Below are 230,686 nucleotides of genomic sequence, written 5' to 3'. Positions count from 1 at the left end.
CTGGTTGGTACCTACGGTGCCGGCCTGAACGACACCCAGCTCAAGAGCCTGACCCGCCAGCCGACCTTCCAGACGGTGTTTGCGGTGGCCGTGAGCAAGGCGCTGTACGACCGCCTGAAGGCCGATGGCAAGACCGTCGACGGCACGACCACCGGTGTGCCGACCATCTCACGCGTCGTCGCCGGCTCGCTGATGCGCGGTGAAATGTCCGACCCGAGCAACGGCCTGGGCTGGCACGCGCTGGGCATCACGGTGGGTGCAGACACCCAGGTCAACATCTGCCGTCGCGCGCCGGGCTCCGGCACCCAGGCGGCCGCCAACCTGCTGGCCAGCGGCTTCCCATGCACCTCGGCCTCGATTCCGGACCCGGTTCGCAACGACGCGTCGGACACTCCCGACAACAACCTGAGCGGCCCGTACACCGGCGGCAACCTCTTCGTGTACGAAGGCGGCTCCACCGGCAATGTGCGCAGCTGCCTCACCAATGCCAACACGGCTGGCGCCTACGCCATCGGCCACATTTCGGTCGAGAACGCCGAAGAAGCCGGCTGGAAGTTCGTCGCACTGGATGGCGTGGTGCCCAGCCGTGACAACCTGAAGAACGGCAAGTACGACTACGCCATGGAGTCGTCGGTGCAGTACCGCAAGAGCCTCATCACCCAGCTGAGCGCGGGCACTGCCATCGACAAGGCCAAGGCCGGCTTCATCCAGGGATTCGCCAAGGCTGTGGGCCGTCCGGCCAACCTGGCCAAGATCGCCACCGCCAACCAGAACGGCGTGGCGGCGCTGTCGGGCCAGGGCACCTTCGGCGGCACGGGCGCCGACGGCACCTTCGTGTCGCGCGTTGCACGTACCGCTGGCAACAACTGCACCCCGTTGGCCGTCGTCAAGTAAGCGCGACAGCGTGGGGTGAGGCAGCACCGGAGACAAAGCGTTCCGGCCTGCCGTCCGAACCCCGGTTCAGGTCCACGGCCCGATTCCGTCGGGCCGTGGCCGCTTTTCAGGGTCGGCACGCTGCAGGCCGCCCCAGGAACACCGCGTACATCCCGTCCCTTCAGGATGGTCATCTCATGCCCGTCACCCCTCAGGTTCTTCGCTCCATCCCCGTCGTCACCCTGGCACTGCTTCTGACCGCAGCAGGGCACACCGATGCCGCGATCCGCCGACCCAACCTCGGCACCTTGTCGACCGGAAGCACGACCGACGGCACCCAGTCCGAGCTTTGGATGAGCGTGTGGGATTCGGTGGCTGAAGCGTCGTACACGCTGGATCTGGGCGTGACCATCGCGCAGATGCGCGCGACCAATGCCGACCAGGGCAGCCTGGCCAACTTGGCACCAGCAGGCAACAACATCTCGGCCACGTTTCAAAAGGCTTCGGACGCGACCAACGACTACGCCTTCTGGATTCTTGACGGCGCCAAGGACACGGCCTGGCGCAACTTCCTGGCGGGTTCGTCCAACGTATCCAACCTGTCTTGGTCCGTGTTGAGCGCGGACGGCATCGGCAGCAACACCGGCGGCAACGTCGCATTCCTTCTCACGGTCCAGCAGGGTCAGGAGGAAGCTTACCGAACGGTGACCAACCAATCTTTCGCCTCTGTCCGCGCCAGCATTCAGAACTTCATCACGGCAGGCATCAACACCCAGCCAAGCCACAAGGTGGATGGGGTCTCGTCAGACAACGAGGACGCGATCGCCATCAACGGCTCCAGCTTCGATACCAAGGCCGCCAATCCGTCCGGCTATTTCGGCTCGCTGGCGGGCTTGTTTGTCAGCGCGGGCGTTCCACGCATCTACAACACCATCGGCCAGTCGGCCTGGTTCTACGACCTGACGCGTCAGACCTCGTCGGCGCTCGACTTTGCGCAGGTCAACGAATTCGACAACCTCGCCGGCGATGCCTACTGGGGCTTCACGGCCGAGGACGGCAACACCGGCCGCTACCTGCTCAGCTATGTGATGCCGCGCTTCGTGTCGGCGGCCGAGGCCACCGCGCACGTCACCTTCGAAAACAGCTTCGCCCACCTGGCCGGGGTGCTCAGCATCGCCAACCCCACCGGCCATGCCGATTCGGTGCTGTCGCTGGGCGAGGGCTTCCTGCGTCGTCTGGCGCTGCGCGCCCGGCTGGCGCAGACCGATGGGCTCAAGGGTGTGACGTCGGTCGACGTCGGGCCGCTGGGTCAGGTCAGTGCCGTGCCCGAGCCGGCAGCGCCCTGGCAGTTGCTGGCCGGTCTGGCCGGCCTGGTCGCTCTGCGCCGCTGGCGCGGCGCCGCAGCGCAACGCTGACCCGCTCGTGCGCCGTCCCGTCCGTCCACATCCGTGGCGTGCCCGCGGTGGCCGCGCCTGCCTGATCGGCAGCGCGATCGCCGCGGCCTGTGCTGCCGTGGTGCCCATCGCCGTGCATGCCCAGGCGGGTGCCCCCGCGGCCGCCGAGCCGGTCTTCGACCTGATGGAGATCGAGGTCGAGGGCAACAGCGTGCTGTCGGTGATGGAGATCGAACGCGCGGTCACACCGCACCTCGGTCCGGGCCGCGGCATGCCCGGCGTGGAGGCAGCGCGCGCCGCACTGGAGCAGGCGTACCAGAAGGCCGGCTGGCTGAGCGTGCTGGTGGATGTGCCCGAGCAGCGCGTGGTGGATGGCGTGGTGCGTCTGCGTGTGGTGGAAGGCCGCGTCGAACGTCTGCATGTCACCCAGGCCCGCTACTTCGACCAGGACTGGATCCGCGAGAAGGTGCCCGCGCTGACGCCGGGCACGGTGCCCAACTTCAACCTGGTGCAGAACCAGCTGGCCACGGTGAACCGCACCGAGGACCGTCGCGTGCAGCCCTTCCTGCGGCCGGGCCGCGAGCCCGGCACGCTGCAGGCCGAACTGCGCGTGGAGGACCGTCTGCCGTTCTCGGGCAGCGTGGAACTGCACAACCGACATGCGCGCGACACGGTGCCCTGGCGCCTGTCCGCCACGCTGCGCTACGACAACCTGTGGCAGCGTGAACACGGCCTGGCGATCACCGCCACGACCGCCCCCGAGAACACCCGTCAGACCCGCATGCTGTCGGCCAACTACAGCGTGCCGGTGGACGATGGCGGCGCCTGGCTGGGCTATGCCGTGCTGTCCGACAGCCTCACCGAGCCGCTGGGCGCCAGCGTCATCGGCAAAGGCGGCACGCTGGGCCTGCGCCGCATGCTGCCGCTGCCGGGCGTGCCCGATCTGCCCGACCTGACCCATGGCCTGGTGCTGGGCGCCGACCTGAAGCTCACCCACCAGAACACCGTGGCGGGCAGCGACACCATCGCGTCCCCGCTGCGCTACCTGCCGCTGACGCTGGGCTGGAACGGCAACCGCTACGGCAGTCACGGCAGCAGCAGCCTGAGCCTGACGCTGACCCTGGCCGCCCGCTCGCTGCTGGCGCGCACGGTGGATTGCGTGGGCCTGCCCACCGACCAGTTCGCGTGCAGCCGCCGCAACGCCGATGGCAGCTTCGCCACGCTGCGGGCCGACTGGCGCCCGCAGTGGAAGCTGGGCGCCCAGGGCTGGCAGTTGCTGGGGCGCGTGGCCACGCAGCAGGCCAGCGGCCCGCTGGTCAGTGGCGAACAGTTCGTGCTGGGCGGTGCCGACACCGTGCGCGGCTACCGCGAGACCGAGACGGCCGGTGACAACGCCTGGCTGGGCTCGATCGAGCTGCGCTCGCCCAACCTGGGCAAGACGCTGGGCGTGGACGAACTGGTGGCCAGCGCCTTTGCCGAGGCCGCGCGCGGCGAGGTCATCGACCCGGCCATCGGCCAGTCGCCCTACACCTCGCTGGCCGGCGCCGGCTTTGGCCTGCAACTGCGCCTGACCCGCCAGATCGATGGCGGCCTGGACCTGGCCTGGCCGCTGCGCCTGACGGCCAACACCGCCACGCGCACGCCGCGGCTGCACGCGCGCATGGCCCTGCGTTTCTGAACCACCCCTTTTGCCCGTTTGTCTGCCTGCTGTTGAAGACCATGCGCCGCCAACCGTCTGCCCGCCGCCACGCCATGCCCGCCGCACCGGTCGTGCGTCCGCGCCTCACGCCGCTGGTGCTGTCGCTGGCGGGTGCCTGGCCGCTGGCCATGGCCGCCGGCGGCACGGTGCTGGCGCCGCAGCCCAGCCTGGTGGCGCCCCGGCCGGCCACGGTGCCGGTGCCGGCCACGCGCTGGCTGATCAGCGGCGAGGCCACGCGCAGCCAGAGCACCAATGCGGCCGGTGGCACCAACCTGCGCATCGATCAGTCGACGGCACGCGCCATCTACCAGTGGCAGAGCTTCGACATCGGCGCCGCCAGCCAGGTGCGCTTCGAGATGGCCACGGGCGCCACCGGCGCTGCGCTCAACCGGGTGATCGGCAGCGGCACCGAGATCACGCCCTCGCAGATCTTCGGCAAGCTCAGCTCGAACGGCCAGGTGCTGCTGATCAACCAGAACGGCATCCTGTTCGGCCGCGGCGCCAGCGTGGACACGGCGGGCCTGATCGCCTCGACGCTGGATGTGGACAACGGCGACTTCCTGTCGGGCTTCACCACCACGCTGTTCGGCACCTCGCCCACCTTCAAGCTGCGCGACGTCAACAACCCGGCGCTGCTGTACAGCAACCCCGGCAACTTCGTGCTGGTGGATGCCGAGGCCAGCATCACCACCGCCAGCGGCGGGCGCGTGATGCTGCTGGCCGAATCGGTGGAGAACCGCGGCAGCATCAGCACGCCAGCGGGCCAGACCGTGCTGGCCGCCGGCAGCGCCGCCTACCTGCAAAGCCCCACCGCCGAGCGCCTGTATGCCTCGGAAGCCAATGCCGAGATCCCCGCGCTGCGCGGCCTGCTGGTGGAGGTGGATGGGGCCGGGCGCGCCAGCAACCTGGGCCAGATCCTCACTGAGCGCGGCAACACCACGCTGGTGGGCCTGGCGGTCAACCAGAACGGCCGCATCTCGGCATCCACCGGGGTGGCCGAGAACGGCTCGGTGTTCCTGCTGGCACGCAACAGCGTGCAGGCCTACCAGACCAACCAGGTCTACAAGCGCGCCACCCAGGGCGGCACGCTGGTGCTGGGCCCTGACAGCCGCATCGAGCTGCCGGTGGCCGTGGAGACGGTGGACGGCCAGGCCCGCACCAGCACCGACAACTCCAGCTTCACCGCCAGCCGCGTGGAGCTGTCGGGCAAGACCATCGATCTGCAGGCCGGCGCGCAGATCGTGGCGCCCGGCGGCCAGGTGCGCGCCCGCGCCGAGGCCGTGCCCGACTACGAGACCCTCAGCCCGGCCGCGCCCACTGCCTTCACCGCTGACGACGCCCAGGTGCGCCTGAGCGTGGCCGACGGCGCGCGCATCGATGTCTCGGGCACCACCACCGAGACCCTGTCGGCGGGCCGCTGGTTCGTCACCACCGAATTGCTGGGCAACAGCGACCTGAAGGACGCGCCGCTGCAGAAGGACGGCCCGCTGTACCGCAGCAAGGTGAGCTTCGACCTGCGCAAGTCGGTGCCCATCCTGGGCGACACGTCCAGCTACCTGAAGAACCTGGCGCGCACGGCCAATGAGCGGCTGGCCAGCGCCGGCTCGGTGCTGCTGCTGTCGCGTGGCACGGTGGCCACCGGCGCCGGCTCGGCCATTGACCTGAGCGGCGGCCGGGTGATCTACACCGATGCCACCGTGGCGCCCAGCCTGCTGGTGGCCGCCGATGGCAGCCGCTACAGCCTGAACACTGCCGCAGCCGACCAGAAGTACGTGGCCCTGGAGAACAACGCCGCCGCACCGCGCAACCGCTGGGGCGATGCCGTGGCGCGCTACAGCTCGGTGCTGCAAGGCCAGACCGAGACCGGCTATGTCGATGGCCGCGCGGCGGGCACGCTCACCGTGCTGGCGCGCCAGGCCGTGCTGGACGGCCAGGTGCTGGCCGGCACCGCCAGTGGCCGCCGCCAGCAGGACGGCAGCGATGCGCTGGCCAGTCGCGCCGCGCTGGGCCTGACGCTGACCGCGCCGCTGACCTCGCTGTCGACGGCCCTGCCCGGCCCGGCCGACCTGTCGATCAACGCGCTGCACGGCACGCTGGCCGCAGACTACTGGGCGGATCCCGATGCCCAGTCCAACCTGCTGCCCAGCGGCAGCCGCTGGTCGGCCGAGCGCCTGAATGCCGCCGACCCCGGCAGCCTGGCCATCACCACCAGCGGCGGCCTGCGGCTGGACAGCGCGGCCGCGCTGGGCTTCGGCCTGCGCAGCACGGTGAGCCTGACGGCCCAGGGCGCCTCCGGGCTGAGCATGGGCGGCAGCTTCCGCAGCGCCGGCGGCAGCCTGACGCTGCGCACCAGCGACCCCGCCGCCGGCACAGCCACCGGCGCGGGCGTGGCCGGCAGCCTGGTGGTGAATGCCGGCGTGTCGCTCGACGTCTCGGGCAACTGGGTCAACCAGGCCCAGGCCAGTGGCTCGCCCGTGCCCGCCGCGGCGGTGGCCGGTGGCACGGTCACCGTGTCGGCAGCGCATGCGCTGCAGGTGGCCGAAGGCAGCCGCATCGATGTGTCGGGCGGCGCCACCGTGGGCAGCACCGGCGCCATCAAGGGCAGCGCGGCCGGGCGCATCACGCTGGAAGGCAACACCGGCGTGCTGGCCGCGGGCGATCCGGTGGGTGTGGTGGAACTGGGCGCCAGCCTGGCCGGCCATGCGCTCAGCGGCGGCGGCAGCCTGAAGCTGCGGGCCAACGCGATCACGATCTCGGGCACGGCCTCGCAAGCCATGTCGCGCGATGCCGACGGCGGCCTGCTGCTGTCGGCCGATTTCTTCAACCAGGGCGGCTTTGCCAGCTATGACCTGGATGGCGCGCAATCACTGGTGGTCACGGCCGATGCGGTGCTGGCGCCGCGGCTGTCCAACTGGTCGCCCCGCGCCGGCGCCGGCAACCTGGCCTCTGGCGGCGTCACCGCCAGCTTGATGGACACGCTGCAGCTGGCCACCGCGCTGCGCAGCCCCGTCAACCTGAGCCTGCGCTCCACCGGCCTGGACCGCATGCTGCCCAACGGCAGCCTGAGCCTTGCCGCCGGCGCGCGCATCGCCGCCGACCCGCTGGCCACGCTGAGCCTGAGCGCCGGGCGCGACCTGTTCGTGGGCGGCAGCATCAGCGCCGCGGGCGGCAGCCTGTCGCTCACCCTGGCCGGCAGCTTCAGCGCCGCCACGGCGGGCTACGCCGGCAGCCTGGTGTTGGACAGCACGGCGCGCATCGACCTGTCGGGCACCACGCTGCTCACCCCCAGCAGCAACGGCCTGCGCCAGGGCAAGGTGCTGGACGGCGGCAGCCTCAGCGTGTCGGGCGCACGGCTCACGCACATCGATCTGCGCCAGGGCGCGCAGATCCGCCTGGATGGCGCCTCGGATGTGCTGGACCTGACCACACCGCTGGGCAGCACGGGCGGCGGCGTGGCGCTGGGCGGCACCACGCCCACGCAGGTGTCCAGCCGCGGCGGCAGCTTCAGCCTGAGCACGCGCGAGGGCGGTGCGCTGGTGGGCGCCAGCCTCAGCGCCCAGGCCGGCGGCAGCGGCGCGCTGGGTGGCAGCGCCAGCTTCACGCTGGCGGCCCGCGACAACCCCAACGACCGCAGCGCCGACCTGGCCGATGTGCAGCTGGTGCTGCAGGCCGGCACGGTGAGCGAGGGCGCGGCGCGTGGCGAACTGCGCGTGTCGTCCAATGCCCTGGGGTCGGCCGGGCTGGCCGATCTGCGCCTGCAGTCGAGTGACCGGGTGCGCTTCGAGGGCAGCCAGACGCTGGCGCTGGGGCGTGACCTGAGCGTGGATGCGCCGATCATCGAGGCCACGGCCGGCAGCGCCGTGGCCTTGCAGGCCGCCTCGGTGCTGACGCTGGGCAACAGCGACTCCAGCATCCGCTACAGCGGCGTCACCGACACCAGCAACCAGGCGGCGCGCGCCACCAGCGGCGGCAGCGCCAGCCTGCAGGCCAGCGGCGCGCTGGTGCAGCTGCAAGGCATGCAAAGCTGGCAGGGCATCGGCCAGGCCACGCTGACCAGTGGCAGCGAGCTGCGCCTGCGCGGCGTCAGCGCCGGCAGCCGCGATGTCGGGCAGTTGAACGTTGCCGGCGACCTGACGCTGACGGCCGCGCAGATCGCCCCGGCCACCGGCACCGACTGGACGCTGAGCGCCGCCGGTCACACCGTCACCATCGCCCCGGGCGATACAGGCGCTGCCACGCCGCTGTCGGCCCAGGGTTCGCTGAGCATCGACGCCGCGCGCATCGTGCAACAGGGCGTGCTGCGCGCGCCGTTCGGCCGCATCAGCCTGCACGCCACGGACTCGGTGACGCTGGCCGCGGGCAGCCTGACCTCGGTGTCGGGCGCGGACCTGACCGTGCCCTATGGCAGCACGCTGGGCGGCACGGTGTGGAACGCGCCCTCCGGCCAGGCACTCAGCGCCCTGCAGGGCAAGGCCGTGACGATCGATGTGGGCAGCGGCCAGGCCGAGGTGCAGGCCGGCGCGCGCGTCGACGCCAGCGGCGGCGGCTCGCTGCTGGCCTTCGAGTTCGTGCCCGGCCCCGGTGGCTCGCGCGACATCTTCGCAGGCGGCGCCGATGGCGCCTTCGCCATCGTGCCCACCGTCACGCAATGGGCGCCGCACGATCCGCTGATCCAGTCCCTGGTCAACGACAAGGGCCAGGCCGTGAGCACGCGTCTGGGCGATACCTTCACCGTGGGCGCCGGCAGCGCGCTGCCGGCCGGCACCTATGCCGTGCTGCCGGCTCGTTACGCGCTGCTGGACGGCGCCTTCCTGGTGCGCCCGCGCGGCGGCGCGGTGGCGCTGGGCTATGCCCAGGCCCTGGCCGATGGCTCCACGCTGATCGGCGGCAGCCTGGGCGTGGCCTCCGCCGGCACCGCACAGGCCGTGCCCAGCGGCTTCACGCTGATGAGCTCGACGCTGGCGCGCCGCTACAGCGAGATCCGCCGCAGCGATGCCGACAGCTTCTTCGCCAGCGGCGGCACGTCGGCGCTGCCGCGCGACGCAGGCCGCCTGGGCATCCAGGCCGGCAGCCTGAGCCTGGCCGGCACGCTGGCCTTCCACACCGCATCCAGCGCCGCGCGCGGCGGCGAACTGGACATCGCCGCGCCAGTGATGCGCATCGGCAGCGGCACGGCCGCCGCCGGCGAACTGCTGCTCGACCCCGCCCAGCTGGCCGCCAGCGGCGCACAGCAGATCGTGCTGGGCGCGGTGCACGATGCCACCGACAGCAGCGGCCGCCTGCTGAGCGTGCAGGCCAGCCGCATCACGGTAGATGCCGGCCAGCAGCTGACCGCCGCCGACCTGACCCTGGCCGCCCGTGACACGGTGAGCCTGGGCGCTGGCGCCGCGCTCACCGCCACCGGCAGCCTGGCCGAGGGCAGCACCACCGCCTGGCAGGTGGACGGCGATGGCGCGCTGCTGCGCGTCAGCGCCGATGCCCAGGCCAGCACGCAGCGCAGCGCCACCGCGCGCCAGGCCGGCACGCTGAACCTGGCCGCAGGCACGCGACTGGCTGGCGCCGCGGTGCTGGCCGAAGGCACGCAGCGCACCCGCCTGGCCGCCGATGCCGGCATCGAGGCGCGTCAGGTCACGCTCGGTGGTGCCCGCATTGCGGTGGGCACGGTGGACGATGCAAAGGCCAGCGCCAGCGATCCGGATCTGCTGCAACTCTCGCCCGCACTCGCCAGCCGCCTGGCCAATGCCGAGGGCCTGACGCTGCGCAGCTTCAGCAGCATCGATTTCTACGGCGATGCCAGCGGCCAGGTGCAGCTGGGTAGCGCGCAGCAGCGCGCGCTGACGCTGGACGCCGGCACGCTGGCCGTGCACGGCGACGGCACGGCCGTGCGCGTGCTGGCCGGCACCGTGACGCTGCGCAACAGCAGCGGCGCGCCCGCCCAGGCCAGCGCAGGCACCGGCAGCCTGGACGTGCAGGCGCTGGACACGCTCACGCTGGGCGCCGGTGCGATGGCGGCAGCCGGTGTCAGACAGCTGAATCTGCAGGCCGGCGGCGCGCTGGTGGCGGGCGCGGGCGCCAGCCTTACCGCACCGGCCGACCTGAGCCTGAGCGCCGTGCGCGTGTCCGCGCAGCAGGCCGCCGAGGCCGTGGTCCAGGCTGGCGGCAGCCTGGTGCTGCGCTCGGCCAACAGCCCATCCGATGCGGCCACGCTACCGGCCGCAGGTGCCGGTGCGCAGCTCACGCTGCAGGCCGGCAGCATCACGCAGGCCGGACACATCGCCCTGCCCTCGGGCGCCTTGACGCTGCGCGCCAGCGATGGCGGCACGGCGGTGCGCTTCGATCCGTCATCGATCACCGATCTGGCCGGCCAGCGCCAGACCCTCGACGGCGTGGCGCTGGCCTCGCCCGGTGGCGATCTGCGCATCACGGCCACCGCCGGCGACGTGGCGCTGGCCGGGCGCATCGATGTGTCGGGTGTGGCCGATGGTGCCGCCGCCAGCGCGGGCGGCAGCGTCAGCGTGCAGGCGGCCGCAGGCCGGGTCGACATCGGCAGTGACGCGCTGCAGCTGCGCGGGGGGGCCGGCGACACGCAGGCCGGCGCGCGCCTGACGGTGGATGCGGCCCAGGCGCTGAACCTGGGCCGTCTGGCCCAGGTGCTGTACGGCGGCGCCGACCCGCAGACGCTGCGCAACTTCGATGGCGGGCTTCAACTGCGCAACCGCACAGGTGACCAGCAGCTGGACGCCGCCACAACCCTGCGCGCGCAGACGGTCGCGCTGACGGCCGATGCCGGACAGCTGACGGTGCTGGGCCGCCTGGACGGCTCCAGCGCGCCCGGCGGCCAGGGCGCCAGCCTGCAACTGTCTGCCGGCACCGACCTGATCCTGGGTGCGACGGCCCTGCTGGATGGCCGCGGCGCCAGCGGCAGCGGCAGCTCCCGCGTGGAACTGCTGGCCAGCGCAGGCCGCATCGTGCTGGAGGCCGGCGCACGCATCGACACCACCGCCGCAGCCGGTGGCAATGGCGGCACGGTGCTGCTGCGCGCCCCGCGCATCACCGCCGCCGACGGCAGCGCCGACGTGGCCGTGAGCAACCTGGGCATCCGCATCGATGGCGCCAGCCGCGTGACGGTGGAGGCGGTGAAGGTTTACGAGGCCGACACCATCACCGTGGGCGCTGCACCGACCACCGCGCCCACCGCCGCACCGACGGCAGCACCCACCGCGGCGCCCACGGCTGCACCGACTGCCGCACCCACGGAGGCACCGACCCCGGCGCCTACCGCTGCGCCCACGCCGGAACCGACACCGGCCCCCACCGAGCCCCCCGCGCCGACCGACAGTCCGACGGTGGCACCGACCAGTGCGCCCACCAGTGCGCCCACGCCAGCACCGGTCAGCCCCGGCAGCTCCACCATCGGCGTGCTGCCACCCGCGCCGGCCGACAAGGTGCCCAGCGCCAGCACCGGCGTCTCATCGGCTTCGGCGGTCGCCCTGGCCACCGGCACGACCGCCAACGACTCGACCGTGGGGGCCCGTCCGCCCGCGCCGGCCAGCGGCATTCCCACCGTGGCACCGACGCCTGCGCCCACGCCCGCACCGACGCCCGCACCGACGCCAGCCCCCACGGCAGCCCCGACAGCGGCACCAACCGCTGCACCCACTGCCGCGCCAACTGCGGCGCCAACTGCTGCGCCGACTCCGGCTCCGACTGCTGCCCCGACGCCCGCACCCACACCGGCACCCACTGCCGCGCCAACGCCGGCGCCAACCGCAGCACCCACACCGGCCCCAACAGCGGCGCCGACGGCAGCACCGACCGCAGCGCCCACCCCAGCACCCACGGCCGCGCCAACTGCTGCGCCGACCCCGGCCCCGACTGCTGCCCCGACGCCCGCTCCCACCGCGGCCCCTACCGCAGCGCCAACTGCAGCGCCCACCGCTGCACCGACGGCAGCGCCGACTGCGGCCCCGACTGCGGCCCCGACTTCGGCCCCGACCAGTGCGCCGACAGCCGCGCCAACGTCGGCACCCACTGCAGCGCCCACGGCTGCCCCGACGGCAGCACCCACGCCTGCGCCGACCGCCGCGCCGACCGTGGCCCCCACGCCGGCGCCCACCGCAGCGCCGATCGACCCGTCGACGTCCACGATCGGCAACCGCCCGCCCACACCTGCAGGCACGGTGCCGACCACGGCGCCCACGCCAGCACCCACGGCCGCGCCGACCGCTGCGCCCACAGTGGCGCCGACTGCAGCCCCCACCGCAGCACCGACCGCGGCGCCGACCCCGGCACCGACCGCCGCGCCGACCCCAAGCCCGACCGTGGCCCCGACGCCCGCTCCCACGGCAGCACCCACGGCTGCGCCGACACCGGCGCCCACCCCGGCCCCGACGGCAGCACCTACGCCAGCCCCCACGGTCGCGCCGGTCGATCCGGCCAGCTCCACCATCGGCCGACTGCCCCCGACGCCGCCGAGCGTGCTGCCTTCGACCACGCCCACAGCGGCGCCGACCCCCGCACCCACGTCCGCCCCGACCGCGGCACCCACGGCCGCCCCCACTTCGGCGCCCACCGCAGCGCCGACCAGTTCCCCCACGGCGGCTCCGACCGCCGCGCCAACGGTGGCACCGACTGCGGCCCCCACCACACCACCCACGGCCGCGCCAACGTCAGCCCCAACGGCGGCCCCCACCGATCCGGCCTCGTCCACCGTCGGACGGCAACCGCCCACGCCGGCTGGCTCGATCCCGTCGGGTTCGCCCACGGTCTCGCCCACCTCGGCGCCCACCAGCGCCCCCACGGCCTCGCCCACGTCGGCACCGACCGCGGCGCCCACATCCGCACCAACCGCCGCCCCCACGTCGGCGCCCACTCCGGCCCCCACCGCCGCACCCACCCCGGCCCCGAAGTTTGTGTCCACCGGCCAGATCGCCGCCGACACCCTGGCCTTCGCCGGCAGCGACGACGCGCAGTTGCGGGCCATCGCCAGCCGCATTGCGGGCGCCGACACGGCGCTGGCCAGTGCACTGCAGGTGCAACCCGGCGTGGAGATCCGCTCGGCCGGCAGCCTGACGCTGGCCAGCGACTGGAACCTGCGCAGCTTCTCGGCCAACGGCGGCAGCGTGACGGCCTCCAGCGCCACGCCGGTGGCGCTGACCTTGCGCGCGGCCAGCCACCTGAACCTGTCGGCCAGCCTGAGCGACGGCTTCGCGAACAACGGCACCACGGTGGCAACGGCCTCGGCCGTGCTGGCCGACAGCTACATCCTGCCCGGCGCGGCGGCCAGCTTCCGCCTCGTCGGTGGCGCCGACCTGGCCTCGGCCAATGTCATGGCCACGGTGGCTGGCGGCGCCGGTGATGTGCGCATCGGCAAGGCCTCCACCGCCACCAGCGCCACCACGCCCACCGTGATGGTGCGCACCAGCACCGGCAGCGTCGACATCGCCGCCGCGCACGACATCCAGCTGCTGAATCGCCAGGCGGTGGTCTACACCACCGGCACACCAGTGGCCACCGATGGGCTGGGCAACTATCAGCGCCCGCCGGCCAACCTGCTGATCAACGGCGCCAGCGACCGCCAGTCCACCGTGCTGCGTGGCGGCGGCAGCGTGACGCTGACCGCCGGCAACGACGTGATCGGCGGCAGCAACGGCGCGTCGCAGACTGCGTCGGACTGGTGGTGGCGCTACGGCAGCTCGGCCGGCACGCTCAGTTGGTGGAGCCACTACGACCTGTTCCAGCAGGGCGTGGCCACTTTCGGCGGCGGCAACCTTCAGGTCAACGCCGGTCGCGATGTGGTGGGCCTGGGCCTGGCAGCGGCCAGCAGCGGCATCGCCGTGGCCGCCAGCACAGCCGGTGGCAGTGCGCCGCTGCTCAACCAGGCCGGTGGCTCGGTGACGCTGCAGGCCGGACGCGACGTGGTGGATGGCACGGTGTTCGCCGGCGGCGCGCGCGCCAGCCTGAGTGCCGGCCGCGCGTTCACCGCCACCACCGACGGCGCGGGCCTGCAGCTGACCTACCAGAACACGGCCGTCGACCTGGCGGCGCGCACCGACCTGACCGTGGGCCAGCTCACCCAGGCCGGCCTGGCCGCGCCGCTGGAGCGCCAGCGCAACCTCGCCACCAACGGCATGCTGATCGGCGGCCTGGCGCCCGACGCCACGCTGGCCTTGCGCAGCACGGCGGGCGACATCGCCTACCAGGCCCAAGCCCCAGCCCAGCTGGCGGGGGTGTATGCACGCGGGCCGTCGGAGAACGTCATGCCGTCGGTCACCACCTGGGCGGCGCCGCTGGGCAGCATCCGCGCCGCCGGCAGCCTGGTGCAGGCGCCGGTGCAAGGCGCCGACCTGGCCTTCCTGGCCGGCAACGATCTGCAGGTGGCCTCGGTCTCGGCCACCGGATCGACGCCGCAGATGGCCTCGCCCTTCTCCACCTCGGCGTCGGCGCTGACCGAGCTGCTGTCGCCCTTCCCGGCCACGCGCAGCGGCCTCGAGTCAGGCTCGCGCGAGCCGGTGCGGCTGGTGGCGCAAGGCGGCGATCTGGTGTTCGAGCAACTGGCCATCGCCAACCCGGTGCGCCTGATCGCCGGCCGCGACATCACCGGCCGATCGCTCTCCGACCGGCACCAGACGGCCACCGAGACCACGCTGATCGAGGCCGGCCGCGACATCACGCTCGATGCCGTGACCGCCGACGCCACCTTCAGCGTCAAGGTGCAGGGCCCCGGTAACCTGATCGTGGTGGCCGGGCGCGACGTGAACCTGGGCAGCTCGGGCGGCATCGGCAGCGTGGGCAACCAGGAGAACGCCCTGCTGCCCAGCGGCGGCGCCGAGATCACCGTGCTGGCCGGCGTGACGCTTGGCGGTGCCTCGGCCGATGGCGCGCTGGCCCGCGAGCGCTACGTGGCGCTGCTGGGCGCGTCCGGCCTGGCGGGCTGGTCGGCCGACCTGTATGCGCAGTTGTCAGCCGCCGCGACGGGTGCGGTCGCCACGCCCGCGCTGGGCAGCGCGTCCAACACCCAGGCGGCCACGGCCTTTGCGGCACTGCCCTACGCCGAACGCGAAGCACGCGTGCGTGCACTGTTGGGCGATGCGCGCCTGGCGGCGGCGGCCACCAGCTTCCTGGCCGAGCGCGCCGTGGCCCCAGCCGGCAGCACCGATGCACTCAGCCAGGTGGCCAGCCTCAGCGCGGCGCAGCGCGACAGTTTCCTGGCCCAGGCCATCACGCAAGCCTGGCTGCAGGCCACGCCCGCCGCTGCCCGCGCCGCGCAGGTGGCGGCCCTGGCCACGGCACGCAATGCAGGCGACACCGGCACCACAGCGCAAGCCGCCACACCGGCAGCCGGCACCGTGGCGGCGCTGGCCGACTTCATCGCCCAGCGCACCGGCAACCGGCCGGTGGACGCGGCATCGGCCCAGGCTGCCTTCGACGCGATGGCCCCCGAGACCCAGTGGCTGCTGCTGCAACAGGTGCTGATCGGCCAGCTGCGCAGCAGCGGGCGTGCCGCCGCCACCGCGGCCGACGACGCCGCGCGCACGCTGGCCTACGAGCAGGGCTTCGTGGCCCTGGCCACGTTGTTCCCGGGCACACGCGCCAGCGGACAGATCCGCATGACATCCAGCCAGATCAAGACCCAGCAAGGCGGCGCCATCCGCCTGCTGGCGCCGGGTGGCGGCGTGAACGCGGGCGAGACCTTCACCGGCTCGGTGACCAAGCCGACCAGCGCGGTGGGCATCGTCAGCGTGGCCGGCGGCAACGTGGAGGCCGTGGTGCGCGACAGCGTGGTGGTCAACCAGAGCCGCATCTTCACCGTGGGCCAGGGCGATGTGCTGATCTGGGCCTCCACCGGCGACATCGATGCCGGTCGCGGCGCCAAGACTGTCACAGGCGCGCCACCTCCGTTGTTCAAGATCGACGCCAACGGCAACGTGGTGGTCGACACGTCCGGCTCGTTTGCCGGCAGCGGCATTGCCGTGCTCGACAGCCGCAGCACGTTGGACCTGTTTGCACCGGCCGGGGAGATCAATGCGGGGGACGCCGGCATCCAGTCGCGCGGCAGCGCCAACCTTTCGGCCGCGCGCCTGGTGGGCGCCGACAACTTCAACTTCGGCGGCTCGGTGTCGGGCACGGCCTCGCTGGCGGCGCCGGTGAATGCCGCCGCGGCGCTGCCGGCCTCGGCCAGCAATGCCGCCACGGCCACTGCCGCAGGCACTGCCGCCGGCAGCGACGATGACGGCAAGAAGCGTCGCCGCCGCAACCTGTTTCTGGATTTCCTGGGCTTCGGCCAGGGCGACTGATGGCATCGAACAAGCACATGACGAACCCGATCTCCCGCTCTCCCGCACGCCGCCTGCAGCGTGGCCTGGCTCTGGCCCTGGCCGCCGGCACGCTGGCGCTGAGCCCCGCCGCGCACGCCTGGTGGAACGCCGACTGGAGCCAACGCACCCGCGTGACGCTGGACACCACCGACAAGGGCCAGGCCATCGGCGAGGCGGTGAGCCAGGTGCCGCTGGCCATCCGCCTGCACAGTGGCAACTTCGACTTTCTGGCCGGCAAGGACGACGGCAGCGACCTGCGCGTGCTGGCCGCCGACGACAAGACCGTGCTGCCGCACCGGCTGGAGCGCTTCGACGCCACCAACGAGCTGGCCGTGCTGTGGGTGCAGGTGCCCAGCGTGGCGCCGGGCAGCGACAAGAACGTGGTCTACGTCTACACCGGCAATGCCAAGGCACCGGCCGCCACGCCGGCCGCGGCCAGCGGCGGCGATGCGGCACTGAAGTTTGCGGTGCACTTCGACGACCAGGCCGCGCCGGGCATCGACGCCGTGGGCCAGCTGCGCCCGGTGGGCGCGCTGACGCCCGAGCCGGCGGGCCTGCTGGGCGCGGGTGCGCGCCTGGCTGGCACGCCGCTGGTGTGGCCGGTGGCCGATGGCATCAAGGTGGCGCCCAACGGCGCGGCCACCCTCTCGCTGTGGGCGCGCGCCGATGGCCAGGCCCAGGGCCAGCTGCTGGCGCTGGGGCCGCTGTCGCTGGCCTTGGCCGACGGCAAGGTGGTGGCGCGCGTGGGCACGGTGGCCTTGACCGGCGGCGGCGTGACGCCGGGCAGCTGGCTGCACGTGGCCCTGGTGCTGGAGGGCAGCCAGGCGCGCCTGCACGTCAACGGTGCCGAGGTGGCCAAGGCCGCGGTGGCCACACCCGAGGTGGCCGGCGAGATGCGCGTGGGCGAAGGCTTCACCGGCGCGGTCGACGAGATCAACCTGGCGGGCACGGCGCGCAGCGGCGCGTGGCTGGCCGTGCAGGCCGGCAGCCAGGGGCCGGCGGGCCTGCTGGTCAAGTCGGCCAAAGAGGCCAGTGGCGAGGGTGAAGCGGGCGGTGGCCACGGCTACTTCAAGGTGCTGTTCGACAACCTCACCACCGATGCCTGGGTGGTGATCCTGATCCTGGCCGCGATGTTCGTGGTGGCGGCGGCGGTGATGGTCACCAAGCTGCGCTACATCCTGCGCGCCGACAACGACAACCGCCGCTTCCTGGGCCGCTTCCGCGATGCCGGAGCCGATCTGCTGAAGCTCGACGCCGGTGCCACGCACCCGAACTCGTCGCTCTACCGCCTGTACCTGGCCGGCCAGCGCGAGCTGGTCAAGCGCGGCGTGGGTGCCGCCGAGGGCCGCGCGGCACAGGGCCTCAGCGGCGCCTCGCTGGATGCGGTGAAGGCCAGCGTGGACGCCGACCTGGTGCGTGAGTCGCACAAGCTCAACGCGCAGATGGTGTGGCTGACCATCGCCATCTCCGGCGGGCCGTTCCTGGGCCTGCTGGGCACGGTGGTGGGCGTGATGATCACCTTCGCGGCCATCGCCGCAGCGGGCGATGTCAATGTCAACGCCATCGCGCCGGGCATTGCCGCGGCGCTGCTGGCCACGGTGGCTGGCCTGTCGGTGGCCATCCCCTCGCTGTTTGGCTACAACTACCTGGCCTCGCGCATCAAGAACATCTCGGCCGACATGCAGATCTTCGTCGACGAGTTCATCACGCGCGTCGCCGAGGAATTCGGCAGCCGCTGACCGCGGGACCGAGACCGCCATGAGTGCCGACGTCAAAGCCGACAACCAGCCGTATGACGACATCAACGTCACGCCGATGCTGGACCTGGCCTATGTGCTGCTGGTGGTGTTCATCATCCTCACCACGGCCTCGGTGCAGGGCGTGAAGGTGCGCTCGCCCGAGACCACCGCGGCCGAGAACCTGGCCAAGCCGCAGACGCGGGCCATCACCATCACCGCCGACGGGCAGATGTTCCTGGACGCCTACCCGGTCAGCCTGGAGCAGCTGCAATCGCGCCTGGCCGACTACAAGGCCGCCAACCCGGCGCTGCCGGTGGTGCTGAAGGGCGACGCCGCGGCCCAGTACGAGAAGGTGATGCAGGTGCTGGAAGTGACCAAGAAGCTCGACATCACCGAGATCGGCCTGGTCACGCGCCGGGCCGCGCCCTGACACACGAAAGCAGCGGCAGCGCCCATGCAAGTCCAGTCGGAAGCCAAGCCCTATGACAGCATCAACGTCACGCCGATGCTGGACCTGGCCTATGTGCTGCTGGTGGTGTTCATCCTGATGACCACCGCCTCGGTGCAGGGCCTGCACATCACGCTGCCCAAGCCCAGCAACAAGCCGCCCACCGAACGCCATGACCTGAAGATCGTGCAGGTGGCGCCGGGCGGGCAGATCCTGGTCAACGGCGCACCGGTGACGCTGGCCGAGCTGGAGCAGCAGCTGTCGGCCGCCAAGGCGCGCGATCCCAAGATGACCGTGGCCATCAAGGGCGACGCGCGCGCGCCCTACGCCGCCGTCATCGCCGTGATCGACCTGTGCAACCGCCTGGCGGTGAACATGGGCCTGGTCACTTCACGCATTGGCACCTGAGGGCAGGCGCAGCACACCATGGCCCTGGCCGAAGAATCCCTCGAAGCACGCAGCGGCTGGCGCAAGGCCGGCATCGGCGCAGCGGCCGTGCTGGCCCTGCTGCTGCTGGCCTATGCCGGCCACGCGCTGCGCCAGATGATGTCGGCCAAACAGGCACCGCAACGCCAGGTCGCGCGCATCGCCGTGCTGCCTGAAACACCGCCGCCGCCACCGCCGCCGCCCAAGGAGCAGCCCCGGCCCGAGCCGCAGGAGAGCAACCGCCCGCCGCCGCCCGATGTGGCGCCGCAGCCGGCACCCGCCCCGGCGCCCGCCAACGAGCCGCTGAAGATGGACGGTCCGGCCGGCGACGGGCCCAGCGCCTTTGCGGCCGGCGCGGTGAACCGCGAGTACCAGGGCGGTGCGCCGGTGCTGGGCGCCTCGGGCCCGGCGCGTGGCGGCCCCTCAGCCGCCGACCGCGCGGCCGAGCGCCTGTATGCCAACACCGCCCGCCAGCTGCTGCGCGACGCCATCGAGCGCCACCTGCGCGCCGAGGCCGCGCAGGTGCAGGCCGATTTCACGCTGTGGCTGGAGCCCGACGGCCTGATCCGACGCTTTCAGCTGCAACCCACCGGCGACACCACGCTGGACGGCGCGCTGGAGGCGGCGCTGGACGAGACCCGCCGCACGCTGCGTCTGCCCCAGCCGCCCGGCGCGCCAGGCGCCCTGCCGCCGATGCGCTTTCGCCTGTCGGTCCGCCCGCAGGGCTGACCCACGCCACCCTTCCTCATGGCCCGCCGCCCCTCCGCGGCGCGGCCGGTTTGTCGAGACGAGATGCCGATGTTGACTTCCGCGACCCCTCTCAACCAGGCGCGCCGGGCCGCGCTGATCACCGTGCTGGTGGCCAGCGCCCTGGGCGCCACGATGCCGGTTCAGGCCCAGAGCGCTGCCGGTGGCGCCAACAGTGGAGCCAACGGTGGCGAGCGCGCCGAACTGGAACGCCTGCGCGCCACCACGCTGGGCCTGATCGACGCGCTGGTCAGCCAGGGCCTGCTGACGCGGGAGCGGGCCGAGGCCATCGTGCGCCAGGCCAGCGGGGCGGCCGGACCGGCTGGCCATGCCGCCGCAGCCGACAGCGCCGCGCCCGCCTGGGGCACCCCGCCGCGCCCCGCCGCCGCGCCCGTGGTGCGCGTGCCCTACATCAGCGAGACCCAGCGCGCCCAGCTGCGCGAGGAGATCCGCAACGAGGTGCTCAGCGCCGCGCGCGACGAGCGCTGGGCCGATCCGCGCCAGATCCCCGACTGGACACAGCGCATCCAGCTGGAAGGCGACCTGCGCGTGCGCGGCCAGGCCGAGCGCATGCCCGGCCCGGTGTACGAGCGCGACGCCAGCACCGGCGCGGCCATCGGCGCGCCCTGCGACGTGATCGGCGGCAACATGCCGGCCGAGTGCTTCCGCCGCCAGACGGCCGGCCCGGCGTGGGCGCCCGACCTGCTGAACACCGGCACCGACCGCAACCGCCTGCTGCTGCGGGCGCGCCTGGGCGTGAACGCCAAGGTGTCCGAGGACGTCAGCGCCGGCCTGCGCCTGTCCACCGGCAGCACCAGCGGGCCGACCTCGTCGTCGCAGACGCTGGGCAGCGGCTTCAACAAGGCCTCGCTGGTGCTCGACCGCGCCTGGCTGCGCTGGGAACCCCGATACAACCTGCGCCTGCTGGCCGGGCGCCTGGCCAACCCCTTCATGTCCAGCGACCTCACCTGGCCGGAAGACCTGTCCTTCGACGGCGTGGCCGCGCAGGGCGAGCTGACGCTGGCACCGGGGCTGTACGCCTTCGGCACAGCGGGCGCCTTTCCGCTGGAGGAGTTCAACGTCGACAAGCGCGACAAGTGGCTGTATGCGCTGCAGGGTGGCGTGAACTGGGCCTTCTCCAGCAACGCCACGCTGCGCCTGGGCCTGGCGGTGTACGACTTCAACCGCATCGAAGGCGTGCGCGAGAACGACGTGGCGCCGGCCGGCGCACGCGACGGCACCGTGCCCTACCTGACCTCGCAGTACCCCGGCACCGTGCGCCTGAAGGGCAACACGCTGATCAACCTGCGCGACCCCAGCGTGGCGGCCACGGCCACGCCGGTGTGGGGCCTGGCCTCGCGCTTCCGGCCGGTGGATCTGACCGCGCAGCTGCGCTGGACGGCCTGGGACACCATGGCGCTGGACGCCAGCCTGGACTGGGTGAAGAACACCGGTTTCGACCTCGCCGACATCCGCCGCCGCTCGGGCCTGGACACGCTGGACACCCTGGCCCGGCGCACCAACGGACTGCAGGCGCGCCTGGCCCTGGGCAGCGGCACGCTGGCCAGCGCGGGCGACTGGCAGGTGTCGGCCACATGGCGGCGCTTCGAGCGCGACGCCTGGGTCGACGGTTTCACCGACACCACCTGGCACCTGGGCGGCACCAACTACGCCGGCTGGCAGCTGGGCGGGCAGTACGCCTTCGACCGCCGCAGCACCGTGGGCCTGCGCCTGACCAGCACGCACAACCTGGACGACGGCGTGCGCGTGCTCAGCAACGGCGTCTACCGCTCGACGATGAGCAGCGCGCCGCTGAAGATCGAGGTGCTGCAACTGGACGTGACGACGAGGTTCTGAGCATGCATGCCCACCGCCCATCCACCCTGCCCAGGCGGCACCCGCTGGCACTGATGGCCCTGGCCGCCGCACTGGCCTGGCCCATGGCTGGCAGCGCGGCCGACGATACGCGCGCCAACCGCGAGCGCGAGGCCCTGCGCCGTGCCCAGGCCGCGCTGCAGCAGGCCCAGCAGCAGCGCGACGCCCTGCAGGCCGAGAAGGCCACGCGCGAGCAGGCGCGTGACGAGGCGCTGGCCCAGGCCGCCGCGCAGCGCAAGGCGCTGGGCAGCGCGCAGGCCGAGGCGCGCCAGCTGCGCGAGGAACTGGCGCAGCTGCGCACCCAGTTGGCGAGCCAGCGCGACCAGGCCGACGAGGCGCGCCGCCAGGCCACGGCCGCAGCCGAGGCCGCCGCGCAGCGCGAGCAGGAACTGAAGCAGCAGCTGGCCACCGCGCGCCAGCAAAGCGACGACCGGCGCGAGGCCAATGCCACGCTCACCGCCCTGCTGGCCGAACGCACGCGGGCGCTGGCCGACGCGCAGCGCCGCAGCCAGGCGCTGCACGCGCTGGGGCTGGACACGGTGGAACGCTTTCGCGCCAAAGGCACGGTGGACCAGGCCCTGCAGGCCGACCCGGTGCTGGGCCTGACCCGCGTGCGCGTCGAGTCCACCGCCGAAAGTCTGCGCATGCGCTTCGACGCGCTGCTGAGCGAGCCGCTGCCGCCGGCCGAGGGCCAGGTCTCGCGCGTGGATGGCTCGGCCGCCCCGCGCGCTCAGTAACCGAAGCGCTGCTTTCGCGCGCTGGCTGCAATGCGGCGGCCGGCGTAGTCGATGCCGCTGAAGGACGCGAACTCCTCCAGGCTGCGCGCCGTGCCCAGGCCGTAAGCGCCCAGGTCGGCGCCCTGCCACAGCAAGGCGGCCAGCCGGCGGTTGGCCGCATCGGCCAGCTGTGCCGAGCGCACCGTGCGCTGCGCGTCCATCTCAGGCGTCCAGTGCAGCGGCCGCGGTGCCGCGCCGGCCTGATGATAGAGGTGGTACACCGGCATGGCCGGCGGGTGGAAGATGTCCCAGCCGCGCGTGAAGGCGCGCAGCGCCATCGCCTGCTCTTCGCCGTGGAAGTACAGGAACGGGTCGTAGGGCAGTTCGTCGACGATGCGGCCCGGCGCCCACAGGCAGCCGGCACCGATGTGGAAGCCCGGCACCGGCGCCGTGCTGGCCACCGGCACGCCGTGGAACATCAGCACCGGGTGGGCCGCATCAAACTGCGCCTCATCGGCCACTACATGCGCCAGCACCTGGGCGCTCACCACCGTGGCCGACGGATGGCCGTCCACCAGCGTGAAGGGGTTCGGATAGCAGCTCAGCAGATGGCGAGGGTGGTGCGCCGCAAGTTGCCGCGACCAGGCCAGCAGGCGCTCGTCCCATCCGGGCTCGAACCAGGTGTGCGAGTCGATCTGGAAGTACCAGTCCTCGCCCTGGTAAAGGCCCATCGCCGCGGCGCGCGCCCAGCACGGCCCGCGCGCCTCCAGCGCATGCACGCGCAGCCAGCGGATCTGCTCGCAGGCCCATTGCGCGCCCAGCTGCAGGCGCTGCTGCGGCAGGGCCTGTTCCACCACGCCGAAGCGCAGGCGCGACGGATCGGCCGCCTGGCTGTAGGCGCTGCGCAGCGTGAAGCCCAGCATCGGGTCGCAGTAGGACGCGACGCTGATGAAGATCGTGGGCCGCGGCCGCGGCGCGGTGCGCGTGATGGCCGAGCCCGGTGATGGGATCGGGCCTGGCGGATCGCCGGGATGCAGGTTCACGGCTGGCGGTACTCGACCTCGCGCGGGTGTTGCACCAGGCGCAGCCGCGCCGGGCGCACCGTTTCCTGGCCGTCGAAGTGCCGCAGCGGCACCTGCGCGCCATTGATCTCGTCCACCCACTGGCCCATGCCCAGCGCGGCGCAGGGCAGGTAGCCGCGCAGCACCATCAGCGTGGTGGCGCGGCAGTTGTCCCAGGCCCACAGGTCGTGCCAGTGCAGATCGCGCTCGCTCCACACCGAGCGGTGCGCCTCGCTGGCCACGCCATCCACGGCGCCCTGCACCACGAACTCGGGGGCCACGATCACCAGCCAGGCGCAGCGGTAGACCATGGCATTGAGCAGGTCGATGCCCGCCGACTTGCCCATGTGCTCCAGGCTGTCGCCCAGGAACACCATGTCGAACTGGCGCTGCGGATGGGCATGGCACCACTGCGCGCCGTCGGCCAGGTGCATGTGGTGATACAGCTGGGGCAAGCCGAAGCGATCCACATAGCTGGGCTCCAGGTCCAACCCGGTGCGCTCGCACTGCGGCGCGTGGGTGGCCAGCATGTGGCCGTACTTGCCCGAGCCGGTGCCGATGTCCAGCGCCGTGGCCGGCTGGCAGCGCGCGATCAGGTGTGCCACGACGGCGTCGAAGACGGGAAACGAGCCTGGCATGGGCGGCAGGGCGGCGGACGAAAGCCGGCATTGGAGCGCCCCAGCATGTCAGCACTGTGGCAAGGCAGCCGGATTAATGATCTATACGGTATAAACCATTCCTTCGACCGGCAGGATGTTCCGCCGGCGCCGCTGGGAGATGCACCACATGAATCCGAACCAAGAACCCGCCGCTGAAGTCACCGAAGCGGCCGCCAGCTCCGCCGCGCCGGCCCCCGCCGCGGCGGTCAAGGCCGCCAAGCCGGCCAAGCCCGTGAAGGCGGCCAAGCCGGTGAAGACCGGGGCCGAAGACAAGCCGGCCAAGGCGCTCAAGCCCGCCAAGGCACCCAAGGCGGACAAGCCCGTGGTGGCCGCCAAGCCAGCCAAGGCCGCCAAGGCTGCACCGGTGGCCAAGCCGGCCACCAAGGCCGCGCCCAAGCTGCCCAAGGCCCCCGCCGCCGTGGCCGAGAAGCCCAACCGCGCCAAGGTGACCGCCAAGGCACCCGCCACGGCACCGGCCAAGGATCAGCCCAAGGAAAAGCTGGTGCGCGACAGCTTCACGATGCCGCGCGCCGATTTCGCGCTGATCGGCCAGCTGAAGGACCGCGCGCTGGGCTTCCAGCGCCCGGCCAAGAAGAGCGAGCTGCTGCGTGCCGGCCTGCAGGCCCTGGCCGCGATGGACGATGCCGCGCTGCGTGCGCTGCTCAGCCAGCTGCCCACGCTGAAGACCGGCCGCCCGCGCAAGGGCGACTGACCCGCGGGCTCACAGCCCCTGCAGCAGCTGGGCGGCCTCGGGCCGGGCCGGCTGCAGCTGCACCAGCTGCGTGAGCAGCGCGCGCGCGGCCGGCCCATCCTGCGCGGCCAGCGCGCGCGCCATGCCCAGCAGCGGGTCGTAGGCCGGACGGAAGTCGGGGCTGGTGCCCAGCACCGCCAGCAGCGGCGGCCCCACCTGGGCCAGCATCTGCCGCACATCGCTGGCCGGACGCACGTCACGGCCGGCCCACAGAAAGCGCGCGCTGGCCGCGCGGTAGGCGGCCAGGCGCTGTTCGGCACCGGCCTGGCCGGCCACCAGCAGTTCGCCGGGCGCCAGGCGCAGCTGCGGCAGCAGCGCCAACAGGCGGTCGCGCGGCGTGCCGTCGGGCGCATAGGTCACGCGCGGTGCACGGTAGGCCACCACCGGCCGGTCGTCGGTGTTCAGCGCTGCATCGCCGGCCAGGCGGGCCAGCGCCGCCGGTCCGGCCACCACGCTGCCCAGCACCGCCCACTCGTCGTGCAGGCCGAAGGCGGCCGGCGGCACAGGCCACGTGGCCGCGTCAACCAGGCGCTGGCGCACCTGGGCCGGGTCGACCCGCGTGCCTTCGTCGGCATGGCCCAGCAGTCCGATCACCGGCGTGGCCAGGCTGTGGCTGGCCAGCAGGGCCCGGCCCTGCGGAAAGGCCGCTCGGAAGGACGCCACGATGCTGCGCAGCGTGGCCTCGTCCAGCTGATGCAGCGGCAGCCACTGGCAGAACAGCCCGCCCGCGGCCAGTCGTGCGCGCACGGCCTGGAAGTGCTGCACCGTGTACAGCGCGCCCGAGCCGCTGCGCGCCGGGTGGAAGTTGTCGGCCACGATCAGGTCGTAGCGCTGCGGCGCGGTGCGCACGAAGCGCCGCGCATCGGCCACCTGCACCTGCAGCCGGCCGGCCGCGGTGGGATCGGCCCAGGCCGGCTGGAACAGCGTGGCCGCGGCCACCACCTCGGGCAGCAGTTCCACCGCATCCACCCGCAGGCCGCGGTCCTGCACGGCGGCTGAAGCCGTGAGGCCAGTGCCCAGCCCCAGGAACAGCGCACGCTGCGGCGCCGGGTGCAACAGCAGCGGCAGAAGGGCCTGGCGGCCATCGGCCTGCAGCGAGCTGCTGCTGCCCTCCTGCTGCCGGTTGTTGATGCGCAGCCGGGCCACGCCCTGGTCGTCGGCCACCACGCTGACCGCGGCCATCGCCCCCTCCTGGTAGCTGAGCACCTGGCCGCCCTCGGGCTGCTCGATGAAGACCAGCGGCGGCGCCGCCAGCGCCAACAGCGCAGCGGCCACGGCCGGCACCCAGGGCAGCGGCCGGGCCCATTGGCGCGGCGCCACCAGCACCAGATAACCCGCGGCAATGCTCAGCAGCACCACCTTGGCGCCAGCCAGCGGCAGCAGGCCCACGCCCAGCAGCACCGGCGCCAGCGCCGCCCCCAGCGTGTTGACGCCCAGCGCCCGGCCCAGCCCCTGGCCGGCGTGCGTGGCACGCTCGGCCAGCTGGCTGAACAGCGCGCCCATCACCAGCGTGGGCAGGCCGAAGGCCGCCAGCGCCAGCAGGGCCTCGGCCGCCAGTGCGCTGCCCAGCCCCGGGCCCAGTGCCGCCAGCGTGGCGGCCTTGAGCGACTCGGCCGCCCACAGGCTGCCGGCGCCCAGCAGGCAGGCCGTGGCCAGGGCCACCAGCAGGCGGTCGGTGTGCAGGGCCGCCCGGGCGCTGCAGGGCGCCGGGCCCGACGCGAGACCACGGCCCGTCCATCGCGCCCAGGCCGCCGCCCCCAGCGCCGTGCCCACCAGGTACACGGCCAGCAGCAGCGCGAAGGTGTAGACCGTGTCCTCGGCCACCTGGCTGATCACGCGCACCACGCCCACCTCGTAGCCGATGCCCAGCAGGCCGGTGGCGGCCAGCCGGGCCAGCACGCGGTGGCCGTCTGGCGATGGCCCGGCCTCGACCTCTGACTGACTCCCATCGACCGTCGTGGTCGCAGCGGCGCGGCCCCACCAACGCCAGGCCAGCAGCGCACAGCCGGCGTTCAGCGCGGCGCACAGCAGGCTGGTGCGCAACAGCCCCAGCTCGGGCACCAGCCAGAAGGCCGTGGCCAGCACGCCCAGCACGGCACCGGCGGTGTTGGCCGCATACAGCGCGGCCAGCGGCGCGCCGCCGCGGCGCAGGGCCTGCGCGATGCGCGCCATGGCCGGCAGCGTGGCGCCCATGGCGGCGGTGGCCGGCAGCAGCAGCGTGAAGGCGCCGGCGAAGGCCACGCTCCATTGCCACCAGGCATCGGGCTGCGGCCCGGTGAGGGCCAAGGCCGCATCGGCAGCCCGTGGCATCAGCGGCACCAGCGCCAGGCCCCAGAGCGCGATCACGGCCTCGCAGCCGACATACCAGACGCCGGGCCGCGCACTGCGCGCGATGCGCCCGCCCAGGCCCCAGGCGCCCAGCGCCAGACCGCCGAAGAACGCGGCCACCACGGCCAGCACGGCCGCCGATTCATGGCCCAGCCACAGCGCGCACTGCTGGGTCCACACGATCTGCCAGCCCAGGCCGGCAAAGCCCGAGGCGGCCATCAGGAGCCAGGGGCTCACGTCGCCGTCACCCCGCGAAGCGGATCGCGTAACCCCACGAGTCCAGCCGGTTCGGGATGGCGTTCAGGGCCAGCGTGATGCGGCGGGCGCCCTCGTTGGGCGGCACGGCATGCATCAGGTAGCTGGGAAACAGCACCAGGTCGCCGGGCTCGGGCGCCGGGCTCACCCACTTGTCGGCGTTGTACGGGCCCATGCGCACGCCGGCATGGTCGTTCTTGAACGCGAAGTCATGGCCGCCCGGCGACTTCATGAACACCGTCTGCGCCGAGGGGTGCGTGGGCGTCAGGTACACCACGCCGGAGATGAAGCTGTTGGCATGGTTGTGCATGGCCTGGCGGCCGCCGGCGTCCAGCACGTTGACCCACATCTCCTTGAGCGACCAGCCCAGGCGCTCGCCGAACAGCAGTTCGCCATAGGCGCCCAGATGCGGCGTGATCAGGCCGGCGGCATCCACCAGCAGCGGGCTGTCGGCCGGCGTGAGCATGCGCGTGTGCGACAGGTGGGGCGAACTGCTGTTGTCCTGCACGGCCTGGGCGCTGAAGTGCGCGGCCAGCGCGTCCACCAGGCCGCGCGGCAAGGCACCGCCCACGCGCATGAAGGGGGTGGGAAAGAGATCGATGACCTGGGTGGACATGGTGCGTCGCCAACAGCAAGCGGGGGAATGGAGGGGTCAGCCGAGCAGCGCCGCCACGCGCAGCCAAGACCAGTAGGCGGCCACGCTGCCGATGCCGTACAGCGTCACCGCGCGGGCGCGGGCCAGTGCCGTGCCCTGGGGCGCCATGCGCCGGGCCAGGCCCAGCAGCGCCCAGGCCAGCGCCACGGTGGCGAGCTGGCCGAGCTCGACGCCGACGTTGAAGCTCAGCAGCGCCGCGGGCAGGTGCTGCTCGGGCAGGCCGATCTCCTTCAGCGCCCCGGCAAAGCCCAGGCCGTGCACCAGGCCGAACAGGAAGGCCACCAGCGCCGGCCAGCGGCGCGCCAGCGTCTGGCGGGTGTGCAAGGCCTCGCCGGCCACCAGCACGATGGACAGCGCGATCGTGGCCTCCACCGGGGGCGGCCGCAGCACCAGCCAGCCCAGGGCGCTGCTGGCCAGCGTGAGGCTGTGCGCCGCGGTGAAGGCGGTGATGGTCCACAGCAGCCGGCGCTGGAAGCCCACCAGGAACAGCAGGCCGATGACGAACAGCAGGTGATCGACGCCGCTCAGGATGTGCTCGACGCCCAGCACGGTGTAGGCCGAGGCCACCTCGCCCAGGCTGCGCCGGTCGTCGGCACTGCCGTACAACTGCACCGCCGGCTGCGCCGAGGTCAGCGTGTACACGCGCGTCTGCCCGTCGCGCCAGGCCACCTTCACCAGCGCGGCCGAGAAGCCGTTGCCGATGCCGTCGACCGCCAGGCGGCCGCTCAGCCCGGCCGCGCCGCAGCGCAGCAGCGGGCCCTGGGCCTGGCAGGGCTCGGGCCACACCGGCCGCAGCACCTCGGCCGGCGCGCGCTTCTCGCCCACGCCCCACTGCCAGACGAACTCACCCGGCGCGGTCTCGCGCAGGTGCATCTCGGCCATGCTCATCTCGTGGGCCTGGGCCTGGCCCGGCAGCCAGGCCACCACCACGGCCAGCCACAGGCCCAGCCACAGTGCGGCCGGGGCCCGGCGCCAGCGGTTCATCGCGCGGCCTCGCTGCGGATGGTGTAGCGCGTGGCCAGGGCCTTGATCGCGGCACTGCGGCGCTCGGCCAGCGTGGTGTCGATCCAGTCCTGGCGCACCACGTTGCGCAGCGGCTCGAAGGCGGCGGCGCGGGCCGGCGCCACGGCCTCCAGACGCATCGCACGCCAGACCTCGCGGCCGTTCTCGCGCGTGGCCAGTGCGCGCCACTCGCCCACCGGCCCGGCCTCCAGCGCCTTGGCGAAGTCGACGCCGTAGCTCTGCACCAGGTTGGCATGCGGGCGGCCCTTGTAGACGCGCAGGCCGGCGCGCGCATCGTTGCCCGCGCCGGCAGCGCCACCACCGTTGAGCGTGGCCACGAAGGCGCGCACCGCGGCCTCGTCGGGCCCGTTGGCATCGGCGGCCAGCACGGCTTCCTGGAAGTCGTAGCGTGCCGGCTCGTCGTACTTGTCGCGGTGGGCCTCGAACCAGCGGCGCAGTTCGGCGTCATCGGCCGCCGGGGGCTTCAGGTTGGCTTCCACCATGCTGAGCGCCTTGAAGATCACGCGCTCGCGGATGCTGGGGTCGCCCTGGTCGAGTTGCAGCGCCCTGCCCTCGCGGTACAGCACCTCGTTGCTCAGCCACACCTGGCGCAGCGCCTCCAGTTCCTTGGCGTCGGGCTCGCGGCCACGCGCGGCGCGGAAGGTGTCGCGCGCCTCCTTGTCCACCGCGGCGTCCATGACGATGACGCGCGGGTCGTCGGCGCGGCCGACCAGCACATGGTCCACCGCGAACAGCAGGCCGCCCAGCAGCAGGAAGTGCAGCAGCGGCTCGCGCATCCAGGCCGGCACTCGGCGTGAGCGGGGCGCAATGGCGTGATCGGCAGGCTGCGCCGGGAGGGCGGCGGAAGCAACGGGCGGCGAGGACATGGTGACGGCTCGGGCAAACAACGGCCGCCACGATGACAGACAAAGATGACGACAGAAAGACGACAGCCCATCGCACCGGCGATGGGCTGTCGGGACCATGGCCCCGCACGTCGGCGGGGCCCAGGCTCAGGTCAGACCGGTCTCACTTGACGCCGGCCACCACGGTGGCGCCCGCCACTTCCACGTAGATCGGGTTGCTGTAGAACCACAGGTCGGCCCAGGCCGCCACGTCATAGCTGACCATCTTCTGGCCGTTCAGCACGGCCAGGTGGTTGGGGCAGCCGTCGATGGCGCCCATGGCCTTGGTCCAGGTCACGGCGTTGGTCGGCACGTTGGTGCCCGTCACCGTGCAGGGGATGCGCAGGTTGGCGGCCACGGTGGCGTTGGTGAAGATGTCCGACAGCGGGTTGCCGCTGGCGTCGGTCTCGTAGGGCACGGCCGCCGGCAGGTTGGTGCCGCGCAGGCGCAGGTACTGCGAGGCCTGCACGCCGCTCAGGCGGAAGCTCATCTTCAGGAACTTGCTGTTGTCCGGGCCGGTCACGGTGGTCCAGCTGGGCGACTGCGCGTTGCCGTTGAAGGTCTTGATGATGCTGGCCGTGGTGTTCTTGGCACCGGCCGGCACCGCCGACAGGCCGGCCGTGCTGCCGTCGGCACGCAGCCAGTTGGCATTGCGCGGCCATTCGCCCGAATAGTCCGCCGAACCCGGCGCCTTGTAGCCCGTCACCAGGCCACGGATCACGTCGATGTGGTCCAGCACCGGCTTGTTCAGCGGCTGGGTGATGCCCACCTGGGCCAGCGACGGGTTGGCGAAGCTGTAGGGCGCGTTGTTGGTGCCTTCCGGATCGCGCACCACCACCGCCACCACCACCTCCTGGCCGGCGCGCAGCTTGAGCTTCTCGCCCATGGTGGCGCAGCCGGTCACGTCGATGTCGGTGTTGCCGGTGGCGGCGGCCACGGCGATGGCCTCCACCTGCGCGTTGCTGCGCGCGCCGATGCCCGGCGTGGACGCGCAGGCCACGAAGGCCAGGCGGTCGATCAGCTGGCCGCTGGCGGCCCAGTTGTTGCCGGTGCGCAGGCCGTCGACGATGGCCTGCGGGCGGATCTTGTCGCTGCCGTTGCGCACCATCGTGTAGTTGCGCTGGTACTCGCCCGGCTGGAAGTCCTGCGTCGAGCGGCGGTCGTCGGCCGAGAAGATGCCGCGGTTGTGCCAGTCGCTGCTGGCGAAGAACCACCAGTTGCGGCCTTCGCCCAGCAGCGCGTCCCACACGCCGCCCACCTGGCTGGCGTAGATGCCGGTGCCGCCATAGGTGGTGCCGCCCACCGAGTCGACGTTGGTGCTGCTGCCCACGAAGCTGTTGCGCAGCTGGCGGTACTCACCCCGCTCGGCCGACGCGCCGTGGCCCGGCTGCGACTCGAAGCCGAAGGCGATGTTGGGCGCGGTGTTGTTGAAGTTGCGCAGGTGCTCGATGTTGAAGCCGTTGTTGCCGTCCGGGTTGAACGGGCCGGCGCGCTCCAGGTGGGCCGGCACGTAGTAGCTGCCGTTGGCATGGTTGGCGGCCATCCACTTCAGCGCTTCCAGCGTCTTCAGGTGGCCCTTGGTGCCCAGGCCCGAGCCCACGCCGCTGCCGGTGGGGATCAGCTTCTGGCCGGTGGCGTTCCAGTTGTACTTGCTGGTGTCGCTGTAGTCGCTGCCCGGCACGGCGCAGTTCCAGTTGTTGCCGGTGGTCGAGCCGGTCACGTTGCCGCGGCTGGTGTCGGTGTCCCCCCGGTCGAAGCAGTAGCTCCACTGGGCCAGCGCCGTGGCATTGCCCAGCGCGGTGTAGCTGCTGCCGCTGGTCGACACGCTGTCGATGAACGACGGCATCTGGCCCGTGATCACCGACATCGAGGTGTGCTCGTGGCCGGCCACCACCGATTCCAGGCCCAGGAACAGCGGCACGTTCTTGTTGGCGGCCAGGTACTCCAGCACCGGGTACTGGTACTCCTGGATCGACTGCCAGCGCCACATGTTGCCCGTGCCGCCCACGCCACCGCCATTGCCCTTGATGGCCGCGGCGCCGATGCTGTTGGTCCAGGTGGTGGTGGGGCCCTTGGCCGCGTCGTGCGGGTAGGCCGGCGTGGCCAGGTCGGCATCTTCCACCAGCGTGCAGTTGCGCGCGCCGTTGCCGCCGTGGCCGGCCTGCACGAACCAGTCCAGACCCCACACGGCGGTCGACTTGTTCACCAGCTTCTGCATCGAGATCGAGCCGTCCGAGCAGGTGGTGTGGTTGTGGAAGTCGCCGGCCACGTACTTGCCGGCGGTCTTGCCGGCCGCGGTGGCGATGGTGGGCGCGACGCCGATGGCGGTGCTGCCAAGGGCAGCCAGGGCGGCCAGGGCGATCTGGCGCGGGGTGAATCCGAACTTCATGGTGCAACTTCTCCTGGGGTGTCTGGGCATGCCGCTCGTCCGTGCCCGGCAGTCGGCCGGCAAGGCGATCGGTGCATGAGGAAGGGTCGGCGGGATGCTAGGAACGGGCGGTGACTGCGGCGTGACGGATCAGCGACCACGGCGCAGGCCGCCGCTGACGCCCAGGTTCAGCGGAAGCGGAAGCTGGGGAAGTCGATGCTCAGCTGCGCCGGCACCTCGCCGCCGTGCTCGAACTGCAGCGTCAGCGGGTAGGCACGGCCCACGTGCAGCGGCATCTGCAGGCCGCTCAGGCGCAGCCAGGTGCCGCCCTCGGCCAGCTCGCTGTCCCGGCCGGCCGGGATCGCGAAGTCCACCACCGGCCGCGCCAGCGCGCCCGCGATGTCGGCATGCAAGGCCACGGGGGTCTGCACGCCCACCAGGCGGTCGGCGCGCTGCACACCGTCGAACTTCATGCTCACCACGGCCTCGTCGGCCCCTTCGGCCGTGGCGCGGGTCCAGGGGTGGAAGATGCGCAGCGTGGGCGCGAAGAACTCGCAGGCACGCGCCGAGGGCAGCAGGCCGGCGGCCCCCAGGCCGAGTGCGGCGCGCAGACATTGGCGACGTGGAAGACGGACGGTCATGGCGGGACGCACTCGGGCTGGCACACGGGACCGCCAGCATGGCCACGCCGCGTGGCAGCACGATGACCGGCGACGGACCCACGACCTGGGTGCGCCGCCGGCAGTGCAGGCCACCTTTGGATCTGCATGCACGCGTCACACGCGCGATGGCATGGCCATGCGACAACCGTGTGAAACACGGGCACCGCGAACACGGGGGCGCCGGCGCGCCAGATGACCCGCGCTGTCATCGTTTCGCGATAGAGCCGCCACACGGCGCTGCCTAGACTGGCCTTCGACATCCATCGGCCCGGGCTGCACCGGGCGTCCAACCTCCCGGAGTACCCATGGCCTTCGCCCGTTCCCTGATCGCTGCCGCCGCGTTGGCAGCCGCCCTGCCCGCCTTCGCGGTGCAATCGGTCACCAGCACCCTCACCTTCGACGAGGATGCGGTGCAGAGCAACTACTTCAGCCAGTCGATCGGCGCCTTCTACGCCAGCAGCGGCGCGGTGTTCGACGACGCGGCCTTCGCGCTGCGCAACGACGGCCTGGGCAGCGGCACCCATGGCGAGTACTTCACCAACAACCCGTCGGGCCTGGGCGTTCTGGTGGTCGACCCGTCGGCCACCGGCACGGTGGTCAGCGCCGCCGCCGGCAAGGCCTTCGTCGGCGAGGTGTCGTTCTACTACTCGGCCACCGCCGATGTGCTGCCCGCCGTGAGCGTGTACGCCGGTGCCAACGGCACGGGCCAGCGCCTGGCCAAGCTGGCCGTGCTGGAGAACGTGTCCGACGCCGGCTGCACCGACAGCGCCTACTGCGGCTGGAACAAGGTGTCGATCAGCTTCACCGGCCAGGCCCAGTCGATCGTGTTCGCCAGCGGCGCCGGCGCCGTGGCCTATGACAACGTGAGCATCAGCACCGTGCCCGAGCCCGAGAGCTACGCGCTGATGCTGGCCGGCCTGGCCGCCGTCGGCCTGATGGCCAGCCGCAGCCGCCTGCGCTGAGCATCGGCACGGGCCGCTGGCCCGGTCTCAGCGCAGCGCCACCAGCACCCGCCCCTGCTCGGCACGCACCGGGTGGGCCTGCACCGACTGATCGGGCAGCTCCAGGCACTCGCCGGTGGCCAGGTCGAAGTGGTTCTTGTACAGCGGCGAGGCCACGACCACGCGTTCGCCCAGGTTGCCGACCAGGCCGCGCGCCAGCACGCTGGCACCCGACTTCGGGTCGACGTTGTCGATGGCATAGAGCCGGTCCTGGCCCACGCGGAACACGGCCACGTGGCGGCCTGCCACGCGCGCGGCCACGCCGGTGTCGGGCAGGATGTCGTCGAGGGCGCAGACCTCGGTCCAGGCGGCCTGGGTGCTGGCGGCGCTGAGGGTGTCGGTGCTCATGGGAATTCCTGGCTGGGGCTGCGGAGGTCAGACGGCCGGCGCGTCGGCCGGGTTCAGTGCGGCGGCGTCGCGCTCGGCGTCGCGGGCCGGGCGGATCTGGCCGCGCTCCTTGACGAACACGATGTGCTCGTCGGCCGCCTCGCTGTTGACGAAGCTGCGGAAGCGCGCGCGCACCGCGGGGGTGGTGACGGCGGTCTTCCACTCGCACTGGTAGGTGGCCACCACATGCGCCATCTGCGCTTCCAGCTCTGCGCCCAGGCCCAGCGTGTCGTCCACCACCACGCCGCGCAGGTAGTCGAGGCCGCCTTCCAGGTTGTCGCGCCAGGTGCTGGTGCGCTGCAAGCGGTCGGCGGTGCGCACGTAGAACATCAGGAAGCGGTCGATCAGCTGGATCAGGCGCTCCTGGCTCAGGTCGCTGGCGATCAGCTCGGCATGGCGCGGTTTCATGCCGCCGTTGCCGCAGACGTAGAGGTTCCAGCCCTTCTCGGTGGCGATCACGCCCACGTCCTTGCCCTGGGCTTCGGCGCACTCACGCGTGCAGCCCGACACGCCGAACTTGATCTTGTGCGGCGCGCGCAGGCCCTTGTAGCGGTTCTCCAGCGCCACGGCCAGGCCCACCGAGTCGCCCACGCCATAGCGGCACCAGGTGCTGCCCACGCAGCTCTTCACGGTGCGCAGGCTCTTGCCGTAGGCATGGCCGCTCTCGAAGCCGGCGGCGATCAGCTCCTCCCAGATGAAGGGCAGCTGCTCGACACGCGCACCGAACAGGTCCACGCGCTGGCCGCCGGTGATCTTGGTGTACAGGCCGTACTTCTTCGCCACCTGGCCCACGGCGATCAGGCCCTCGGGCGTGACCTCGCCGCCCGGCATGCGCGGCACCACGCTGTAGCTGCCGTCCTTCTGGATGTTGCCCAGGTAGTAGTCGTTGCTGTCCTGCAGCTTGGCCAGCTCGGGCTTCAGCACGAAGTCGTTCCAGCAGCTGGCCAGGATGCTGGCTGCGGCCGGCTTGCAGATGTCGCAGCCCAGGCCCTGGCCGTGCTTGGCCAGCAGCGCATCGAAGCTTTTGATCTGGCCCACGCGGATCAGGTGATAGAGCTCCTGGCGCGAGTAGGCGAAGTGCTCGCAGAGGTGGTTGTTCACCGCCATGCCGCGCTTGGCCATCTCGGCCTTCATCACCTGCGTGACCAGCGGCACGCAACCGCCACAGGTGGCGCCGGCCTTGGTGCAGCTCTTGATGGCGCCGATGGTGGTGGCACCCTCGCCCACCGCGGCGCAGATCTGGCCCTTGCTGACGTTGTTGCACGAGCAGATCTGGGCCGAGTCGGGCAGCGCATCCACGCCCAGGCCGGGCTTGGCCTTGCCGTCGCTGCTGGGCAGGATCAGGAACTCGGGGTCGGCCGGCAGCGCGATGCCGTTCAGCGCCATCTGCAGCAGCGTGCCGTACTCGTCGGCATTGCCCACCAGCACGGCGCCCAGCAGCTGCTTGCCGTCGGCGCTGGTGACGATCTTCTTGTAGGTCTGGCGCAGCTCGTCGGTGTAGCTGAAGGTCTTGCAGTGCGGGGTCTTGCCTTGCGCGTCGCCGATCGAGGCCACGTCCACGCCCATCAGCTTGAGCTTGGTGCTCATGTCGGCGCCGACGAATTGCGCATCGGTGGCGCCGGCGATGTGGCGCGCGGCCACGCGGGCCATGTCGTAGCCGGGGGCCACCAGGCCGAAGGTCTGGTCGTTCCAGCTGGCGCATTCGCCGATGGCGTAGACATCGTGGTCGGCCGTGCGGCAGTGGCTGTCGATGACCACGCCGCCGCGCGCGCCGATGGCCAGCGCACACTGGCGGGCCAGCTCGTCACGCGGGCGGATGCCGGCCGAGAACACGATCATGTCGGTCTCGAGCCAGGTGCCGTCGGCGAACACCATGCGGTGGTAGGCCGAGGCGCCGTCGGTGATCTCGGTGGTGTTGCGGCTGGTGTGCACCTGCACGCCCAGGTCCTCGATCTTGCTGCGCAGCACCTTGCCGCCGGCGTCGTCCACCTGCACGGCCATCAGCCGCGGCGCAAACTCCACCACATGCGTCTGCAGGCCCATGTCCTTCAGCGCCTTGGCGCATTCCAGGCCCAGCAGGCCGCCGCCCACCACCACACCGCTCTTGCTCTTGGCACCGCGGGCCTGCATGGCCTCCAGGTCCTCGATGGTGCGGTAGACGAACACGTCGTCGCGCTCGCGCCCCGGCACCGCCGGCACGAAGGGGTAGCTGCCGGTGGCCAGCACCAGCTTGTCGTAGGCCAGCACCTCGCCGTCGGCGGTGGTCACGGTCTTGTCGCGGCGCTCGATGGCCACGGCCTTGGCGGCCAGGCGCAGCGAGAAGCCGGTGCGCTCGAAGAAGCCCGGCTCCACCAGCGACAGCTGCTCGGCCGTGGTGCCCGAGAAGAAGGCCGACAGGTGCACGCGGTCGTAGGCCGGGCGCGGCTCCTCGCACAGCACGGTGACCTGCACGTCGGTGAGGCCGGTCTCGGCCAGGCTTTCCAGGAACTTGTGGCCCACCATGCCGTGGCCGACGACGATGATCTTCATGAGCGCGCTTTCAGTACAGAGAGAGGGGTCACACGCGCCAGGAGGCGACGGCCCCGGTGCGCCGCTGGCGTGCGACGCGGTGGGCCCGTGCGGGACGCGGGATCGGAGGGTGTGATGAGGCAGCTCCGGGTGGATGCCCCGGCAGGCGGCGGTGGATGCGGGCCGGCCTGACTCCACCATCGGCAGTGGAGGCTGGTCTTCGAGCACCCACCAGCGCGCGCGGCGCGGCAGCAGGGTCGATGCGCAGCAAGAGCAATCGATGTGCCAAGCCGCAAGAGGCCGCCGGAGCCCGCCAGCGCCGGCCGGCGCCCGCCCGACGCCCCTGAACGCGGCGATCGCGCACCAACACGGTGGATGGGTCGCGGCCGGGCGCACTACCAGCGTGCCCCGCACCGGCGTCGCCCACGTGACCCTGGCTGCCGAGCGGCGCTCCTAGCATCCGGCGGCCATCCGTTGCGCCACCCACGGCGCCGGCCACGCCCACCCCCAAATTCCGGAGACCCGACATGCACCGCACCCCGCCGACCCTGCACCGCCTGGCCGCTGCCGCCGCCCTGGCCCTGGGCGCCCTGTCGGCCCAGGCCGAGACGGTGAAGATCGCCTTCATCGACATCCTGTCGGGCCCGTTCGCCCGTGCCGGCGAGGGCTCGCTGGCGCAGATGCGCGAGGTCATCAGCCAGATCAACGCCCGCTCGGCCGCCACCGACCCGAAGTTCGAGGTGGTGCCCTTCGACAACAAGGGCACGCCGCAGGAGAGCATCAACGTGCTCAAGGCCGCCAACGACCAGGGCATCCGCTACCTCACCCAGGGCGGTGGATCGGGCGTGGCCTTCGCGCTGTCCGACGCCATCACCAAGCTGGCCGAGCGCGAGCCCGACAAGGCCATGCTCTACCTGAATTACGCGGCCATGGACCCCGGCCTGACCAACGACCGCTGCAGCTTTTGGCACTTCCGCTTCTACCCGACCAGCGAGATGAAGATTGAGGCGCTGACCACCTACTTCCAGAAGCAGCGCCCGGACATCAAGAAGGTGTTCCTGCTCAACGAGAACTACACCCACGGCCAGCAGGTCAGCAAGGCCAGCCGCGAGTACCTGACGCGCAAGCGCCCCGACATCCAGATCGTCGGCGACGACTTCGTGCCGCTGGCCCAGGTGCGCGACTTCGCGCCGCAGATCGCCAAGATCCGCGCCTCGGGCGCCGACACGGTGATCACCAGCAACTGGGGCAGCGACCTGAGCCTGCTGTTCCGCGCCGCCAAGGACAGCGGCCTGAACATCAACTTCTTCACCATGAACGCCAACAACCCCAGCATCCCGGCCTCGCTGGGCAACTGGGGCGCCGACAAGGTGGGCGTGATCTGGAACTGGGGCCACAACGCACCCACGCCCGAGCTGGAGAAGATCTACGTCGACTACAAGAAGAAGACCGGCGACGACTTCATCTTCGCCGCGCACTGGAACGGCCTGAACATGCTGATGGCCGCCATGCGCCAGGCCAAGAGCACCGACCCGAAGAAGGTGGCCTTCGCGCTGGAGGGCCTGAAGTACAAGAGCCCGCAGGGCGAGCTGGAGATGCGCAAGACCGACCACCAGCTGCAGGCGCCACTGTACCTGGGCATGTGGGCCAAGCAGGGCAGCAAGGGTGTGAAATACGATGCCGAGAACACCGGCTACGGTTTCCGCTCCGAGGTGGTGTGGGACAGCTACATCAGCGCCCAGCCCACCTCGTGCCAGATGAAGCGACCGGGCTGAACCACCCCCTGGAAGATCGTGCCATGAGCTACCGAAACCTCGGCCGCAGCAACCTCCAGGTCTCGGCCCTGTGCCTGGGCACGATGATGTTCGGCGACCAGACCGACGAGGCCGAGGCCGGGCGCATCGTGGCCGACGCGCACGCCCACGGCGTGAACTTCGTCGACACCGCCGACGTCTACACCAACGGCGCGTCCGAGGCCATGCTGGGCCGGCTGATCCGCCACCAGCGGCATGACTGGGTGCTGGCCACCAAGCTGGGCAACACCATGTCGTCGCGGCCCAACGAGAGCCGCTACTCGCGCGTGTGGATGCTGCGCGAGGTGGATGCCAGCCTGGCCCGCCTGGGCACCGACCACATCGACATCCTGTACCTGCACCGCGACTTCGCCGGCATGAACCTGGACGAGCCCATCCAGGCCGTGGGCGACCTGATCCGCGCCGGCAAGATCCGCTACTGGGGCTTGTCGAACTTCCGCGGCTGGCGCATCGCCGAGATGGTGCATGGCGCCGCGCGCCTGGGCGTGCCGGCGCCGGTGGTGTGCCAGCCGTACTACAACCTGCTCAACCGCATGCCCGAGGTCGAGATCATCCCGGCCTGCGCGCACCACGGCATCGGCGTGGTGCCCTACAGCCCGATCGCCCGCGGCGTGCTCACCGGCAAGTACCCGCCCGGCGCCCAGCCCGAGGCCGGCACCCGCGCCGGCCGCGGCGACAAGCGCATCGCCGAGACCGAGTTCCGCGCCGAGTCGCTGGCCATCGCGCAGCAGCTGAAAGCCCATGCCGAAGCCAAGGGCGTGACGCTGGCGCAATGGGCCACGGCCTGGGTGCTGGCCAACCCGGCCATCAGTTCGGTGATCGCCGGGCCGCGCACGCTGGCGCAATGGCAGGACTACCGGCCGGCGCTGGGTTGCGTGATCGACGCCGACGACGAGGCCCTGGTCGACAGCCTCGTGGCGCCCGGCCACCCGTCGACGCCGGGCTTCAACGACCCGGCCTACCCGCTGATCGGCCGCCCGGTGGCGGGCCGCTTGCCGTCACGGGCCTGATTCACCCCGCCGCGCCGGGCTCGCTCAGCAGGAAGTGCGCGCGGCACACCGCGATCGGCACGTCGGGGCTTTTCTGCCAGCAGCGCACCTGCACCAGGGCCACGCGGGCACCCAGGCGCACGATCTCGCAGCGGGCGAAGGTTTCCTCGGGCCGGCCGGCGCGCAGGTAGTCGATCGAGAAGTCGATCGACTTGGGCTGCTTGGCGCCGCCCACCGTGTGGATGACCTGCAGCGTGGCCGCGGTCTCGGCAAAGCCGGCGATCACGCCGCCATGCAGGGCCGGCAGGCGCGGGTTGCCCACCAGCTTCTCGTCGAAGGGCAGGCGGTACAGGCGCTCGTCGCCGGCCAGGGATTCGCGGATGCCGAGGTAGTCCACATACGGAATCGGCTGGCCCAGTTGCACCGCGCTGGCGTCGGCCGGCGCCTGCCAGGCCGGCGCCTCGGCCACCGCGCCACCGGCCGGCGCGCTGGATACCATCGGCTCGTGCGCGCGGCGCGAGCCGGCGGGTGTGGACAGCATGAAGGTGGCCTGCACCGTGGCCAGCGGCGCCTCGCGGTCGGTGTGCCAGACCTCGCCGCGCACGAAGCCCACGCTGGCCGTGATGCGGTGGCAATGCGCCTCGCACCACAGCGCATGGCCGGGCGCGGCCGGGCGCAGGTAGTCCATGCGCAGGTCCAGCGTGGCATAGGGCGCGCGCTCGCGCATCGCCGCGCCCACCGCCAGGCCGCAGGCCGAATCGGCCAGCACCGTCAGCGGGCCGGGGTGCAGCACGTTGCGCACCGCATCGCCCAGCCATTCGGGCCGGTCGGGCAGGCGCATGGTGCCGCGCGCCGGGCCCACGGCCGTGACCTCCAGGCCGATCGCGGCCATGTGCGGCGCACGGCCCACGTACTTGCGGTTCAGGTCGTCGAGCAGCGAGGTCATGCGCTGGATGGTAGCCGCCGGGTCCGGCGTGCCGGCGTCGCGCGGGTGCCAGCGGCCTTGGCGCCGTCCGTGGTGTCCGCCGGGGTCGCTTCGCAGGCACCACAGACAAGGCCGCGCCCGTCGGACGGTGCGACCACTGGCCCCGCCTGCGCCAACGACTCGATGATCGGGCAGTCGGGCCGCTCGTCGCCATGGCAGCCATGCACCAGGTGCTCCAGCGCCGCCTTCATCGCGCCCAGCTCGCGCAGCTTCTCGTCCAGCGCCGCGATGTGCGCCTCGGCCAGCGCCTTGACCTCGCGGCTGGAGCGGCTGCGGTCGTGCCACAGGCCCACCAAGCGCGCGATCTCGGCGATCGAGAAGCCCAGGTCGCGGGCATGGCGGATGAAGCGCAGCGTCTGCACATCGGCCGGCCCGTACTGGCGGTAGCCCGCATCGGTACGCTGCGCCGCCGGCAGCAGGTTCACGCTTTCGTAGTGGCGGATCATCTTGGCCGACACGCCGGTGGCGGCGGCCGCCTGGCCGATGTTCAACATGCGGGGCTCCTGGGGCGGCAGTTTCAAGCTTCCCATGATGTCAAGGTCAAGCCAGGGATGGCAAGGCTTGCGCTGGGTCAGACCGGCGCGATGTCCGCCTTGACCTTGCCCCAGGGGGAAGGTCGACAGTGACGCCATGGACCACCGGAGACCGACCATGACCACCTTCCAGATCCCCGATATGAGCTGCGGCCATTGCGTGGGCGCCATCACCCGCGCGGTGCAGGCGCTGGACGCCGGGGCCGAACTGGCCTTCGACCTGCCGAACCACCGCCTCACCGTGCAGCACGGCCGCGCCAGCGCGGCGGCGATGGCCGAGGCCATCACCGAGGCCGGCTACACGCCCACCGAGCAGGCGGCGCCCGCAGCCGCCGCACCCGCCAGCCCCCGCCCCGGCGGCTGCTGCGGCGGTAGCAGGGCTTGCCATACCTGAATCCGGCCGGAACGGCCCCAGAATGGGGCATGTCCTCGATGTCGGATGTGCGCCTGCTGTTCCTGATGGCGATGCTGTCCAGCCTGCTGCTGGCGCTGAACATGCTGCTGATCCGGCGGCTGAATCCCGAGCTCAAGGGCGTGAGCGCCTGGCAGACGGGTTCGGCCATCAGCGCGCTGGGCTTCTGCCTGGTGTCGCTGCGCGGCGTGGTGCCCGATGCGCTGTCCATCGTGCTGGCCAACGGCCTGGGCGTGCTGGGCACCGCCCGCACGCTGCGCGGCATGCGCGAAGCGCTGGACCTGCCGCCATTGCCGGCGGTGGAATGGCTGGCCGCCGGCGCTGCCGCGCTGATCTGCCTGGTGTTCACCTATGTCGAGCCCAGCCTCAGCGCACGCATCCGCGGCGTGTCGCTGTCCTTCCTGCTGCTGGGGTTGTACGGCATGGCCACCGCCTTCGGCCGCCAGGCCACGGCCGATGCCAACCGCTGGGCCTGGCGCAGTGTGGGCCTGATCGTGCTGGTGGCCAGCACCGCGCACCTGCTGCGGCTGCTGAGCTTTCCTGACCATCCGCAGTCGGGCCAGGACTACATGGCCGTGCGCCAGACGCAGGAGGCCGTGCTGCTGGCGGTGGCGCCGGCCTACCACCTGACGCTGATGTTCGCGCTGACCTTCGTGGTGGCCACCCGCGTGGTCGGCAGCCTGCGCCGCAGCGAAGGGGCCCAGCGCGATCTGGTGCAGCGCCTGCGCGACAGCGAGCAGCAGCTGCAGACCCTGATCGCCCAGGCGCCGATGGCCATCGCGATGCTCGACCGCGAGCTGCGCTACATCGTGGCCAGCGGCCACTGGCAGCAGCGCATGGCCGCCACCGACATGCCGCTGGCCGGCCACCGCGTGGGCGAGCATCGCCGCGTGCTGCTGCCGCCCGGCTGCATCAGCGCCCAGCGCCGCGTGCTGGATGGCGAGACGGTGTCGGGCCACTCCGACGCCCTGCACTTCGCGGGTGAGCCGCCGCGCCTGTTCGACTGGACCGCATCCCCCTGGCGCGGGCCCGATGGCACGGTGGGTGGTCTCATCCTGTGCGTGGAAGAGGTCACCGAGCGCGAGCGGGCCGTGGCCGCGCTGCGCGAATCGAACTCCAAGTTCGCCTCGGTGTTCGAGACCGGCCTGGTGGGCATGGCCATCAACAGCCTGCCCGACGGCCGCTTCATCGACATCAACAGCGCCTGGCTGCAGCTGCTGGGCTATGAGCGCAGCCAGATCGTCGGCCGCACCGGCGACGAGCTGCAGCTGTGGACCGACCCCGGCCTGCGCACGCGCACGCTCGACGCGCTGAAGCAGGACGGTCGCATCACCGCGGTGGAGGCCCAGCTGCGCCGCGCCGACGGCCGCACCGTCGACGCGCTGTTCTCGGCCAATTGCGTGCGGGCCGACGGCCGGCAGCTGTTCGTCAGCATCCTGGCCGACGTGTCGGCGCTGAAGGCGGCGCAACGCTCGCTGCAGGCCCAGAAGCAGGACCTCGAGCAGACGGTGGCGCTGCGCACCCGCGACCTGGCCCAGGCCCTGGACGCGGCCGAAGCCGCCAACCGCACCAAGAGCGCCTTCCTGGCCAACATGAGCCACGAGATCCGCACCCCGCTCAACGGCATCCTGGGCATGGCCTACCTGGTGCGCAGCTCGGGCGTCACGCCGGTGCAGCAGCAGCGCCTGGACCAGCTGGAAGGCGCCGGGCGCCACCTGCTGCAGGTGATCAACGACGTGCTGGACCTGTCCAAGATCGAGGCCGGCGGCCTGGTGCTGGAGGAACGGCACTTCCTGGCCGCCGAGCTGGAAGCCCTGGTCAGCGCGGTGGTGGTGCCGCTGGCCGCGGCCAAGGGCCTGCGCCTGGCCATCGACCTGACGGCACTGCCGGCCGAGCTGGTGGGCGACAGCGCACGCCTGGCCCAGGCGCTGATCAACCTGCTGTCCAACGGCATCAAGTTCACCGACGCCGGCGTGGTGACGCTGCGCGCGATGCTGCGACGCCTGGACCGCGAGGGCTGCGAGCTGGAGTTCGAAGTGCAGGACACCGGCATCGGCATGAGCGACGCGCAGATGGCGCAGATCTTCCGCCCCTTCGGCCAGGCCGATTCGTCGGTGACGCGGCGCTACGGCGGCACCGGCCTGGGCCTGGTGATCACCCAGCGGCTGGCCGAGCTGATGGGCGGCAGCGTGACCGTGAGCAGCCAGCCCGGTGCCGGCAGCTGCTTCTGCCTGCAGGTGCGCCTGGGCCTGCCCCCCACCGGCACCGGCCTGCCGGCCGCCGACCCGCCCGACCTGCAGGCCGCCCGGCGCAGCGAAGCCGCCCTGCGCGCCCGCCTGGCCGGGCGACCGGTGCTGGTGGTGGAGGACGACCTGCTCAGCCGCAGCTTCATGGCCGACCTGCTGGACGACATGGGCCTGGCGCACGAGGCCGCCGGCGACGGTGGCGAGGCCGTGGCCTGCGCCGCCGCCCGGCCCTACGCCGTCATCCTGATGGACCTGCACATGCCCACCCTCGGCGGTGCCGAGGCCACGCAGCGCATCCGTGCGCTGCCGGCCCACGCGCACACCCCCATCGTGGCCATCACGGCCGATGCCGGCGAGGAGCAGCGCGCCGAGTGCCTGCGCACAGGCTTCGACGCGGTGCTGCACAAGCCCCTGGTGCCGGCCCAGCTGGTGGAGGTGCTGCTGCGCGTGGTGCCTGAGCCGGACCCATCGCCGGGCCTGTGACGCCGGCTGCCCTCCTGCGCCCGGAAGGCCTTGCATCGACAATCGCGCGATGACGCTGAAGTACCTGCACGGCTACCCGCCCGCCCTGCTGGCCCAGGTGCAGGGCCTGATCGACGCCGGCCGGCTGGCCGAGGTGGTGGCCCAGCGCCACCCCGAGCCGGCGGCCATCCGCAACGAGCGCGCGCTGTACGACTACGTGTGCGAGATGAAGGCGCGCCACATGCGCAGCGCACCGCCGCTGTCCAAGGTGGTGTTCGACCCCAAGCTGCACATCCTGAACAACGCGCTGGGCACGCACACCGCCATCTCGCGCGTGCAGGGCGGGCAGCTGAAGGCCAAGCGCGAGATCCGCATCGCCACGCTGTTCAAGGACGCGCCGGCCGACTTCATGCGCATGATCGTGGTGCACGAGCTGGCGCACCTGAAGGAGCGTGCGCACGACAAGGCGTTCTACGCGCTGTGCTGCCACATGGAGCCCGACTACCACCAGCTGGAGTTCGACCTGAGGCTGTGGCTCACGGCGCGGGACATCGGCGGCGGCTGACGCCCCCAGGGCCCCGCGACGCCAGGGGAAATCAGGACGGGTCAGCCCGGGCTGAACACGCTGATCCGGTTCTTGCCGCCGCGCTTGGACTGGTACAGCGCCGCATCGGCGCAGGCCAGCAGCGGCCCCGCCTGCACGCCGTGCTGCGGATACAGCGCCACGCCGACGCTGGCCGACACGCTGACCTCGCCGCGCCCCGGCAGCATCACCGGCCGGCGCACGGCGTCGATCACCCGGTGCAGCACCGGCATCCAGTCGCCCTCGGTGTCCACCGGCGCGATCAGCAGCACGAACTCGTCGCCGCCCAGGCGGGCCACGGTGTCGCTGGCCCGCACGCACGAGGCCAGGCGCCGCGCCACCTTCTTCAGCAGGCGGTCGCCGGCCTCGTGGCCGTGTTCGTCGTTGACCGCCTTGAAGCCGTCCAGGTCGAGGTAGGCCACCACCACCTGGCGGCCCGACCGCTCGGCGGTCGCGACCGCCTGCTGCAACCGGTCGGCCAGCAGCAGGCGGTTCGGCAGACTGGTCAGCGCGTCGTGGAAGGCGATGTGCTCGACCTGGGTCTGGTAGTCCTTGAGCTGGGTGATGTCCGCCAGCACCCACATCGACTCGCCCGCTTCGCGGGACAGGCGCGAGCCGCTGGCGTCGACCCAGATCATGCTGCCGTCCTTGCGGCGCAGGTGCCACTGGGCGCGATGCCGGCCGCTGCTGCGCAGCGCGCGGCGGGCCTCGTCGATGGCGGCCTGCGCCTCGGCCGCATCGGCAAACAGCACCGCCGCGGACTGGCCATGCAGTTCGTCGCGGCCGTAGCCGAACATCGCGCCCAGCGCGCCGTTCTGCCAGATGGCCTGCTCGCCGCGCAACTTGACGATGCCGACCACCTCGTTGTTGAGCATGGCGTTCTGCTCGGCAGCCAGCCGGTGCAGTTCGGCACGGGCCTGGTGCACCTCGGTCACGTCGTACATCACCGAGCGGCTGCGCAGAAAGTGGCCCTGCGCGTCGTAGATCGCGCTGGCGGTCACGCTGACCCAGCGCGTCGTGCCGTCGCGCCCCTGCAGCTCGAACTCGATCGGGCCCATCGAGCCCTCGGCCTTGAAGGTCGGGAACATCAGCCGGAACAGGTTGCGGCTGCCCTCGCTGAAGAAGTCCAGCGGCCCCAGGATGCCCAGCACGGCGTCGGCCGGCAGGCCCAGCCAGGCCAGGGTCAGCGCATTGGCCTGGATGAAGCGGCCCTGCGCGTCCAGCGAGTAGTAGCCGCAGGGCGCCTGGTCGTACAGGTCGTTGAGCTGGGCCGTGGTCTCGGTCAGGCGCGCCTGCATGCGCTTGCGCTCGGTGATGTCCTGGAAGGCCCCCACCAGGCGCACGGCCTGGCCGTCCTCGAACTCGGCCTCGCCCACCGCGCGCACCCACAGCGGCCGGCCCTTGGCGGTGACGATCTGCGCCTCGATGTCCCAGCCCACGCCGGTGACGATGGCCAGGTTGACGGCCTGCTGCACCGCCGCGCGCGACGCGGGCGCATAAAAGGCCAGCGCGGCCGACAGCGTGGGCACGAACTCGGGGTCCACCTCGTGGATCAGCCGGGTCTGCGCGGTCCATTCGACGGTGCCGGCGCGCAGGTCGTACTGCCAGCCGCCCACGCCGGCCACACGGCCCGTGCGTTCCAGCAGCTTGCGGCTGTCGTGCAGTGCCGCCTCGGCGCGGCGGCGATCGGTGATGTCGCGTCCGACCGACTGCACCATCGGCGCACCGTGCTCGTCGTGCTGCAGGCTGTTGGTCCACGAGATCCAGCGCACCTGGCCGTCGGCGGCGACGTTGCGGTTGACCGCCTCGATCGGCCCGTCGCCGTCGAGCACGCGCGCGAAGCGCGCTTCCACCAGCGGCCGGTCGGCGATGGCGATCATCGAGTAGATGCTCACGCCCTCCATCGACTCCGGCGCGCGGGCCAGCAGCTGCCGGTAGGCGCCGTTGGCGTAGATCAGCCGGCCGTTGGGCCGCGCCAGCGAGATGAAGTCATGCTGCTGCTCGACCATGCGGCGGTAGCGCGACTCGCTCTCGGCCAGCGCCTGGACATGCGCCTCACGCGCCTGCAGCGTGCGCGTGATCAGGTCGCGCCGCATTGCCAGCGCCTCGGTGGCCGCGCGGGCCAGCTGCTGCAGCGCCTGCGCCTGCCGCGCATCCAGCTGCCGTGCCTGGTGGTCGATGACGCACAGCGTGCCGATGCGGGCGCCCCCCTCCACCACCAGCGGCGCACCGGCATAGAAGCGGATGCCCGGCTCGCCGACCACCAGCGGGTTGTCGTGGAAGCGCTCGTCCTGCGCGGCATCCGGCACCTCGAACAGTGCGTCGCCGGCGATGGCGTGGGCGCAGAACGCCACATGCCGAGGGGTTTCGGTCACGCCGTCCAGGCCCACGTTGGCCTTGAACCATTGCCGGTCCTCGTCGACCAGCGACAGCAGCGCGATCGGCGTGCCGCACACATCGGACGCCATGCGTGCCAGGTGCTCGAACAGCGGCTCGGATGCGCTGTCCAGCACCCGCATGCCGCGCAGTGCGGCCAGGCGCTCGGCCTCGACATGCTCGGGAAGCTCGACGGTCTTCATGGGCGAACGGTGCGCCGACTGCGAGGCGACCTGGGCGTCAGATCACCCACCATAACGGAAATTGGCGGTGGACGCCCCGGCACCTGGGCCGGCCAGGATGGCTCTCAGGGCTGGATCGCCATGCCCCACAGCGCGCGGCCGTCGCCCACCGTGCCCAGCAGCGCGGCGTGGCCGGTGGCCAGGTCCAGCCGGTACAGGCGGGTGCGGCCGTGGCGGCGCAGCGCGGCCAGCGCGGTGTTGTCGGTGTCGCTGATGTCCATCGCGGCGTCGTCCAGCGCGCCGGTGCCCAGCATGCCCACGGTGCGCAGCAGGCCGGTGTTGGGAGACACCGGCGGCACCGCGTCCTCGTGCGAGCCCTGGGTCAGCAGCGCGCCGGTGGCCAGGTCCAGCGCGTAGTTGGTGGTGCGCTTGTCGTCGCGCAGGTTGTAGGTGTAGCCCGCGGCGGCCACGCGCGGCGGCTGTGCCGCGCCCACATCGCCGGGCGCCCAGGCCAGCGGCGGGTCGGTGGCGGCCAGCGCACCGGTGTCGGGGTGCAGGCGCAGGTTCTGGCCGCTGTCGCTGACCACGCGCACGCGGTCGGCCGCCGGGTTGAAGTCGACCCCGAAGCGCTGGCCCTGCAGCGCCACGGCGGCCGTGCCCACCGGCTTGAGCTGGCCGCTGGCGGTGTCGATGGTGACCAGCACGCCACCGCTGGTCAGGCCGTACAGCACGCCGCGGGCGACGCGGAAGTCCATGCCCACCAGGGTCTGCCCGGCCGGCAGGCCACGCAGCGGCACGCGGCTGTCGATGCGCTGCGGCGTGCCGGCATTGAAGCGGATCAGCTCGCCCGCGTCGGTGACGGCCAGCACCGTTTCCTTGCGCGGCACGGGCGGCGGCTCGGGCGCCTCGCGCGGCGCGCCGGGCACGCCGGCGCAGGCGGCCAGCGCGGCGGCGCTGGCAGCGGTCAGGACGGACAGCAGATGGCGGCGTGTGGATGACTCGGGCATGGCGAAGCGGACCGGGAAGCTGCTGGATCCCCGCATATCGGCCGGCAGCGCGCCGGCCTTGAGCGCGGCCGCTGAGCGGCGCGGCGGCTCACAGCCGGCGTGCCTTCACCGATCGGCCCTTCACCTTGCCGGCGTTCAGCCCGCGCAGCGCCTGGTCGGCCACCTCGCGCTGCACCGCCACGTAGGTGGCGAAGTCGTTCAGGTCGATGCGGCCGATGGCGGTGCCGGGCAGGCCGATGTCCTTGGTCAGCGCACCCAGCACATCGCCACGGCGGATCTTCTCCTTGCGGCCGCCCAGGATCTGCAGCGTCACCATCGGCGGGCGCAGCGGGCCGGCACCGGCCTGCGCCGCGGCGGCCGCCTCCAGCTCGGCCAGCGGCAGCCAGCGGCTTTCGCGGCCCTGCAGCTGCTCGATGCGGCCCACCCGGCCCATCTCGTCCAGGCTGGCCAGGCTGAAGGCCAGGCCCGACTCACCAGCGCGGCCGGTGCGGCCGATGCGGTGCACATGCACCTCGGCCTCGGGCGTGATGTCCACGTTGACCACGGCCGCCAGCTTGGCGATGTCCAGGCCGCGCGCGGCCACGTCGGTGGCCACCAGCACGCTGGCGCTGCGGTGGCTGAACTGCACCAGCACCTGGTCGCGGTCGCGCTGGTCCAGGTCGCCGTGCAGTTCCAGCGCGGCAATGCCCTGCCCCTGCAGCACCGCCACCAGATCGCGGCACTGCTGCTTGGTGTTGCAGAAGGCCAGCGTGCTCTCGGGGCGGTAGGCCTGCAGCAGCAGGCCCACGGCATGCAGGCGCTGGCTGTCGCTCACCTCGATGAAGCGCTCGTCGATCTGCGGCGCGGCCTGCGGCTCGTCCACCCGCACCTCGCGCGGCTGGCGCAGGTAGCGCGCGGCCAGCTGGGCCACGTCGTCCGGGTAGGTGGCAGAGAACAGCAGCGTCTGGCGCTGGCCGACCGCCGGGCACGCCTTGGCGATGGCGGCGATGTCGTCGGCGAAGCCCATGTCCAGCATGCGGTCGGCCTCGTCCAGCACCAGGGTGGTCAGGCCGCGCAGGTCCAGCGCCGCACGGCCCAGGTGGTCCAGCACGCGGCCCGGCGTGCCCACCACCACATGCGCACCATGCGCCAGGCTGGCCAGCTGCGGCGCGATGGGCGAGCCACCGCACAGCGTCAGCACCTTCACGTTGTCCTCGGCGCGGGCCAGCCGGCGCATCTCCTGGCTGACCTGCTCGGCCAGCTCGCGCGTGGGGCACAGCACCAGGGCCTGCACGGCGAACTGGCGCGCATCCAGCCGCGCCAGCAGCGGCAGGCCGAAGGCCACGGTCTTGCCGCTGCCGGTGCGGGCCTGGGCGATGAGGTCCTGGCCGGCCAGCGCCAGCGGCAGGCTGGCGGCCTGGATCGGCGTCATCTGCGCAAAGCCCAGGCGGTGCAGGTTGTCCAGCACCGGGCCGGGCAGCGGCAGGCTGGAGAAGGCGGGGCCGGTGGCCAGGGGGGTGGCGCCAGCGCCGGCAGTGGATTCGGTCATGCCCCGATTGTCGCGGCTGGCACCGGCTGCCCGCCGGCGGGGCCCGGCGCTCAGTGCGTGTGCACGTGGTGCGCGTCGGGCACGTGCGGATGGCTGTGAGTCAGCGGCGCGTGGTGGTGGCGGTGGCTGTGCGGCCCGCGCGGCATCGGATCGTGCGTGTGGTCGTGGTGGCCGTCGTCGTGGGTGTGGGCGTGCTCGTGGGTCAGCGCCTCGTGGGTGTGGGCATGGCTGTGGGTCTCGGCCAGGTGCAGCCACAGCCCGGCCACCATCAGCAGCGCCCCCAGCAGCAGCCAGGGGCCGGGTGCCCGCTCGCCCAGGGCCACGGCCAGCGCCGCGCCGATGAAGGGCGCGAAGGCGAACACCGAACCCGTGCGCGCGGCACCGAACACCCGCTGTGCCAGCAGGTACAGGCGCAGGCTGAGGCCATAGCCACCCGCGCCGATGGCCAGCAGCGCCAGGGTCGCGCCGGCCGCCGGCGCCGGCTCACCGGCCAGCCAGGCCGCCAGACCGGTGGCCAGCACCCCCAGCACGGCCTTGCCCAGCACCACCTGGCCGGGGTCGCGCTCGGCCAGGCCGCGCGACAGCGTGTTGTCCACCGCCCAGGCCAGCGTGGCCAGCAGCACCGCCAGCAGGCCCGCCAGGCCGGAACCGCCGGCACGCCCCTGGTCGACCACCAGCGCGGCGCCGCCCAGCGTCAGCAAGGCCAGCGCCGACATCACGCGGCGGTCCAGGGCCTCGCCGTACAGCCAGCGGGCCAGCCCGGCGGTGAACACCGCCTCCAGCGTGAGCAGCAGCGAGGCCGAGGTGCCCGAGGTGTGCTGCAGCCCCCAGGCCAGCGCCACCGGGCCCAGGCCGGCGCCGCAGGCGGCCATGGCCGCCAGGCGTGGCAGGTCGGTCCGGGTGAGCCGCGCCTCGCGCGCGGCCGGTTGCCGCGTCAGCCAGCCCACCATCGCGGCGCCGGCGTACAGCAGCGCCGCGGTCTGCCACGGCCCCAGCCCGGCCCCGGCGCGCTGCATCAGCGGTGTGCTGATGCCGAACAGCCCGGCCGCCAGCAGGGCCAGCACCGCGCCGCGGCGGGCGGGCCGGTGGGCAGCGGTTGGCGGCATGGCGCGGTGCTGGCCGGGTGGTGGGGGTGTGGCTACAGATCGGCCAGCACGCCGGTCGAGGTGGCCTCGGCCGCCAGCTTGCCGTCGGCGTTGTACAGCGCCGCCTGCATGAAGGCCACGCGCTTGCCGCGGCGGATCACGCGGCCTTCCACCGTGCCGGGGCCAGGGCCCACCTTCTCGTAGAAGCTGACCTTGATCTCCAGGCTGAACACGGTCTGCTTCTGCTCGGTGTCGTGCATCACGGCATGGGCCATGGCCGCGTCCAGCCAGGCGGTGATGAAGCCGCCCTGGGCGATGCTGCCGTTGGTGTGGCAGTACTCGCGCCGCACGGTGAAGGCGGCCTGCACCGCCCGGCGCGCGGGGTCCCAGCCGGTGACGTGGAAGTGGCCCATCGACTCCATGAGCGCCTGGCCGGAGCGGATGCGGGATTCGAGATCGTCGTCCATGCGGCATTGTCGGGGCGCGGGGCCTGCCGGGCGCGTCACCCAGGCGATGCAGACGACCGCGGGCTGACCGCACAATGCGCGCCGTCATCCCCCAACCCGGCGCAACGCCCCAGGAGACCCGCATGTTCTCGCACATCATGATCGGCACCAACCAGCTGGAACAGGCCCAGGCGTTCTACGACGCGCTGCTGGCGCCGCTGGGCGTGGCGCCGGGCGGCCGCGACCGCCACCGCGTGTTCTGGCGCACGCCCACCGGCGTGTTCTCGGTGACCCAGCCGATCAACGGCGAGCCGGCCACCGTGGCCAATGGCAGCACCATCGGCTTCGCCTGCCAGTCGGCCGAGCAGGTGGATGCCTGGCATGCGGCCGGCCTGGCCGCCGGCGGCACCCCGTGTGAAGACCCGCCGGGCGTGCGCGAGGGCGCCGGCGGCAAGCTGTACCTGGCCTACCTGCGCGACCTGGACGGCCACAAGCTGTGCGCGCTGTACCGCATGCCCCGCGGCAGCTGACCGCCCAGCGCGCCATGAGCCGCCTGCACGCCGAGCTGCAACGCCTGTACGGCCTGGCCCTGCCCGACGGGCCGGCGCCGGGGGCCACGCCGACGCCGGACCCAGACCCGGCTGCTGGCCAGCGCCTGCTGGTGCTGGGCCTGTCCCGGCCGGCCGACTGGTCGCGGCTGCAGCCCCTGTGGCAGGCAGTGCAGGACGGTCTGGGCCTGCCGGCCCCGGCCATCGTGATCGACGGCCAGGCCGGCATGCAGCTGTGGCTAGCCCTGGCCCGGCCGGTGCCGGCCGACCAGGCCCGGGCCTTCGTCGACGGGCTGCGCCGGCGCCACCTGGCCGATGTGCCGGACAGCCGCCTGACCCTGCGGCCGGGCCCGGACGCCAGCGCGCCACCGCTGACGGTGCCGGGCGGCCAGGTGCAGCCCGAGCAATGGTCGGCCTTCGTCGCGCCCGATCTGGCGCCGATGTTCAGCGAGACGCCCTGGCTGGACCTGGCCCCGCCGCCGGAAGGCCAGGCCGAACTGCTGGCCCGGCTGCAGCCGGCATCGGCCGAGGTGTTCGAGCGCGCTTGCGCGACGCTGGCGGCCAGCCTGGCGGGGCCGGTGCCCATGCCTGGTGATGCGGCGCAGAGCGTGCCGGCGCCGGCCGCATCCGGCCACGCCGGGGCGGTGCGTTCACCCAGCAGCGGGGCTCCGGCCCTCGCCGCCGCCGATCAGGCGCGCCAGTTCCTGCTGGTCGTGATGCACGACGCGCAGCAGCCCATGGCCTTGCGCATCGACGCCGCGCGCGCGCTGCTGGGCCCACCCGGGCGTTGAGCGGCGCCCGGCGCGCTCACTTGCCGGCGTTCGGAAAGAACAGCTGCTCGCCGCCGATCTTGTAGGCCGCGATGCTGGCCTGGCCGGCGGGCGACACCACCCAGTCGGCGAACTGCTGCGCCAGCGCCTGCTTCACATGCGGGTGCCGGGCGGGATTCACCACGATCACGCCGTACTGGTTGAACAGGCGCGTGTCGCCCTCCACCAGCACCGCCAGCTCACCACGGTTCTTGAAGCTGAGCCAGGTGCCGCGGTCGGCCAGCACATGGGCATTCAGCGAGGCGGCCATGTTCAGCGCCGGCCCCATGCCGCAGCCGCATTCCTTGTAGCCGGCGGGCTTGGTGGCTGCCAGGTCGATGCCGGCCGCCTTCCAGTAGCGCAGTTCGGCCGCGTGCGTGCCGCTCTTGTCGCCACGCGAGATGAAGCCGGCCGGGCTGCCCGCCAGCTTCTTCAGCGCACCCAGCACGTCACCGCCCTTCACCGCGGCGGGGTCGGCCTTGGGGCCGACGACGATGAAGTCGTTGTACATCACCGCCTGGCGCTTCAGGCCGAAGCCGTCGGCGACGAACTTCTCCTCGGCGGCCTGGTCGTGCACGAAGACCACGTCGGCATCGCCACGGCGCGCCATGTCCAGCGCCTGGCCGGTGCCCAGCGCGACCACGCGCACATCGATGCCGGTGGCCGCCTTGAAGGCCGGCAGCAGGTGGCCGAACAGGCCGCTCTGCTCGGTGGAGGTGGTCGAGGCCATCACGATGTGGCGCTGCTGCGCCTGGGCCGCCGGCACCAGGCCAAACCCGCCACCGATCAAGGCCCATGCGAGCCCCCAGGCCACGCCCCGACGCGCCACACCCAGCCTTGACACCATCATGCATTCCTGAACATCCGGCGCCACCGCCGGCCGGGGCGGATTCTGGCCAGATCGGGTGTCGTCGGCGATATGTTCAGGCCTGCATAGCAGCGCGCTTCACTTGCGCTTGATGAAGCGTGCCACCACGACGGCGGCCACGCCTGCCAGCACCACCAGCGGCAGCGAGCCCGGCTCGGGCACCGTGCCACCCGGGAGGATGGCGAAGGCGCTGGTCGACGACAGGGCGGCGGTCAGTGCGGTCAGGCGCATTGCAAGGGTCATGGTCCTCTCCGGTGAAGTTGAGCGGACAGCATACGTGCAATGACAGCGTCCGCCGAGCCCCACGTTGACAGGCCGGCGCCATGGTGCCGGCCGGCTCACCCCAGGTGGATGGCCAGTTGGCGCGCGCCGGCCGCCAGCGCGGCGCGCAGGCCGTCCACGGCCACTTCGGCAGCGCCGGTGCGGTACGGGTTGTGGCCCCGCGTGAACAGCAGGGCCTGACCGTCCAGCGTCAGTGCCTGCGGGCCGTGGCCCTGCGGCCCGACGCGGTAGGTGATCTCGACCTCGACGCCGTCCAGCAGCGGCAGGCGCACCACCAGGCCGTCGAGTTCGGGCGGCAGCACCGGGTCGAGCACCAGCGTGCGGGCCTCGCGGCGGATGCCCAGCAGCCGGCCCACCACCAGGCCGATGGCGATGCCCGGTCCGCTGGAATAGATGCGCCAGCCGCCGTCCAGCGCCACCTCGCCGCGGGCGATGCGCTCGTAGTCGCGCCCGGCCTCGTAGCGGTCGGCAAAGGCGGCGTCGGAACTGGAGAAGTAGCAGTTGGCCTGGCGCCGCGTGGCCTGCGGCAGGCGCTCGGGCAGGCCCACCGGATGCGCCAGCCCCAGCGCCGCGAAGAAGCGCCGCGCCTCGCCCAGGTGGGCCAGGGCCTCGGCCCAGCGCAGGTGGGCATGGGTGTACATCACGCCGATCTCGCGGCCGAAGAAGGCACTGCTCTCGGCGCGCTGGAACAGCTGTTCAGGCCCGCCGCGGTAGGGCAGCGGCCGGTCGAACAGGCGCGCGCCGTCGGGGCCGCTGAGCTCGGCCTCCACCCGCGCCAGGTGGGCGCGGGCCTGCGCCGGATCGAGCAGGTCCTCCAGCATGGCGTGCATCATCGGCAGCAGGCTGGCGCGCACGCCGGTCAGCGTGTCGGCCGGGTGCAGCATGGGCTGCGGCGCCTGGCCCGGCGTGAACAGCACATAGCCGGCCACCACGCCGTCGATGACCAGCAGACGCTGGAAGTCGGCGCGGATGCGGGCCGCCTCGGCCTCGAAGCCCGCCGCCTCGGCACCGCGGCCCAGCGCATGCAGCGCCCGCGCCAGCGTGGTCAGGGTCTGGTGGTGCAGCGTGACGGTCCAGGCGCTGCACAGGTGCTCGCGCAGCGCCGGATCGGCCGGCTGCAGCGAATCGTTCCAGTCGCCATGGCCGTAGGCGGCCAGCGCTGTGCCGGCGATGCGGCGGCCGGCGATCACGGCCAGCGCGCGCTGCACATGGCCCCACACCGTGTCGACCTCGGCCGTAGACGCGTCTTTTGAGTAGTAGGCCACCAACGCATCGAGCAGGCCGGCATCGCCGCTGGCCAGCAGGTAGCGCGCCAGGCCCAGCAGCGGCCAGAACACGATGTCGCCGTGCGCGTCGCCGGCGCGGATGTCGCGCTCGCGCTCGAAGAACATGAACCACTGCGGCCAGTCGCCGCCGGCGTCCTGGGCCGCGAACACGCGCAGCAGCAGGTCGCGCACCGGCGCCGCCTCGCCGAGTGCCAGCAGCATCTCCAGCGGGCCCTGGCAGACATCGCGCGTGCCCCAGCCACCGCCCGAGAACTGCTCCAGCCCGCGCGGCGACAGGTAGTGCACCAGCGCGTTGTGCCGGTACCAGGGCAGGATCTCGGCCAGCTGCGCCAGCGCCTGGGCTGCGGCGCCCTCGCCTGCCGCGTGCAGCTGCGGCAGCGCCAGGTTCAGCGCCGGCACCTCGGCCGGCGGCAGCAGTTCGCCGCGCAGGGCCAGCAGCGCGTCGGTGCAGGCGGCCAGGCGCAGGCAGACGAAGGGCGCGCCGCGGCTCTGGCCATCCGCATGCAGCAATGCGTCACCCGCCACCTCGGCCAGGCGCGTGCCAGGCCCCGCAGCGATGACGAAGCGGCCCCGCGGGAAGCGCGCATGCAGCTCGCTGCCCGCCGGCACCGGCACCGCCACAGCATCCCCCAAGGGCTCCGCCACGCGCTGCCAGCCGATGGCCGGCGCGGCGGCGCCGTCGTCGCCGGCCAGGGCGATGTGGTGGCTGACCAGCCATTCCAGCGGCTCGCCCTGCAGCACACGCAGCTGCAGCGTCAGCGCATGGCCTTCGACGCCGTCGGGGGCGGTGCTGCCGGGATGGCGCACGCCGGCCGTCACCTCCAGCAGGCCCTGCGCATGGCGGTACAGCCAGCGGCAGCGCTCGGCCTCGATGGCGAAGGCCGACGGCGTGGCCAGCAGCTGCCAGTCGATGGCGCCACCGCCGGCGGGCCGCACGAACACACGCTGCCCGGCCCCACGGAACTGGCCCCAGAAGCCGCGCTGCGCCGACAGGAAGCGGTTGATGCTGACATGGCCCTGCGTGACCATCGAATGGAACACGCCGCCCATCCACGCCGTGCTGGTCAGCGCGGCCTCGTCGGGCACGGCGTGGCGGCCGCTGCGCAGCAGGTGCCCGTGCGGGCGCAGCAGCGCGGCCTCCTTGGCCTGCAGCACCACATGGCAGGGGTCGTCGGCGGGGCCGGTGAAGAAGCTCAGCAGCGGTGCATCGGGCGCCGTGCCGGCGCGCTCGGCCTGGCGGCGGCGCGGGCCGAACAGCCGGGCCAGCTCGGCATCGTCCAGCGGCAGCGTGGCCAGCAGCGGCGCGGCGCTGAACAGCGATTCCGGCGTGCCGGCGGCCGCGCCGTCGACGCCTTCCGGGCCCGCCGCGGGCAGCGCATCCGCAGCCCAGCCGGTGGGCTGCGCCTCGGCTTGTGCCAGCGCGGCATCCACCGCGGCGAGGTCCGGCCTGGCGGTGGCCGCCGGGTGGTCGGCCAGCACGCGCACGAAGAAGCCCAGCGTGGCGTGGGCCCCGGGCGCCAGCGTCAGCGGCGCATCCTGCACGGCGGCCAGGGCATGCTCGTGCTGCAGCCGCTGGCCCGGCAGGCCGCGCTGCACACCCTGGGGCAACTGGCCGGCCCGCCGGGCCGCGCCGGCCAGCTGCCGCATATCGGTGGCGAAGGACACGCCCTGCCGCAGCGAGCCCACCACCGCCCAGGGGTGGCGCCCGGCCACGGCCAGGTTCTGCCGCGCCGCCAGCACGGTGCCGCAACGCGGGTGCGGCAGCGGGGCCAGATCCAGGTAGTGGCTGACGTAGTGCTCGTTCAGGCGGATGCCGGCGTAAGCCGCCAGGCCCAGGTCCTGCACATGGATCAGGTCCAGCGTGCGGGCGGCCGGGCCGTCGTTGCGCACCGACAGGTGCCAGTACCAGCCGGCCGCGGCCGCCGCGTCGCCCTGGCTGCACAGCAGGCGCAGCCGCAGCGCCAGCCCCTGCCAGCGGCCGCACCAGTCGGCCTGCGCGGCATCGGCCGCCGGCTGCAGGCGCAAGGGCGCCCCCGGCCCCAGCAGCGGCACGGCCTGCGATGCGGTCGCCCCGCCCTCGGTGAGCCGCAGCCACAGGTTGACCGGGCCGGCTTCGAGCGCCTGGCCCATGAACAGGTTGACCGTGACACCCAGCGCATCGATGCGCTGCGGCGCGCCGTGCGGCCCCAGCGTGATGGCCAGGCCACCGCCGCCGTGCAGGGTGCGGAGCGGCGCAGGGGAAGTGGCAGAGGCGGTGGCGGACATGGCAGCAGGCGGACGGGGTGCGGTGGAAGCGGACAGGATGGCGCAGGCTCAGGCCGCTCAGGGCCGGGACCGCGGCGACGGCGCACGCTGCGCCATCAGCCAGGGCACCAGGGCGGGGTCGTCGTAGGCCGGGTTCCAGCTGTCGTGGCCCACGCCGGGGTAGACGATCAGCTCGGCCTGGCCGCCGCAGGCGCGCAGCGTGTCGATGGCGCGCTGCTGGGCGGCCACCGGCACCACGGTGTCGGCATCGCCGTGGTAGGCGCGTACCGGCACCGGGCGGGCCAGACAGGCGCCCTGCGCGTCGGCAAAGCCGCACACCGGGGCGATGGCGGCCAGATCATCGGGGTAGCTGGTGGCCCAGTCCCACACGCCGGCGCCGCCCAGGCTCAGGCCCGTGCCCAGCACGCGCTGCGGGTCGATGTGCCAGCGCTGGCGCAGCACGCCCAGCAGCGCATGCAGCTCGGCCGGCTGCCAGCGGCGGTTGTCATCCAGCTGCGGCGAGCACAGCAAGAAGGGGTAGTGGCGGCCAGCCCGCGCGTGCTTGGGCGGGCCGTGTACGGCCACGCGCTCCAGTTCGCGCCCGCGCTCGCCCGAACCATGCAGAAAGACCACCAGCGGCCACGGCCGGCCGCCCGCCGAGTAGCCCACCGGCTCGTACAGCCAGCAGCGCACCGGCTCGGCCAGGCCCGGCACATCCAGCGCCACGGCGCGCTGCGTGCCTGCGGTGGGGCTGGGCACGGGCGGCGCGTCGATCACGGCACAGGCGCTGCTGAACAGCCCCGGCAGGGCCAGCGGCGACAGCATCAGGTGGCGGCGTTGCATGGCGGGCCTTCTTTCTCTCTTCAGGGCTGGGCGGGAGCGATCAGCTCGATCACGGCGGGCGGTGGTGGCAGCGGCAGTTCGCGCCGGTTGTCGTCCCAGGGAAGCACTTGGCCCTGGTGGCGGGCCTGCGGCAGCGGCCCGTCGCCCGGCCAGGCCAGCACCAGGCGGGGTGAGGTGCCGGCAGTGGGTGACAAGGCGCGCGGCAGTTGCAGCTGCCAGCCGCCGGCCACCGGCTGCAGCTGCCAGTCCAGCGGCCCCCAGGGCGTGCCCAGGCCCTGCACGCCCACCGGCCCGGCGCGGCGCCAGGCTGGCTGCAGGCCGGCGGCGATGACCAGCGAGACGACACCACCGCCCTCCTCGCGCTCGAACGCGAACAGGTCCAGCGCCGAGCGGATGTAGTCCGACGACACCCAGGCATGCGGCATGTCGCCCAGGAAGCGCGGCTCGCGCGCATCGGGCAGCACCACCTCGGCCCACTGGTTCCAGCCGGCGGGCCGCTGGTGGCCGAAGAAGAAGCGCAGCAGCGCATGCGCCCGCTCGGGCTGCCACAGGCGCACGAAGGCGCCCACGTTGCGCAGCTCATAAGGCGTGTAGTCCTTCCACGGCCGGCTGCCACCGGCGCGGCCCAGCGCCTCCTGCCAGTAGCGGTTGAAGGTGCCGGCCAGCAGGCCCGGCGGCAGCGGCGCCTGGGCCGGGCTGAGCGCCACGGTGGTGGAGGTGGGGTCGAAATCGCCGCGGTCGGCCGCGCCGGCGATCCACACGATGCCGTGGTGCCGCGCCGTGGCCGCCACCGACTGCATCAGCTCGCGCTGGAACTCGTCGCGTGCCGCGGCCCAGCGTGCCGCCTCGCTGGCCTGGCCCAGCGCCTGGGCGATCGCCACCGCGTCCTTGACGCCGCGCAGCGCCCAGAAGTCGTCCCAGTAGGCATAGGCCGGCTTGTCCGAGTAGCCCTCGTGGCTGATCGACGGTGGCAGCAGGCCGAAGAGATGGACCTTGTCCGGCGCGCGGAAGGCCTCGCTGCGGGTCTGCTGGCGCAGCGATTCCAGGTGCGCCATCACGCGCTGCACGCGCGGCCAGTGGCGCTGCAGCAAGGCCGCATCACCGCTGTGGCGCCACAACTCGGCCAGCATGAACAGGTACTGGCCGTGGCTGTCGTTCTCGACCACCGGATCGGCGCCGCGAGCATCCACGCAGCACGGCACCTTGCCCGAGTCGAAGAGGTGGCCGGCGTACCAGTCGACGAAGGCCCGCGCCGCGTCGAGCTCGCCCAGGCGCACCAGGCCCGCGACCATCATCGCGCCGTCGCGCACCCAGCTGCGCGCATAGCTGCGCGTGCCGGGCTGCAGCGCCGGCCCGTCACGCGACAGCAGCATGTGGGCCAGCGAGGTGCGCAGCGTGTCCACCAGCGGCCGGGCCTCGGGCGGCACGGTGAACTGCACGCGGTTCAGGCGGCTGCGCCAGTGGGTGGCAATGGCGTCGAAGCGTGTGTCGACGTCTTGCATCGAGGCAGGCGCGGTGCCGTTGCCGCGCGCCGCCAACGGCGCTTCGACGAACACGCTGCGCGCCTCGCCCGGCGCCAGCGTCATCGGCCACTGCATCAGCGCCGAGGCGCCGGCCTGCGGATCATGCAACGTGGTCAGCGGCGGGGCGGCCTGCAGCGCATCCAGGTCCAGGCCGGCGTCGGCGGCCAGCGCGCTGACCCGCCCCGGCGCCGGCCAGGGCCGCAGCGGCGGACGCTGGTCGATGGCCAGCGCGCCCTGCTGCCAGCGCAGGCGCCGCACCGGCACCGCGCCGCCGGGGGTGGACAGGAACTGCTGCGGCGGGTTCACCTGCCAGGGTCGCGCCGCCAGCAGCAGGCGCACGCTTTGCGACACGGTGCCGGTGTTGCGCACGGTGTAGCGGGCCAGTAGCACCGGCGCATCGGCCGGGCCATCGGCAGCGGCCTCGATGTCCAGCGCCAAGCCGGGCGCCGTCCAGTGCACGCGGGGCATTGGCAGATGGCCTTCGCGCAGGCTGTGGCGGGCGCTGGCGATGGCCCAGGTGATGCGCTGGCCGTTCGAGGGCAGCAGCACGGGCTCCAGGCTGGGGCCGGCGCGGCCGAGCTCCAGCGCGCCGTCCTCGCTGAGCAGGCCCGAGCGCGCGCCGCCGCCGTCCACGCCCACCAGGGTCCAGTAGCTCTGCTGGCCGCGGTAGGCGCGCGGCAGGTCGCCGGCCGGCAGCGCGGCGGCCTGCTCGGCCAGCATGGCATCGCGCGTGGGCCACTGGGCGGCGCTGCGCAGGGCCAGCGCTGGCAGCGGGCCCGGCGCGGCACGCTGCACGCGCAGCCAGCGCGCCTCGGACTCGGGCAGGAACACGGCGCTCAGCGCCTCGCGCCCGGCCGCCACGCGGCGCAGCCGGCGCCAGTGCCGGCCGTCGTCGCTGGCTTGCAATTGCACTGCCGGGTGCGGCCCGTCAGTCGGCCAGCGCAGGGCCAGGCCGTTGAACTCGCGCACACGGCCAAAGTCCAGCGTCAGCGCCGTGGGCGTGGCCTGGCGGATCGGCTCGGGCCAGGTGGCCGGATCGGGCTCGCGCGGCTGCAGCGCCAGTTGCGCCAGGCACAGCCGGCCGTGGCCGCCGGCGCCCGCGCGCCCGGCCGCCACCACCAGCTCGATGGCCTGGGTGCGGCGCAGGGTGCGGTCGGTCTGCGGACCCCAGGCGAAATCGACATGGCGGCGGTGGAAGCGCCAGTCGCTCAACTCGCCGGGTAGCACCTGCGCGGTCTTGTTGACCCACCAGACGTTGTCGCCGCTGGCGTCCACCCATTTCAGCTGCACATCGTTGGCCGCGCCCTCGCCCTTCAGCCGCGCGGTGAACGTGAAGTCGGCCGGCCAGTCCAGCGGCAGCGTGCGGCGCATCACCGCATAGCCCGACACACCGGCGAAGTCGTAGTGCAGGCACAGGCTGCCGTCGCGCGCGTCGCGCTCCAGCCGCGCCTGCACCTGGTCCGACGCGCTGGCCTGCCAGGGCGCGGCATCGCGCAGGTCGTCCAGCAGGCCGGGGACTGGCGCAGCCGGCGATGCGGCGTGCGCCAGTGCCGCAGTCGCCAGCCACAGTGCGGCCAAGGAACGCAGCACGGCCCTCATCCCTTCACGCTGCCCATCAGCAGGCCCTGCAGGTACTGGCGCTGCAGCACCAAAAACAGCACCAGCACCGGCAGCACCGTGACCACGGCGCCGGCCATCATCAGCTCGGTGTCCTGCACATGCTCGCGCGACAGGCCGGCCAGCGCCACCGGCAGGGTCTGCAGGTCGCGGTCGGTCAGCACGATCAGCGGCCACATGAAGTCGTTCCATGCGCCCAGGAAGGTCAGCACCGCCAGCGCGGCGATCACGGGCTTGAGCAGCGGCAGCACCACGCGGCGGAAGATCGTGAACTCGCCGGCGCCGTCCATGCGCGCCGCCTCCAGCAGCTCGTTCGGCAGGCCCAGCGCGTACTGCCGCACCAGGAAGATGCCGAACACGCTGGCCAGCCAGGGCACCAGCGCACCGGCCACGGTGTTGACCAGGCCCATCTGCTTGAGCATCAGGAACAGCGGCATCATCGTCACCTGGGCCGGGATCACCAGCGCGCCCAGCAGGCTGCGGAACACCGCATCACGCCCGGTGAAGCGCAGCTTGGCGAAGGCATAGCCGGCCGTCAGGTTGAAGGCCAGCGACAGCGCCGTGGCGCCCAGGCTCACCCACAGGCTGTTGAGCAGCTGGCGGCCGATGCCGGCGGTCTCGAACAGCGCGCGGTAGTTGGCCAGCGAGGCGTCCTTGGGCAGCAGCGGCGGCGGAAAGCTGCTGGCCTCGCCCGGCGCCATCAGCGAGGCCGAGACCATCCAGGCCAGCGGGATCAGCGTCAGCGTGGCCAGGGCGGCCAGCGCCAGGTTCACCGCCAGCGTCTTGAGCGCCCGACGGCTCATGCCGCCCCCTCGCTGCGCCGCGCCACGCGCAGCTGCAGCAGCGTGAACACGAACATGAACACAAAGAGCACGAAGGCCACGGCCGAGGCCGAGCCCAGGCTCCACCACTTGAAGCCTTCCTCGTACATGAAGTACAGCACCGTGACCGTGCGCTGCGCCGGCCCGCCTTGCGTCATCACATAGGGCTCGGCGAAGAGCTGGAAGTGCCCGGCCATGGTCAGGATGCTGACCATCAGCAGCACCGGGGCCAGCGCCGGCAGCGTGATGTGGCGCAGCTGCTGCCAGGTGTTGGCGCCTTCGAGCGACGCGGCCTCGTACAGGTCTTTCGGGATCGCCTGCAGGCCGGCCAGCAGGATGATCATGTTGTAGCCGAAGTTCTTCCACACGCTCAGCAGCACGATGGCCGGCATGGCCCAGCGCGGATCACCCAGCCAGTCCACGGGCGACACGCCGATGGCGCCCAGCGCATGGTTGATCAGGCCGTAGCGCGTGTGCAGCAGGTAGCGCCACACCACGGCCACCGCCACCAGCGTGGTGACCACTGGCGCGAACAGCGCCGTGCGGTAGAAGCCCTTGAACCGCGCCAGCGGCGAGTTCAGCAGCAGCGCCGCGCCGAGTGACACGCCGATGGACACGGGCACGCCCACCAGCACGAAGAACATCGTGTTGCCCAGCGCCTGCCAGAACAGCGGCGTGGCCAGCAGGCGGGCGTAGTTGTCCAGGCCCACGAAGCGCAGGTTGCGCAGGTCGGCCAGCGCGTAGATGTCGAAATCGGTGACGCTCATCGCCAGCGCGGCGGCCACCGGCACGACGAAGAACACCGCGATGGCCAGCAGCGCGGGTGCGACGAACAACCAGCCGGCCTGTTTCGCCTTCATGCGACGGCCCTCATGCCGCGGCACCCCGCGCCAGCATCCAGCGGCGCTTTTCCAGCAGCCGGTCGGCGCGCTCGTCCAGCAGGGCCGGCGCGGCCTCAGGCGCCACGTCGCCGTGCACCACGCGCTCCAGCATCAGGCGCAGCTCGGTGGCGATGCGTTCCCACTCGGGCACTTGCGGCAGCGGCTTCACGCGTTCCAGCTGGGCGCGGAAGGCTTGCGTGGGTGCATCGGCGGCCAGCGCCGGCGCCGCCCAGGCCGAGCGGCGCGGTGGCAGGTTGCCGGTGAGTGCATGAAAGCGTTGCTGCACCGCCGGCTGCGCCAGGTAGCGCACCAGGGCCCAGGCCGCCGGCTTGGCGCGCGAGCGCGCGAACAGCGCCAGGCTCGAGCCACCGGCGATGGACGCGCCAGGGCCGTCCGGCCCCGGCAGCGGCGCGGTGGCCCAGGCGCCCTGCAGCTCGGCCGGCAAACGGCGGCGGAACTCGCCGATCTGCCACGGTCCGCTGATGTAGAAGCCGAAGTAGCCGCGCGCGAACTCCTGCCACAGGTTGGCGATCTCGTTGCTGCTGGCCGGCGGCGCCAGCCGCTGCGCATACAGCTGCAGCACGAAGCGCCAGGCGCGCTGGAAGGATTCACCGCGGAAGTTGCCGTAGCGCCCGCCATCGCGCAGCAGCGGTGCCTCGCCCTGCAGCGCCAGCGCCACCAGCGGGTCGTACTCGTTCAGCGGCAGCAGCACGCCGTAGCGCGGCGCCCCACCCCGCTCACCGGTTTGGCGGATGGCCTGCAGCATGCGCAGCCATTCGGCCCAGGTGGTGGGCGGCAAGTGGAAGCCCGCCTGGGCCAGCAGGTCGCGGCGGTAGAACAGCAGCCGCGTGTCCACGTACCAGGGCACGCCGTACAGCGTGCCGTTGACCTGGTTGGTGGCCCAGATGCCGGGGAAGTGATCGGCCGGCGGCACATCGGGCGAGGCCGCCACCAGCGCATCCAGCGGCGCCAGCGCACCCAGCGCCACGAACTCGGGCAGCCAGCTGTTGCCCAGCTGCGCCACGTCGGGCGTGGCATCGCCGGCAAAGGCAGTCAGCAGCTTCTCGTGCGCGGCGCTCCAGGGCAGCTGCTCGATGCGCACGGTGATCTCGGGGTGCTGGGCACGAAAGCCGGCCAGCAGCTCGGCGGCCACCTCGCCCTCGCGGCCCATGGCCCAGAAGCGCACGGTGTGGGCATCGGCCGTGCGCGCGCAGCCGCTGGCCGCCACGCCCAGCGTGGCCGCCGCCCCCAGCCATGACCGTCGCGCCAGCGCCATCGTGCTCAGCCCAGCCAGCCGCCCGCAAAGCCCGCGCGCCGCAGGCCGCGCTGCAGGTGCGCATTGCGCCGCATCGTCTGCCACACCAGCTCGTCGCGGTGGTTGGCCAGCATGGCCAGCATCGGGCCCTGGTCGATGCCCAGGTGGTCGGTGTCGAACCAGCCCTGGCCCGGCACCACGCGGCCATGGGTGAGCGTCACGTCGGTGAAGGTGAAGCTGGGGTTGAAGGCATCGGAGAAGCCGTAGCGGCCGTACAGGTGCGCGCCGCCGCGCGCCTTCATCGTCGCCAGCGCGGGCACCACGATCTCGGGCGCGAAGGCGATGGAGCTGCCGGCAGCATAGGGCGTGAGCGTGCCATCGTCGAAGGTGTGCGCGCCACCCATGCCGCGGCCGGCGTAGCTGATGAAGCGGCGCATGCGACCGCCAAAGGGCCGCTCGACATCGGCCGGCCCGTCGCAGGCGCTGATGCCCCACAGGTCGGGACCGTAGCCGGCCCAGCCTTCGGGGTTGGCGATGGCATAGGCACGCTGCGCATAGGTGGCACGGCGCGAGTTCTGGAAGTAGTCCAGGCCCGGCTCGGTGGCCTGCTTGGCGCGCATGAAGTCGTCGTGCAGGCCGCGAAGGTCCACCCAGCATTGCGTGAACTGGTGGCCGAACAGTGGCGCGAAGTGCAGGTGCGCCTGCCCATGCTGAACGCCCCAGGCCGCGGGCAGGCCGCTGGCCCAGAAGTCCCAGGCGTCGCGGCCCACCGGCCGCGTGGGCGCGCCGAGTGCCAGCAGGTACAGCAGCATCGATTCATCGTAGGCCCGCCAGTCGGAGCCGATGAAGCCGCTCTCCGGGTGCCAGCCATGGCCGATGCGCGGAGCGCGCGGCATGGCCCAAGCCCAGTCGATGCGGCCGTAGAGCTCGTCGACGCCGGCACGCAGCCGCGCCTCGTCGGTATCGGCGCCGTCGAAGAAGCTCTGGCAGCACAGGAAGCCGGCCAGCAGCAGCGCGGTGTCGATGGTGGACAGCTCGCAGCGGGCAAAGCGTGTGCCGCTGCGCATGTCGAGGAAGTGGTAGTAGAAGCCGTGGTGCCCGGCCCGGCCCTGCGGCTCGGGGCCCATCGGCGCATCGAGAAACGTACGCAGCGTGGCCAGCACGCGCTGTCGCGCCGCCTCGCGGCTCACCCAACCACGCACCACGCCCAGCGGATACGCGGTGAGCGCGAAGCCGGTGGCCGCGATGCTGGCGAACGACGGCGTGGGCCAGCGATCGGGCGCCAGGCCGGTGGCCGCGTCGGTGGTCTGCCAGAAGAAGTCGAAGGTGCGGCGCTCCAGGTCATCGAGCAGGGCCTCGGCCTGGGCCGGCGGCAGCGGCGCAGGCGCCACCCAGGGCGCTGCCGCACCGTCCGGTCGGACGGCGCAGCCCGCGCCCAGCCAGGCCGCCGCACCCGCCGCCAGCCAGCGCCGCCGGCTGATCGGCGCGCGCATCAGAACGCGTAGCCCAGCGTCAGCTTCACGGTGCGCATGTCGCCGCGCAGGCCGGTGCGCTTGCCCACGTTGGCGTTGTCGCCGCCATAGGCGTTCTGCGGGTTGCCGGGGCCGCCGCCCCAGTCGTCGTAGTAGCCCCAGTTGGCGGTGTTGAACAGGTTCAGGATGTCCACGCGCAGGCGCAGCCGGCCCGGGCCCACCACCACGTCCTTGGCGATGCCCATGTCCACCTGGTTGAAGCGGTCGCCATCGGCCTTGACGTACACGCACTTGTCCCAGCCGGCGGCGCAACTGGTCACGCGGCGCGGCAGGCCGCTGCCGTAGGTGAGCTTGCCCGACAGCTGCAGCCCCCAGGGCAGCAGGCTGTCGGTCATGCCGGCGGCCACGACGCGGTGGCGCTCGGTCAGCTTCGACGGGTTCCAGCCATGGGTGGAGCGGCCGTAGGTCCAGTCGAAGATGTTGTCGTCCCACTCCTTGTGCGTCGTGCGCGCATCGGTGTAGGTGTAGGCCACGCTGGCCGTCCAGCCACTCTCCAGCGTGTAGGGCTTGTCGGCCTTGACGAACACCGACTTCGCGCGGTTCTCGCCCACCGTGTCGCCCAGGATCAGCGTGCCGAAGCCGTTCGGCCCGCCCCACAGCGGATCGATCGGGCTCTGCGTGCCGTAGCCGCCGTTGGGGTCGCGGTTGCCGCCGTACCAGACGAACTGGTTCTTGGCATGGATGTCGCTGTAGGTCAGCTCGACGTTCCACGCGCGCACGGCCTGCCGCACGCCCAGGCTGAACTGGTCGGCGTAGGGCATCTTCATGTCGTTGCGCATCAGCCAGATCTCGCCGCCGGTCTGCTTGTTCTTCTGCAGTTCGTCGAGCGCATGGTTGGCCATGGTGCGGTCGTAGCTGCGGCCATAGCCGCCGAACAGCACCGTGGCCTTGTCGCCGCTGAGGTCGTAGCTGGCGCCTACGCGCGGCGCCAGCGCGCCCTTGTACGACTTGCGGCTGCTGCCGGTGGCGATGAAATCATCGATGGCGATGCCGCCCTTGGCCAGCGACTGGGCATAGGTCTGGCCGGCCGGCGCGGTGATGCCGGCCACGGTGCGGCCGTCCAGACCCTTCAGCGCGGCCACGCGGTCGGCCGGCGTCACGTAGCCGTTGTTCAGCATGTTGTCCTCGAAGTCCCAGCGCAGGCCGAGGTTCACTTCGAGCTGCTTCGACAGCGTCCAGTCGTCCTGCAGGTACAGGCCGACCTGGTTGTTGCGGAAGTTGGCATCCACCGCGGGAATCGCGCGGGTGATGCGGCACTGGTCGCTGCTGAGGCCGTTGCTGGCGATGTTGGTGCCGGTGCAGGTGTTGCCGTTGTAGTAGGGCAGGCCGGTCGTGCTGTCGACCACCACGTCGACCGCATCCACGCGGAAGGCGGTGCCACCCAGCGTGTAGTCCATGGCCTTCCACTGCGCGCCGCCCTTGACCACATGGCCGCGCAGGCCGGTGAAGGTGAGGTCGTTCTTCAGCGTCCAGCCGCTTTGCTTGCGGTCCTGCGCATTGGGCGAGCCGCCGTCGGTCATCAGGTCCTGGATGTTGCGGATCTCGTTGCTGGGCGAGTACTTGTAGCGCACCAGCGGATCGGAGGCGTCCGACTTCGGGTTCCAGCGCGAGCTTTCATAGGCCACGCGGGCCTCGTTGAGCCAGTTGCCGCGCGCCCACTCGTGCTTCAGGTCCAGCCGCGTCTCGTCGTTGTTGTTGTTCAGCGCCGAACGCGGCGTGGCGATGTCGCTCTCGAGCTTGTAGCTGTCTTCCTGGCGCAGCTTGAAGCTGAACTCCAGGCGCTGCTCGTCGCTGAGGTTGGCGTTGAGCTTGCCGAACAGCAGGTGCTCGTCGAAGCGCTGCACGAAGCCGCCGCGCTGGCCGGCCAGGCCGGCCACGATGCCCGGGCTGCCGGGGTACTTGTCGAAATTGCGGCCGACGATCTGCTTGGGCCGGTCGATCGACTTGCCGTCGTAGGCCAGGAAGTAGTGCAGCGTGTCGGGCGTGATGGCGCCGCCCAGGTTGAAGCCGTACTCCATCTGCTCGAACGACGGCCGCGGCGTGCCACCGGCCTCGGCCTCGCGCTCCACCGGGCTGTAGGCGCGGGTGTTGCTGCCCAGGCGGTTGACGTAGGCCTCGCCCTGCAGCTTGTTGGTGCCGCTCTTGGTGATGGCGGTGATGGCGGCCGAGCTCACCTGCTCGAGCTCGGCCTTGTAGTTCTGCGTCAGCACCTTGTATTCGGCGATGGCGCTCTGCGGAAAGGGGTTGCCCTCGCTGGTGTCCTGCCCGGCCAGGCCGCCGCGCAGGATGTTGTTCTTCTGGCCCATGCCGTCGATGTAGACGTTGACCGCGTCCTGGTTCTGCGCACCACCGCGCAGGCGGGTGTTGCCACCGGCATCGGTCTCGAAGCGCACGCCGGGCGCCAGATCGGCCGAGCTGAGGAAGTTGCGCGTGACCTGCGGCAGCGCCTCGATCATCTTGCGCGAGACGTTGGTGCCGACCTCGGAGGTGCGCACGTCCTTGCGCTGCACCGTGCCGGTGATGGTGACCTGCTGGTTGGCGCCCAGCGCCAGGTCCAGCGAGGCGGTCTCGCCCACCTGCAGCAGGATCACCTCGGAGACCACCGTGCCGTTGTCGGCGCTGATGCGGATGGAGTACGCGCCGGGGGCCAGGCCCACCAGCGTGTAGCTGCCGTCGTTGCGGGTGGTGGTGCGGTAGGTGGCGCCGGTGTCGCGGTTCAGCGCGATGACCAGCAGATCGCCCTTGGCGGTGGCGCCGCTGGCGGTGTGCACCTGGCCCTTGAGCGTGGCGGTGGCGAGCTGGGCCTGTGCGGGCAGGCCCAGCACGGTCAGCGCCGCGGCCGCCAGCAGGCTGAGCGCAAGATGATGTCGGGGCTTCATGCGTGTCTCCTTCTACGAATGGGCGTCAGGTCTTGGGAGGGCTCGCGCGCCTGCTGGCGCGTCTGGTCTGTGGAACAGGGTCGGGCGCCGGATCGCCCGACGAGCGCCGGGCCACCAGCGTGACCGGCAGCACCTGGCGCGGCGCGGGGGGGAGCACACGCGGCGCGTCGGTTGCGAGGGCATCGGCGTCATCGCCGGCACCGGCCTCCACCGCATCGGCCAGCGCCGCCAGCGCCGCGGCGCCCAGCTCGGCGATCGGCACATGCACGGTGGACAGCGGCGGCGTGACGTAGCGCGCGATCGGGATGTCGTCGAAGCCGCCCAGCGCCACCTCGCCCGGCACCGCGATGCCGGCCTCGGCCAGCGCCACCAGGCAGCCGATGGCCATCATGTCGTTGGCGGCGAACACCGCATCGGGCCGGCGTGCCGCGGCCATGGCCGCGATCTGCTGGCCCACGGCCCGGCCCGCCGCCTCGGTGAAGTCACCGGCGTACTCGATCGGCGCCTGCGGCCGCGGCAGCGCGGTCAGGGCCTCGCGGTAGCCCTGGCGCCGGGCCTGGGCCTCGTGGTTGGCGGCAGGCCCGCCGATGAAGGCGATGCGCCGCCGGCCCTGCGCCGCCAGGTGGGCCGTCATGCGGCGACCGCCATCGACGTTGTCGATCGCGAAGCTGGGCAGGCCGCCCGCCAGCGTGCCCCCGTGGGCGGCGGAGCCGGGGGAGTTCAGCAGCACGGTGGGCAGGTTGGGCGCCAGGTGCTCCAGCAGCGCGTCGGCGTCGGCCTGCGGCGCCATGATCAGCACGCCGTCCACCCGGCCGGCCATCGCACGCAGCGCCGCAGCGGCCTCGCCCGCATCGCCATGCGAGCCGCTCACCAGCAGGTGCAGGCCGCGCGCGCGGGCCGCCTGGTCGATGCCGCGGATCAGCTCGGAGAAGTACTCGCCGTGCAGGTCGGGCAGCAGCGCGCCCACCGTCTCGGTGCGCCGCATGATCAGGCTGCGGGCCGCGCCCGAGGGCGTGAAGCGCAGCTCGCGGGCCACCGCCAGGATGCGCTCGCGCGTGTCGGGCAGCACGTTGCTGTGGCCGTTCATGGCCCGCGACACGGTGGCCACCGACACGCCGGCGGCGCGGGCAACGTCCTTGATCGTGGCAGGCATGGTGACGGGCAGCGGTGGAACGCCATGTAAACGGTTCCACGATTACAGACGAGCAGACCGCAGGCGTATGTAATCGTTTCCACCTAAACGTCGGTGCCAGGCAACGGGCTGTGGTCATGGCCCGGCTGCGACACGTCGTCGGTTCGACCGCGGGCCAGGCGGGCAGACGCGCAGCGCCCATCGCCGCTGGCCGGACCGTCCGGCAGGATCAGCAGACGCCGCGGCCGGCCAGTGCCGCCTGGCGCAGCGTGGGTGCACCGGCCGGCGCCGGCGGCAGGGCCCAGGCCGGACGGGTGACGGTGGCCGAATCCACGATCACCAGCCAGCGCCCCGGCCAGGGCAGCGGCTCGCGGTCAGGCCGCAGCACCCAGGCGGCCTTGCCGGGGTGGCCGCTGGCCATGGCCTGCAGGTAGTCGGCGTCCAGCACGGCATGGCGGTCAAGCCATTGGTTCAGCGCCGCCGGGATGCGCACGCAGCCCTTGGAGTCGACTCGGCCCAGGCGCTGTTCCAGCTTGTCGGGATCGGTGGCGTGCATCTGCAGGCGCATCTGCCCCAGGCCACCACCACCCCAGCCGCGCTCGGCCTGCGCCCAGCCGAAGTCGAACACGCGCATGCCCTTCACGCCATAGCCGCGGATGCCGTTCTCGTTGAACGTGCCCTCGGCGCGGAAGTCCGGGTTGGCCAGGGTGTGCGCGAACACGCCCAGCGGCGTGCGGAAATGGTCGAAGCTGCCCACCCGGCCGGTGGACACCGGGGTGGCGCCGATCCAGTGCCAGGTGACGGCGCCCGCGGCATCGGGCGCCCGCAGCAGCACCGCCAGCATCTGCACCTGCGGGCTGCGGTCCACCAGCAGCAGGTGCTGCGGCGGCAGATCGGTCAGGCCGGCGCCGTCCAGCGCCTGTTGCAGCAGGGCCAGGTAGCGCGCCTGCGCCTCGGGCGGAACGGCCAGGCGGCGCGGCACCTCGCGCGCGAAATGAGCGGCCACCTCGCCTGCCGACGCCGGCGCACTGGCGGGCGCAGCGGCTGTCGAGACATCGGCCGCCGAGGGCGCGGCCACCGGCAGGGCCAGCGAGCAGCATGCCGCCAGCACCCGCAGGGCCGCCCGCCACCGGGCCACGGCCTCAGGCCCGCAGATGGCAGGCCACCCAGTGGCCGTCACCGCGGTCGCGCAGCGTGGGCGACTCGGTCTTGCAGCGCGCCTCGGCGTACGGGCAGCGGGTGTGGAAGTGGCAGCCGCTGGGCGGGTTCAGCGGGCTGGGCACGTCGCCCTGCAGGCGGATGCGCTGGCGCTTGATGCTGGGGTCGGGGATGGGGACGGCCGACAGCAAGGCCTCGGTGTAGGGGTGCTGCGGCGAGGCGTACAGCGCCCGCGCCGGCGCCAGTTCGACGATGCGGCCCAGGTACATCACCGCCACGCGCTGGCTGATGTGCTCCACCACGCTGAGGTCGTGCGCGATGAACATGTAGGTCAGGTCGAACTTCTGCTGAAGATCCTCCAGCAGGTTGATTACCTGGGCCTGGATCGACACATCCAGCGCGCTGACCGCCTCGTCGCAGACGATGAGCTTGGGGCTCACCGCCAGTGCACGCGCAATGCCGATGCGCTGGCGCTGGCCGCCCGAGAACTCGTGCGGATAGCGCCGCATGTGATCGGCATGCAGGCCCACGGTTTCCAGCAGCTCGGCGATGCGCGCCTCATACGCCGCGCGGTTGGGCGCCAGGCCGTGGATGGTGAGCGCCTCGCCGATGATGGCGCCCACCGTCATGCGCGGGTTCAGGCTGGCGTACGGGTCCTGGAAGATGATCTGCATGTGCCGCGCCATGGCGCGCAGCTCGGTCTTGTTCATGGCCGTGACATCGCGGCCCTCGAACAGCACCTGGCCGGCCGTGGGCTCGATCAGGCGCAGGATGCAGCGGCCGGTGGTGCTCTTGCCGCAGCCCGACTCGCCCACCACGCCCAGCGTCTCGCCCTTGGCCAGTGTGAAGCTCACGCCGTCGACCGCGTGCACGCGCCCCACCTCACGGCCCAGCAGGCCGCCCTTCACCGGGAAGTGCTTGACCAGTCCCTTGACTTCAAGAAGTGGCGTGTCGCTCATGCAATCTCTTCCGCCAGGAAACACGCCACCTTGTGGCCGGGGGACACCTCACGCAACTCGGGCGTGCCGGCGCTGCACGAGGGCACGGCATGCTTGCAGCGCGAGGCGAAGCGGCAGCCCGGCGGCGGGTTGATCAGCTTGGGCACGCCGCCTGGAATGGCCTCCAGCCGCTGCTTGTGCTCGGCCGCCAGATCGATGCGCGGGATCGAGCGGATCAAGCCGCGGGTGTACGGGTGGCGCGGGTGGGCGAACAGCTCGGCCACTGGCGCTTCTTCCACCACGCGGCCGGCGTACATCACCACCACGCGCTGGGCCACCTCGGCCACCACGCCCATGGCGTGCGTGATCAGCATCACCGCCATGCCCAGGCGGTCCTTCAGGTCTTCGAGCAGGTCGAGGATCTGCGCCTGGATGGTGACGTCGAGCGCCGTGGTCGGCTCATCAGCGATCAGCAGCTTGGGGTTGCAGGCCAGCGCGATGGCGATCATCACGCGCTGGCGCATGCCGCCCGAGAACTGGTGCGGATAGTCCTTCACGCGGCGCTCGGGCGTGGGGATGTTCACCAGCTTGAGCATCTCCACCGCGCGGTTCATCGCCTCGGCCTTGCTCAGGCCCTCGTGCAGGCGGATCGACTCGGCGATCTGCTCGCCCACGGTGTATACCGGGTTCAGGCTGGTCATCGGCTCCTGAAAGACGATGGCGATCTCCTTGGCCCGGATCGCCCGCATCTCGTCGGCCGACACATTGACCAGATCGCGGCCCTGCCAGCGCACCTGGCCGGCAGCGATGCGGCCGGGCGGCATCGGCAGCAGCTTCATCACCGTCATCGCGGTGACCGACTTGCCGCAGCCGGATTCACCCACCACGCACAGCGTCTCGCCGGCATCGACCTGCATGTCCACGCCGTCCACGGCGTGCAGCCAGCCGTCGTCGGTGGCGAACTGGACCTTCAGTCCTTCGATTTCAAGCAGTGCCATCAGAGAACCTTGCGCGGATCCAGCGCGTCACGCAGGCCATCGCCCACGAAGTTGATCGTCAGCACCGTGAGGAAGATCGCCAGGCCCGGGAACAGCGCCCAGTGCGGCGCGATGTCGAGGTAGTCCTTGGCGTCGAACAGGATGCGGCCCCAGGTGGGGATGTCGGGCGGGAAGCCCAGGCCCAGGAAGCTCAGCGTGCTCTCGGCAATGATGGCGGCGGCCACGTCGATGGTGCCGGCGACGATCACCGGGCCCAGCGCATTGGGCAGGATGTGGCGGAACACCTGGCGCGAGGTGCTGGCGCCCAGCGCCCGCGCCGCCTCGACGAACTCCTTCTCGCGCAGCGAGAAGAACTGCGCCCGCACCAGCCGCGCCACCGGCATCCAGCGAAAGCCTCCGACCACCAGCACGATCAGGATGAACACGCCCACCTCGGGGCCGAAGGCGGCCTTCAGGCTGTCGCGGAACAGGTAGATCACCAGCAGCAGCAGCGGCAGCTGCGGCAGGCTGAGGAACAGGTCGGTCAGCCACATCAGCGCGGCATCCACCCAGCCGCGCGACACGCCGGCCAGCGCACCCACCAGCACGCCCACCACCATGGCCATGGCCATGGCCGCCAGGCCCACGGCCAGCGAGATGCGCCCGCCGTACAGCACGCGGGCCAGGATGTCCTGCCCCAGGTCGTCGGTGCCCATCGGGTGCGCGGCGCTGGGCAGCGCGTTGCGGGCGCTGAAGTCGATGTCGTTGATCGCCACCTTCCAGACCATCGGGCCCAGCAGCACGGCCAGCACCATCAGGCCCAGCGTGAACAGGCTGATCAGCGCCATGCGGTGGCGGGCGAAGCGGCGCGCCGCGTCGCGCCAGGGTGAGGTGCCGCGCGCGGGACGCGCCGACACCGCGACCGGGGTGTCAGCGGAAGGAGATGCGGGGGTCGAGCCAGCCATACAGCAGATCGGCAATCAGGTTGAAGAGGATCACCAGGCAGCTGAACACGAAGGTCACGCCCATGATCACCGGCGTGTCGTTGCGCAGGATGGCGTCGATCAGCAGGCTGCCGATGCCGGGGATGCGGAAGATCTGCTCGGTGACGATGGCGCCACCGAACACCGCGGGCATCTGCAGCGCCACCAGCGTGACCACCGGGATCATCGCGTTGCGCACCACGTGCTTGAGCACCACCACGCGCTCGGCCAGGCCCTTGCTGCGCGCCGTGGTCACGTGGTCGAGGCGCACCACGTCGAGCACGGCCGAGCGCACGTAGCGCATCCAGCTGGCGCCCTGGAACAGGCCCAGCACGGCGATCGGCATGATCGACTGCTGCAGGTGCTCCCACCACCACTGCCAGCCGGTGGCGGCGATGTCGGCGCGGTAGACGAAGGGCAGCCAGCCCAGCTTGATCGAGAACACCAGGATCAGCAGCAGGCCGGTGAAGAACGTGGGCAGCGAAAAGCCCACGAAGCTCAGCGTGCTGGCGATGCGGTCGAACCACGAATAGGGCTTGATCGCCGCCAGCGTGCCCACCGGCAGCGCCACCAACAGTGCCAGCACCTGCGAGGCGCCGATCACCGCCAGCGTCACCGGCACGCGCTGCCAGATCAGCGTGTCGACATCGACCCGGCTGATGAACGAGAAGCCCCAGTCGCCATGCAGCATGGCCGCCAGCCAGTGGAAGTAGCGCTGCCAGATCGGGTCATCGAGCCCGAACTTCTTGCGCAGCGCTTCGCGCACCTCGGCAGGGACGTTGGGATTGAGCGCCAGCTCGCCGAACGGATCGCCCGGCGCCAGCGCAAGAACAGTGAACAGCACCACGCTGATGCCCAGCAGGCTGGGCAGGGCAATCAGCAGGCGCCGCAGGAGGTAGAGGCCCACGGCAAATCAGCAATCAGACCGACGACGACATCAAGCTTCGCGATACCAGTTTTGCAGCAGCGAGAAGTCCAGGTCCCAGCCGGTCAGGCTGGTCACCAGCTTCAGGTTCGCGCCACGCACGCGCGGACGGCTGATCAGCGGGATGATGACCTTGTCGTTGACCGGCAGGTCGTTGAGCTTGATGAACATGGCCGTGCGCTTGGCCACGTCCAGTTCGCTCTCGGCGGCCTGGTAGGTCTTGTCGTACTCGGGGTTGCTGTAGCGGCAGATGTTGCGGCCGGCCCACTTGTTGACCTTGGACGAGATCTCGCGCGTGAGGTACTGGTCCATGAAACGCTCGGGGTCGGGCTGGGTCTGCGTCGTGGTGTACATCTGCATGTCGGCGTAGAACTTCCCGTAGGTGTCGGGGTTGGCCACGTCGGACGAGAAGAACACGCTGGCGGTGACCGACTTCAGCTCGAGGTCGACGCCGGCCTTCTGGCAGCCCTGCTTGATCACCGCCTGCTCCTTCTGGCGCAGTGCGTTCACCGAGGTCTGGAACACCAGCTTGAGCTTCTTGCCGCCCTTCTCGCGGATGCCGTCGCTGCCCTTCTTCCAGCCCGCCGCCTCGAGCAGCGCATTGGCCTTGTCGACGTTGAACTCGAACTTGGTGTTGGGCGAGCGGAAGCGCGGCGGGTTGTTCAGGAAGTTGCTGGTGGCCACGCCGGTGCGGCCGTAGATGAACTCCTGGATGCTCTTGCGGTCGGCCAGGTAGGTCATGGCCTCGCGCACGGCCGGATCACTGAACGCGAAGTGCTTGGTCTTGGTGCTGGAGCGCTCGCCGTCCACCTCGGCCACCGGGTCGGTGATGTTGAGCTGGATGAACTCGATGTCGCCCGACGGCACGATGTGCGCCTTGCCCTTGCCGCCGGCCTCCAGGCGCTTGAGCACCTCGTCCTCGACCTGCAGGTTCCAGGCGTAGTCGTACTCGCCGGTCTGCAGCACGGCACGTGCGGCCGACACGGCATCGCCGCCGCCCTTCATCTCGATGGCGTCGAAGAAGGGCTTGTTGGCCTCGTGGTAGTTCTTGTTGATCTCGCCTCGCACCATGTCGCCCGGCTTGAAATCGACGAACTTGTACGGGCCGGTGCCCACCGGCTTCAGGTTGCCCGGTGCCTCGCGCGACTTGGCGCCGATGTAGGGGCCGAACACATGCTTGGGAATCACCATGCCCTCGGCGGCCACGAAGGCCGTGGCCCAGAACGGCGTGGGCTTGGGGAAGGTGACCAGGATGGTGTGCTCGTCGACCTTGACCACGGTGACGTCCTTGTAGACGCCCAGGGTCACGGCCGCGGTGGCCGGGTCGCGCGCGTACTCCCAGGTGAAGACGCAGTCGTCGGCGGTGAAGGGCTTGCCGTCGTGCCAGGTCACGCCCTTCTTCAGGCGCCAGCGCACCACCTTGCCACCTTCGAGCAGGCCGCCGTTCTCCTTGGTGGGGATCTCGGCCGCCAGCACCGGCACCAGGTTGCCCTCGCCATCCCACACGGCCAGCGGCTCGTAGAAGATGCGCGAGCCTTCCTGGTCCTTCGTGCCGTTGGCGAAGTGCGGCTGCAGCAGCGTGGTGCCCTGCCACCACAGCGCCTTCAGCGTGCCGCCGCCACCGCGCTTGGTGGGCTTGTACGGCGCCGGCTTGAGGCTTTGCGCCACGCCTTCGTGCATCAGCAGCATCGAGGCCATCGGTGCGGTGAGGCCCAGGCCCACCATCTGGCGGATCACGTCACGCCGCGTCTGGCGGCCGTGCTTGGCGTCATCGATCAGGGCACGCAGTGCGCGTTCTTCTTGCATGGCTGTTCTCCAGTCGTCGCGTTCGCAGCGCCGGCTCGTGGCCGGCGTTCCAAGGTGCCCGGATACTAGCGATATCCGGGCCAGCAACCATGCGGGTACGCCCCATCATGGTGAACACCCTGTGACCCGCCTCAATGGCAGCCCCATGAATCCCCTGAGCACCCCCTTCACCGACGACCCGATCACGCTGCACGGTCCGCAGCAGGCCGCGCAACCCATCGTGCTGGATTCGCCGCACTCGGGCACGCGCTTTCCGGCCGACTTCGGTGCCGCGGTGTCGCACGAGGCGCTGCGCGACGGCGAGGACTGCTTCATCGATGCACTGTGGCAGCCCGCCGCCGCACGCGGCATCCCGCTGCTGGCGGCCGAGTACCCGCGCACCTACCTCGACCCCAACCGCCACGCCGGCGACATCGACCTGGACCTGCTGGCTGACCGGCACTGGCCCGACGCCCATGTGCCCAGCGGCAAGGCCACCATCGGCAAGGCGCTGATCTGGCGCACGCTGGACGACGGCACGCCGATCTACGACCGCCCGCTCACGGTGGACGAGATACGCGGCCGCATCGCCCGCTGCCACGCGCCCTACCACCAGCGGCTGGCCGCGCTGATGGCGGCGGCGCATGCCGCGCATGGCGTGGTGGTGCACATCAACTGCCACTCGATGAACGCGGTGGCCGGCGCGATGGGCGAGGGCCCGGCGGGCACGCCGCGCGCCGACATCGTGCTGGGTGACCGCGACGGCACCACTTGTGCGCCCGCGCTCACAGCGCTGGTGCGCGAGCAGCTCGCCGCGCGCGGCTACCGGGTAGCGATCAACGACCCGTTCAAGGGCGTGGAGCTGGTGCGTGCCTTCGGCCAGCCGGTGGCCGGCCGCCACAGCCTGCAGCTGGAGGTGAACAAGCGCCTGTACATGGACGAGGCCACGCGCAGCCGCCACGACGGCTTTGCGCGCCTGCAGGCCGACCTGATGGCGCTGCTGGACGCGGTGGCGCAGGCGGCGCGCGCAGGCCGCTTTCAGGCGGCCTGATTCAGCGCCGCGTCACACCAGCACGCGCTCGATGCCGCCCTGGTTGGCGCGGGCCACGTAGTCCTGCAACCAGGTCTCGCCCAGGATGTGGCGGGCCATCTCGATGACGATGTAGTCGGCTTCCAGCAGGCCGCCGTCCAGGTCGTTGCCGTAGCGGGTCAGGCCGGTCAGGCAGGCCGGGCAGCTGGTCAGGATCTTCATCGGGCCCTTGTCGGCGGCACCCGCCTTGCCCTGCGCCGCCGGCAGCGCGCGCAGCTGCACCTCGTTCTTGCGCAGCTCTTCCTCCTTGCGGAAGCGGATCTGCGTGGAGATGTCGGGACGCGAGGTGGCCAGCGTGCCGGCCGTACCGCAGCAGCGCTCGCTCTGCAGCACCGCGGGGCCGACCAGGGCCTTCACCGTCTTCATCGGCTCCTGCTGCTTCATCGGGCTGTGGCAGGGGTCGTGGTAGAGGTAGGCACCGGCCTGCTCGGGCGTCAGCGTGATGCCCTTTTCCAGCAGGTACTCGTGGATGTCGACGATGCGGCAGCCGGGGAAGATCTTGTCGAACTGGTAGCCCTGCAGCTGGTCGTAGCAGGTGCCGCAGCTGACCACCACGGTCTTGATGTCCAGGTAGTTCAGCGTGTTGGCCACGCGGTGGAAGAGCACCCGGTTGTCGGTGATCATCTTCTCGGCCTTGTCGAACTGGCCGTTGCCGCGTTGCGGGTAGCCGCAGCACAGGTAGCCCGGCGGCAGCACGGTCTGCACGCCGGCGTGCCACAGCATGGCCTGCGTGGCCAGGCCCACCTGGCTGAACATGCGCTCCGAGCCGCAACCGGGGAAGTAGAACACCGCCTCGCTGTCGGCCGTGGTGGCCTGCGGGTTGCGGATGATCGGCACGTAGTCCGCATCCTCGATGTCCAGCAGCTTGCGCGCAGTCTGCTTGGGCAGGCCGCCGGGCATCTTCTTGTTGACGAAGTGGATGACCTGCTCTTTCAGCGTGGCCGCGCCCACGGTGGCCGGCGGCCGTGCGGTCTGGGCCTTGGCGGCCACCGACAGCACCGTGTTGCCGATGTTCACGGCCTTGGCGCCCCAATCCAGCACCGCGGTGCGCAGCGTGCTGATGACCACCGGGCTCTTGGTGTCGAGCATGGCCATGGCGGCCATGGTGGCCGGGCGCTTGCTCTTGCGGCCCATCTTGGTCAGCAGGTTGCGCATCGCCATCGACACGTCGCCGAAGTCGATCTTGACCGGGCAGGGGCTCAGGCACTTGTGGCAGACCGTGCAGTGGTCGGCCACGTCCTCGAACTCCTCCCAGTGCGCCAGGCTGACGCCGCGGCGCGTCTGCTCCTCGTACAGGAAGGCTTCCACCAGCAGGCTGGTGGCCAGGATCTTGTTGCGCGGGCTGTACAGCAGGTTGGCGCGCGGCACGTGCGTGGCGCACACCGGCTTGCACTTGCCGCAGCGCAGGCAGTCCTTGATCGACTCGCTGATCGCGCCGATGTCGCTCTGCTGCATGATCAGCGACTCATGGCCCATCAGCCCGAAGCTGGGCGTGTAGGCATGGGTCAGGTCAGCGGCATGCACGTCGTCGCCCAGGCGGCGCAGGGCCTCGCCGCGCAGCAGCTTGCCCTTGTTGAACCGGCCCTCGGGGTCGATGCGCTGCTTGTAGGCGGTGAAGTTGGCCAGCTCCTCGTCGCTGAGGAACTCGAGCTTGGTGATGCCGATGCCGTGCTCGCCCGAGATCACGCCGTTCAGGCTGCGTGCCAGCACCATGATGCGCGCCACGGCCTCGTGGGCCGTCTGCAGCATCTCGTAGTTGTCGCTGTTGACGGGGATGTTGGTGTGCACGTTGCCGTCGCCGGCATGCATGTGCAGCGCCACCCACACGCGGCCGCGCAGCACCTCCTGGTGGATGGCCTTGGCGGCGTCGATCACAGGAGCGAAGGCCGCACCGGTGAACAGCATCTGCAGCGGCCGCAGGATCTGCACCTTCCAGCTGGCGCGCAGGCCATGGTCCTGCAGCTGGTCGAAGTAGCTGCGGGTCTCATTGGGCAGCACCACGTCCAGGTGCTGCATCCACTGCTGCCACTGGGCGCGCACGTCGCGCACCAGGGTCAGGGCCTGCTGCACGCGATCTTCCAGCAGTTCGGCACTCGGGATCTCGCTGGCGTCGTCGGTCTTGCCCAGCGGCAGCTGGCCGGCCAGGAAGAACGTCTCCAGCCGGTCGGCCAGCGCGATCTTGTTGCGCAGGCTGAGCTCGATGTTGATGCGCTCGATGCCCAGCGTGTACTCGCCCATGCGCTCGAGCGGGATCACCACGTCCTCGTTGACCTTGAAGGCGTTGGTGTGGCGGCTGATGGCCGCGGTGCGCTTGCGGTCGAGCCAGAACTTCTTGCGCGCCTCGGCGCTGACGGCGATGAAACCCTCGCCCGAGCGGCCGTTGGCCAGGCGGATGACCTCGCTGGCCGCTCGCGCCACGCGGTCGGGGTCGTCGCCGACGATGTCGCCGATCAGCACCATCTTGGGCAGGCCGCCGCGCTTGCTCTTGGTGGCGTAGCCCACGGCCTTGAGGTAGCGGTCGTCCAGGTGCTCCAGGCCGGCCAGGATGGCGCCACCGGGCTGCTTCATCTCGGCGAACATGAAGTCCTTGATCTCGACGATCGAGGGCACGCAGTCCTTGGGGTTGCCGAAGAACTCCAGGCACACGGTGCGCACATGCTCGGGCATGCGGTGCACCACCCAGCGGGCGCTGGTGATCAGGCCGTCGCAGCCTTCCTTCTGGATGCCCGGCAGGCCGGCGAGGAACTTGTCGGTGACGTCCTTGCCCAGGCCCTCCTTGCGGAACACGCGGCCGGGGATGGCCAGGATCTCGGTCTTCTCCAGCGTCTTGCCGCTGGCGTCGAACCAGCGCAGCTCGAAAAGCGCCTCGGCCACGTCGTGGATCTTGCCCAGGTTGTGGTCCAGGCGGTGCACCTCCAGCCATTTGGCCTCGGGCGTCACCATCTTCCAGCTGGCCAGGTTGTCGAGTGCGGTGCCCCACAGCACGGCCTTCTTGCCGCCGGCGTTCATGGCGATGTTGCCGCCCACGCAGCTGGCCTCGGCCGAGGTGGGATCGACCGCGAACACATGGCCGGCGCGCTCGGCCGCATCGGCCACGCGTTGCGTGACCACGCCGGCGCCGGTCCACACGGTGGGCACGGGCTTGTCCAGGCCGGGCAGGCTGACGAACTCGACCTCGGTCATCTGGTCGAGCTTCTCGGTGTTGATCACCGCGCTCTTCCAGGTCAGCGGCACGGCGCCGCCGGTGTAGCCGGTGCCGCCGCCGCGCGGCACGATGGTCAGGCCCAGTTGCACGCAGCCGGCCACCAGCGCGGCCATCTCGGCCTCGGTGTCGGGCGTGAGCACGACGAAGGGGTACTCGACGCGCCAGTCGGTCGCGTCGGTCACATGGCTGACCCGCGACAGGCCGTCGAACTTGATGTTGTCCTTGGCGGTGTGCGCGCCCAGCACGCGGCGCGCGCGCTGGCGCAGATCGGCCACTGCGTCGAACTGCGCACCGAAGCGCGCCACGGCACCGCGGGCCAGGTCGAGCAAGGCGCCCACATGGCCGTCGCGCACCGGGTCGGCGCCGGGCGTGCGGCGGCGCTCCACCTCGTGCAGACGGTGGTTCAACGCGTCGATCAGCAGCTGGCGGCGGCGCGGGTTGTCCAGCAGGTCATCGACCAGGAAGGGGTTGCGCTGCACCACCCAGATGTCGCCCAGCACCTCGTAGAGCATGCGTGCCGAGCGGCCGGTGCGGCGCTCGCCGCGCAGGCGGCCGAGCAACTCCCAGGCGCTGTCGCCCAGCAGGCGCAGCACGATCTCGCGGTCGGAGAACGAGGTGTAGTTGTAGGGAATCTCGCGCAGGCGGGGTGCCTGCGCGGCCTCGGCGGCAAGGTCGCCTTCGACCGGGCTGGGGATCACGAGCGGTGCATTCATGAGGGGCTGACAGGCGCCGGATTCTTTGAGATAGCGCAGCGTCGCCGGGGGCAGGCACCTGAGGCCATATGGTATCGCAGTGCAACAATGCCCTGTTCTGGGCCGGGGATGCCCCGCAACCGTGCCAGCCGCGATGCGCGCGCACCGTTGGCGGGTAAGCCCCGTTGCCCGCCGCAGTCACCCTGTGTCAGAAACGCGGCTGTCATGAGAAGTGCCGACACTACGGCGCCTTTGTCACTCGAGCTTCACGGAGAAGACATGAAGATCCGCTTTGCAGCCACCGGCCTGGCCCTGGCTGCCCTCACCGCCCTGGCGCTGCCCGCCCAGGCCCAGACCGAAATCCAGTGGTGGCACTCGATGACCGGCGGCCTGAACGAATGGGTCAACGACCAGGCCAACCAGTTCAACGCCAGCCAGAAGCAGTACAAGGTGGTGCCCACCTTCAAGGGCAACTACGACGAGTCGATGACCGCCGCGATGGCCGCCTTCCGCGCCGGCAACTCGCCGCACATCCTGCAGGTGTTCGAGGTGGGCACGGCCACGATGATGGCCTCCAAGGGCGCCATCAAGCCGGTGGCCGAGGTGATGAAGCAAAGCGGCGTCACCTTCGACCCGAAGGCTTACGTGCCGGCCGTGTCGGGCTACTACACCTCGGCGGCGGGCGAGATGCTGTCGTTCCCGTTCAACAGCTCGACGACGATCTTCTACTACAACAAGGACGCCTTCAAGGCCGCCGGCCTCGACCCGAACAAGGCCCCGGCCACCTGGCCCGAGGTAGCCCTGGCCGCGGCCAAGCTCAAGGCCGCCGGCAGCAAGTGCCCGTACACCACCAGCTGGATGAGCTGGGTGCACCTGGAGAGCTTCTCGCTCTGGCACAACACCGAGTTCGCCACCAAGAACAACGGCTTCGGCGGCCCCAGCGCACGCCTGGCGTTCAACTCGCCGCTGCATGTGCGCCACTTCGAGAACCTGGCCAACATGGCCAAGCAGGGCCTGTTCGTCTACAAGGGCCGCGCCAGCGTGGCGGTGCCGTCCTTCGTGTCGGGTGAGTGCGCGATGTTCACCGGCTCGTCGGGCTCGTACGCCGACGTGAGCAAGGGGGCCAAGTTCTCCTACGGCCTGGCCCCGCTGCCCTACTACCCCGACGTGCCCGGCGCGCCGCAGAACACCGCCATCGGCGGTGCCAGCCTGTGGGTGATGGCCGGCAAGAAGGCCGAGGAATACAAGGGCGTGGCCGAGTTCTTCAAGTACCTGTCCAGCCCCGAGGTGCAGTCGGCCAGCCACAAGCGCACCGGCTACCTGCCGGTCACGATGGCGGCGTTCCAGCTCACCGAGAAGTCGGGCTTCTACAAGGAGAAGCCGGGCACCGACGTGGCCGTGAACCAGATGATCCGCAAGACCACCGACAAGTCGCGCGGCATCCGCCTGGGCAGCTTCGTGCAGATCCGCACCATCCTCGACGAGGAGACCGAAGCCATCTGGGCCGGCAAGAAGGGCGCCAAGGAGGCGCTCGACGCCGCCGTGCAGCGCGGCAACGAGCAGCTCGAGCGCTTCGAGAAGGCCACCAAGAACGCCCAGTGACCCGCAGGCCGGCCAGGAGCCGGCCGTTCTGACCCCGTTCTGATTCCCTTCTGACCCCCTCTTGCGGCGCCGGCCGAGACCCGGCTGGCGCCGACGATCCACGCGGCGCGCCCACCCGGCGCGCCGTTCGTTCTTGAAAGCGAGCACGATGGAAAAGCGCGCTTACTTCCGGGCCCCGCTGCTGCCCTGGCTGCTGCTGGCGCCGCAGCTGGTGATCATCAGCGTGTTCTTCTTCTGGCCGGCCGCGCAGGCGGTGGTGCAGTCGCTGCAGATGCAGGACAGCTTCGGTCTGTCCACCCAGTGGGTGGGCCTGGACAACTTCCGCCAGCTGCTGGGCGACCCCGCCTACCTAGAGTCGTTCAAGACCACGGCCATCTTCTCGGTGCTGGTGGCCGTGGTGGGCATCGCGCTGGCGCTGATGCTGGCGGTGTTCGCCGACCGCATCGTGCGCGGCGCGCTGGCCTACCGCACGCTGCTGATCGTGCCCTATGCGGTGGCACCGGCGGTGGCCGGCGTGCTGTGGCTGTTCATGTTCTCGCCCGACATCGGCGTGGTGTCCTGGACGCTGGCACACGCCTTCGGATTCAACTGGAACCACCTGCTCAACAGCGGCCATGCGATGGGGCTGATCGTCGCCGCCGCGGTGTGGAAGCAGATCTCCTACAACTTCTTGTTCTTCGTGGCCGGCCTGCAGTCGGTGCCGCATTCGCTGATCGAGGCCGCGGCCATCGATGGCGCGCGGCCCTGGCGGCGTTTCTGGGACATCCAGCTGCCGATGCTGTCGCCCACCACCTTCTTCCTGCTGGTGATCAACGTGGTGTACGCGTTCTTCGACACCTTCGCGATCATCGACGCCACCACCCAAGGCGGCCCGGGCCGAGACACCGCCATCCTGGTGTTCAAGGTCTACCACGACGGCGTCAAGGGCGGCGACCTGGGCGGCTCGGCCGCGCAGAGCGTGATCCTGATGTTCGTGGTCATCGCCCTCACGGTGGTGCAGTTCCGCTATGTCGAGCGCAAGGTGAACTACTGATGAGCACCCGCTACTTCGTCGTCGTCATGGAGGCCCGCCATGGTTGAGCGCCGCCCCCTGCTGGACCTGCTGAGCCACGTGGTGATGGTGCTGGCCGTGCTGATCGTGGCCTTCCCGATCTACCTGGCCTTCGTGGCGTCCACCCACACCGCGCAGGACATCGTGCAGGCCCCGATGCCGCTGCTACCCGGCAGCCACGGCTGGGACAACTATGTCAACGCCCTCACCGGCCACGGTGGCGGCAAGGGCTCGAACGCACCGGTGGGCCGCATGGTGGTGGTGAGCCTGGTGGTGGCGCTGGCCATCGCCATCGGCAAGATCGCGGTGTCGCTGCTGTCGGCCTTCGCGCTGGTGTACTTCCGCTTCCCGCTGCGCAAGCTGCTGTTCTGGGCCATCTTCGTCACGCTGATGCTGCCGGTGGAGGTGCGCATCCTGCCGACCTACAAGGTGGTGTCCGACCTGGGGCTGCTGAACAGCTACGCGGGCCTGACCGTGCCGCTGATCGCCTCGGCCACGGCCACCTTTTTGTTCCGGCAGTTCTTCCTGACCGTGCCGGAAGAACTGGCCGAGGCCGCGCGCATCGACGGCGCCGGACCGATGCGCTTCTTCAAGGACATCCTGGTGCCCTTGTCGTCGACCTCGATCGCGGCGCTGTTCGTCATCCAGTTCATCTACGGCTGGAACCAGTACCTGTGGCCGCTGCTGGCCGCCACCAGCGAGGACATGTACCCGGTGGTGGTGGGCATCAAGCGCATGATCGCCGGCGGCGACGCCGGCAACGAGTGGAACATCGTGATGGCCACGGCCGTGATGGCCATGCTGCCCCCCACCGTGGTGGTGGTGCTGATGCAGCGCTGGTTCGTCAAGGGCCTGGTGGATACCGAGAAGTAAGAGGACGAGACAACATGGGTGCGATTGCACTGAAGCAGGTCGAGAAGACCTACGGCCACGGCGCCAAGGCCAACAAGGTGATCCACGGCGTCGACGTGGCCATCGCCGACGGTGAGTTCATCGTCATCGTTGGCCCCTCGGGCTGCGGCAAGAGCACGCTGCTGCGCATGGTGGCGGGCCTGGAGGAGATCACCGGCGGCGAGATCCACATCGGCGGCCGCGTGGTCAACCAGCTGGAGCCTGCCGACCGCGACATCGCGATGGTGTTCCAGAACTACGCGCTGTACCCGCACATGAGCGTGTTCGACAACATGGCCTACGGGCTGAAGATCGCCAAGCTGGCACCGGCCGAGATCGAGCAGCGCGTGCGCAAGGCGGCCAAGATCCTGGAGCTGGAGGCGTTGCTGGAGCGCAAGCCGCGGCAGCTGTCCGGCGGGCAGCGCCAGCGGGTGGCCATGGGCCGCGCCATCGTGCGGCAGCCGGCGGCCTTCCTGTTCGATGAGCCGCTGTCGAACCTGGACGCCAAGCTGCGTGCGCAGACCCGGCTCGAGATCCAGAAGCTGCATGCCGAGCTGGGCGTCACCTCGCTGTTCGTCACGCACGACCAGGTGGAGGCCATGACCCTGGCCCAGCGCATGATCGTGATGAACGGCGGCCGCGTCGAGCAGATCGGCACGCCGGAAGAGGTGTACGGCCGCCCGGCCACGCGCTTCGTCGCGGGCTTCATCGGCTCGCCGCCGATGAACCTGCTGAGCGGCCGTGCCGAGGGCGAACGCTTCATCCCCGACGCCGCGGCCGGCGAACAGGGCGCCACGCTGCCGGTGGCCGCCCCGCGGGCCGGCGCGCTGCTGCTGGGCGTGCGCCCGGAACACCTGGTGCTGGACCCGGCCGGCAGCTGGACGATGCACGTGGAGACGGTGGAGATGCTGGGCGCCGAGCGCCTGGTGCACGGCCGCATCGGCGGCCAGAACCTCACGCTGCGCCTGGACGCCACGCTGCCCGCACCGCACCGCGGCGAGACCGTGCGACTGGCGCCCATGCCGGGCCGGGTGCACTGGTTCGATGCCGGCACCGGACAACGGATCGACGCATGAGCCATCCCCTCACGCCTTGGCCCTACCCGCGCTGGGTGGCCCACCGCGGCGCCGGCAAGCTGGCGCCCGAGAACACGCTGGCTGCGTTCCGCCTGGGCGCGGCCCATGGCTACCGCATGGCCGAATGCGATGTGAAGCTGTCGGCCGATGGCGTGCCCTTCCTGATGCACGACGCTGGGCTGGAACGCACCACCAATGGCACTGGCACCGGTGGCGACCGGCCCTGGGCCGAGCTGTCGCGGCTGGATGCCGGCGGCTGGCACAGCCGGGGCTATGCGGGCGAGCCGCTGCCCACGCTGGATGCGGTGGCCGCGTATGTGCTGGCCAACGGCTTCGCGCTGAACATCGAGATCAAGCCCACGCCCGGCGTCGAGCTGCACACCGGCCGCGTGGTGGCCGAAGCCGCCGCCCGCCTGTGGGCCGGCGCCGCGGTGCCGCCGCTGCTCAGCTCGTTCCGTCCGGAAGCCCTGCAGGGTGCGCGCGAGACCGCACCGCAGTTGCCCCGCGCGCTGCTGCTCGACACCTTGTGGGACGGCTGGGCCGGCGTGGCCGCGTCGCTGGGCTGCGTGGCCGTGGTGACCAACTTCCGCCTGATGGACGCGGTGCTGCGCCAGCAGCTGCGCAGCGCCGGCCTGCGCGCGCTGGTGTACACGGTCAACGAGGCCGACGAGGCCGAGCGCCTGCTGGCACTGGACATCGACGGCATCATCACCGACGCGGTGGACCGCTTCGCCCCGGCCCGGGGCTGAGTGCCGCAGGCGCGGCACCAGCGCCGCGTGCCAGACGCCGGAAGCTCAGGCCGGCGTCGGCAGCTCGCGCACGCTGCGGATCACCGTGGCGCGCCAGCTCAGCGCCGCCAGCAGTGCGGCGGTGAGCCCCACCGCACCCAGCGTGGCGGCCAGTGACACATGCTCGCCGATCCAGCCGCCGATCAGCGCGCCCGGCACGCCGGGCAGCAGGATCAGCCAGCGCATCGTCGCCGTCATGCGGCCCTGCAGCGGCTGCGGCGTCACCGCCTGGCGCATGGCAAGGAAGTTGATGAACACCAGCACGCCGCCCGCGCCGGTGAGCACCATCATCAGCGCGAAGGCCACCACGCCCGCGGTGCCGGCAGGCGCCACGGCGGGCAGCAGCCAGCCCAGCGCACAGACCGCAAAGCCCATCACCATCGTCGGCCCCGGTCCATGGCGCTGGCTGATGCGGTCGCCCAGGCTGCCGGCGCTCACCGTGCCCAGGCCCAGCGCGGCGTAGCACAGGCCCACGCCCTGTTCGCTCAGGCCCAGCGTGCGGGTGGCGTACAGCACCTGCACCACCAGGGCCGCGTGCTGGCACAGCTGCCACACGCCCACGGCCAGGGCCAGCGCCACCAGCAGGCGCTGGCTGCGGACGAAGCCCATGCCCTCGCGCAGGTCACGCGCAAAGCTGGCATCGGTGCGCTGCGGCAAGGTCTCCCGCACGCCCAGTCCGCGCAGGATGGCGGCAGAGAAGAACAGCGCGAGTGCGTCGAGCAGCAAGGCCACAGGCGCGCCGACCGCCCGGATCAGCATGCCCGCCACACCTGGACCGAGGATCTCGGCGCCCGAACTGGCCAGCGCATTGCGCGCATACGCCTGCACCAGCTTCTCGCGCGAGACCACCTGCATCAGCACGATCTGGGACGCACTGCCACCCAGCACGCTGGACAGGCCGATCAGGAAGGCGGCCCCGTACATCCACGGCATGGCCAGCACACCGAGCCACCAGGCGGCGGCCACGCTGCTGACCACCAGGGCCACGGTGAGTTCGCCCCCCACCACCACCGGCAGCTTGCGCACACGGTCCAGCCACACGCCGGCCGGCAGCGACAGCAGGGCGAAAGGCAGCACTTCCATGGCGGTGAGCCAGCCCATCTGCGTGGGCGTCGCCTTCAGCAGCAACGCCGCCGTCAGCGGCAGCGCCAGGATCGTGACCTGCGCCCCCAGCGACGCGATCAGCACCGAGCAGAACAGCCGCCGGTACTGCGCGTCGCGCAGCAGGTCATCGGGCGCCAACGACAGCCGGGCGCGCAGCGCAGCCCAGGCGGAGCCTTGTGCTTCTTGTGTCAATTTCACCCCCCAATCGGTGCCACGCAGGCCCTTGTGGGGCCTGGCGGTGCCGCGATTGTGCGTGCGCCCCAAAGGCTTGCCGCCCGGGCATCCCCCACGGGAGGGAACCCGGCGGACGAGCGCGAGCGCGCCGGGGGTTCAGCTGCGGTAGTCGGCGTTGATGCTGACGTAGTCGTGCGACAGGTCGCAGGTCCACACCGTGGTGCGCGCCGCACCGCGATGCAGCAGCACCCGCACCGTGATCTCGCTTTGCTTCATCACGCGCTGGCCGTCGGCTTCCTGGTAATCGGGGTGACGGCCACCCTGGCGGGCGACATGCACGTCGTCCAGGAACAGGTCGATCAGCGTCTGGTCGAGATCGTCGATGCCCGCGTAACCCACCGCCGCCAGGATGCGCCCCAGGTTCGGATCGCTGGCGAAGAACGCCGTCTTGACCAGCGGCGAGTGCGCGATGGCGTAGGCCACGCGGCTGCACTCATCCTCGCTGGCGCCGCCCTCCACCTGCACGGTGATGAACTTGGTGGCGCCCTCGCCGTCGCGCACGATGGCCTGCGCCAGTTGCTGCGACACGGCGATCACTGCGTCGCGCAGCGCCTGCCCTTCGGCGGAGGCCAGGCTGGTGATCGTGGCATTGCCCGCACGGTGCGTGGCAGCCAGCACGAACGAATCGTTGGTGGACGTGTCACCGTCGATCGTGATGCGGTTGAAGCTCAGATCGGCCGCCTCGCGCACCAGGTCCTGCAACAGGTCCGGCGCGATCGCCGCATCGGTGGCCACGAAGCCCAGCATCGTGGCCATGTTCGGCCGGATCATGCCGGCGCCCTTGCTGATGCCGGTGACCGTGACCGTGCGGCCACCGATCTGCACCTGGCGCGACGCCGCCTTGGGCAGCGTGTCGGTGGTCATGATGCCTTCGGCGGCCAGCGCCCAGCCGTCGGCGCGCAGCGCGGCCAGCGCCGCCGGCAGGCCGGCCTCGATGCGCTCGACCGGCAGGGCTTCCATGATCACGCCGGTGGAGAAGGGCAGCACCTGCTGCTCGGCCAGTCCCAGCAGCTTGGCCAGGGCCGCACTGGTGCGGCGAGCCCGCGCCAGGCCATCGGCGCCGGTGCCGGCATTGGCGTTGCCGGTGTTGATCACCATCGCGCGAATGCCTGCGCCGGCCGCCAGGTGCTCGCGGCAGACCTGCACCGGCGCGGCGCAGAAACGGTTCTTGGTGAACACGCCGGCCACCGAGGTGCCCTCGTCGAGCGCGAACACCACCAGGTCCTTGCGGTTGGCCTTGCGCACACCGGCCTCAGCCACACCGATGCGCACACCGGCCACCGGAAACAGATCGGCCGCCACCGGCGGCTGCAGATTGACGGGCATGCGCTTGGAACCTTCGCGTCGAGATGAAAAACGGATTGTAGAAACGAACAAGGCGGCCGAAGCCGCCTTGTCTGGCATGCGGGCGCCGTAGCCCGCGATGCTGTTCGATCAGCCGCGACGGCGGCTGGCCAGGAAGCCCAGAGCACCCAGGCCGGCCAGCATCATGGCGTAGGTTTCGGGTTCCGGCACCGGAGCGGCCGCCAGCGCCAAGGTCGTGCTGTACCCACCACCATACTGACCAATCACAGTGCCCGTGACCTTCAGTTGATGCGTGCCAGCACCGATCAGGATCGGCGTCATCGCCAGGGTCTGCATGTCCTGGATGAACGGCGAGGTGCCGGTGATGACGTGCGACAACACCAGCGGTGTGCCGTCGAGCGTCGCGCTGAAATTGCTCAGCCCGTAGAGAACAGAGTTCATCAACACCGTCACGGTGTTCGTGACCGTGGCGTTGGCGTACGACGACGCGAGCGTCTCGAAGCTCCAGGTTTCGTCGAGCATGCCAGTCGATGCCGAAGCGCTGAAGCTCGTCGACGACGGGATAGACAACGTACCCAGGTTGCCGGCTTGCGCACCAACGGACAGGACGAGCGCCGAGATGGCCAGCGCCACAGACTTCAATTTCATGAGTACCTCCGTGATAGCTACAACAACGAGCATCCGCTGCAGGATCACCCGCTAACGTCTACCCGGAATAATTTCAACTTCATGGACAGTCTAGACCGTGCTGCAATGCAACACAAAGCCACAGAGACCCCCAAACAGGGGGCGGTCAGGTGGAGTTTTGTAACCAAACCGCAATCAACTGCCAGTCTTTTCAGATCAATTCAGCTTGCCGTGGCAGTTTTTATACTTTTGACCACTTCCGCATGGGCACGGATCGTTGCGTCCGACGCGCGGCAAATCGGCCGCGACCGTGGACGGATCGGTGTCCTGGCTCACGCTGCCGTCTTCATTCGGGTGCGTGTAGGTCACGTTGCTCAGCTGGCCGGCCGATGACTCGATGGCTTCAGCGGCTTCGGCGACCTGTTCCTGGGTCTGGATGCGAACCGTCATCAGGATGCGCGTGACTTCCATCTTCACCACGTCCAGCAACTGGCTGAACAGTTCGAAGGCTTCGCGCTTGTATTCCTGCTTCGGGTTCTTTTGCGCATAGCCGCGCAGGTGGATGCCCTGGCGCAGGTAGTCCAGCGCGGCCAGGTGCTCGCGCCAGTGGCTGTCGATGCTTTGCAGCAGCACCATGCGCATGAACGGGTTGAACTGGTCGAGGCCCACCGCGTCCAGCTTCACCTGGAACGCCGCATCGGCGGCCGCCACCACGCGCTCGACGATGTCCTCGTCGGTGATGGCGTCGCTCTTCTCGACCTCGGCGCGCAGGTTCACCGCCACCTGCCACTCGTCGGCCAGCACCTTCTCCAGGCCCGGCAGATCCCATTGCTCTTCCACCGAGTCGGCGGCCACAAAGGTGCGCACCACCTCGGTCATCGAGCTCTTGCGCAGGTTGGTGATCTGCGCGGCCACCGAGTCGGATTCGAGGATCTCGTTGCGCTGCTGGTAGATCACCTTGCGCTGGTCGTTCGAGACGTCGTCGTACTCCAGCAGTTGCTTGCGCACGTCGAAGTTGCGCGCTTCCACCTTGCGTTGGGCGCTCTCGATGCTGCGCGTGACGATGCCGGCCTCGATGGCCTCGCCCTCGGGCATCTTCAGGCGGTCCATGATGGCGCGCACGCGGTCACCCGCGAAGATGCGCATCAGCGAGTCGTCCAACGACAGGTAGAAGCGGCTCTGGCCCGGATCGCCCTGGCGACCGGCACGGCCGCGCAGCTGGTTGTCGATGCGACGGCTCTCGTGGCGCTCGGTGGCGATGATGCGCAGGCCGCCAGCGGCCTTGACCTGGGCGTTCAGGCCCGCCCATTCGTCGTGCAGCTTCTGGATGCGGCGCGCCTTCTCGTCGGCCGGCAGGGCCTCGTCGGCCTCCACCATCTGCACCTGCTTCTCGACGTTGCCGCCCAACACGATGTCGGTGCCGCGGCCGGCCATGTTGGTGGCGATGGTGATCATGCCCGGGCGCCCGGCCTGGGCCACGATCTCGGCCTCCTTGGCATGCTGCTTGGCGTTGAGCACCTGGTGCGGCAGCTTGGCCTTGGTGAGCAGGCCGCTGATCAGCTCGGAGTTCTCGATCGAGGTGGTGCCCACCAGCACCGGCTGGCCGCGCTCATGGCTGGCGCGGATGTCGGCGATCACCGCGTCGAACTTCTCCTTGGCGGTCTTGTAGACCAGGTCGAGCTCGTCCTTGCGGATGCGCGGGCGGTTCGACGGGATCACCACGGTCTCCAGGCCGTAGATCTCCTGGAACTCGTAGGCCTCGGTGTCGGCCGTGCCGGTCATGCCGCCCAGCTTGGCGTACATGCGGAAGTAGTTCTGGAAGGTGATCGAGGCCAGCGTCTGGTTCTCGCTCTGGATCTGCACGCCTTCCTTGGCCTCGACGGCCTGGTGCAGGCCGTCGCTCCAGCGGCGGCCCGTCATCAGGCGGCCGGTGAACTCGTCGACGATGACGATCTCGCCGCCCTGGTTCACGTAGTGCTGGTCGCGGTGGTACAGGTGGTGGGCCCGCAGCGCCGCGTACACATGGTGCATCAGCGTGATGTTGGCGGCGTCATAGAGGCTGGCGCCCTCCACCAGCAGGCCGGCCTGGCGCAACAGGGTCTCGGCGTTCTCATGGCCGTCCTCGGTCAGGAAGACCTGGTGGGTCTTCTCGTCGACCGTGAAGTCGCCCGGCTCGATCACGCCCTCGCCGGTGCGCGGATCGGCTTCGCCGATCTGCTTCTTCAGGCCCGGCACCACGGCGTTGATGCGCACGTACAGCTCGGTGTGATCCTCGGCCTGGCCGCTGATGATCAGCGGCGTGCGCGCCTCGTCGATCAGGATCGAGTCCACCTCGTCGACGATGGCGAAGTTCAGGCCACGCTGCACGCGGTCGCGCACCTCGTAGACCATGTTGTCGCGCAGGTAGTCGAAGCCGAACTCGTTGTTCGTGCCGTGCGTGATGTCGGCGGCGTAGGCGGCCTGCTTGGCCTCGCGCTCCATGCCGGGCACGTTGACACCGACCGTCAGGCCGAGGAAGCCGTAGAGCTTGCTCATCCATTCCGCGTCACGCCGGGCCAGGTAGTCGTTGACGGTGACCACGTGCACGCCCTTGCCCGACAGCGCATTCAGGTACACCGGCAGCGTGCCAGTCAGCGTCTTGCCTTCGCCGGTGCCCATCTCGGCAATCTTGCCGTGGTGCAGGGCCATGCCGCCCAGCAGCTGCACGTCGAAGTGGCGCATCTTCATCGTGCGCTTGCCAGCCTCACGCACCGTGGCGAAGGCTTCGGGCAGCAGGTCGTCCAGCGTCTCGCCCTTGGCCAGGCGGGCACGGAACTCGTCGGTCTTGCCACGCAGCGCGGCATCGTCGAGCTTCTCGAACTGCGGCTCCATCGCGTTGATGCGATCGACGACCTTGCGGTACTGCTTCAGCAGGCGTTCGTTGCGGCTGCCGAAAATCGAGGTGAGAAGCTTGGGCAACATGCGGCGTGAGGGCTGGGCGGTTCGGGTGGGCTCGCTCGGCCGTCAGCGTCGGCGGTTCCGGCGCGCTCGGGCTGCAGCAAAGACCCGTCACGCGGAGGGATCGGGGCTCGGGGCCGGCCGGGTGGCCAGCCTCTCGTCATGAGGTCGTCAGGGTGTCTTGCGGCTCGCGGACTGACGCGCAGATGGGGACGGCACGCCAGGCCACAAGGCCCGCACCTGCACTGCACCAGCGGCAGCCCGCAAAGCTAGCGAGTCTATCATTCGGGGTTACACGCCCTGCCGGCGTCGGGCCCGTGTTCCAGCGGCCCGCGCGCCACGGCAACACCCCCGTCCTCACCCCTCGCCCATGGCCTCGCAGCCCCCCAAACCCAGCCCGGGTTCGGCCCCCTTGCCACCCGGTACACGCGGCATCGATCAGGCGCTGGCCGGCAACCAGGCCCTGGGCTCGCTGATGCAGCGCATGCGCGAGTCCGAGGCGCGGCTGGCCGCCATCCGCCCGCTGCTGCCGCCGCCGATGCGCCCGCATGTCAAGGCCGGGCCGATCGACGAGGATGGCTGGACGCTGCTGGCCGGCAACCCGGCCGTGTCGGCCAAGCTCCGGCAGATGCTGCCCACGCTGATGAACCGGCTGCAGCACAGCGGCTTCGACGCGCGTGCGGTGCGGGTCAAGCTGCTGTCGCCCACCTGATCGGCACGGGTTGGCGGGAGAGAGGGGTGGTGCCGGCTTTCGGAATCGAACCGAAGACCTTCCGCTTACAAGGCGGGTGCTCTACCAACTGAGCTAAGCCGGCACGGCAGCCTGCATTCTAGAAGTCAGGCCGCTGCACTGCGCGCATGGTGCGCGCAGTGCCTCGCAAAACACGCTTTGACGCCTACTTCACGCGCTTGAGCGCCGGCCGGCCGCCACCGCCTGCTGGCGGCGTGTCGGTCGGCGCGCCCTCGTCGGCAGACGGCGCCTCGGCGTCGGCCGCGTCATCGTCGGCCGTGGTGGCCAGGCGCAGGCCCGCGCGCGACGACTCGGCCGGTTGCGCATCGGCCGGGGCCACCGCGGTGGTGCCTTCGCCGGGCGTGGGCACCGGGAAGGCCATGCCCTGGCCGTTCTCGCGCGCGTAGATCGCCACCACATGGTCCACCGGCACGATGATGTCGCGGGCCACACCGCCGAAGCGGGCCTTGAACGAGATGTACTCGTTGCCCAGCTCCAGCCCCGACGTGGCATCGACACCGATGTTGAGCACGATCTCGTTGTTCTTGACGTACTCCATCGGCACCTGCACACCTGCCGACACGTAGACCGCGACATAGGGTGTGAAGCCGTTGTCCACGCACCACTCGTGCAGTGCGCGGATCAGGTACGGACGCGTGGAACTGCCCTGCTCTTCAGGGCCGACCGGTTTGCTCATCGCGGATTCGGCGGCTCAGGCGCGCATCACTTGCGCATCACCTTCTCGGACGGCGTCAGCGCCTCGATGTAGGCCGGACGCGAGAAGATGCGCTCGGCGTACTTCAGCAGCGGCGCAGCGTTCTTGCTGAGGTCGATGCCGTAGTAGTCCAGGCGCCACAGCAGCGGGGCGATGGCCACATCGAGCATGCTGAAGTCGTCGCCCAGCATGTACTTGTTCTTCATGAAGATCGGCGCCAGCTGCGTGAGTCGCTCACGGATCTGGTTGCGCGCCTTCTCGAGCTGCTTGTCGGTGGCCTTGACCGTCGTGCCACGGCCTTCCAGCGTGTTGACGTGGGCGAACAGTTCCTTCTCGAAGTTGAAGAGGAACAGGCGCACGCGCGCTCGGGCCACCGGGTCGCCGGGCATCAGCTGCGGATGCGGGAAGCGCTCGTCGATGTACTCGTTGATGATGTGCGACTCGTACAGGATGAGGTCACGCTCGACGAGGATGGGCACCTCGTTGTACGGGTTCATCAAGGCGATGTCTTCGGGCTTGGCGAAGAGATCGACGTCGCGGATCTCGAAGTCCATGCCCTTCTCGAACAGCACGAAGCGGCAACGGTGCGAATAGGGGCAGGTGGTTCCGGAGTAGAGCACCATCATGACGGCGGACTCCCAGTCAGCAGTTCTCAGAAAAGACAAAACGCGCAGCGGCGCGAGAAAGCATCCGCTGCGCGCGTTGGGCCTGACGGTTCAGTCAGGCCCGCGAAACGTCACTTGACGTTTTTCCAGTAGGCGGCGTTCAGACGCCAGGCGATCAAGGTGAAGACCGACAGGAACAGCAACACCCAGACACCCAGGCGCACGCGCTGGTTCTGCGCGGGCTCGCCCATCCACTGCAGGTAGGCGACCAGATCGGCCACAGCCGAATCGTAGTCGGCCTTGCTCAGCTTGCCGGGCTTGGTCTGCTCGAAACCCTTGAACACGTGGGTGGTCTTGGCCGGATCGTGCGGATCCTTTTCGTTGGCAAACACGGCGCGCTGCTCGCCCTGCAGTTCCCACAGCACATGCGGCATGCCCACCGACGGGAAGACCAGGTTGTTCCAACCCGTGGCCTTGGTCTCGTCGCGGTAGAACGTGCGCATGTAGGTGTAGAGGTAGTCGGCGCCGCTGCCGTTGGCGCCCGCACGCGAGCGGGCCACCACGGTCAGGTCGGGCGGCGTGGCACCGAACCACTCCTTGGCGTCCTTGGCATTCAGCGCCACCGTCATCAGATCGCCCACCTTCTCGGTGGGGAAGAGCATGTTCTTCTTGATCTGGTCTTCGGTCAGGCCGATGTCACGCAGCCGGTTGAAGCGCATGAACGCCGCCGCGTGGCAGTTCAGGCAGTAGTTGACGAACAGCTTGGCGCCGTTCTGCAGAGCGGCCACATCGGTGACGCGCTCCTTCGGGAACTTGTCCCAGGCCGGGCCGCCCTCGCTGGCCACAGCCGACGTGCACAGCGACAGCGCCGCCAGCAGCCCTGCAATGATTCTTTTCATGATCAGAGTGCTCCTGCGTCAGTGGGGGTGGAAGGTCACGCGATCGGGCACCGGCTTGAAGGTACCGATCGTGCTCCACCACGGCATCAGCAGGAAGAAGCCGAAGTAGAAGAGCGTGCCCACCTGGGCAATCAGGGTGCCGATCTCGCTCGGCGGCTGGATGCCCAGGTAGGCCAGCACGACGAAGAAGATCACGAACACGGTGTAGAGCACCTTGTGCCAGGTCGGGCGGTAGCGCAGGCTCTTGGCCGGGCTGTTGTCCAGCCAGGGCAGGAAGAACAGGATCACCACGGCACCGCCCATCACCACCACGCCCCAGAACTTGGCGTCGAAGGTCTTGAGCAGCACGGCCGCAACGGCCACGCCCACCACCGCGGCGATGCGCGCCTTGCCGCGCAGCACCGCCAGGGCACCCAGACCGCCGAGGGCCAGGATCACGACCAGCACGTTCACCATCACGTCGGTGGTCGCACGCAGCATCGAGTAGAACGGCGTGAAGTACCACACCGGTGCGATGTGCGGCGGCGTCTTCAGCGGGTCAGCCGGGATGAAGTTGTTGTACTCGAGGAAGTAGCCACCGAGTTCCGGGCCGAAGAAGATGATGGCGGTGAACACCATCAGGAACATGCCCACGCCGAAGATGTCGTGCACCGTGTAGAACGGGTGGAACGGGATGCCGTCCAGCGGCTTGCCGTTGGCGTCCTTCGGGGCCTTGGGGCCCTTGATCTCGACGCCGTCGGGGTTGTTCGAACCCACGTCGTGCAGGGCCAGCAGGTGGGCCACCACCAGGCCCAGCAGCACCAGCGGCACGGCGATGACGTGGAAGCTGAAGAAGCGGTTCAGCGTCGCGTCACCCACCACGTAGTCGCCGCGGATCAGCAGGGCCAGGTCGGGGCCGATGAAGGGCACGGCGGCGAACAGGTTCACGATCACCTGGGCGCCCCAGTACGACATCTGGCCCCAGGGCAGCAGGTAGCCCATGAAGGCTTCGGCCATCAGGCACAGGAAGATCGCGCAACCGAAGATCCACACCAGCTCACGCGGCTTGCGGTAGCTGCCATAGATCAGCCCGCGCCACATGTGCAGGTACACCACCACGAAGAACGCCGAGGCGCCGGTGGAGTGCATGTAGCGGATCAGCCAGCCCCAGGGCACATCGCGCATGATGTACTCGACCGAGGCGAACGCCAGGTTGGCGTCGGGCTTGTAATGCATCACCAGGAAGATGCCGGTGACGATCTGGATCACCAGCACCAGCAGGGCCAGCGAGCCGAAGAAGTACCACGCGTTGAAGTTCTTCGGAGCGTAGTACTCCGACATGTGAACCTTGTAGGCGTCGAACGCGGTCGGGAACCGGTTCTCGAACCAGTTCGTCACCTTGGCACCCAGGGGTGCGTCGGCGGGGATGTCCTTGAAAGTTGCCATGCTTGCCTCGTCCTGACTTGCGTCAGCCCTTCTTGTCTTCGCCGATCAGCAACTTGGTGTCGCTGAGGTACATGTGCGGAGGAACTTCGAGGTTGTCGGGCGCGGGCTTGTTCTTGAACACGCGGCCGGCCATGTCGAACGTGGAGCCGTGGCAGGGGCACAGGAAGCCACCTTGCCAGTCGTCCGGCAGCGAGGGCTGGGCCCCGGCGACGAACTTGTCCGACGGCGAGCAGCCCAGGTGCGAGCAGATGCCCACGGCCACCAGGTACTCGGGCTTGATCGAGCGGAACTCGTTGCGGGCGTACTCGGGCGTCAGTTCCGAGGGCTTGCGCTCGCTCTTCGGGTCGGCCACCTGGGCGTCCAGCTTCTTCAGGCCGTCCAGCTGCTCCTTCGTGCGGCGCACGATCCAGACCGGCTTGCCACGCCATTCGACGGTCATCTTCTCGCCGGGCTTCAGACCGCTGATGTCGGCCTCCACGGCGGCGCCGGCGGCCTTGGCGCGCTCGGACGGGGCAAAGGTGCTGACGAAGGGCACGGCGGCCGCGACGCCACCGATGGCGCCGGCACCGGCCGTGATCGCCACCCAGGTGCGTCGGCCTTGGTCGACGGGACTGTCACTCATGGGAATCCTCTGGAAGAGAGCCGAACGGCTGCGAATGGTCTGAAGGGCAACCCGCGATTCTAGCGGAGCCGACCCGACCGCGGCCCCTGCCAGCCACCGATTGACGGCCCCGCAACCTGACCGATACTGCGCCGCGACCACAGGCAGATCCACGCCGGTCGCAACATAAGGAGTACCCCGGATGAGCTTCACATCGGAATTCAAGGAATTTGCATTGAAGGGCAACGTGATGGATCTCGCCGTCGGCGTGATCATCGGCGGCGCCTTCGGCAAGATCGTCGATTCCCTGGTCAAGGACGTGATCATGCCCATCGTCGGCAAGATCTTCGGCGGCCTGGACTTCAGCAACTACTTCATCCTGCTGGGCAATCCGCCGGCCGATTTCAAGGGCGCGATGACCTATGCCGACCTCAGCAAGGCCGGCGTGCCGATGCTGGCCTACGGCAACTTCATCACCGTAGCGCTGAACTTCGTGATCCTGGCCTTCATCATCTTCATGATGGTCAAGCAGGTGAACCGCCTGAAGAAGGCCGAGCCGCCGCCCCCGCCCGCCGCGCCGGCCCCCACGCCGGAAGACGTGGTGCTGCTGCGCGAGATCCGCGACGCACTGAAGAGCCGCTGAGTCGGCCTGCACGGCGGGCCTCGCAGCCCGCCCCAGCCCTGCGTGGCCCTTTGATCCAGCGCAGGGATCGGCGGGCGCCCAACGTGGCGCCCGCACCACATTCCGAGCGTCCCGCCCCGGCTTGTCACCGCGGGTGACGCCAGGGGCCCGGCAACGGAAGGCGCCGCGGGGTTGGCCTGCGGGTCAAGTGGCGTGCCGCGCTGCCGATAAGCCAGGAGTAGAAGTCTTCGCCGAGCACCGGCAAGCCACCGCATTTCGGTGGTCCGTGCCTGCCCGCCCCATGGATCAGACCCCTCCCCTGCGACTGCCAGCCCATCTGGAAGGTGCCGTGCAACGTGTGCGGATGGCCGCGCGCGCCGCGGCCGAGCACACGGTGGACAGCCTGGGCCTGGCCGCCCTGGCCTGCGGCAGCGTGGTGCAGCGCGACGCTCTGCTGGGCGCGCAGTACGAGCTGAATCGCAAGCTGGCAATCTTCGCGCTCACCTTCAACGAGGCGCTGGACACCGACGTGGCGCGCCAGACCGGCGCGCTGACGCCCACACCCCACCCGGCGGTGACACCGGAATCGCTGATCTCGAACTGGGACAAGCTGTCGCTGGTGGACGACCACGAGGTCGAGATCCACATCTCGGCCGACCGCTTCTCGCTCGAGATCGCCCACGCCTGCGAGTGGGAGATCCGCGAGCTCGACGCCTACATGGGTTCGCTGCTGGGCCTGGGCGCGGCCGAGCACGACCGCAACCCGCTGCGCGCCGAGGTGATCGCCCGCGCCATGATGCGCGCGGTCGACGCCATGAGCGACCGGCCCGAGGTGCGCAAGGTGCTGGCCACCGAGATCGGCCGCTCGCTGGCGCAGGCCATGCGCCAGACCTACGGCGACATCGTGGGCGATTTCCGCAACAGCGGCATCAAGCCGGTGGGCCTGGCGGTGCGCCAGACCCCCGGCCGCAGCGGCCATGGCGGCTTGGGCGCGGATTCGACGCAGGGTGCGCTGGCCGGTGACAGCAGCGCGGGCCACGAGCTGTCCGCCTCGGGCCGGCTGAGCACGCGGCCCGGCCATGGCGCTGGCCGCAGCGGTTTCGGCGCGTCGGTGCGCGGTGGCATGGGTGGCAGCCTGGGCGGCCACGCCGGTGGCGGGTCGCTGGGCCATGTGGATGCGCCGATGCGGTCGCTGATCCGCCGGCTGGCGCACGACCACGGCCAGGCCGTGTATCCCAGCGGCAGCCAGCCGCTGGCAGGCGGCTTCGACGGCTACCCGGCGCACGGCGAGGCCGTCTCGCTCGACGGCCTGCCAATGGCGGCGCCGAACCTGATCCTCACCTACCGCGACGAGCTGCGCCAGGCGGCCACCGGTGCGCTCGACCACATGGTGATCGACGTGATCGCCGGGCTGTTCGACCAGATCCTGTCGGACGCCAAGGTGCCGCCGCAGATGGCGCGCCAGATCGCGCGGCTGCAGCTGCCGGTGCTGCGCGCGGCGCTGGGCGACCATGCCTTCTTCTCGTCGCGCCGCCACCCGGTGCGCCGCTTCATCAACCGCATCGCCTCGCTGGGCACGGCGGTGGACGATTTCGACGGCCCGCCCGGCCGTGCCCTGCTGGCACGCGTGGCCGCGCTGGTGCAGGAGGTGGTGGACGGCGACTTCGAGCAGATCGAGGTCTACGAGGCCAAGCTGCAATCGCTCGAGGCCTTCATCGCCGAGCAGGCCCGGGCCGAGGTGCAGGCGCTGGGCAATCCCGATGCGGTGCTGGCGCGCAAGGAAGGCGAGCTGCAGGCCCAGGCCCACTTCTCGCAGAAGCTGGACGACGCGCTGGCCGGCCTGCCGGTGCCCGATTTCCTGCGCGAGTTCCTGGCCCAGACCTGGAGCCGCGCGATCGCCAGCGCCGAGCAGCACGAAGGCAAGGACAGCGCCACCGCGCGCCGCACCCGCGAGGTGGGCCGCGAACTGGCGATGAGCGTGCAGCCCAAGGGCACGCCGGCCCAGCGCCAGCTGTTCCTGCGTGCGCTGCCGCAGCTGATGAAGGACATCAACGCCGGGCTCGACCGGCTGCGCTGCCCCGAGGAGTTGCGGCGCGACTTCTTCGCCAAGCTGCTGCCGGCCCACGCCGAGGCGCTGCGGGTGCAGCCGCTGTCGACGCTGGAGCACAACCTGCTGGCCAAGCGCGTGGATGGCGCGCTGGCCACGCCGCTGCCCGCACCCGGTGAACTGCCGCCGATGTCGCCGGCAGCCGCCAAGGCACTGCAGGCCGACGCCCTGGAGCCGGCCTTCACCCCCGCCGAGGCGCAGGCCGTGGGCCTGGTGGACGAGGCGGCGGTGGACTGGAACGGCAGCGTCGACATCGACCTGGGGGCGCCCGCCGAGCCCGAGGTGGCGGCGGTGGACATCGCGCTGGACGGCCTGCCCGCCCCCGAGGCGCCCGAGCCCACGCGCGGCAAGAACCTGGCCGACCATGTGCAGATCGGCTTCGCCTACCAGATGCACCTGGACAGCGAATGGCGCAAGGCCAAGCTCACCCATGTCAGCGCCGGGCGCAGCTTCTTCGTCTTCACCCACGGCAGCAAGCAGCGGCAGACCGTGTCGCTGACCTACCGCATGCTGGCCCGCCTGTGCGAGGCCGGCCGCCTGCGCGCCTTCGAAAACGCCTACCTGCTGGAACGCGCCACCGCCCGCGCGCGCCGCCAGCTGGCCGACCTGCTGCCGGCGCGACGCTGAGCCGCCCGCGCCAGCCCTCCCCGGCTCAGCCACCTGCCAGCGCCCGCGCCATGCGCGCCGCGGCAATCAGGCTGGCCGCATCGGCGCGCCCGGTGCCGGCGATGTCGAAGGCCGTGCCGTGGTCGGGGCTGGTGCGCACGAACGGCAGACCCAGCGTCACGTTGACGCCCTCCTCCACGCCCAGGTACTTCACCGGGATCAGGCCATGGTCGTGCGTCATGGCCACCACCAGGTCGAACTCACCGGGATGCGCCGGCGGCGCATGGCGGGCGCGCATGAACACCGTGTCGGGCGCGTGGGGGCCGCTGGCGTCGATGCCCTCGGCCTGCGCCGCGGCAATCGCCGGGGCGATGATGCGGATCTCCTCGTCGCCGAACAACCCACCTTCGCCGGCATGCGGGTTCAGGCCCGCCACCGCGATGCGCGGCCGCACCTGGCCCCAGGCGCGCGCGGCCGTGTGGGCGATGCGCAGCGTCTGCAGGATGCCGTCGGTGTCGAGCATCTCGATGGCACGGCGCAGCGCCACATGGATGGTGACCAGCACCACGCGCAGTTGCTCGTTGGCCAGCATCATGCGCACCGGCACGCCGCCGGCCAGGGCCTGCAGCATCTCGGTGTGGCCCGGGTAGGGCACGCCGGCTGCCGACAGCGCCTCCTTGTGGATCGGCGCGGTCAGCAGCGCCGCCGCCTGGCCGGCCTGCACCAGGCCGGCTGCGGCCTCGATGCAGCGCGCTGCCGCGCGGCCGGCGTCGGCATGGATGCGGCCCATCGGCAGCGCTTCCAGCGCCGCCGGCAGGCCCGGCGGCTGCCACACGCCCAGGCACCGGGCCGGCAGGCCCAGCGCATCGGCGGGCTCGTCGAGCACGGCCACCGGCAGCATCAGCCCGCACTGCGCCACGGCGCGGCGCATGACCGCCACGCTGCCCACCACGACGGCCGGGCCCAGCGCCCCGGCGGCCATCGCCTTGGCCAGCGTCTCGGGCCCGATGCCACAGGGGTCGCCGGCACTGACGGCCAGCAGGGACGGGGCAGGCGACGAAGGTGCGGGGGCGTGCGAAAGCGAAGACGGGGCCATGACCGGCATTGTCGTGCGCGCCGCACGCGCCGCGGCGGCCCTCGACCAGGCGCTCACACAGGCTTGCGCAGCTTCACCCGGCTTTGCGCACGGGACATGGCCGCGCAGGCCGTGCTGCGCAGCATGGAAGCCTGTTCCACCACCGGAGTCGCCTGATGCGGCACATCCCCTCCTCGCTTCCCTCCTGGTCCGTCGCCCTGGCCACCGCCGCCGTGCTGGCGCTGGGCACCGGCGCCGCCCGCGCGGACACCCCGTACTACCTGGGCGGCAGCCTGGGCACCAGCAGCTGGCGCGGGTCGGTCAATGGCATCGACGGCAGCGACGGCGGCAGCAGCTACAAGGTCTACGGCGGCTACCAGTTCACGCCCAACTACGCGCTGGAGCTGAGCTCGGCGCGCCTGGGCTACCAGCGCGACGCCAATGGCAACCAGGCGTTCGCCCGCGGCTACAGCCTGGACGGCGTGGGCCTGATGCCGATGGGCAACGGCTTCAGCCTGCTGGGCCGCGTGGGCCTGGCCGACATGAAGACCCTCACCGCCAGCGGCAGCGACCATGGCCTGGCGCTGAAGGTGGGCGCCGGCGTGCAATACCAGCTGAGCAAGAGCACCGCGCTGCGCGCCGAATGGGAACGCTATCGCCTGGCCGCCTTCGACACCCACCCGAACGCCGACCAGTTCACGCTGGGCGTGAAGTTCGGCTTCTGAGCTGGAGCACCCGGCTTGGGGCGGCCCGGCGCCGGCCCGCGCAGAGCTAGGCCGGGTTGTCGATCTCGATGAACCGGTGCGCGAGGCCGAACTCGCGCGCCAGGTGCTCGCCCAGCGCCTGCACGCCGTAGCGCTCGGTGGCATGGTGGCCGCAGGCCAGGAAGGCCGCACCGGTCTCGCGCGCGATGTGGGCCTGCGGCTCCGACAGCTCGCCGGTGATGAAGGCATCGGCGCCGGCCGCGATGGCCGCCTCGAAATAGCCCTGCGCACCGCCGGTGCACCAGGCCACGCGCTTCAGCGGGCGTCCATCGCCGGGCAGCAGCACCGGCGCACGGGCCAGCGGGCCCAGGGCCGTGGCGGCGCGCGTCGCCAGCGCCGCCGCATCCGGCAGGTCGGCGGCCGGGCCGATGAAGCCCAGATCCTGCTCGCCGAAGCGGCCGTCGGCCACCAGCCCCAGGCGTGCGCCGAGTTGCGCGTTGTTGCCCAGCTCGGCATGCGCATCCAGCGGCAGGTGGTAGGCGAACAGGCTCACGTCGGCCGCCAGCAGCCGGCCCAGGCGCTGGCGCATCCAGCCCGTCACACGCCCGTCCTGCCCGCGCCAGAACAGGCCGTGGTGCACCAGCAATGCGTCGGCGCCCTCGGCAATGGCCGCCTCGATGAAGGCCAGGCTGGCGGTCACGCCGCTGACCAGCTTGCGCACCGGGGCCCGGCCCTCGACCTGCAGACCGTTCGGCCCATAATCCCGAAAGCGGTCGACCCCCAGCAGCGCGGCCAGATGCGATTCCAGCGCGCCGCGCGCCACCTGCTGCCGTCCATCGTCCATCGTCGTTCCGCCTTCTGTCCTGCCCCACCGCCCACCGATGCGACGTCTCTGGCTGATTTTCTCCCAGGCCACCACGGTGGCCCTGGCCGTGCTGTTCGTGGTGGGCACGCTCAAGCCCCATTGGCTGAACCTGGGCAGCCGTGCCGCGCGGCCGCTGCCGCCCCTGCTGGGACAGGGCGGAGCCGCACGCAGTGGCCTGGGCCTGCTGCCCGCCGCCGGTGGCAGCGCACCGGCCGTGCCGCGCGAGGGCTTTGCCGCCGCCGCCCGCGCCGCGGCGCCGGCGGTGGTCAGCGTCACCACCAGCATCGCGCGCAGCCGCAACCCGCATGCCGACGACCCGAACTTCAACTTCTTCTTCGGCGAGCGGGGTCAGCCGCAATCGGGCTTCGGCTCGGGCGTGATCGTCTCCGCCGACGGCCTGCTGCTGACCAACCATCACGTGGTGGACAACGCCCGCGAGATCGACATCCGCCTGGCCGATGGCCGCGAGGTGCGCGCCGAGGTGGTGGGCACCGACCCCGAGACCGATCTGGCCGTGCTGCGCATCCCGCTGGACAAGCTGCCGGCCGTGGCCCTGGGCCGCAGCGGCGAACTGCAGGTGGGTGACGCAGTGCTGGCCATCGGCAACCCGTTCAACGTGGGCCAGACGGTGACCATGGGCATCGTCAGCGCACTGGGCCGCAACGGCCTGGGCCTGTCCACCTTCGAAAGCTTCATCCAGACCGATGCGGCCATCAACCCCGGCAACTCGGGCGGCGCGCTGGTGGATGCGCAGGGCCAGCTGGTGGGCATCAACACCGCCATCTACTCGCGCTCGGGCGGCAGCATGGGCATCGGCTTCGCCATCCCGGTGGACGTGGCGCGCCGCGTGATGGACGACCTGCTGCGCGACGGCGAGGTGCGCCGCGGCTGGATCGGCGTCGAGCCGCGCGACTTGACGCCCGAGTTCGTCGAGAACTTCAAGCTGGCGGTCAGCAAGGGCGTGCTGATCACCGGCGTGCTGCAGGACGGGCCGGCCTACAAGGGCGGCATGAAGCCCGGCGACGTGGTGCTGGCCGTGGCCGGCCAGCCAGTGGCCAGCGTGGCGCAGCTGCTCAACACCGTGGCCGCGCTGCCGCCGGGCAAGCCGGCCAAGCTGCAGATCCAGCGTGGCCCGCAGGCCATGACGCTGACCGTGGACGTGATCCAGCGCAAGCCACAGCTGCCGCGGCGTCAGCCGCAGTGAGCGGTGGCCATCAGCGGCCAGCTCAGGCCGCGGGCGTCTCGGCCTCGGCGTCGGGCGCCTTGGTGTGCTTGATGAAGATGCGCGCGGCCCAGATGCCCACCTCGTAGAGCAGGCACATCGGAATCGCCAGCGACAGCTGCGACACGATGTCGGGCGGCGTGATCACGGCCGAGACCACGAAGGCGCCCACGATGAAGTAGCCGCGCCACTCCTTGAGCTTGGCGATGCTGACCACGCCCATGCGCGCCAGCACCACCACCGCCACCGGCACCTCGAAGGCCGCACCGAAGGCGATGAACATCGTGAGCACGAAGCCGAGATAGGCCTCGATGTCGGGCGCGGCGGTGATGCTCTTGGGCGCGAAGCCCTGGATGAACTTGAACACCTGGCCGAACACGAAAAAGTAGCAGAAGGCCACGCCCATCAGGAACAGCACGGTGCTGGAGACCACCAGCGGCAGCACCAGGCGCTTCTCGTGGCTGTACAGGCCCGGCGCGACGAAGGCCCACACCTGGTACAGCACCACCGGCAGCGCCACCAGGAAGGCCGCCATCAGCGTGACCTTGAGCGGCACCAGGAAGGGCGAGATCACGTTGGTGGCGATCATCGTGCTGCCCTTGGGCAGCGAGGCCACCAGCGGCTGGGCCAGCAGGTCGTACATGCCGCCCGGGCCGGGCCACAGGCACAGCACGCCGAACGCGATGCCGACGGCGATCAGCGCGCGGATCATGCGATCGCGCAGCTCGATCAGGTGCGAGACGAAGGGCTGCTCGGTGCCGGCCAGTTCGTCGTGGGGTTCAGTGCTCACGGATCAGACCTTCTTCGGCCGGTGGCGCGCCACGCGCGCGGCGCCCGACTGCACATGGCCGCGCACGCCGGCGCGCTGCTTGTACCAGCGCGGCACGGCGCTGCGCTTCAGGCGCCAGCGCTTGTTGGGCCGCTGGTAAGTGGGCGGCAGTTCGGGCAGCGGATCCGCCGACGACGAGCCGCTGTAGCCGCTGCCGCCGAAGCCGTTGCCCAGTTCGGCGAACTGGTCGTTGAACGACTGCTGCGCGGCGTTGAGGTCGTTGGTGACCGTCTGCTCGACGTCGCGTGCGGCGGTCTCGAACTGCGACTTCATCTTCTGCAGTTCTTCCAGCTCGATCGAGCGGTTGACCTCGGCCTTGACGTCGGCCACGTAGCGGCGCGCCTTGCCCAGCAGCGTGCCCACGGTGCGAGCCACCTTGGGCAGCTTCTCGGGGCCGATGACGATCAGCGCCACCGCGCCGATGAGCGCGAGCTTGTCGAATCCGAAATCGATCATGCGGGAGGGGGCTCGCGGCAAGAGGCCCGGCGGCGACGCGGCGCCGGCGCCAGGGCGCCGACCGCCGGCGGCGGCCGCTCAGGACAGGACGGTCAAGACTTGGTCTTGGCCTCGACGTCCACGGTGCCGGCGTCGGCCGACTTCTGCTGATGCGGCACCTGCGCATTCGGGTTGACCGGCGTGTCGGCCGAGCCGTCGCGCATGCCGTCCTTGAAGCCCTTGACGGCCGATCCGAGATCGCTGCCGACGTTCTTGAGCTTCTTGGTGCCGAAGATCAGCACCACCACGAGCAGCACGATGAGCCAGTGCCAGATGCTGAATGAACCCATGACGAACTCCTGGAGAAATCTGAGGCGTAAACGATGATTCTAGGGGTTGGACCCCAGCTGCCCGGTGAGACCGGCCGGATCAGCCTTTGTTCCAGGGGCGCGGGCCGCCCATGACATGCAGATGCAGGTGCATCACCTCCTGCATGCCGTCGCGGCCGGTGTTGATGACATGGCGAAAGCCGTTGGTCACGCCCAGCTCGCGCATCAGCCGCGGCGTGACGGCCATCATGCGGCCCAGCAGCTCGGCGTGCTCGTCACCCACCTCGGCCATGCTGACGATGTGCGTCTTGGGAATGACCAGGATATGCACCGGCGACCAGGGCTGGATGTCGTGGAAGGCGAGGATGTGGTCGTCCTCGTGGACTTTCTTCGCCGGGATCTGCCCGGCGACGATCTTGCAGAAGATGCAGTTCGGATCGGCGTTCATGTCGGTGCGTGTTGAATGCAAGGCCCGGGCCAGCAGGTTTCAGGCGGAGGGCGGCGGTGCGCTGCGGCGGGCGAATTCTTCCAGGCCCGACAAGCCCTCGCGCCGGGCCAGCTCGGCCAGCACGTCGGCGGGTTCGAGATCGAACTGCGCCAGCGCGATGATCGAGTGGAACCACAGGTCGGCCACCTCGTAGACGATCTTGGCGCGGTCGCCGTCCTTGGCGGCCATCACCGTCTCGGTGGCTTCCTCGCCCACCTTCTTCAGGATCGCGTCGGTGCCCTTGGTGAACAGCTTGGCCACGTAGCTCTTGTCGGGGTCGCCGCCGTTGGCGGGCTTGCGGCTGTCGATCACCGCGGCCAGACGGGCCAGCAGATCCTGCGAGGTGACGGGGGGGCTGGAAGCGGTCATTTCTTGTAGATCGAGGCGGGGTCTTGCAGCACCGGCTCCACCGGCGTCCAGCGGCGGCCCGCGGCGTCGCCTTCCAGCCGGCTGTAGAAGCAGCTGTGGCGGCCGGTGTGGCAGGCGATGCCCGGCTCGTGGCCGAGTTGCGTGACCTTGAGCAGCACCACGTCGGCATCGCAGTCCAGGCGCATCTCGTGCACCTGCTGGAAGTGCCCGCTTTCCTCGCCCTTGTGCCACAGGCGCTGGCGCGAGCGGCTGAAGTAGACGGCCTGGCCGCGCTCGGCGGTCAGCGCCAGGGCCTCGCGGTTCATCCACGCGAACATCAGCACGTCACCGGTGCCCGCCTCCTGCGCGATCACCGGCACCAGGCCGTCGCTGTCCCACTTGATGCTGTCGAGCCAATCCATCCCGGCAGTGTAGCGAGCGGGCGCCGCCCCTCAGCCTTCGCCCGGCGCCGGGTCATCCGGCGCGCGCGCGTCCGTTGCCGCAGGCCGCGCAGCCCCGGCAGCCAGCACACGGCGCAGCGCCGCATCGCCCAGGCGGGCGCGCAGCGCCTCGCGCAGCAGCAGCTCGGCCTGCGCGTTGGCGCTGCGCAGCTCGGCCGCCGCCAGGCGCTCGACCTCGGCCCACAGGGCCGGGTCGATGCGCAGCGCAAACGCCTTCTTGCCCGGACTGGCCATTCAGGGCCTGCAGCGCGCCACACGCGCCCCCGTGGCGCGCATCAGCCGTAGAGCGTGCCGGTGTTGACCACCGGCGTCGCGTCGCGGTCGCCACACAGCACCACCAGCAGGTTACTGACCATCGCGGCCTTGCGCTCGTCGTCCAGCGCGACGAGACCGCGCGCCTCCAGGCCCTGCAAGGCCATCTCGACCATGCCCACCGCGCCCTGCACGATCTTGGCCCGCGCCGCCACCACCGCCTCGGCCTGCTGCCGGCGCAGCATGGTGCCGGCGATCTCGGGGGCGTAGGCCAGGTGGGTGAGCTTGGCATCCTCCACCACCACGCCGGCCGCCGCAAAGCGCGCCTGCAGTTCGCCACGCAGCGCCGCCGCCACCTCCTCGCCGCCCGAGCGCAGCGTGACCTCGTGGGTGCCGGTGGCGCCGGGCTCGGCGTCCAGATGGTCGTAGGCGTAGCGCGAGGCCACGTTGCGCACGGCCGCCTCGGCCTGGATGCGCACATAGGCTTCGTAGTCCTCCACGTCGAACAGCGCGCGGGCGGTGTCCTGCACGCGCCAGACCACGGCCGCGGCGATCTCGATCGGGTTGCCGCGCAGGTCGTTGACCTTCAGCCGGTCACCGTTGAAGTTGTGTACGCGCACCGACACCTTGCGCCGCGTGCGCAACGGGTTCGTCCAGCGCAGGCCGGCACTGCGGTCGGTGCCCGCGTACTCGCCGAAGAACTGCAGCACGGCCGCCTGGTTGGGCTGCAGCATGTACAGGCCCATCCAGCAGGCCAGGCCCGCCAGCACCAGCGCCACCCCCGCCAGCCACGACACCGCGCCCAGCCGTTGCAGCGCCACGGCCACCGCGCCCACCAGACACGCCGCACCCAGCAGCACCCAGGGCCAGCCCGAGGTGCTGCGCACCGCGCGCTCACGCGATTCCACTTGACCCATGCCTGTCTCCCGTGATCTCAAAGTGATATCACTTTAGGAGCCGGTGACGGCGCTTGTCAAGCACGCACGGCGAACAGGGGATCAGCCCGGCGCGGGCCGCGCTTCGAGGGTCAGCGCACCGGCATGGCCGCGCTCGGCGGCGAACCAGCGCAGTACCGGCAGCGTGCCGGGCAGCACCGGCGCCACGGGCACCGGCAGCGCGCACCAGGCCATCTGCTGGCCTTCGCGCATGTGCAGCTCGCCGGTCCAGTCGTACACCTTGCAGAAGTTCAGCCGCACGCGGGCGTGCGGGTAGTCGAACATCTCCACCTGCCACGGGTGCACCGCGCCGATGGTGATGCCCAGTTCTTCCTGCAGTTCGCGGCGCAGGGCCTGCTCCAGCGTCTCGCCGGGCTCGAACTTGCCGCCGGGGTATTCCCAGTAACCGGCGTACACCTTGCCCTCGGGCCGGGTGGTGAGCAGGAAGTCACCCTCGCGGCCCTGCGCGTCGCGGCGCACCAGCACGCCCACGGCCACCTCGGTGATGGGCCGGTCGTGCGTGGGCGCACCGTCGACGGCGGTGATCTTCGGCAGACCGGCGTCAGACATGGTCCAGCCCGTCGGGCGCCGGGGCGTCGGTGGACGGCGCGTTCGCCGCATCGCCGCCATGGTCGCGCCCGGCCCAGTCGCGCGCGAACTGGTAGGCCACGCGGCCCGAGCGCGAGCCACGCTCCAGCGCCCACACCAGGCTGGGCTGGCGCGCGGTGTCGATGGCCGCCTCGGACACGCCGAAGTGCCGCAGCCACTGCGCCACGATGGCCAGGTACTCGGGCTGACTGAACGGGTAGAAGCTGATCCACAGGCCGAAGCGCTCGCTCAGGCTGATCTTCTCCTCCACCACCTCGCCGGGGTGCACCTCGCCGTCCTCGGTGTGCTGGTAGCTGAGGTTCTCCTTCATGTACTCGGGCAGCAGGTGGCGGCGGTTGCTGGTGGCGTAGATCAGCACGTTGTCGCTGGCAGCGGCCACGCTGCCGTCGAGGATGCTCTTGAGCGCCTTGTAGCCGGGCTCGCCCTCGTCGAAGCTGAGGTCGTCACAGAACACGATGAAGCGCTCGGGCCGCTCGGCCACCAGGTCCACCAGATCGGGCAGGTCCACCAGGTCGGCCTTGTCCACCTCGATCAGGCGCAGCCCTTGCGGCGAGAACTCGTTCAGGCAGGCCTTGATCAGGCTGCTCTTGCCGGTGCCGCGCGCGCCGGTGAGCAGCACGTTGTTGGCCGGTTGGCCGGCCACGAATTGCGCGGTGTTGCGCAGCAGGCGCTCCTTCTGGCCATCCACCTCCTGCAGATCAGACAGGCGGATGCCGGCCACCTGGCGCACCGGCTGCAGCCAGCCCGAGGCGCCGCGGCGGCGGTAGCGGAAGGCGATCGAGGCACCCCAGTCGGGGGCGGTGAGCGGATGGGGCAGCACGCCTTCCAGGCGCGCCAGCAAGGCATCGGCGCGCTGCAGCAGCGCGTCCAGGGGGGAGGCAGACACGGTCATCCGGGCAGTGTAGCCAGCGCCTGCACCCGGTCATCGGCCACGGCGTACACCGCATCGCCCGGCGCCCGCGGCAGCACATGCAGGCCGGTGAACTCGCCGAAGGCCGGCAGCACGCCGCACTGCGGCCCGAAGTGGAAGCACGGCAGGCGCAGCGTCTGCCGGCCCCGGCCGGCCAGCACCACGCCCGGATGCACATGGCCGGCCAGCGCATAGGCGCCGGCCACCGCCTGCGGCGCGTGCACCAGGGCCCAGGGGCCGCGGCGCAGCGGGCCATCGACGGCCGTGACGCGCAGGCCGGGCGGCGGATCGCCGGCATGGGCGTCGTGGTTGCCGCGCACCAGGGTCAGCGCCAGATCGGGGTGACGATCGCGCCAGGCCTGCACTTCGGCCATCGTGGCCGGCGCCAATGCACGCACCGAATGCAGCAGATCGCCCAGGAACACGACCTCGCGCGCACCGGTGGCAGCCAGCGCCGCATCCAGCCGCGCCAGGCCCTGGGCCGTGGTGCCGGCCGGCACCGGCACGCCCAGGCGGCGGAAGGACACGGCCTTGCCCAGGTGGGCATCGGCCACCAGCAGCAGGCTCTGATCAGGATCGAAGGCCGCCTTGTGCGGCAGCAGTTGCAACCGGGCACCGCCCGGCAGCGTGTGCCAGGCTGCCGTGCTCATCGCGCGCTCACAGCAGCGTCAGGCGTGCCAGCAGTGGCTCGAGGTGCTCGGTGGGGCTGCGACGGAAGCCCGAGCGCGCATAGCGCTGCAGGCGGCCGGCGACCAGCGCGGCCAGGCCCGAGGCCGCCACCTGGGCATCCACCGTGGGTGTGGCGGACCCGGCGGCATCGGCCGCGGCGCGCAGGCTCTGGCGCAGTTGCGATTCCACGCGGTCGAAGAACTGGTTCATGCGCGCGGTGAGCCGCTCATGCTCGAACACCAGCGCGTCGCCCACCATCACGCGCACCATGCCGGGGTTCTTCTCGCCGAACTGCAGCACCATGGCCACGATGCGCCGGGCCTGCGCGGCGCCATCGGTCTCGCGCTCGGTGATCTGGTTGACCAGCGTGAACACGCTGGTCTCGATGAACTCGATCAGGCCCTCGAACATCTGCGCCTTGCTGGCGAAGTGGCGGTACAGCGCGGCCTCGCTCACCTCCAGCCGCGCGGCCAGCGCGGCGGTGGTGATGCGCTCGGCGCCGGGCTGCTCCAGCATGGCGGCCAGCGTGTGCAGGATCTGCACGCGGCGCTCGCCAGGGCGCGGGCGCTTGCGGGCGGGCAGTGCCGGCGTGGCCGACGCGGCCGCACCATCGGACTCGGCCGCCAGGCCGCCACCCACCAGGGGGGCCAGCAGCGCGGCTGCAATGCCGGATGGCGCGTCAGGATCAGACATCACGGCAGGGTGCAGCAGGGGGCGGACAACAAGGAGCTCCGGTCATTCTGGCACAGCACCTCGGCGCGGCCGGGAGCAGGAAAACACCGAGCGCAGGCCACGCGGCGCCGCAGCGGCGGTCAATGTCCGAAACGCGTGAGCGGCTTGAGCCCGCGCACCACCTCGTCCACATAGGCCGGGCGCATCGACAGGCGGCTGGTGCGCGGCCCCAGCGTGACGCCACGCCGCACGAAGCGCTGCATCCACACCGTGCGCATGCCCACGCGGCGGGCAGCCTTCTGATGCACCAGCGTGTCTTCCACCAGCACGCAGCGGCACGGCGGCACGCGCAGGCGCACGGCCATGCGGCGCAGCATGCGCGCATCGGGCTTGGGCCGCAGTTGGCCGAACATGGCCATCTGCTCGATGCCGATCACACCGTCGAACAGGTGCGTGATGCCCAGCGCATCCAGCACGCGCAGCGCATAGTGGCGCGGCGCGTTGGTGAGGATGAACTTGCGCCCGCGCAGCCGCTGCAGTGCGGCGAAGTCATGCCGGTGGCCCGAGACGCGCGCCTCCAGCCCCGGCAGGCGGTGCGTGTCGTGCAGGAAGTGCAGCGGCTTGACGCCGTGGTGGCGCACCAGGCCCAGCAGCGTGGCGCCGTAGCGGTGCCAGTAGTGGTGGTTGAGGTCCTGCGCGGCCTGCGCATCCAGCTGCAGCGCGCGCGCCGTGAAGTCGCCCATGCTCTGGTGCAGCGCCTTGAACACCCAGGCCCCGGCATCGTGCAAGGTGTTGTCGAGGTCGAACAACCAGACGCGGTCGGCAGGCTTCATGGCAAGGCGGCGGTGGGGATGCGGGCAGTGTAGCCAGCCACCGCCGGTCCACCCGCGCACGGGTGAACCCCAGGGCCTGTGCCCGCACGCCTCAACCGCGGTGTGCCAGCCCCGCGGCAACGCGCCAGCCGGGCGCATGCGCCATGCGCCGCTGGCACGCACCGCCGCGCCACAGCGCCGCACGCTAACCCTGCGACAGCGTGGATCGCCGCCCGGCGCGCCGCCCTGGCAACTGCGGCCATCGCCAGGCCGGCTGCGCCCTGCCGCAGCAGGCCCCTGTACCAGCCGTGACAGGGCGCCACGCCCTGCTGTGCCAGGGCCGCGGCACAGCCGCCGATGGCATGTGGCTTGCGATGGGCTGCCCCGGCCCGACCGGGCCAGGCCACGCTGGCCACCCCGGCCGCGGGACACCACCACCACAACCCAGAACCAGGAGACAACACCATGTCCATCACCTCTGCACGCCAGCTCCGGCTGGCCGCCCTGCCCCTGCTGCTGGCCGCCGGCGCCACCCAGGCCGCCGATTTCAAGGCCGGCGACTGGACGCTCTCGGTGGGCGGCATCGTCAACGCCTACTACACCAGCGTGTCGTGCAGCGGCAGCCAGGCCGTCACCGGCCTGGCGCTGGGCGCCGAGGGCCTGGGCTGCGGCGGCAAGAGCGGCGCCACCACCATCGGCAACGGCCTGCTGCCCAACGCGCTGATCACCTCGGTCAAGGGCAAGCAGGACGGCCTGGACATCGGCGCCACGCTGATGATCGGCGCCGCCGTGTCCTCGTCGGACAGCATCGGCAACAACAACAACGTCGATGTGCGTCAGGGCTTCTTCACCATCGGCTCGGCCAGCGCCGGCACCGTGAAGCTGGGCCGCGACTACGGCCTGTTCGGCGCCAACGCCATCCTGTCGGACATGACGCTGCTGGGCGTGGGCGCACCGGTGCAGGCCACGCAAGGCAATCGCGTGACGCTGGGCCACATCGGCGCCGGCTACAGCTACCTGGGCCACTACGGCCAGATCGCCTACGCGCTGCCGGCCATGGGTGGCCTGAGCCTGAGCGTGGCCGCGATGAGCCCGGTCAACGCTTTTGCCAATGCCGACGCCACGGCCGGCCGCTCGCCGCAGCTGCAGGCCCAGGCCAGCTATGCGCTGGGTGGCGGCAAGCTGTGGGCGGCGGCCAAGTCGCAGCCCTTCAAGGGCACGGCCACGAAGGCCGGATTCACGATGTCGGGCGTGGAAGTCGGCGGCTCGGCGGCCATCGGCAACTTCGGCCTGCTGGCCAACCTGCAGAAGGGCAAGGGCCTGGGCGTGCTGGCCGACGGCGACAACGGCGACCAGAAGCAGACCAACTGGGTGCTGCAGGGCACGGTGACGCTGGACAAGCTGAAGCTGGGCCTGAGCGTGGGCGAGACGCGCCTGGACGGCGGCACGGGCACCGACCTGAAGAAGAACGCCAACACCACGCTGGGCGCCTACTACAGCCTGACCAAGAGCGTGACCCTGGTGGGCGAGCTCAGCAGCACCAGTTCGAAAAGCGCTGCCGGCAATACTGCCAAGCTGAGCGGCGTGGCATTGGGCGGCATCCTGTTCTTCTGACGCGCTGAACGCCGACCGACACACGACCACAACGCAAAAGGGCCGCACGGTGTGCGGCCCTTTTCGTCGTGGCGCGAGTGCCTGTGACGCCGCTCAGTGGCTCTTGATCATCGTGCCGAACGCCTGGTCTGACAGGATCTCCAGCAGCAGCGCGTGCGGCACGCGGCCGTCGATGATGTGCACGGCGTTCACGCCGCTCTTGGCCGCGTCGATGGCGCCGGCCAGCTTGGGCAGCATGCCGCCCGAGATGGTGCCGTCCTCGATCAGCTCGTCGATGCGGCGTGCGGTCAGCTCGGTGATCAGCTCGCCCTGCTTGTCGAGCACGCCGCGGATGTTGGTCAACATCAGCAGCTTCTCGGCCTGCAGCACGGTGGCCAGCTTGGCGGCCACCACATCGGCATTGATGTTGTAGCTCTCGTTGTGCTCGCCGAAACCGATCGGGCTGACCACCGGGATGAAGGCATCGTCCTGCAACGCCTTGACCACGCTGGGGTCGATCGAGTCGATCTCGCCGACCTGGCCGATGTCGTGCTCAATGCTGGGGTCGTCCTTGTCCAGCATCTTCATCTTCCTGGCGCGGATCATGCCGCCGTCGCGGCCGGTCAGGCCCACAGCCTTGCCGCCGGCGGCGTTGATCAGGCCCACGATGTCCTGCTGCACCTCGCCGCCCAGCACCCACTCGACCACGTCCATGGTCTCCTGGTCGGTGACGCGCATGCCCTGGATGAACTGGCCCTTCTTGCCGATCTTGTTCAGCGCCGCGTCGATCTGCGGGCCGCCGCCGTGCACCACCACCGGGTTCATGCCCACCAGCTTCAGCAGCACGATGTCCTCGGCGAAGTCCTGCTGCAGCGCCGGATCGGTCATGGCGTTGCCGCCGTACTTGATGACGAGCGTCTTGCCGTGGAACTTGCGGATGTAGGGCAGCGCCTGGGCCAGGATCTCGGCCTGGTCACGCGGGGCGATGTGGCTGAGGTCGAGATCGGCGGCGGGAGCGGTCATGGCGGTCTTTCAGCGGCGCACGGGCGCGAAGAAGGGGGCGGGAGGGGATGATGCAGAGCAACAATCGGCGCGCATTGTAGGAACTCCGTCCCGCTGGCCGGGGTCCCATGCCACCACGGGCCCGCACGCCGGGCCACCTGCTCTGGAGAGTCGAGAGATGAGCTGTCGCACCGCGCACCGCACCCTGTCATCGTCCGTGACCGCCCTGGCCCTGGCCGGCCTGGCCGCCTGGACCGGCAGCGCCTGGGCCCAGTCCACCGAGGGCGAGGTGCGCAAGATCGACCGCGCGCAGGGCAAGCTCACGCTCAAGCATGGCGAGATCAAGAACCTGGACATGCCGGCCATGACCATGGCCTTCCGCGTGGCCGACGCCAAGATGCTGGACGGTCTGGCCGAGGGCGCCAAGGTGCGCTTCGACGTCGAGAAGCGCAACGGCCAGTACACCGTGGTGAAGCTGGCGCCGGCGCCGTGACGGCGCGCTGAGGGCACTGTCAGCGCACGCGCAGTCGCGGCCCACCCGCTTCGGCCGGGGCCACCGCGCCGATCGCCGCCGCGTCGGCAAAGCCGTGGCGGGCGAACACCGCCAGCACCGCATCCACCGCATCGGGCCGGCACGAGACGAGCAGGCCACCGCTGGTCTGCGGATCGGTCAGCAGGGCCTGGTCCTCGGGCGCGAAGCCCGCGGGCAGCGCCACCTCGGCGCCGTAGCCGGCCCAGTTGCGGCCCGAGGCGCCGGTGACGCAGCCCTGCTGCGCCAGGGCCCGCACGCCGGGCAGCAGCGGCACGCGCGCCCAATCGATCTGCACCTGGCAATTCGCGCCGCGCGCCAGTTCCAGCGCATGGCCGGCGAGCGCGAAACCGGTCACGTCGGTCAGCGCATGCACGCCGTCGAGTGCGGCCAGCTCGGGCCCCGGCGTGTTCAGCCGCGTGGTGGTGGCGATCATCTGCGCATAGCCGTCGGCATCCAGCTGGTTCTTCTTCAGCGCCGCCGACAGCACGCCCACGCCCAGCGGCTTGCCCAGCACCAGCACGTCACCGGTCCGCGCGTCGGCATTGCGCTTGACACGGTCGGGGTGCACCAGGCCCAGTGCCACCAGGCCGTAGATGGGCTCCACGCTGTCGATGGTGTGGCCGCCGGCGATCGGGATGCCCGCCGCCTTGCACACCGATGCGCCGCCTTCGAGGATGCGGCCGATGGTGCGGGTGCTCAGCACGTTGATCGGCATACCCACCAGGGCCAGCGCCATGATGGGCGTGCCGCCCATGGCGTAGACATCGCTGATCGCGTTGGTGGCGGCGATGCGGCCGAAGTCGAAGGCATCGTCGACGATGGGCATGAAGAAGTCGGTGGTGGCGATCAGCGCCTGCTGGTCGTTGAGCCGGTACACCGCCGCGTCGTCGCTGGTCTCGATGCCCACCAGCAGCTCGGGCGGCACCGGCAGCGCGCTCTGCCCGCGCAGGATCTCCGACAGCACGCCCGGCGCGATCTTGCAACCGCAGCCGCCGCCGTGCGACAGCGAGGTCAGGCGGGGTTCGGTGGCTGGGGTGGATGGGGCGGCGGTCATGGTCGGGATGCGGGTTGGCAACGGGAACCCTGCAGCATAGCCGTCGGCTGGCCGCGACGATCGCCGCGACAATGGCGCATGACCCCAGCGCAACAGCCCTCGCCGCAGCACAGCCCCTTGCGCCGCCACCTGTTGGCAGCCGGCCTGGGCAGCGCGCTGGTCGGCGTGCGGCGCCACGCGCAGGCCGCCGATGCACCCGGCCACGAATGGCGCCCCTGGCCGAAGCAGAAGCCGACACCCGCGCTGGACCTGCCGCTGCTGGACGGCGGCCGCTGGCGCCTGGCCGAGCAGCGCGGCCACCCGCTGGTGCTGAACTTCTGGGCCAGCTGGTGCGGCCCCTGCCGCGCCGAGATGCCGGCGCTGGAGCTGATGGCGCTGCGCCACGCGGCCGACGGCTTGCGCGTGCTGTGCATCAACCACCGCGAGTCGCCGCTGGCGATCCGCCGCTTCACCGAGGCCATCGACCTGTCGCTGCCGGTGGCGCTGGATGCCGATGGCGCCGCCTCGGCCGCATGGACGCCCAAGCTGTTTCCCACCACGGTGCTGGTCAGCCGCAGCGGCCGGCCGCTGGGCCAGGTGCTGGGCGAGCTGGACTGGGCCGGTGCAGCCGCGCGCGCGCTGCTGGCACAGCTGCTGGCCGCGGCCTGAACCTGCTGGCCGGAGCCGGCCGGCGGTTCGCGGGACAATCCACGGTTTTCCCGTTCCTGCGCCCTTGGTGCGCCGTCCCATCATGACCGCTTTCAACCGCCGCTCGCTGCTGGCCGCAGCCGGCAGCCTGGCCCTGCCCGGCCTGTCCGCCCTTCCCACTTCCGCCGCCGCCCAGGCCAACACGGCCCCGGCCCCGGCCCCGGCCGCCAGCCGCCGCTTCGAGCCCGCACCGGGCGCCTGGCGCAGCTTCGAGCTGACCACGCAGATCGAGCTGAAGGGCGTGCAGGGCAAGCCCGCCAAGGTGTGGGTGCCGCTGCCCTCGGTGGACACGCCCTACCAGCGCTCGCTGGACAGCAGCTACACCGGCAACGCGCAGTCGATGAAGGTGGTGTCGGACACGCAGTACGGCGCGCGCATGCTGCTGGCCGAATTTGCCGCCGGCGGCCCCACGCCGGTGCTGCAGGTCAGCAGCCGCATCCAGAGCCAGAGCCGCAGCACCGACTTCACGCGCAAGACCGTGGCCCGCGAGGATGTCGACACGCTGCGCTTCTGGACCCGTGCCACCGAGCTGATGCCCACCGACGGCATCGTGCGCGAGACGGCGCAGGGCATCGTGCGCGGTGCCAAGACCGACCACGAGAAGGTGCAGAAAATCTACGACTGGGTGGTGGGCAACACGCATCGCGAACCCAAGGTGCGCGGCTGCGGCATCGGCGACATCAAGGCCATGCTGGAGACGCAGAACTTCGGCGGCAAGTGCGGCGACATCAATGCGCTGTTCGTGGGCCTGTGCCGCGCGGTGGGCGTGCCGGCGCGTGATGTCTACGGCATCCGCCTGGTGCCCTCGGCCTTCGGCTACCGCGAGTTGGGTGGCAACCCGGCCAACCTGAAGGGCGCGCAGCACTGCCGCGCCGAGGTGTTCCTGAAAGACTTCGGCTGGGTGGCGATGGACCCGGCCGACGTGGGCAAGGTGATGCGCCAGGAAACCCCCGAGTGGATCAAGGACGTGAGCCACCCGCTGGTGACGCCGGTGCGCCGCGCGCTGTTCGGTGGCTGGGAGGGCAACTGGATGGCCTACAACATGGCCCACGATGTGGCCCTGCCCGGCAGCACCGGTCCGCGCCTGGGCTTCCTGATGTACCCGCAGGCCGAGATCGCTGGCGAGCGCGTGGATGCGCTTGCGCCGGACGATTTCAAGTACGCGATCGCGGCGCGGGAGTTGACGAGCGCTTGAGTCGCTTCGTTCCTGCTGGCTTGCTCAGTCTTTGACGGGCGCCAAGGCCGCCGGGTGGCCCTTGGACGTAAGTCAAGGGGGAGGGCCGCAGGCCCGGAGGACATGGAGTCCAAGGGCCACCCGCCGGCCTTGACCTTGCGCTCACCTGAGCAAAGAAACAGGTCAAGCAAAACCCAGGCGTCAGAAGTGAATCCCCCGCATCATCTGCTGCAGCGCCACCGCCTCGGCTGAGAGCTTGGGCTTCTCGCCCTTGGCACCGGCGGCCGCATCGCTGTCGGGGAACATGCGGAAGGTGGTGTTCATCACGATCTGCGCGATGCGCGGCACCAGCGCATGCAGCACCTGGCCGAAGATGCCCAGGCGCGTGGCGATGCGCACCGGCTTGTAGACGCAGGCCTCGGCGATCATGTCCGCGGCCTGCTCGGGGCTCAGCGTGGGCACGTTGTTGTAGATCTTGGTCGGCGCGATCATCGGCGTGCGCACCAGCGGCATGTTGATCGTGGTGAAGCTGATGCCCTGGTCGGCGAACTCGCTGCTCGCGCAACGCGTCCACGCATCCAGCGCCGACTTGCTGGCCACGTAGGCGCTGAAGCGCGGCGCATTCGTCAGCACGCCGATCGAGCTGATGTTGACGATGTGGCCCTTGCGCTTCTTCACCATGCCCGGCAGCAGGCCCATGGTGATGCGCAGGCAGCCGAAGTAATTCAGGTCCATCGTGCGCTGGAAGTCGTGGAAGCGGTCGTAGCTGTTCTCGATCGCGCGGCGGATCGAGCGGCCGGCGTTGTTGATCAGGAAGTCGACGCCGCCGTGCTGCTCTTCCAGCGTCTTCACGAAGGCCGCGCAACCCGCCTCGTCGGCGATGTCCACCGAGTAGCTGTGCACCTGCGCATCGGCGCCGGCCTGGGCCTTGATCTCGGCCACCGCCTCGCGCAGCTTGTCCTCGCCGCGGGCGCAGATGATGGTGACGGCGCCCGCCTCGGCGAACTTGATCGCGGCCGCCAGGCCGATGCCCGAGGAGCCACCGGTCACCAGCACCACCTTGCCGCCCACCGTGCCCTTGAGGCTGCGGTCGATGAACAGGTCGGGGTCGAGGTGGCGCTCCCAGTAGTCCCACAGCCGCCAGGCGTAGTCATCCAGCTTCGGGCATTCGATGCCGCTGCCCTTGAGCGCCGCCTGCGTCTCGCGGCAGTCGAAGCGCGTGGGGTAGTTGACGAAGGTGAGCATGTCCTCGGGCAGGCCCAGGTCCTTCATCACCGCGTTGTAGACGCGGCGCACCGGCGCCAGCGCCATCAGCCCCTTCTTCACGCTGCGGGGCACGAAGCCCAGCAGCGCGGCATTCACGAAGACGTTCATCTTCGGCGCATGGGCGGCCTTGGCGAACACGTCCAGCACATCGCCCACGCGGTAGCCCACCGGGTCGACGATGTGGAAGCACTTACCCTTCAGCACATGCTTGCCGTGGCTGATGTGGTCGATCGCCTTGACCACGAAGTCCACCGGCACGATGTTGATGCGCCCGCCCTCCAGGCCCACCGTGGGCATCCACGGCGGCAGCAGCTGGCGCATGCGCTGGATCAGCTTGAAGAAGTAGTACGGACCGTCGATCTTGTCCATCTCGCCGGTGCTGGAGTCGCCCACCACCATGGCCGGGCGGTACACCGTCCACGGCACCTTGCACTCCTTGCGCACGATCTTCTCGCTCTCGTGCTTGGTCATGAAGTACGGGTGGTCTAGGTTCTCGGCTTCGTCGAACATGTCCTCGCGGAACACGCCCTCGTACAGACCCGCCGCGGCGATCGACGACACATGGTGCAGGTGCCCGGCGTCCACGGCCTTGGCGAACTCCACCACGTTGCGCGTGCCTTCCACGTTCACGCGCACCTGGGCCTCCTCGTCGGCCGACAGGTCGTACACGGCGGCCAGGTGGTACACGGCGTCGATCTGGCCCTTCAGCGCCTTGATCTCGTCGGCCGCCACGCCCAGCTTCTTGGCCGTGAGGTCGCCCGTCACCGGCACCGCGCGGGCCTTGCTGACGCCCCAATAGGCATACAGCTCGGCCAGCTTGCCCTCGCTGCCCGGCCGCACCAGGAAATGCACCGTGCTGCCGCGCCGGGCCAGCAGGGCCTTGACCAGTCGTTTGCCGATGAAACCGGTGGCGCCGGTGACGAAATAGTGCATGTGCGTGCTCTCCAGGGTGCGCGGTGGAACGCAGGGGGTGGAGCCCGGATTCTTGACGATGGCCACCACCGCCCCCTTGCGCGCTAACCCCAAGCCGGACGCAGGTCGCCGCCGCGCCGTGATGTCGGCCGCACACGGCGGCTACAGCGGCATCTGGAAGCGCAGGCCGCCGGCGGAGAACACCACCGACCGCGGCCGGATCTGCAGCACACGCACACCCGGCGCAGCCTCGTCGCCCTCACGCGCCACTTGGCCGTTGACGATGACCAGGCGCTGCGCCGGCTGCTCGGAATACATGCCGCCGCCCAGCGCCAGGGCCGGCAACTGGCGCCGCTGGGCCTCGGGCAGCTCGGCCAGCGTGGGCAGGTGCTGTGCGGCCGCCGCAGGGGGCGCGACCTGCGGGTTCGGAGCCGGAGCCGGAGCCGGAGCCGGAGCCGGAGCCGGAGCAGGCAGCGGCCTCGGCACCGGCGCGGCCACCGGTGCCGAGGCCGCCGGCAGCGCAGGCGGCACCACCACCACGACCGGCGCGGGGGCCACGAGCGTGGGCGCCGGCACGGCAGGCGCCTGCGCAACCGGGCTGGCCACCGGCGACACCGGGGCCGATGCAGGGGTCGACACAAGGCTGGATGCAGCCGGCGGCGCCGGCGTGCGTGCGGCCGTGTCGCCGTCCGTTCGTGCACGCTGGCCCAGGCCCAGCACCACCGCGGCCGCAGCCGCGGCGACGGCCAGCGCACCGGCGGCCAGCCACAGCGGACCGCGGCGGCGCGCGGCCGGCTCGGCCTCGGTGGTCACGGCCGCCCCCGGCGTGTGCAGGCCGGGCACGCCGCCACGCTGGCGTTCGGCGTCGGCACGGCGCAGGGCATCGAGGATGTAGGACATCGTGTCGGAGGGGATGACGGGGTGGTCGGACGGATCGTGGCCGAGGCGCTGCCGGGCGGCCGCTAGTCGGTCAGGCGCTCGGCGAGCCGCGGTTCGGCCACGCCCAGCGCCCGGTTCAGCTGCATGAAGGTGGTGGGCCCGGCCACGCTGTCGGCCGCCAGGCCCTGGGCGCGCTGGAAGGCCAGCAGTTGCCGGCTCCAGCGCGGGCCCAGGCGGTCGGTCGGTGCCGGCGCCTCGGCGCCCTGCACGCGGCGCAGCGCCTCGGTCAGGCTGCGCACCACAGGGCCCTGCTCGCCCGCGCGCAGCGGCTGCTCGTAGCCCGGTGGGGCCTGCCAGAAGGTGGCGAAGTCGCCCGGCCACAGCTGCACCAGCGTGGCGGTGTCGATGCGCCAGCGCCGCGGGCCGGCGCCCAGCAGGGCCTGGCCGCCATCCAGCCCCAGCAGCAGCGCGCGGGCGCTGCGGCCCTGGGCGTCGCGCAGCGTCAGCCAGCCCGGGCGGTCCAGCAGGCGCAGCAAGGCCAGCGAGGTCTGCGTACCGCGGTGGCACTGCCAGGGCGAGCCCTGACCGCACAGCGCCGTGCCCCCGGCGGCCGGCGCCCACACCGAGGCCAGCGCTGCCCAGGCCGCCGGCTCGTCGGCCAGCAGCGCCGGCCAGTCGGATTCGGCGTCGAAGCGCGGCACTGCGGCCGGCGCAGGCGCAGCAGGCGCCGCAGATGCCGCGGATGCCGGGGCCGCACCGGCCGCAGCACGGGCAGCCGCACTCGCGGCGGCCACCGGCGCCGCGCTGGCCACACTGGCCGCACTGGCCGCGCTGGCGACCGGTGACTGGATCGGGGTCTGGGCCGGCGCCTGCGGCCGGCCGATCTGCCAGGCCAGACCGGCCGTTGCGACCGCCAACGCCAGGCCCGCACCGGCCCAGGCCACGCGGGCCCAGGGCCGCCGCATCGGCGCCGACGTGCCATCGAACACCTCGGCCGCAGCCCGCTCGACGATGCGCCGGCCCACGCGGTCGCGGCGCTCGACATAGGCGCCCAGCAGCGCGCGGTCGGCCAGCAGGTTGATGCGGCGCGGCACGCCGCCGGTCAGCGCGTGGATGCGCGCCACCGCGCCAGGCTCGAAGGGCAACGCGCCGCTGCGCCCGGCCACGCCCAGCCGGTGCTGCAGGTAGGCCAGGGTCTCGTCACGGCTCAGCGCACCCAGGTGGTAGCGCGCGATCACGCGCTGCGCCAGCTGCTCCAGTTCGGGCCGGGCCAGCAGGGTGCGCAACTCGGGCTGGCCGATCAGGATGATCTGCAGCAGCTTGCGTTCGCCGGTCTCCAGGTTGGTCAGCAGGCGCAGCTGCTCCAGCACCTCGGCATCCAGGTTCTGCGCTTCGTCGATCACCAGCACGCACTGCCGGCCCTGCGCGTGGGCGTCGAGCAGGAAGCGGTTGAGCGGGTCGATGTGGTCCTTGACCGTGGGCGCACCGGCACTGCGCGGCGTGACCACGATGCCGAATTCGTCGCACACCGTCTGCAGCAGCTCGATGACCGACAGCTTCGGGTTGAAGATGTAGGCCACGCGGCAACTCTCGGGCACCTGCTCGAGGAAGCAGCGGCACACGGTGGTCTTGCCGGCGCCGATCTCGCCGGTCAGCAGCACGATGCCGCCACCCGCCTGCAGGCCGTACAGCAGATGGGCCAGCGCCTCGCGGTGCCGCTCGCTCATGAACAGGAAACGCGGATCCGGCGCGATCGAGAACGGCGCGTGCGCGAGTCCGAAATGGGCGGCGTACATGGGCTGGGAGAATATCCGCCCGGCGCGGGATGTCCGGCCGCCCCCGTGAAAGCGCCAAGCTAGAGCGCCAGCCCTAGTCGATTAAGCTGACGGCCTCAGAACGCCTGCCTACACTGGCCGTGCCGGATCCATCGTGCCGGCCGCGCCACCACAACATCTGCGAGGAGCCCTCCGTGGTCAAGAAGCTTCAGAAGTTGGCCGACAAGAAGGCCGCACCGGCCGCCGGTCTGCTGGACAGCCAGCTGGCCCAGACGGTGAAGGATTCGGCCCAGCAGATCTGGCTGGCCGGCCTCGGCGCCTTTGCCAAGGCGCAGGGCGAGGGCACCAAGGTGTTCGAGACGCTGATCAAGGAAGGCGTGAGCCTGCACCGCAAGACCCAGGCCGTGGCCGAGGAGAAGATCGGTGACGTGGCCGGCAAGATGTCGGCCATGGCCGGCCAGGTCGGCGACAAGGCCAACGCCCACTGGGACAAGCTGGAAACCATCTTCGAGGAACGCACCGCCCGCGCGCTGAACAAGCTGGGCGTGCCCACCGCCAAGGATGTGGCCGTGCTCACCGAACGCGTCGAAGCCCTGGCCGCCGCGGTGGCCGCGCTGGGTGGCCAGCCCGCGGCCAAGACCGCCGCCCGTCCGGCGGCCAAGCGCGTGCGCAGCGCCAAGCCGGCCGCGCCCGCCGCCGAGCCGGCGGCCCCTGCGGCTCCGGCACCCGCGGCCAAGAAGACCGCCAAGGCCGCAGCCAAGCCCGAGGCGAAGCCGGCCACCAAGCGCAGCCGCAAGGCCCCCGCCGCCTGAGCCCTGCCGCGCCGGCCTGAGGCTGGCGCGCCGCCATCCCTGTGAACACCCGCACTGCACCGCGCGCCTCGCCAGGGCCGCGTGGGCCCCGTGTCGGCCTGGCGCTGGCCGGTGGTGGCCCGCTGGGCGCCACCTGGGAGATCGGCGCCCTGTGTGCGCTGCAGGACGCCCTGCCCGGCCTCGACCTCACGCGGCTGCAGGGCTATGTGGGCGTATCGGCCGGTGGTTTCATCGCCGCGGCACTGGCCAACGGCATGAGCCCGCGCCAGCTGTGCGCGGCCTTCATCGAGAACGACACGCCGCAGCCCGACGACGAGATCAGCCCAACGCTGTTCGTGCGCCCGGCGCTCGGTGAATGGTTCGAGCGCCTGGCCATGCTGCCGGCGCTGCTGGCCCAGGCCGGCACGCGCCTGGTGCTGGGCCGGCGCTCGCTCACCGCCGCGGTGGAGCGCCTGGGCGGCGTGCTGCCCACCGGTCTGTTCAGCAACCATGCGCTGGAAGCGCGGCTGCTGCGCGTGTTCAGCCAGCCGGGGCGCAGCGACGACTTCCGCACGCTGCGCGCGCAAGGCCGCCACCTGGTGCTGGTGGCCACCGACCTGGACAGTGGCGAGGCCGCGCCCTTCGGCCAGCCGGGCTGGGACACGGTGCCGATCTCGCGCGCCGTGGCCGCCAGTGCGGCCCTGCCCGGCCTGTTTCCGCCGGTCAGGATCGACGGCCGGCACTATGTGGACGGCGCGCTGAAGAAGACGCTGCACGCCAGCGTGCTGCTGGACGACGGGCTGGACCTGCTGATCGCGCTGAACCCCATCGTGCCCTTCGATGCCACGCATGCCGAGCATCCGCGCGTGCTGGGCCGCGCCGGCCAGCGCATCCCGCACCTGGTGGAAGGCGGCCTGCCGCTGGTGCTGAGCCAGACCTTCCGCTCGCTGATCCACTCGCGCCTGCAACTGGGCATGAAGGGCTACGAGCGCTCGCACCCCGGCACCGACATCGTGCTGTTCGAGCCCGACCAGCGCGACCCCGAGATGTTCCTGGCCAACATCTTCAGCTACGCGCAGCGCCGCCAGCTGGCCGAGCACGCGTACCAGAAGACCCGCGCCGACCTGCGCGCGCGCCGCGGCGTGCTGGGCACCGCGCTGGCGCGCCACGGCCTGCAGCTGGACGACGCGGTGCTGGACGACCCCGAGCGCCGCCTGCTCAAACACCAGGCACTGCCGCGGCCGCACCGCTGGCAAAGCCGGCTGGCGCGTTCGCTCAAGCGGCTGGAAGCGGTGCTGGACGAACTCGACCAGCAACTCGCATCCCGCGTCAGCTGAGCTTCACCGGCACGAAGATCCGCTCACCATCGCGCTGCACCAGCAGCGCCACGCTCTTGGGCTTGTCCTTCAGCAGCGCGCGCACCTGGTCCACGCTCTGCACCGGCACGCCGTTCACGGCCACCAGCAGGTCGCCGGCCTCGATGCCGGCCCGCGCGGCCGGGCCGCTCACGCCCTCGATCACCAGGCCTTGCGCACCCTGCGCCTGGCGGCGTTCCTCGGGTTGCAGCGGGCGCAGCGCCAGGCCCAGCTGGCCGCCCCCGGCCGCCGGGGCATCGGAGGCACTGGCCTGCTTGTCGGCATCGGCCGTGCCCAGCGTCACCTTCAGCTCCTGCCAACGGTGGTCACGCCAGACCTTCAGCGTGACCTTCTGGCCCGGCTGCGACAGGCCCACGCGGCTGCTCAGCATGCCCGAACGTTCCACCGGCTGGCCGTCCACCTCGGTGATCACGTCGCCGGGCTTCAGGCCGGCCTCGGCGGCGGCGCTGCCGGGCACCACCTGCGACACCAGCGCGCCATCGGGCTTGGTCAGGCCGAAGCTCTCGGCCAGCGGCAGCGTCAGGTCCTGCACCGCCACGCCCAGGCGCGCATGGCGGGCGCTGCCGGTGGCCACGATCTGGTCCTTGACCTTCAACGCCACGTCGATCGGGATGGCGAAACTCAGGCCCTGGAAGCCACCGCTCTGGCTGTAGATCTGCGCGTTGATGCCCACCACCGCGCCGTGGCCGTCGAACAGCGGCCCGCCCGAGTTGCCGGGGTTCACCGCGGCATCGGTCTGGATGAAGGGCACCACCGCATCGCCCGGCAGCGAGCGGCCCTTGGCGCTGACGATGCCCTGCGTGGCCGTCTGCTCCAGGCCGTAGGGCGCGCCGATGGCCAGCACCGCATCGCCCACCTCCAGCTGGCGCGAATCGCCCAGCGGCACCGTGGGCAGGCCCTTGGCGTCGATCTTCAGCACGGCCACGTCGGTCACCGGATCGGCGCCCACCACCTTGGCCACGAACTCGCGGCGATCGGCCAGGCGCACCGTCACCTCGCGGGCATCGCGCACCACGTGGGCATTGGTCAGCACCAGGCCATCGGCGCTGACGATGAAGCCCGAGCCCTGGCCCTTGAACGGCACCTGGCCACCGCCCTGGCCGCGCCGCTGCTGCAGGCCCGGCATGCCGCGGAAGAACTGGAAAAACGGGTCGCGTTCCACCTCGGGCGGCAGGCCGCCACCCTCCTCGGCCGAAGCCTTGTGCAGGCCGGCCACGGTGACGCCCACCACGGCCGGGCTGGCGCGCTTGACCACCGCACGCCAGTCGGGCACGAAGCCCTGGGCGGCGATCAGGGGCACTGGGGCGGCTTGGGTGGGCTGGGTGGCCTCCGTGGCCGGGGCGGAGGTGTCGGTATGGGCCGCGGGCTTGAGCCACTGCGGCAGGCCGATGGCACCGGCGGTGCCGCCAGCCACCAGACCGGCGGCCAGGGCCGCGATGGCGACAGGACGAAGCTTCATGGTCAGTTTCCCTTTCTCGTGGAACCCGTCCGCAGGGGCTGCGGATGGCATGAGTGGGATGCTGCGCCCCGACGATGAGGCGCCCGTGAGCCGACGGTGAAGCGAAGATTAAGGGGGGAACGTCACGGTCACGCGCAGCCCGCCGAGTGGCGAATCACCCAGCGCCACCTGCGCGCCATGCCGGTCGGCCACGCTCTTGACGATGGCCAGGCCCAGGCCGCTGCCCTCGGTGGCGCCGGGGTCGCGGCGCCAGAAGCGGTCGAAGGCCACTGCGCGTTGCTCGGGCGGGATGCCGGGGCCGGCGTCGTCGACCCGCAGCTGCGCGCCGCCCTCGGCCAGCGGCACCACCTGCACCCGCACTTCGCCGCCAGCCGGACCGTGGCGCAGCGCGTTGTCCACCAGGTTGCGCACCAGCGCAGACAGCGCGGCGGCATTGCCCTGCAGCGGCACGCGGGCCTCGGCCTGCAGGTCCAGCGTGCAGCCGCGCGCCACGGCCAGCGGCGTGGCGGCGGCCAGGGCCTCGCGCGCCACCTCGGCCAGGTCCAGCGGGGCCATGGCCAGTGCCGGCGCGCCGGGCTCGCTGCGCGCCAGTGCCAGCAGCTGTTCCACCAGCCAGGCCGAACGGGCCACGCCGTCAGACAGGCCCGCCACGGCAGCGTCGCGCGACGCGTCGTCCCGCGCACGCTGCAGCAGCTGCAGTTGCAGCTTCAACGCGGTGAGCGGCGAGCGCAGCTCGTGCGCGGCATCGGCCACGAAGGCGCGCTGCGCATCCAGCGCCTGACCCAGCCGCCACAGCAGCCCGTTGAGCGACTGCACCAGCGGCACCAGTTCGTCGGGCAGGCGGGCATGCGCCCCGTCAGGGCCCTCGGGCAGCGGGGCCAGCGACTGCGCATCGCGCCCGCGCAGCTCGGCCGCCAGGCGACGCAGCGGTGCCAGCGTCAGCGCCGCCAGCCAGCCCACGGCCAGGGCCAGCAGCGGCGCCAGCACGGCCAGCGGCGCCACGCTGCGCAGCGCCGCGTCGGCAGCCAGCGTGCGGCGCACGGCGCGCGGCTGCGCCACCTGGATCACCCGCAGCGGCGTGGCCACGCCGAAGGTGCGCCAGGTCTGCCCGCCGGCCTGGATGTCGGCAAAGCCCAGCTGGGCGCGCGCCGGCAGCTCGGGGTGCGGGCGCGAGGCGTAGACCACGCGGCCATCCATGCGCCAGATCTGGATCACGAAGTCCAGCTGCTCGTCGGCCAGCGCACCGGCATCGCCCGGCGCCACCTCGCCCTGGTCGCGCAGCGACAACGCCATCTGCCGCAGCTGGTAATCGAACAGCGCCTCGGTCTCGGACAGCACGCTGCGGTAGGTGATGCCACCCATCAGCGCGGCGGCGAGCACCAGTGTGGCCAGCAGCGCCAGCAGCAGACGACCTCGCAGCGACCGGATCATGGGCTCATGTCAAGAAGTAGCCGACGCCGCGCATGCTGCCGATGAAGTCGGCCCCCAGCTTGCGGCGCAGCTGGTGCACGTAGACCGACACGGCATTGCTCTCCACCGCCTCGCCCCAGCCGTAGAGCCGGTCTTCCAGCTGGGCGCGCGACAGCACGGCGCCGGGGCGCTGCATCAGCGCCTCCAGCACCGCGAACTCGCGCGCCGACAGCAGCACCGGCTGGCCATGGTGCGTGACCTGGCGCGTGGCCGGGTCCAGCGTCACGCCGGCATGGGCCAGCACGCTGTGCGCCTGGCCGCCGTGGCGGCGCATCACGGCGCGCATGCGGGCGTACAGCTCGTCCAGATCGAAGGGCTTGACCAGGTAGTCGTCGGCCCCGGCATCGAGCCCGGCCACGCGGTCGCCCGAGGCATCGCGCGCGGTCAGCACGATCACCGGCGTGGTATCGCGGCGGGCGCGCAGGTCGCGCAGCACGGTCAGGCCGTCGACCGGGGTGGCCGTGGCGCCCGCTCCTGCCGGGCCACCGGGCGGCAGGCCCAGGTCCAGCAGCACCAGGTCGAAGTGCTCGGCCGCCAGCGCGGCGCGCGCGGCGGCCACGTCGCGCACCCAGTCGACGGCATGGCCCTCGGCGCGCAGCGCGGCACGCAGCGTGTCGCCGATCATGCGGTCGTCCTCGACGAGCAGCAGGCGCATGGGGGCTCAGGCCGCCATCCCCACCCGGGTCACTGGCACACCGGGTGGCATGGCGTTCAATGCAGCTTCATCACCGTGGCCGCGGCGCGCATCGCGCCCTCGCCCATCGCGGCGCCAAAGCGCTTGGCTAGGCGTTCGGCCACGTTCTCGCGCGGCGTGTAGTCGATGATCTCCTCGGCCTTGACCACCTCGCGCGCCACGTAGTCCAGGCTGCCCAGGCGGTCGGCCAGGCCGTTCTTCACCGCTTCCTCACCGTTCCACACCAGGCCCGAGAACGTCTCGGGGCCGGCCTTCAGGCGGTCGCCCCGACCCGACTTCACCACCTCGATGAACTGCTCGTGGATCTGGTCGATCATGGCCTGCATGTAGGCGCGGTGCTTGGGGTTGGCCTCGGAGAACGGGTCGAGCATGGCCTTGTTCTGGCCCGCGGTGAGCAGGCGGCGCTCGACGCCCAGTTTCTTCATCAGGTCGGGAAAGCCGAAGCCATCCATCAGCACGCCGATCGAGCCCACCAGGCTGGCCTTGTCGACATAGATCTCGTCAGCCGCCACGGCCACGTAGTAGGCGCCCGAGGCGCAGATCTCCTCGACCACCGCGTAGACCTTCTTCTTGTGCTGGGCCTTCAGGCGCAGGATCTCGTCGTTGATGATGCCGGCCTGCACCGGGCTGCCACCGGGCGAGTTGATGCGGATGACCACGGCCTGCGCACCCTCGTCGGCAAAGGCGTCGCGCAGGCCGGCGATCAACTGCTCGGCGCTGGCCTCGGTGTCGGCGGCGATCTCGCCGCGCAACTCCACCAGCGCGGTGTGCGGCGTGGTCGGTGCGCTGTGGTGGCCGCGCTCGGCATAGCCGGCCCACAGCACGGCCAGCACCAGGCCCAGCCATGCCAGGCGGAAGAAGATGCGCCAGCGGCGCTCGTTGCGGCGCTCGCGCAGCAGTTCGGCCGTCAGGCGGTCGACGGTGCGCTCCAGCGACTGGAAGGCGCCGGCCGGCACGCTGACCGTGGGCGCGGCCTGCTGCACCGGCGGGGGCGGAGGCGGAGGGGGCACCGGCTGGGGTTGCGGCGGCGGGGGGGACACCGCAGCGTGCTCGGGGTGCGGGGTGTCGTCCTGGGAAGTCATCGGGCGCTCACGGCTGGGGGGCGGCGGCAGGGGGTGCCGCGGTGGGGGCTGCATCCACGGGGCGGATGTCGCGGGAAGGATACCAACTGGCCATGCCCTCGTGCTCGCTCACCGCCACCGGCATCAGCTTGCCGCGGCCGCAGGGGCCGCCGACGCAGCGGCCGTCCTCGGGCGCATAGGCCGCGCCGTGGATCGAGCACAGGATGAAGCGCCGGTCGGCGTCGAGGAACTCGCCGGGCTGCCAGTCCAGTTCAGTGGGCACGTGCACGCAGCGGTTGATGTAGGCCACCAGCCGGCCGTCGATGCGCAGCGCGAAGGCGCGCGCCGGCTGACGGTAGAGCAGCACGTCCCAGACGAAGGCGCGGCCACGCTCGAGCAGCTGGTCGCTGCGGCACAGCGGCAGGGCCGGTTCGGCCGCGTCAGCGCCCGGCGGAGGGGTGTGAGCCGGCTCCGGCGGGCCGGACGGCCCCGGCGGCAGCGTCGGCTCAGGCATGGCGGGCCAACCAGTCGGCCAGCTCGGCGGTGCTGTGGGCCACGTGCAGCGGATCGAGCGCCGCGAAGCTCTCGGGTTCGTGCGCGCCGAAGCTCACGCCCACGCTGGCCGTGCCGGCGTTCTTGGCCAGCTGCAGGTCGTGCGTGGTGTCGCCGATCATCAGCGTGCGCTCGGGCTCCACGCCGAACTCGCGCATCAGCTCCAGCAGCATGCGCGGGTGCGGCTTGCCGGCCGTCTCGTCGGCGGTGCGGGTGCCGTCGAACACGCCCTTGAGCTCCACCGTGGCCAGACAGTCGTCCAGGCCGCGGCGGCTCTTGCCGGTGGCCACGCCCAGCCAGTGGTTGCGGCGCTTGAGTGCCTGCAGCATCTCCAGCGTGCCCGGGAACAGCGTCAGCTCATGCTGGCGCTTCAGGTAGTGATGGCGGTAGCGCTGGCCCAGCTCGGGGTAGCGCTCGGCCGGCAACTCGGGCACGGCATGCTGCAGCGCCTCGGTCAGGCCCAGGCCGATGACATAGGCGGCACGCTCGTGGCTGGGTTCGGGCAAGCCCAGATCCACCGCGGCGGCCTGGATGCAGCGTGCGATCAGCGCGGTGGAATCGAACAACGTGCCGTCCCAGTCGAAGACGACCAGGTCGAAGCGGCGGGGTCGAGTCATGTCTGCCCCTCGTCCGACGAGTACGTCGGCCGATCCCCCGCGGGGGTGAGCGCGGACAGGTGTCGTCCCGTGGACGACGCTTGCCAGCGAACGGCCGGCTTGGGAGCGGCCCGGCGCTCGGCCCGCGAAATGGTGGTTGCCAATGGATGCCTCATAGGCTGGAGTCAATGCCGGCAGTGTCGGCGGCCAGCCGTTTCAGCAGTGTCGCGCAGTCGTCGGGCAGCGGGGCCGTCAGGGTGATGCGCTCGCCGCTGGCCGGGTGGTCGAAGGCCAGCTGGCGCGCATGCAGGAACATGCGCTCGAAGCGCAGCCCTTCAAGGGCCTCGCCACGCGCGAACTGGCGGTTGCGGGCGAAATCGCCGTACTTCGGGTCGCCGACGATCGGGTGGCCGGCCTGCGCCAGGTGCACCCGGATCTGGTGCGTGCGGCCGGTCTTGATGGTCACGTCCAGCAAGGTGGTGTCGGCCATCGCGCGCACGATCTTCACCAGGCTGATCGAGCGCCGGCCATCGGGGTGGTCGGCCGCCACGGCCTTGACATGGCGCTCGCCCTTGACGTCCAGCGTCTTGTGCAGCGCCACGTCGATGACCTTCAGCGCCGCCGGCCAGGCGCCCAGCACCAGCGCGGCGTAGGTCTTGCCGGTGTCGCGCTGGCGGAACTGCTCCTGCAGCGCCACCAGCGCGCTGCGGCGCTTGGCCAGCAGCAGGATGCCGGAGGTCTCCTTGTCGAGCCGGTGCACCAGTTCCAGGAACTTGGCCGTGGGCCGGGCGCGGCGCAACTGCTCGATGACGCCGAAGCTCACGCCCGAGCCGCCATGCACGGCCACGCCAGCCGGCTTGGCGATGGCCAGCAGGTGCTCGTCCTCGAACAGCACCGGAAACTCGCGCGGTGGCGCCGTGGGGCTGGCAGTGCCAGCCTCGGGCGGGTCCTGCCGGCCATCCAGGCGCTGGGCGGCGCTGTCGGACAGGCGCACCGGCGGCACGCGCACCAGGTCGCCCGCGGCCAGGCGCGTGTCGGCCGCCGCCCGCGCCTTGTTCACCCGCACCTCGCCGGAGCGGATCACGCGGTAGACATGGGTCTTGGGCACGCCCTTCAGGTGGCGCAGCAGGAAGTTGTCCAGCCGCTGGCCCTCGCCGGCCTCGTCGACCGCCAGATGGCGCACCTGCGGTGCCGCCGCCGGGGCCATGGCGGCAGCCGCCGGAGCCTGCGCCGGGGCCTTGGCCGCCTGCCGTGGCCGTGACGGTTTGGTGCTTATAATGGTCTTCGCCACAAGTGGGCTGTAAGTGCTTGATTTTTCAGAGTTTACCCGGGCATGAGCAGCGCTAACGTGGCAAGACACCCGCAGAGGGTGTCTTGAACAAGCGTTGATGCAACGCCTGCGCGGCCCGCGACAGGCCCGTTCCCAAGGTGGACGGGCGGTTCAGCCGCCAGGTGGAAGAGACACGAAATACCAGCCGTCCCGTCTTCGCAGACGGGAGCCGAAAAAAGGTCATGGGCGGCAGACCCTCCCACCGGAGCGGTCTGTCACCCGCGTCGAAGCCCTCGCCTCGCATGAGCCCCCGTCACACCCCCCGCCCCCGCGCCGCAGTTGGCGCCGTGGGCCGCCGCGCGCAGCGCCCAGGCCCCTCGTGGCCGGCGCGCGTGGCACCGGGCCGGTTGCTGACCGGGGCACCGCCTGCCGAACCGGCCTCGCCGCACGCTGCCCCGCTGCACGCCTGATCGACCCCGATCAACCGCAGTCCAGGGCGATTCCTTCTCCGGCCGACGTTTCGTTTCTCGTGCATTGGATGGGTCGCCTGCCCGAGCGTCTTTGACGCTTTGGCGGTGACCGCGAAGCGCCTGCGCGCCAGCCCTCGGGGGCCGGCCGCCGGCGCGTGAGTGGAGTGCACATGAAACGCATGCTGATCAATGCCACGCAGCCGGAAGAGCGGCGCCTGGCCATCGTCGACGGGCAGAAGCTGCTCGACTTCGAAACCGAGATCGAAGGGCGCGAGCAGCGCAAGGGCAACATCTACAAGGCCGTCGTCACCCGCGTCGAGCCCAGCCTGGAAGCCTGCTTCGTCGACTACGGCGAAGACCGCCACGGCTTCCTGCCGTTCAAGGAAATCTCGCGCCAGTACTTCCGTGACGGCATCGAGCTGAAGAACGCGACCATCAAGGACGCGATCCGCGAAGGCCAGGAACTGCTGGTGCAGGTGGAGAAGGAAGAGCGCGGCAACAAGGGCGCCGCACTCACCACCTTCGTCAGCCTGGCCGGCCGCTGCCTGGTGCTGATGCCCAACAACCCGCGCGGCGGTGGCGTCAGCCGCCGCATCGAGGGCGAGGACCGCGAGGAGCTCAAGGAAAACCTGGAGCAGCTCGAGTACCCCAAGGGCATGAGCCTGATCGCCCGCACCGCCGGCATCGGCCGCACCGCCGCCGAGTTGCAGTGGGACCTGAACTACATGCTCAAGCTGTGGGACGCCATCGACGGCGCCTCCAAGGCGGGCAAGGGTGCGTTCCTGATCTACCAGGAGTCGTCGCTGGTCATCCGCGCCATCCGCGACTACTTCACGTCGGACATCGGCGAGATCCTGATCGACACGGACGACATCTACGATCAGGCCAAGCAGTTCATGAACCACGTGATGCCCGAGCTGGCACCGCGTGTGAAGCGCTACCGCGACGATGCGCCGCTGTTCAGCCGCTTCCAGATCGAGCACCAGATCGAGACGGCCTTCAGCCGCACGGTGAACCTGCCCTCGGGCGGCGCCATCGTGATCGACCACACCGAGGCGCTGGTCTCGGTGGACGTGAACTCGGCGCGCGCCACCCGTGGCGGCGACATCGAGGAAACCGCCACCCGCACCAACCTGGAAGCCGCCGACGAGATCGCGCGCCAGATGCGCCTGCGCGACCTGGGCGGCCTGATCGTCATCGACTTCATCGACATGGAGGAGTCGAAGAACCGCCGCGAGGTGGAGCAGCGCCTGCGCGACGCGATGCGCCAGGACCGCGCCCGCGTGCAGTTCAGCTCGATCAGCAAGTTCGGCCTGCTCGAACTGAGCCGCCAGCGCCTGCGCCCGGCGCTGAGCGAAGGCAACCACATCACCTGCCCGCGCTGCAACGGCACCGGCCACATCCGCGACACCGAATCGAGCGCGCTGCAGATCCTGCGCATCATTCAGGAAGAGTCGATGAAGGACAACACCGCCGCCGTGCATGTGCAGGTGCCGGTGGAGGTGACCAGCTTCCTGCTCAACGAGAAGCGCACCGAGATCACCAAGATCGAGCTGAAGCAGCGCTGCACCGTGCTGCTGGTGCCCAACAAGCACATCGAGACGCCGAACTACAAGCTCGAGCGCCTGCGCCACGACGATCCGCGCCTGGAGAACCTGCAGGCCAGCTACACGATGATCGAGGAGCCGGACGACGAGGTGGCCATCAGCCGCCGCGAGAAGGCCGGCTCGAAGCAGGAACCGGTGATCAAGGGCGTGCTGCCCGACCAGCCGCCGCCGGTGGCCGAGCCCAAGCCGGCCCCCGCGGCGCCGGCCGCCCCGGTGGCCGCTGCGGCCCCGGTGGCCCCCGCCGCCCCGGCCGCGCCCACCTGGGTGGCCCAGCCGCCGGCCCCGGAAGCCGGCCGCGGCTTCTTCGGCTGGATCAAGAAGCTGTTCGGCGCCCCGGCGCCCGCGCCCACGGCCCCGGCCGCCCCGGTGGCTGCCCCGGCAGCGCCGGTCGAGGCCCCGGCCGCCGAGCCCAAGCGTGAAGCGCGTGAAGGCCGCGGCGAGCGCGGTGAGCGCGACGGTCGCCGTGGCGAGCGTGGCGGCCGTGACCGCAACGAGCGTGGCGAGCGCGGTGGCCGTGGCAACCGCGAAGGCCGCGAGAACCGCGAAGCCCGTGGCGAGCGCGGCGAGCGTGCGGAGCGCGGTGAACGCGCCGACCGTGGCGAGCGCAACGAGCGTGGCGACCGCGGCAACCGCCGCCCGGACCGCGAGAACCGCGAAGCCCGTGCCACCGAAGCCCGTACCACCGAAGCCCTGGCCGAGACCCAGGCCAGCACGCTGGCCGAGGTGCAGCCGCTGGTCGAGGGCCAGGCCCTGGCCGAAGGCGCCGAGGGCGGCAGCGAGGAGCAGCGCCGCCGCCGCCGCCGCCGTGGCGGCCGTGGTGGCCGTGAGGACGGCGCGCCGGTCGAGGCCGGTGCCGAGGGCCTGAACGCCGCCGACGCCGAGGCGCCCGCCAGCGCCGAAGCCGCGGCCGACACGCCGGCCGACGCCGGCGCGGAAGCCGCCGCGCCCGCCGAGGGCGAGCGCGACGAGAACCGTCGCCGTGGCCGCAACCGTGACCGCCAGCGCGGCCCGCGCGAACGCCGTGACGGCGAAGGCTTGGCCGGCGATGACACCGCCGCGCCGAGCGAGACCGGTGCGGAGGCTCCGGTGGCCGCCGGCGCAGTGAGCGAAGCCGCCGTGGCGGATGTGCCGGCCCAGGCCCCCGCTGCTGCGGCAGCCCCTGTGGCCGCAGCCCCTGCCGCCGCCCCCGCCGCCCCGGCCATGCCGGTGGTGCAGCCCTTCACGCTGCCGGTGGGTGAGTTGCAGGCGCTGGCCGACACCGCCGGCCTGCAGTGGGTGCTGTCGGACGCCGAGAAGATCGCCGCGGCCCAGGCCGCGATGGCCGCCGAGCCCAAGCCGGTGCATGTGCCGCGCGAGCGACCGCCGGTGGTGGTGATCGACGAAGGCCCGCTGGTGCTGGTGGAGACCCGCAAGGATCTCTCCCAGGTCACCCTGCCCTTCGAGCAGACCGCCACCCCGCAGGCTTGACCGCCCGCCACGCCACGGTGCGCCCTGCGGCGCACCGCTGACCCCCTGAACACGCCGCCCCGGCTTCCTGCCGCGGCGGCGTGTTGCATTCCAGCCCAGCCAAAGCCCCATCCCCCACGCCATGACCGTCACGCTGAAGAAGCCGGCCGCCTCGGCCACCCCCATCATCTGCGTCACCCGCGACAGCCTGGCCGCCACCGCGGCCGCCACGCTGAGCCCGACCGAGCGCCAGTGGCTGGCCACGGTGGGCTTCACCGGCGCGCCCGACACCCATGTGCTGCTGCCCGGCAGCGACGGCCGCCTGGCCAGCGTGTGGGCCGGCGTGCGCAGCGCCGACGACCCGTTTGCGCTCAGCGCGCTGCCCATGGCCTTGCCCGAGGGCCGCTACCGGCTGGATGACGCGGCCGGCCTGGCCCTGTCCGCCGAGGCCGCCGCGCACGCCTGGGCGCTGGGCGGCTACCGCTTCACCCGCTACAAGCCGGCTCGCCGCGCCGCGGCCGAGCTGCAGTTGCCGGCCAGCGCCGAGGCCCGCCACGGCCTGCTGCTAGCCCAGGCTGTGGCCGCCACGCGTGACCTGGTCAACACCCCCGCCGAGCACATGGGCCCGGCCGACCTGGCGCAGGCCGCGCAGGCACTGGCCACCGCGCATGGCGCCAGGTTCAAGCAGACCGTGGGCGACGCGCTGCTGAAGCCGGCCAGCCGCTTCCCGGCCATCCATGCGGTCGGCCGCGCGGCCGCGCCCGAGCGCGCGCCGCGCCTGATCGAGCTGCGCTGGGGCTCGCCCAAGCACCCCAAGCTGACCCTCGTCGGCAAGGGCGTGTGCTTCGACTCCGGCGGCCTGGACATCAAGCCGGCCGACGGCATGCGCCACATGAAGAAGGACATGGGCGGCGCCGCCAATGCGCTGGGCCTGGCCCAGCTGGTGATGGCCGCCAAGCTGCCGGTGCAGCTGACCGTGCTGATCCCGGCGGTGGAAAACGCCATCGCCGGCAACGCCTACCGCCCGGGCGACGTGATCACCACGCGCGCCGGGCTGGGCATCGAGATCGGCAACACCGACGCCGAGGGCCGCGTGATCCTGTGCGATGCGCTGGCCTATGCCGCGGAATCCAAGCCCGACCTGATCATAGACCTGGCCACGCTGACCGGCGCCGCGCGCATCGCGCTCGGCGGTCAGTTGCCGGCGCTGTTCTGCCGCGACATGGGCGCCGCACGCGACCTCGTCGACCGTGGCCTGGCGATCGGCGACCCGCTGTGGCACCTGCCGCTGTGGGCGCCGTACCACGCCGGCATCGAGAGCGATGTGGCCGACATCGTCAACACCGGCCGCGGCCCGCAGGCCGGCGCCATCAATGCCGCGCTGTTCCTGGCCGACTTCGTGCCCGCCAGCATAGCCTGGCTGCACATCGACCTGTACGCCTGGAACGACGCCTCGCGCCCCGGCCGGCCGGCCGGCGGCGAGGCGCAGACCATTCGCACCCTGCTGGACTGGTTGACGGCGCGCTACGCGGGCTGAGCGCGTCTCGTTCGGCGCGACCCGTCGCACCGACCCTCTGCCGAGGGACGGATCCGCTTCAGGCCCGCATTGATGCCGCCTGGCTTGCGTGTATTATTGAATTAATACACCAATGCAGATGCACTTTGACATCGTTCCTGGCAGCCCGGTGCCGATCTACCGCCAGATCGTCGAACAACTGCGTCGGCAGGTGGCCGGCGGCCAGTGCCAGCCGGGGGATGAACTGCCCAGCGTGCGCGCACTGGCGCTGCAGCACGCCATCAACCCGATGACCGTGTCCAAGGCTTACAGCCTGCTGGAGGCCGAAGGCTTGCTGGAGCGCCGGCGCGGCGTGGGCATGGCGGTGGCCGCCACCCGCCATCGCACCGATGCCCCCACGCCGACGCAGTTGTTGCGCCCCACACTGCGCGAGGCCGCCCAGCAGGCACGCGAATTGGGTCTGGACGCCAGCACAGCGCTGAGCCTGTTCGCGCAATGCCTCCAAGACGCCATGCCGGATGAACGTCAGGACCCAGGGAGCCCTTCAGCATGATCACCACCGACGCCGACCCGCAATGGATCGACCCTGAGCAAGCAACGGCGTGCTGGGCCGCCGAGGGCGGCGAATGGGCCCTTCAGGCCGAGGATGTCACCGCCGCAGGGGTGCGCCGCCCGGCGCTGAGCGGCGTGACGCTGCGCCTGCCCCAGGGCGCCGTGCTGGGACTGGTGGGCCGCAATGGCGCCGGCAAGAGCACGCTGCTGCGCTGCCTGGTGGGCCTGGGGGCGCCGGAACGTGGCGAATGCCGTCTGCTGGGCCAGCCATCGCTGCAATTGCACGATGCGCAGCGCCATCGCCTGGGCTATGTGTCCCAGTCGCCCGATCTTTTCGATCGCTTCGACGCCGTCGCGCACTTCCAGCACTTCGGCGCGCTGTACGCGGGCTGGGACGACCGCCGAGCGCTGGCCCTGGCCACGCAGCTTGGCCTGCCGCTGGGCGTGCGGGCCGGCAATCTGTCGCTGGGCGACCAGCAGAAGCTGAGCCTGGTGCTGGCACTGGGCCACGACCCGGACGTGCTGATCCTGGACGAACCGATGGCCAGCCTCGATCCGGTCTCGCGTCGCGACGTCATGCGCGCGCTGTTCAGTCGCGCGCGGGCCCGGCCCGATCGAAGCATCGTGATCAGCAGCCACCTGCTGTCCGATCTGGAACGGGTGGTGACCCATGTGGCCTTCCTGCGCGACGGGCACCTGCAGTTGGTGGGCGAATGGGACCGGCTCTCCGAAAGCGTCCGCCTGGTGAGCCTGGATGCCCAGGCCCTGGACCGGCTGCCGCGTGCCGCCGTGATTCACCGCCTGGGGCCCACCGGGTGCAACGAAGTGCTGGTGGACGGCAGCCGTGCACCAGCGCTCGCCGGCCATGGCCAGGCCCTGGGCCTTGACGAACTGTTCGCAGCGCTCAACCGCTGAATCCACCACGACCATGACCCTGCCCGCGCCGATGCTTCGCGAAACCCAGTTCGCGCTGCGCCGCAGTGCTGCGCCGGGATGGTGGATGCTTCTGCCGGTTGCCCTGCGGGCCCTGGTGGCGCTGTGCGGCGGACTGTGCTGCGCCTTCGTGCTGGCGGCACTGCTTCGGTTGGCACAAGGCGATGTCGCCTGGGTGCTCCTTCACGTGGCTATCCACGCGTTGGGCCTGGTTGTGCTGTGCACGGTGCCGGGTGCGGCGCTGCGGCTGGCCGTGCGCAAGATGGCCGTGGTGCAAGCCCGCCGTTTGCCTCGGCAGGGCGCCCGCCAGACCGTGCGCGACTGGCACCTGTTGCTGGCCGTGCTACTGGTCCTGATGCTGCTGCCAGACATCTTGATGGCGGCCTTGCGCATGGCAGCCAGCATGGACCGCGTGCCACGTGCGGCCTCGCCGATGGAACTGCTGGCCTCGCCGCTCAGGACGCTGTATTTCGCCGGCGTGCTGCTGATGGCGTCGGCCGCCTGGCAGGGCGTGTTGAAGCCGGTCTGGCTGGCTGTGGTGCCGCTGGCCCTGCTGGAATGGCCGCTGCGCCACGCGGGGTTCTGGCCAACCGGCGCTGCGCCTGTTGGGTGGGGGGCGGCCGTGATGGCACTGAGCTTTCCGGGCGCCTGGGCACTGTGCGCGCAGCAGCTCGGACGCAGGGCGGCGGCGGCACCGCAGCGCCGCCCTACACCCGGGCCTACACCCGGCTCGATCTGGCAGGCGGTGCGGCGCGACCTGCGGCAGCGCTGGCAACCCCTGGACGGTGAGTCGACCCCCATCGGCGTCATTGGCATGCTGCTGTACGTGGTGCCGAGTGCCAGCCTGCTGTCGGGGGCCTTGCCGATCTGGGGCGCAGACGCGACGGTGAACATCGTGCCGCGCCTGGCCTGGTTGACGCTGATCGTGCTGCCGGTCTTGCGCTCACCCCCGATGCACTGGCGCCACCTGCTGGCGCCGGGCGGCACTTACCGCAGCAGGCTGGGCTGGCAGATCGCGGGGCGCACGATCCTGGGCCTGGCGGTCACGGCCGCGCTGCTGGCCGCCGTGTGGACGCTGCTGGCCGCAGCGCTGCGCTCACGCGCCTTCCAGGTGGATGACGGGTGGAAGTGGTTGGCGTTCACCGCCACCTGGGGCCCCGAACTGCTGGTTGCCGTCGGCATGGCGTCACTGCTGCGCGCCCTCGCCACCCGGCACGTGCACGGCCTGCGCTGGGCGCGCATGGTGCTCACGGCCATCGTGGTGGCATTCGTTCTGGTTTGGGCCAGTCTGGTGACGTTCGACCGGGCCGCCACGCTGTCGTCATGGACGGCCTTGGGGTGGCGCTACGGCCTGCACCACCTGGCGGGAATGTTGGCCCTGGCCCTGGCGCTGTTGTGGGCCAGCGCACGGGCCTGGGCACGGGCCGACCTGCATCTGTGGATGCAGGCGGATGTCAAGGCGGGCTGATCGGCCGATGGTGACGGTGCCTGCACTCAAGGCAACCGCGCCAGCGCGTGCTGGTACTGCGGCTGGTGCATCAGCTCGTCCCAGGGCAGCGGCGGGGTCAGCGGCAGCAGTTCGAGGCGGCGCGCCTCGCTGGCGCCCTGCGGTTGCCACTTGCGCTTCTTCTGGGCGGCCAGCAAGCCGTCCAGCAGCGCATCCACCGGCGCACCGCCGTCCACCAGGCTCTGGTTGCACAGCAACACCAGGTCGCAGCCGGCGGTCAGTGCGGCCAGGGCGCCATCCACCGCGCTGCCGGCCACCTTGGCGCCTTCCATGCTCAGGTCGTCGCTGAAGATCGCGCCCTGGAAGCCCAGGCGGCCGCGCAGGATGTCCTGCAGCCAGCGCGGCGAGAAGCCGGCGGGGAGCTTGTCCACCTTCGGGTAGATCACATGCGCCGGCATCACGCTGGTCAGGCTGGTGCTCAGCCAGTCGTAGGGCTGGGCGTCGTCCTTCAGGATGGCGGTGAGCGAGCGCTTGTCCACCGGCACCTCGGTGTGGCTGTCGCCCTTGACGAAGCCGTGGCCGGGGAAGTGCTTGCCGCAGTTGGCCATGCCCGATTGCAGCAGACCGTGCATCAGACTCTTGGCCAGCATGGTGGCCACGCGGGCGTCACGGTGGAAGGCACGGTCGCCGATCACGCCGCTGGGGCCGTGGTCGAGATCCAGCACAGGGGTGAAGCTCAGGTCCACGCCGCAGGCGCGCAGCTCGGCGCCCAGCACATAGCCCGCCGCGGTGGCGGCATCGGTGGCGCGCAACGCATCCTTCATCCACAGCTCGCCCAGCACCCGCATGGCCGGCAGATGGGTGAAGCCGTCGCTCTTGAAGCGCTGCACACGGCCGCCTTCATGGTCCACGCAGATCAGCACATCGGGGCGGATGTCCTTGATCTCGGCGGTCAGTGCGGTGAGCTGCGCGCGGCTGACCCAGTTGCGGGCAAACAGGATCAGCCCGCCGGTGAGCGGGTGCTGCAGGCGGCGGCGGTCGTCGGCGTTGAGTTCGGTGCCGGCGATGTCCAGCACCACGGGCGAGTGGCCCATGGGGCCCAGGTTCGAATCGGTCATGACAGAGCAGTTGGCGGCGCGCTCAGGCGCCGGGTTCTTGAAGGACGGGCGAAACGCGCTCCACCACCACGAAGCTGGCGGCGTAGTCGGTCTCGTCGGTGACGGTGACATGGGCGCTCAGGCCCCGGGCGTTGAACCACTCGGCCAGCGCGCCGTCCAGCCGGATGTAGGGCTGGCCGCTGGGGTGGTTGAGGATCTCGCAGGCGCGCCAGGTCATCGGCATGCGCATGCCCATCCCGATGGCCTTGCTGAACGCCTCCTTGGCCGAGAAGCGGGTGGCCAGATACGCCACGCCACGCACCTCGGCGCGCGCGCGGCGGGCGCGCCAGACGGCCAACTCGCGCTCGCCCAGCACCTTCTCGGCGAAGCGGTCGCCGCGGCGCTCCAGCGTGGCGCGCAGGCGGCGGATGTCGCAGATGTCGGTGCCGATGCCGTAGATCACGGGCGCACGCCTCAGGCCCGCCGGGCCGCCCCAAGGGCCTGAGCGCCCCCTCGGGGGGCAGGAGCAAAGCGACGTGGGGGCATCAACGGGCTCGCTGGATGCAGCGCTGGTAGTCGCGCACCGTCTCGGCCAGGCCGAGTTCGAGCGCGTCGGCGATCAGCGCATGGCCGATCGACACCTCGGCCACGCCGGGCACGGCACGCAGGAAGTCGGTGAGGTTGGCGCGGTTCAGGTCATGGCCGGCGTTCACGCCCAGGCCGGCGGCCTGTGCGGCGGCAGCTGCGGCGCTGAACTGCGCCAGCACCTCGGCCTGGCGCGGCGTGCCATGGGCGGCCGCGTAGGTTTCGGTGTAGAGCTCCACGCGCTCGGCGCCGGTAGCGGCGGCGCCGGCCATCTGGCTGGCATCGGCGTCCATGAAGAGGCTGACACGCACGCCCAGGGCCTGGCACTCCTGCACCAGCGGCTTCAGCCGCTCCAGATCCTCGGGGAAGCGCCAGCCGTGGTCGCTGGTGAACTGGTCGACGCTGTCGGGCACGAAGGTGGCCTGGTGCGGCTTCACCGCGCGGATGAAGTCCATCAGGTTGTGAAAGGGGTTGCCTTCCAGGTTGTACTCGGCCTGCGGCCACTGCTGCATCAGCGTGGCCAGGTCGTGCACGTCGTGTGCGCGGATGTGGCGCTCGTCGGGCCGCGGGTGCACGGTGATGCCCTGGGCGCCGGCCTCGAGGGCGATGCGCGACAGCGCCACCACATCGGGGATGCCCAGATGCCGCGTGTTGCGCAACAGCGCGATCTTGTTGACGTTGACCGACAGCGCGGTGCGGCCGTCGTGGCGGCCGGGCTCGGGGGCGACCAGGGGGTTCATGGCGTGGACCGGGACGTGAGGGAATTCGGTGGTGAAGGCTCGGCCACGCGCAGCGCAGGCGGTTCGGTGGCCGTGCCCAGCGTCAGCGGCGAGACCACCGGCGTGGCGCCGGGCCCGTCGAGCAGGCGGCGCACGTCCAGCATCATCTGCCGCGTGCGCAGCTGGGGCGAGCCCAGATGATAGTGAAGCTGGGCACGCAGCTGCGGCCGCAGCGCGGCCAGCCCGGTGCCGCAGGCCAGGCGCAGCGCGCCCAGCGCGCGGGCGGCCAGCGCGGCCTCCAGCACCAGCCACTGCGCACCGTCCAGCGCCGCCAGTTCGTCGCGGCCGGCGCGCACCAGGCCGGCCTCGGGCAGCAGGCGGTACCGGCGGCCAGGCTGCAGCAGATCCTGCGTGGTGGTGTCCAGCTCCAGGCCCGGCAGCACGCCGATCTCACGCAGCAGCAGCAGCTCGAAGGCGCGCAGCGCGGCCTGTGCGGCGGCCTCGTCGTCGGCGGCCTCGGCCAAGGCCTGCAGCGTGTCGGTATAGGCGTCGAACACCGCCTCGTGCGGGTCGTCGCGGGCCAGCAGCTTGAGCAGCAACTCGTTCAGGTAGAAGCCGGCGATCAGCTGCCCCGGCGGCAGCACGCGGCCGGCACCGGCGTACTCGGCCGCGCGCAGCGTGACGATCTCGCTGCCTTCACCGCCACCACTGCCACCACCACCGTCACCGCCCTTCTCGGCCTTGCTGCGGCCCAGTGTGACCTGCACGCGCTGGAAGGGCATCAGCACCGGCCGCAGCTGTGAATAGGGCCGCTTCGCGCCCTTGGCCACCGCGGCCACGCGGCCCTGCTCCCGCGTGAACAGGTCGAGGATCAGGCTGGTCTCGCTCCAGTCCCACTGGTGCAGGACGAAGGCCAGCTGGACGCCAGCGGTGCTGCTGGTGCGGCGCACCGGGCGGCTCATCGGCTCACTCGTAGCCGTAGGAGCGCAGGTGCTCTTCGCTGTCGGCCCAGCCCGAACGCACCTTCACCCACAGCTCCAGGAACACCTTGGCGCCGGTGAGCTGCTCGAGCTCCTGCCGTGCCTCGCTGCCGATGCGCTTCAGGCGCTCGCCGCCATCGCCGATGACCATGCCCTTGTGAGCATCGCGCTCGACCACGATGGTGGCAGCGATGCGGTGCAGCGGGCGCGTTGCACCCTCTTCTTCCTCGTACTTGTCGATCACCACGGTGGAGCTGTAGGGCAGCTCGTCACCGGTCAGGCGGAACAGCTTCTCGCGGATCAGCTCGGCCGCCATGAAGCGGTCGCTGCGGTCGGTCAGCGCGTCTTCCTCGTACAGCCAGGGCTGCTCGGGCAGGTAAGGCGCGACGATGCGGAACAGGCGCTCGACATCGGCCGTCTTCGTGGCCGACATGGGCACGAACTCGGCGAACGCGTGGCGCTCCTGCATGCTCTTGAGCCAGGGCAGGATGTCGGTGCGGCGCGTCACGGCGTCGAGCTTGTTGGCCACCAGGATGGCCGGCTTGCCCGGTGGCAGCAGGGCCAGCACCTTGGCGTCGTCCAGGCCGAAGCGGCCAGCCTCGACCAGGAACAGCACCACGTCCACATCGGCCAGCACGCCCTGCACCGTGCGGTTCAGGCTGCGGTTGAGCACGGCACGGCCGCGCGTCTGCTGGGTCTGGAAGCCGGGCGTGTCGACGAACACGAACTGCGTCTCGTCGAGCGTGCGGATGCCGGTGATGCGGTGGCGCGTGGTCTGCGCCTTGCGCGAGGTGATGCTGATTTTCTGCCCCACCAGCGCGTTGAGCAGCGTGCTCTTGCCCACGTTGGGGCGGCCGACGATGGCGATCAGGCCGCAGCGCTGCGGCGTGTCGCCATCATGGCCCTCGTGGTCATCGGCGCCAGCGGCGTCGTCGTCGAATGCGTCAGGGGCTTGGGTGTCGGGGTTCATGATCTCAAGGGGCCGCCAGGGGCGTCGCTGGCGCGCAGCCGGGCCAGCATGCGGCGGGCGGCCTCCTGCTCGGCCGTGCGGCGCGAGCGGCCTTCGCCGGGTTCGGCCAGGCCCAGCGCCGCGACGGCGCACTCGACCTGGAACGTCTGCGCATGCGCCTGGCCGCGCGTGGCCACGATGCGGTAGGCGGGCACCGACAGGCGGCGCGCCTGCAGCCATTCCTGCAGTTCGGTCTTGGCGTCCTTGCGCCAGCTCTCGGCCTCGGTGCTGGCGATCAGCTCGCCGAACAGCTGGCGCACCAGGGCCAGCGCGGGCTCGAAGCCGCCGTCGAGGTAGGTGGCGCCGATCAGCGCCTCCATGGCATCGGCCAGGATCGACGGGCGCTGCGCGCCGCCGCCGCGGGCCTCACCCTCGGACAGGCGCAGCACCTCGGGCAGGCCCAGCTGCAAGGCCACGCGGTGCAGGCTTTCCTCGCGCACCAGGTGGGCACGTACACGGGTCAGGTCGCCTTCGTCGGAGCCCGAGAAGCGCTCGTACAACAGCGTCGAGACGGCCAGGTTGAGCACCGCGTCGCCCAGGAACTCGAGCCGCTCGTTGTGATCGGCGCCGAAGCTGCGGTGGGTGAGCGCGCGCGACAGCAACCGGGCATCGGCAAAGCGATGGCCCAGGCGGGACTGCAGCGTGTCGAGACGGGATTCCATGGCGGAAAGGGTAGCAGGCCCGGGCCGCGCTGGCGATGCGCGGCCGCAGTCGGCGTTCGGTGTGCGGGGCCATGCACGGCCGGCCCCGCCAGGGTGATGGGTTCAGCCGCGCCCGGCGGCGCGCGGCCTCACTTCGACTGGCCGCGGTACTTGATCAGCAGGTAGACCGGACCCACCAGCTCGACCTCTTTCTCGTAGGCGAAGCTGATCACCACCTTGTCGTTCTGCTTGGTGATGTCCAGGTCGCTGCCCGACAGCGAGGTGATGGTCTGGTCGATGCCCTTCTGCTTGTCGAAGGCCGCGCGCAGGCCGGGCACCGTGGGCGCCGGCTCGGCGGCCACGCGGTCGACCGCGCGCTGGATGGCGAAGAACTCGGTCACCGTGGGCACCACATGCACCAGCACGTAGCCGACGAAGCCCACCACGATGGCCCAGCTGAGCAGGCCGATCAGCGTGAGGCCGCGTGAGGGGCGGAGGGTGCGAGCGCGATGCATCATGGAGCCGGACCAGCAGTGTGTCGGTGGGCGCCGGATGCGGTCAGTTGAAGCTGCCGATGCGGCGCAGGTTGCCGAAGTTCATCCACACCACGAAGGCCCGGCCGACGATGTTCTCGTCGGGCACGAAGCCCCAGTAGCGCGAATCCTGCGAATTGTCGCGGTTGTCGCCCATCATGAAATAGTGGCCGGCCGGCACCTTGCACGTGACACCCTCGGCCGTGTAGCGACAGTTGTCACGGAACTTCTCGAAGGCTTCCATCGGCTGGTAGATCGAGGTGCGCTTGGGGTCGACCAGGATGTTGTGGTTGACCGCGCCCAGCTTCTCGGAGAACTTGGGCGCGTAGCGCATGCTGTCCTCGTCGTAGAAGTCGCCCAGCGGTGTCAGCGGCACGGGCTGGCCGTTGATGGTGAGCTTCTGGCCGCTGTAGACCACCTCGTCGCCGGGCACGCCGACCACGCGCTTGATGTAGTCGATGCGCGTGTCGACCGGGTAGCGGAACACCACCACGTCGCCGCGCTGCGGGTCGTTGTTGGCGATGATCTTCTTGTTGATCACCGGCAGGCGCACGCCGTAGTGAAACTTGTTCACCAGGATCAGGTCGCCCACCAGCAACGTGGGGATCATCGAACCCGACGGGATCTTGAACGGCTCGAACAGGAACGAGCGCAGCACGAAGACCACCAGGATCACCGGGAACAGGCCGGCCGTCCAGTCGATCCACCAGGGCTGCATCAGCAGCTTCTCGCGCGCGACGCTGACGTCGCCATCGACCTGCGCGATGCCCATCTTCTGCAGTTCGGCGCGGCGCTGCGCATCGCTGGCGGCCAGCGTGTCGGCTGCGGTCTGGCGGGCCGGCGCGAAGCGGAACCGCTCGGCCAGCCAGTAGCCCAGCGTGACCACGGTCAGCACGAACAGCAGCAGCGAGAAGTTGCCGATCCAGTGTCCGAGGAACCAACCACCGAGGTAGACGGCCAGGGCGCCGTACAACACGGCAGTGAGGGTGCTCATCATGGATGCAAGGGAGGCAGGCTGTGCCCCGGGGTCAGTCGTCCACCTGCAGGATGGCCAGGAAGGCCTCCTGCGGGACCTCCACCGTGCCGATCTGCTTCATGCGCTTCTTGCCCGCCTTCTGCTTCTCGAGCAGCTTGCGCTTGCGGGTGATGTCGCCACCGTAGCATTTTGCCAGCACGTTCTTGCGCAGGGCCTTGATGTTCTCGCGCGCGATGATGTTGGCGCCGATGGCGGCCTGGATGGCCACGTCGTACATCTGGCGCGGGATCTGCTCGCGCATCTTGGCCGCCACGGCGCGGCCGCGGTACTGGCTTTGCGCGCGGTGCACGATCATCGCCAGCGGGTCGACGCGGTCGCCGTTGATCAGGATGTCGACCTTCACCACATCGGCGGCGCGGTACTCCTTGAACTCGTAGTCCATGCTGGCGTAGCCGCGGCTCACGCTCTTCAGCTTGTCGAAGAAGTCCAGCACGATCTCGGCCAGCGGCAGCTCATAGGTCAGCATGACCTGCTTGCCGTGGTAGGCCATGTTCAGCTGCACGCCGCGCTTCTGGTTGGCCAGCGTCATCACCGGGCCCACGCAGTCCTGCGGCATGTACAGATGCACCGTGACGATGGGCTCGCGGATCTCGCGGATGCGGCCCAGATCCGGCATCTTGCTGGGGTTCTCGACCTCCAGCACCTCGCCGTCGTTCAGCTCCACCTCGTAGACCACGCTCGGGGCGGTGGTCACCAGGTCCTGGTCGAACTCGCGCTCCAGGCGCTCCTGCACGATCTCCATGTGCAGCAGGCCCAGGAAGCCGACGCGGAAGCCGAAGCCCAGCGCCTGGCTCACCTCGGGCTCGTAGCGCAGGCTGCTGTCGTTGAGCTTGAGCTTTTCCAGCGCGTCGCGCAGCGACTCGTATTCGCTGGCCTCGGTGGGATACAGGCCCGCGAACACCTGCGGCTGGATCTCCTTGAAGCCGGGCAGCGGTTCGCTGGCGGGACCGGCGTTGTTCGGCAGCTTCTTCTCGAGCGTGATGGTGTCGCCCACCTTGGCGGCGGCCAGTTCCTTGATGCCGCAGATCACGAAGCCCACCTCGCCGGCCTTCAGGCTGTCGCGGTTCTCGCTCTTGGGCGTGAACACGCCCAGGTGCTCGATGCCATAGATGGCGTTGGTGGCCATCAGGCGGATGCGCTCGCCCTTGCCGATCTGGCCGTCGACCACGCGCACCAGCATCACCACGCCCACGTAGTTGTCGAACCAGGCGTCGATGATCATCGCGCGCGGCGGACCCTCGGGGTTGCCCTTGGGCGGCGGCATCTTGGCGATCACCGCCTCGAGGATCTCGTCGATGCCCATGCCGGTCTTGGCCGAGCAGGGGATCGCATCGCTCGCATCGATGCCGATGACGTCCTCGATCTCGGCCTTGGCGTTGTCGGGGTCGGCCGACGGCAGGTCCATCTTGTTGAGCACCGGCACCACTTCCACGCCCAGATCGAGGGCGGTGTAGCAGTTGGCCACCGTCTGGGCTTCCACGCCCTGGCTGGCATCCACCACCAGCAGCGCGCCCTCGCAGGCGCTCAAGCTGCGGCTCACCTCGTACGAGAAGTCGACGTGCCCGGGCGTGTCGATCAGGTTGAGGTTGTAGACCTTGCCGTCGCGCGCGGTGTACTGCAGCGCGGCGGTCTGGGCCTTGATGGTGATGCCGCGCTCGCGCTCGATGTCCATCGAGTCGAGCACCTGGGCCTCCATCTCGCGATCGGACAGGCCGCCGCAGCGGTGGATCAGGCGATCGGCCAGCGTCGACTTGCCGTGGTCGATGTGGGCAATGATGGAGAAGTTTCGGATGTGGTCCATGGGAACGTTCAGCGCCCTCTGGCCGGATGCTCAGCAGGGGCCGCGCGGCGCGGCATCCGGATGGGGTGTGGGCAGGGCATCAGGCACGCCCGGCGGGACATAAAAAAAAGGCACGTCCAAGAGGAGACGCGCCTTCCAACAAATGTTTGGCAACTGCTTGTTGGGCTTTCATTGTAGCCAAATCGACCGCGCTGGAAACCGCGCCAATGCTCGATTTCCGGCCGTTGCGGGTGGCCAACAGGAAAAATCCATCCACAGTTTATCCACAAGCACGGACGACAGTCGTCCGAGCCTCGGGCCAGCGCCCACTGCGCGCGCGCAACGCAGCTAAAGCAGGCCGGGATGGCCCGATTCTAGCCTCCCGGTGATTCAATCCCGAAGGGTCTGGCCACAAAGTTGGCGTTCACCAACTTTCGATCCGGCAAGACCGGCAGAATCGTTCCGGTCTGGCTGGCGAGGCAGACTGGGGGTTCATCCAGCCTGCCTGCCGTGATGCGAAAAGACCCGGCCCGGCAGTCGGATGAGCCGGACATTCGGCCCCTCCGCCGCAGAGGCCGATCAGCGTCCGGGGCGGATGACCAGGTAGTTCACCCACTCGCCGCGGCGCACCATCACGCTGACCGCGCGGGCCTTCTCGGCCTTGCCGGCCACCGCCATGAACTGCTTGACGTCGGCGATTTCCACGTTGTCGAGTGCCAGGATCACATCGCCCTCGCGCAGCCCGGCGCGGGCGGCCGCCCCGTCCACGGCGTCGACGCGCACGCCATGCTTGAGCTTGAGCTCACGGCGCTGCGCGTCGCCGAGTTCGCTGACCGTCAGGCCCAGGGCCGACTTGCCCGGCGCCGCGGCGCCCTCACTCGACGCCACGCGGGTCGGCGCATCCGGCTCGAACTCGGCCACCGCCACGCTGATGTCGCGGTAGGCGCCACGGCGGAACACCTGCAGCACGGCCTTGCTGCCCGGCTTGGTGGCACCGACGATGCGCGGCAGGTCGCCCGACTTCTCGACCGGCTTGCCGTCGACCTTGGTGATGATGTCGCCCGCCTCCAGACCCGCCTTGTCGGCCGGACCGCCCGCCTCGACCGCACGCACCAGCGCGCCCACCGGCTTGCCCAGGCCGATCGACTCGGCCACGTCCTTGGTGACGGCGGTGATGCTGACGCCGATGCGGCCGCGGATCACCCGGCCATGGGCGCGCAGCTGGTCGGCCACGCGGCCGGCCTCGTCGATGGGGATGGCGAACGAGATGCCCATGAAGCCGCCCGAGCGGCTGTAGATCTGGCTGTTGATGCCCACCACCTCGCCGCGCATGTTGATCAGCGGGCCACCCGAGTTGCCAGGGTTGATGGCCACATCGGTCTGGATGAAGGGCAGGTAGTCACCGGTGTCGCGCTGCTTGGCGCTGACGATGCCGGCGGTGACCGTGTTCTCCAGGCCGAAGGGCGAGCCGATGGCCAGCACCCACTCGCCCACCTTGAGTTTGCCCACGTCGCCCAGCTTCACGGCCGGCAGGCCGGTGGCCTCGATCTTCACCACCGCCACGTCGGTGCGCTTGTCCAGGCCGATCACCTTGGCCTTGAACTCGCGCTTGTCGGTAAGCGTGACGATCAGTTCGTCGGCACCATCGACCACATGCGCATTGGTCATGATGAAGCCGTCGGCGCTGAGGATGAAGCCAGAGCCCACGCCGCGCTGCTGCGGCTCCTCGTCGGCATTGTTGTTGCCGCCACGCGGGGTGTTGTTGCGCGGCCCCGGCGTGTTGGGGTTGCCGGGCATCGGGATGCCGAAGCGGCGGAAGAACTCCTCCATGCTCGGGTCCATGCCGCTGCCACCGCTGCGGCCGTTGGCGCGCTCCAGCGTGCGGATGCCCACCACCGACGGGCCGACCTTCTCGACCAGCTCGGTGAAATCGGGCAGCGCGGCGGCAGCGGCCGCAGGCGCGGCCTGCACCGGTGCGGTCAGCGGCAGGCTGAGCGCCAGCGAGGCGGCCAGCGCCAGCACGGCACGGCCGGCAAGGGCCCGGGAAGTCGTCTTCATCGGCATCGATTCACCTCGAACAACACAAGGCACCGGCTTCAACGCCGGCGCTCGAACAGGGTTTCAAACTGTTGCGCGGTGGCCAGCGGCACCTCGCCGACCACCGTCACCCACCAGTCGCCGCGGCGGCTGGTCAGCGTCTGCGTGGCGCCCAGCTGGGTGCGCATGGCCTGCTTGTGGCGCTGCGCATCGTAGGCTTCGATGAACACCGACACCTGGGCCAGCCCATCGGAGAACACGGCCTGCAGCACCGGCGCCTTGCTCTCGCGGTCGGCCGCATCGAGCGGGCGGCGCGTGCAGGCCACCAGCTGGAAGCCGGGAATCTGCCGGCCCAGGCGCCAGCCCTCGGCCTCGGGCTCGGTGCGCACGGCGCTCGCGTTGACCACGCGGTAGCCCTCGAGCTTGCGCATCGCCGCCAGGATGCTGTCGGCCGTGGCGGCAAGGCGGCCGCCGATGCGCAGGTCGGTGAAGGCGGTGGACTCCAGCACCTCGCCGTTGCGCCCCATCAGGTCGGCCCGCAGCAGCAGGCCGGTCTCGCGCTCGGCCCACAGGCGCTGCGCGAAGCGCAGTTCGTCGCGCGGCTTGAGCAGCAACACCTGCGCATCGTGGCCCGCCACGCGCTCTTCGCCCAGCGCGCGCAGTTCGTACTGCTCGAGCACGCGCTGGCCGCCGCCGCGCGGCAGTGCCGGGAATTCGCTGACCGGATCGTCCTGTTCGGCCACGGCCAGCTTGCTGCCCGGCCACACGGTGAGCGTCTGTTCGTTGTGGCGGTACTGCAGGCGCGGCTTGCCATCCAGCACCTCGATGCGCTCGACGCGCTGGCGGCCCTCGCAGACATGCAGCACACGCGAGCTGGACACCACGCCGCCGGCACTGAAGGTCAGCGTGCCCTGGTAGCTGCGCTGCCCCACGGCCTGCTGGGCGCGCTGCAGCCACTGCAGCGCCTCGTCACCGGCGGCTGGTGCCGAACTGCGCGCGGGCTGCGTCTGCACCTGGGCCTGCGCCAGCGGCAGCCACGGCACGCACAGCAGCAGCAGGGCCAGCCGGCGCATGCGCCCGGCGCGGCACACGGCGCCACCCACCTGACGGATCACCCGGCTCACCGGGACTCGTAGACCACGGCCACCGGCGCACCGGCGCGGTCGGGCACCGCGATGCCGTTGGCCAGTTTGCGGTGGGCTGCGATGTAGCGGTCCAGGCGCGCGTCGCGCACCATCGTCACCGGCACGGCGCCGGCAGGCATCGACGCCGATGACTCACCACCCAGGCCGGCATTGAAGCCCGAGGCCATCAGCGGTTGCTCGGCGCTGCCGGGACCGGCCGCCCGCATCACCCCCACCACACCGGCCACGACCACGATGCCGGCCGCTACAGCCATCGGCGCCAGCCGCCGCGACAGGCGCCGCTGGCCCACCGGCGCTGCGCCCACCAGGGCCGCCACCGGCGCCACGGCGGCCGCCGGCGCCACGGCAGCGCGTGCCGCCGCGGGCAGCGGCGCCATGGGCACCGGCTCCTGCGCCAGGCGGCCGCGCAGGCGCTGCAGGAAGGCCTCGTCACGCACCGGCGTGCTGGCCAGGTCGTCGGACCGCAGCACGTCACCGATCAGTTGGTAGGTGTGCCAGGCATCGCGTGCCTCGGCATCCACACGCCAGCGGCTGCACGACGCGCGTGCGCCCTCGCCCGGCAATTCACCATCCATCAGCGACGACAGGGTTTCGCGCAGCTCGTTCGACGACTCCGACTTGCTCACCATGATCCTCGTTCGATTCAAGTTCGCGGCCACGGCATCCACCGGCCGCCGCACGACATGCTCACCACCGCTCACCCTCGCGTGTGCCCAGCAGCGGCCGCAGCCGCTGCGCAATGGCCTCGCGCGCCCGGAAGATGCGCGAGCGCACCGTGCCGATCGGGCAGTTCATCAGCGCCGAGATTTCCTCGTAGCTCAATCCTTCGATCTCGCGCAGCGTGATGGCCTGCCGGAGGTCTTCCGACAGGGCCTCGATCGCCGCGTTGACGGTCTCGGCGATCTCCTTGCTGGCCAGCATGGCCTCGGGGGTCTCGCCGTTGGTTAGTTCGGGTGCGCCGCGGGAAGTTTCATCCTCGTCGTCATTCACCCCGGCCAAGGCCGATTCGGTGAGCACGGGATCACGCCGCAGCTCGACCAGCGCCTTCTTGGCCGTGTTGACCGCGATGCGGTAAAGCCAGGTGTAGAACGCGCTCTCGCCACGGAACTGCGGCATCGCGCGGTAGGCGCGGATGAAGGTTTCCTGCGCGATGTCCTGCACCAGGTCGGTGTCGCGCACCATGCGGGCGATCAGGCGCTCGATGCGACGCTGGTACTTGACCACCAGCATCTCGAAGGCAGCCACGTCGCCCACGCGGGCGCGCTCGACCAGCGGGCCGTCGACGTCGTTGGGATTCATCGGCGCCTCAGCGGGCTGCACCGGCCTCGGGCCGGCCGTCGGCGGGATGCGCCACCGCGGCGCCGGCATGGTGTCGCAGCGCCACGCGCAGGCCGTGCCAGTCGCCCGCCGCGGCGCGTGGCGTCGCCCAGGCCCAGCACGCGGCCTGCCCCGGCGAGGCCGGCTGCAAGCGCAGCAGCAGGGCCGACCCCAGATCGATCTGCACCGCCACGGCCGACAGCGTCACCGAGCGCCCCGGACTCAGCAGGCTCCAGGCCTGGCCGTCCCAGCGCAGGCGCTGCGGCGCACGCGGCAGCCACTGCCGCGCCTGCCAGACGCCCAGCGCCCACGCCGGCAAGCCGACGACGGCGATGGCGACCGGCCAGGCCACCGGCAGCCAGCCCCAGCCCTCGGCCCAGGCCACCAGGACCAGGGCGCCCGCCAGATGCAGCAAAGCCACCCAGGCGCGCGCCACGCGGGCGGCGCTCAGGGCGGCATCGATGGCGGGGGCGGCTCGCATCCGGCCGGCCGGATGGGGTCACACGCGGCGCAGGACCAGCGTGCCGTTGGTGCCGCCGAAGCCGAAGTTGTTCTTCACGGCCACGTCGATCTTCATCTCCCGCGCGGTATTGGCGCAGTAGTCGAGATCGCACTCGGGGTCCTGGTTGAAGATGTTGATCGTCGGCGGCGAGACCTGGTGGTGCAGCGCCAGCGCGGTGAACACGCTTTCGATGCCACCGGCGCCACCCAGCAGGTGGCCGGTCATGCTCTTGGTGGAGTTGACCACCAGGTGCTTGGCATGGTCGCCGAACGCCAGCTTGATGGCGTTGGTCTCGTTCAGGTCGCCCAGCGGCGTGGAGGTGCCATGCGCATTGAGGTACTGCACCGCGTCGGCGTTGACGCCGGCGTTGCGCAGCGCGGCCTTCATGCTGCGCTTGGGACCATCCACGTTCGGGGCGGTCATGTGGTACGCGTCGGCGCCCATGCCGAAGCCCGCGAGCTCGGCATAGATCTTGGCGCCGCGCTTCTTGGCGTGTTCGTACTCTTCGAGCACCATCACGCCGGCGCCCTCGCCCAGCACGAAGCCGTCACGGTCCTTGTCCCAGGGCCGCGAGGCGGTCTTGGGATCGTCATTGCGGCCCGACAGCGCACGGGCGGCGGCAAAGCCACCGATGCCCAGCGGCGACACGGTGCTCTCGGCGCCGCCGGCGATCATCACGTCGGCATCGCCGTACTCGATCAGCCGGCCGGCCTCGCCGATGCAGTGCAGGCCGGTGGTGCAGGCGGTGACCACCGCCAGGTTCGGCCCGGTGAAGCCGAAGCGGATCGAGATGTGGCCCGAGATCATGTTGATGATCGAGGCCGGCACGAAGAACGGGGAGATGCGGCGGGGGCCGCGCTCCATGTAGTCCTTGTGGGACGCTTCGATGTTCGGCAGGCCACCGATGCCCGAGCCGACGATGCAGCCGATGCGCTCGGCCGATTCCTCGGACAGCGCGTCGTTGGTCGGCAGGCCGGCGTCACGCACGGCCTGGATCGCCGCCGCCATCCCGTAGTGGATGAAGGTGTCCATGTGCCGGGCTTCCTTGCCGGGGATCCACTCCTCGACATTGAAACCCTTGACCTCGCCAGCAAAGCGGCAGGCCATGGCCGAGGCATCGAACCGGGTGATGGTGTCGATGCCCGAGCGGCCGGCCACCAGGTTGGCCCAGCCCTCTTCCACGGAATTGCCGACCGGGCTGATCAGCCCCAGGCCGGTGATGACGACGCGACGACGACTCATGCTGCGCGGGGATCAGGCCTTCTGGTGCTTGACGGCGTAGTCGATCGCCAGCTGCACGGTGGTGATCTTCTCGGCCTCTTCATCGGGGATCTCGATGCCGAACTCGTCTTCGAGGGCCATCACCAGCTCCACGGTGTCCAGCGAGTCGGCGCCCAGGTCGGCCACGAAGGCCTTCTCGTTGGTGACGTCGGACTCCGGCACGCCAAGCTGCTCGGCAATGATCTTCTTGACGCGTGCTTCGATATCGCTCATGACTCCTCCAGGAGTAAAAATGCACAAACCAGCCCGTGATTCTACCGGCGCTGGAGCAGCCTCCCTAGAAGGCCTTGCCACGCGCCGCGCCGGTCGGGTCTGGATGACCGGCGAAGGGGATCGGAGTGAAGGTGAACGGCCGGGCCGTTCAGCTCATGTACATGCCGCCGTTGACATGCAGTTCGGCGCCGGTGATGTAGCCCGCCAGCGGGCTGGCCAGGAAGGCCACCGTGTGGGCGATCTCGTCAGGCTGCCCCAGGCGGCCCAGCGGAATCTGGCCCAGCAGCGCGGCCTTCTGCGCCTCGGGCAGCACCTCGGTCATGTCGGTGGCGATGAAGCCCGGGGCCACGCAGTTCACCGTGATGTTGCGGCTGCCCAGCTCGCGCGCCAGCGCACGGCTCATGCCCGCCAGGCCGGCCTTGGCCGCGGCGTAGTTGGCTTGGCCGGCATTGCCCGAGGCACCCACCACCGAGGTGATGTTGACGATGCGGCCGAAGCGCTGCTTCATCATCGGCCGGATGGCCGCGCGCGACAGGCGGAACACCGCCTTCAGGTTGGTGTCGAGCACCGCGTCCCAGTCGTCGTCCTTCATGCGCATGGCCAGGGTGTCGCGGGTGATGCCGGCGTTGTTGACCAGCACATGCAGGCCGCCGAACTCCTTGACGATGGCGTCCAGCGCGGCGTCGCTCGCGGCGGCGTCGGTGACGTTGAGCACGATGCCGCGGCCACCGGCGGGCGACAGCGCCTCGTGGATGGACGCGGCGCCGGCCTCGCTGGTGGCGGTGCCGATGACGGTGAAGCCGTCGGTCGCCAGGCGTGTGGCGATGGCGCGGCCGATGCCACGCGTGGCGCCCGTGACCAGGGCCACCTTCTTGTTGTTGTCGTCGCTCATGCCAGCAAACCCTTCACTTCGGCCAGCGAGGCCGGATCGAACACGGTGGCGCTGACGGCCTCACCATCGATGCGCTTGACCATGCCGGCCAGCACCTTGCCCGGGCCACATTCGAGGATGTGCGTGAGGCCCCGCGCGCGCAGCGCCTGCACCACCTCCACCCAGCGCACCGGGCCGAAGGCCTGGCGGTACAGCGCGTTGCGGATGGCGTCGGCGTCCGACACCACGGCCACGTCGATGTTGTTGACCACCGGGATCTGCGGCGCGGCGATGGCCACGGCGGCCAGGCGCTCCTTCAACCGTTCGGCGGCCGGCTTCATGAGGCTGGAATGGAACGGGGCCGACACCGGCAGCGGCAGCGCGCGCTTGGCGCCCAGGGCCTTCAGCACCTCGCAGCCCTTGGCCACGCCATCCTTGCTGCCGGCGATCACGGTCTGCTTCGGGTCATTGAAATTCACGGCCTCGACGGCCTGACCGCTCTCGGCCGCTGCCTGGGCGCAGCCCTCGCGCACCTTGTCGGCATCGAGGCCCAGGATGGCGGCCATGGCGCCCTGGCCAACCGGCACGGCCTCCTGCATGGCCTGGGCACGGAAGCGCACCAGCGGCAGCGCGTCGGCCAGCGTCAGCGCACCGGCGGCCACCAGGGCCGTGTACTCGCCCAGCGAGTGGCCGGCCACGACGGCGGGCACCGCACCGCCCTCGGCCAGCCAGGCGCGGTAGCAGGCGATGCCGGCGGTCAGCATCACCGGCTGGGTGTTGGTGGTCAGCGCCAGCTGCTCCTGCGGGCCCTGGGCGATCAGCTGCGCGACATCCTCGCCCAGGGCCTGCGAGGCCTCTTCGAGCGTGGCGCGCACGGCGGGGTGGTCGCCCCAGGCATCGAGCATGCCGACGGATTGCGAACCCTGGCCGGGAAAGACGAAGGCGAACGGGGTCATCGGATGGAGGTCTCCGGACAGATGGTGACGGGAAAGGCGTGACGGTCGACGGACGGGGCGCGCCGCGGATCAGAAGTCCAGCAGCACGGCGCCCCAGGTGAAGCCGCCACCCACGCCTTCGAGCATCAGCGTGTCGCCGCGGCGGATCTTGCCGCTGCGCACTGCGCTGTCCAGGGCCAGCGGGATCGACGCGGCCGAGGTGTTGCCATGCTGGTCGACGGTGACGACCAGCTTCTCGAGCGGCAGCTTCAGCCGCTTGGCCGTGCCCTGCATGATGCGGATGTTGGCCTGGTGCGGGATCAGCCAGTCGATGTCGGCATCCGTGCGGCCAGCCTTCTCGAGCGTGGCGCGCGCGGCCTGCTCCAGCACGCCAACGGCCAGCTTGAACACGGCCTGGCCGTCCATCTTCAGCAGCGGATCGCCCAGCACCTGGCCACCCGACACCGTGCCCGGCACGCACAGGATGCCCACGTGCTTGCCATCGGCGTGCAGGTCGCTGGCCAGGATGCCGGGCGTGGCACTGGCCTCCAGCACCACGGCGCCCGCGCCGTCGCCGAACAGCACGCAGGTGGTGCGGTCCTTGAAGTCGAGGATGCGCGAGAAGACCTCGGCGCCGATCACCAGCGCGCGGTTGGCGGCGCCGGTGCGGATCATCGAATCGGCCACCGTCAGCGCATAGACGAAGCCCGAGCACACGGCCTGCAGATCGAAGGCCGGGCAGCCGGCGACGCCCAGCTTGTGCTGCACGATGCAGGCGGTGGAGGGGAACACCATGTCCGGCGTGGACGTGGCGACGATGATCAGGTCGATGTCGGTGGCGGCGCAGCCAGCGGCTTCGATCGCGTGGCGGGCCGCCTGCACGGCCAGATCGCTGGCATTGACCCCGGCGTCGACGAAATGGCGGGCGCGGATGCCGGTGCGCTCGACGATCCAGTCGTCGGAAGTTTCGACACCCTGGGCGGCCAGTTCAGCGGCCAGCGTCGCGTTGGTCAGGCGGCGGGGCGGCAGGAAGCTGCCGGTACCGGCGATGCGCGAATAGCGGGGGGAACTGGCGGAGTCTGGTGTCGTCATGCGGCTTTGGCGGGCGGCTCGGCGGCTGCGGCCTCGGCGTCCACCACCGCCGGCGCGGCCAGCGTGTTGCGGATGCGTTGGTGCACGCGGTCGAGCAGTCGGTTGCGCGCCGCATCATACGCCCGCGCCATGGCGCGCTCGAAGGCATAGGCGTCCGACGAGCCGTGCGCCTTGAACACCAGGCCGCGCAAGCCCAGCAGCGCCCCACCGCTGTAGCGGCGGTGGTCGATGCGCGCCTTGAATCGGTTGAGCACCGGCAGGGCCACCAGGGCCGCCAGCTTGCTGAGCGGCGAGCGGGTGAACTCCTGCTTGATCATCTGCGACAGCATGCCGGCCAGGCCTTCGCTGGTCTTGAGCAGTACGTTGCCGACGAAGCCATCGCACACCACCAGCGCGGTGGTGCCCTTGAAGATGTCGTTGCCTTCGACGTTGCCGTAGAAGTTGATCTGGCCGGCACCGCCGGCCGCGCGCAGCAGCTCGCCGGCGCGCTTGATCTCCTCGCTGCCCTTGATGGCCTCTTCGCCGATGTTGAGCAGGCCGACCGTGGGCTGCTCGTTGCCATCGAGCGCACTAACCAGCGCGCTGCCCATCACCGCGAACTGCAGCAGATGCTCGGCCGTGCAGTCGACATTGGCGCCGAGATCGAGCACATGCGTGAAACCGCCCTGCTGGTTGGGCAGCATGGCCGCAATGGCCGGCCGGTCGATGCCCTCGAAGGTCTTGAGCACATAGCGCGCCACGGCCATCAGCGCACCGGTGTTGCCGGCCGACACGCAGGCGTCGGCCGCCGCCTGCCCCGATTCACCGGGCTTGAGCTGGCTGATCGCCACGCGCATCGACGAATCGCGCTTCTTGCGCAGCGCCACCTCGACCGGGTCGTCCATGGCCACGACCTCGCTGGCCACCACCTGGGTGCAACGCGGCCAGCCGGCGGCCGGCGCCAGGGCCTGGGCCGTGCCGACCAGCACCAGTTCGGCCTGCGGGTGGCTGTCGAGGAAGGCCCGGCACGCCGGCAGCGTGACCGAGGGGCCATGGTCGCCGCCCATGCAGTCGACGACGAGTCGCACGCGGTCAAGAGGTTGCAACATCGAAGGCACGAAGAAGGACGTCAGACGCGGCTGCACCGGCGATCTGCCAGCCCGCAGGCCGGATCGCACGAACAGCACGCACCACAACGACAACGCCCGGCAGCGCACAGGGCGGTGCCGGGCATGGCAGCCCGCAGCGAACGGGCGGTGGGAAGACAGGCCACGCGGGCGTTGCCTCGCGCAGCGACCGGCGGGATGGGCACCGGGGCGCCTCGGTCCGCCGGAGCAGCCTGGATCAGGCCTCGGTCTTGGTCTTCAGCACCTTGCGACCGCGATAGAAGCCGGTCGGGCTGATGTGGTGGCGCAGGTGCACTTCACCGGTGGTGGGCTCGATGGCGGTGCCCGGGGTCACCAGCGCATTGTGCGAGCGGTGCATGCCGCGCTTGGACGGCGACTTCTTGTTCTGCTGAACGGCCATGGGTTTCTCCTGGTCGGATGAGGAACGGTGTGTGCCAGCGGCACGCGCCTCATGCGATGAATGCTGCGTGACCCGATCGAACCAATCGACCGAGCCGACGCCGTGCGTCGGTGCGGCGCGCCGACCACGGGCAAACTGCCCGCAGCCAAAAACTCGCCATCGAAAAATTTGCGGGCGACCCAGACCTGGAAAGCCGAGCTCCGCAAGGGAAAGCCCGCGACTATACCACGGCTTGGCCGCACAAGGCCATCAGTCGCCGTTGCGCCCGGTCTTGAGCTGGCGCAGCACCGCGAACGGGTTCTCGCGCGGCGACGCCGCTTCTCCCGCCTCGTCGGCCGGGCTGCCGGTGGGCAGCGGCTGCGGACACACCGCATGGCGCGGCACGATGGGCAGGTCGAGCAGCAACTCGTCCTCGACCAGCTCGCGCAGGTCGAGCGATCGGCTCAACGCCAGCACGTCGTCTTCGCTCTCGGCATCCAGGGCCTCGGCCTGCGACTCGCCGCGCACGAAGCGGATGCGCCGCGACAGCGACAGCGGCACCTCGAAAGGCTGCAGGCAGCGCTGGCAGGTCAGCCAGACCCGCGTGTCGGCCGACAGCGAGAGCCACAACTCGGCCTCGCCGCCGGTGACCGGCCGGCGCTCACCCGCAGCCTGCCAGCGCACCTCGGCCAGGGGCACGTCCTGCGGCGGGGTCTGCGTGTCGGCCAGGCGCTCGAGGCTGGCGCCGGGCCACTGCCCGTCCAGCGCCGCGCCGTCGGCCGCGAAGGCGGCCACATCCAGGCGCAAGGGGTCGTGCTGCCGTTTCATCGGCGGCAGTGTACGGCGCCGATGGGACAATTCCGGCCATGTCCACGCCCGCGCACGCCCAGGCCACACCGCACCCCGTCCCGCCGCCTGGCACCCCGCCCCGGCTGGTGCTGGGCTCGACCTCACCCTACCGGCGCGAACTGCTGGCCCGCCTGCGCCTGCCCTTCGACTGCGTCGCCCCGGCGGTCGATGAGACGCCGCAGCCCGGCGAAGCCCCGGCCGCCCTGGCCACCCGCCTGGCACGGGCCAAGGCACGGGATGTGGCGGACGCCGTCGCGGCACACACGACGGGGGCCATCGTGATCGGCTCGGACCAGGTGGCCGAGCTCGACGGCCAGCCCCTGGGCAAGCCCGGCAACCATGCGCGCGCGCTGGCCCAGTTGCAGACCATGCGCGGCCGCGAGGTGCTGTTCCACACCGCGGTGGCCGTGCTGCGCTCTTCCACGGGCTACGCCGGCGAGGCCATGGCCACGGTGCGCGTGCGCTTCGGCCAACACGACGACGCCCTGCTCGAACACTACCTGCGGCTTGAGGCGCCCTACGACTGCGCCGGCAGCGCGAAGTGCGAGACGCTGGGCATCGCGCTGCTGGGTGCGATCGAGTCCGACGACCCCACCGCGCTGGTGGGCCTGCCCCTGATCCACACCTGCGCGCTGCTGCGCGCCGCCGGACTGGAACCGCTGGCATGGGCCCGATGATGGACACCCCAACCAATGCCAACACCCGCGCCCGGCACGGACGCCTGGTGCTGATGCCCAACACGCTGGACCTGGGCACCGGCCATGAAGTGGACCTGGGCGAGCTGCTGCCGCAGGCCGTGATCGCGCGCGCCGCAGGCCTCGGCCACTGGGTGGCCGAGAACGCCAAGACCGCGCGCGCCTTCCTGAAGCGGGTGGACGCGCGGGTGCCGCTGGCCCAGCCGCTGCAGCAGATCACCATCACCGAACTGCCGCGCCCGGCCAAGGGTGGCGCGCGCGGTGTCGCCGCCCCCACGCTGGCGCCGCTGCTGGCGCCAGCCCTGGCCGGCCATGACATCGGCCTGATCTCCGAGGCCGGCATGCCGGCCGTGGCCGACCCCGGCGCGGCCCTGGTGCTGGCCGCACATGAACTGGGGCTGACCGTGGAGCCGCTGGTCGGGCCCAGCGCGCTGCTGCTGGCCCTGGCGGCCAGCGGCCTCAACGGCCAGCAGTTCGCCTTTGTCGGCTATCTGCCGGTCGAAGCGCCGGCGCGGGCCGCCCGCATCCGCGAACTGGAAGCCCATTCACGACGCCACCAGCAGACGCAGCTGGCGATCGAGACGCCCTACCGCAACGAGGCCCAGCTGGCCGCGCTGATCGACCAGCTGCAGCCAGGCACGCGGCTGAGCGTGGCCAGCGGCCTGAGCCTGCCGAACGCCCGCTGCCGCACGCTGAGCGTGGCGCAGTGGCGCCAGCAGGGGCCGGGCGACGCGCTGGGCGATCGGCTGCCCGCCGTGTTCGGCTGGCTGGCCGGCTGAACGATCAGGCCTTGCCGCCGCCCAACAGCGAGGCCACCTTGCGCTTGGGCCGGATGCTGGGCGACACGGCGCTGCGCACCGGCGCCGCATCCTTGCGCTCCCAGGCCGGCGGATCGGCGCTCTCGGCGGCCGGCTCATAGGGCCGGTCGAACAGCGGATCGGCCGGCGCGCGCGGCGCCGGCGGCGGCGCGTAGCCACCGCCGGCCGGGCGGCGGGGCCGATCGGCGTCGTAGCGCGGGGCGCGTTCTTCACGCTCAGCATCGCGGCTGGCGCCGGGTTCGCGGTCGCGGTCGCGGTCGCGATCACGCTCGCGATAGGGGCGGCGCGGCCGGTCATCCTCGAGCTCGAAGGGCTCAAGGTCGATCTTCTTCTTGATCAGCTTCTCGATCTCGAGCACCAGGCGACCGTCCTCGCGGTCGACCAGTGTCACGGCCAGGCCCGAGGCGCCAGCGCGGCCGGTGCGGCCGATGCGGTGCACGTAGTCCTCGGCGTTGAACGGCACGTCGTAGTTGAAAACCGCGGGCAGGTCGGCGATGTCGAGGCCGCGCGCGGCCACGTCGGTGGCCACCAGCACATCCACCTCGCCGGCCTTGAACGCGGCCAGTGCCTTCAGACGCTCGTCCTGGCTCTTGTCGCCGTGCAGGGCCTGGGTGCGCAGGCCGTCACGTTCGAACGAGCGCGCCAGGCGGGCGCAACCCAGCTTGCTGTTGACGAACACGATGGCCTGCGAGATCTCGCGCTGACGCAGCACCTGGCGGATGGCGCGGCGCTTGTCGTCGTCGTCGATGCTGTAGAAACGCTGCTCCACGGTGGACGCCGTGGCATTGGGGCGCGCCACCTCCACCAGCACCGGATCCTGCAGGTAGCTGGAGGCCAGCTTCTTGATCTCGGGCGAGAACGTGGCCGAGAACAGCAGCGTCTGCCTGTTGCCCTTGGGCAGGTAGCTGAGGATGCGCTGCAGATCGGGCAGGAAGCCGATGTCGAGCATGCGGTCGGCCTCGTCGAGCACCACGTACTCGACCTGGTTCAGCACCGCGTTCTTGGCCTCGATGTGGTCGAGCAGGCGGCCCGGCGTGGCGATCAGCACCTCGACGCCCTTCTTCAGCTCCAGCGTCTGCGGCTTCATGTCGACGCCGCCGAACACGACGGCCGAGCGCAGGTTGCTGTGCTTGGCGTACGCCTTGACGTTGTTGGCCACCTGATCGGCCAGCTCGCGCGTGGGCGCCAGCACCAGTGCGCGCACCGGATGGCGGGCCGGCGACATCGAGGCGTTCTCGTGCTTCATCATGCGCTGCAGCAGCGGCAGCGTGAAGGCAGCGGTCTTGCCGGTGCCGGTCTGGGCAGCGCCCATCACATCGCGGCCGGCCAGCACGATGGGAATGGCCTTGGCCTGGATCGGCGTCATCGCCGTGTAGCCCGAATCGGCCACGGCACGCAGCAGCTTGGCGTCCAAGCCCAGGGTGTCGAAACGTTGCGGCGCCGCGGGCGCCTCCGCCTCAGCGACGGGAGTTTGGTTGTCGGTCATGTGCGACCGATTATCCCCCGCGGGGCTGACAAGCCCGACACCAGGGGCCGATGGACAACTTGGCGGCGATGGGCGGGGCCGTGGCGGCCGCTGGCCGGTGCCTAGAATGCGACCGCATCGCCGGGTGGCCCGGCCGAGGAATGCAAGGGATGCACATCGTTCTGCTGGGGCCTGACGGGCAGGTGGGTTGGGAACTGCGCCGCGCACTGGCACCGCTGGGCCAGGTGACCGCACTGACCCGCGCGGACGGCGGCGATCTGGCCCGCCCCGCCGAGCTGGCAGCCAAGTTGCGCAGCCTGAAGCCCGACGCGGTGGTCAACGCCGCGGCTTACACCGCCGTCGACAAGGCCGAAGGCGACGCCGCATTGGCTCACACCATCAACGCAGACGCCCCCGGCGCCGTGGCCACCGTGATGGCCGAACTGGGTGGCTGGCTGCTGCACTACAGCACCGACTATGTGTTCGACGGCAGCGGCGACCAGCCGCGCGACGAGACCGCGCCCACCGGGCCGCTCAGCGTGTACGGCCGCACCAAGCTGGCCGGCGAGGAGGCCATCCTCGCCAGCGGATGCCGGCACCTGATCCTGCGCACGAGCTGGGTGCATGCGGCACGCGGCGGCAACTTCGCCCGCACCATGCTGCGCCTGGCGGCCGAGCGCGACAGCCTGAACGTGATCGACGACCAGATCGGCGCCCCCACCGGGGCGGATCTGCTGGCCGACGTGGCAGCGCATGCGCTGCGTGGCGCCGTGGCCAACCCGTCGCTGTCAGGCACCTACCACGCAGTGGCCGCAGGCGAGACCAGCTGGTGCCAATACGCACGGCACGTGATCGGCTGGGCGCGCGACCGCGGTGTGGCGCTGAAGTGCGGCCCTGAAACCGTCAACGCCATCCCGACCAGCGCCTACCCCACCCCCGCGACGCGCCCGCTGAATTCGCGCCTGGACACGCACAAGCTGCGCAATGCCTTCGGCCTGCGCCTGCCGGACTGGCAAGCCGGCGTCGAACGCATGCTGGCCGAAGCCCTGAACCTGAAGTGATGTTGCGGCCCATCGGCTGCAGACCCCCGACATGAAACTCATCCAGACCCGCATCCCAGACGTCGTGATCGTCGAGCCGGCCGTGTTCGGTGACGAGCGCGGCTGGTTCTTCGAGAGCTACAGCGAACGCAAGTTTCACGACGGCCTGGCCGCACTGGGACTGCCCAAGCCGCGCCCGTTCGTGCAGGACAACGAAAGCCATTCCAAGGCCGGCGTGCTGCGCGGCCTGCACTACCAGTTGCCGCCTCACCCCCAAGGCAAGCTGGTGCGCGTGGTGGCCGGCGCAGCCTTCGATGTAGCGGTGGACATTCGCAGGGGATCACCCACCTTCGGACAGTGGGTGGGCGTGGAACTCACCGCCGACAACAAGCGTCAGCTGTGGATCCCCGAAGGATTCGCACACGGCTTTGTGGCGCTGGTGGATGACACGCGGTTTCTCTACAAGACTACGGACTTCTACGCCAAGGATTGCGAGCGGGCGATCCGGTTCGATGATCCAGCGATCGGGATCGAGTGGCCCGATGCGGTAGATCGGCGCCTGCTGGCCGCGAAGGACGCCGACGCGCCGCGCTTGCACAGCGCCGAACTGCCTTGACTCAGTGCCGCCGCACCAGCCACCGCGGCGCTCTAAAGCGAACGATGCGCCAGTACAGCGACGAATAGACCAGAACGAACAGGCCGATGAAGCCAGCGAGCACGGGAGTGCTGTCGTACCACAGCATGGCAGGCAGCACGGCCAACATGCACAGCATCCAGAGATACGGCGACGTCATGGAATTGCGACGCACCCTGGAACGCGCCAGATCCCGCCCGACCGCCCAACGCATGGCCCGGCGATAAATAAGCGAATGCAAGTGGATCCCGTCGGGCATGCCCACCGGCTGCCCTCGCAGCACTTTGCGGCGGTAGATGGAAAAGACCGTCTCGAACACCGGGTAGATGCAAACCAGAAGCGGGAACATGGGCGACACACTGGGATTGCGCTGCAGCAGCAGGATGGCCAACTCGGCGACGTAGAAGCCAAGGAAATAAGCACCACCGTCACCGAGAAAGACCAAGCCCAGGGGGAAATTCCAGATGAAGAAGCCAAGGACCGCACCAGTGCCGGCCACCGCCAACGCCAGAACCGTGTAGTCCCCCACCTGGAACGCGACATACCCAATGCTGACGAGGATGAGAGCAGCACTCATGGATGCCAGGCCATTCATGCCGTCGATGATGTTGATCGCATTCGCCACACCAGCAACCACGAACACCGTCACCAGCGCCGCTCCCCACCGGTTCCCTACGACCCAGTCGAGTCCGGGAAGCTCGGTTCGCTGAATGAGCGCGCCCAGGAACCACGCGGCCAATCCAGCAGCCACCGCGGTGAAGAACAATCGACGCCGGGGACTCTGGGTCTTGGTCAAGTCTTCGGTCAGTCCCGATGCGAAAGCGGGCAGGGAACAAGCCATCAACTGCGCAGCGAGCGCATCGGAATGGTGTCCCGACCACCACAACCAGCCGATGCCAGCCATCACGCCGGAGAAGATGCCCACGCCGCCGATGCGCGGAACGGGTTTGGCATGGAATTTCTGAGGACCGGACAAATCATGATCCAGCGCCCGCAGCACACGGGACTTGCTGAGGCGGATCACCAGCATGGTGACGAGCAACGACCCTGCAAAGGCGATCAACAGTAGGCTCACCGCTGAGAGTATAGGTTCTGCCCGTGACCGCTCCGGCGCCGCAGGAACCCACAGATAGAATCCAACAGTTCCAAATTGCGGGCCGATCCGAGTGTTGCCCAGGCCCTGTACAACCCGCCCTGAAGACTCACACTGCCAATGAAGCACACATCAGCGCTGCGTCGCCTGCACACCTGGTCGATTCTCTTGGCAAGTGGCTTAATGGCGTTGGTGAGCAGTGGCGTTTTGGCCCAGACCGATGCAAGCGATGGCACTGCGCAGACTGCAGCGTCGACTGCTGACAAGTCAGGCCCGATCCGGTTGCGCACCCCGGCACAAACAGCCCCCGTCGACACAACTACACAGGGCCAGTCCAGTGCGCCCGCGGCCTACACATCAGGCGAATTCGAGCAATACGTTCGCAGCCGAAGCGGCAACACTGAGCAGAAGCGTCACGCGGAGGTGAGGCGACTTGGTGCAGACCTGATGCTCGCGGATGGCGGCGCGCGCAGTGGCGAACTCAGCCCGGTGGTGCCTGCCGACTACGTCGTTTCGTCCGGCGACGAGGTACAGATCACCCTGTGGGGTGCCGTCGAAGGCGATCTTCGCCTGGTCGTGGACCGCACCGGTCGCATCAGCATTCCGCGTGTCGGGGTCGTGCAGGTGGCCGGCGTGCGCAACGATTCATTGGCCGGTGTCATCGAGCGACGCATCTCCCAGGTCTTCAAGAACTTTCAGTTGAGCGTCTCGCTGGGCCAGTTGCGCGGTGTGCGCGTGCTCGTCACGGGTTACGTTACGAATCCCGGCACCTACACTGTAAGCGCCCTCTCGACCATGGTCGGCGTACTCATGCGTGCGGGGGGACCCGCGGCGGCCGGTAGCTTCAGGCTGATTGAACTGCGGCGCCAGGGCCAGGTTGTCTCCAGACTGGACCTCTATGACCTGCTGCTCAGAGGTGACCGCTCGGCTGACATCACGGTTCTGCCCGGCGACGTCGTGCACGTCACGGCGGTCGGCCCCCAGGTCGGCGTCATAGGGAGCGTCAACCGGCCCGTGGTTGCCGAGCTGGTACCGCGGGATACGCTGAAGGACGTGCTGGCCATGGCAGGAGGTTTCTCGCCTGTTGCCGACACCTCTCGGGTCATGATCGAACGCCTACAAGATCGCCTGAACCAGCGCATCGTAGAGGTGCGACTGCCGCAAGGTGGTGCGACACCACTGACCCAGGGCGATGTGGTGCGGATCTTCAGCGCCACTGAGACGCTGCTGTCGAATCAACATCAAAACAAGCGTGTGCGTGTGGAAGGTGAGGTCGGCAAGCCGGGGGAATACATCCTCCCACCGGCCGCCTCGCTGGGTGATGCGATCCGCATCGCCGGGGGCCTGTCCGACGCTGCGTACCTGTTCGGTACCCAGTTCACCCGGGAGCGAGTCCGCATCTCGCAGCAGGAAAACTACGAGCGCGCGCTGCGTGACCTTGAGACGGATCTGACCAGGTCGACCGGAGCGCAACGGGTCTCGAGCACGGATCAGGTGGCACAAGGGCAAGCTCAGGTCGCGGCCAATGCACGGCTTCTGGACCGCTTGCGCGCATTGCGCCCGAACGGCCGTGTCGTGTTGCAACTCACGCCGACAACCAGCGCGCTGCCTGACTTGGCCCTGGAAGACGGGGACAGCATCTACATCCCACCGCGCCCCACTACTGTGGGCGTATTCGGCAGCGTCTACAACGCCGGAAGTTACCTGCACACCAACGCAAGGTATCTGGGCGACTACCTGCGTTTGGCCGGCGGCCCCACCAAGGGCGCCGACCAAGAAAGCATTTTCGTTATTCGCGCCAACGGCCAGGTCGTCAGCAATCGGCAAGGCAGCCAAGGGTTCTTCTCGCGGACGAACATCGCGGATGCGACAGTAGCCGAACCTGGTGACACCATCTTCGTTCCGGAGGAGATGGACAAGACGACCTGGATGCAGGCCGCCAAGGACTGGACGCAGCTGCTTTATCAGTTCGGCATTGGCATTGCCGGCATCAAGAGCGCCATCAACTAATGCACGCCACCACTGCTTCGATGTCCGAGACCGCGAATTCGGCGATGCCAGCAACGCTGGCAAGTGCGCCCGGTACTGCGTCCGTGCAGGACTTGTTGGGCGCCATTCGGCGCAACATCCCTTTGCTGGTCGGTGGACCCGTCGTTGCTGCCGTACTCAGCTTCGGCTATACGACTTATTTCGTGGCGCCAGTGTTCACGGCTAGAACTACCTTCCTGCCACCGCAGAGCCAGCAAAGCGGCAACTCGGCCGCAATGGCCTCGCTGGGGGCATTGGCCACATTGGCCGGCGGCTCAGGCGCGGCGCGTAGCAGCGCCGACCAGTATTTGGCGCTGATGCAGAGCAACAATGTCTCTGATCGCATCATCGAGCACTTCAAGCTGATGCAGGGTTTCGGGACCAGCCTCAAGGTTGACGCCCGTATGGCACTCGCGGCGATGGCCAGGATGTCCTACGGCAAGAAGGATGGCCTGATCACCGTCGAGGTCGATCACACCGACCCCAAATTGGCAGCCGATATCGCCAACCAGTACGTCGACGAGTTGCGCCGGATCACCACCACGCTGGCCGTCACCGAAGCCCAGCAACGGCGCAGTTTCTTCGAGCAGATGCTGAAGCAAAGCCGCGACAGACTCACTGGCGCGCAGCAGGCGCTGCTTGCCAGCGGCTTCAACCCAGGCGCACTGAAGGCAGAGCCCAAGGCAGCCGCCGATGCCTATGCACGCCTGAAAGCGGAAGCTACGGGCGCAGAGGTTCGCCTGCAGGGATTGCGCGGTTCACTGACCGATTCAGCACCAGAGGTCATTCAGCAACAATCCACACTGAACGCCCTGCGGGCGCAACTCTCTCGGCTCGAACAGGCAGAGGGCCGTGGCGGCGATGGTCCCGACTACATCTCCAAGTACCGGGAATTCAAGTACCAGGAGGCGCTGTTCGACATGTATGCCCGCCAGTTTGAAGTGGCGCGGTTGGACGAGAGTCGGGAAGGCGGTCTCATCCAGGTGGTCGATCCGGCGACTCCACCCGAGCGCAAGAGCAAGCCGCTGCGCGCCGCGATCGCTATCAAGACCGCGACAGCCTCAGCGGCAGCGTTGGTTCTGCTGGTGCTCATCCGCCAGGTCCGGCGCAGCCGCAAGCAGGCGGCACTCGGCGGACATTGACGCTGGCGCCCATCGTTCGAGCGCCAACCCAGCTTGATGTGGCGGCACTCCAAGCCAGAACGTTGCTTCTGCAGAGCCCCCACGCCCTTCTCTGAAGTTCGGTCGACTCGCCTGCGCATGGCCATGACGCAGCCACCAGTCAGATCGAAAACAAGAACCTGACTGCCGAAACATGTGCGGAATCGCTGCGATCTTCAGCTACTCGGCGGATGCACCGCCGGTCAACCCGGATGAACTGCGCCAGATCCGCGACCGCATGGCAGCTCGCGGACCGGATGGCGCAGGACTCTGGATCTCCCCGGATCGCCGGGCGGGCATGGCCCATCGACGCCTGGCCATCATTGACCTGAGCACCGACGGTGCGCAGCCAATGCACGATGCGAGCCTGGGAACCAGCATCGTCTTCAATGGCGAAATCTACAACTACCGGCAATTGCGTGCTGAATTGGAACGCGACGGGTTCCAGTTCCTGTCCCACTCGGATACCGAGGTCCTGCTGAAACTCTACGCCCGCGACGGTGAACGGATGCTGTCACGGCTGCGGGGCATGTTCGCTTTCGCGATTCACGATCCCAGGTCGGCCTCGGTCTTCATCGCGCGCGACCCCCTTGGCATCAAGCCGCTCTATCTCGCCGACGATGGACGGACGCTTCGACTTGCCTCTCAGGTCAAAGCCTTGCTCGCCAGCCCGGCAATCGACACCCGCGAAGAGCCTGCCGGACACGTCGGATTCTTCCTGTGGGGACATGTCCCCGACCCGTTCACGCTCTTTCGCGGAATCCGTGCTTTGCCCGCGGGCGCCTGTCTGCGCGTGGACCTTACCGCGGGTCGCAAGTCGCAGAAACAGTACTACAGCTTGGCAGACGACCTCGCGCAAGCTCCGGTGCCGCCCGCCCTGCAGGATCCGCGAGCGGCACAAGAGGCCCTGGCTCAGGCCATGCGCGATTCGGTGAAGCATCATCTGGTGGCCGATGTGCCAGTAGGTGTGTTTCTGTCGGCCGGGTTGGATTCCACAACCCTCGCGGCCCTGACACGAGAGGCTGGCAACTCGCAACTTCTTCGCACGCTGACCCTTGGCTTTGAAGAATTCGTCGGTACGCCCGCCGACGAAACCGGCTTGGCACAGGAAGTCGCGCTCGATCTGGGCGCAGAGCACAGCACGCGCTGGACGCGTCAATCAGACTTCGTCGGTCATGCCGACAAGGTGCTGCACGCGATGGATCAGCCATCGATCGATGGTGTCAATACCTACTTCGTCAGCCACGCGGCCCAACAGGCCGGACTGAAGGTCGCATTGTCGGGGCTGGGTGGCGACGAATTGTTCGCCGGATATTCCGACTTTCAGACCATTCCGAAGCTGGTCCGTCTGGCGGCCCCCCTGGCCGCCATTCCAGGCCTTGGGCGAGGTTTTCGCTACGTGTCCGCACCGTTGTTGCGCCGGGTCACATCGCCCAAGGCCGCGGGGCTGATCGAATTCGGCGGCGATTTCGCGAGTGCTTACCTGCTGCGCCGTGGCTTCTTCATGCCCTGGGAAATTCCCAACGAACTGGACGGCGACCTGGTGCGCGAAGGTTGGGAATCACTCCAGACCCTTGAACAATTGCGTCTGAGCGAACGGGCACTCACGTCGCCACGCCACCGGGTTTCGGCGCTGCAGAGCAGTTGGTACATGCGCAACCAGTTGCTGCGGGACAGCGACTGGGCCAGCATGGCGCATTCGCTCGAAGTACGCGTGCCCCTCGTGGATGTGGAACTCATTCGCGTCGTCGCCAGTTTGGTCAATGCGGGTCACCCCCCCAGCAAGCTGGACATGGCGGCGACCCCATCACGGCCACTGCCCACTTCGGTACTGGAACGAAAGAAGACCGGCTTCTCTATCCCGGTCAGCCAGTGGCTGACCGAGCGCACAACCAGCACCGACCGGAAGGCATCTGGCGGACTGCGGGATTGGGGGCGGCAGGTCTACCGCCAACTCACCGCCGGGGAGCACCGCCGGTGAAAGTGGTGCTGGTCAGGCGTCAACCCTGTTCGGGCGCGTTCAGCATCGAAGAGCTTTTCAATGCCGTCACCGCGGCATTCGGGCCCGAGGTGGAGTGGACCAATTTCGAGTTGGGGCCGCGACGCCGTGTGCTGCTTGACGCCTGGCGCCTCCGGCGTCTTCGCGCCGACGTGTATCACGTGACGGGCGATGTGAATTACATGACGTTGCTGCTGCCCTGGCGCCGGACGCTGCTGACCGTCCATGACATCGGCCATTACCTGCACGGCCTGCGCGGTCTGCGCCGGCGTGTGTATGAGTGGTTGTGGCTGCGCGGCCCGATGAAGGCAGCGGCAAAACTGACCGCCATCTCACGGGCCACGGCACAGGATGTTGTGACTCACCTGGGCATCGCAGCAGAGCGGATTCAGGTCATCGAGAACTGTCACAGCCCGGCATTCCGACCTGTTGCCCGCCCTTTCAACGTCGACCGGCCCACGATTCTCCAGGTCGGCACCCGGTCTTACAAGAACGTACCGCGTCTGGTCGCTGCGCTGGCCGGCATTCCGTGCCGGCTGGTGTTGATTGGCCCCGTAGATGATGATCTGCAACGCGCACTGCACGAGCACGGCATCGACTATCAGAACCATGTGAACCTGACCCACCAGCAGGTCGCGCAGGCTTACGTGGATTGCGACATCGTGAGCTTCGTGTCGATCGGTGAAGGTTTCGGCGTTCCAATCATCGAGGCGCAGGCCTCAGGTCGGCCCCTGGTCACCGCTGACGCATCCCCAATGCGCGAGGTCGCGGGACCTGACGCCTGCCTGGCAAAACCTGAGAATGTGGCAGCGATCCGGGCTGCCGTGCTGAAAATCATCCACGACCCGCAGTACCGGCAACGACTCGTCGACACCGGACTGGAAAACGCCCGTCGTTTTTCACCCGAGCAGATCAGTCGCCAATATCTGGCTCTCTACCGAGACATCGCATTCCCATGAGCAGCAAGCCGCCCATCACCGTCACCCAGCCGTTTCTGCCGCCTCTGGATGAGTTCATCCCCTACCTGGAGCGCATCTGGCAAAGCAAGTGGCTGACCAACAACGGCCCGTTCCATCAGCAGTTGGAGAACGAACTGTGTGAACGCCTGGGTGTCGAGCATCTGGCGCTGGTTTCCAACGCCACGTTGGGCCTCGTCACCGCCATGCAGACGCTGCGCATCAGCGGTGAGGTGATCACGACGCCTTACTCGTTTGTCGCCACCACACATTCGCTGGTCTGGAACAACCTGAAGCCTGTGTTTGTCGACATCGACGCTCGAACGCTCAACATCGACGTCGACCTGATCGAAGCTGCCATCACCCCGAACACCACGGCCATCATGCCCGTGCACTGCTATGCGCATCCCTGCGAGGTGGAACGTATCCAGCGCATTGCCGATACCTATGGCCTGAAAGTGATCTACGACGCAGCCCACGCGTTCGGGGTCACCCACAAGGGCCAGAGCCTGCTGCGCCATGGTGACCTGTCGATCCTCAGCTTCCATGCGACCAAGGTGTTCAACACGTTCGAGGGCGGCGCCATCGTTTGCCCCGATCTCAAGACCAAGCAACGCATCGACTACCTGAAGAACTTCGGCTTTGCGGACGAGGTGACCGTGATGGCGCCCGGCATCAATGCCAAGATGAACGAGGTCCAGGCCGCATTCGGCCTGCTGCAGCTCAAGCACATCGATGGCGCCTTGGCGATGCGCAAGGCGGTGGATCAGCGCTACCGCGACGCACTCGCCAATCATCCCTGGCTCGAAGTTCCCGCGCTGGCCGACGACACCGAGCACAACTATTCCTACTTTCCGGTGCTGGTGAACAGGACCCATGCCCACACCCGAGATGCGGTGTACCAGCAACTGCGCAGCGCTGGCGTCCACGCACGCCGCTATTTCTTCCCCCTGATCAGCAACATGCCCATGTACCGGGGTCTGCCGTCGGCCAACCCCGAGCGACTGCCTGTCGCGAACGATGTTGCGGATCGCGTCCTCTGTCTGCCGATCTACCCGGATCTCAGCACCGACGATCAGCAACGCATCATCGACCTGCTCTGCCGCTGACATGGCCTACTACACCGACGTTGAATTGCGCAGCCTCGGCCTGGCGCGCTTTGGTCACGACGTGAAGATCTCGACTAAAGCGTCGCTGTACAACTGCGGCCGCATCAGTCTGGGCAACCATGTGCGCATCGACGACTTCTGCGTGCTCTCCGCAGGCGAAGGGGGTATCGAGATTGGCGACTACGTCCACATCGCCGTCTTTTGCTCGGTGATGGGCACAGGCCGCATCACCTTCGAGGACTTCAGTGGGCTGTCGTCACGTGTGTCCATCTACTCCAGCAACGACGATTACAGTGGGGAACGTCTGACCAATCCTACTGTCCCCGGAGAATTCACCGGTGTGACAAAGGCCGATGTCAAGCTGTGCCGCCATGTCATTGTCGGGGCAGGTGCGGTGATCCTGCCCGGCGTCGTGCTGCACGAGGGAGCCGCCATCGGCTCGTTGAGCTTGGTGCGTCGCGACTGTGATCCCTTCACGATCTATTCCGGCGTCCCGGCCAAGAGAATTGCCGAACGCAGCCGTGGCCTGCTGACGCAAGAGCGCCAACTGCGCGAACGCGGAGACTGACAGCGTGAACTCCGCAACTGCCCGGCGTCCGCGTCTGGTCTTCCTCAGCTCTGTCGCCACGCCTCAGCAGGTGAAGTTCTGTACTGCCCTGCAGGACTACTTCGACGCCACCTTCTGGTTCTATGAACACCCGGACCGCACGCGCGGCGCCTGGTGGCGTGTCGACCTGGGCGCCCATTGCGAGGTGCTGTCAAGGGTGCTGTTCGCCAAGACCGGACCCTTGGCCGAGCGCTATCTGCCACTCGGCTTGGAAGAGCGCCTGCGGATACTTGATCCTGACATCGTGATGGTCGGCGGCTTTTCGATCCCGGGAAACTGGCTTGCCTACCGTTGGGCCATCCGGAACGGCAAGCGCGCGGTGGTGTTCACAGAACGCTCGCGTGATGCCAGCGGTGCCCTGCGCAAGAACAACGTGGTCTGGAAACTGCAGCGCTGGCTCTATCGCGACGTGCACCAGGTCATCGTCAGCGCAGACGACGCCGTCGAGCAGTTTCGAGACGAGTTCCAATTCGGCGACAAGGTGGTCGCCGGGCGATACGCATCCGATCTGGACGATTACTTCAGACATCCCGAACGAAAGGCACGCTCCGCCTACACCTACCTGTTCGCCAACCGGATGACGGAGATTTACAACCCCTTGGGGGCGATCGACATCTTCGCAGCCATCCGCAGCCGGCATCCGGGCTCGCGGCTGCTGATGAACGCGGCCGGGGAACTGGGTGGCATATGCCGCGAACGCATCGCGGCGCTGGCGCTTACCGAGGATGTCGACTTCCTGGACGGCCTGAAATCCTGGAGCGATTTGAACGACGTGTATGCACGCAGTGATGTCCTGCTGCTGCCCGCCCATTTCAGCAATGGCAACTTCACCATCCTCGAGGCCATGGCGTCGGGCATGGGCCTGGTCATCAGCAACCGCATCCTGGGCATCGGGAAGATGGTCGAGGACGGCCACAACGGCTTCAACTGCGAGCCAACAACCGACCAGTTCGTGGACCGGGTCGAGCGCTACATCGCAGACCCAGCCCTGTTCAGGAAGCACGCGCAGATCAATCGCGCTCTGGTAGCGCCGCTGGGTGCCAAGGGCACGGCAGCGCGGTTCGACGAGATCCTGAATCGGGATGTCCCGTGCAAGTGACAGACGCTGCGCCGTCTGCTGGCGTTTCGTATCGGTCGACGGCCTTCGCGGTCATGTCGCCTTCGCGGTCTTCCGGCACCACGGCTGCATCTGGTATGTCCAGGTCCGATTGGGTGCGAATCGGACCCCTGTGTCTGGTCACGTCAGGCGCGATGTTCACGGTCGTGGCAATCACCTCGGACGGCATGTTGTGTGGATCCGGGCCGACCTTGCCCCTGTCCGGCCTGAGTTGGTTGGCGTTAGCCTTGCTGGGAGCCTCCAGCGATCTCAACGGTCTGCGCGACCCAGGCTTGATCGCCTGTCGCATGCTTTGGGCGTTGAGCTTCGAGCAGCTTTTCTACCTGTACCTGCCATTGCTCGCCGGGTTCTTCGTGATCGTGGCTAGTGGCAACTTCTTGTTCGGTGCCATTGGAAACTCGGCATCCGGAATGTTGGGCGACGTGTCGTACGGCATTTGCCTGCTGCACGGGATCTGCCTGTGGGTCGCCTTCCGGATGGTGGCGACCGACCCTGTGGCCGAACGCATGACCGCGCAGCAGCACTGGTGGGTGATCCTGGCCATCACGCCGGCATTGGTTCTGGCAGCCCATCTGGCCTATCGACGCATCGAGCGGTCCTGCCTGGCTATGACCCCGCGCCTGACCGACTGGCTTCGGTCACGAGCTGCACGTTGATATGACCCGCACCATCCATCTCTTCAGCCATGGCGCTGAGCACACCACCGCCCAGTACTTCTACCGCGCCGCGAAGCTCGATGCCGCACCGGTCATCTACTGGGACAAGGCCCCGGACCTCTCCGTGATTCGAGCCGAAGACCTGTTCGTCTTCATCGATCCAGCGCCGGACTGGCCGCTTCATCTGGAAGCGCTGCCCTGCACGACAGTGGCCTACTTCATCGACGTGCATCAGGAGCGTGAATCGCGACTGCAGCAGGCACGGTTCTTCGACGTGGTCTTCATTGCACAGAAGGACTATCTGCACTACTTCCAGGCGGAAGGGCATCGCCAGGTCCACTGGCTGCCGCTGGGGTGCGACCCCGAGGTTCATGTTCAACCGGCACCAGAACGCATCTTCGATGTCGGTTTCGTTGGCAAACTCGGCCTGCGCGGCACTGAACGGCACACCCTGCTCACCACCGTTCTGCCGCGGTACCGCAGCAATGATTACTTGGCCTACCACGCACCGCGAGACATGGCGGCCGCCTATGGCCGATCGAAGATCGTGTTCAACGCCAGCATCAACCAGGACGTGAACATGCGCGTCTTTGAGGGCTTGGCCGCGGGTGCACTGCTGGTGACCGACCGCATCCCAAACGGGCTGGACGAATTGTTCACCGAAGGCGTGCACTACGTCGGCTACAGCACGGTGGAGGAGGCGATCGCGCAGATCGATCGCCATCTGGCCCATCCGGACGAGTTGCAGCGCATCGCCTTGGCCGGTCAGCAATGTGTGCTCTCCATGCACACCTACCGTCAGCGGTGGCTGACCATCCTGGACGTCAGCGCGTCCGCGACGCGTACGGCACCGGCCCGCACGATGGGTCGCCGGGATCTCGCCACACTCTATGCACAGATCTTCGTGGGCCTGCGCATGCCCAGGCGGATTCTGGACGTGCTCTCGACCTACGGAGTCGCTGCCAAGCCTGTAAGACTGGGCCTGCTCAGCGCCGCGCGCTGGCTGAACGCGAAAGTACCGCTGACACCGAACGCGATCCGAGCTCGCTTGCGCAGCAGAAGGTGATGGGCTCCACATGAGCCCGTATCTGAAGAATATGGCGGCCATGCTGGGTCAGTCCAGCGTACAGCGCATCGCCGGCATGTTGTCCACCATGGTCATGGCCCGGTGCCTGGGCAGTGCAGGATTCGGTCTCTACAGCATCGCCTTCAACACCGGAAGCACCGCCTACAGCATGCTGCGGCTGGGTGTGGATGCCGCCCTGCATGTTCAAACGGCGCAGCCGCTGGATTCAGACGCGGCCCGTCAGACGACATCCCGTTTGTTGGGCGCGGGCTTTCTATTGCTGTCATCGGCCGGCGCCCTCGGCGCGGCAGGACTGGTGCTCGCGGCCGACACCTTGGCCACTGCACTCTACGGACGAAGCGACGTAGCCGTGTATCTTCGCATCGGCGGTGTGCTGGTGCTCTTGCAGTGCATGGCCCAGTTTGCTTATGTCGTGATGATGGGACTGCATCGCTTCAAGCAGTACGCCGCGTTCTCGGCCCTCAATTCCATCGGCCTGTCGGCGGTTCTGTCGACCGCCGCGTGGCTCGGAGACGTGCATTGGGCGCTGGGTGGGCTGGTCGGCATGCAGGTTTTAGCGTTGTGGATCGCCAGAATCCAGGTCACCCATGCGCTGCACGCCAATCAGGTGCACATCGACTTCGCTGATATCCGCTTGAATGTCGTGCGACTGCTTCGGTTGGGGTTCCCCTTCTACGCCGCCGGGCTGCTGACCGCACCGATTGCCTACCTGCTGCAGGCGTCGCTCACCAAATCAGTTGGGCTTGACGCGATGGGCGGCATGCGGGTCATCACCTCGCTGACCACCTTGATCGGGTTTGTGCCCAACGCCGTGGCGGCGGTCATGATTTCGCATTTGACCCGTGCCCGCGGTGTCGATCCGCAGGATTTCGCCGCCGGGGCCATCTACAACATCAAGGTACTGTGGTCCTTGTCGCTTCTGGCTTGTGTGGCCATGTTTGCCATCCTGCCGTGGCTGGTCACGGTGCTGTTCGGCCATGCTTACAGCAGCTATGTCGTCGCGGCTGGTCTGGCTTCGTTCAGCGCGCTGGCTGGTTGCGTCATCGGCGTGGTCATCAACGTGGCGCTGTCCTCCCACCGCGTCGACATCATCGTCAAGGCCTCGTTCTTCCAGGCCATCACTTGGTACGCATCGGGTTGGCTGTTGATTGATCGCCTGGGGTTGACAGCCTACTACGTGGCCGAGGCACTGGGGTCCACCGCAGCACTGGCCGTCGCGTTCTGGCTCAGCCGCGGGTGGCGTTTGCGCCATGGCTTCTCGCTGGACCGGTTCGCAACGCTGATCGCAACCAGCGCCACTTTCGCCGTTCTGGTGCTATGGCCCCTGGGCACGCAGCCCTCCACCGTGGCCACGGGCCGGCTGCCGATTTCGCTGCTGTTGTTCGTGGCCATCGGCTGCGCGCTTTACCGCATGGACGGCGACCTCCGTGACGGCGTCAAGGCCTTCATGGAGACACGGTCGTTGCGAAAGCCCCGCTGACCGCCCCAGCCGCCGCGCCACCCCGTGCGCCATGCCCATGGGGATGCCGCCGTACTCGACTGGTAAACTGAATCCATGAAGGAATATCACAAGAAGCCCCGTGTCCTGGTGACCGGAGGCGCTGGCTTTCTGGGATCACACCTGTGTGCCGCTTTGCTGGAGCGCGGCAGCGAGGTGATCTGCATGGATAACCTGTTCACCGGCAGCAAGCAGAACATCCGGCCGCTGATGGACAACCCGAACTTCGAGTTCATCCGACATGATGTGACCGTTCCGCTGGTGTGCGAGGTGGACGAGATCTTCAACTTGGCATGTCCTGCCTCACCGATCCACTACCAGTACAACCCCGTTCAGACCATCCGCTCGTCGGTGATCGGTGCATTCAACGTACTCGATCTCGCGCTGCAGAAGAACGCCAAGATCTTCCAGGCCTCCACCAGTGAGGTGTACGGTGACCCCAAGGTGCATCCTCAGACCGAGGACTATTGGGGCAACGTCAATCCCGTCGGCTCGCGTTCCTGCTACGACGAAGGCAAGCGATGCGCCGAGACACTGATCATGGACTACCACCGCCAATATGGTGTGAAGGTCAAGATCGCCCGCATCTTCAACACCTACGGCCCGCGCATGCATCCGCAGGATGGGCGCGTGGTGTCGAACTTCATCGTGCAAGCGCTTCGCAATGAGCCGATCACGGTGTACGGCGACGGCAGCCAGACGCGGTCGTTCTGCTATGTCGACGACCTGATCGACGGTTTCCTTCGATTGATGGATTCGCCCGACAGTCTGACGGGACCCGTGAACCTGGGCAACCCTGTCGAGTTCACGATTCGCGAATTGGCCGAGCAAGTCATCCAGCTCACCGGCTCACGTTCCACGCTGACCTTCAAGAACCTGCCCAGCGACGATCCAATGCAGCGCAAGCCCAACATTTCGCGCGCTCAGGCCGAATTGGGCTGGAGCCCGAAGGTGCAATTGGCCGCCGGACTTCAGAAGACAATTGCATATTTCGACAATCTGCTGGCGTGACGAACCTGACGGCAGGTGATGCGGGCGACGGATCCAACATCTCGGTCTGCCTGCTCACCTACAACCATGTCCATCTGATCCGGTCGACAGTTGCGTCGATCCTTGAGCAGAACCTGCCGCGGTTCGAGCTGATCATCAGCGATGACTGCTCGACCGATGGCACCTGGGAGTGCATCCTGGAGATGGCGGCCCGCGATGCCCGCATCCGCCCGCTGCAACCGCCCACCAACCAGGGCATGCCAGGCAATGCCAACTTTGCCGTCGCGCACTCGAGCCGGCCGTACATTGCCCTCCTGCACCATGACGACATTTATCGTCAGGATCTGTTGGATCTCTGGTCGGGGGTACTCGACCGGCATCCGGGTGCGGCTTTCGTGTTCAATCCATACGGTGTTCACGGCAGCAAGGACTTCCAACGAGAGCCACTGCCCGGAGAGTGCATCGACGGCCACTGGTTGCTGGACAACTACCTGCTGCCGCGCTGGGGCTGCCTGATTCGAGGCACGGCGATGATCCGGCGCGACATCTGGAATCAGGTGGGCGGCATGCGGCTGCAATATGGGCTGCTGTCGGATGTGGATCTGTGGATGCGACTTGCCGCGCGCTGGCAGGTGGGCTACGTAGACGAACGGATCATGGAACTTCGGCAAGAGCGGCCGGAGGACTACCCTGACGCCTACAAGGCCACGCGATGGTCTTGGCCGCGCAAGCGCTTTCTGTACGAGATCCACGCTCAGAATCGGCTGGACTACTGGAACCTGGGATCGCCTGTCGGGCGACTGAAGTGGTGGGGCTTTCGCGTCAAGCTGAGCCTGGAGACGGCCAAGTGGCTGTCCTACGCTGTGGTGCGCAAACGCCCGGAGATGATTTCCGAGAGTGACAAGTCAGCCACGCCCTACGACCTCTGGCCCGTCCGACTCTACCGCTCCCTGCTGAGAGCCCTGTACCGACGGTGATTCATTTGCCGCGATGAGCTCGGGCGCTGCCCTTGTGACCGGCCGACATTCAACGATAGGACCGCGGAGCGATGCTGTCGCAACTCAAGTCACCCCTGCTGGCACTGCTGGGCCGCCAACTCGCCTACCGGATCGGTCGTGCCCTGTACCTCGGCGCGCGGGGCGATATCCCGAATGACATGACGCGCAACGGCGAGACACTGGTCCAACGTTGCGTGCTTCAGGCCTTGGCGCAGTCCGGCCCCTCGGCGTCGAGCCTGGTTGCCTTTGACGTGGGCGCGAACATCGGCGATTGGAGCCTGTCGTTGATCGAACTGGCCCGTCAGGCTGGTCGGCAGGATCACCTGATCCTGCACGCCTTCGAGCCCGTACCGTCGACCCACCGCACCCTGCGCGGACGACTGCCCCAAGGCGCCGCCTGGTTGCACCTGCACGAGCAGGCCATGTCCGCAAGCAGTGGCACGGCGAACATCTATGTAGCGGCTGACAACGCCGGAACGAACTCATTGCATTCGGGTGGGAGCGAAGGCGATCGACAGGCGACGACCATCCGTCTCACCTCGGGCGCCGAGTTCTGCGTCGCCGAAGGCGTGCAGCATGTCCATCTGTTCAAGTGCGACACCGAGGGCCATGACATGGAGGTGATCCGCGGTGCCCGCCCCTTGCTGGTCGAAGGTCGGGTCTCAGTGCTTCAGTTCGAGTACAACCATCGCTGGATCTTCTCGCGCAATTCGCTGCACGATGTGTTTCTGGCAGTCTCCGGTCTGCCCTACAGCGTGTGCAAGCTGCAAGGCGAGGAGGTGCTGGAGTTCGATCGCTGGCACCCTGAACTGGACAAGTTCTTCGAAGGCAACTATCTGCTGGTCCATCGCGATGCGCGCGCGTGGTTGCCGATCCGCACGGCAGCCTTCGATCGGTACAACACCTTGACGACCCACTGATCCCATGAACATCCTGGTCGTGGGCAAGTTCTACACCGAGGGGTTCGCGCGCCACATCGCCGAGACGCTGACGGATCTGGGCCATGCGGTTCGACGGTTCGAGCCCGGGCTTCGATCGAAACCAGCGCGAAGCAGGCTGCAACATCGCCTGCATCAGGTTCGCAATGTGTTGTATGAATCCACCGACAGCCTGCCCGCCGTTCGCGCCCGTCGCATGGCCACACTCTGGGACTGCGCTGACGAGGCCCCGCTGGACGTGGTGATCGTGGCCTACGACTTCCTTTGGCCTGCCGAGGTGGCGGAGCTCAAACGACGCACAGGTGCGGCCGTGGCATTGTGGTATCCCGACGCCATCACCAATTTCAGCCGTGCCTTCTTCATGAACGCGGCCTACGACGGCCTGTTCTTCAAGGATCCATTCACCTTGCATGCACTGGGCGACGTGCTGGCCAGCCCTGTGCACTACCTGCCCGAGTGCTTCAACCCGGCTCGACACTGGTTGCCCGACGACCGGATTGGCAGCGACCCGGTCTACGCCTGCGACATCACGACGGCCGGCAACCTGCACTCATGGCGCGTGGCCTGTTTCAAGCATCTGGTCGACTACGATGTGAAGATCTGGGGTAACCCAGCACCTCTCTGGATGGCTGCTGGCGCGGTGTCCGGCATGCATCAGGGCCGCGGGGTCTACAACGAGGACAAGGTCAGGGCGTTCCGTGGCGCCAAGATCGTGCTCAACAACCTGCATTACGGCGAGATCTGGGGTGTGAATGTCCGATGCTTCGAAGCCGCCGGAGCGGGAGCGTTCCAGATGGTGGATGCCAGACCATCGCTCATTGATCTCTTCGAGGATGGGCGCGAGATCGTCAGCTTCAGAGGCATGTCGGATCTGCGGCGTCAGATCGATCACTGGTTGCCGCGCGGCGATGAGCGCCGCGCCATCGCTGACGCCGGCATGCGGCGTGCGCATGCCGAGCACACGTATGCACACCGCCTGCAGGTGTTGATCGATACCCTGGGAGGACGGACGAAAGGGCACCCCGTGCCCGGCATCGAGGTGCGGCGCCGTGCGCATTGACCGGCATTGCCCGCCGTTGCTGGCCAGCGCGGCGGCCGGCACTGCGGCGGGCTTGATCGCCCTGCTTTCGTCGCTGGATGTTCTGGATTTGCGCGGCGCCTTCGTTGCGTTGACGCTCACGCTCCTGGGCTACCTCGGCGTCGAGGTCGCACGCTTGTGCCAGCGTCAGCCCGAGCGTTGGCTGGCCAACCCGGTGGTGCTGGCGTCCGTGATGACCTTTGTCCTCGCGCACGGCGTGTCCAACTTCTTGTTCTTCGGAAACATCGATGAGCTGCTGATGGTGTCGCTGGTACCGGAGGTCACAGCGTCCATGGTCAAGCTCATGTACCTGGTGCTCGTTGGCGCTGTGGCGATGTGGTTTGGCTACTGGAGCACGAATGCCGGTCTCGCACGTCACCCTGACCAATGTGCCGCATGGCACAGGCGCATCCTGCCGCCAACCAACACCCTTCACCCGCTGACATTGCCGCTGCTGATAGGCATTGCGACGGGCGCACGCCTGCTGCAGATCGAGTTGGGAGTCTTCGGCTACGCGTCCAGCTACGAGCGTTTGATCGAAATGGGATCCGTCACCCAGTACCTCAGCATGGCCGCCAGCCTGGGCAGCATGGCCCTCGTGCTGGCTTCGCTGCAATTGTTCCGCGCGCCGCCGTCCCAGCGTCACCGCGCCTGGTTCGCCGCAGTCCTGATCTTGGAGTTTCTTACGGGCGTACTGAGCGGCTTCAAGTCCGCCCTGGTGATGCCTTTTCTGATCGTCGCCATTTGCCATTACCTGAGCACCGGGCGGTGGGCGGTCAAGTGGCTGCTCCTCGCCGCCATGGCCATCCCGTTGGGATATGCGGTCGTCGAGCCGTTCCGAAACGCCCGCAACTACGACGCCGATTTCTCCGGCGATTCGGTGGCCGGCATCGCCTCGGCCGTTGTCACCTCGACCGCGGACACATCCCGTGCGGCCGTCGAATCCGCGCCTGTTTTGTTGGCCTTTGCGGCCCGATTGAATCTCAGTTACATCGCTTCTTTTGGCATCGAGTACGCCGACCGGCCAGGCGGCCTTCCAGACACCAGCCCGAATTTCCTGACCGATCTGGTGCTCGCGCCGCTTCACGCCTGGATACCGCGCGCGATATGGGAAGGCAAGCCGCTCGGCAACATCGGCCTCTGGTACACCTATGAAGTGATGGAGAGGGATGTGCTGTCCTCTTCAGCGATGGGGCCCGTGGCGTACCTCTACTTCGCTGGCGGCGCGGTTGCGGTGTTTCTTGGATTCGCCTTCATCGGTGCCGCACACCGTGTGCTGCTGACCTTGCTGCGACCAACCGAATCCTCACCTGGCGCAGTGGTGTTCCTCGCAGTGCTAATGCCACTGATCAACGTCGATTCGGCATTCAACAGCATTCTGATCATGCTTTGGCGTGAACTGCCTCTGGCCTTGGCCATACAGTTCTTGCTGTTCCGCTCTTCAGGATCACCCTTGCCGCGTGTTGCGCACCCCGCATGATGAATCTCGTCCATGTGGTACCGCACATCGATCAAGAGGCGGCGGGTCCTTCGTATTCCATACCTCGCCTGTGCCAGGCACTGGCGGCGCTCGGTCACCAGGTTGAACTGAGCTGTCTGGCTGCCCGTGGACCAGTGGAGGGCGTGCACCTGGATCTACACCCTCAGTGGCCAGTTCTCCGGCGGCTGGCCGTGTCGCCCAGCTTGGCCAATGCGCTGGCGCGAAAGTCACGGCGCGTGGACATCGTCCACAACCACAGCCTGTGGTCGATGGTGAACATGGCTGCCGGCTGGGCTGTACCAGGCCAACATGCCAAGCTGGTGACCTCACCGCGCGGGACGCTCGCGCCTTGGGCATTGGGGCGGACTCGTCGCTACAAGCAGGCAATGTGGCCGTTGCAACGCCGGGTTCTCGACCGCGCGGATCTGCTGCACGCCACCAGCACGGCCGAGTTGCAGGACATTCGAGCCCTGGGCTACCGGCAGCCCATTGCGGTGATCCCCAACGGCATCGATATCCCGCCCGAATTCGAGACGGGGCCCGACCTCAGCAGCGGCGCAATGCGCACCTTGCTGTTCCTGAGCAGGATCCATCCCACCAAGGGGTTGGACCGGCTGCTTCAGGCCTGGCGCTCGCTGCAGGACGATCACCCGGGATGGCGGCTCGTGATCGCAGGCCTTGGAGAACCCGAGCACGAGGCCCAGGTTCGGAACCTTGCGCGCACGTTGAGTACGGAGCGCGTGGAGTTTCCCGGTCCGCTGTTTGGCGATGCCAAATCGCGGGCCTATCAAGCCGCAGATCTGTTCGTTCTGCCTACCCATACCGAGAACTTCGGCATGGTGGTCGCTGAAGCACTGGCCCATAGTTGCCCCGCCGTAGTGAGCACAGGCGCACCCTGGCAAGGGCTGGAGCGCACGGGATCGGGCTGGTGGGTAGACAATGACGTCGACTCGCTCGCCCGCGCGCTGGATTTCGCCATGCGTTGCGAACCTAAGGCATTGAAGTGCATGGGCGCCCGTGGCCGGCAATGGATGAACGACGAGTTTTCGTGGGAGACCGTAGCCCGACAAATGGCGGCGACGTACGACTGGTTACGCCATGGCGGTGCTGCTCCGTCGTGGGTCGAAGTCAGCGCTTGACAGCGCGTCCTACTTGAGTCGACCAACCATGCATGGCCATCGTTCTTGAAACATCACGAGCGGTTTTGGCGACCTGCCGGGTGTCTGCGCCTTCAAGACGAAAACCGCCGGCTTTGAGGGCTGATCATCATCCGCAGATGAGTTTCAGGACGGACATCAATGGTTTGCGCGCCCTGGCGGTTCTGGCCGTCATCGCCAATCACGCATCGCCTGCTGCACTGCCCGGTGGCTATCTGGGCGTCGACGTATTCTTCGTCATCAGCGGCTATCTGATCACCCGCAACCAACTGTCGGACATGGCGGCCGGCGATTTCTCGGTCCGGCGATTCTTTGCGCGCCGGGCCGGGCGGATCCTGCCGGCCCTATTTGTGATCTGCCTGACCAGTACGCCATTCGCCTGGTGGCTGATGGACCCGTTCGCATTGCAGAACTTTTCTGAAAGTGTGCTGGGCGTAGTTCTGCTCATACCGAATCTGTTCTTCTGGCGTCACACCTCCTACTTCGACACTAAAGCCCATTTCGCGCCGTTGATCCACACTTGGAGCCTGGGCGTGGAAGAGCAGTTCTACCTGCTTGCGCCGCTTGGATTTCTGGCTATCGCGCGATCGCGCTTTCGCAGCACCTTGCTTGTTGCTGCTGCACTGGCCTCATTGGCGTTGGCGGAGTACTTCTGGCGTATCGGCAAATCAGAGGCAGGGTTCTATCTTCCATTGACACGGGCATGGGAGTTCATCGTCGGAAGCATGGTGGCATTCGGCCGAAGCGCTGCTTCCGTCGCTGCAACGCCATTGCAGGTCCGATTGAGGTTCCTCTCGAACGTCGGCTGGGTCGGACTGGTGGCATCACTGTTCGCCCTGGATCAGAACATTCCCGTACCCAGTCTGTTTACCCTGCTGCCGGTCGCGTCAACGGCAATGATCATCATCGCCGACGAGCCTTCTGTGATCGCGTCAAGAGTTCTGGGCTGGACACCCCTGTCGTTCATCGGAACGATTTCTTACAGCCTATATTTATGGCACCAGCCTGTGCTGGCTTTTGCACGTCTTTGGTCGGGCTCCGCGCAGATGCTAGGCGTGTTGGACACGTTTGGCGCGTTGCTGCTGGTTTTGCTGCTGGCGACCTTGACCTGGCGTTTCGTCGAGCAGCCTTGCCGTTCGAGCCGGAAAGTTTCGGGCAAAGGTTTTCTTCTCGTGACGGCCGCATCGGCTTCAATCCTCATTTCCATCGGTGCGGCAGGCGTATTGTCGAAGGGATACCGCGCGCGCTTCAATGCAGAACAGCTTGGTTTGATCGATCAGTTCGACAAGCAGCAGAATGGCCGCTATGTCCAGCGAGATGGCAACGCACTTTCAGAAAAGGCGTTCAACCGCGACAACAAGCCGAAGGTCCTGATCATTGGCGACAGCTATGCCCATGATTTCGTGAACGCCACGGTTGAGGCTGGAATCAGTCGTCAGATTGATCTGAGTTTTCTCTACATTTCAGGCGCTTGCCAAACGTATCCCCATGTGGACGAGACTGAAAAGTTTGTCGCCGAAAGAGCTCGTCCCATGTGTACAGCCATGCGCTCCAGGTTGATGACCAGCCCTCAGGTTTCACAATCAGACTTGGTCGTGGTGGCCAATTACTGGCTGGATTGGAGCACCGCCAAGATGGCAGTTACCCAAAAGTTCCTTCTGGACAAGGGTGCCAAACGCGTGATCTTTGTCGGCATGAAACGTACGACTTCCCCCGACCCGGTGATGTTGGCTAGACTGCCTGTCAGTGCACGGATGGATCACCATGTGCCCGAATGGCCTGAGGTCGGAGCTCGAAACTCAGAGCTCGCGGCGGCTATCGGATCAGAGAACGTGTCCCGCATCAACGATCTGTATTGCCGCGAGGGCCAATGCCGATTATTCACAGTGGGCGGCATGCCAATCTCGATTGATGGGATGCACTTGACGCAGGCGGGTGCTCGCGCAATCGGGCACCGCCTATGGGCCGCGCCCCCATTGTCGACCTGGGCGCGGCAATTCGATGTGGTGACTGATGACCATGGCAAATCCGCACCGCCTTGAACCGCCGCGGCATCCCGCGTCTCGGTCGCTTGTCCCAGGCCACGCGATCTGGACAGGCCGATGAGCACGTGGTCCAGGATCCGGAACGATGTGGTGGCTCTGCGGCGTTGCTGCGGCACAGGACTCGCGGCGCGCTGGCTTGCGCAGGTTGTCCTCCAAGGGCGCACCATCATCCGGCGTGGAAACCTGTTGCCTGCAGATCAAGCCATGGGCAGCGGGCCCTTCGTCATACACCACCCTGCCACCGCCTTGCCGTTTGAGATCATCGGCCCAGGCGCCTTCAGCGGCATCCGTGAGATGTATGCCCGCGACACCTATTTGCGGCGCGGCACGCTGCGCATCCACGACGGTGACGTGGTGGTGGATCTGGGCGCGAACATGGGCAACTTCACGTGCCTTGCGTTGGCCCACGGTCCGCGGGTTCGGGTGGTCGCCGTGGAGCCGAGCCGCGAGATGACCGAGCGATTCCGTATCTCGGTCGGCGGCAACCCTGGCTTCGCGGCCCGGGCCCAACTGATTTCCGCGTTCATCGGCGGGCCGGACAAGGCCAAGTTCGGTACGTCGATCGAGGATGCCAACTATGCCGGTACGCTCAGCCTCAGCGAAGAGGATTTCCTCGTCCAGACGGGCCTGACGCACATCGATTTTCTGAAGTGCGACATCGAGGGCGCAGAGTTCGGGCTGTTGTCCCCGTCCAGCCGCCTGTTGCGCCTCGCGCGCAGGATCGCCATCGAGATCCATGCATTTGCCGGATCGCCGCAGACCTTGATCGACACAATCCGGGCCGAGGGATTCGAGCTCCTGACCGTCGCCTGGGATCCAGACGGCACCTGCACGGCACTCTTTGAGCGTCAAGGACGGCAACCGTGAGCCAACTGGTTCGCGCCTGAGCCATGTACCGCCCGGAGATCGACGGCCTGCGCGCACTGGCCGTGCTGCCGGTGGTGCTGTACCACGCGGGCGCACCGGGCTTTGGCGGCGGCTTCATCGGCGTGGATGTCTTCTTCGTGATCAGCGGCTATCTGATCACGCGGTTGATCGTCAATGACCTCGAGGCCCGGCGTTTCTCGCTGGCTGACTTCTATGCGCGGCGGTGTCGGCGTCTCCTGCCTGCCCTGTGCGTGATGCTGGCGTTCTGTGTGCCGGCGGCCTGTATGTGGCTCAGTGGCGACGATGCGGTGACGTTCTTCCGCAGCCTGTCATGGGCCGCAGCGTTGTCCTCCAACCTGCTGTTCTGGCGACTGGGCGGCTACTTCGCCACGAGTGCGGATCTGCAGCCCCTTCTGCACACGTGGAGCCTGTCCGTCGAGGAGCACTTCTACCTGCTCTATCCACTTGTGCTGGTGTGGCTTCACCGCCGCAGTGCGCGCCTTCTGGGCCCGGCGCTGTTGCTCATGACCGTGCTCAGCCTGGTGGCAGCGCATTGGACGACACCTGACAAACCGCAATTCAGCTTCATGCTGCTGCCCACGCGCTTGTGGGAACTGAGCTTCGGCGGCTGGCTGTCGCTTGCTCGACCAGCGCGGTGGCACGGCCTGCGTCGCCGGTCCATGGCAAATCAAGTGCTGTCGTGCGCCGGGGTCGGTCTGCTGGCGGTCGCGTTCTGGCGCTTCAATGCAAGCACCAGCCATCCTGGCTTGGCCACGGCGGTGCCTGTTGCAGGCGCCAGCCTGATCCTGGCCTTTGCACGCCGAGGAACCTGGATCCAGCGCGTGCTCTCCCATCCCGCGCCTGTGATGATCGGCAGCATCAGCTACAGCTTGTATCTCTGGCACCAGCCGCTGCTCGCATTCGCACGCCATCGGCTGGTCGTGCCGCCCACGCTCCCCACGCTGCTGCTCGTCTGCGCGCTCGCGACTGCACTGGCCGTGGCCACCTGGCGATGGGTTGAGCAGCCCTGTCGCCGCGCCCACCAGCTCGCCCTGCACCAGTGGCTGTTGCTGGCGGTCGTCTCCATGTCGGTATTGATGCTAATCGGCGTTGCGGGCACCCGCGCAAGCCTCGTGCGAGCAGAGGAGGAAGCCCGTCGTTCCGAGATGCCAAGACTGACCGATGCCGTCCCGCGTGCGCGTTGCGACGGTCCGGGTGTCGACCACGCTGCGCATGACGCGCCATGCCGCCTGGGCCCGGCCGATACCCGCTTGCCGACCACGGCCGCCGTGTTTGGCGACAGTCATTCCTTTGCCCTGGCCCCTGCATTCGACGCCCTGGCCATCGAGCGGGGCACAAGAATCGTTCACCAGGGGCTCGAGGGATGCCCACCACTGTTGAACATCGACGTGAGAGAGGGCGTGCAAACACCCGGCACCTGCGCCGCGCAGTCGACACGCGCTTTCGAGTTGGTGCAGCGCAACCGCAGCATCCGGCATGTCTTTCTCGTGGCTCGTTGGTCACTGTACGTGGACCGTGTGACCAGCATCAGCGGCAAGCGGCGTTTCGTCGTCTTCGATCCTTCTGCAAGCGATGGCAGGCAGGTCGACGCAAGATTGGCGCTGCACCGGGCACTGGAATCCACAGTCGCAGCCTATGCGGCGCTCGGTGTCCAGGTTCACATCGTCGAGGAGGTTCCCACCCAGCGCATGGACATGCATCGCCTGCGGTACAGGCTCGACCGGTTCACCACGGCGGGCTCGCACGAACGCGCACAGGCCCTTGAACTGGCTCGAATGCCTCGTTCGGAGCATGAAGCGGAGGTGCGAGCCGCGCGGGCGCTCATGCGCGCAATATCTCGGCCCGCCGGGGTCAACATCGTAGACCTGACGGACATGCTGTGCGATGTAAGGCAATGCCCGGCATACGACGGCGAACACTGGCTCTATTGGGACTCGAACCACCTGAGTACGACGGGTGCGTTGCGTGTCCTGCCTCGCTTGCGAATATTGATGTAGGTCATCTCCGCGGGTCTGAGTCACCGGGGCCGGATGGTCGGCGACCGTTGTTGGCACGCCGATACACTGGAGGCTGGTCGTCGCATCGGTCGGCCTCCAGTTCCTACCTTCATGACACTCGTCGTTCTGCTCCAGAGGTGCACCACGTGCACCCAGTGAATTCAGTGCCGCTCCCCCCTGCCGGCGGATCGCATGCCCGGCCATGGACACCTGGCGTGGCACCCGTGGCGGTTGTCATGATCTCGCTGAACGAGGGACACAACCTTGATGCCGTGCTGGGCAACCTGGCTGGCTGGGCGCAAGAGGTGTGGCTGGTCGACAGCTACAGCACCGACGCGACCATCGACATCGCGCTGCGGCATGGCATCCGCGTCGTCCAACGGCGCTTTCGCGGGTTTGGCGACCAGTGGAACTTCGCACTCAGCCTGCCCGTTTCAGCGCCGTGGACCATGAAGCTGGATCCGGATGAACGCCTGTCCGACGAGTTGAAGCAAGCCATCGTGACGGCGACCGCCACGTCGAGCGATGCGGCGTTCTCCATGCGGCGCCATTTGCACTTTCTGGGTCGGCGCCTGCCGGTCGCCCACGACATCCTGCGGCTGTGGCGCACAGGCACCTGCCGGTTCTCGGACGTTCCGGTCAACGAGCACCCCTTGGTCGACTCCCCGGTCCACCTGCTGTCGGGCGTGCTGGACCATCACGACAGCCCCAATCTCCATCATTGGTTCGTGAAGCAGAACCGCTACACCACCAGCGAGGCGGCGTGGCAGTTCAGCCGCAGCGCCTTGTCGGTTGAGCCGAAACTGCTGGGTACCGCGCTGCAGCGCCGGATGTGGCTGAAGAAGCACTTCTGGCGCTTTCCATTGCGCTACGTGCTGCTATTTGCCTACCACTATCTCTACCTCGGCGCCTGGCGATGCGGGCAGGCGGGCTATTACTGGTCCCAACTGCGCACGCTGGTGTACCGCCAATGGGAAATGAAAGCCTTCGAGATGCGCCTGCAGGGCGCACCGTATGCCGCCATTCCGGAATCACCGGGCCTGCCCGACCCCAGGATCCAGCAGTTTGATTGACCGTCGCGAGCCTTCCATGTTCAGCCACAAGACCTTGCTCATCACCGGTGGAACCGGTTCGTTCGGCAATGCCGTTCTGCGCCGCTTCATTGCCTCCGACCTGAAAGAGATTCGCATCTTCAGTCGCGACGAGAAGAAACAGGACGACATGCGCAAGCGCTATCAGAGCGCGAAGCTGAAGTTCTACATCGGCGACGTACGCGACCGCATGGCGGTCGACGCTGCGATGCGTGGCGTCGACTATGTGTTTCATGCGGCAGCGCTTAAGCAGGTGCCGTCGTGCGAGTTTCATCCGATGGAGGCCGTGCGGACCAATGTGCTGGGCACCGAGAACGTGCTGCATGCGGCCATCAATGCCGGCGTGCGGCGGGTGGTGTGCCTGAGCACCGACAAGGCGGTGTATCCCATCAACGCCATGGGCATCTCCAAGGCGATGATGGAGAAGGTGATGGTGGCTTGCTCACGCAACCTGGACAGCAGCAACACGGTGATCTGCGGCACGCGCTATGGCAACGTCATGGCTTCGCGTGGATCGGTGATCCCCTTGTTCGTGGAACAGGTTCTGGCCGGTCGCCCGATCACCATCACCGACCCGTCGATGACGCGGTTCATGATGACGCTGGACGATGCCGTCGAACTGGTGCTGTACGCCTTCCAGCACGGCAGCAACGGCGACATCTTCGTGCAGAAGGCGCCGTCTGCGACCGTCGAGACGCTGGCGCAGGCCATTCTGGACGTGATGAACCGGCGCGAGCACGAGGTGCGTGTCATCGGGACGCGACACGGAGAGAAGCTGTATGAGGCCCTGCTGAGCCGGGAAGAACGTGCGACGGCAATCGACCTGGGCGACTACTTCCGCGTGCCACCCGATGGGCGCGACCTGAACTACGGCAAGTTCGTCGAGCAGGGCGAGCCACGCATCTCGGAAAGCGAAGACTACAACTCGCACAACACGGTGCGACTGGACCTGGACGGCATGAGGCAATTGCTGTTGAAGCTGGAATTCATGCAGCGCATTGCCCGCGGCGAGGCCGCCCATGCGGAGGACTGAGATGCGATTGGCCATCACCGGAGCCCGTGGCTTCATGGGCAGCAATCTCAGGGTTCGCCTGGGTGAACAGGGACACACCGACATCGTCTGCGTGCCTCACGATGCCACCGATGCGGAACTCGCCACGCTGCTGCATGGCGCCGATCTGGTCTACCACCTCGCGGGTGTGAATCGTCCGCCGTCTCCCGACGACTATCAGCAAGGCAATGCCGGCTTCACCGAACGGCTGTGCCGCACGCTGACGGCCCTGCCGAAGGCACCTGCGCTGGCCTATGCGTCGTCGACCCAGGCAGCACTGGACAACGCCTATGGGCGCAGCAAGCTAGCGGCAGAGCAAGCCGTGCAGGCGTACGGTCAAGCCACCGGTGCCGACGTCCACGTGTACCGCCTGCCGAACGTCTTCGGCAAGTGGTCGAGTCCGAACTACAACTCAGCGGTTGCCACCTTTTGCCACAACGTCGCGCGTGATCTGCCGATCACCGTGAATGATCCGGCTGCACCGCTGCGCCTTGTCTACATCGATGACGTGACGGACGCACTGTGCACATTGGCGGGTCCGCTGGCAAAGCCGTCCGCCGAAGGCTACGCACAGGTGGTGCCGGTCTATGACACCACCGTCGGCGAGATCGCACGGACGATCCAAGGTTTCCGTACCAGCCGCGACACACTGGTGACCGACCGGGTGGGCGCCGGGTTGGTCCGCGCGCTCTACGCCACCTATGTCAGCTTCCTGCCCGTGTCGTCGTTCGGCTACGAGGTACCGCGCCATGGGGACGCCCGCGGCGTCTTCGTCGAGATGCTCAAGACACCCGACTGTGGGCAGTTCTCGTATTTCACCGCCCACCCTGGCGTGACCCGCGGCGAGCACTATCACCACACCAAGACCGAAAAGTTTCTGGTCATCAAGGGAACGGCGCACTTCGGATTCCGCCACATCGTCACCGACGAGCGGCACGGGCTGGTGGTCGAGGGCGGATCCGGGCAGATCGTCGAGACTGTCCCCGGCTGGACGCACAACATCAGCAACATCGGTCAGGACGAACTGATTGTGATGTTGTGGGCCAACGAGATCTTCGACCGCGATCGGCCCGACACGACGGCCAACAAGGTGGATCGGTCATGAATAAACTGAAAGTGGCCACGGTCGTCGGTACACGGCCCGAGATCATCCGTCTTTCGCGCGTGCTCGCGAAGGTGGACACACATTGCGACCATGTCCTGATCCACACCGGTCAGAACTACGACTACGAGCTCAACCAGGTCTTCTTCGACGACCTGGGTGTTCGCAAGCCGGATCACTTCCTGAACTGCGCCGGCGCCAACGCGATCGAGACCATTGGCAACCTGATCGTCGCCGTGGACAAGGTGTTGAACCAAGTCCGGCCGGATGCCCTTCTGGTGCTTGGTGACACGAACAGCTGCCTGGCCGTGATCCCGGCCAAGCGGCGCCGGATCCCGATCTTCCACATGGAAGCTGGCAATCGCTGCTTTGATCAGCGTGTGCCCGAAGAGACCAATCGCCGGATCGTGGACCACACGGCCGACATCAATCTGACCTACAGCGACATTGCGCGCGAGTACCTGCTGCGTGAAGGGTTGCCACCGGATCAGGTCATCAAGACCGGTAGCCCGATGTACGAAGTGCTGAATCACTATCTGCCTCAGATCCAGGCGTCGGACGTCCTGTCGCGGCTGAACCTGACCGCCGGTGGTTACTTCGTCGTCAGCGCACACCGTGAGGAGAACATCGAATCCGAGCGCACCTTCCGCAAGCTGTGCGGTGTGCTGAACACCCTGGCCGAACGGCATGGACTGCCGGTTGTGGTGTCCACCCATCCGCGCACCCAGAACCGGGTCACAGCCAGCGGGACCACATTCCACCCCGGGGTCCGTCTGCTCAAGCCCTTGGGATTCCACGACTACGTGCACCTGCAGATGGCAGCCTGCGCCACACTCTCCGACAGCGGCACCATCACCGAGGAGTCGTCGATCCTGAACTTTCCAGCCTTGAACCTGCGGGAGGCGCATGAGCGTCCGGAAGGCATGGAAGAGGGCTCGGTGATGCTCGTCGGCCTCGAGGTCGTCCGGGTGCTGCAGGGGCTGGACATCCTGGCATCGCAGGAGCGGGGCGAGCGCCGCACCCTGCGCCAGGTGTCTGACTACAGCATGCCTAATGTCTCCGACAAGGTCGTCCGGATCCTGCACAGCTACACCGACTACGTCCGGCGAGTTGTCTGGCGCAATTACGACTGAACCACATGCGGTTGCTGGTCGTCAGTCAGTACTTCTGGCCGGAGAGCTTTCGCGTCAACGAACTGGTCGCACAACTCGTCGCACGCGGCCACACGGTGACGGTGCTGACGGGCAGACCCAACTACCCGAGCGGCGACATCCTCGCGGAATATCGCGAGGATCCGCGACGCTTCGCCCGGTTCGAGGGCGCCTCCGTGTTGCGCGTGCCACTGCGCCCCCGCGGAAAGGGCAGCCTGCGACTGGTGCTGAACTACTGGAGTTTCGTTTTCTGGGGCTGCTTGCTGGGGCCATGGCTGACGCGTGGCCAGCGATACGACGCCATCTTCTGCTTCGAGACCTCTCCGATCACGTCGGCGCTGCCGGCCTTGCTCCTCAGAAGGATCAAGCACGCGCCGTTGGCACTGTGGGTGCTGGACCTGTGGCCCGACACGCTGTCTGCGGTGGGGGTGGTGCGGTCCGAGCGTGGGCTGGCCATGGTCGGCGCCCTGGTCTCGTTCATCTATCGCCGCTGTGACCTGATCCTGGCGCAGTCACGGGCATTCTTCGAGCCTATCCAGCGGTGGTCGGGTGCACCTGACAAGACACGCTACTTTCCCCAATGGGCGGAAGGCGTGTTCGGCGAGGCCGTGGCCGCGCCGCCGGCGCCCGAGTTGGCGGCCCATGCGCACGCGTTCCGATTGATGTTTGCCGGCAATCTCGGCGACGCGCAGGATTTTCCGAGCATCCTGGCAGCGGCAGCGCAGCTCAGGCACCGCACTGACATCCACTGGCTGATCGTCGGCGATGGCCGGGCCCTGGACCAGATCCGCAGCGACATTGACCGGCTACAGCTCCATGACACGGTCTTCCTGCTGGGGCGATACCCCCTGGAGCGGATGCCGGCGTTCTTCGCCGGTGCAGATGCCCTGCTAGTGTCGTTGAAGAAGGAGCCGATCTTTGCGATGACCGTTCCAGGCAAGGTGCAGAGCTATCTGGCTGCCGGACGCCCCATCGTGGCGATGCTGGACGGCGAAGGAGCGCATGTGGTCGCGGAGTCCGGTGCCGGCTTGACCTGTCCTGCAGGCGATTCGATCGCGCTGTCGCGGTGCGTCGAGAACATGGCCGGGCTGCCTGCCGATGAGCGCGCACGCATGAGCGCCGCAGGAATCGCATACGCCAAACGTGTCTTTGACCGCGACCAGTTGCTCGACACGCTGGAAGATTGGCTCGCTCCTGGCCACACATCGGCTGACCACGAGCGCAGGCCCGATTGACCGTTCAATGACCGCGGCGGAACTCCGGAACGCAGTGGGCCAGACGCTGGCGCGCGTCATCGGGACGGGTGGCTGACGCAGGCTGACGCAGCCAGCCGATCAGGTGCTGCGCCGGTGCGGGATCGGTATTCAAGCGAGCCACCCGCAGACGCTGAAACCCCGTTGCCACCGTGTCATCCGCATCCGCCAGCAGTTCCTCATACAGCTTCTCCCCCGGCCTCAGCCCCGAGAACACGATCGGAATCTCCTCCAGTGTGTGCCCCGACAGCTGGATCAGATCGCGCGCCAGATCCACGATCTTCACCGGCTCGCCCATGTCCAGCACCAGCACCTGGCCGCTTTCGCCGATGGCCGCCGCCTGCAGCACCAGACGTGCCGCCTCAGGGATGGTCATGAAGTAGCGGATGATGTCCGGGTGGGTGACGGTGACCGGGCCACCCCTGGCGATCTGCTCCTTGAACTTCGGGATCACGCTGCCGCTGCTGCCCAGCACATTGCCGAAGCGCACGGCCATGAAGCGCGTGCCCGGGTGCTCGGCGGCCATCATGCTGACCACCATCTCGGCGGCGCGCTTGGTGGCGCCCATCACGTTGGTGGGGTTCACCGCCTTGTCGGTGCTGATCAGCACGAAGCGCCCGGTGCCGCTCTCTGCAGCCGCCAGTGCGGCGTGGTAGGTGCCCAGCGTGTTGTTGCGCAGCGCGGCCAGCGCGTTGTCGTCTTCCTCCATCAGCGGCACATGCTTGAAGGCCGCGGCGTGGAAAGCTACGGCCGGCTGCCACTTCTGGAAGGTGGCGCGCAGGTGCTCCAGGTCCTTCACGTCGCCGATCAACCGCGTCAACGCGATGGCTGGGAAGTTCTCGGTGAGTTCCTGCTCGATGGTGTAGAGGTTGAATTCGCTCAGCTCGTACAGCACGATGCGGCTGGGGGCGTAGCGCGCCACCTGGCGGCACAGTTCGCTGCCGATGCTGCCGCCGGCGCCGGTGATCAGCACGGTCTTGCCGCGCAGCACCTCGCCGATGCCGGCCTCGTCCAGTTGCACCGGTTCGCGGCCCAGCAGGTCCTCGGGCTCGATGTCGCGCACGCGGTCGATGGGGCTGCGCGCATCCCCTGCGCCGGCCTCGCGCAGTTCGTCGGGCGAGGGCACGGTGAGCACCGGCAGGCCGGTGGGCGCGGCCAGTTCCAGCGCACGGCGGCGCTGCGCCGGCGTGGCGGCCGGCATGGCCACGATGACATGGGTGGCGGCGCCGCGCACGGCCTTGTCGGCAATGGCCGCCAGCGGGCCCAGAACCGGCAGGCCGGCGATGCGTGCGCCCTGCTTGGTGGCGTCGTCGTCCAGCAGGCCCAGCACGATCCAGCCCTGGCGGTGGATGCCGGCCAGCAGCCGCCGCGCCGCTTCGCCCGCGCCCATCACGATGGCGCGGCGGATCTCCTGCTCGCTGCCGGTGATGCGGCCACGCGCATGCTCGTACACGGCGCGGAACACCAGCCGCACCAGGGCCAGACCCATCAACGCCACGAAGGGGTGCAGGGCCAGCACCGAGCGTGGCACTGCGCTCAGCTGCGCCATCAGCACCAGCACCGCGCTGAGCAGGCCGGCGCCGGCGCAGGCCAGCGCGATGCGCTGGATCTCGCCGAAGCCCGAGAAGCGCCACATGGCCTGCGGCGTGCGCGCCAGGCGGAAGGCCAGCGCATAGGTGGCGGTGATGCCGATCAGCACCCAGACGTCGTAGTTGGGCCGCGCGCTCATCCAGCGCTCGAAGCCCAGGCGGAAGAGGTAGGTGATGTTCCAAGCGATGGCGACGATGGCGCTGTCGATGGCCAGCGACAGCGGCTCGCGGTGGGGGCGCAGCCGGGCCAGGAAGCGGTCCAGCCGGTGCCAGACGGTGGGCGCGGCCACGCTGCGCTCGATCGGGGAAGGGGTGGACATCGGTGACGGGATTGTCTCAGCGAGCCACCAGCACGCGCAGCGTGCGCCACAGCACGGCCAGGTCACTGACCAGCGTGGCGCGGCGCGCATAGTCGGCCTGCAGCGCCAGCTTGGCCGGCAGGATCTGCTCGATGTAGGTGCGCTCGGGGTCGGCGGCGGTGGCCAGCCAGGTGGATTCGTCCAGGCCGGCCAGCGAGGCCGGATCGGTGATGCCGGGGCGTACGGCCAGCACCTGCTGGCGCAGGGCCTCGGGGTAATGCGCCACGTACTGCGGCACCTCGGGGCGCGGACCCACCAGGCTCATCGTGCCCTGCAGCACGTCGATGAACTGCGGCAGTTCGTCGATGCGGTAGTGGCGCAGCCAGTGGCCGGCGCGGGTGATTCGCGCATCGCGCCCCACGGTGACAGCCGGCCCGAGGGCCGGCGCATCCACGCGCATGGTGCGGAACTTGTGGATGCGAAAGGCCCGGCCGCCACGGCCCACGCGTTCCTGGCGGAAGAACACCGGCCCCGGCGAGTCGAGCCTGATCCACAGCGCCACGGCCAGCAGCACCGGCGACAGCAGCAGCAAGGCGATGCCGGCGCCGATCAGGTCGAAGAGCCGCTTGGCCATGGTCATGGGTGGGCTGCTGAACGCCGTAGCCAGGGCTGCTCAGCCCGCCAGCAGGCCGCGCACGGCGGTGATCACGCGATCGGCATCGCTGTCGCTCATCCGGCTGTACAGCGGCAGGCTCAGCATGCCCTCGTAGGCGCGCTGGCTTTGCGGAAAGTGGTCAGCCTGCAGCGCATAGCGTTCGCGCCAGTAGGGCTGCTGGTGCAGCGGGATGTAGTGCACGCTGCAGCCGATGCCTTGGGCGAACAGGCGCTCGATCAGCGCGTCGCGGCCCAACGGCGCGCCCTCGGCCAGGCGCAGCACATACAGGTGCCAGGCATGGGTCTGGCCGGCCGGCGGCTCGGGCGCCAGCACCACCGGCAGGTCGGCGAAGGCGGCGTTGTAGCGCAGCGCGATTTCGGCGCGGCGCTGCTGGAACGCCCGCGCCTTCTTCAGCTGGTGGATGCCCAGCGCCGCCGCGATGTCGGTCAGGTTGTACTTGAAACCCGGCGCCACGATCTCGTAGTACCAGCTGGGGGTCTTGGCGGTGAAGCGGTCGAAGGCGTCGCGGCTGATGCCGTGCAGGCGCATCACCTTGGCGCGGGCGGCCAGGGCCGCGTCGCGCGTCACCAGCATGCCGCCCTCGCCGGTGGTGATGGTCTTGTTGGCGTAGAAGCTGAACACCGTGGCGTCGCTGTCCAGCGTGCCCACCAGGCGGCCGGCGCAGGTGGTGGGCAGGGCATGGGCGGCATCTTCCACCACCCTCAGGCCGTGCTTCTTCGCGATGGCCAGGATGGCCGGCATGTCGGCCGCCAGGCCGGCGTAATGCACCGGCATGATGGCCTTGGTGCGTGGGGTGATGGCGGCCTCGATCAGCGCCGGGTCGATGTTCAGCGTGGCGGGGTCGATGTCCACCAGCTTCACGTCGGCGCCGAGATAGCGCACCACCTCGGCGGTGGCGGTGAAGGTGTGGGTGGTGGTGATGACCTCGTCGCCGGGGCCGATGCCGATGGCTTCGAGCGCCAGGTGCAGGCCGGCGGTGGCCGAGTTGACGGCGATGCAGTGCAGGCCGGCGGGGTCTTCACCGCTGCTCTCGGCCAGGAAGGCGGCGAAGTCACTCTCGAAGCGCTTGGCCTTGGGGCCGGTGGTCACCCAGCCGCTGCGCAGCGTGTCGACGACCTCGGCGATCTCATCTTCGCCGATCTCGGGCAGCGCGAAGGGCAGGAAGGGCAGCTGTTGTTGTTGTTCGCTCATGATGCGGGCTTCTCGATCCAGGCCAGCACATGCGTGCGCAGCACTGGCAGGGTGTTGAACAGGGTGTACAGCGCCGGGTGCAGCGGGCTCACCAGCCGCGCCAGCGGCGGCGCCAGCGTCACGCGGCGGTGGGTGATGCGGGCCTGTGGGAACAGGCGCTGCACGCGCGCCAGCGGCACGCCGCGCACATCGGGGTTGCGCGGGTTGTTGACGGTGAAGTCGTACCACAGCACCCCGCCACCGGGGGCCAGCCAGCGCCACATGGCATCGGCCAGCTGCTGCTGGAAGGCGTCGTCCAGCAGCGAGCTGAAGACCGTACTCTGCAGCACGATGTCCAGGCTGCCCGGGGCGATGGCCAGCGTGCTGGCATCGCCGCCGCGCAGGGTCACGGCCGGTGGCAGCACGGCGCGCGCCTGGGCCAGGCGCTCGGGCAGCAGTTCGGCGCCGGCCAGGTGTTCGGCGGCGAAACCCAGGCGCAACAGCTCCAGCAGGTTGCCGCCGGCGCCACAGCCCACCTCCAGCACGCGCAGGCGCGGCAGGTCGGTCAGCCCGGCCTGCACGAACAGGCGCAGCATCGCGCGCTGGCGCTCCTGCACCATCTGCCACACCTCGGGGCGCAGCAGGCTGTAGCGGTCGGCCGGCAGGCCGGCGCGGCGGGCGTAGCGCGCGGCCACGGCGGCGGTTTCACGGCGGGCATCCGGGGTATCGGCACTCATCGTGCTGCTCCACGTGCGCCCGCCACGGCATCCAGGAAGCGCTGCGCCAGCACCGGATAGGTGTGGTGGGCCAGCACGAAGGCACGACCGCGCTCGCCCATCGCGCGGCGCTCGTCGACGCTCAGCGCGGCCAGTTGGCGCAGGCCGCGGGCCACGGCCTCGGCGTCCTGCGGCGGCACGGTCAGGCCGCAGCCGCTCTCGGCCACGGGGTCGTTGCCGGCCTCCACGCTGTGCAGCACGGCGCAGCGGGCCATCATGTAGTCCATCAGCTTGTTGGGCGCGATGCCGAAGCGGTAGATGGGCACGCGCTGCCAGCCGATGTAGGCGATGTCCACCGCCGCCAGCATCGCCGGCACCTGGGCCTTGGGGATGGGCGGCAGCATCGTCACGTTGGCCAAGCCTTCATCGGCCACGCGCTGCGCCAGGCGCACGCGCTCGTGGCCGTCGCCCACCATCACGATGGCGATGGGCTCATCCTGCAGCCGCTGGGCGGCATCCAGCAGCACGTCCAGCGCGTTCGGCAGGCCCATCGAGCCGGCATAGCCCACCACGGTGCGGCCGGCCGCGCGCTGGGTGGCGATGGCCTGGGCCACGTCGCCGCGCAACGGCGGCGGCTCGCCCTGCCACTCGTCCAGCGTGATGCCGTTGGGCACGATGTGCAGCTTGCGCAGGTCGAGCCCGCGGCTGGCCATGTAGTGGTGCACCTTGGGCAGCATGCTGACCACGATGTCGGCATCGCGGTAGGCGTCGTCCTCGGCCTTCTGCACCAGGCGGATGAAGGGGTGCCTGGGCGACATGCCCGACAGCTCGATCGGGCTCAGCGGCCACAGGTCGTGCACCTCGAACACCAGCACCGCGCCGGCGCGGCGGGCGATGCGGCGCGCCACCCACACATCCATCGGGTAGGTGCTGCTGGCGATCACCACGTCGGGCCGGAATTCACGCACCAGGCGCGGCGTGTCGCGCCACAGCTGCGACAGGAAGCGCCAGATGTTCTTCACCCGGCCCAGGCCGTTGCCCTGGTAGGGCGGTGTGGGCAGCCAGCGGTAGGCGATGCCGTCCACCGTCTCGTCCATCACGCGGCCGCCGGTCTGCGGCTGGCGCGCGCGCACATGCGAGAAGTCGGCCGCCACCATCTGCACGCGGTGGCCGGCACGCACCCATTCGCGCGCCAGGTAGTACGGGCGGTACTCCATGCCCAGCGCCGGGCTGCCCGCGTAGTGGTTGACGTAGAGGATGTTCACGCGGGCGATCTCATTTGCGCGGCCCGAGCTTGATGGCTGCGGGCGAGGCCTGGTCGGCCGCCAGCGCGGCAGCGGCGGCCTCCATGGCCTTGGCCTCGGCGTCCAGGCGCTGCGCCTCGGCGATAGCGGCCAGGTCCACGCTCGGCGGGTCGGCCATCGCAGGCACCACGCTGCGGCGGCCGCCGGGGCTGGCCTCGATCTCCTGCAACCGGCCCAGGAACCGGTCGACCCAGGGGCCGAACATCGCGTTCTGCGCCACCCAGTCGTGGTTGGCCTGCGCGATGGCGTCCTTGGCCTTGAGCAGCGGCTGCAGGTCCTCCAGCTTGGGCAGGGCCCCGCGCGGCAGGATCAGCCCGTTCTCGCCATGGCGCACCAGCTCGTGGTTGGCCGGCAGGTCCGACAGGATCGGGATGCAGCCGTGCGCCATGGCTTCGAGCACCGACACGGCCACCGAGTCGCTGGTGGGCAGGCTGAGGTACCAGCGCGCGCGGGCGTACTGCGCAGCCTGCTGGGCCGCGTCGAGCCGGCCGACGAACTTGATGCGCTCGCGCAGCTTGGCCTTGTCGGCCAGACGCTCCAATTCGGGGCGCAGCGAGCCGGTGTTGGCCACCACCAGCTCACTGCCCGGCCACTCCACCGCGATGGCCGCAAACACCTGCAGCACGCGCTGTGGTGCGTACACCGCCTCCAGCCCGCGGTTGGCGAAGAACACATGGCCCAGCTTGCGGTCGGACGGCGGCAGTTCGGGCAGCGCCTCCAGCCCGAACGGGAAGGTCATCACGTCGGTCGCGCCCAGCGCCCGCATGTGCCAGGCCATGTGCTCGGAGTCGCTGGTGGTCAGCTCGCAGGCCTTGAGCACCTGGCTGGTCACCCAGCGCAGCAGGCCGCCGCGCGCCGGCGTGACCAGGATGTCCGAGCCCCAGGCCGAGCCCACCAGCTTGCCCGGCGCACCCAGCCAGCGCGTGGCGAGCCAGGCCAGCGTGCCGTGCGAGGTGAGGTAGTGGGCGTGGATCCAGTCGGCCTTCACGCGCTCCAGCCATTCGGTCAGGCGCGGCAGCAGCTTCAGCAGGCCGAAGTTGCCGCCCTCGAACTGCGGCGTCGTGCCCAGCGACAGCCGGCGCGCCTCGGGCACCACGCCGTCGAAGCCGGGCAGGAAGCCGCGCGACGAGGCCGCCCACAGCTCCACCCTCGGCGCCAGCGCGCGCGCCCACTTCAGCAGGTGCGGGCTCTCGCCGTCGCCAAACAGCACCAGCCTCATGGCGCGCCCTCCGCGCCCTGCCCGGCCCAGGCGGCATAGCCGGCGGCCAGTTCAGGGTGCTCGGCCAGCCAGCGGGCATCGCCGCTGCGGCTGTCACCCACCACGGTGGCGGGATTGCCGGCGATCACGCTGAACTCGGGGAAATCACCGCGCAGCACGCTGCCAGCGCGCACGATGCAGCCGCGGCCCAGCGTGGTGCCGGCCTCCAGCAGGCTGTGCGGGCCGATGAAGCTGTAGGGCCCGATCACCACCGGCCCGGCCACCCAGCCCGGCCGCTCGCCCGCCCAGCCGACGTAACGACGGCCCAGCAGGCGCTGCGCGCGGTGCGAGCTGTGCGTGACGATGCTGACATGGTGCGTGACCTGCACACCCTCGCCCACGCTGACGCCGCCGCTGGCCTCGATGAAGCAGAACGGGCCGATGAACACATGGTCGGCCAGGCTCAGGCGGTCTTCGTGCTCGATGCAGGTGGACGGTGCGATGCGCGTGTTGGGCCGCGCCGATCCACCGCTCACTTCGCCGAACACCACGCGGTGCAGCAGCGCATGCACCACGCGGCGGCGCAGCCGGTTCAGCCATCCGCGCAGCGCCGTGCTCATGCCGTCACCTCGGCCACCGGCCAGGTGGCCAGCTTCAGGAAGTACCAGCCGAAGTAGACGGCCATGGCCAGCGACACGGCCCAGCCGGCACCGCGCAGGCCGTCCCAGGCCAGGCCGGCGGCCAGCGCGGCCACGAACAGGCCCTGCCCCACCAGCGCCAGCTTCAGCGCCCAGGCCTGGGCATCCCAGGCCAGCGTCACCACGCCCAGCGGCGAGGCCACGAAATGCAGGCCGATGTAGAGCGCCAGCGCACGGCCCAGTTCGCCGGCCGCCGACCACTCGGCGCCAAAGGCCCAGCCGAACAGCGCCGGCGCCACGGCCCACAGGCCGACGACCAGCGGCGCGGCGATCAGCGCCAACAGCGCCATCGTGCGCAGCACCAGCGCGCGGCCGGCCGGCGTGCGCCCGGCCTGGGCCAGGCGCGGGTGCAGGGCCTGCGACACCGCGCCGCCCACCAGCGTGGCCGGCGCCTTCAGGTAGCGCAGCGCCAGGCCCCAGGCACCAGCCGCGGCCGCGCCCAGCTGCGCGGCGATCAGCGCCACGGCCACGGTGTCCTGCAACGCGCCCAGGAAGGCATGGGGGGTGTTCAGCAGCGGGTAGTCGCGAAAGCGCCGGGCGGCGCCGCGCCAGTCTGGGGCCCTGTCCACCTCGGCGGCCCGGTCAGCGCCCGCGGGTCGCAGCACGGCCAGTGCCGCCAGCACCGCGGCCAGCGCGCCGGCGATCAGGCCATGCACGCTGGCCTGCAGCAGGCCGATGGCCACCTGCCCCACCGCGCCGCCGCCATGCTGCAGCACCCGCGCCGAGGCCAGCGCCCGGAAGCGCTGCGCCCGCGTGGCCGACAGCGTGGCCAGCGACAGCCCGCCCAGCGCGCCCACGCTGGCCGGCAGCCACAGCGGCCACACGGCGCCCAGCCTCCAGGCCCAGGCCACGGCGCCCAGCGTCGTGAGCAGCAGCACGCCGGCCAGCACACGCTGGCACAGCGCGCGCAGCGCGCGGGCCTCGGACTCGTCGGCCGCCATGGGCAGCGCGAACTCGTAGCGCGCACAGGCCACCACGGCCAGGTTGGCCGCCACGGCGGCGAACAGGTGGTACTGGCCGTAACTCTCGGGCGAGTACAGCCGGGTCAGCCAGGGGCCTAGCGCCAGCGGCAGGGCCTGGGCCAGCGCACCGCCGGCCAGCAGCGTGAAGACGGCGCGGCGCAAACCGGAGGTGGCCATGGACTGCGTGCCGCCGACGGACGATGCCGCAGCGCTCAGGCCGCGACCGGCGCCACGGCCGCAGCGGCCTGCGCGCAGGCCTGGGCCAGTGCGGCGACCACGCGGTCCTGGTCGGCCTCGGTCAGGTCGGCGCTCATCGGCAGGCTCATCACGCGCTGCGACGCGGCGATGGACATCGGATGCGCCTGCGGATCGCAACCCGCCGCATAGGCCGGCTGGTGGTGCAGCGGCTTGGGGTAGTGGATGGCAGTGGGCACACCCGCGGCCTGCAGCGCCAGCTGCACGGCGGCGCGGTGGTCCAGCATCACGGTGTACTGGGCCCACACGCAGTCACGGTCGGGGCGCACGGTGAGCAGTTGCACCGGCGCGCCACTGGCCTGGATCAGCGCGCCGTAGCGGTCGCCCAGCGCCTTGCGGCGGGCGATCTCCCAGTCGAAGCGCTCGAGCTTGCCGAGCACCACGGCGCACTGCAGCGTGTCCATGCGGCCGCCCACGCCCAGGCGGGTGTGGGTGTAGCGGGCGCTCTGGCCGTGCACGCGGATCTCGCGCGCGGCCTTGGCGATGGCGTCGTCATTGGTGAACAGCGCGCCGCCGTCGCCATAGCAGCCCAGCGGCTTGCTCGGGAAGAAGCTGGTGCAGCCGATGGTGCTGACGCCGCAGCTCGGCTTGCCTTGGTACGAGGCACCGAAACTCTGCGCGGCATCCTCGATCACGGCCAGGCCATGACGGGCGGCGATGGCGTTGATCTGGGCCATGTCAGCCACCTGGCCGTACAGGCTCACCGGCATGATGGCGCGGGTGCGTGGCGTGATCGCGGCCTCGATCTTGGCCGCGTCGATGTTGCAGGTGTCGGGCTCGATGTCCACGTACACCGGCTGGCCGCCCAGCAGCACGATGACCTCGGCCGTGGCGGCAAAGGTGAACGGCGTGGTGATGACCTCGTCGCCGGGCTTCAGGTCGAGGGCCATCAGCGCGATCAGCAGCGCCTCGGTGCCGCTGGCCACGGCCACGCAGTGCTTCACGCCGGCGCGGGCGGCCAGCGCGGCCTCCATCTCGGCCACCTCGGGGCCCATGATGTACTGGCCGTGGTCGAGCACGCGCTGGATGCGCGCGTCGATGCTGGCCTTCAGCGCGGCGTACTGGCTCTTCAGGTCGGTGAATTGCATGCGGGTTCAGTCCAGCCGGGTGAGTTGTTCCTGGTCGAGGCGGTAGCGCTCGCCGGTGGCAGGGCAAGCCGCTTCAACGCTCTGACCGGCCGGCGCGCTGACCGGCAGCGGCAGCCGCTCGCCATGCCGGCTCATCCAGCCGATCTGCTTGGCCGGCACGCCCACCATCAGCGCGTAGGGCTTCACATCACGGCTGACCACCGCACCGGCGCCCACGAAGGCATATTCGCCCACCGTGGTGCCGCAGACGATGGTGCTGTTGGCGCCCAGCGTGGCGCCGCGCTTGACCAGCGTGCGCCGGTACTCGGCCTTGCGCACCACCGCGCTGCGCGGGTTGAACACGTTGGTGAACACCATGCTGGGGCCGCAGAACACATCGTCCTCCAGCGTCACAGCGTCGTAGACCGACACGTTGTTCTGGATCTTGACGTTGTGGCCGATGGCCACGTCGTTGCCGACGAACACGTTCTGGCCGAACGAGCAGCCGGCACCGATGCGCGCGCCGCCCGAGATGTGCACCCAGTGCCACACGCGACAGCCCTCGCCCAGCTGCGCGCCCTCGTCGACGATGGCGGTGGGGTGGATGGTGGTGGCCGCCATGCTCAATATTCGAGAGGGAGGTTGATCTTGCGGCCATCGCGCGCCGAGCGGTACATCGCGATCAGCAGCTCCAGGCTCTTCAGGCCCTCGCGGCCATCGGTCTCGGCCTCGCACTCGCCGCGCAGCGTGCGGATCACGTTGTCGTAGTACAGCGGGTGGCCGAAGCCGTAGACGCTGGTCGTCTGGTAGCTGGCGTCATCCAGCTGCGCGTCCATCTCGTGCGGCTGGTCGAACTCCCAGTGCTCGATCTTGTTCACCGCCACGCCGCCCACGCGCGCCGTGCCCTTCTCGCCCAGGATGGTGATCGAGCCCTCGAAGTTCTTCGGGTGCGTCAGCATGGTCACGTTGACCGAGCCCATCGCGCCGTTGCGCCACTTCAGCGCCGCCACGCCGGTGTCTTCCACCTCGATGTTGCGCGCCAGCGTGCCGGTGTAGGCCATCACGCTTTCCACCGGGCCGATCATCCAGTCGAGCAGGTCGATGTAGTGGCTGGCCTGGTTCATGAACGCGCCGCCGTCGAACTCCCAGGTGCCGCGCCACTCGGCGCTGTCGTAGTAGCTCTGTGGCCGGCTCCAGAACACGTTCACGGTCACCATGTAGATGCGGCCGAATCGCCCGGCGTTGATGGCCTGGCGCAGCAGCTGCAGCGTGCGGTTGCGGCGGTTCTGCTTGACGACGAACAGGCGCACGCCGGCGTCATCGCAGGCCTTCACCATCGCCAGGCCGTCGTTCCAGCGCGTGGCCATGGGCTTTTCGGTCATCACGTGCAGCCCGGCCTGGGCGGCCTCGGCCGCCTGGCGCGCGTGCAGGCCGCTGGGGGTGGTGAGCACCACGCAGTCCACGCCCAGGCTGCCGGCTTCGGCCAGCAGCTGCGTGTAGCTGGCGTAGCCACGCGCACCGGTGCGCTGCACGGCGGCCGCCAGCGCGGCGGGGTCGGTGTCGCACACGGCCACCAGCTCGGCACGCTCGGCGTGGCGCGCGATGGATTCCATGTGGTTGGCCGCGATGCGGCCGCAACCGGCCAGCGCGAAGCGGATCTTGCGGTCGGTGATGGCGGGATGCGTCAGGTGCATGGTCGCGCTGGGCGAAAGTCAACCGGGCATTATCGCCGACCGCCCGCCTACAATTCGGGGTTTGTCCCGACTTCTCCCCGCAGCCATGACCACCGCGACCCCGGCCACCACGCCCCTGCCTGATCCGCACAATCAGGACGACAACAAGCTGATCGCCGAGCGCCGCGAGAAACTGGCTGCGATCCGCACCCGCGGCGTCGCCTTCCCCAACGACTTCAAGCCCCAGCACCGCGCCTCGGCGCTGCAGGCCGAGTACGGCGCGCTGGACAACGAGGCGCTGGAGCCGCAGGCCGTGGCCGTCACCGTGGCCGGCCGCATGATGCTCAAGCGCGTGATGGGCAAGGCCAGCTTCGCCACCATTCAAGATGGCTCGACCAGCGCCGTCACCGTCGGCCAGCAGGGCCGGCTGCAGCTGTTCATCAGCAAGGACGGCGTCGGCGAGGCCGCCTACGAGCAGTTCAAGCACCTGGATCTGGGCGACATCGTCGGCGCCGAAGGCACGCTGTTCAAGACCCGCACCGGCGAACTCTCGGTCAAGGTCACCACGCTGCGCCTGCTGACCAAGAGCCTGCGGCCGCTGCCCGACAAGTTCCACGGCATGGCCGACCAGGAGCAGAAGTACCGCCAGCGCTATGTCGACCTGATCACCGACGAGACCGCCCGCGCCCGCTTCGCCGCGCGCAGCAAGGCGGTCAGCTCGATCCGCGGCTTCATGGTCGAGCACGGTTTCCTGGAGGTGGAAACGCCGATGCTGCACCCCATTCCCGGTGGTGCCAATGCGCGGCCCTTCATCACCCACCACAACGCGCTGGACCAGGAGATGTTCCTGCGCATCGCGCCCGAGCTGTACCTGAAGCGCCTGGTGGTGGGCGGCTTCGAACGCGTGTTCGAGATCAACCGCAACTTCCGCAACGAAGGCATCAGCGTTCGGCACAACCCCGAATTCACGATGATGGAGTTCTACGCGGCCTACTGGAACCACCACGACCTGATGGACTTCACCGAGGCCCTGCTGCGCCATGCCGCGGTGGCGGCCACCGGCAGTGCCCGCGTCACCTACGCCGACAAGCCGGTGCACCTGGACGAGCCCTTCGCCCGCCTGAGCGTGCGTGACTCGCTGGTGGTGCACGCCGGCCTGACCGAAGCCGAGGCCGACAGCGCCGAGGCCGTGCACGCCAAGCTCAAGAGCCTGGGCGAAGAGCCGCCCAAGCACTGGGGCCTGGCGCAGCTGCAGTTCGGCCTGTTCGAGGCCGCGGTGGAAGACAAGCTGTGGCAGCCCACCTTCATCATCGACTACCCGGTCGAGGTGAGCCCGCTGGCCCGCGCGTCGGACAGCAACCCGGCCATCACCGAGCGCTTCGAGCTGTTCATCACCGGCCGCGAGTTCGGCAACGGCTTCTCGGAGCTGAACGACGCCGAAGACCAGGCCGCGCGATTCCAGAGCCAGGTGGCCAACAAGGAGGCGGGCGACGACGAGGCCATGTTCTACGACGCCGACTTCATCCGCGCGCTGGAATACGGCATGCCCCCCACCGGCGGCTGCGGCATCGGCATCGACCGGCTGATGATGCTGATCACCGATTCGCCCAGCATCCGCGACGTGATCCTGTTCCCGGCGCTGCGTCGGGAAGGCTGATCGCGACGCGCTTTCTGCGCTGGGTCAGCGTTCGCGCTGGCCGGCCACCGCACAATCGCCGGCACGGGTGAAGTCAGGCCCGACGCAGGTGCTGGCGCTGGCCGGCTCCGAGGATCGAGGAGACGATACCGATGACCGCCCGGCTGACGGCGCTGGACGCCATTCTCCAGGCCTGCTGGCGCGAGCTGGACTCCGCCGCGCGCACGCGCGGCCATGCCTGGCGCACGGTGGCGCTGGCCACCGTGGCTGCGCCCGCTGCGCCGGGTGAGCCGCCCCAGGCCGATGTGCGCACCGTGGTGCTGCGCGAGGTGGACATCGACGCGCGACTGCTGGTCTTCTACACCGACTGCCGTTCGCCCAAGGTGGCGCAACTGCGGGCGCAGCCCCAGGTCACGCTGATGTGCTGGAGCCCGGCGCTCGGCTGGCAGCTGAGGCTGCGCGCGCGCACCGCGGTGGACACCGGCGGCCTGGGCGTCTCATCGCGCTGGGCGCGGCTGAAGATGCATCCGGCGGCGCAGGACTATCTGTCGCCGCTGCCGCCCGGCGCCGCGCTCGACGCGCCGGCCCACCAGGCACCGCCGGCGCCCGACCGCGATTCACGCGAGCATTTCGCCGTGGTGTTCACGACGGTCGAGCGCATCGACTGGCTGGAACTGCACGCCGAGGGCCACCGCCGGGCGGTGTTCGACGCCCAGGGCGCTGGCCGCTGGGTGACCCCGTAGCGGCCGCAGTGGCCGCAGCGGCTTACTTGAACTCCGCCTTGCGCTTGTTCAGGAACGCATCCATGCCCTCGATCTGATCGGGCGTGCCGAACAGCGCGTGGAACAGGCGGCGCTCGAACATGATGCCGTCGGCCAGCGTGCCCTCGAACGAACGGTTCACGCTCTCCTTGACCGCCAGCACGCTGGCCACGCCCAGGTTGCAGATCAGCGTGGCGGCATCCAGTGCCTCTTCCAGCAGCTTGTCCGCCGGCACCACGCGGCTGACCAGGCCGGCGCGCTCGGCTTCCTCGGCGCCCATCATGCGGCCGGTGAGCGCCAGGTCCATGGCCTTGGCCTTGCCCACCGCGCGCGGCAGGCGCTGCGTGCCGCCGGCGCCGGGGATGATGCCCAGCTTGATCTCGGGCTGCCCGAACTTGGCGGTGTCGGCGGCGATCACGATGTCGCACATCATCGCCAGCTCGCAGCCACCGCCCAATGCGAAGCCGGCCACCGCGGCGATCACCGGCTTGCGGATGGTGCGGATGGTTTCCCAGTTGCGGGTGATCAGGTCGGTGGTGTAGGCCTTCACGAAGTCATGCTGGGCCAGCACGCCGATGTCGGCACCGGCGGCAAAGGCCTTCTCGCTGCCGGTGATGACGATGGCGCCGATGCCGGCGTCGGCATCGGCCGCCTTCAGCGCGGCGCCCAGCTCGTCCATCAGCTGGTCGTTCAGCGCGTTCAGCGCCTTGGGGCGGTTCAGCGTGATCAGCAGGGTGCGGCGCGTGCCGTCGCCACGCACGTCGGTGAGGAGGGTTTCGTAGCTCATGGTGGGGTGGTTCGGTGGGGAAAGTCTTGGCTGCCGGCAATCTAACGCATGGGCCTGACGGCCGGGGTCACCGGTTGGACTGCAGCGGCGCCTGGGCCAGCGTCAGGTCCACCCACACCTCGGCGCTCTGGCGCAGCAGGATGCGCACCGGCAGGTACTGCAGCGTGGGCGCGATCCAGATCTCGGCCGACAGGTCGCCGCCGCTGGCCTCGCGCCGCGGCTTGATGTGGAAGGTGGGCACCTCGCCGAAGGGCAGGCGCAGGCGCTCCTCCTCGACGATGTCGTAGGTCCAGCGCTCGAGCTTGCGGCCGATGGCCAGCGGAATGTCCACCGACTGCCCCACCTTCAGCCGCTCGGGCTGGGTGGTGAACAGCCAGGTCAGCTGCACGTACTGACTGGCCTCGTCCTGCGCGCCGGCCATCGCGGGCACCTCGCGGCCGTCGGTCAGCGTCACGCGCTCGGGGCCGAAGCCCAGCTGCCAGCGCCGCGCATTGCCGAACAGCACCTTCTGCTCGCCGGAGAAGCGGCGCGGCGTCAGGCCACGCTCGCCCAACTCGCCTTCGCTGATGCCGGTGCGCTTGAACAGCGGGCCGGCCGAGCTTTCCATGCGCACCTGGTAGCGGCTGCCGTCGCGCAGCCACTCCACCCGCGCGCTGCCCTGCACCGGGCCACGGTAGTTGCCCAGCAGGTTGAAGTTCAGCTGCGTGGACGGCGGCCAGTCGAAGCTGGCCACGGCCGCCGATGCGGCCGGTGCGGCAGGGCTCAAGGCCACGGCAGCAACGGCCGGCGCGCTGGCGGGGGGCATGGCGGCGGCCAAGGCGCTGGTGGGCTGTGCCGCGCTGGCGGCCGTGGCGGCACTGGCAACCGTCACGGCGGCAGCCGCCGGGGCCGAGGCTGCCGGGGCCTGTGCCAGTGCGGAAGCCTCTGCGGCCGAAGCCGCCGCAACCGCTGCCGAGGCCGCATCGGCGGGGGCCGACGCCGCCGGCTGCGGCGGGCGGGGGGGGGCCTGCGTCACCGCCGGCAGCCGCGGCGCGGGCGTGGCGGCGGGCGCCGGGGCCGGCGCCTCGGGGGGCGGCGCGGCCTGCGCCAGCTCGCGCACGAAGGCCACCTCGATGCGCGCCGGCAGCTTGTGGCCCGCGCCATCGCTCAGCCGACTGCGCGCCACCTCGTCCAGCAGCAGCAGGTGCACGGTAGCCACCGACAGCGTCAGCGCAGCCCGCACCCAGCGCCGGCCGGTGCCGCGCTGCGCCGTGGGCTCAGGCATCGATCCAGGCGCGGCGCCGGGCCAGCGCATGGCGCGCCGGGCGGTCATGCAGCGCCAGCGCGGGCGTGGTGGCGTATCCGCCCGCCGCCGCCGACGGCTGCACGCGCCGGCTCAGCACGCGCTGGTCGCGCGCCAGCAGCAGGTCGAACGGCGCGTCGCGGCCCACCCAGGCCAGGGCCTCGTCCAGGCGGCGGATGCGCCAGCCATCCACGGCCAGCAACTCGTCGCCGGCGCTGATGCCCGCCGCCGCCGCGGCGCTGCCGGCCAGCACCGATTTCACCTGCACACCGCTGACCGGCCCCTCGCTGAGCTTCAGGCCCAGCGATGCGGCCCAGCCGGCGCGCTCGTCGCGGCAGGTCACGCCGGTGGCGGCCAGCAGTTCGGCCAGCGGCAGCTCATCGGTGCCGTGCACCCAGGCGCGCAGCGTGCGCTGCAGCGCGCGGCCGGCCACGGCCTGCAGCGCGGCCCCGATCGCCGCCTCGTCGATGGCGCCGCCGCCGCTGTCGCGCCACAGCCGGCGCATCACGTCGTCCAGGCTGTGGCCGCGCTGGCGCAGGCTGAGGTCGAGCGCCAGCGCCACCAGCGCGCCCTTGATGTAGTAGCTGACCGTGGCGTTGGGCGTGTTCTCGTCGGGGCGGTAGTACTTCACCCAGGCGTCGAAGCTGGCCTCGGCCACGCTCTGCACCTGGCGGCCCGGCGTGGCGGCCAGCGCGGCCACGCTGCGGCCCAGCAGCTTGAGGTAGCGCGGTGCGTCGATCAGGCCGGCGCGGCGCAGCATCAGGTCGTCGTAGTACGAGGTCACGCCCTCGAAGAACCACAGCAGCCGGGTGTAGTTCTCCTGCTGGTAGTCCAGCGTGGCGAACTCGGCCGGCTTCAGCCGCTTGACGTTCCAGCTGTGGAAGTACTCGTGGCTGATCAGGCCCAGCAGGCCGATGTAGCCGTCCGAGGCCGCCGCGCCGTGGCCGGCACCCTGCACCGGCAGGTCGGCGCGGTTGGTCAGCAGCGCGGTGCTGGCGCGGTGCTCCAGGCCGCCGTAGCCGTCGCCCACCGCGTTGATCAGGAACACGTAGCGGCCGAAGGGCGCGCTGCGCGGCGGCGCATCGGCGCCGTGCCAGAACGCGATCTGCGCGGCGCAGATGCGCTGCGTGTCCTTCAGCAGCCGGTCACCGTCGAAGCGCGGCCAGGCGCCGGCCACCACCACCTCGTGCGGCACGCCGCCGGCGCTGAAATGTCCGCGCCAGAAGCTGCCCAGCTCGAACGGGTGGTCGACCAGTTCGTCGTAGTCGGCCGCCAGCCAGGCGCCGGATTCGCCGCGTGCCGGGCCTTCGGGCGCGGCGGGCATGGCCGTGGCCACCTCCCAGTGGGCCGGCAGGCGGCCCAGGCTCAGGCGCTGCGGCTGGGCCTCGCGGCCGACCACGCGCAACAGCAGGCCGGTGCCGTTGAAGAAGCCGCGCCGGTCGTCCAGAAACGCCGTGCGCACCGAGGTGTCGAAGGCATAGACGCGCCAGGTGACGGTGAGCGCAGCACGGCTGGCAGGCGCACCGGCCGGCCGGCTGACGCGCCAGCGCGCCTTGTCCAGCGCCTGCACGTCCCAGGCGGTGCGGCCCTGCATCGCCTGCACGCCCGACAGGTGGCGCGCGAACTCGCGCACCAGGTAGCTGCCGGGAATCCACACCGGCAACGCCAGCTCCAGCCCCTCGCCCGGCTGCGGCACGGTGAGCGTGACGCGGTAGTGGTGGCCGTGCAGGTCGTCGAGGTCGACGCGGTAAAAGATCATGTCGGCCGGCGCGCTTCGTTCAACAGCATCAGGTTCCTGCCGCGCCCATGAAGCAGCTCACCGAGGCCACGGCCGAGAGCCGGAAGCGCAGCGTCAGCCAGCGCTGCAGGCCCTGCACCGGGTAGACGCGGCGGTCCACCGCGTAGCACACGGCCAGCATGACGCCATGCACCACCAGGCCGGCGCTGGCCGGCATCATCACCGCCACCCAGGCGATCAGCGAGGGCACCACGCCCCAGATGAACAGCGAGGCCGAGGGCGCCGTCTGGCGGAAGGCGATGCCCCAGTGGATGCCGCCCAGGAACGAGACGATCACCGCCGCATAGGCCGACAGCGCCAGCGTGGCGTAGGGGTGGGCCTCGATGTTGACCACCCACACCAGCAGCGCGCCCAGCACGAAGGGCACCAGGCCCAGGTGGCCCAGCCAGCGGGCGGTGTCGGTGAGCGGGGCCTCGTAGATCGGGGTGGGCAGGTGCGGAGCGGGGGCGGCGCGGGTCACGGCGGATGTCCTCTGGCGGAACTTGGGCGGAGCGCGCTCAGGCCGAGCGCCTCCGCATTGTCGCCGCGCGGTGAGAACCCGTGGGACAGGGCACGCGACGCGGGCCGAGCGCCGGGCCGCTCCCAAGCCGGCCCGGGAAACCGCCCGGCGGGTGGACGCCGAACCCGGCGGCCGGGTGCACCATGTCAGCTCTTCTTGCCGGCGGCCATGCGGGCCTCGATCTGCGCCGTGGGGATGGCGCCCGGTGCGCGCGAGCCGTCCTCGAACACCACCGCCGGCGTGCCGGTCACCTTGTAACGGCGGCCCAGTTCGGTATTGCGCTCCAGCGCCGTGGTGTCGCAGCCGGCGGCGGCCTTGCCCGGGGCCTGGCCGTCCACCATCCAGTTGCGCCACACCTTGCCCGGCTCCTTGGCGCACCAGATGTCCTTGCTCTTGGCGGTGGAGTCAGGCCCCAGGATCGGGTACAGGAAGGTGTAGATGGTCACGTCCTTGAGCGCCAGCAGGTCCTTCTCCAGCCGCTTGCAGTAGCCGCAATTCGGGTCGGCGAAGACCACCAGCTTGCGTGCGCCGCTGCCCTGCTTGAGCACCACGGCGTCCTTCAGCGGCAGGCTGGCGAAGTCGATGGCGGTGAGCTTGTCGATGCGCGCCTGGGTCAGGTCGGACTTGCTGCGGGTGTCGATGATCGAGCCCTGCACCAGGTGGTTGCCGTTCTCGTCGCTGTACAGGATGTCGGTGCCCAGGCGCACCTCGTACAGGCCGGGGATCGGCGTCTTGCTGACCTCGTCGATCTTCGGAAAGTTGGGCAGGCGCTCGGCCAGGTTCTTGCGGATCGCGGCCTCGTCGGCCATGACCGGCAGCGCGGCGGCCAGCGTCAGCAGGGCCAGCGAACGGCGCAGCAGGGGAAGCATCGGGGTCATCGGCGGGCTTTCGAGGGTGGCGTCAGCGGTCGAGCGCCTGTTGGGTGAGCAGGCGCTTGATCGGCGCCAGGCGGTCGAGCAGAGTCATGCCGCGGTTGCGGAGTTCCCGCAGCACCGGCTGATCCTGTGCGAAAAGATGGTGCAGGCCGTCGGTCACCAGGGCCATCGCGGCATTCGGCCCGGCGCGCTGGCGCTCGTAGCGGCGCAGCAGCGTGGCGTCGCCCAGCGCACGCCAGGGCTCACGCTGGGCGATCACCTCGGCCAGCGCGGCCACGTCGGCCAGGCCCAGGTTCAGGCCCTGGCCGGCCAGCGGGTGCACCACATGGGCGGCATCGCCCACCAGGGCCCAGCCGTCGCCACACAGGCGCTCGGCACGGCCCAGCATCAGCGGCCAGGCCGCGCGCTCGCTGGCCAGCGTCAGGCTGCCGGCCGCACCGCCCGTGGCCTCGTTCAGTGCCTGCTCGAAAGCGGCCGGCTCGGCCGCCAGCCAGTGCTCGGCCTGGGCCGTGGGCAGTGACCACACCAGGCCGTAGCTGGCGCCGGGCTGCGGCCGGTCGAAGGGCAGCAGGGCCAGCACATCGGGCGAGCGGAACCACTGCCGCGCCACGCCCTGGTGGGGCTGGCTGGCCACCAGGCGCGCGGCCAGCGCGGTGATGCCGTAGGGGTGGCGCTCGAAGCGCACGCCCAGCGCCTCGCGGCTGGCCGAGGCCTTGCCTTCGGCCAGCACGGTGAGCGGCACACCGGCCGGTGCCGCATCCAGAAACGCGAGGTGCGGTGCGAAGCGCGCCGCGGTGGCCAGCGCCTGCTCCAGCGCCGCGGCATCGACGATCCAGGCCAGCGCCTCGGCGCCCTGCTGCCAGGCCGAGAAGGCGATGGCGCCGCGGGCGCCGGCGGCATCGGCGGCGTCGCCGTGCACGCGCATGTCGTCCACCGGCGTCACGGCGTCGGGCGGCAACGCATCCCACACCTTCAGCGTGGTCAGCAGGCGGCGCGAGCGGTCGTTGAGCGCATAGGCCCGCACATCGGGCCGGGCCGGCACGGCGGCCGCGTCGGCCACCGCCGGCGCCCCCACGACGCCCACGGCCAGGCCCTGCCGCGCCAGCGACAGCGCCAGCGCCAGGCCCACCGCGCCGCCGCCGCGGATGCACACATCACAGGAATTCATCGGCCTCATTGTAGGAAGCCGCCCCATGCCCCCAAGGCGCGAACAGGCGGCGATCGGCCGGCCATCCGGGGCCGGCGGCCCACCTGTCAGCGCCCCGTGAACCCGACCGCCTAAAATCCACGGTTTGCATCCGGGGGCCCGCGCCTCCAGTCGAAAGCCCCCCATGAGCCTCAAATGCGGCATCGTGGGCCTGCCCAACGTCGGCAAGTCCACCCTGTTCAACGCCCTCACCAAGGCCGGCATCGCCGCCGAGAACTACCCGTTCTGCACCATCGAGCCCAATGTGGGCGTGGTCGAGGTGCCCGATCCGCGCCTGGGCCAGCTGGCCCAAATCATCTCGCCCGAGCGCATCGTGCCGGCCATCGTCGAGTTCGTCGACATCGCGGGCCTGGTGGCCGGTGCCAGCAAGGGCGAGGGCCTGGGCAACCAGTTCCTCAGCCACATCCGCGAGACCGACGCCATCGTCAACGTGGTGCGCTGCTTCGAGGACGAGAACGTCATCCACGTGGCCGGCAAGGTCGACCCGATCGCCGACATCGAGGTCATCCAGACCGAGCTGTGCCTGGCCGACCTGGGCACGGTGGAAAAGAGCCTGCAGCGCTACACCAAGGCCGCCCGCTCGGGCAACGACAAGGACGCCGCCGCGCTGGTGAAGGTGCTCGAGAAGTGCCAGGCTGCCCTCGACCAGGCCAAGCCGGTGCGCAGCATCGACTTCAGCAAGGAAGAGCTGGCCATCCTGAAGCCGCTGTGCCTGATCACCGCCAAGCCGGCGATGTTCGTCGGCAACGTGGCGGAAGATGGTTTCGAGAACAACCCGCTGCTCGACCGCCTGAAGGCCTATGCCGAGGCGCAGAAGGCGCCGGTGGTGGCCATCTGCGCCAAGACCGAGGCCGACCTGTCGGAGATGTCCGACGAGGACAAGGCGCTGTTCCTGGCCGAGATGGGCCAGGACGAGCCAGGCCTGAACCGCCTGATCCGCGCGGGCTTCCGCCTGCTGGGCCTGCAGACCTACTTCACCGCCGGTGTGAAGGAAGTGCGCGCCTGGACGATCCACATCGGCGACACCGCGCCGCAGGCCGCCGGCGTGATCCACGGCGACTTCGAACGCGGCTTCATCCGCGCCCAGACCATCGCCTTCGACGATTTCATCGCCTACAAGGGCGAGCAAGGCGCCAAGGATGCGGGCAAGATGCGGGCCGAAGGCAAGGAATACGTCGTCAAGGATGGCGACGTGATGAACTTCCTGTTCAACGTCTGATCCCGGGCTGGCACCCGCCACGGCGGGCCCGGCACGGGCTCGGTCCGCCACCGGACGGCAGCCACCCGTGAGTCGCAGTACCGCCTCCCCCGCTCCCAAGGACACCGCCACCGGCGGTGCCTGGCGGGTGGCGCTGGCCACCGCCCTGGGCTACTGGCTGCTGGGGCAGGTGGCCCTGATGCTGGCGGTGGCACCGTCCAACGCGTCGCCGCTGTTCCCGCCCGCCGGCCTGGCGCTGGCGGCCCTGCTGGTGCATGGCCGGGCTGCCGTGGTGGGCGTGGCCCTGGGCGCCTGGGCCATCCAGATGCAGTTGGGCGGCACGCCGGCCTGGACCACGCTGGCCGGCTGGCTGATGGCGCTGGCCGTGGCGGCCGGGGCCACACTGCAGGCGCTGGCCGGCCGCTGGCTGTTGATGCGCGGGCGCACCCAAGCGCCGGCACTGACCGAGCCGCGCGAGGTGCTGGTCTTCGCGCTGCTGAGCGCAGCCCTGGCGTGCACGCTCAACCCCAGCATCGCCACCACCGCGCTGAGCCTGGGGGGCGTGCTGGGCGCCGACGACCGCCTGGTGACCTGGTGGACCTGGTGGCTGGGCGATGCGCTGGGCGTGCTGATCGGCACCCCGGTGGCGCTGGCCTGGATCGGCCGGCCGCGCGCCGACTGGGCGGCGCGGCGGCTCACGCTGGTGCTGCCGCTGCTGGTGGCCGGCGTCCTGCTGGCGCTGGCCACGGTGGTGGTGGCCCGCTGGGACGCGCTGCGCGTGCGCAGCGTGTTCGAGCGCGACGCCTCGCAGGCCACGGCCGCGCTCGACACGCAGCTGCTGGCCTCGCTGCACACGCTGGAGGCGGTGCGCGGCGTGTTCCTGGCCTCCGACCAGGTGTCGGTGCTGGAGATGCGCCGCGCCACGGCCCCGTGGCTGGCGATGTCGCTGCCGGTGCAGGCCATCGGCCATGCCGAGCGCGTGCAGCGCAGCGAGGTGGCGCGTTTCGAGGCCCGCGTGCACCGCGAGGACGGCCGCGCGCTGCACGTGTTCGAACGCAGCGACGGCACGCCGGTGTCCGCCGCCGAGGCGCCCGACGACCTGATGGTCATCCGCTACATCGAGCCCGAGGACCGCAATGGCGCGGCGCTGGGCGTCAACTCGCGCAGCGTGCCGGCGGCGCGGGCCGCCATCGACCGCGCCACGCGCACCGACAGCGCCGCCGCCACCGCACCGTTTGCCTTGACGCAGGTGCCCGGCGACGACAGCGGCGTGGTCGTCTACCGCGCGCTGTATGCCGACGGTGCACTGGCCCAGCCCGACAGCCGCCGCGCCGCGCTGCGCGGCATGGTGTTCGTGACGCTGCGCATGCAGGCCGTGCTGGACGCCGCGCGCCAGGGCGCCCTGCCCTACCTGCGCTGGTGCCTGATCGACACCGACCCCACGATCGCGCGCCGCCGCCTGGCCGGCCCGAGCGGCTGCGAGCAGGTGAGCGGTGCCACCCCCGGCACCACATCCGGCACCACACCCGGCCGGCCGGAAGGCACCGCGGCGATCGGCGACCGCCTGGTGCACCACCGGGCCCTGGCCTTTGCCGGCCGCCACTGGGACCTGGTGCTCAGCGCGCCGGCCGCCGAGGTGCCCGACGCCGGCCGCGGCAATGCCTGGCTGTTCTCGCTGGTGGGGTTGCTGGCCACCGGGGTGCTGACCGTGCTGCTGCTGGTGGTGACCGGGCGCACACGGCGCATCGAGGCCGCCGTGGCCGAACGCACCACCGAGCTCGAGCACGAGGTGGCCGAGCGCGAGCGCACCGAGCGCGCGCTGCGCGACAGCGAGCGGCGCCTGCGCAACATCTTCGACCAGGCGCCGGTGGGCATCATCTACGCCGACCTGGACGGACGCATCCGTGAGGCCAACCCGCGGCTGCGCGAGATGACCGGCCTGGACGCCGACACGCTGGCGCAGCGCCGCATCCCCGAGCTGCTGCATCCCGACGACCAGCCGGCCGCGGCGGCCCGCCTGGCGCAGTTGCTGCGGGGCGGGCCGGTCGCACCCTGGCCCCCCGCGCGGCTGAACCCGCCCGCGCCCGCGCCCGCGCCCGAGGCCTGGGTGCAGGCACGCTGCAGCGTGCTGCTCGACGCCGTGGGCCGCCCCGAGCGCCTGGTGGCGGTGATGGAGGACATCACCGACCAGCGCCGCCGCCAGGAGGCCGAGCAGGGCCGTGCCCGCGCCGAATCGGCCAACCTGGCCAAGAGCGAGTTCCTCTCGCGCATGAGCCATGAGCTGCGCACCCCGCTCAACGCCATGCTGGGCTTCGCGCAGCTGCTGGAACTGGACCGCCGCCAGCCGCTGGCCCCGCACCAGGCCGGCTGGGCGGCGCAGATCCTGCGCGCCGGCTGGCATCTGCTGGAGATGATCAACGACACGCTGGACCTGTCGCGCATCGAGGCCGGCGAGCTGCGCCTGCAGCCCGGCGTGGTGGCCCTGGCGCCGCTGGTGCACCACTGCGTCGCGATGGTCGAGACCGCCGCCGCACAGCGCGGCATCCAGATCGACCTGCAGCTGGCCGACGACACCCCCGAACTGCTGGCCGACGAGACACGCCTGCGCCAGGTGCTGACCAACCTGCTGAGCAATGCCGTCAAGTACAACGTCGACCAGGGCCGCATCCGCATCGCGTCGCAAGCCCTCGACGGCGGCCGCGGCGTCGAGCTGCGCGTCAGCGACACCGGCCTGGGCCTCAGCGAGGCGCAGATGGCCGAGCTGTTCCAGCCCTTCAACCGTCTGGGCCGCGAGCATGGCAGCGTCGAAGGCACCGGCATCGGCCTGGTCATCAGCCGTCGGCTGGCCGAGCTGATGGGCGGCAGCCTGCATGCCGAGCGCGGACAAGGTGCACCGGGCGCCACCGGCGCCACCTTCGTGCTGCGCCTGCCCTCGGCCGTGCAGGCGCCGGCCGTCAGCCCGGGCGCCGCGCCGTCGCCGCTGGATGCCCCGCAGCCGGCCTACCGCCAGCGCCATGTGCACTACATCGAGGACAACGAGACGAATGTCGAGGTGCTGCGCGGCGTGCTGCTGCAGCGCCCGCAGGTGCGGCTGAGCGTGTCGACGCTGGGCCTGGAGGGCCTGGACGCGGTGCGGCGCGACCCGCCCGACCTGCTGCTGCTGGACATGCACCTGCCCGACATCGACGGCCTGGCGCTGCTGCAGCGCCTGCAGGCCGACCCGGCCTGCGCCCGCGTGCCGGTGGTGGCGCTGTCGGCCGACGCCACGCCGGCGCGGGTGCAGCAGGCGCTGGCCAGCGGCGCACGGCACTACCTGACCAAGCCGCTGGACCTGGCGCGCTTCCTGGAAGTGCTGGACGCCCAGTTGGCCGCCTGACCTGGGTCAAGGCCCGGAACAGCGCCGGCGCGGGCGGTTTCCCTTCCTTAGCACTCCTCTCGGGTGAGTGCTAATATGAACGGAACCAAATGTCTACGGAGCTCTCCACAGCACCATGACCACCTTGTCCTCCACCACTGCGCTGTCGGTTCGTGACCCCTGGGCCCTGGTGCCCTCGCTGGGCAACCTGGATGCCTACGTGTCCGCCGTGAACCAGCTGCCCATGCTGACGCAGGACGAAGAAAGCACCTACGCCCGCCGCCTGCGCGACGCGGGCGATCTGGACGCCGCCGGCCGCCTGGTGCTGTCGCACCTGCGTCTGGTGGTCAGCGTGAGCCGCCAGTACCTGGGCTACGGCCTGCCGCAGGGCGACCTGATCCAGGAAGGCAACGTGGGCCTGATGAAGGCCGTCAAGCGCTTCGACCCCGAACAGGGCGTGCGCCTGGTCAGCTACGCGCTGCACTGGATCAAGGCCGAGATCCACGAGTACATCCTGCGCAACTGGCGCATGGTCAAGCTGGCCACCACCAAGGCGCAGCGCAAGCTGTTCTTCAACCTGCGTTCGATCAAGCAGAGCCTGAAGGGCGACGCCGCCGACGCCGACCTGCACCGCAACACGCTGTCGGCCGCCGAGATCGAGCGCGTGGCCACGCAGCTGAACGTCAAGGCCGACGAGGTGGTGGAGATGGAAACCCGCCTGTCGGGCGGCGACGTGGCGCTGGAGCCGCAGGCCGACGACGGCGACGAAGGCGGCTACGCCCCGATCGCCTACCTGGCCGACGAGCGCAGCGAACCCACCCGCGTGCTGGAAGACCGCCGCCGCGACGCGCTGTCGGGCGACGGCCTGCTGCGCGCACTGGATGTGCTGGACGCCCGCAGCCGCCGCATCGTCGAGGAGCGCTGGCTGAAGGTGAATGACGACAGCTCGGGCGGCATGACGCTGCACGAACTGGCGGCTGAATACGGCGTCAGCGCCGAGCGCATCCGCCAGATCGAGGTGGCGGCGATGAAGAAGATGCGCAAGGCGCTGGAGGCCACGGCCTGATCAGCGGGCGCGCCGCCGGGCGCCGGCGAGCAGCAGGCCACCGGCAGCCAGCAGCGCCCAGCTGGCGGGCTCGGGCACGGCCGACAGCGTGGACAGGTTGACGTTGTCCAGCCCTGCGGTCTCGAAGGTCGCGGGGCGCGCCGGGTCGCTGACGGCGAACTCCATCTTGATGCTGAGCGTCTTCACCGAGCCCAGCACATTGGCGAACACCACCGGATCCAGCACCAGCGAATAGGTGTGCCACAGACCGTCGTTGGCGGGTTGGCCGACGCCGGCCACGTCCACGGTGATGCCGGAGCCGGCCGTGTGGGTCAGCGTCACCTGGCCGAACGGCGCCCAGTAGTCGGTGTGGCCGCTGAGGTTGCGGACCTGGAAGGACAGCGTGGCGCCCATGTACGCGGACCAGTCGACGCCGCCCAGGTTCAGCACCGCCAGCATGTCGCGGCTGTCCAGGTCGGTGAAGCGCAGGTAGCCACCGCTGGCACCGCCAGTGGCCTGCCAGGTCATCTCGCCACCTTCCACCACCGTCCAGCCTTCGGCTCCAGCATCGAAGCCATGGTGCAGGTCGGCCCGCGCCGGCAACGCCACCAGGCCGGCGGCAGCGATCAAGGGGGCGAGTAGCGGCTTGAGCAGACGGGGCATGTCGGGTCTCCGGAGGCGGTGTCGTGATCTGACAAGCTACCACGTCAGATGCCAAACCGTCTCCCCCCAGAACCCGGTCAGCTTGTTTCGGCGAGTAACGTCTTCAGGTCCTCGGCCAGGGCCTTGCCACCGCCGCCGTAGCGCACGAACAGGCGCACGCGGCCCTGGGTGTCGAACACGTAGGAGCCGGCCGTGTGGTCGATGGTGTAGCTGGTGTCGGTCTTGCCGGGCACCCTGCTGAAGAACACCTTGAATTCCTTGGCCGCCGCCTGGGTCTGCTCGGGCGTGCCGCGCAGGCCCAGCATGTCGGGGCCGAAATTGGCCACATAGGCCTTCAGCAGCTCGGCGGTGTCGCGCTCGGGATCCACCGTGACGAAGATGCCCTGCACCTTGGCGCCGTCGGACCCCAGGCTGCGCTTGACCTCGGCCAGTTCGCCCATCGTGGTGGGGCACACATCGGGGCACTGGGTGTAGCCGAAGAACACCACCACCAGCTTGCCCTTGAACTCGGCCAGCGTGCGCGCCTTGCCGTCGGGGTCGTTCAGGTTGAGCTGGCGGGCGTAGTCGGCGCCGGTGATGTCCACGCCCTTGAAGGACGCGCGGCTGCCGCCGGCGCCAGGGGCGCCGCGTTCGCAGCCGGTGAGCACACCCGCGGCCAGCAGCGCGGCGGCCAGGGCCAGGGCGCGCCGGCGCGAAGGCAGGAAAGTCAGGACAGCCATGGCATCAGGTAGTGGTCGACCAGCAGCGCGGCAAACAGCAGCGCGAGGTAGAGGATGGAGAAACGGAAGGTCTTGCGCGCCAGCGCGTCGCTGTAGTCACGCCACAGCATGATGCCGTAGGCGATGAACCACCCGCCCAGCACCACGGCCGACACCAGGTACACCCAGCCACTCATGCGGATGATGAAGGGCAGCAGCGTGGCCGCGAACAACACCAGGGTGTAGAGCAGCACGTTCAGCCGCGTGAAGTCGGAGCCATGCGTGACCGGCAGCATCGGCAGGCCCGAGCGACGGTAGTCCTCCACCCGGTACAGCGCCAGCGCCCAGAAGTGCGGCGGCGTCCACAGGAAGATGATCAGGCACATGACCACGGCCTCGGGGCCGACGTCGTCGCGCATCGCGGCCCAGCCCAGCACCGGCGGCATGGCGCCCGAGGCACCGCCGATGACGATGTTCTGCGGCGTCATCGGCTTGAGCACCACGGTGTAGACGATGGCGTAGCCGACGAAGGTGGCGAAGGTCAGCCACATGGTCAGCGGGTTCACCCAGACGTACAGCAGCGCACTGCCGATGGCGCACAGCACCACCGAGAACGCCAGCGCCTGGGCATTGCCCAGTTCGCCCTTGGCCGTGGGCCGCCAGGCGGTGCGCGCCATCTTGCGGTCGATGGCCTGTTCGACCAGGCAGTTGAACGCCGCCGCGGCGCTGGCCACCAGCCAGATGCCGACGGCCGCCGGCACGGCCAGGCCCAGGCGCGGCACGCCGGGCTCGGCCAGCAGCATGCCGATGACGGCGCAGAACACGATCAGCTGCACCACGCGCGGCTTGGTCAGCGCCCAGTACTGGCGCCAGACGGATGCCGGCGGGGGCGTGGACAGGGTGGACGTCGAAGACATCGGCGAAGGCGTTTCTCGAAGACGGATCAGACGGTGCGCAGCCGCTGCGTGCGGCCGGCAGAGTTCAGGGACGAAGCGGGCGCGGCCTGCCCGGCGCGCACGCGCGCCAGCAGCGAGGTGAGCACGCCCACCAGCGCAGCGGCGCCGCCGCTGTGCGCCAGGGCGCCGGCGATCGGCCAGCCCAGCACCACGTTGGACAGGCCGCTGCCGGCCTGCGCCAGCACCAGCGCCAGCAGCGCCAACGCATAGCGGCGCTGCGCGACGCCGCCGTGGCGATGCAGCACCCAGGCCAGCGCCAGCAGTGCCGCGAAGGCCACCAGCGCGAAAGCGCGGTGCACCAGGTGGATGGCGACCAGTGCCTCGAAGGGCAGGAAACCGCCGTGCCCGGCGCGGCCCAGCTCGCGCAGCAGCGTGAAGCCATGCGCCATGTCGGCCGCCGGCCACCACTGGCCATTGCAGGTGGGGAAACCGCTGCAGGCCATCACCGCGTAATTGGTGCTCACCCAGCCGCCCAGCGCCACCTGCACCAGCACCACGGCCAGCACGGCTCCGGCGAACCACGGTGACGGTCCGCGGCGCCCGGTGGCCGAGGCCGCCAGCAGGGGCCGGTCGCGGAAGGATTCATGCTGCTGAACCAGCAGCGCCAGCAGCACCATCGCCCCCAGCAGGTGCAGCGTGACGATGGCCGGGTAGAGCTTGAGCGTGACCGTGTACTTGCCGAACAGGCCCTGCACGATCACCCACACCAGCGTGGCCACCGGCCACCAGGGCGAATGCGGCAGCGCCCGGCGTGCACGCCAGCTCACCGCGGCCGCCACCAGGATCAGCACCCCAACCACCATGGCCAGGTAGCGGTGGATCATCTCGATCCAGGCCTTGGCCACCGTCACCGGTCCGGTGGGCATGGCGGTCTGGGCGGCCAGGATCTCCTCGTGTGCCGCCAGCGGGTGGGCCTCGCCGTAGCAGCCGGGCCAGTCGGGGCAGCCCAGCCCTGAATCGGTGAGCCGGGTGAAGGCGCCGAAGACGATCAGGTCGAAGGTCAGGAACAGCGTCAGCGCCGTCAGCGCCGCCAGACGGGTGCGCGTGTCGGCGCCGCGCTGGCGCAGCCACCACCAGGCCAGCGGCAGCAGCGCACCCACGCCGGCCATCAGCGCCAGGCGCAGCAGCGGTGACAGATCGACGGCCGAAGGCGTCATGGGCGGCTCGCAGGGCCCATGGCGGGGTCGGCCGCAGCCGCCGCCGCGCCGATCAGCGCCTGGCGACCCGGCTGGTCCCAGCCAGCCGAGGCCCGCAGCAAGCGCTCGATGTCGCGCTTGACCTTGGCCGGGTCGGCATCCACCGGCTGGCGCATCATCCACTGGCCGTGCGGATCGACGATGTACAGGTGGTCCTCCAGCGCCTGCCCCGGCGCCGGCTTCAGCCAGGCGGCCACGGCCTCGCGCGGCAGGCGCAGGATGTTCATGCCCGGCGTGGCCTCCAGCGCCTGGCGCAGGGCCGGCGTGACCGGCGCGTCGTCGACCACCAGCCACAGCTTGTCGATGCGGTCACGCTCGCGGCCGGTCATCTCGCGCAACTGCCGCTGCATGAACAGGCGCTTCTCGCAGGCCGCCGCGCACGCACCACTGTCCACCGCCACCAGCAGCCACTGCCCCGCCAGTCCACGCAGCGCCTGCGGCGCCCCGGCCAGCGTGCGGCCCTCCAGCGCAGGCATCGCCAGCGGCGACACCAGCGTGCCGTAGGCCGTGCCCGTGGGCCGCACCACGTAGAAGGTGAAGTAGCTGGCGATCACCGGCGCGGCACAGACGGCCAGCACCAGCAGCATCTTGATGCGGCCCGTCGCGCGCTGGCGCACCACCACATCGCCAGGCGACGGCAGCGAATGCACCACCAGGCCCAAGGGTTCATCGGCCGGTGCGGCGTGGCGCGGGGCCTCAGCGGCGGCGGGGTCGGAGGATTTGGAACCAGACATACAGGCCCGTGATCAAGGCGCTGAGCGCAAACCACTGGAAGGCATAACCGTGGTGCTTGCTCACATCCAGCGTGGCGGTCGGCCACTGGCGCAGCAGACCGTCATCGGGGTTGGGGGCAGGCGTCGAAGTGGCGTCAGCCGGTGCGGCCAGGGGCCGCTCGGCGTCGGTCTGCTGCAGCGACAGGGGCCGCAGAGCGATGCCCGCCTCGCGGGCGAATGCATCGGTGTCGAGATTCTGCCGGATGCGCCCGGACTCGGCCGCGCCCAGCTCGAACAGCTTGCCCGGCGGCGGGGCGATGCGGCCAGGGACCAGCACCTCGCCGTCCGGTGTGGCCAGGGCCGGCAGCGCGCTGCGATCGCGCGGATCACGCGGCATCCAGCCGCGCTGCACCAGCACCGCATCGCCGGGGCCGAGCTGCAAGGGCGTGAGCACATAGAAGCCGACGCGCCCGTTCATCTGCCGGTTGTCGAGGTACACCGTGTGCCTCGCGAGCCAACGCCCGCGCAATGCGGTGCGGCGGTAATGCTGCTCGGCGGCCGCGGCCGGCGTGCGCGCCAGCGCGTCGGCAGCCAGCGGCGACAGCGCGGCTCGGCCTTCGATGCGCGTGTGCAGGTCGGTCTTCTGCCGCGCGCGGTCGAGCTGCCACACGCCCAGGCGAGCGGTCAGCGCCACACTGGCCAGGGCCGCCGCCAACACCACCCATCGCCCCCTCGTCAGCATGCGCCGGGGCCCCGTCGATAATCGCAGCCGATGAAAGCCGTGATCGTGATCGCCCTGGTGTTCGTGCTGGTCGCCCTGGCCAGCGCGGGCCTGTTCATGCTGCGCGGTGGCCAGCCCGGCGACGATGGCTCGCCCGGGCAGCGCGACAAGCGCATGGCCCGCGCGCTGGCGCTGCGGGTGGGGCTGTCGATCGCGCTGTTCCTGTTCATCCTGTTGTCGTGGTGGATGGGCTGGGTGCAGCCCTCGGGCCTGCCGGTGGGCCGCTGAACGACGCGCCTGGGCGCTGAAAACGACAGACGCCGCGGGTGGCGGCGTCTGCTGGGGATGTCGGCCCGGGCACTGCCCGGCCGACGCTGCGCGGTGATGGTGGCGATCAGCCCTGGCTCACAGCCAGTAGACCAGGAAGTACAGGCCCAGCCACACCACGTCCACGAAGTGCCAGTACCAGGCGGCGCCTTCGAAGCCGAAGTGACGCTCGGCGCTGAAATGGCCCTTCTGCAGGCGCAGCGTGATGAACAGCAGCATCAGCATGCCCACGAACACGTGGAAGCCGTGGAAGCCGGTCAGCATGAAGAACGTGGAGCCGAAGATGCCCGACGTGAGCTTGAGGTTGAGCTCATGGTAGGCGTGGTAGTACTCGTAGCCCTGGAAGCACAGGAACACGACCCCCAGCAGCACGGTGATCCACATCCAGCTGATCGTCTTGGCGCGCTGGCCGGCGATCAGGGCGTGGTGGGCGATGGTCAACGTCAGGCCCGAGGTCAGCAGGATGGCGGTGTTCAGCGTGGGGATGGGCCACGGACCCATGGTGCTGAACGGCTCGACCGTGCCGCCGGGGGCGGCGGTGGCGCCACCGCCGGCGCTGGGCCAGATGGCCTTGAAGTCGGGCCACAGCAGCTGGTGCTCCAGGTTGCCCAGCATCGGCAGCGCATGGGCACGGGCCCAGTACAGCGCGCCGAAGAAGGCCGCGAAGAACATCACCTCCGAGAAGATGAACCAGCTCATGCTCCAGCGGTACGAGGTGTCGATGCGCTTGGAGTACAGGCCGGTCTCGCTCTCGTGGATGGCGTCCTTGAACCACACGAACAGCGTGCGCAGCCAGATCACCAGGCCGAGCAGCAGCGAGTACTTGCCCCAGTCGGCCCCGTTGACCCACTGGCCGGCGCCCAGGATCACGAAGAACAGGCCCAGCGCGGCCATGGCCGGATGCGCCGACGGCGCCGGCACGAAGTAGTAAGGGGTCACCCCATTGGGCGTGGCTGCGGACATCTTGTGTGTTCTCCTCGTAACCTCGTTGACTTCGATGGACTGTTTCAGTATCGGATGGAAGGCGATGGGGTCAACCGGCGGCCACGCCGCTGGCCACCACCCACCGCACCAGCAGCACCAGCGCCAGCACGAACAGTGCGGCGCCGGCAATGCCGGCCATGATCACGTGCACCGGATTGAGCTTGCTCACATCCTGCGCGTAGTCGGACGACCGGCGTACGCCGAAGAACGACCAGGCCACGGCCTTGATCGTCTGCAGCAGCGAAGCGGGCCGCTGCGCGGCGTTGCGCAGGTCGTCGCTCATGTGCCCTGCCCCACGGGCACCGGGGCCTGCGCGGTCTTCTTGCCCACCTGCTTGCCGGCCACCTCGAAGAAGGTGTACGACAAGGTGATGGTGGTCACGTCACGCGGCAGCTTGGGATCGACGTAGAACACCACCGGCCACTGCTTGGCCTCGCCGGCCTGCAGCGTGTACTCGTTGAAGCAGAAGCACTCGAGCTTGTTGAAGTGGCTGCCGGCCTGCAACGGCGCATAGCTGGGAATGGCCTGCGCGGCCATCGTGCGGTCCTGCTTGTTGCGGAACTCGTACATCACCGTGGCCAGTTCACCCGGATGCACCTTCATCGAGCTCACCGCGGGCTTGAAGTCCCAGGGCCCGCGCGCGTTGGCGTCGAACTCGACGGTGATGGTGCGGCTGGTGTCGACCTGCGTGTTGGCCTTGCGGGCCGCATTGCTGCTGAGCCCGGCGCCGGTGACACGCTCACTGACCGACAGCACGTTGATGCCCAGGGCATCGCAGATCGTGCGGTACATCGGCACCAGCGCATAACCGAAGCCGAACATCGCCAGCGCCACCACACTCAGCTTGCCCAGCATGCGCCGGTTGTCGCGGCGCAGGGCGTGGAGCATCGAGCCGAAGGCCATGGTGTGCGAGCCTGGGCGTCAGCGGCCGAAGAGCACGATCTTGGCCACGAAGCCCAGACCGAAGACCACGGCCACCGAAGCCAGCACCACGGCCAGCTTCAAATTGGCCTTGCGCTGCTGTTGCTGCTGAACGGAATCGACCATGGCCTCGGGCAAGGGGTGGCTTGAACGATCAGCCCAGCACGCGGGTGGCGCTGGCGTCCAGCTTGGGCGGGTTCTCGAAGGTGTGGAACGGGGCCGGCGACGGCACTTCCCACTCCAGACCTTCGGCGGCCTCCCAGGGCTTCTGCGGGGCCTTCTGGCCCTGGCCGCGCATCATCGGCACGACGATGAACAGGAAGAAGTAGACCTGGGCGAAGCCGAAGGCGAAGGCACCGATCGAGGCGATCTGGTTGAAGTCGGTGAACTGCATCGGGTAGTCGGCATAGCGACGCGGCATGCCGGCCAGACCCAGGAAGTGCATCGGGAAGAAGGTGACGTTGAACGCGATCAGCGACCACCAGAAGTGCAGCTTGCCGCGGAATTCGGAGTACATCACCCCGGTCCACTTCGGGCCCCAGTAGTACACGCCGGCGAACAGCGCGAACAGCGAGCCGGCCACCAGCACGTAGTGGAAGTGCGCCACCACGTAGTAGGTGTCCTGCAGCTGGATGTCCACCGGCGCCATCGACAGGATCAGGCCGGTGAAGCCGCCCATCGTGAACACGAAGATGAAGCCCACGGCCCACAACATCGGGGTCTCGAAGGTCATCGAGCCGCGCCACATCGTGGCCACCCAGTTGAAGATCTTCACGCCCGTGGGCACGGCGATCAGCATCGTGGCGTACATGAAGAACA

197 protein-coding genes, 1 tRNA gene and 2 pseudogenes (2 of these 200 running past the window's edge) are annotated in these 230,686 nt (G+C 70.0%); 75 read left to right on the top strand and 125 right to left on the bottom strand.

The window, feature by feature from the left end:
* The 10 genes from AACH10_RS07295 to AACH10_RS07250 form a co-directional block, all read left to right on the top strand.
* On the top strand, positions 1-894 hold the 3' portion of the coding sequence (locus tag AACH10_RS07295) for a type 2 periplasmic-binding domain-containing protein (protein ID WP_341409706.1). It extends 573 nt beyond the left edge of the window; 894 of the gene's 1,467 nt are visible here — the last part of the coding sequence; its start codon lies beyond the left edge, outside the window; its stop codon occupies positions 892-894.
* Positions 895-1,070: 176 nt separating this feature from the next.
* Complete coding sequence (locus AACH10_RS07290) at positions 1,071-2,288, top strand: VPLPA-CTERM sorting domain-containing protein (RefSeq protein WP_341409705.1); 1,218 nt, start codon at positions 1,071-1,073, stop codon at positions 2,286-2,288.
* 7 nt (positions 2,289-2,295) lie between these two features.
* Positions 2,296-3,945: a ShlB/FhaC/HecB family hemolysin secretion/activation protein gene (locus AACH10_RS07285; RefSeq protein ID WP_341409704.1), complete on the top strand. Its 1,650-nt coding sequence runs from the start codon at positions 2,296-2,298 to the stop codon at positions 3,943-3,945.
* Positions 3,946-4,019: 74 nt separating this feature from the next.
* Complete coding sequence (locus AACH10_RS07280; protein ID WP_341409703.1) at positions 4,020-16,262, top strand: filamentous haemagglutinin family protein; 12,243 nt, start codon at positions 4,020-4,022, stop codon at positions 16,260-16,262.
* A 17-nt stretch (positions 16,263-16,279) separates the two neighbouring features.
* A complete protein-coding gene (locus tag AACH10_RS07275) occupies positions 16,280-18,022 on the top strand; it encodes a DUF2341 domain-containing protein (RefSeq protein WP_341409702.1) in 1,743 nt (580 codons plus the stop codon).
* A gap of 19 nt (positions 18,023-18,041) precedes the next feature.
* Entirely contained in the window at positions 18,042-18,452 is a 411-nt protein-coding gene (locus tag AACH10_RS07270) for an ExbD/TolR family protein (protein WP_341409701.1), read from the top strand.
* A 24-nt stretch (positions 18,453-18,476) separates the two neighbouring features.
* Entirely contained in the window at positions 18,477-18,878 is a 402-nt protein-coding gene (locus AACH10_RS07265) for an ExbD/TolR family protein (RefSeq protein WP_341409700.1), read from the top strand.
* 18 nt (positions 18,879-18,896) lie between these two features.
* Positions 18,897-19,625: a hypothetical protein gene (locus AACH10_RS07260; protein WP_341409699.1), complete on the top strand. Its 729-nt coding sequence runs from the start codon at positions 18,897-18,899 to the stop codon at positions 19,623-19,625.
* Positions 19,626-19,694: 69 nt separating this feature from the next.
* On the top strand, positions 19,695-21,500 hold the full coding sequence (locus tag AACH10_RS07255; RefSeq protein ID WP_341409698.1) for a putative porin: 1,806 nt from the start codon (positions 19,695-19,697) through the stop codon (positions 21,498-21,500).
* A 2-nt stretch (positions 21,501-21,502) separates the two neighbouring features.
* Complete coding sequence (locus AACH10_RS07250; protein WP_341409697.1) at positions 21,503-22,255, top strand: hypothetical protein; 753 nt, start codon at positions 21,503-21,505, stop codon at positions 22,253-22,255.
* Here AACH10_RS07250 and AACH10_RS07245 read toward each other — a convergent pair.
* Positions 22,249-23,277: a GlcNAc-transferase family protein gene (locus AACH10_RS07245; RefSeq protein WP_341409696.1), complete on the bottom strand. Its 1,029-nt coding sequence runs from the start codon at positions 23,275-23,277 to the stop codon at positions 22,249-22,251. The genes AACH10_RS07250 and AACH10_RS07245 overlap by 7 nt on opposite strands.
* Positions 23,274-23,933 carry a class I SAM-dependent methyltransferase gene (locus tag AACH10_RS07240; protein WP_341409695.1) on the bottom strand — a complete coding sequence of 220 codons (660 nt, stop codon included), beginning with the start codon at positions 23,931-23,933 and terminating at the stop codon, positions 23,274-23,276. The genes AACH10_RS07245 and AACH10_RS07240 overlap by 4 nt, the downstream gene beginning before the upstream one ends.
* 148 nt (positions 23,934-24,081) lie before the next feature.
* Here AACH10_RS07240 and AACH10_RS07235 point away from each other — a divergent pair, with 148 nt between their 5' ends.
* Positions 24,082-24,666 (top strand): hypothetical protein, encoded by a 585-nt coding sequence (locus tag AACH10_RS07235; RefSeq protein ID WP_341409694.1) that lies wholly within the window; start codon positions 24,082-24,084, stop codon positions 24,664-24,666.
* A 9-nt stretch (positions 24,667-24,675) separates the two neighbouring features.
* Here the strand turns inward: AACH10_RS07235 and AACH10_RS07230 are convergent, their stop codons facing one another.
* The 6 genes from AACH10_RS07230 to AACH10_RS07205 all read right to left on the bottom strand — a co-directional run bounded on the left by AACH10_RS07230 (position 24,676) and on the right by AACH10_RS07205 (position 32,859).
* Complete coding sequence (locus AACH10_RS07230) at positions 24,676-27,270, bottom strand: fused MFS/spermidine synthase (protein WP_341409693.1); 2,595 nt, start codon at positions 27,268-27,270, stop codon at positions 24,676-24,678.
* A gap of 7 nt (positions 27,271-27,277) precedes the next feature.
* Positions 27,278-27,904 (bottom strand): putative 2OG-Fe(II) oxygenase, encoded by a 627-nt coding sequence (locus AACH10_RS07225; RefSeq protein ID WP_341409692.1) that lies wholly within the window; start codon positions 27,902-27,904, stop codon positions 27,278-27,280.
* 36 nt (positions 27,905-27,940) lie between these two features.
* Positions 27,941-28,927: a HupE/UreJ family protein gene (locus AACH10_RS07220; protein WP_341409691.1), complete on the bottom strand. Its 987-nt coding sequence runs from the start codon at positions 28,925-28,927 to the stop codon at positions 27,941-27,943.
* Entirely contained in the window at positions 28,924-29,742 is an 819-nt protein-coding gene (locus AACH10_RS07215) for a peptidyl-prolyl cis-trans isomerase (protein ID WP_341409690.1), read from the bottom strand. The genes AACH10_RS07220 and AACH10_RS07215 overlap by 4 nt, the downstream gene beginning before the upstream one ends.
* Before the next feature lie 232 nt (positions 29,743-29,974).
* The gene (locus AACH10_RS07210; RefSeq protein WP_341409689.1) at positions 29,975-32,239 is read right to left on the bottom strand and encodes a hypothetical protein; all 2,265 of its coding nucleotides are present in this window, start codon (positions 32,237-32,239) and stop codon (positions 29,975-29,977) included.
* A 167-nt stretch (positions 32,240-32,406) separates the two neighbouring features.
* Positions 32,407-32,859 (bottom strand): copper chaperone PCu(A)C, encoded by a 453-nt coding sequence (locus AACH10_RS07205; RefSeq protein WP_341409688.1) that lies wholly within the window; start codon positions 32,857-32,859, stop codon positions 32,407-32,409.
* A 326-nt stretch (positions 32,860-33,185) separates the two neighbouring features.
* Here AACH10_RS07205 and AACH10_RS07200 point away from each other — a divergent pair, with 326 nt between their 5' ends.
* Positions 33,186-33,842: a PEP-CTERM sorting domain-containing protein gene (locus AACH10_RS07200; RefSeq protein WP_341409687.1), complete on the top strand. Its 657-nt coding sequence runs from the start codon at positions 33,186-33,188 to the stop codon at positions 33,840-33,842.
* Between the two features lie 27 nt (positions 33,843-33,869).
* On the opposite strand, the gene nirD is transcribed toward AACH10_RS07200, so the two are convergent.
* Together nirD and nirB are read right to left on the bottom strand one after the other, a co-directional pair.
* Positions 33,870-34,229, bottom strand: coding sequence for a nitrite reductase small subunit NirD (nirD, locus tag AACH10_RS07195; protein ID WP_341409686.1), 360 nt, complete (start codon positions 34,227-34,229; stop codon positions 33,870-33,872).
* Between the two features lie 27 nt (positions 34,230-34,256).
* Positions 34,257-36,797, bottom strand: a complete 2,541-nt coding sequence (gene nirB / locus AACH10_RS07190) for a nitrite reductase large subunit NirB (protein ID WP_341409685.1) — start codon at positions 36,795-36,797, stop codon at positions 34,257-34,259.
* A 506-nt stretch (positions 36,798-37,303) separates the two neighbouring features.
* Between nirB and AACH10_RS07185 the strand changes: the two genes are divergently transcribed.
* Positions 37,304-38,551: a branched-chain amino acid ABC transporter substrate-binding protein gene (locus tag AACH10_RS07185; RefSeq protein ID WP_341409684.1), complete on the top strand. Its 1,248-nt coding sequence runs from the start codon at positions 37,304-37,306 to the stop codon at positions 38,549-38,551.
* Positions 38,552-38,574: 23 nt separating this feature from the next.
* Positions 38,575-39,600: an aldo/keto reductase gene (locus AACH10_RS07180; protein WP_341409683.1), complete on the top strand. Its 1,026-nt coding sequence runs from the start codon at positions 38,575-38,577 to the stop codon at positions 39,598-39,600.
* Between the two features lies 1 nt (position 39,601).
* On the opposite strand, the gene AACH10_RS07175 is transcribed toward AACH10_RS07180, so the two are convergent.
* Together AACH10_RS07175 and cueR are read right to left on the bottom strand one after the other, a co-directional pair.
* On the bottom strand, positions 39,602-40,525 hold the full coding sequence (locus AACH10_RS07175; protein ID WP_341409682.1) for a PaaI family thioesterase: 924 nt from the start codon (positions 40,523-40,525) through the stop codon (positions 39,602-39,604).
* On the bottom strand, positions 40,522-41,058 hold the full coding sequence (gene cueR, locus AACH10_RS07170) for a Cu(I)-responsive transcriptional regulator (RefSeq protein WP_423228570.1): 537 nt from the start codon (positions 41,056-41,058) through the stop codon (positions 40,522-40,524). Before cueR ends, AACH10_RS07175 begins: the two co-directional genes overlap by 4 nt.
* 157 nt (positions 41,059-41,215) lie before the next feature.
* Here cueR and AACH10_RS07165 point away from each other — a divergent pair, with 157 nt between their 5' ends.
* Genes AACH10_RS07165 through AACH10_RS07155 form a run of 3 tightly spaced genes read left to right on the top strand, consistent with a single transcriptional unit; the run spans position 41,216 to position 44,782 of the window.
* A complete protein-coding gene (locus tag AACH10_RS07165) occupies positions 41,216-41,491 on the top strand; it encodes a heavy-metal-associated domain-containing protein (RefSeq protein ID WP_341409681.1) in 276 nt (91 codons plus the stop codon).
* Positions 41,492-41,520: 29 nt separating this feature from the next.
* Positions 41,521-44,238: an ATP-binding protein gene (locus AACH10_RS07160; protein ID WP_341409680.1), complete on the top strand. Its 2,718-nt coding sequence runs from the start codon at positions 41,521-41,523 to the stop codon at positions 44,236-44,238.
* A gap of 49 nt (positions 44,239-44,287) precedes the next feature.
* The gene (locus AACH10_RS07155; RefSeq protein ID WP_341409679.1) at positions 44,288-44,782 is read left to right on the top strand and encodes a M48 metallopeptidase family protein; all 495 of its coding nucleotides are present in this window, start codon (positions 44,288-44,290) and stop codon (positions 44,780-44,782) included.
* A 41-nt stretch (positions 44,783-44,823) separates the two neighbouring features.
* On the opposite strand, the gene AACH10_RS07150 is transcribed toward AACH10_RS07155, so the two are convergent.
* From AACH10_RS07150 to AACH10_RS07130, 5 genes are all read right to left on the bottom strand, one after another.
* Entirely contained in the window at positions 44,824-47,379 is a 2,556-nt protein-coding gene (locus AACH10_RS07150; RefSeq protein ID WP_341409678.1) for a sensor domain-containing diguanylate cyclase, read from the bottom strand.
* 104 nt (positions 47,380-47,483) lie between these two features.
* A complete protein-coding gene (locus tag AACH10_RS07145; protein WP_341409677.1) occupies positions 47,484-48,365 on the bottom strand; it encodes a DUF4394 domain-containing protein in 882 nt (293 codons plus the stop codon).
* Between the two features lie 88 nt (positions 48,366-48,453).
* The gene (gene dbpA, locus AACH10_RS07140) at positions 48,454-49,893 is read right to left on the bottom strand and encodes an ATP-dependent RNA helicase DbpA (RefSeq protein WP_341409676.1); all 1,440 of its coding nucleotides are present in this window, start codon (positions 49,891-49,893) and stop codon (positions 48,454-48,456) included.
* A 50-nt stretch (positions 49,894-49,943) separates the two neighbouring features.
* Positions 49,944-50,999 (bottom strand): DMT family transporter, encoded by a 1,056-nt coding sequence (locus AACH10_RS07135; RefSeq protein ID WP_341409675.1) that lies wholly within the window; start codon positions 50,997-50,999, stop codon positions 49,944-49,946.
* Positions 51,000-51,031: 32 nt separating this feature from the next.
* Positions 51,032-51,445, bottom strand: a complete 414-nt coding sequence (locus AACH10_RS07130; RefSeq protein WP_341409674.1) for a PaaI family thioesterase — start codon at positions 51,443-51,445, stop codon at positions 51,032-51,034.
* A gap of 122 nt (positions 51,446-51,567) precedes the next feature.
* Between AACH10_RS07130 and AACH10_RS07125 the strand changes: the two genes are divergently transcribed.
* Both AACH10_RS07125 and AACH10_RS07120 read left to right on the top strand, forming a co-directional pair.
* Positions 51,568-51,954: a VOC family protein gene (locus tag AACH10_RS07125; protein ID WP_341409673.1), complete on the top strand. Its 387-nt coding sequence runs from the start codon at positions 51,568-51,570 to the stop codon at positions 51,952-51,954.
* 14 nt (positions 51,955-51,968) lie between these two features.
* The gene (locus AACH10_RS07120) at positions 51,969-52,763 is read left to right on the top strand and encodes a hypothetical protein (protein ID WP_341409672.1); all 795 of its coding nucleotides are present in this window, start codon (positions 51,969-51,971) and stop codon (positions 52,761-52,763) included.
* A 16-nt stretch (positions 52,764-52,779) separates the two neighbouring features.
* On the opposite strand, the gene AACH10_RS07115 is transcribed toward AACH10_RS07120, so the two are convergent.
* The 17 genes from AACH10_RS07115 to AACH10_RS07035 all read right to left on the bottom strand — a co-directional run bounded on the left by AACH10_RS07115 (position 52,780) and on the right by AACH10_RS07035 (position 76,731).
* Entirely contained in the window at positions 52,780-53,625 is an 846-nt protein-coding gene (locus AACH10_RS07115) for an ABC transporter substrate-binding protein (RefSeq protein WP_423228577.1), read from the bottom strand.
* Positions 53,626-53,727: 102 nt separating this feature from the next.
* Positions 53,728-53,892: a PEP-CTERM sorting domain-containing protein gene (locus AACH10_RS07110; RefSeq protein ID WP_341409670.1), complete on the bottom strand. Its 165-nt coding sequence runs from the start codon at positions 53,890-53,892 to the stop codon at positions 53,728-53,730.
* 95 nt (positions 53,893-53,987) lie between these two features.
* The gene (locus tag AACH10_RS07105; protein WP_341409669.1) at positions 53,988-57,482 is read right to left on the bottom strand and encodes a hypothetical protein; all 3,495 of its coding nucleotides are present in this window, start codon (positions 57,480-57,482) and stop codon (positions 53,988-53,990) included.
* Positions 57,483-57,539: 57 nt separating this feature from the next.
* Complete coding sequence (locus AACH10_RS07100) at positions 57,540-58,304, bottom strand: carboxylesterase family protein (RefSeq protein ID WP_341409668.1); 765 nt, start codon at positions 58,302-58,304, stop codon at positions 57,540-57,542.
* 20 nt (positions 58,305-58,324) lie between these two features.
* The gene (locus tag AACH10_RS07095; RefSeq protein ID WP_341409667.1) at positions 58,325-61,417 is read right to left on the bottom strand and encodes a hypothetical protein; all 3,093 of its coding nucleotides are present in this window, start codon (positions 61,415-61,417) and stop codon (positions 58,325-58,327) included.
* Between the two features lie 5 nt (positions 61,418-61,422).
* A complete protein-coding gene (locus tag AACH10_RS07090; protein WP_341409666.1) occupies positions 61,423-62,247 on the bottom strand; it encodes a carbohydrate ABC transporter permease in 825 nt (274 codons plus the stop codon).
* Positions 62,244-63,125 (bottom strand): carbohydrate ABC transporter permease, encoded by an 882-nt coding sequence (locus AACH10_RS07085; protein WP_341409665.1) that lies wholly within the window; start codon positions 63,123-63,125, stop codon positions 62,244-62,246. The genes AACH10_RS07090 and AACH10_RS07085 overlap by 4 nt, the downstream gene beginning before the upstream one ends.
* Before the next feature lie 10 nt (positions 63,126-63,135).
* Entirely contained in the window at positions 63,136-64,422 is a 1,287-nt protein-coding gene (locus tag AACH10_RS07080) for a sugar ABC transporter substrate-binding protein (RefSeq protein WP_341409664.1), read from the bottom strand.
* A gap of 5 nt (positions 64,423-64,427) precedes the next feature.
* Positions 64,428-65,894, bottom strand: coding sequence for a glucoamylase family protein (locus tag AACH10_RS07075; protein WP_341409663.1), 1,467 nt, complete (start codon positions 65,892-65,894; stop codon positions 64,428-64,430).
* Positions 65,894-68,812 carry a TonB-dependent receptor gene (locus AACH10_RS07070; RefSeq protein ID WP_341409662.1) on the bottom strand — a complete coding sequence of 973 codons (2,919 nt, stop codon included), beginning with the start codon at positions 68,810-68,812 and terminating at the stop codon, positions 65,894-65,896. The genes AACH10_RS07075 and AACH10_RS07070 overlap by 1 nt, the downstream gene beginning before the upstream one ends.
* 25 nt (positions 68,813-68,837) lie before the next feature.
* Positions 68,838-69,965 (bottom strand): LacI family DNA-binding transcriptional regulator, encoded by a 1,128-nt coding sequence (locus AACH10_RS07065; RefSeq protein ID WP_341409661.1) that lies wholly within the window; start codon positions 69,963-69,965, stop codon positions 68,838-68,840.
* A gap of 208 nt (positions 69,966-70,173) precedes the next feature.
* Positions 70,174-71,082 carry a L,D-transpeptidase gene (locus tag AACH10_RS07060; protein ID WP_341409660.1) on the bottom strand — a complete coding sequence of 303 codons (909 nt, stop codon included), beginning with the start codon at positions 71,080-71,082 and terminating at the stop codon, positions 70,174-70,176.
* 4 nt (positions 71,083-71,086) lie between these two features.
* On the bottom strand, positions 71,087-72,061 hold the full coding sequence (locus AACH10_RS07055; RefSeq protein WP_341409659.1) for an ABC transporter ATP-binding protein: 975 nt from the start codon (positions 72,059-72,061) through the stop codon (positions 71,087-71,089).
* Complete coding sequence (locus tag AACH10_RS07050; RefSeq protein ID WP_341409658.1) at positions 72,058-73,038, bottom strand: ABC transporter ATP-binding protein; 981 nt, start codon at positions 73,036-73,038, stop codon at positions 72,058-72,060. Before AACH10_RS07050 ends, AACH10_RS07055 begins: the two co-directional genes overlap by 4 nt.
* On the bottom strand, positions 73,038-73,934 hold the full coding sequence (locus AACH10_RS07045) for an ABC transporter permease (RefSeq protein ID WP_341409657.1): 897 nt from the start codon (positions 73,932-73,934) through the stop codon (positions 73,038-73,040). The genes AACH10_RS07050 and AACH10_RS07045 overlap by 1 nt, the downstream gene beginning before the upstream one ends.
* Before the next feature lie 13 nt (positions 73,935-73,947).
* A complete protein-coding gene (locus AACH10_RS07040) occupies positions 73,948-74,907 on the bottom strand; it encodes an ABC transporter permease (RefSeq protein ID WP_341409656.1) in 960 nt (319 codons plus the stop codon).
* A 30-nt stretch (positions 74,908-74,937) separates the two neighbouring features.
* Complete coding sequence (locus AACH10_RS07035) at positions 74,938-76,731, bottom strand: peptide ABC transporter substrate-binding protein (RefSeq protein ID WP_341409655.1); 1,794 nt, start codon at positions 76,729-76,731, stop codon at positions 74,938-74,940.
* A gap of 145 nt (positions 76,732-76,876) precedes the next feature.
* On the opposite strand from AACH10_RS07035, the gene AACH10_RS07030 reads away from it, so the two are divergent.
* The gene (locus AACH10_RS07030) at positions 76,877-77,761 is read left to right on the top strand and encodes an N-formylglutamate amidohydrolase (RefSeq protein WP_341409654.1); all 885 of its coding nucleotides are present in this window, start codon (positions 76,877-76,879) and stop codon (positions 77,759-77,761) included.
* Positions 77,762-77,773: 12 nt separating this feature from the next.
* Here AACH10_RS07030 and AACH10_RS07025 read toward each other — a convergent pair whose 3' ends face one another.
* Entirely contained in the window at positions 77,774-81,718 is a 3,945-nt protein-coding gene (locus AACH10_RS07025; protein WP_341409653.1) for a DUF3683 domain-containing protein, read from the bottom strand.
* A gap of 258 nt (positions 81,719-81,976) precedes the next feature.
* Here AACH10_RS07025 and ugpB point away from each other — a divergent pair, with 258 nt between their 5' ends.
* The 5 genes from ugpB to ugpQ all read left to right on the top strand — a co-directional run bounded on the left by ugpB (position 81,977) and on the right by ugpQ (position 87,066).
* On the top strand, positions 81,977-83,299 hold the full coding sequence (ugpB, locus tag AACH10_RS07020) for a sn-glycerol-3-phosphate ABC transporter substrate-binding protein UgpB (protein WP_341409652.1): 1,323 nt from the start codon (positions 81,977-81,979) through the stop codon (positions 83,297-83,299).
* Between the two features lie 148 nt (positions 83,300-83,447).
* Positions 83,448-84,332 carry a sn-glycerol-3-phosphate ABC transporter permease UgpA gene (ugpA, locus tag AACH10_RS07015; RefSeq protein WP_341409651.1) on the top strand — a complete coding sequence of 295 codons (885 nt, stop codon included), beginning with the start codon at positions 83,448-83,450 and terminating at the stop codon, positions 84,330-84,332.
* 39 nt (positions 84,333-84,371) lie between these two features.
* Positions 84,372-85,223 carry a sn-glycerol-3-phosphate ABC transporter permease UgpE gene (gene ugpE, locus AACH10_RS07010; protein ID WP_341409650.1) on the top strand — a complete coding sequence of 284 codons (852 nt, stop codon included), beginning with the start codon at positions 84,372-84,374 and terminating at the stop codon, positions 85,221-85,223.
* 14 nt (positions 85,224-85,237) lie between these two features.
* On the top strand, positions 85,238-86,317 hold the full coding sequence (locus AACH10_RS07005; protein WP_341409649.1) for a sn-glycerol-3-phosphate import ATP-binding protein UgpC: 1,080 nt from the start codon (positions 85,238-85,240) through the stop codon (positions 86,315-86,317).
* Positions 86,314-87,066 carry a glycerophosphodiester phosphodiesterase gene (gene ugpQ, locus AACH10_RS07000; RefSeq protein WP_341409648.1) on the top strand — a complete coding sequence of 251 codons (753 nt, stop codon included), beginning with the start codon at positions 86,314-86,316 and terminating at the stop codon, positions 87,064-87,066. The genes AACH10_RS07005 and ugpQ overlap by 4 nt, the downstream gene beginning before the upstream one ends.
* A 45-nt stretch (positions 87,067-87,111) precedes the next feature.
* On the opposite strand, the gene AACH10_RS06995 is transcribed toward ugpQ, so the two are convergent.
* From AACH10_RS06995 to secA, 4 genes are all read right to left on the bottom strand, one after another.
* Positions 87,112-88,407, bottom strand: coding sequence for an MFS transporter (locus tag AACH10_RS06995; protein ID WP_341409647.1), 1,296 nt, complete (start codon positions 88,405-88,407; stop codon positions 87,112-87,114).
* Positions 88,408-88,539: 132 nt separating this feature from the next.
* Positions 88,540-89,769 (bottom strand): bifunctional glutamate N-acetyltransferase/amino-acid acetyltransferase ArgJ, encoded by a 1,230-nt coding sequence (gene argJ / locus AACH10_RS06990; protein WP_341409646.1) that lies wholly within the window; start codon positions 89,767-89,769, stop codon positions 88,540-88,542.
* Between the two features lie 108 nt (positions 89,770-89,877).
* Positions 89,878-90,396 carry an FxDxF family PEP-CTERM protein gene (locus AACH10_RS06985; protein WP_341409645.1) on the bottom strand — a complete coding sequence of 173 codons (519 nt, stop codon included), beginning with the start codon at positions 90,394-90,396 and terminating at the stop codon, positions 89,878-89,880.
* Positions 90,397-90,591: 195 nt separating this feature from the next.
* On the bottom strand, positions 90,592-93,336 hold the full coding sequence (gene secA / locus AACH10_RS06980; RefSeq protein ID WP_341409644.1) for a preprotein translocase subunit SecA: 2,745 nt from the start codon (positions 93,334-93,336) through the stop codon (positions 90,592-90,594).
* A 346-nt stretch (positions 93,337-93,682) separates the two neighbouring features.
* On the opposite strand from secA, the gene AACH10_RS06975 reads away from it, so the two are divergent.
* Positions 93,683-94,024, top strand: a complete 342-nt coding sequence (locus AACH10_RS06975; RefSeq protein WP_341409643.1) for a hypothetical protein — start codon at positions 93,683-93,685, stop codon at positions 94,022-94,024.
* Between the two features lie 27 nt (positions 94,025-94,051).
* On the opposite strand, the gene AACH10_RS06970 is transcribed toward AACH10_RS06975, so the two are convergent.
* The 6 genes from AACH10_RS06970 to petA all read right to left on the bottom strand — a co-directional run bounded on the left by AACH10_RS06970 (position 94,052) and on the right by petA (position 98,308).
* A tRNA-Thr gene (locus AACH10_RS06970) sits at positions 94,052-94,127 on the bottom strand.
* Positions 94,128-94,208: 81 nt separating this feature from the next.
* Positions 94,209-94,739 (bottom strand): ClpXP protease specificity-enhancing factor, encoded by a 531-nt coding sequence (locus AACH10_RS06965; protein ID WP_341409642.1) that lies wholly within the window; start codon positions 94,737-94,739, stop codon positions 94,209-94,211.
* A gap of 26 nt (positions 94,740-94,765) precedes the next feature.
* Positions 94,766-95,383 (bottom strand): glutathione S-transferase N-terminal domain-containing protein, encoded by a 618-nt coding sequence (locus tag AACH10_RS06960; protein WP_341409641.1) that lies wholly within the window; start codon positions 95,381-95,383, stop codon positions 94,766-94,768.
* A gap of 110 nt (positions 95,384-95,493) precedes the next feature.
* Entirely contained in the window at positions 95,494-96,261 is a 768-nt protein-coding gene (locus AACH10_RS06955) for a cytochrome c1 (RefSeq protein WP_341409640.1), read from the bottom strand.
* Positions 96,262-96,279: 18 nt separating this feature from the next.
* Positions 96,280-97,686 (bottom strand): cytochrome b, encoded by a 1,407-nt coding sequence (locus AACH10_RS06950; protein WP_341409639.1) that lies wholly within the window; start codon positions 97,684-97,686, stop codon positions 96,280-96,282.
* 22 nt (positions 97,687-97,708) lie between these two features.
* A complete protein-coding gene (petA, locus tag AACH10_RS06945; RefSeq protein ID WP_341409638.1) occupies positions 97,709-98,308 on the bottom strand; it encodes a ubiquinol-cytochrome c reductase iron-sulfur subunit in 600 nt (199 codons plus the stop codon).
* Between the two features lie 181 nt (positions 98,309-98,489).
* Between petA and mscL the strand changes: the two genes are divergently transcribed.
* A complete protein-coding gene (mscL, locus tag AACH10_RS06940) occupies positions 98,490-98,930 on the top strand; it encodes a large conductance mechanosensitive channel protein MscL (RefSeq protein ID WP_341409637.1) in 441 nt (146 codons plus the stop codon).
* A 328-nt stretch (positions 98,931-99,258) separates the two neighbouring features.
* Positions 99,259-101,643, top strand: coding sequence for a DUF1631 family protein (locus tag AACH10_RS06935; RefSeq protein ID WP_341409636.1), 2,385 nt, complete (start codon positions 99,259-99,261; stop codon positions 101,641-101,643).
* A 25-nt stretch (positions 101,644-101,668) separates the two neighbouring features.
* On the opposite strand, the gene pdxA is transcribed toward AACH10_RS06935, so the two are convergent.
* Positions 101,669-102,718, bottom strand: a complete 1,050-nt coding sequence (gene pdxA, locus AACH10_RS06930) for a 4-hydroxythreonine-4-phosphate dehydrogenase PdxA (protein ID WP_341409635.1) — start codon at positions 102,716-102,718, stop codon at positions 101,669-101,671.
* 155 nt (positions 102,719-102,873) lie between these two features.
* On the opposite strand from pdxA, the gene AACH10_RS06925 reads away from it, so the two are divergent.
* Positions 102,874-103,422 carry a porin family protein gene (locus AACH10_RS06925; protein ID WP_341409634.1) on the top strand — a complete coding sequence of 183 codons (549 nt, stop codon included), beginning with the start codon at positions 102,874-102,876 and terminating at the stop codon, positions 103,420-103,422.
* Positions 103,423-103,468: 46 nt separating this feature from the next.
* Here AACH10_RS06925 and AACH10_RS06920 read toward each other — a convergent pair whose 3' ends face one another.
* Positions 103,469-104,245 (bottom strand): Nif3-like dinuclear metal center hexameric protein, encoded by a 777-nt coding sequence (locus tag AACH10_RS06920; protein ID WP_341409633.1) that lies wholly within the window; start codon positions 104,243-104,245, stop codon positions 103,469-103,471.
* A 37-nt stretch (positions 104,246-104,282) separates the two neighbouring features.
* Here AACH10_RS06920 and AACH10_RS06915 point away from each other — a divergent pair, with 37 nt between their 5' ends.
* Entirely contained in the window at positions 104,283-105,470 is a 1,188-nt protein-coding gene (locus tag AACH10_RS06915) for a S1C family serine protease (RefSeq protein WP_341409632.1), read from the top strand.
* 22 nt (positions 105,471-105,492) lie between these two features.
* On the opposite strand, the gene tatC is transcribed toward AACH10_RS06915, so the two are convergent.
* The 14 genes and pseudogenes from tatC to AACH10_RS06850 all read right to left on the bottom strand — a co-directional run bounded on the left by tatC (position 105,493) and on the right by AACH10_RS06850 (position 113,257).
* A complete protein-coding gene (gene tatC / locus AACH10_RS06910) occupies positions 105,493-106,278 on the bottom strand; it encodes a twin-arginine translocase subunit TatC (RefSeq protein ID WP_341409631.1) in 786 nt (261 codons plus the stop codon).
* A 3-nt stretch (positions 106,279-106,281) separates the two neighbouring features.
* A pseudogene (tatB, locus tag AACH10_RS25345) lies at positions 106,282-106,416 on the bottom strand (Sec-independent protein translocase protein TatB); the annotation flags it as partial.
* 126 nt (positions 106,417-106,542) lie between these two features.
* Positions 106,543-106,773, bottom strand: a pseudogene (gene tatB / locus AACH10_RS25340) (Sec-independent protein translocase protein TatB); the annotation flags it as partial.
* A gap of 92 nt (positions 106,774-106,865) precedes the next feature.
* Positions 106,866-107,102, bottom strand: a complete 237-nt coding sequence (gene tatA, locus AACH10_RS06900; protein ID WP_341409629.1) for a Sec-independent protein translocase subunit TatA — start codon at positions 107,100-107,102, stop codon at positions 106,866-106,868.
* Positions 107,103-107,181: 79 nt separating this feature from the next.
* Positions 107,182-107,529: a histidine triad nucleotide-binding protein gene (locus tag AACH10_RS06895; RefSeq protein ID WP_341409628.1), complete on the bottom strand. Its 348-nt coding sequence runs from the start codon at positions 107,527-107,529 to the stop codon at positions 107,182-107,184.
* A 39-nt stretch (positions 107,530-107,568) separates the two neighbouring features.
* Complete coding sequence (locus AACH10_RS06890) at positions 107,569-107,937, bottom strand: phosphoribosyl-ATP diphosphatase (protein WP_341409627.1); 369 nt, start codon at positions 107,935-107,937, stop codon at positions 107,569-107,571.
* A complete protein-coding gene (hisI, locus tag AACH10_RS06885; RefSeq protein ID WP_341409626.1) occupies positions 107,934-108,338 on the bottom strand; it encodes a phosphoribosyl-AMP cyclohydrolase in 405 nt (134 codons plus the stop codon). Before hisI ends, AACH10_RS06890 begins: the two co-directional genes overlap by 4 nt.
* Before the next feature lie 30 nt (positions 108,339-108,368).
* A complete protein-coding gene (locus AACH10_RS06880) occupies positions 108,369-108,611 on the bottom strand; it encodes a type II toxin-antitoxin system antitoxin (protein ID WP_341409625.1) in 243 nt (80 codons plus the stop codon).
* Positions 108,612-108,652: 41 nt separating this feature from the next.
* Positions 108,653-109,546: an SPFH domain-containing protein gene (locus AACH10_RS06875; protein ID WP_341409624.1), complete on the bottom strand. Its 894-nt coding sequence runs from the start codon at positions 109,544-109,546 to the stop codon at positions 108,653-108,655.
* A gap of 81 nt (positions 109,547-109,627) precedes the next feature.
* A complete protein-coding gene (locus tag AACH10_RS06870) occupies positions 109,628-110,134 on the bottom strand; it encodes an NUDIX domain-containing protein (RefSeq protein ID WP_341409623.1) in 507 nt (168 codons plus the stop codon).
* Entirely contained in the window at positions 110,127-111,059 is a 933-nt protein-coding gene (locus AACH10_RS06865; RefSeq protein WP_341409622.1) for an ATP-binding protein, read from the bottom strand. Before AACH10_RS06865 ends, AACH10_RS06870 begins: the two co-directional genes overlap by 8 nt.
* 2 nt (positions 111,060-111,061) lie before the next feature.
* Complete coding sequence (gene pdeM / locus AACH10_RS06860) at positions 111,062-111,733, bottom strand: ligase-associated DNA damage response endonuclease PdeM (protein ID WP_341409621.1); 672 nt, start codon at positions 111,731-111,733, stop codon at positions 111,062-111,064.
* A 7-nt stretch (positions 111,734-111,740) separates the two neighbouring features.
* Entirely contained in the window at positions 111,741-112,445 is a 705-nt protein-coding gene (slmA, locus tag AACH10_RS06855) for a nucleoid occlusion factor SlmA (protein ID WP_341409620.1), read from the bottom strand.
* Positions 112,446-112,564: 119 nt separating this feature from the next.
* Positions 112,565-113,257, bottom strand: a complete 693-nt coding sequence (locus AACH10_RS06850) for a pyrimidine 5'-nucleotidase (RefSeq protein WP_341409619.1) — start codon at positions 113,255-113,257, stop codon at positions 112,565-112,567.
* Between the two features lie 444 nt (positions 113,258-113,701).
* Between AACH10_RS06850 and AACH10_RS06845 the strand changes: the two genes are divergently transcribed.
* Positions 113,702-114,850: a porin gene (locus AACH10_RS06845; RefSeq protein ID WP_341409618.1), complete on the top strand. Its 1,149-nt coding sequence runs from the start codon at positions 113,702-113,704 to the stop codon at positions 114,848-114,850.
* 93 nt (positions 114,851-114,943) lie between these two features.
* Here the strand turns inward: AACH10_RS06845 and argB are convergent, their stop codons facing one another.
* The gene (gene argB / locus AACH10_RS06840) at positions 114,944-115,852 is read right to left on the bottom strand and encodes an acetylglutamate kinase (protein ID WP_341409617.1); all 909 of its coding nucleotides are present in this window, start codon (positions 115,850-115,852) and stop codon (positions 114,944-114,946) included.
* Between the two features lie 157 nt (positions 115,853-116,009).
* Here argB and AACH10_RS06835 point away from each other — a divergent pair, with 157 nt between their 5' ends.
* Entirely contained in the window at positions 116,010-116,324 is a 315-nt protein-coding gene (locus tag AACH10_RS06835) for a copper-binding protein (RefSeq protein WP_341409616.1), read from the top strand.
* Between the two features lie 19 nt (positions 116,325-116,343).
* On the opposite strand, the gene selD is transcribed toward AACH10_RS06835, so the two are convergent.
* Complete coding sequence (selD, locus tag AACH10_RS06830; RefSeq protein ID WP_341409615.1) at positions 116,344-117,417, bottom strand: selenide, water dikinase SelD; 1,074 nt, start codon at positions 117,415-117,417, stop codon at positions 116,344-116,346.
* A gap of 78 nt (positions 117,418-117,495) precedes the next feature.
* Between selD and AACH10_RS06825 the strand changes: the two genes are divergently transcribed.
* Complete coding sequence (locus AACH10_RS06825; protein ID WP_341409614.1) at positions 117,496-118,065, top strand: TlpA family protein disulfide reductase; 570 nt, start codon at positions 117,496-117,498, stop codon at positions 118,063-118,065.
* Between the two features lie 82 nt (positions 118,066-118,147).
* Positions 118,148-119,299 carry a transglutaminase-like domain-containing protein gene (locus AACH10_RS06820; protein ID WP_341409613.1) on the top strand — a complete coding sequence of 384 codons (1,152 nt, stop codon included), beginning with the start codon at positions 118,148-118,150 and terminating at the stop codon, positions 119,297-119,299.
* 180 nt (positions 119,300-119,479) lie between these two features.
* On the opposite strand, the gene AACH10_RS06815 is transcribed toward AACH10_RS06820, so the two are convergent.
* From AACH10_RS06815 to AACH10_RS06805, 3 genes are all read right to left on the bottom strand, one after another.
* The gene (locus AACH10_RS06815) at positions 119,480-121,477 is read right to left on the bottom strand and encodes an SDR family oxidoreductase (RefSeq protein WP_341409612.1); all 1,998 of its coding nucleotides are present in this window, start codon (positions 121,475-121,477) and stop codon (positions 119,480-119,482) included.
* A gap of 141 nt (positions 121,478-121,618) precedes the next feature.
* Complete coding sequence (locus AACH10_RS06810) at positions 121,619-122,356, bottom strand: general secretion pathway protein GspB (RefSeq protein WP_341409611.1); 738 nt, start codon at positions 122,354-122,356, stop codon at positions 121,619-121,621.
* 62 nt (positions 122,357-122,418) lie between these two features.
* Positions 122,419-124,131, bottom strand: a complete 1,713-nt coding sequence (locus AACH10_RS06805) for an ExeA family protein (RefSeq protein ID WP_341409610.1) — start codon at positions 124,129-124,131, stop codon at positions 122,419-122,421.
* A gap of 173 nt (positions 124,132-124,304) precedes the next feature.
* Between AACH10_RS06805 and AACH10_RS06800 the strand changes: the two genes are divergently transcribed.
* Entirely contained in the window at positions 124,305-124,922 is a 618-nt protein-coding gene (locus AACH10_RS06800) for a phasin family protein (protein ID WP_341409609.1), read from the top strand.
* Positions 124,923-124,963: 41 nt separating this feature from the next.
* Positions 124,964-126,238 carry a patatin-like phospholipase family protein gene (locus AACH10_RS06795; protein ID WP_341409608.1) on the top strand — a complete coding sequence of 425 codons (1,275 nt, stop codon included), beginning with the start codon at positions 124,964-124,966 and terminating at the stop codon, positions 126,236-126,238.
* Here the strand turns inward: AACH10_RS06795 and AACH10_RS06790 are convergent.
* From AACH10_RS06790 to AACH10_RS06760, 7 genes are all read right to left on the bottom strand, one after another.
* On the bottom strand, positions 126,231-127,736 hold the full coding sequence (locus AACH10_RS06790; RefSeq protein ID WP_341409607.1) for a Do family serine endopeptidase: 1,506 nt from the start codon (positions 127,734-127,736) through the stop codon (positions 126,231-126,233). The genes AACH10_RS06795 and AACH10_RS06790 overlap by 8 nt on opposite strands.
* A 108-nt stretch (positions 127,737-127,844) precedes the next feature.
* The gene (locus AACH10_RS06785) at positions 127,845-129,167 is read right to left on the bottom strand and encodes an ATP-binding protein (RefSeq protein WP_341409606.1); all 1,323 of its coding nucleotides are present in this window, start codon (positions 129,165-129,167) and stop codon (positions 127,845-127,847) included.
* A 4-nt stretch (positions 129,168-129,171) separates the two neighbouring features.
* Entirely contained in the window at positions 129,172-129,861 is a 690-nt protein-coding gene (locus AACH10_RS06780) for a response regulator (RefSeq protein WP_341409605.1), read from the bottom strand.
* A gap of 56 nt (positions 129,862-129,917) precedes the next feature.
* Positions 129,918-130,982 (bottom strand): S49 family peptidase, encoded by a 1,065-nt coding sequence (locus AACH10_RS06775; RefSeq protein ID WP_423228569.1) that lies wholly within the window; start codon positions 130,980-130,982, stop codon positions 129,918-129,920.
* Between the two features lie 7 nt (positions 130,983-130,989).
* On the bottom strand, positions 130,990-131,475 hold the full coding sequence (locus tag AACH10_RS06770; protein ID WP_341409604.1) for a Rieske (2Fe-2S) protein: 486 nt from the start codon (positions 131,473-131,475) through the stop codon (positions 130,990-130,992).
* Complete coding sequence (locus AACH10_RS06765) at positions 131,468-132,130, bottom strand: HAD-IA family hydrolase (protein WP_341409603.1); 663 nt, start codon at positions 132,128-132,130, stop codon at positions 131,468-131,470. Before AACH10_RS06765 ends, AACH10_RS06770 begins: the two co-directional genes overlap by 8 nt.
* 151 nt (positions 132,131-132,281) lie before the next feature.
* Positions 132,282-133,316, bottom strand: a complete 1,035-nt coding sequence (locus tag AACH10_RS06760) for an RluA family pseudouridine synthase (protein WP_341409602.1) — start codon at positions 133,314-133,316, stop codon at positions 132,282-132,284.
* A 703-nt stretch (positions 133,317-134,019) separates the two neighbouring features.
* Here AACH10_RS06760 and AACH10_RS06755 point away from each other — a divergent pair.
* The 5 genes from AACH10_RS06755 to AACH10_RS06735 all read left to right on the top strand — a co-directional run bounded on the left by AACH10_RS06755 (position 134,020) and on the right by AACH10_RS06735 (position 141,371).
* Positions 134,020-136,923, top strand: coding sequence for an Rne/Rng family ribonuclease (locus tag AACH10_RS06755; RefSeq protein ID WP_341409601.1), 2,904 nt, complete (start codon positions 134,020-134,022; stop codon positions 136,921-136,923).
* 121 nt (positions 136,924-137,044) lie between these two features.
* A complete protein-coding gene (locus AACH10_RS06750; protein ID WP_341409600.1) occupies positions 137,045-138,439 on the top strand; it encodes a leucyl aminopeptidase family protein in 1,395 nt (464 codons plus the stop codon).
* A gap of 112 nt (positions 138,440-138,551) precedes the next feature.
* Complete coding sequence (locus AACH10_RS06745) at positions 138,552-138,971, top strand: GntR family transcriptional regulator (protein ID WP_341409599.1); 420 nt, start codon at positions 138,552-138,554, stop codon at positions 138,969-138,971.
* Positions 138,968-139,885 (top strand): ABC transporter ATP-binding protein, encoded by a 918-nt coding sequence (locus AACH10_RS06740; protein ID WP_341409598.1) that lies wholly within the window; start codon positions 138,968-138,970, stop codon positions 139,883-139,885. Before AACH10_RS06745 ends, AACH10_RS06740 begins: the two co-directional genes overlap by 4 nt.
* Before the next feature lie 13 nt (positions 139,886-139,898).
* Complete coding sequence (locus AACH10_RS06735; RefSeq protein ID WP_341409597.1) at positions 139,899-141,371, top strand: hypothetical protein; 1,473 nt, start codon at positions 139,899-139,901, stop codon at positions 141,369-141,371.
* A 26-nt stretch (positions 141,372-141,397) separates the two neighbouring features.
* Here AACH10_RS06735 and nagZ read toward each other — a convergent pair whose 3' ends face one another.
* The 22 genes from nagZ to AACH10_RS06625 form a co-directional block, all read right to left on the bottom strand.
* Positions 141,398-142,468, bottom strand: coding sequence for a beta-N-acetylhexosaminidase (nagZ, locus tag AACH10_RS06730; protein ID WP_341409596.1), 1,071 nt, complete (start codon positions 142,466-142,468; stop codon positions 141,398-141,400).
* A 22-nt stretch (positions 142,469-142,490) separates the two neighbouring features.
* On the bottom strand, positions 142,491-142,910 hold the full coding sequence (acpS, locus tag AACH10_RS06725; protein ID WP_341409595.1) for a holo-ACP synthase: 420 nt from the start codon (positions 142,908-142,910) through the stop codon (positions 142,491-142,493).
* Between the two features lie 82 nt (positions 142,911-142,992).
* Positions 142,993-143,772, bottom strand: coding sequence for a pyridoxine 5'-phosphate synthase (locus AACH10_RS06720; protein WP_341409594.1), 780 nt, complete (start codon positions 143,770-143,772; stop codon positions 142,993-142,995).
* On the bottom strand, positions 143,769-144,713 hold the full coding sequence (gene recO, locus AACH10_RS06715) for a DNA repair protein RecO (protein ID WP_341409593.1): 945 nt from the start codon (positions 144,711-144,713) through the stop codon (positions 143,769-143,771). The genes AACH10_RS06720 and recO overlap by 4 nt, the downstream gene beginning before the upstream one ends.
* A 4-nt stretch (positions 144,714-144,717) precedes the next feature.
* Entirely contained in the window at positions 144,718-145,701 is a 984-nt protein-coding gene (gene era / locus AACH10_RS06710; protein ID WP_341409592.1) for a GTPase Era, read from the bottom strand.
* Positions 145,698-146,402 (bottom strand): ribonuclease III, encoded by a 705-nt coding sequence (gene rnc, locus AACH10_RS06705; RefSeq protein WP_341409591.1) that lies wholly within the window; start codon positions 146,400-146,402, stop codon positions 145,698-145,700. The genes era and rnc overlap by 4 nt, the downstream gene beginning before the upstream one ends.
* 128 nt (positions 146,403-146,530) lie before the next feature.
* Positions 146,531-146,899 carry a DUF4845 domain-containing protein gene (locus AACH10_RS06700; protein ID WP_341409590.1) on the bottom strand — a complete coding sequence of 123 codons (369 nt, stop codon included), beginning with the start codon at positions 146,897-146,899 and terminating at the stop codon, positions 146,531-146,533.
* Between the two features lie 40 nt (positions 146,900-146,939).
* Positions 146,940-147,908 (bottom strand): signal peptidase I, encoded by a 969-nt coding sequence (lepB, locus tag AACH10_RS06695; protein WP_341409589.1) that lies wholly within the window; start codon positions 147,906-147,908, stop codon positions 146,940-146,942.
* Positions 147,909-147,942: 34 nt separating this feature from the next.
* Positions 147,943-149,751 (bottom strand): translation elongation factor 4, encoded by a 1,809-nt coding sequence (gene lepA, locus AACH10_RS06690; RefSeq protein ID WP_341409588.1) that lies wholly within the window; start codon positions 149,749-149,751, stop codon positions 147,943-147,945.
* Positions 149,752-150,309: 558 nt separating this feature from the next.
* Positions 150,310-151,788 (bottom strand): DegQ family serine endoprotease, encoded by a 1,479-nt coding sequence (locus AACH10_RS06685; protein ID WP_423228568.1) that lies wholly within the window; start codon positions 151,786-151,788, stop codon positions 150,310-150,312.
* 38 nt (positions 151,789-151,826) lie between these two features.
* Positions 151,827-152,891: a MucB/RseB C-terminal domain-containing protein gene (locus AACH10_RS06680; RefSeq protein ID WP_341409586.1), complete on the bottom strand. Its 1,065-nt coding sequence runs from the start codon at positions 152,889-152,891 to the stop codon at positions 151,827-151,829.
* Positions 152,888-153,538 carry a sigma-E factor negative regulatory protein gene (locus AACH10_RS06675; RefSeq protein WP_341409585.1) on the bottom strand — a complete coding sequence of 217 codons (651 nt, stop codon included), beginning with the start codon at positions 153,536-153,538 and terminating at the stop codon, positions 152,888-152,890. The genes AACH10_RS06680 and AACH10_RS06675 overlap by 4 nt, the downstream gene beginning before the upstream one ends.
* A 61-nt stretch (positions 153,539-153,599) precedes the next feature.
* Positions 153,600-154,211, bottom strand: coding sequence for an RNA polymerase sigma factor RpoE (gene rpoE / locus AACH10_RS06670; protein WP_341409584.1), 612 nt, complete (start codon positions 154,209-154,211; stop codon positions 153,600-153,602).
* A 7-nt stretch (positions 154,212-154,218) separates the two neighbouring features.
* Positions 154,219-154,710 carry a hypothetical protein gene (locus AACH10_RS06665; protein WP_341409583.1) on the bottom strand — a complete coding sequence of 164 codons (492 nt, stop codon included), beginning with the start codon at positions 154,708-154,710 and terminating at the stop codon, positions 154,219-154,221.
* Between the two features lie 18 nt (positions 154,711-154,728).
* Complete coding sequence (fabF, locus tag AACH10_RS06660) at positions 154,729-155,973, bottom strand: beta-ketoacyl-ACP synthase II (protein ID WP_341409582.1); 1,245 nt, start codon at positions 155,971-155,973, stop codon at positions 154,729-154,731.
* Between the two features lie 12 nt (positions 155,974-155,985).
* Positions 155,986-156,225, bottom strand: a complete 240-nt coding sequence (gene acpP, locus AACH10_RS06655) for an acyl carrier protein (RefSeq protein WP_195796395.1) — start codon at positions 156,223-156,225, stop codon at positions 155,986-155,988.
* A 148-nt stretch (positions 156,226-156,373) separates the two neighbouring features.
* Positions 156,374-157,117, bottom strand: a complete 744-nt coding sequence (fabG, locus tag AACH10_RS06650; RefSeq protein ID WP_341409581.1) for a 3-oxoacyl-ACP reductase FabG — start codon at positions 157,115-157,117, stop codon at positions 156,374-156,376.
* The gene (gene fabD / locus AACH10_RS06645; RefSeq protein WP_341409580.1) at positions 157,114-158,052 is read right to left on the bottom strand and encodes an ACP S-malonyltransferase; all 939 of its coding nucleotides are present in this window, start codon (positions 158,050-158,052) and stop codon (positions 157,114-157,116) included. Before fabD ends, fabG begins: the two co-directional genes overlap by 4 nt.
* Before the next feature lie 69 nt (positions 158,053-158,121).
* Complete coding sequence (locus AACH10_RS06640) at positions 158,122-159,123, bottom strand: beta-ketoacyl-ACP synthase III (RefSeq protein WP_341409579.1); 1,002 nt, start codon at positions 159,121-159,123, stop codon at positions 158,122-158,124.
* Positions 159,120-160,211 (bottom strand): phosphate acyltransferase PlsX, encoded by a 1,092-nt coding sequence (gene plsX, locus AACH10_RS06635; RefSeq protein WP_341409578.1) that lies wholly within the window; start codon positions 160,209-160,211, stop codon positions 159,120-159,122. The genes AACH10_RS06640 and plsX overlap by 4 nt, the downstream gene beginning before the upstream one ends.
* A gap of 235 nt (positions 160,212-160,446) precedes the next feature.
* Positions 160,447-160,629 carry a 50S ribosomal protein L32 gene (gene rpmF / locus AACH10_RS06630; RefSeq protein WP_341409577.1) on the bottom strand — a complete coding sequence of 61 codons (183 nt, stop codon included), beginning with the start codon at positions 160,627-160,629 and terminating at the stop codon, positions 160,447-160,449.
* Positions 160,630-160,878: 249 nt separating this feature from the next.
* Positions 160,879-161,436: a YceD family protein gene (locus AACH10_RS06625; protein WP_341409576.1), complete on the bottom strand. Its 558-nt coding sequence runs from the start codon at positions 161,434-161,436 to the stop codon at positions 160,879-160,881.
* Positions 161,437-161,474: 38 nt separating this feature from the next.
* Between AACH10_RS06625 and AACH10_RS06620 the strand changes: the two genes are divergently transcribed.
* Together AACH10_RS06620 and AACH10_RS06615 are read left to right on the top strand one after the other, a co-directional pair.
* A complete protein-coding gene (locus tag AACH10_RS06620) occupies positions 161,475-162,134 on the top strand; it encodes a Maf family nucleotide pyrophosphatase (RefSeq protein WP_341409575.1) in 660 nt (219 codons plus the stop codon).
* Entirely contained in the window at positions 162,131-162,931 is an 801-nt protein-coding gene (locus AACH10_RS06615) for an SAM-dependent methyltransferase (RefSeq protein ID WP_341409574.1), read from the top strand. The genes AACH10_RS06620 and AACH10_RS06615 overlap by 4 nt, the downstream gene beginning before the upstream one ends.
* Before the next feature lie 4 nt (positions 162,932-162,935).
* Here AACH10_RS06615 and AACH10_RS06610 read toward each other — a convergent pair whose 3' ends face one another.
* Positions 162,936-164,456, bottom strand: coding sequence for a DEAD/DEAH box helicase (locus tag AACH10_RS06610; protein WP_341409573.1), 1,521 nt, complete (start codon positions 164,454-164,456; stop codon positions 162,936-162,938).
* Positions 164,457-164,605: 149 nt separating this feature from the next.
* On the opposite strand from AACH10_RS06610, the gene rfbD reads away from it, so the two are divergent.
* Positions 164,606-165,496 carry a dTDP-4-dehydrorhamnose reductase gene (rfbD, locus tag AACH10_RS06605; protein ID WP_341409572.1) on the top strand — a complete coding sequence of 297 codons (891 nt, stop codon included), beginning with the start codon at positions 164,606-164,608 and terminating at the stop codon, positions 165,494-165,496.
* Between the two features lie 31 nt (positions 165,497-165,527).
* Positions 165,528-166,091, top strand: coding sequence for a dTDP-4-dehydrorhamnose 3,5-epimerase (gene rfbC / locus AACH10_RS06600; protein ID WP_341409571.1), 564 nt, complete (start codon positions 165,528-165,530; stop codon positions 166,089-166,091).
* 1 nt (position 166,092) lies between these two features.
* On the opposite strand, the gene AACH10_RS06595 is transcribed toward rfbC, so the two are convergent.
* Entirely contained in the window at positions 166,093-167,184 is a 1,092-nt protein-coding gene (locus AACH10_RS06595) for an MraY family glycosyltransferase (RefSeq protein WP_341409570.1), read from the bottom strand.
* A 138-nt stretch (positions 167,185-167,322) separates the two neighbouring features.
* On the opposite strand from AACH10_RS06595, the gene AACH10_RS06590 reads away from it, so the two are divergent.
* The 24 genes from AACH10_RS06590 (at position 167,323) to AACH10_RS06475 (ending at position 196,620) form a co-directional block, all read left to right on the top strand.
* On the top strand, positions 167,323-169,212 hold the full coding sequence (locus AACH10_RS06590) for an SLBB domain-containing protein (RefSeq protein WP_341409569.1): 1,890 nt from the start codon (positions 167,323-167,325) through the stop codon (positions 169,210-169,212).
* Positions 169,213-169,232: 20 nt separating this feature from the next.
* The gene (locus AACH10_RS06585; protein WP_341409568.1) at positions 169,233-170,372 is read left to right on the top strand and encodes a Wzz/FepE/Etk N-terminal domain-containing protein; all 1,140 of its coding nucleotides are present in this window, start codon (positions 169,233-169,235) and stop codon (positions 170,370-170,372) included.
* A gap of 172 nt (positions 170,373-170,544) precedes the next feature.
* Complete coding sequence (gene asnB / locus AACH10_RS06580) at positions 170,545-172,371, top strand: asparagine synthase (glutamine-hydrolyzing) (RefSeq protein ID WP_341409567.1); 1,827 nt, start codon at positions 170,545-170,547, stop codon at positions 172,369-172,371.
* Positions 172,368-173,348: a glycosyltransferase family 4 protein gene (locus AACH10_RS06575; protein WP_341409566.1), complete on the top strand. Its 981-nt coding sequence runs from the start codon at positions 172,368-172,370 to the stop codon at positions 173,346-173,348. Before asnB ends, AACH10_RS06575 begins: the two co-directional genes overlap by 4 nt.
* Positions 173,345-174,454 carry a DegT/DnrJ/EryC1/StrS family aminotransferase gene (locus tag AACH10_RS06570; RefSeq protein ID WP_341409565.1) on the top strand — a complete coding sequence of 370 codons (1,110 nt, stop codon included), beginning with the start codon at positions 173,345-173,347 and terminating at the stop codon, positions 174,452-174,454. Before AACH10_RS06575 ends, AACH10_RS06570 begins: the two co-directional genes overlap by 4 nt.
* Before the next feature lies 1 nt (position 174,455).
* Complete coding sequence (locus AACH10_RS06565; protein ID WP_341409564.1) at positions 174,456-175,022, top strand: acyltransferase; 567 nt, start codon at positions 174,456-174,458, stop codon at positions 175,020-175,022.
* A 4-nt stretch (positions 175,023-175,026) separates the two neighbouring features.
* Positions 175,027-176,160, top strand: coding sequence for a glycosyltransferase family 4 protein (locus AACH10_RS06560; protein ID WP_341409563.1), 1,134 nt, complete (start codon positions 175,027-175,029; stop codon positions 176,158-176,160).
* Positions 176,161-176,312: 152 nt separating this feature from the next.
* A complete protein-coding gene (locus AACH10_RS06555; protein ID WP_341409562.1) occupies positions 176,313-176,834 on the top strand; it encodes a hypothetical protein in 522 nt (173 codons plus the stop codon).
* 1 nt (position 176,835) lies between these two features.
* The gene (locus tag AACH10_RS06550; RefSeq protein ID WP_341409561.1) at positions 176,836-177,900 is read left to right on the top strand and encodes a CgeB family protein; all 1,065 of its coding nucleotides are present in this window, start codon (positions 176,836-176,838) and stop codon (positions 177,898-177,900) included.
* A gap of 10 nt (positions 177,901-177,910) precedes the next feature.
* A complete protein-coding gene (locus AACH10_RS06545; RefSeq protein WP_341409560.1) occupies positions 177,911-179,401 on the top strand; it encodes a lipopolysaccharide biosynthesis protein in 1,491 nt (496 codons plus the stop codon).
* Between the two features lie 75 nt (positions 179,402-179,476).
* Positions 179,477-180,430, top strand: coding sequence for a UDP-glucuronic acid decarboxylase family protein (locus tag AACH10_RS06540; RefSeq protein WP_341409559.1), 954 nt, complete (start codon positions 179,477-179,479; stop codon positions 180,428-180,430).
* Positions 180,427-181,386: a glycosyltransferase family 2 protein gene (locus tag AACH10_RS06535; protein ID WP_341409558.1), complete on the top strand. Its 960-nt coding sequence runs from the start codon at positions 180,427-180,429 to the stop codon at positions 181,384-181,386. The genes AACH10_RS06540 and AACH10_RS06535 overlap by 4 nt, the downstream gene beginning before the upstream one ends.
* Before the next feature lie 71 nt (positions 181,387-181,457).
* Positions 181,458-182,327 carry an FkbM family methyltransferase gene (locus AACH10_RS06530; RefSeq protein WP_341409557.1) on the top strand — a complete coding sequence of 290 codons (870 nt, stop codon included), beginning with the start codon at positions 181,458-181,460 and terminating at the stop codon, positions 182,325-182,327.
* 4 nt (positions 182,328-182,331) lie between these two features.
* On the top strand, positions 182,332-183,405 hold the full coding sequence (locus AACH10_RS06525) for a CgeB family protein (RefSeq protein WP_341409556.1): 1,074 nt from the start codon (positions 182,332-182,334) through the stop codon (positions 183,403-183,405).
* Complete coding sequence (locus AACH10_RS06520) at positions 183,395-184,903, top strand: hypothetical protein (RefSeq protein ID WP_341409555.1); 1,509 nt, start codon at positions 183,395-183,397, stop codon at positions 184,901-184,903. The genes AACH10_RS06525 and AACH10_RS06520 overlap by 11 nt, the downstream gene beginning before the upstream one ends.
* Positions 184,900-186,042: a glycosyltransferase gene (locus AACH10_RS06515; RefSeq protein WP_341409554.1), complete on the top strand. Its 1,143-nt coding sequence runs from the start codon at positions 184,900-184,902 to the stop codon at positions 186,040-186,042. The genes AACH10_RS06520 and AACH10_RS06515 overlap by 4 nt, the downstream gene beginning before the upstream one ends.
* Positions 186,043-186,074: 32 nt before the next feature.
* Complete coding sequence (locus AACH10_RS06510) at positions 186,075-188,102, top strand: acyltransferase family protein (protein ID WP_341409553.1); 2,028 nt, start codon at positions 186,075-186,077, stop codon at positions 188,100-188,102.
* Between the two features lie 60 nt (positions 188,103-188,162).
* Positions 188,163-188,972 (top strand): FkbM family methyltransferase, encoded by an 810-nt coding sequence (locus AACH10_RS06505; protein ID WP_341409552.1) that lies wholly within the window; start codon positions 188,163-188,165, stop codon positions 188,970-188,972.
* 23 nt (positions 188,973-188,995) lie between these two features.
* Positions 188,996-190,990 carry an acyltransferase family protein gene (locus AACH10_RS06500; protein WP_341409551.1) on the top strand — a complete coding sequence of 665 codons (1,995 nt, stop codon included), beginning with the start codon at positions 188,996-188,998 and terminating at the stop codon, positions 190,988-190,990.
* Between the two features lie 236 nt (positions 190,991-191,226).
* Positions 191,227-192,063 (top strand): glycosyltransferase family 2 protein, encoded by an 837-nt coding sequence (locus AACH10_RS06495; protein ID WP_341409550.1) that lies wholly within the window; start codon positions 191,227-191,229, stop codon positions 192,061-192,063.
* 16 nt (positions 192,064-192,079) lie between these two features.
* Positions 192,080-193,114, top strand: coding sequence for a polysaccharide biosynthesis protein (locus AACH10_RS06490; protein ID WP_341409549.1), 1,035 nt, complete (start codon positions 192,080-192,082; stop codon positions 193,112-193,114).
* A 1-nt stretch (position 193,115) separates the two neighbouring features.
* Positions 193,116-194,237 carry a UDP-2-acetamido-2,6-beta-L-arabino-hexul-4-ose reductase gene (gene wbjC / locus AACH10_RS06485; protein WP_341409548.1) on the top strand — a complete coding sequence of 374 codons (1,122 nt, stop codon included), beginning with the start codon at positions 193,116-193,118 and terminating at the stop codon, positions 194,235-194,237.
* Positions 194,234-195,367, top strand: coding sequence for a non-hydrolyzing UDP-N-acetylglucosamine 2-epimerase (gene wecB, locus AACH10_RS06480; protein ID WP_341409547.1), 1,134 nt, complete (start codon positions 194,234-194,236; stop codon positions 195,365-195,367). Before wbjC ends, wecB begins: the two co-directional genes overlap by 4 nt.
* A 5-nt stretch (positions 195,368-195,372) precedes the next feature.
* Positions 195,373-196,620, top strand: a complete 1,248-nt coding sequence (locus tag AACH10_RS06475) for a glycosyltransferase family 4 protein (RefSeq protein WP_341409546.1) — start codon at positions 195,373-195,375, stop codon at positions 196,618-196,620.
* Between the two features lie 4 nt (positions 196,621-196,624).
* On the opposite strand, the gene AACH10_RS06470 is transcribed toward AACH10_RS06475, so the two are convergent.
* Genes AACH10_RS06470 through AACH10_RS06420 form a run of 11 tightly spaced genes read right to left on the bottom strand, consistent with a single transcriptional unit; the run spans position 196,625 to position 208,266 of the window.
* Positions 196,625-198,547: a polysaccharide biosynthesis protein gene (locus AACH10_RS06470; protein WP_341409545.1), complete on the bottom strand. Its 1,923-nt coding sequence runs from the start codon at positions 198,545-198,547 to the stop codon at positions 196,625-196,627.
* 16 nt (positions 198,548-198,563) lie between these two features.
* The gene (locus AACH10_RS06465; protein ID WP_341409888.1) at positions 198,564-199,160 is read right to left on the bottom strand and encodes a sugar transferase; all 597 of its coding nucleotides are present in this window, start codon (positions 199,158-199,160) and stop codon (positions 198,564-198,566) included.
* Positions 199,161-199,199: 39 nt separating this feature from the next.
* Positions 199,200-200,393, bottom strand: a complete 1,194-nt coding sequence (locus AACH10_RS06460; protein ID WP_341409544.1) for a DegT/DnrJ/EryC1/StrS family aminotransferase — start codon at positions 200,391-200,393, stop codon at positions 199,200-199,202.
* The gene (locus tag AACH10_RS06455; RefSeq protein WP_341409543.1) at positions 200,390-201,109 is read right to left on the bottom strand and encodes a class I SAM-dependent methyltransferase; all 720 of its coding nucleotides are present in this window, start codon (positions 201,107-201,109) and stop codon (positions 200,390-200,392) included. The genes AACH10_RS06460 and AACH10_RS06455 overlap by 4 nt, the downstream gene beginning before the upstream one ends.
* Complete coding sequence (locus AACH10_RS06450) at positions 201,106-202,353, bottom strand: glycosyltransferase family 4 protein (protein WP_341409542.1); 1,248 nt, start codon at positions 202,351-202,353, stop codon at positions 201,106-201,108. Before AACH10_RS06450 ends, AACH10_RS06455 begins: the two co-directional genes overlap by 4 nt.
* 10 nt (positions 202,354-202,363) lie before the next feature.
* Complete coding sequence (locus AACH10_RS06445; protein ID WP_341409541.1) at positions 202,364-203,611, bottom strand: glycosyltransferase; 1,248 nt, start codon at positions 203,609-203,611, stop codon at positions 202,364-202,366.
* Positions 203,608-204,210, bottom strand: a complete 603-nt coding sequence (locus AACH10_RS06440; protein ID WP_341409540.1) for an acyltransferase — start codon at positions 204,208-204,210, stop codon at positions 203,608-203,610. The genes AACH10_RS06445 and AACH10_RS06440 overlap by 4 nt, the downstream gene beginning before the upstream one ends.
* Positions 204,207-205,427 (bottom strand): lipopolysaccharide biosynthesis protein, encoded by a 1,221-nt coding sequence (locus tag AACH10_RS06435; RefSeq protein ID WP_341409539.1) that lies wholly within the window; start codon positions 205,425-205,427, stop codon positions 204,207-204,209. Before AACH10_RS06435 ends, AACH10_RS06440 begins: the two co-directional genes overlap by 4 nt.
* 35 nt (positions 205,428-205,462) lie before the next feature.
* Positions 205,463-206,593 (bottom strand): DegT/DnrJ/EryC1/StrS family aminotransferase, encoded by a 1,131-nt coding sequence (locus tag AACH10_RS06430; RefSeq protein WP_341409538.1) that lies wholly within the window; start codon positions 206,591-206,593, stop codon positions 205,463-205,465.
* 6 nt (positions 206,594-206,599) lie between these two features.
* Positions 206,600-207,193, bottom strand: coding sequence for an acyltransferase (locus tag AACH10_RS06425; RefSeq protein ID WP_341409537.1), 594 nt, complete (start codon positions 207,191-207,193; stop codon positions 206,600-206,602).
* A gap of 2 nt (positions 207,194-207,195) precedes the next feature.
* A complete protein-coding gene (locus tag AACH10_RS06420; protein WP_423228567.1) occupies positions 207,196-208,266 on the bottom strand; it encodes a Gfo/Idh/MocA family protein in 1,071 nt (356 codons plus the stop codon).
* Between the two features lie 85 nt (positions 208,267-208,351).
* Between AACH10_RS06420 and lysS the strand changes: the two genes are divergently transcribed.
* Both lysS and AACH10_RS06410 read left to right on the top strand, forming a co-directional pair.
* Positions 208,352-209,902, top strand: coding sequence for a lysine--tRNA ligase (gene lysS / locus AACH10_RS06415; protein WP_341409536.1), 1,551 nt, complete (start codon positions 208,352-208,354; stop codon positions 209,900-209,902).
* Between the two features lie 131 nt (positions 209,903-210,033).
* A complete protein-coding gene (locus AACH10_RS06410) occupies positions 210,034-210,624 on the top strand; it encodes a pyridoxamine 5'-phosphate oxidase family protein (protein WP_341409535.1) in 591 nt (196 codons plus the stop codon).
* Between the two features lie 22 nt (positions 210,625-210,646).
* On the opposite strand, the gene AACH10_RS06405 is transcribed toward AACH10_RS06410, so the two are convergent.
* From AACH10_RS06405 to AACH10_RS06380, 6 genes are all read right to left on the bottom strand, one after another.
* Positions 210,647-211,429: an enoyl-CoA hydratase gene (locus AACH10_RS06405; RefSeq protein WP_341409534.1), complete on the bottom strand. Its 783-nt coding sequence runs from the start codon at positions 211,427-211,429 to the stop codon at positions 210,647-210,649.
* A 67-nt stretch (positions 211,430-211,496) separates the two neighbouring features.
* On the bottom strand, positions 211,497-212,693 hold the full coding sequence (locus AACH10_RS06400; RefSeq protein WP_341409533.1) for a DUF3108 domain-containing protein: 1,197 nt from the start codon (positions 212,691-212,693) through the stop codon (positions 211,497-211,499).
* A complete protein-coding gene (locus AACH10_RS06395) occupies positions 212,686-214,470 on the bottom strand; it encodes a M61 family metallopeptidase (protein ID WP_341409532.1) in 1,785 nt (594 codons plus the stop codon). The genes AACH10_RS06400 and AACH10_RS06395 overlap by 8 nt, the downstream gene beginning before the upstream one ends.
* A gap of 28 nt (positions 214,471-214,498) precedes the next feature.
* The gene (locus AACH10_RS06390) at positions 214,499-214,969 is read right to left on the bottom strand and encodes a DUF3429 domain-containing protein (RefSeq protein WP_341409531.1); all 471 of its coding nucleotides are present in this window, start codon (positions 214,967-214,969) and stop codon (positions 214,499-214,501) included.
* Between the two features lie 185 nt (positions 214,970-215,154).
* Positions 215,155-215,877: a DsbC family protein gene (locus AACH10_RS06385; protein ID WP_341409886.1), complete on the bottom strand. Its 723-nt coding sequence runs from the start codon at positions 215,875-215,877 to the stop codon at positions 215,155-215,157.
* A gap of 31 nt (positions 215,878-215,908) precedes the next feature.
* Complete coding sequence (locus AACH10_RS06380) at positions 215,909-217,051, bottom strand: FAD-dependent monooxygenase (RefSeq protein ID WP_341409530.1); 1,143 nt, start codon at positions 217,049-217,051, stop codon at positions 215,909-215,911.
* Between the two features lie 163 nt (positions 217,052-217,214).
* Here AACH10_RS06380 and ychF point away from each other — a divergent pair, with 163 nt between their 5' ends.
* The 3 genes from ychF (at position 217,215) to rpoH (ending at position 222,709) form a co-directional block, all read left to right on the top strand.
* On the top strand, positions 217,215-218,309 hold the full coding sequence (gene ychF, locus AACH10_RS06375) for a redox-regulated ATPase YchF (RefSeq protein WP_341409529.1): 1,095 nt from the start codon (positions 217,215-217,217) through the stop codon (positions 218,307-218,309).
* Between the two features lie 67 nt (positions 218,310-218,376).
* Positions 218,377-221,664, top strand: a complete 3,288-nt coding sequence (locus tag AACH10_RS06370) for a CHASE domain-containing protein (protein WP_341409528.1) — start codon at positions 218,377-218,379, stop codon at positions 221,662-221,664.
* A gap of 115 nt (positions 221,665-221,779) precedes the next feature.
* Positions 221,780-222,709 carry an RNA polymerase sigma factor RpoH gene (gene rpoH, locus AACH10_RS06365; protein WP_341409527.1) on the top strand — a complete coding sequence of 310 codons (930 nt, stop codon included), beginning with the start codon at positions 221,780-221,782 and terminating at the stop codon, positions 222,707-222,709.
* Here rpoH and AACH10_RS06360 read toward each other — a convergent pair whose 3' ends face one another.
* The 6 genes from AACH10_RS06360 to AACH10_RS06335 form a co-directional block, all read right to left on the bottom strand.
* Positions 222,710-223,351, bottom strand: coding sequence for a PEP-CTERM sorting domain-containing protein (locus AACH10_RS06360; protein WP_341409526.1), 642 nt, complete (start codon positions 223,349-223,351; stop codon positions 222,710-222,712).
* A gap of 77 nt (positions 223,352-223,428) precedes the next feature.
* Positions 223,429-224,070 (bottom strand): SCO family protein, encoded by a 642-nt coding sequence (locus AACH10_RS06355; RefSeq protein ID WP_341409525.1) that lies wholly within the window; start codon positions 224,068-224,070, stop codon positions 223,429-223,431.
* A complete protein-coding gene (cyoE, locus tag AACH10_RS06350; RefSeq protein ID WP_341409524.1) occupies positions 224,058-224,966 on the bottom strand; it encodes a heme o synthase in 909 nt (302 codons plus the stop codon). The genes AACH10_RS06355 and cyoE overlap by 13 nt, the downstream gene beginning before the upstream one ends.
* A gap of 26 nt (positions 224,967-224,992) precedes the next feature.
* On the bottom strand, positions 224,993-226,162 hold the full coding sequence (locus AACH10_RS06345) for a COX15/CtaA family protein (RefSeq protein WP_341409523.1): 1,170 nt from the start codon (positions 226,160-226,162) through the stop codon (positions 224,993-224,995).
* Positions 226,159-226,935, bottom strand: a complete 777-nt coding sequence (locus AACH10_RS06340) for an SCO family protein (RefSeq protein ID WP_341409522.1) — start codon at positions 226,933-226,935, stop codon at positions 226,159-226,161. Before AACH10_RS06340 ends, AACH10_RS06345 begins: the two co-directional genes overlap by 4 nt.
* Entirely contained in the window at positions 226,898-227,656 is a 759-nt protein-coding gene (locus tag AACH10_RS06335; protein ID WP_341409521.1) for an SURF1 family protein, read from the bottom strand. Before AACH10_RS06335 ends, AACH10_RS06340 begins: the two co-directional genes overlap by 38 nt.
* A gap of 30 nt (positions 227,657-227,686) precedes the next feature.
* Here AACH10_RS06335 and AACH10_RS06330 point away from each other — a divergent pair, with 30 nt between their 5' ends.
* On the top strand, positions 227,687-227,923 hold the full coding sequence (locus tag AACH10_RS06330) for a twin transmembrane helix small protein (protein WP_341409520.1): 237 nt from the start codon (positions 227,687-227,689) through the stop codon (positions 227,921-227,923).
* A 117-nt stretch (positions 227,924-228,040) separates the two neighbouring features.
* Here the strand turns inward: AACH10_RS06330 and AACH10_RS06325 are convergent, their stop codons facing one another.
* The 5 genes from AACH10_RS06325 to ctaD all read right to left on the bottom strand — a co-directional run.
* Positions 228,041-228,925 carry a cytochrome c oxidase subunit 3 gene (locus AACH10_RS06325; RefSeq protein ID WP_341409519.1) on the bottom strand — a complete coding sequence of 295 codons (885 nt, stop codon included), beginning with the start codon at positions 228,923-228,925 and terminating at the stop codon, positions 228,041-228,043.
* Between the two features lie 70 nt (positions 228,926-228,995).
* Positions 228,996-229,229, bottom strand: coding sequence for a DUF2970 domain-containing protein (locus tag AACH10_RS06320; RefSeq protein WP_341409518.1), 234 nt, complete (start codon positions 229,227-229,229; stop codon positions 228,996-228,998).
* Positions 229,226-229,849 carry a cytochrome c oxidase assembly protein gene (locus AACH10_RS06315; protein ID WP_341409517.1) on the bottom strand — a complete coding sequence of 208 codons (624 nt, stop codon included), beginning with the start codon at positions 229,847-229,849 and terminating at the stop codon, positions 229,226-229,228. Before AACH10_RS06315 ends, AACH10_RS06320 begins: the two co-directional genes overlap by 4 nt.
* An 18-nt stretch (positions 229,850-229,867) precedes the next feature.
* Entirely contained in the window at positions 229,868-229,993 is a 126-nt protein-coding gene (locus AACH10_RS06310; RefSeq protein ID WP_341409516.1) for a cytochrome oxidase small assembly protein, read from the bottom strand.
* Positions 229,994-230,021: 28 nt separating this feature from the next.
* Positions 230,022-230,686, bottom strand: the final stretch of a protein-coding gene (gene ctaD / locus AACH10_RS06305; RefSeq protein ID WP_341409515.1) for a cytochrome c oxidase subunit I. The gene runs 961 nt beyond the window's last position; 665 of the gene's 1,626 nt are visible here — the last part of the coding sequence; the start codon falls outside the window, past its right edge — the gene reads right to left on this strand; its stop codon occupies positions 230,022-230,024.

Origin of the sequence: Pseudaquabacterium inlustre, assembly GCF_038066595.1 — a bacterium.
Taxonomy (GTDB): domain Bacteria; phylum Pseudomonadota; class Gammaproteobacteria; order Burkholderiales; family Burkholderiaceae_C; genus Pseudaquabacterium; species Pseudaquabacterium inlustre.
The sequence above is the reverse complement of the archived record's forward strand: the minus strand, read 5'-3'. Positions and strand labels throughout refer to the sequence as shown.

Bases quoted from the DNA above. Each gene is read 5' to 3' on its own strand.
- AACH10_RS06395 (WP_341409532.1), bottom strand. From the start codon at position 214,470: ATGATCTTTTACCGCGTCGACCTCGACGACCTGCACGGCCACCACTAC.
- AACH10_RS07150 (WP_341409678.1), bottom strand. From the start codon at position 47,379: ATGAAGACCGTCGAGCTTCCCGAGCATGTCGAGGCCGAGCGCCTGGCC.
- AACH10_RS06610 (WP_341409573.1), bottom strand. From the start codon at position 164,456: ATGACCGACAACCAAACTCCCGTCGCTGAGGCGGAGGCGCCCGCGGCG.
- mscL (WP_341409637.1), top strand. From the start codon at position 98,490: ATGAGCTTCACATCGGAATTCAAGGAATTTGCATTGAAGGGCAACGTG.
- AACH10_RS06770 (WP_341409604.1), bottom strand. From the start codon at position 131,475: ATGCCTGAGCCGACGCTGCCGCCGGGGCCGTCCGGCCCGCCGGAGCCG.
- AACH10_RS06790 (WP_341409607.1), bottom strand. From the start codon at position 127,736: ATGAAGCTTCGTCCTGTCGCCATCGCGGCCCTGGCCGCCGGTCTGGTG.
- AACH10_RS06525 (WP_341409556.1), top strand. From the start codon at position 182,332: ATGAACATCCTGGTCGTGGGCAAGTTCTACACCGAGGGGTTCGCGCGC.
- AACH10_RS07075 (WP_341409663.1), bottom strand. From the start codon at position 65,894: ATGCGCGCGCCGATCAGCCGGCGGCGCTGGCTGGCGGCGGGTGCGGCG.
- AACH10_RS06965 (WP_341409642.1), bottom strand. From the start codon at position 94,739: ATGAGCAAACCGGTCGGCCCTGAAGAGCAGGGCAGTTCCACGCGTCCG.
- ugpA (WP_341409651.1), top strand. From the start codon at position 83,448: ATGGAAAAGCGCGCTTACTTCCGGGCCCCGCTGCTGCCCTGGCTGCTG.
- AACH10_RS07025 (WP_341409653.1), bottom strand. From the start codon at position 81,718: ATGAATGCACCGCTCGTGATCCCCAGCCCGGTCGAAGGCGACCTTGCC.
- AACH10_RS06745 (WP_341409599.1), top strand. From the start codon at position 138,552: ATGCAGATGCACTTTGACATCGTTCCTGGCAGCCCGGTGCCGATCTAC.
- AACH10_RS07145 (WP_341409677.1), bottom strand. From the start codon at position 48,365: ATGCCCGAGTCATCCACACGCCGCCATCTGCTGTCCGTCCTGACCGCT.
- AACH10_RS06380 (WP_341409530.1), bottom strand. From the start codon at position 217,051: ATGAATTCCTGTGATGTGTGCATCCGCGGCGGCGGCGCGGTGGGCCTG.
- AACH10_RS06640 (WP_341409579.1), bottom strand. From the start codon at position 159,123: ATGACGACACCAGACTCCGCCAGTTCCCCCCGCTATTCGCGCATCGCC.
- AACH10_RS07210 (WP_341409689.1), bottom strand. From the start codon at position 32,239: ATGAAGTTCGGATTCACCCCGCGCCAGATCGCCCTGGCCGCCCTGGCT.
- lepB (WP_341409589.1), bottom strand. From the start codon at position 147,908: ATGAGCACCCTCACTGCCGTGTTGTACGGCGCCCTGGCCGTCTACCTC.
- AACH10_RS07035 (WP_341409655.1), bottom strand. From the start codon at position 76,731: ATGCAAGAAGAACGCGCACTGCGTGCCCTGATCGATGACGCCAAGCAC.
- AACH10_RS07180 (WP_341409683.1), top strand. From the start codon at position 38,575: ATGAGCTACCGAAACCTCGGCCGCAGCAACCTCCAGGTCTCGGCCCTG.
- AACH10_RS06820 (WP_341409613.1), top strand. From the start codon at position 118,148: ATGACCGCTTTCAACCGCCGCTCGCTGCTGGCCGCAGCCGGCAGCCTG.
- slmA (WP_341409620.1), bottom strand. From the start codon at position 112,445: ATGTCTGATCCTGACGCGCCATCCGGCATTGCAGCCGCGCTGCTGGCC.
- AACH10_RS07125 (WP_341409673.1), top strand. From the start codon at position 51,568: ATGTTCTCGCACATCATGATCGGCACCAACCAGCTGGAACAGGCCCAG.
- AACH10_RS06490 (WP_341409549.1), top strand. From the start codon at position 192,080: ATGTTCAGCCACAAGACCTTGCTCATCACCGGTGGAACCGGTTCGTTC.
- rpoH (WP_341409527.1), top strand. From the start codon at position 221,780: ATGACCACCTTGTCCTCCACCACTGCGCTGTCGGTTCGTGACCCCTGG.
- lepA (WP_341409588.1), bottom strand. From the start codon at position 149,751: ATGGACCACATCCGAAACTTCTCCATCATTGCCCACATCGACCACGGC.
- pdxA (WP_341409635.1), bottom strand. From the start codon at position 102,718: ATGGCCCCGTCTTCGCTTTCGCACGCCCCCGCACCTTCGTCGCCTGCC.
- ugpB (WP_341409652.1), top strand. From the start codon at position 81,977: ATGAAGATCCGCTTTGCAGCCACCGGCCTGGCCCTGGCTGCCCTCACC.
- AACH10_RS06320 (WP_341409518.1), bottom strand. From the start codon at position 229,229: ATGAGCGACGACCTGCGCAACGCCGCGCAGCGGCCCGCTTCGCTGCTG.
- AACH10_RS06805 (WP_341409610.1), bottom strand. From the start codon at position 124,131: ATGTACGCCGCCCATTTCGGACTCGCGCACGCGCCGTTCTCGATCGCG.
- AACH10_RS06975 (WP_341409643.1), top strand. From the start codon at position 93,683: ATGGCCTCGCAGCCCCCCAAACCCAGCCCGGGTTCGGCCCCCTTGCCA.
- AACH10_RS06340 (WP_341409522.1), bottom strand. From the start codon at position 226,935: ATGTCTGGTTCCAAATCCTCCGACCCCGCCGCCGCTGAGGCCCCGCGC.
- AACH10_RS07165 (WP_341409681.1), top strand. From the start codon at position 41,216: ATGACCACCTTCCAGATCCCCGATATGAGCTGCGGCCATTGCGTGGGC.
- AACH10_RS07215 (WP_341409690.1), bottom strand. From the start codon at position 29,742: ATGCGCGAGCCGCTGCTGCACTTCCTGCTGCTGGGCGGCCTGCTGTTC.
- AACH10_RS06700 (WP_341409590.1), bottom strand. From the start codon at position 146,899: ATGATGCATCGCGCTCGCACCCTCCGCCCCTCACGCGGCCTCACGCTG.
- AACH10_RS07240 (WP_341409695.1), bottom strand. From the start codon at position 23,933: ATGCCAGGCTCGTTTCCCGTCTTCGACGCCGTCGTGGCACACCTGATC.
- ugpQ (WP_341409648.1), top strand. From the start codon at position 86,314: ATGAGCCATCCCCTCACGCCTTGGCCCTACCCGCGCTGGGTGGCCCAC.
- AACH10_RS07070 (WP_341409662.1), bottom strand. From the start codon at position 68,812: ATGAAGCCCCGACATCATCTTGCGCTCAGCCTGCTGGCGGCCGCGGCG.
- AACH10_RS06590 (WP_341409569.1), top strand. From the start codon at position 167,323: ATGAAGCACACATCAGCGCTGCGTCGCCTGCACACCTGGTCGATTCTC.
- AACH10_RS07160 (WP_341409680.1), top strand. From the start codon at position 41,521: ATGTCCTCGATGTCGGATGTGCGCCTGCTGTTCCTGATGGCGATGCTG.
- AACH10_RS06845 (WP_341409618.1), top strand. From the start codon at position 113,702: ATGTCCATCACCTCTGCACGCCAGCTCCGGCTGGCCGCCCTGCCCCTG.
- AACH10_RS06920 (WP_341409633.1), bottom strand. From the start codon at position 104,245: ATGGACGATGGACGGCAGCAGGTGGCGCGCGGCGCGCTGGAATCGCAT.
- AACH10_RS06325 (WP_341409519.1), bottom strand. From the start codon at position 228,925: ATGTCCGCAGCCACGCCCAATGGGGTGACCCCTTACTACTTCGTGCCG.
- AACH10_RS06890 (WP_341409627.1), bottom strand. From the start codon at position 107,937: ATGACCGCTTCCAGCCCCCCCGTCACCTCGCAGGATCTGCTGGCCCGT.
- AACH10_RS06345 (WP_341409523.1), bottom strand. From the start codon at position 226,162: ATGACGCCTTCGGCCGTCGATCTGTCACCGCTGCTGCGCCTGGCGCTG.
- AACH10_RS07155 (WP_341409679.1), top strand. From the start codon at position 44,288: ATGACGCTGAAGTACCTGCACGGCTACCCGCCCGCCCTGCTGGCCCAG.
- AACH10_RS06850 (WP_341409619.1), bottom strand. From the start codon at position 113,257: ATGAAGCCTGCCGACCGCGTCTGGTTGTTCGACCTCGACAACACCTTG.
- AACH10_RS06585 (WP_341409568.1), top strand. From the start codon at position 169,233: ATGTCCGAGACCGCGAATTCGGCGATGCCAGCAACGCTGGCAAGTGCG.
- AACH10_RS06355 (WP_341409525.1), bottom strand. From the start codon at position 224,070: ATGGCTGTCCTGACTTTCCTGCCTTCGCGCCGGCGCGCCCTGGCCCTG.
- AACH10_RS06455 (WP_341409543.1), bottom strand. From the start codon at position 201,109: ATGAGTGCCGATACCCCGGATGCCCGCCGTGAAACCGCCGCCGTGGCC.
- AACH10_RS07205 (WP_341409688.1), bottom strand. From the start codon at position 32,859: ATGACCGTCCGTCTTCCACGTCGCCAATGTCTGCGCGCCGCACTCGGC.
- AACH10_RS07255 (WP_341409698.1), top strand. From the start codon at position 19,695: ATGTTGACTTCCGCGACCCCTCTCAACCAGGCGCGCCGGGCCGCGCTG.
- AACH10_RS06955 (WP_341409640.1), bottom strand. From the start codon at position 96,261: ATGAAAAGAATCATTGCAGGGCTGCTGGCGGCGCTGTCGCTGTGCACG.
- AACH10_RS07135 (WP_341409675.1), bottom strand. From the start codon at position 50,999: ATGCCGCCAACCGCTGCCCACCGGCCCGCCCGCCGCGGCGCGGTGCTG.
- fabD (WP_341409580.1), bottom strand. From the start codon at position 158,052: ATGACCCCGTTCGCCTTCGTCTTTCCCGGCCAGGGTTCGCAATCCGTC.
- AACH10_RS06500 (WP_341409551.1), top strand. From the start codon at position 188,996: ATGTACCGCCCGGAGATCGACGGCCTGCGCGCACTGGCCGTGCTGCCG.
- AACH10_RS06760 (WP_341409602.1), bottom strand. From the start codon at position 133,316: ATGGCCCCGGCGGCGGCACCGCAGGTGCGCCATCTGGCGGTCGACGAG.
- argJ (WP_341409646.1), bottom strand. From the start codon at position 89,769: ATGCCCGTCAATCTGCAGCCGCCGGTGGCGGCCGATCTGTTTCCGGTG.
- secA (WP_341409644.1), bottom strand. From the start codon at position 93,336: ATGTTGCCCAAGCTTCTCACCTCGATTTTCGGCAGCCGCAACGAACGC.
- AACH10_RS07050 (WP_341409658.1), bottom strand. From the start codon at position 73,038: ATGGCACTGCTTGAAATCGAAGGACTGAAGGTCCAGTTCGCCACCGAC.
- AACH10_RS07110 (WP_341409670.1), bottom strand. From the start codon at position 53,892: ATGACCCTTGCAATGCGCCTGACCGCACTGACCGCCGCCCTGTCGTCG.
- AACH10_RS06460 (WP_341409544.1), bottom strand. From the start codon at position 200,393: ATGAGCGAACAACAACAACAGCTGCCCTTCCTGCCCTTCGCGCTGCCC.
- AACH10_RS06925 (WP_341409634.1), top strand. From the start codon at position 102,874: ATGCGGCACATCCCCTCCTCGCTTCCCTCCTGGTCCGTCGCCCTGGCC.
- nirB (WP_341409685.1), bottom strand. From the start codon at position 36,797: ATGAAGATCATCGTCGTCGGCCACGGCATGGTGGGCCACAAGTTCCTG.
- ychF (WP_341409529.1), top strand. From the start codon at position 217,215: ATGAGCCTCAAATGCGGCATCGTGGGCCTGCCCAACGTCGGCAAGTCC.
- AACH10_RS06810 (WP_341409611.1), bottom strand. From the start codon at position 122,356: ATGTCCTACATCCTCGATGCCCTGCGCCGTGCCGACGCCGAACGCCAG.
- AACH10_RS06960 (WP_341409641.1), bottom strand. From the start codon at position 95,383: ATGATGGTGCTCTACTCCGGAACCACCTGCCCCTATTCGCACCGTTGC.
- plsX (WP_341409578.1), bottom strand. From the start codon at position 160,211: ATGTTGCAACCTCTTGACCGCGTGCGACTCGTCGTCGACTGCATGGGC.
- nirD (WP_341409686.1), bottom strand. From the start codon at position 34,229: ATGAGCACCGACACCCTCAGCGCCGCCAGCACCCAGGCCGCCTGGACC.
- AACH10_RS07260 (WP_341409699.1), top strand. From the start codon at position 18,897: ATGGCCCTGGCCGAAGAATCCCTCGAAGCACGCAGCGGCTGGCGCAAG.
- AACH10_RS07085 (WP_341409665.1), bottom strand. From the start codon at position 63,125: ATGAAGGCGAAACAGGCCGGCTGGTTGTTCGTCGCACCCGCGCTGCTG.
- AACH10_RS07250 (WP_341409697.1), top strand. From the start codon at position 21,503: ATGCATGCCCACCGCCCATCCACCCTGCCCAGGCGGCACCCGCTGGCA.
- wbjC (WP_341409548.1), top strand. From the start codon at position 193,116: ATGCGATTGGCCATCACCGGAGCCCGTGGCTTCATGGGCAGCAATCTC.
- AACH10_RS06735 (WP_341409597.1), top strand. From the start codon at position 139,899: ATGACCCTGCCCGCGCCGATGCTTCGCGAAACCCAGTTCGCGCTGCGC.
- AACH10_RS06555 (WP_341409562.1), top strand. From the start codon at position 176,313: ATGTTCACGGTCGTGGCAATCACCTCGGACGGCATGTTGTGTGGATCC.
- AACH10_RS06870 (WP_341409623.1), bottom strand. From the start codon at position 110,134: ATGTCTGACGCCGGTCTGCCGAAGATCACCGCCGTCGACGGTGCGCCC.
- AACH10_RS07270 (WP_341409701.1), top strand. From the start codon at position 18,042: ATGAGTGCCGACGTCAAAGCCGACAACCAGCCGTATGACGACATCAAC.
- AACH10_RS06565 (WP_341409564.1), top strand. From the start codon at position 174,456: ATGGCCTACTACACCGACGTTGAATTGCGCAGCCTCGGCCTGGCGCGC.
- cueR (WP_423228570.1), bottom strand. From the start codon at position 41,058: ATGTTGAACATCGGCCAGGCGGCCGCCGCCACCGGCGTGTCGGCCAAG.
- AACH10_RS06545 (WP_341409560.1), top strand. From the start codon at position 177,911: ATGAGCCCGTATCTGAAGAATATGGCGGCCATGCTGGGTCAGTCCAGC.
- AACH10_RS06400 (WP_341409533.1), bottom strand. From the start codon at position 212,693: ATGCCTGAGCCCACGGCGCAGCGCGGCACCGGCCGGCGCTGGGTGCGG.
- AACH10_RS06835 (WP_341409616.1), top strand. From the start codon at position 116,010: ATGAGCTGTCGCACCGCGCACCGCACCCTGTCATCGTCCGTGACCGCC.
- pdeM (WP_341409621.1), bottom strand. From the start codon at position 111,733: ATGAGCACGGCAGCCTGGCACACGCTGCCGGGCGGTGCCCGGTTGCAA.
- AACH10_RS06915 (WP_341409632.1), top strand. From the start codon at position 104,283: ATGCGACGTCTCTGGCTGATTTTCTCCCAGGCCACCACGGTGGCCCTG.
- AACH10_RS07090 (WP_341409666.1), bottom strand. From the start codon at position 62,247: ATGAGCCGTCGGGCGCTCAAGACGCTGGCGGTGAACCTGGCGCTGGCC.
- AACH10_RS06360 (WP_341409526.1), bottom strand. From the start codon at position 223,351: ATGCCCCGTCTGCTCAAGCCGCTACTCGCCCCCTTGATCGCTGCCGCC.
- rnc (WP_341409591.1), bottom strand. From the start codon at position 146,402: ATGGAATCCCGTCTCGACACGCTGCAGTCCCGCCTGGGCCATCGCTTT.
- AACH10_RS06895 (WP_341409628.1), bottom strand. From the start codon at position 107,529: ATGAACGCCGATCCGAACTGCATCTTCTGCAAGATCGTCGCCGGGCAG.
- AACH10_RS06755 (WP_341409601.1), top strand. From the start codon at position 134,020: ATGAAACGCATGCTGATCAATGCCACGCAGCCGGAAGAGCGGCGCCTG.
- AACH10_RS06315 (WP_341409517.1), bottom strand. From the start codon at position 229,849: ATGGCCTTCGGCTCGATGCTCCACGCCCTGCGCCGCGACAACCGGCGC.
- AACH10_RS06475 (WP_341409546.1), top strand. From the start codon at position 195,373: ATGCGGTTGCTGGTCGTCAGTCAGTACTTCTGGCCGGAGAGCTTTCGC.
- AACH10_RS07280 (WP_341409703.1), top strand. From the start codon at position 4,020: ATGCCCGCCGCACCGGTCGTGCGTCCGCGCCTCACGCCGCTGGTGCTG.
- rpoE (WP_341409584.1), bottom strand. From the start codon at position 154,211: ATGAATCCCAACGACGTCGACGGCCCGCTGGTCGAGCGCGCCCGCGTG.
- AACH10_RS06985 (WP_341409645.1), bottom strand. From the start codon at position 90,396: ATGAAATTGAAGTCTGTGGCGCTGGCCATCTCGGCGCTCGTCCTGTCC.
- AACH10_RS06875 (WP_341409624.1), bottom strand. From the start codon at position 109,546: ATGGGTCAAGTGGAATCGCGTGAGCGCGCGGTGCGCAGCACCTCGGGC.
- AACH10_RS06430 (WP_341409538.1), bottom strand. From the start codon at position 206,593: ATGCAATTCACCGACCTGAAGAGCCAGTACGCCGCGCTGAAGGCCAGC.
- AACH10_RS06330 (WP_341409520.1), top strand. From the start codon at position 227,687: ATGAAAGCCGTGATCGTGATCGCCCTGGTGTTCGTGCTGGTCGCCCTG.
- AACH10_RS07185 (WP_341409684.1), top strand. From the start codon at position 37,304: ATGCACCGCACCCCGCCGACCCTGCACCGCCTGGCCGCTGCCGCCGCC.
- cyoE (WP_341409524.1), bottom strand. From the start codon at position 224,966: ATGTCTTCGACGTCCACCCTGTCCACGCCCCCGCCGGCATCCGTCTGG.
- ugpE (WP_341409650.1), top strand. From the start codon at position 84,372: ATGGTTGAGCGCCGCCCCCTGCTGGACCTGCTGAGCCACGTGGTGATG.
- AACH10_RS06510 (WP_341409553.1), top strand. From the start codon at position 186,075: ATGGCCATCGTTCTTGAAACATCACGAGCGGTTTTGGCGACCTGCCGG.
- selD (WP_341409615.1), bottom strand. From the start codon at position 117,417: ATGACCGCCGCCCCATCCACCCCAGCCACCGAACCCCGCCTGACCTCG.
- era (WP_341409592.1), bottom strand. From the start codon at position 145,701: ATGAACCCCGACACCCAAGCCCCTGACGCATTCGACGACGACGCCGCT.
- AACH10_RS06750 (WP_341409600.1), top strand. From the start codon at position 137,045: ATGACCGTCACGCTGAAGAAGCCGGCCGCCTCGGCCACCCCCATCATC.
- AACH10_RS07130 (WP_341409674.1), bottom strand. From the start codon at position 51,445: ATGGACGACGATCTCGAATCCCGCATCCGCTCCGGCCAGGCGCTCATG.
- AACH10_RS06310 (WP_341409516.1), bottom strand. From the start codon at position 229,993: ATGGTCGATTCCGTTCAGCAGCAACAGCAGCGCAAGGCCAATTTGAAG.
- AACH10_RS07005 (WP_341409649.1), top strand. From the start codon at position 85,238: ATGGGTGCGATTGCACTGAAGCAGGTCGAGAAGACCTACGGCCACGGC.
- AACH10_RS06465 (WP_341409888.1), bottom strand. From the start codon at position 199,160: ATGGCCAAGCGGCTCTTCGACCTGATCGGCGCCGGCATCGCCTTGCTG.
- rfbC (WP_341409571.1), top strand. From the start codon at position 165,528: ATGAAACTCATCCAGACCCGCATCCCAGACGTCGTGATCGTCGAGCCG.
- lysS (WP_341409536.1), top strand. From the start codon at position 208,352: ATGACCACCGCGACCCCGGCCACCACGCCCCTGCCTGATCCGCACAAT.
- AACH10_RS06620 (WP_341409575.1), top strand. From the start codon at position 161,475: ATGTCCACGCCCGCGCACGCCCAGGCCACACCGCACCCCGTCCCGCCG.
- AACH10_RS06625 (WP_341409576.1), bottom strand. From the start codon at position 161,436: ATGAAACGGCAGCACGACCCCTTGCGCCTGGATGTGGCCGCCTTCGCG.
- AACH10_RS06445 (WP_341409541.1), bottom strand. From the start codon at position 203,611: ATGAGGCTGGTGCTGTTTGGCGACGGCGAGAGCCCGCACCTGCTGAAG.
- AACH10_RS07055 (WP_341409659.1), bottom strand. From the start codon at position 72,061: ATGAGCGACACGCCACTTCTTGAAGTCAAGGGACTGGTCAAGCACTTC.
- AACH10_RS06530 (WP_341409557.1), top strand. From the start codon at position 181,458: ATGCTGTCGCAACTCAAGTCACCCCTGCTGGCACTGCTGGGCCGCCAA.
- AACH10_RS07065 (WP_341409661.1), bottom strand. From the start codon at position 69,965: ATGCCTGCCACGATCAAGGACGTTGCCCGCGCCGCCGGCGTGTCGGTG.
- AACH10_RS06435 (WP_341409539.1), bottom strand. From the start codon at position 205,427: ATGGCCACCTCCGGTTTGCGCCGCGCCGTCTTCACGCTGCTGGCCGGC.
- AACH10_RS06420 (WP_423228567.1), bottom strand. From the start codon at position 208,266: ATGCACCTGACGCATCCCGCCATCACCGACCGCAAGATCCGCTTCGCG.
- nagZ (WP_341409596.1), bottom strand. From the start codon at position 142,468: ATGACCGATTCGAACCTGGGCCCCATGGGCCACTCGCCCGTGGTGCTG.
- AACH10_RS07235 (WP_341409694.1), top strand. From the start codon at position 24,082: ATGAATCCGAACCAAGAACCCGCCGCTGAAGTCACCGAAGCGGCCGCC.
- AACH10_RS06470 (WP_341409545.1), bottom strand. From the start codon at position 198,547: ATGTCCACCCCTTCCCCGATCGAGCGCAGCGTGGCCGCGCCCACCGTC.
- argB (WP_341409617.1), bottom strand. From the start codon at position 115,852: ATGACCGCTCCCGCCGCCGATCTCGACCTCAGCCACATCGCCCCGCGT.
- AACH10_RS07265 (WP_341409700.1), top strand. From the start codon at position 18,477: ATGCAAGTCCAGTCGGAAGCCAAGCCCTATGACAGCATCAACGTCACG.
- AACH10_RS06410 (WP_341409535.1), top strand. From the start codon at position 210,034: ATGACCGCCCGGCTGACGGCGCTGGACGCCATTCTCCAGGCCTGCTGG.
- petA (WP_341409638.1), bottom strand. From the start codon at position 98,308: ATGAGTGACAGTCCCGTCGACCAAGGCCGACGCACCTGGGTGGCGATC.
- AACH10_RS07290 (WP_341409705.1), top strand. From the start codon at position 1,071: ATGCCCGTCACCCCTCAGGTTCTTCGCTCCATCCCCGTCGTCACCCTG.
- AACH10_RS07030 (WP_341409654.1), top strand. From the start codon at position 76,877: ATGAATCCCCTGAGCACCCCCTTCACCGACGACCCGATCACGCTGCAC.
- AACH10_RS06440 (WP_341409540.1), bottom strand. From the start codon at position 204,210: ATGAGCACGGCGCTGCGCGGATGGCTGAACCGGCTGCGCCGCCGCGTG.
- AACH10_RS06740 (WP_341409598.1), top strand. From the start codon at position 138,968: ATGATCACCACCGACGCCGACCCGCAATGGATCGACCCTGAGCAAGCA.
- AACH10_RS07200 (WP_341409687.1), top strand. From the start codon at position 33,186: ATGGCCTTCGCCCGTTCCCTGATCGCTGCCGCCGCGTTGGCAGCCGCC.
- AACH10_RS07275 (WP_341409702.1), top strand. From the start codon at position 16,280: ATGACGAACCCGATCTCCCGCTCTCCCGCACGCCGCCTGCAGCGTGGC.
- AACH10_RS06385 (WP_341409886.1), bottom strand. From the start codon at position 215,877: ATGCTTCCCCTGCTGCGCCGTTCGCTGGCCCTGCTGACGCTGGCCGCC.
- AACH10_RS06765 (WP_341409603.1), bottom strand. From the start codon at position 132,130: ATGACTCGACCCCGCCGCTTCGACCTGGTCGTCTTCGACTGGGACGGC.
- AACH10_RS06685 (WP_423228568.1), bottom strand. From the start codon at position 151,788: ATGAAGACGACTTCCCGGGCCCTTGCCGGCCGTGCCGTGCTGGCGCTG.
- recO (WP_341409593.1), bottom strand. From the start codon at position 144,713: ATGAGCCGCCCGGTGCGCCGCACCAGCAGCACCGCTGGCGTCCAGCTG.
- AACH10_RS06815 (WP_341409612.1), bottom strand. From the start codon at position 121,477: ATGCACTATTTCGTCACCGGCGCCACCGGTTTCATCGGCAAACGACTG.
- AACH10_RS07120 (WP_341409672.1), top strand. From the start codon at position 51,969: ATGAGCCGCCTGCACGCCGAGCTGCAACGCCTGTACGGCCTGGCCCTG.
- AACH10_RS06515 (WP_341409554.1), top strand. From the start codon at position 184,900: ATGATGAATCTCGTCCATGTGGTACCGCACATCGATCAAGAGGCGGCG.
- AACH10_RS06405 (WP_341409534.1), bottom strand. From the start codon at position 211,429: ATGAGCTACGAAACCCTCCTCACCGACGTGCGTGGCGACGGCACGCGC.
- rfbD (WP_341409572.1), top strand. From the start codon at position 164,606: ATGCACATCGTTCTGCTGGGGCCTGACGGGCAGGTGGGTTGGGAACTG.
- AACH10_RS06495 (WP_341409550.1), top strand. From the start codon at position 191,227: ATGATCTCGCTGAACGAGGGACACAACCTTGATGCCGTGCTGGGCAAC.
- acpP (WP_195796395.1), bottom strand. From the start codon at position 156,225: ATGAGCGATATCGAAGCACGCGTCAAGAAGATCATTGCCGAGCAGCTT.
- AACH10_RS06615 (WP_341409574.1), top strand. From the start codon at position 162,131: ATGATGGACACCCCAACCAATGCCAACACCCGCGCCCGGCACGGACGC.
- AACH10_RS07100 (WP_341409668.1), bottom strand. From the start codon at position 58,304: ATGCAACGCCGCCACCTGATGCTGTCGCCGCTGGCCCTGCCGGGGCTG.
- AACH10_RS06665 (WP_341409583.1), bottom strand. From the start codon at position 154,710: ATGCGAGCCGCCCCCGCCATCGATGCCGCCCTGAGCGCCGCCCGCGTG.
- AACH10_RS06720 (WP_341409594.1), bottom strand. From the start codon at position 143,772: ATGAACCCCCTGGTCGCCCCCGAGCCCGGCCGCCACGACGGCCGCACC.
- tatA (WP_341409629.1), bottom strand. From the start codon at position 107,102: ATGGGTTCATTCAGCATCTGGCACTGGCTCATCGTGCTGCTCGTGGTG.
- AACH10_RS06570 (WP_341409565.1), top strand. From the start codon at position 173,345: ATGAGCAGCAAGCCGCCCATCACCGTCACCCAGCCGTTTCTGCCGCCT.
- AACH10_RS06425 (WP_341409537.1), bottom strand. From the start codon at position 207,193: ATGGCGGCCACCACCATCCACCCCACCGCCATCGTCGACGAGGGCGCG.
- AACH10_RS06880 (WP_341409625.1), bottom strand. From the start codon at position 108,611: ATGGCCAGTCCGGGCAAGAAGGCGTTTGCGCTGCGCATCGACCCGGCC.
- AACH10_RS06785 (WP_341409606.1), bottom strand. From the start codon at position 129,167: ATGATCCGGTCGCTGCGAGGTCGTCTGCTGCTGGCGCTGCTGGCCACA.
- AACH10_RS06505 (WP_341409552.1), top strand. From the start codon at position 188,163: ATGAGCACGTGGTCCAGGATCCGGAACGATGTGGTGGCTCTGCGGCGT.
- hisI (WP_341409626.1), bottom strand. From the start codon at position 108,338: ATGGATTGGCTCGACAGCATCAAGTGGGACAGCGACGGCCTGGTGCCG.
- AACH10_RS06550 (WP_341409561.1), top strand. From the start codon at position 176,836: ATGACCCGCACCATCCATCTCTTCAGCCATGGCGCTGAGCACACCACC.
- AACH10_RS06950 (WP_341409639.1), bottom strand. From the start codon at position 97,686: ATGGCAACTTTCAAGGACATCCCCGCCGACGCACCCCTGGGTGCCAAG.
- AACH10_RS06335 (WP_341409521.1), bottom strand. From the start codon at position 227,656: ATGCTGACGAGGGGGCGATGGGTGGTGTTGGCGGCGGCCCTGGCCAGT.
- fabG (WP_341409581.1), bottom strand. From the start codon at position 157,117: ATGAGCGACGACAACAACAAGAAGGTGGCCCTGGTCACGGGCGCCACG.
- wecB (WP_341409547.1), top strand. From the start codon at position 194,234: ATGAATAAACTGAAAGTGGCCACGGTCGTCGGTACACGGCCCGAGATC.
- asnB (WP_341409567.1), top strand. From the start codon at position 170,545: ATGTGCGGAATCGCTGCGATCTTCAGCTACTCGGCGGATGCACCGCCG.
- AACH10_RS06780 (WP_341409605.1), bottom strand. From the start codon at position 129,861: ATGCGCCTGCTGCTCGTCGAGGACGACCGCATGATCGGCGACACGCTG.
- AACH10_RS07220 (WP_341409691.1), bottom strand. From the start codon at position 28,927: ATGAACCGCTGGCGCCGGGCCCCGGCCGCACTGTGGCTGGGCCTGTGG.
- AACH10_RS07225 (WP_341409692.1), bottom strand. From the start codon at position 27,904: ATGTCCACCCAGGTCATCGATCTCTTTCCCACCCCCTTCATGCGCGTG.
- AACH10_RS07105 (WP_341409669.1), bottom strand. From the start codon at position 57,482: ATGTCCGCCACCGCCTCTGCCACTTCCCCTGCGCCGCTCCGCACCCTG.
- AACH10_RS07080 (WP_341409664.1), bottom strand. From the start codon at position 64,422: ATGGCGCTGGCGCGACGGTCATGGCTGGGGGCGGCGGCCACGCTGGGC.
- AACH10_RS06775 (WP_423228569.1), bottom strand. From the start codon at position 130,982: ATGACTTCCCAGGACGACACCCCGCACCCCGAGCACGCTGCGGTGTCC.
- rpmF (WP_341409577.1), bottom strand. From the start codon at position 160,629: ATGGCCGTTCAGCAGAACAAGAAGTCGCCGTCCAAGCGCGGCATGCAC.
- AACH10_RS06540 (WP_341409559.1), top strand. From the start codon at position 179,477: ATGAAGGAATATCACAAGAAGCCCCGTGTCCTGGTGACCGGAGGCGCT.
- dbpA (WP_341409676.1), bottom strand. From the start codon at position 49,893: ATGACCGAATCCACTGCCGGCGCTGGCGCCACCCCCCTGGCCACCGGC.
- AACH10_RS06825 (WP_341409614.1), top strand. From the start codon at position 117,496: ATGACCCCAGCGCAACAGCCCTCGCCGCAGCACAGCCCCTTGCGCCGC.
- fabF (WP_341409582.1), bottom strand. From the start codon at position 155,973: ATGAGTCGTCGTCGCGTCGTCATCACCGGCCTGGGGCTGATCAGCCCG.
- AACH10_RS07175 (WP_341409682.1), bottom strand. From the start codon at position 40,525: ATGACCTCGCTGCTCGACGACCTGAACCGCAAGTACGTGGGCCGTGCG.